At 72.5% G+C, this 226451-nt stretch carries 215 protein-coding genes and 3 pseudogenes (1 of these 218 cut by a window edge); 75 read left to right on the top strand and 143 right to left on the bottom strand.

The genetic code is table 11. From position 1 onward, the window contains the following. Window positions 1-35: 35 nt before the first annotated feature. Window positions 36-488, bottom strand: coding sequence for an Lrp/AsnC family transcriptional regulator (locus JT362_RS11015; protein WP_260190988.1), 453 nt, complete (start codon window positions 486-488; stop codon window positions 36-38). Continuing rightward, a complete protein-coding gene (locus tag JT362_RS11010) occupies window positions 485-1618 on the bottom strand; it encodes a M24 family metallopeptidase (RefSeq protein ID WP_260190987.1) in 1134 nt (377 codons plus the stop codon). Before JT362_RS11010 ends, JT362_RS11015 begins: the two co-directional genes overlap by 4 nt. 65 nt (window positions 1619-1683) lie before the next feature. Between JT362_RS11010 and JT362_RS11005 the strand changes: the two genes are divergently transcribed. Then, window positions 1684-2625 carry a 5'-3' exonuclease gene (locus JT362_RS11005; RefSeq protein WP_260190986.1) on the top strand — a complete coding sequence of 314 codons (942 nt, stop codon included), beginning with the start codon at window positions 1684-1686 and terminating at the stop codon, window positions 2623-2625. A 4-nt stretch (window positions 2626-2629) separates the two neighbouring features. Here the strand turns inward: JT362_RS11005 and JT362_RS11000 are convergent, their stop codons facing one another. From JT362_RS11000 to JT362_RS10940, 13 genes are all read right to left on the bottom strand, one after another. Continuing rightward, window positions 2630-3868: a GNAT family N-acetyltransferase gene (locus tag JT362_RS11000; protein ID WP_260190985.1), complete on the bottom strand. Its 1239-nt coding sequence runs from the start codon at window positions 3866-3868 to the stop codon at window positions 2630-2632. 40 nt (window positions 3869-3908) lie between these two features. After that, window positions 3909-4244, bottom strand: coding sequence for a DUF4333 domain-containing protein (locus JT362_RS10995; RefSeq protein ID WP_260190984.1), 336 nt, complete (start codon window positions 4242-4244; stop codon window positions 3909-3911). Between the two features lie 45 nt (window positions 4245-4289). Continuing rightward, window positions 4290-4994, bottom strand: a complete 705-nt coding sequence (locus JT362_RS10990) for a DUF4333 domain-containing protein (protein ID WP_260190983.1) — start codon at window positions 4992-4994, stop codon at window positions 4290-4292. 125 nt (window positions 4995-5119) lie between these two features. After that, on the bottom strand, window positions 5120-7882 hold the full coding sequence (locus JT362_RS10985; protein WP_260190982.1) for a DEAD/DEAH box helicase: 2763 nt from the start codon (window positions 7880-7882) through the stop codon (window positions 5120-5122). A gap of 13 nt (window positions 7883-7895) precedes the next feature. Further along, window positions 7896-9143, bottom strand: a complete 1248-nt coding sequence (locus JT362_RS10980) for an RNA polymerase sigma factor (RefSeq protein ID WP_260190981.1) — start codon at window positions 9141-9143, stop codon at window positions 7896-7898. A gap of 2 nt (window positions 9144-9145) precedes the next feature. Continuing rightward, entirely contained in the window at window positions 9146-9547 is a 402-nt protein-coding gene (locus tag JT362_RS10975; protein ID WP_260191055.1) for a YciI family protein, read from the bottom strand. A gap of 77 nt (window positions 9548-9624) precedes the next feature. Continuing rightward, on the bottom strand, window positions 9625-10530 hold the full coding sequence (locus tag JT362_RS10970) for a diacylglycerol/lipid kinase family protein (protein WP_260190980.1): 906 nt from the start codon (window positions 10528-10530) through the stop codon (window positions 9625-9627). Between the two features lie 4 nt (window positions 10531-10534). After that, window positions 10535-11467 (bottom strand): twin-arginine translocase subunit TatC, encoded by a 933-nt coding sequence (gene tatC, locus JT362_RS10965; RefSeq protein ID WP_375546468.1) that lies wholly within the window; start codon window positions 11465-11467, stop codon window positions 10535-10537. 18 nt (window positions 11468-11485) lie between these two features. Beyond that, complete coding sequence (gene tatA, locus JT362_RS10960) at window positions 11486-11788, bottom strand: Sec-independent protein translocase subunit TatA (protein ID WP_260191054.1); 303 nt, start codon at window positions 11786-11788, stop codon at window positions 11486-11488. Between the two features lies 1 nt (window position 11789). Next, entirely contained in the window at window positions 11790-12053 is a 264-nt protein-coding gene (locus JT362_RS10955) for a bacteriophage holin (RefSeq protein WP_260191053.1), read from the bottom strand. 63 nt (window positions 12054-12116) lie between these two features. After that, a complete protein-coding gene (locus tag JT362_RS10950; RefSeq protein ID WP_260190978.1) occupies window positions 12117-13091 on the bottom strand; it encodes a helix-turn-helix transcriptional regulator in 975 nt (324 codons plus the stop codon). Continuing rightward, on the bottom strand, window positions 13088-14062 hold the full coding sequence (locus tag JT362_RS10945) for a helix-turn-helix transcriptional regulator (RefSeq protein WP_260190977.1): 975 nt from the start codon (window positions 14060-14062) through the stop codon (window positions 13088-13090). Before JT362_RS10945 ends, JT362_RS10950 begins: the two co-directional genes overlap by 4 nt. 71 nt (window positions 14063-14133) lie before the next feature. Then, on the bottom strand, window positions 14134-15525 hold the full coding sequence (locus JT362_RS10940) for an MFS transporter (protein ID WP_260190976.1): 1392 nt from the start codon (window positions 15523-15525) through the stop codon (window positions 14134-14136). A gap of 95 nt (window positions 15526-15620) precedes the next feature. Between JT362_RS10940 and JT362_RS10935 the strand changes: the two genes are divergently transcribed. After that, on the top strand, window positions 15621-16265 hold the full coding sequence (locus JT362_RS10935) for a TetR/AcrR family transcriptional regulator (RefSeq protein ID WP_260190975.1): 645 nt from the start codon (window positions 15621-15623) through the stop codon (window positions 16263-16265). A 7-nt stretch (window positions 16266-16272) separates the two neighbouring features. On the opposite strand, the gene JT362_RS10930 is transcribed toward JT362_RS10935, so the two are convergent. After that, on the bottom strand, window positions 16273-16947 hold the full coding sequence (locus JT362_RS10930; protein WP_260190974.1) for a TetR/AcrR family transcriptional regulator: 675 nt from the start codon (window positions 16945-16947) through the stop codon (window positions 16273-16275). An 83-nt stretch (window positions 16948-17030) separates the two neighbouring features. Between JT362_RS10930 and JT362_RS10925 the strand changes: the two genes are divergently transcribed. Both JT362_RS10925 and metG read left to right on the top strand, forming a co-directional pair. After that, window positions 17031-19154, top strand: coding sequence for an MMPL family transporter (locus JT362_RS10925; RefSeq protein ID WP_260190973.1), 2124 nt, complete (start codon window positions 17031-17033; stop codon window positions 19152-19154). 177 nt (window positions 19155-19331) lie between these two features. Continuing rightward, the gene (gene metG / locus JT362_RS10920) at window positions 19332-20843 is read left to right on the top strand and encodes a methionine--tRNA ligase (protein ID WP_260190972.1); all 1512 of its coding nucleotides are present in this window, start codon (window positions 19332-19334) and stop codon (window positions 20841-20843) included. A gap of 26 nt (window positions 20844-20869) precedes the next feature. Here metG and pafA read toward each other — a convergent pair whose 3' ends face one another. The 6 genes from pafA to arc form a co-directional block, all read right to left on the bottom strand. Next, on the bottom strand, window positions 20870-22228 hold the full coding sequence (gene pafA / locus JT362_RS10915; protein WP_260190971.1) for a Pup--protein ligase: 1359 nt from the start codon (window positions 22226-22228) through the stop codon (window positions 20870-20872). Between the two features lie 73 nt (window positions 22229-22301). Then, window positions 22302-23075, bottom strand: a complete 774-nt coding sequence (gene prcA, locus JT362_RS10910) for a proteasome subunit alpha (RefSeq protein ID WP_260190970.1) — start codon at window positions 23073-23075, stop codon at window positions 22302-22304. Between the two features lie 55 nt (window positions 23076-23130). Further along, window positions 23131-23376 (bottom strand): ubiquitin-like protein Pup, encoded by a 246-nt coding sequence (locus JT362_RS10905; protein WP_260191052.1) that lies wholly within the window; start codon window positions 23374-23376, stop codon window positions 23131-23133. A 13-nt stretch (window positions 23377-23389) separates the two neighbouring features. Beyond that, on the bottom strand, window positions 23390-24898 hold the full coding sequence (gene dop / locus JT362_RS10900) for a depupylase/deamidase Dop (RefSeq protein WP_260190969.1): 1509 nt from the start codon (window positions 24896-24898) through the stop codon (window positions 23390-23392). A 35-nt stretch (window positions 24899-24933) separates the two neighbouring features. After that, window positions 24934-25863: an aldo/keto reductase gene (locus JT362_RS10895; protein ID WP_260190968.1), complete on the bottom strand. Its 930-nt coding sequence runs from the start codon at window positions 25861-25863 to the stop codon at window positions 24934-24936. Window positions 25864-25867: 4 nt separating this feature from the next. Beyond that, window positions 25868-27685: a proteasome ATPase gene (gene arc, locus JT362_RS10890; protein ID WP_260190967.1), complete on the bottom strand. Its 1818-nt coding sequence runs from the start codon at window positions 27683-27685 to the stop codon at window positions 25868-25870. A gap of 255 nt (window positions 27686-27940) precedes the next feature. Here arc and JT362_RS10885 point away from each other — a divergent pair, with 255 nt between their 5' ends. The 5 genes from JT362_RS10885 (at window position 27941) to JT362_RS10865 (ending at window position 31031) form a co-directional block, all read left to right on the top strand. Further along, complete coding sequence (locus tag JT362_RS10885) at window positions 27941-28651, top strand: Rv0361 family membrane protein (RefSeq protein WP_260190966.1); 711 nt, start codon at window positions 27941-27943, stop codon at window positions 28649-28651. 147 nt (window positions 28652-28798) lie between these two features. Beyond that, window positions 28799-29614, top strand: a complete 816-nt coding sequence (locus JT362_RS10880; RefSeq protein ID WP_260190965.1) for a flagellar basal body-associated FliL family protein — start codon at window positions 28799-28801, stop codon at window positions 29612-29614. Between the two features lie 32 nt (window positions 29615-29646). Beyond that, on the top strand, window positions 29647-30129 hold the full coding sequence (locus tag JT362_RS10875) for a hypothetical protein (RefSeq protein ID WP_260190964.1): 483 nt from the start codon (window positions 29647-29649) through the stop codon (window positions 30127-30129). A 10-nt stretch (window positions 30130-30139) separates the two neighbouring features. After that, window positions 30140-30700 (top strand): hypothetical protein, encoded by a 561-nt coding sequence (locus JT362_RS10870; protein ID WP_260190963.1) that lies wholly within the window; start codon window positions 30140-30142, stop codon window positions 30698-30700. Window positions 30701-30815: 115 nt separating this feature from the next. Next, the gene (locus JT362_RS10865; protein ID WP_375546467.1) at window positions 30816-31031 is read left to right on the top strand and encodes a hypothetical protein; all 216 of its coding nucleotides are present in this window, start codon (window positions 30816-30818) and stop codon (window positions 31029-31031) included. Here JT362_RS10865 and JT362_RS10860 read toward each other — a convergent pair. Then, window positions 31028-31852, bottom strand: coding sequence for a tRNA (adenine-N1)-methyltransferase (locus tag JT362_RS10860; protein ID WP_260191051.1), 825 nt, complete (start codon window positions 31850-31852; stop codon window positions 31028-31030). The genes JT362_RS10865 and JT362_RS10860 overlap by 4 nt on opposite strands. Window positions 31853-31971: 119 nt before the next feature. Between JT362_RS10860 and JT362_RS10855 the strand changes: the two genes are divergently transcribed. Further along, complete coding sequence (locus tag JT362_RS10855; RefSeq protein ID WP_260190962.1) at window positions 31972-32688, top strand: Rv0361 family membrane protein; 717 nt, start codon at window positions 31972-31974, stop codon at window positions 32686-32688. 67 nt (window positions 32689-32755) lie between these two features. Here the strand turns inward: JT362_RS10855 and JT362_RS10850 are convergent, their stop codons facing one another. After that, window positions 32756-33886 carry a site-2 protease family protein gene (locus tag JT362_RS10850; protein WP_260190961.1) on the bottom strand — a complete coding sequence of 377 codons (1131 nt, stop codon included), beginning with the start codon at window positions 33884-33886 and terminating at the stop codon, window positions 32756-32758. A gap of 121 nt (window positions 33887-34007) precedes the next feature. Here JT362_RS10850 and JT362_RS10845 point away from each other — a divergent pair, with 121 nt between their 5' ends. Beyond that, a complete protein-coding gene (locus JT362_RS10845; RefSeq protein WP_260190960.1) occupies window positions 34008-34913 on the top strand; it encodes a RecB family exonuclease in 906 nt (301 codons plus the stop codon). Further along, on the top strand, window positions 34897-35694 hold the full coding sequence (locus tag JT362_RS10840; RefSeq protein WP_260190959.1) for a thioesterase family protein: 798 nt from the start codon (window positions 34897-34899) through the stop codon (window positions 35692-35694). Before JT362_RS10845 ends, JT362_RS10840 begins: the two co-directional genes overlap by 17 nt. A gap of 3 nt (window positions 35695-35697) precedes the next feature. On the opposite strand, the gene hisG is transcribed toward JT362_RS10840, so the two are convergent. Together hisG and JT362_RS10830 are read right to left on the bottom strand one after the other, a co-directional pair. Then, window positions 35698-36543 carry an ATP phosphoribosyltransferase gene (gene hisG, locus JT362_RS10835; protein WP_260190958.1) on the bottom strand — a complete coding sequence of 282 codons (846 nt, stop codon included), beginning with the start codon at window positions 36541-36543 and terminating at the stop codon, window positions 35698-35700. 42 nt (window positions 36544-36585) lie between these two features. Further along, window positions 36586-36849, bottom strand: coding sequence for a phosphoribosyl-ATP diphosphatase (locus JT362_RS10830; protein ID WP_260190957.1), 264 nt, complete (start codon window positions 36847-36849; stop codon window positions 36586-36588). A 132-nt stretch (window positions 36850-36981) separates the two neighbouring features. On the opposite strand from JT362_RS10830, the gene JT362_RS10825 reads away from it, so the two are divergent. Both JT362_RS10825 and JT362_RS10820 read left to right on the top strand, forming a co-directional pair. After that, a complete protein-coding gene (locus JT362_RS10825; protein ID WP_260190956.1) occupies window positions 36982-37218 on the top strand; it encodes a type II toxin-antitoxin system Phd/YefM family antitoxin in 237 nt (78 codons plus the stop codon). Then, window positions 37203-37610 carry a PIN domain-containing protein gene (locus JT362_RS10820; RefSeq protein ID WP_260190955.1) on the top strand — a complete coding sequence of 136 codons (408 nt, stop codon included), beginning with the start codon at window positions 37203-37205 and terminating at the stop codon, window positions 37608-37610. The genes JT362_RS10825 and JT362_RS10820 overlap by 16 nt, the downstream gene beginning before the upstream one ends. Before the next feature lies 1 nt (window position 37611). On the opposite strand, the gene JT362_RS10815 is transcribed toward JT362_RS10820, so the two are convergent. Next, the gene (locus JT362_RS10815) at window positions 37612-38283 is read right to left on the bottom strand and encodes an HAD family hydrolase (protein WP_260190954.1); all 672 of its coding nucleotides are present in this window, start codon (window positions 38281-38283) and stop codon (window positions 37612-37614) included. Window positions 38284-38416: 133 nt separating this feature from the next. Here JT362_RS10815 and JT362_RS10810 point away from each other — a divergent pair, with 133 nt between their 5' ends. From JT362_RS10810 to JT362_RS10800, 3 genes are all read left to right on the top strand, one after another. Then, window positions 38417-39307 (top strand): PAC2 family protein, encoded by an 891-nt coding sequence (locus tag JT362_RS10810; protein WP_260190953.1) that lies wholly within the window; start codon window positions 38417-38419, stop codon window positions 39305-39307. Between the two features lie 2 nt (window positions 39308-39309). After that, entirely contained in the window at window positions 39310-40428 is a 1119-nt protein-coding gene (locus tag JT362_RS35390) for an MFS transporter (RefSeq protein WP_311202688.1), read from the top strand. Window positions 40429-40628: 200 nt separating this feature from the next. Next, window positions 40629-42737, top strand: coding sequence for a choice-of-anchor P domain-containing protein (locus JT362_RS10800; RefSeq protein ID WP_260190952.1), 2109 nt, complete (start codon window positions 40629-40631; stop codon window positions 42735-42737). Window positions 42738-42792: 55 nt separating this feature from the next. Here JT362_RS10800 and mshC read toward each other — a convergent pair whose 3' ends face one another. Next, the gene (mshC, locus tag JT362_RS10795) at window positions 42793-44031 is read right to left on the bottom strand and encodes a cysteine--1-D-myo-inosityl 2-amino-2-deoxy-alpha-D-glucopyranoside ligase (RefSeq protein ID WP_260190951.1); all 1239 of its coding nucleotides are present in this window, start codon (window positions 44029-44031) and stop codon (window positions 42793-42795) included. Between the two features lie 120 nt (window positions 44032-44151). Here mshC and JT362_RS10790 point away from each other — a divergent pair, with 120 nt between their 5' ends. Together JT362_RS10790 and JT362_RS10785 are read left to right on the top strand one after the other, a co-directional pair. Next, window positions 44152-45336, top strand: coding sequence for a S8 family serine peptidase (locus tag JT362_RS10790; RefSeq protein WP_260190950.1), 1185 nt, complete (start codon window positions 44152-44154; stop codon window positions 45334-45336). A 10-nt stretch (window positions 45337-45346) separates the two neighbouring features. Then, the gene (locus JT362_RS10785) at window positions 45347-45565 is read left to right on the top strand and encodes a hypothetical protein (protein ID WP_260190949.1); all 219 of its coding nucleotides are present in this window, start codon (window positions 45347-45349) and stop codon (window positions 45563-45565) included. A 1-nt stretch (window position 45566) separates the two neighbouring features. Here JT362_RS10785 and JT362_RS10780 read toward each other — a convergent pair whose 3' ends face one another. Continuing rightward, complete coding sequence (locus tag JT362_RS10780) at window positions 45567-46547, bottom strand: aldo/keto reductase (RefSeq protein ID WP_260190948.1); 981 nt, start codon at window positions 46545-46547, stop codon at window positions 45567-45569. A 40-nt stretch (window positions 46548-46587) separates the two neighbouring features. Continuing rightward, on the bottom strand, window positions 46588-46809 hold the full coding sequence (locus JT362_RS10775; protein WP_260190947.1) for a hypothetical protein: 222 nt from the start codon (window positions 46807-46809) through the stop codon (window positions 46588-46590). A 66-nt stretch (window positions 46810-46875) separates the two neighbouring features. Between JT362_RS10775 and JT362_RS10770 the strand changes: the two genes are divergently transcribed. Further along, window positions 46876-48000, top strand: a complete 1125-nt coding sequence (locus tag JT362_RS10770; RefSeq protein WP_260190946.1) for a hypothetical protein — start codon at window positions 46876-46878, stop codon at window positions 47998-48000. Window positions 48001-48106: 106 nt separating this feature from the next. On the opposite strand, the gene JT362_RS10765 is transcribed toward JT362_RS10770, so the two are convergent. The 6 genes from JT362_RS10765 to JT362_RS10740 all read right to left on the bottom strand — a co-directional run bounded on the left by JT362_RS10765 (window position 48107) and on the right by JT362_RS10740 (window position 55628). Next, the gene (locus JT362_RS10765) at window positions 48107-48928 is read right to left on the bottom strand and encodes a peptidoglycan-binding protein (RefSeq protein WP_260190945.1); all 822 of its coding nucleotides are present in this window, start codon (window positions 48926-48928) and stop codon (window positions 48107-48109) included. A gap of 64 nt (window positions 48929-48992) precedes the next feature. Next, window positions 48993-52874 carry an ATP-dependent RNA helicase HrpA gene (gene hrpA, locus JT362_RS10760; protein WP_260190944.1) on the bottom strand — a complete coding sequence of 1294 codons (3882 nt, stop codon included), beginning with the start codon at window positions 52872-52874 and terminating at the stop codon, window positions 48993-48995. Between the two features lie 85 nt (window positions 52875-52959). Then, a complete protein-coding gene (locus JT362_RS10755; RefSeq protein ID WP_260190943.1) occupies window positions 52960-53715 on the bottom strand; it encodes a class I SAM-dependent methyltransferase in 756 nt (251 codons plus the stop codon). A gap of 111 nt (window positions 53716-53826) precedes the next feature. Beyond that, window positions 53827-54447, bottom strand: coding sequence for an L-threonylcarbamoyladenylate synthase (locus JT362_RS10750; RefSeq protein ID WP_260190942.1), 621 nt, complete (start codon window positions 54445-54447; stop codon window positions 53827-53829). 16 nt (window positions 54448-54463) lie between these two features. Further along, window positions 54464-54844, bottom strand: a complete 381-nt coding sequence (locus JT362_RS10745) for a DUF3037 domain-containing protein (RefSeq protein ID WP_260190941.1) — start codon at window positions 54842-54844, stop codon at window positions 54464-54466. Then, window positions 54828-55628, bottom strand: a complete 801-nt coding sequence (locus JT362_RS10740) for a HipA family kinase (protein ID WP_375546466.1) — start codon at window positions 55626-55628, stop codon at window positions 54828-54830. The genes JT362_RS10745 and JT362_RS10740 overlap by 17 nt, the downstream gene beginning before the upstream one ends. Before the next feature lie 107 nt (window positions 55629-55735). On the opposite strand from JT362_RS10740, the gene JT362_RS10735 reads away from it, so the two are divergent. Next, the gene (locus JT362_RS10735) at window positions 55736-57205 is read left to right on the top strand and encodes an MFS transporter (protein WP_260190939.1); all 1470 of its coding nucleotides are present in this window, start codon (window positions 55736-55738) and stop codon (window positions 57203-57205) included. Window positions 57206-57213: 8 nt separating this feature from the next. Here JT362_RS10735 and JT362_RS10730 read toward each other — a convergent pair whose 3' ends face one another. Next, the gene (locus JT362_RS10730) at window positions 57214-57960 is read right to left on the bottom strand and encodes a D-Ala-D-Ala carboxypeptidase family metallohydrolase (RefSeq protein ID WP_260190938.1); all 747 of its coding nucleotides are present in this window, start codon (window positions 57958-57960) and stop codon (window positions 57214-57216) included. A 126-nt stretch (window positions 57961-58086) separates the two neighbouring features. Here JT362_RS10730 and JT362_RS10725 point away from each other — a divergent pair, with 126 nt between their 5' ends. Beyond that, on the top strand, window positions 58087-58659 hold the full coding sequence (locus JT362_RS10725; RefSeq protein ID WP_260190937.1) for a TetR/AcrR family transcriptional regulator: 573 nt from the start codon (window positions 58087-58089) through the stop codon (window positions 58657-58659). Here the strand turns inward: JT362_RS10725 and JT362_RS10720 are convergent. Both JT362_RS10720 and JT362_RS10715 read right to left on the bottom strand, forming a co-directional pair. Then, window positions 58632-59279 carry a response regulator transcription factor gene (locus tag JT362_RS10720; RefSeq protein WP_260191050.1) on the bottom strand — a complete coding sequence of 216 codons (648 nt, stop codon included), beginning with the start codon at window positions 59277-59279 and terminating at the stop codon, window positions 58632-58634. The two genes, JT362_RS10725 and JT362_RS10720, sit on opposite strands and share 28 nt — an antisense overlap. 24 nt (window positions 59280-59303) lie before the next feature. Beyond that, entirely contained in the window at window positions 59304-60488 is a 1185-nt protein-coding gene (locus tag JT362_RS10715) for a sensor histidine kinase (protein WP_260190936.1), read from the bottom strand. Window positions 60489-60655: 167 nt separating this feature from the next. Between JT362_RS10715 and JT362_RS10710 the strand changes: the two genes are divergently transcribed. Beyond that, on the top strand, window positions 60656-61258 hold the full coding sequence (locus tag JT362_RS10710) for an MmpS family transport accessory protein (RefSeq protein WP_260190935.1): 603 nt from the start codon (window positions 60656-60658) through the stop codon (window positions 61256-61258). Window positions 61259-61328: 70 nt separating this feature from the next. Here the strand turns inward: JT362_RS10710 and JT362_RS10705 are convergent, their stop codons facing one another. The 5 genes from JT362_RS10705 to JT362_RS10685 all read right to left on the bottom strand — a co-directional run bounded on the left by JT362_RS10705 (window position 61329) and on the right by JT362_RS10685 (window position 70489). After that, complete coding sequence (locus JT362_RS10705; protein ID WP_311202687.1) at window positions 61329-62675, bottom strand: glycoside hydrolase family 6 protein; 1347 nt, start codon at window positions 62673-62675, stop codon at window positions 61329-61331. 72 nt (window positions 62676-62747) lie between these two features. After that, window positions 62748-64136 (bottom strand): endo-1,4-beta-xylanase, encoded by a 1389-nt coding sequence (locus tag JT362_RS10700; protein WP_311202686.1) that lies wholly within the window; start codon window positions 64134-64136, stop codon window positions 62748-62750. Then, complete coding sequence (locus JT362_RS10695) at window positions 64120-66435, bottom strand: WD40/YVTN/BNR-like repeat-containing protein (RefSeq protein ID WP_311202685.1); 2316 nt, start codon at window positions 66433-66435, stop codon at window positions 64120-64122. Before JT362_RS10695 ends, JT362_RS10700 begins: the two co-directional genes overlap by 17 nt. A 39-nt stretch (window positions 66436-66474) precedes the next feature. Continuing rightward, window positions 66475-68391 carry a glycoside hydrolase family 9 protein gene (locus JT362_RS10690; RefSeq protein ID WP_260190934.1) on the bottom strand — a complete coding sequence of 639 codons (1917 nt, stop codon included), beginning with the start codon at window positions 68389-68391 and terminating at the stop codon, window positions 66475-66477. Window positions 68392-68464: 73 nt separating this feature from the next. Beyond that, window positions 68465-70489, bottom strand: a complete 2025-nt coding sequence (locus JT362_RS10685) for a glycoside hydrolase family 48 protein (RefSeq protein ID WP_260190933.1) — start codon at window positions 70487-70489, stop codon at window positions 68465-68467. Between the two features lie 224 nt (window positions 70490-70713). On the opposite strand from JT362_RS10685, the gene JT362_RS10680 reads away from it, so the two are divergent. Further along, entirely contained in the window at window positions 70714-71415 is a 702-nt protein-coding gene (locus JT362_RS10680) for a lytic polysaccharide monooxygenase auxiliary activity family 9 protein (protein ID WP_260190932.1), read from the top strand. Window positions 71416-71467: 52 nt separating this feature from the next. Here the strand turns inward: JT362_RS10680 and JT362_RS10675 are convergent, their stop codons facing one another. Both JT362_RS10675 and JT362_RS10670 read right to left on the bottom strand, forming a co-directional pair. Then, on the bottom strand, window positions 71468-72049 hold the full coding sequence (locus JT362_RS10675; protein WP_260191048.1) for a lytic polysaccharide monooxygenase auxiliary activity family 9 protein: 582 nt from the start codon (window positions 72047-72049) through the stop codon (window positions 71468-71470). A gap of 120 nt (window positions 72050-72169) precedes the next feature. Next, entirely contained in the window at window positions 72170-73114 is a 945-nt protein-coding gene (locus JT362_RS10670) for a glycoside hydrolase family 6 protein (RefSeq protein ID WP_260190931.1), read from the bottom strand. 165 nt (window positions 73115-73279) lie between these two features. Between JT362_RS10670 and JT362_RS10665 the strand changes: the two genes are divergently transcribed. From JT362_RS10665 to JT362_RS10655, 3 genes are all read left to right on the top strand, one after another. Further along, window positions 73280-74311: a LacI family DNA-binding transcriptional regulator gene (locus JT362_RS10665; RefSeq protein ID WP_260190930.1), complete on the top strand. Its 1032-nt coding sequence runs from the start codon at window positions 73280-73282 to the stop codon at window positions 74309-74311. Between the two features lie 106 nt (window positions 74312-74417). Continuing rightward, window positions 74418-75413 (top strand): cellulase family glycosylhydrolase, encoded by a 996-nt coding sequence (locus JT362_RS10660; RefSeq protein WP_260190929.1) that lies wholly within the window; start codon window positions 74418-74420, stop codon window positions 75411-75413. A 10-nt stretch (window positions 75414-75423) separates the two neighbouring features. Continuing rightward, entirely contained in the window at window positions 75424-76236 is an 813-nt protein-coding gene (locus tag JT362_RS10655; protein ID WP_260190928.1) for an SAM-dependent methyltransferase, read from the top strand. Here JT362_RS10655 and JT362_RS10650 read toward each other — a convergent pair. Next, on the bottom strand, window positions 76233-78074 hold the full coding sequence (locus tag JT362_RS10650; RefSeq protein ID WP_260190927.1) for a LamG-like jellyroll fold domain-containing protein: 1842 nt from the start codon (window positions 78072-78074) through the stop codon (window positions 76233-76235). The genes JT362_RS10655 and JT362_RS10650 overlap by 4 nt on opposite strands. A 115-nt stretch (window positions 78075-78189) precedes the next feature. On the opposite strand from JT362_RS10650, the gene JT362_RS10645 reads away from it, so the two are divergent. After that, a complete protein-coding gene (locus tag JT362_RS10645) occupies window positions 78190-78867 on the top strand; it encodes a hypothetical protein (protein ID WP_260190926.1) in 678 nt (225 codons plus the stop codon). Here the strand turns inward: JT362_RS10645 and JT362_RS10640 are convergent. The 7 genes from JT362_RS10640 to JT362_RS10610 form a co-directional block, all read right to left on the bottom strand. After that, window positions 78864-79376, bottom strand: coding sequence for a hypothetical protein (locus tag JT362_RS10640; RefSeq protein ID WP_260190925.1), 513 nt, complete (start codon window positions 79374-79376; stop codon window positions 78864-78866). The two genes, JT362_RS10645 and JT362_RS10640, sit on opposite strands and share 4 nt — an antisense overlap. An 18-nt stretch (window positions 79377-79394) precedes the next feature. Next, a complete protein-coding gene (locus tag JT362_RS10635) occupies window positions 79395-80771 on the bottom strand; it encodes a putative T7SS-secreted protein (RefSeq protein WP_260190924.1) in 1377 nt (458 codons plus the stop codon). Beyond that, window positions 80771-81145: a WXG100 family type VII secretion target gene (locus JT362_RS10630; protein WP_260190923.1), complete on the bottom strand. Its 375-nt coding sequence runs from the start codon at window positions 81143-81145 to the stop codon at window positions 80771-80773. Before JT362_RS10630 ends, JT362_RS10635 begins: the two co-directional genes overlap by 1 nt. Next, window positions 81142-82365, bottom strand: a complete 1224-nt coding sequence (locus JT362_RS10625) for an MFS transporter (protein WP_260190922.1) — start codon at window positions 82363-82365, stop codon at window positions 81142-81144. The genes JT362_RS10630 and JT362_RS10625 overlap by 4 nt, the downstream gene beginning before the upstream one ends. 47 nt (window positions 82366-82412) lie before the next feature. Beyond that, complete coding sequence (locus tag JT362_RS10620) at window positions 82413-83612, bottom strand: serine/threonine-protein kinase (protein WP_260190921.1); 1200 nt, start codon at window positions 83610-83612, stop codon at window positions 82413-82415. A gap of 169 nt (window positions 83613-83781) precedes the next feature. After that, entirely contained in the window at window positions 83782-84966 is a 1185-nt protein-coding gene (locus tag JT362_RS10615) for a fumarylacetoacetate hydrolase family protein (protein WP_260190920.1), read from the bottom strand. Window positions 84967-85008: 42 nt separating this feature from the next. Continuing rightward, entirely contained in the window at window positions 85009-85791 is a 783-nt protein-coding gene (locus JT362_RS10610) for an SDR family NAD(P)-dependent oxidoreductase (protein WP_260190919.1), read from the bottom strand. An 85-nt stretch (window positions 85792-85876) separates the two neighbouring features. Between JT362_RS10610 and JT362_RS10605 the strand changes: the two genes are divergently transcribed. Continuing rightward, on the top strand, window positions 85877-86728 hold the full coding sequence (locus JT362_RS10605; RefSeq protein ID WP_260191047.1) for a helix-turn-helix transcriptional regulator: 852 nt from the start codon (window positions 85877-85879) through the stop codon (window positions 86726-86728). 84 nt (window positions 86729-86812) lie between these two features. Here the strand turns inward: JT362_RS10605 and JT362_RS10600 are convergent. From JT362_RS10600 to JT362_RS10580, 5 genes and pseudogenes are all read right to left on the bottom strand, one after another. Beyond that, a pseudogene (locus tag JT362_RS10600) lies at window positions 86813-87721 on the bottom strand (enolase C-terminal domain-like protein); the annotation flags it as partial. 121 nt (window positions 87722-87842) lie between these two features. Next, window positions 87843-89630: a thiamine pyrophosphate-requiring protein gene (locus JT362_RS10595; RefSeq protein ID WP_260190918.1), complete on the bottom strand. Its 1788-nt coding sequence runs from the start codon at window positions 89628-89630 to the stop codon at window positions 87843-87845. 25 nt (window positions 89631-89655) lie between these two features. Further along, window positions 89656-90156 carry a PPC domain-containing DNA-binding protein gene (locus JT362_RS10590; protein ID WP_260190917.1) on the bottom strand — a complete coding sequence of 167 codons (501 nt, stop codon included), beginning with the start codon at window positions 90154-90156 and terminating at the stop codon, window positions 89656-89658. Window positions 90157-90337: 181 nt separating this feature from the next. Further along, window positions 90338-90559 (bottom strand): annotated as a pseudogene (locus tag JT362_RS35575) (hypothetical protein); the annotation flags it as partial. Then, window positions 90453-91661 carry an FAD-binding oxidoreductase gene (locus JT362_RS10580; RefSeq protein ID WP_375546477.1) on the bottom strand — a complete coding sequence of 403 codons (1209 nt, stop codon included), beginning with the start codon at window positions 91659-91661 and terminating at the stop codon, window positions 90453-90455. The pseudogene JT362_RS35575 and the gene JT362_RS10580, both read right to left, overlap by 107 nt. A 264-nt stretch (window positions 91662-91925) precedes the next feature. On the opposite strand from JT362_RS10580, the gene JT362_RS10575 reads away from it, so the two are divergent. Beyond that, window positions 91926-92444, top strand: coding sequence for a DUF2231 domain-containing protein (locus JT362_RS10575; protein ID WP_260190914.1), 519 nt, complete (start codon window positions 91926-91928; stop codon window positions 92442-92444). Between the two features lie 6 nt (window positions 92445-92450). Here JT362_RS10575 and JT362_RS10570 read toward each other — a convergent pair whose 3' ends face one another. From JT362_RS10570 to JT362_RS10540, 7 genes are all read right to left on the bottom strand, one after another. Further along, window positions 92451-93992: a class I adenylate-forming enzyme family protein gene (locus JT362_RS10570; RefSeq protein ID WP_260190913.1), complete on the bottom strand. Its 1542-nt coding sequence runs from the start codon at window positions 93990-93992 to the stop codon at window positions 92451-92453. Next, entirely contained in the window at window positions 93992-94726 is a 735-nt protein-coding gene (locus JT362_RS10565) for an ABC transporter ATP-binding protein (RefSeq protein ID WP_260190912.1), read from the bottom strand. The genes JT362_RS10570 and JT362_RS10565 overlap by 1 nt, the downstream gene beginning before the upstream one ends. Then, window positions 94719-95489, bottom strand: a complete 771-nt coding sequence (locus JT362_RS10560) for an ABC transporter ATP-binding protein (RefSeq protein WP_260190911.1) — start codon at window positions 95487-95489, stop codon at window positions 94719-94721. Before JT362_RS10560 ends, JT362_RS10565 begins: the two co-directional genes overlap by 8 nt. Continuing rightward, window positions 95479-97467, bottom strand: coding sequence for an ABC transporter permease (locus JT362_RS10555; RefSeq protein ID WP_260190910.1), 1989 nt, complete (start codon window positions 97465-97467; stop codon window positions 95479-95481). Before JT362_RS10555 ends, JT362_RS10560 begins: the two co-directional genes overlap by 11 nt. A gap of 21 nt (window positions 97468-97488) precedes the next feature. Continuing rightward, window positions 97489-98733 (bottom strand): ABC transporter substrate-binding protein, encoded by a 1245-nt coding sequence (locus tag JT362_RS10550; RefSeq protein ID WP_260190909.1) that lies wholly within the window; start codon window positions 98731-98733, stop codon window positions 97489-97491. Between the two features lie 117 nt (window positions 98734-98850). After that, window positions 98851-100107, bottom strand: a complete 1257-nt coding sequence (locus JT362_RS10545; protein WP_260190908.1) for a beta-ketoacyl-[acyl-carrier-protein] synthase family protein — start codon at window positions 100105-100107, stop codon at window positions 98851-98853. Beyond that, the gene (locus tag JT362_RS10540) at window positions 100104-101564 is read right to left on the bottom strand and encodes a class I adenylate-forming enzyme family protein (RefSeq protein ID WP_260190907.1); all 1461 of its coding nucleotides are present in this window, start codon (window positions 101562-101564) and stop codon (window positions 100104-100106) included. The genes JT362_RS10545 and JT362_RS10540 overlap by 4 nt, the downstream gene beginning before the upstream one ends. Window positions 101565-101647: 83 nt before the next feature. On the opposite strand from JT362_RS10540, the gene JT362_RS10535 reads away from it, so the two are divergent. Further along, window positions 101648-102112, top strand: coding sequence for a MarR family winged helix-turn-helix transcriptional regulator (locus JT362_RS10535; protein WP_260190906.1), 465 nt, complete (start codon window positions 101648-101650; stop codon window positions 102110-102112). Window positions 102113-102154: 42 nt separating this feature from the next. After that, window positions 102155-103684: a class I adenylate-forming enzyme family protein gene (locus tag JT362_RS10530; protein WP_260190905.1), complete on the top strand. Its 1530-nt coding sequence runs from the start codon at window positions 102155-102157 to the stop codon at window positions 103682-103684. Here the strand turns inward: JT362_RS10530 and JT362_RS10525 are convergent. After that, window positions 103661-104902 carry a beta-ketoacyl-[acyl-carrier-protein] synthase family protein gene (locus JT362_RS10525; protein WP_260190904.1) on the bottom strand — a complete coding sequence of 414 codons (1242 nt, stop codon included), beginning with the start codon at window positions 104900-104902 and terminating at the stop codon, window positions 103661-103663. The genes JT362_RS10530 and JT362_RS10525 overlap by 24 nt on opposite strands. Beyond that, a complete protein-coding gene (locus JT362_RS10520) occupies window positions 104895-106322 on the bottom strand; it encodes a class I adenylate-forming enzyme family protein (RefSeq protein ID WP_260190903.1) in 1428 nt (475 codons plus the stop codon). Before JT362_RS10520 ends, JT362_RS10525 begins: the two co-directional genes overlap by 8 nt. A gap of 36 nt (window positions 106323-106358) precedes the next feature. Between JT362_RS10520 and JT362_RS10515 the strand changes: the two genes are divergently transcribed. Then, entirely contained in the window at window positions 106359-106817 is a 459-nt protein-coding gene (locus JT362_RS10515) for a MarR family transcriptional regulator (protein ID WP_260190902.1), read from the top strand. A 9-nt stretch (window positions 106818-106826) separates the two neighbouring features. On the opposite strand, the gene JT362_RS10510 is transcribed toward JT362_RS10515, so the two are convergent. After that, window positions 106827-108206 (bottom strand): 4-hydroxyphenylacetate 3-hydroxylase N-terminal domain-containing protein, encoded by a 1380-nt coding sequence (locus JT362_RS10510; RefSeq protein ID WP_260190901.1) that lies wholly within the window; start codon window positions 108204-108206, stop codon window positions 106827-106829. 390 nt (window positions 108207-108596) lie between these two features. On the opposite strand from JT362_RS10510, the gene hflX reads away from it, so the two are divergent. Beyond that, entirely contained in the window at window positions 108597-109991 is a 1395-nt protein-coding gene (gene hflX / locus JT362_RS10505; RefSeq protein WP_260190900.1) for a GTPase HflX, read from the top strand. After that, on the top strand, window positions 109988-111619 hold the full coding sequence (locus tag JT362_RS10500; protein WP_260190899.1) for a TlrC/CarA/OleB/SrmB family ABC-F type ribosomal protection protein: 1632 nt from the start codon (window positions 109988-109990) through the stop codon (window positions 111617-111619). The genes hflX and JT362_RS10500 overlap by 4 nt, the downstream gene beginning before the upstream one ends. A gap of 1 nt (window position 111620) precedes the next feature. Here the strand turns inward: JT362_RS10500 and JT362_RS10495 are convergent, their stop codons facing one another. The 15 genes from JT362_RS10495 to JT362_RS10425 form a co-directional block, all read right to left on the bottom strand. Beyond that, window positions 111621-112382: an enoyl-CoA hydratase gene (locus tag JT362_RS10495; protein ID WP_260190898.1), complete on the bottom strand. Its 762-nt coding sequence runs from the start codon at window positions 112380-112382 to the stop codon at window positions 111621-111623. Continuing rightward, window positions 112379-113146, bottom strand: a complete 768-nt coding sequence (locus JT362_RS10490) for a crotonase/enoyl-CoA hydratase family protein (RefSeq protein ID WP_260190896.1) — start codon at window positions 113144-113146, stop codon at window positions 112379-112381. Before JT362_RS10490 ends, JT362_RS10495 begins: the two co-directional genes overlap by 4 nt. Next, window positions 113136-114110: an acyl-CoA dehydrogenase family protein gene (locus JT362_RS10485; RefSeq protein WP_260190895.1), complete on the bottom strand. Its 975-nt coding sequence runs from the start codon at window positions 114108-114110 to the stop codon at window positions 113136-113138. The genes JT362_RS10490 and JT362_RS10485 overlap by 11 nt, the downstream gene beginning before the upstream one ends. Next, window positions 114103-115257: an acyl-CoA dehydrogenase family protein gene (locus JT362_RS10480; protein WP_260190894.1), complete on the bottom strand. Its 1155-nt coding sequence runs from the start codon at window positions 115255-115257 to the stop codon at window positions 114103-114105. The genes JT362_RS10485 and JT362_RS10480 overlap by 8 nt, the downstream gene beginning before the upstream one ends. 8 nt (window positions 115258-115265) lie before the next feature. Beyond that, window positions 115266-116072 (bottom strand): enoyl-CoA hydratase/isomerase family protein, encoded by an 807-nt coding sequence (locus tag JT362_RS10475; protein WP_260190893.1) that lies wholly within the window; start codon window positions 116070-116072, stop codon window positions 115266-115268. Further along, a complete protein-coding gene (locus tag JT362_RS10470; RefSeq protein WP_260190892.1) occupies window positions 116065-117297 on the bottom strand; it encodes an acyl-CoA dehydrogenase family protein in 1233 nt (410 codons plus the stop codon). The genes JT362_RS10475 and JT362_RS10470 overlap by 8 nt, the downstream gene beginning before the upstream one ends. Window positions 117298-117299: 2 nt before the next feature. Then, on the bottom strand, window positions 117300-118409 hold the full coding sequence (locus tag JT362_RS10465; RefSeq protein ID WP_260190891.1) for an acyl-CoA dehydrogenase family protein: 1110 nt from the start codon (window positions 118407-118409) through the stop codon (window positions 117300-117302). Beyond that, window positions 118406-119158: a 3-hydroxyacyl-CoA dehydrogenase gene (locus JT362_RS10460; protein ID WP_260190890.1), complete on the bottom strand. Its 753-nt coding sequence runs from the start codon at window positions 119156-119158 to the stop codon at window positions 118406-118408. Before JT362_RS10460 ends, JT362_RS10465 begins: the two co-directional genes overlap by 4 nt. Continuing rightward, window positions 119155-119955 (bottom strand): enoyl-CoA hydratase/isomerase family protein, encoded by an 801-nt coding sequence (locus JT362_RS10455; RefSeq protein WP_260190889.1) that lies wholly within the window; start codon window positions 119953-119955, stop codon window positions 119155-119157. Before JT362_RS10455 ends, JT362_RS10460 begins: the two co-directional genes overlap by 4 nt. 45 nt (window positions 119956-120000) lie before the next feature. After that, complete coding sequence (locus JT362_RS10450; RefSeq protein ID WP_260190888.1) at window positions 120001-120675, bottom strand: TetR/AcrR family transcriptional regulator; 675 nt, start codon at window positions 120673-120675, stop codon at window positions 120001-120003. 70 nt (window positions 120676-120745) lie between these two features. Continuing rightward, window positions 120746-122275 (bottom strand): class I adenylate-forming enzyme family protein, encoded by a 1530-nt coding sequence (locus JT362_RS10445; RefSeq protein ID WP_260190887.1) that lies wholly within the window; start codon window positions 122273-122275, stop codon window positions 120746-120748. After that, the gene (locus tag JT362_RS10440) at window positions 122272-123390 is read right to left on the bottom strand and encodes a CaiB/BaiF CoA transferase family protein (protein ID WP_260190886.1); all 1119 of its coding nucleotides are present in this window, start codon (window positions 123388-123390) and stop codon (window positions 122272-122274) included. Before JT362_RS10440 ends, JT362_RS10445 begins: the two co-directional genes overlap by 4 nt. Continuing rightward, window positions 123387-124988 (bottom strand): acyl-CoA dehydrogenase family protein, encoded by a 1602-nt coding sequence (locus JT362_RS10435; protein WP_260190885.1) that lies wholly within the window; start codon window positions 124986-124988, stop codon window positions 123387-123389. The genes JT362_RS10440 and JT362_RS10435 overlap by 4 nt, the downstream gene beginning before the upstream one ends. Continuing rightward, entirely contained in the window at window positions 124985-125914 is a 930-nt protein-coding gene (locus JT362_RS10430) for a phosphotransferase family protein (RefSeq protein WP_260190884.1), read from the bottom strand. Before JT362_RS10430 ends, JT362_RS10435 begins: the two co-directional genes overlap by 4 nt. Further along, window positions 125911-127110, bottom strand: coding sequence for an acetyl-CoA C-acyltransferase (locus JT362_RS10425; RefSeq protein ID WP_260190883.1), 1200 nt, complete (start codon window positions 127108-127110; stop codon window positions 125911-125913). Before JT362_RS10425 ends, JT362_RS10430 begins: the two co-directional genes overlap by 4 nt. An 83-nt stretch (window positions 127111-127193) precedes the next feature. On the opposite strand from JT362_RS10425, the gene JT362_RS10420 reads away from it, so the two are divergent. Both JT362_RS10420 and JT362_RS10415 read left to right on the top strand, forming a co-directional pair. Next, window positions 127194-128246 carry an LLM class F420-dependent oxidoreductase gene (locus JT362_RS10420; RefSeq protein WP_260190882.1) on the top strand — a complete coding sequence of 351 codons (1053 nt, stop codon included), beginning with the start codon at window positions 127194-127196 and terminating at the stop codon, window positions 128244-128246. Between the two features lie 40 nt (window positions 128247-128286). Next, a complete protein-coding gene (locus JT362_RS10415) occupies window positions 128287-129363 on the top strand; it encodes a TetR/AcrR family transcriptional regulator (RefSeq protein ID WP_260190881.1) in 1077 nt (358 codons plus the stop codon). Here JT362_RS10415 and JT362_RS10410 read toward each other — a convergent pair. From JT362_RS10410 to JT362_RS10385, 6 genes are read right to left on the bottom strand one after another with little or no spacing between them, the layout of a single operon-like run. Continuing rightward, complete coding sequence (locus JT362_RS10410) at window positions 129329-130705, bottom strand: sulfatase family protein (RefSeq protein WP_260190880.1); 1377 nt, start codon at window positions 130703-130705, stop codon at window positions 129329-129331. The two genes, JT362_RS10415 and JT362_RS10410, sit on opposite strands and share 35 nt — an antisense overlap. An 8-nt stretch (window positions 130706-130713) precedes the next feature. Next, window positions 130714-131541 carry a carbohydrate ABC transporter permease gene (locus tag JT362_RS10405; RefSeq protein ID WP_260190879.1) on the bottom strand — a complete coding sequence of 276 codons (828 nt, stop codon included), beginning with the start codon at window positions 131539-131541 and terminating at the stop codon, window positions 130714-130716. A 10-nt stretch (window positions 131542-131551) separates the two neighbouring features. Further along, entirely contained in the window at window positions 131552-132442 is an 891-nt protein-coding gene (locus tag JT362_RS10400; RefSeq protein WP_260190878.1) for a carbohydrate ABC transporter permease, read from the bottom strand. Window positions 132443-132445: 3 nt separating this feature from the next. Further along, the gene (locus JT362_RS10395) at window positions 132446-133735 is read right to left on the bottom strand and encodes an ABC transporter substrate-binding protein (RefSeq protein ID WP_260190877.1); all 1290 of its coding nucleotides are present in this window, start codon (window positions 133733-133735) and stop codon (window positions 132446-132448) included. A gap of 47 nt (window positions 133736-133782) precedes the next feature. Then, on the bottom strand, window positions 133783-134793 hold the full coding sequence (locus JT362_RS10390) for a LacI family DNA-binding transcriptional regulator (RefSeq protein ID WP_260190876.1): 1011 nt from the start codon (window positions 134791-134793) through the stop codon (window positions 133783-133785). A 49-nt stretch (window positions 134794-134842) separates the two neighbouring features. Continuing rightward, window positions 134843-136060, bottom strand: a complete 1218-nt coding sequence (locus tag JT362_RS10385) for a PucR family transcriptional regulator (protein WP_260190875.1) — start codon at window positions 136058-136060, stop codon at window positions 134843-134845. 179 nt (window positions 136061-136239) lie between these two features. On the opposite strand from JT362_RS10385, the gene JT362_RS10380 reads away from it, so the two are divergent. Genes JT362_RS10380 through JT362_RS10360 form a run of 5 tightly spaced genes read left to right on the top strand, consistent with a single transcriptional unit; the run spans window position 136240 to window position 140962 of the window. Next, window positions 136240-136986 carry an ABC transporter ATP-binding protein gene (locus JT362_RS10380; protein ID WP_260191046.1) on the top strand — a complete coding sequence of 249 codons (747 nt, stop codon included), beginning with the start codon at window positions 136240-136242 and terminating at the stop codon, window positions 136984-136986. Further along, window positions 136986-137687 carry an ABC transporter ATP-binding protein gene (locus JT362_RS10375; protein WP_260190874.1) on the top strand — a complete coding sequence of 234 codons (702 nt, stop codon included), beginning with the start codon at window positions 136986-136988 and terminating at the stop codon, window positions 137685-137687. Before JT362_RS10380 ends, JT362_RS10375 begins: the two co-directional genes overlap by 1 nt. 15 nt (window positions 137688-137702) lie before the next feature. Beyond that, window positions 137703-138581: a branched-chain amino acid ABC transporter permease gene (locus tag JT362_RS10370; RefSeq protein ID WP_260190873.1), complete on the top strand. Its 879-nt coding sequence runs from the start codon at window positions 137703-137705 to the stop codon at window positions 138579-138581. A 1-nt stretch (window position 138582) separates the two neighbouring features. Beyond that, window positions 138583-139713, top strand: a complete 1131-nt coding sequence (locus tag JT362_RS10365) for a branched-chain amino acid ABC transporter permease (protein WP_260190872.1) — start codon at window positions 138583-138585, stop codon at window positions 139711-139713. After that, the gene (locus JT362_RS10360) at window positions 139643-140962 is read left to right on the top strand and encodes an ABC transporter substrate-binding protein (protein WP_260190871.1); all 1320 of its coding nucleotides are present in this window, start codon (window positions 139643-139645) and stop codon (window positions 140960-140962) included. Before JT362_RS10365 ends, JT362_RS10360 begins: the two co-directional genes overlap by 71 nt. Window positions 140963-140965: 3 nt before the next feature. Here JT362_RS10360 and JT362_RS10355 read toward each other — a convergent pair whose 3' ends face one another. Further along, the gene (locus JT362_RS10355) at window positions 140966-141790 is read right to left on the bottom strand and encodes an SGNH/GDSL hydrolase family protein (protein WP_260190870.1); all 825 of its coding nucleotides are present in this window, start codon (window positions 141788-141790) and stop codon (window positions 140966-140968) included. Window positions 141791-141807: 17 nt separating this feature from the next. On the opposite strand from JT362_RS10355, the gene JT362_RS10350 reads away from it, so the two are divergent. Genes JT362_RS10350 through JT362_RS10340 form a run of 3 tightly spaced genes read left to right on the top strand, consistent with a single transcriptional unit; the run spans window position 141808 to window position 144361 of the window. After that, window positions 141808-142482, top strand: coding sequence for a response regulator (locus JT362_RS10350; RefSeq protein ID WP_260190869.1), 675 nt, complete (start codon window positions 141808-141810; stop codon window positions 142480-142482). Next, the gene (locus JT362_RS10345; protein WP_260190868.1) at window positions 142479-143888 is read left to right on the top strand and encodes an ATP-binding protein; all 1410 of its coding nucleotides are present in this window, start codon (window positions 142479-142481) and stop codon (window positions 143886-143888) included. The genes JT362_RS10350 and JT362_RS10345 overlap by 4 nt, the downstream gene beginning before the upstream one ends. Next, a complete protein-coding gene (locus JT362_RS10340; RefSeq protein WP_260190867.1) occupies window positions 143885-144361 on the top strand; it encodes a GerMN domain-containing protein in 477 nt (158 codons plus the stop codon). Before JT362_RS10345 ends, JT362_RS10340 begins: the two co-directional genes overlap by 4 nt. Here JT362_RS10340 and JT362_RS10335 read toward each other — a convergent pair whose 3' ends face one another. Further along, window positions 144362-145546, bottom strand: coding sequence for an acyltransferase family protein (locus tag JT362_RS10335; RefSeq protein ID WP_260190866.1), 1185 nt, complete (start codon window positions 145544-145546; stop codon window positions 144362-144364). Between the two features lie 140 nt (window positions 145547-145686). On the opposite strand from JT362_RS10335, the gene JT362_RS10330 reads away from it, so the two are divergent. Continuing rightward, window positions 145687-146016 carry a DUF8129 domain-containing protein gene (locus tag JT362_RS10330; RefSeq protein ID WP_260190865.1) on the top strand — a complete coding sequence of 110 codons (330 nt, stop codon included), beginning with the start codon at window positions 145687-145689 and terminating at the stop codon, window positions 146014-146016. 18 nt (window positions 146017-146034) lie between these two features. Here the strand turns inward: JT362_RS10330 and JT362_RS10325 are convergent, their stop codons facing one another. Then, window positions 146035-146160 carry a hypothetical protein gene (locus JT362_RS10325; RefSeq protein ID WP_260190864.1) on the bottom strand — a complete coding sequence of 42 codons (126 nt, stop codon included), beginning with the start codon at window positions 146158-146160 and terminating at the stop codon, window positions 146035-146037. Between the two features lie 69 nt (window positions 146161-146229). Here JT362_RS10325 and JT362_RS10320 point away from each other — a divergent pair, with 69 nt between their 5' ends. After that, window positions 146230-146427: a DUF2795 domain-containing protein gene (locus JT362_RS10320; protein ID WP_260190863.1), complete on the top strand. Its 198-nt coding sequence runs from the start codon at window positions 146230-146232 to the stop codon at window positions 146425-146427. Here the strand turns inward: JT362_RS10320 and JT362_RS10315 are convergent. Continuing rightward, window positions 146417-147373, bottom strand: coding sequence for a glycosyltransferase (locus JT362_RS10315; protein ID WP_260191045.1), 957 nt, complete (start codon window positions 147371-147373; stop codon window positions 146417-146419). The two genes, JT362_RS10320 and JT362_RS10315, sit on opposite strands and share 11 nt — an antisense overlap. Continuing rightward, complete coding sequence (locus JT362_RS35385; RefSeq protein WP_311202684.1) at window positions 147370-148185, bottom strand: glycosyltransferase; 816 nt, start codon at window positions 148183-148185, stop codon at window positions 147370-147372. The genes JT362_RS10315 and JT362_RS35385 overlap by 4 nt, the downstream gene beginning before the upstream one ends. A 75-nt stretch (window positions 148186-148260) precedes the next feature. On the opposite strand from JT362_RS35385, the gene JT362_RS10305 reads away from it, so the two are divergent. Further along, the gene (locus JT362_RS10305; RefSeq protein WP_260190862.1) at window positions 148261-149184 is read left to right on the top strand and encodes a glycosyltransferase family 9 protein; all 924 of its coding nucleotides are present in this window, start codon (window positions 148261-148263) and stop codon (window positions 149182-149184) included. On the opposite strand, the gene JT362_RS10300 is transcribed toward JT362_RS10305, so the two are convergent. After that, entirely contained in the window at window positions 149171-149374 is a 204-nt protein-coding gene (locus JT362_RS10300) for a Rossmann-fold NAD(P)-binding domain-containing protein (protein WP_375546478.1), read from the bottom strand. The genes JT362_RS10305 and JT362_RS10300 overlap by 14 nt on opposite strands. On the opposite strand from JT362_RS10300, the gene JT362_RS10295 reads away from it, so the two are divergent. Then, complete coding sequence (locus JT362_RS10295; RefSeq protein ID WP_311202683.1) at window positions 149279-149878, top strand: LysR substrate-binding domain-containing protein; 600 nt, start codon at window positions 149279-149281, stop codon at window positions 149876-149878. The genes JT362_RS10300 and JT362_RS10295 overlap by 96 nt on opposite strands. Before the next feature lie 8 nt (window positions 149879-149886). Here the strand turns inward: JT362_RS10295 and rfaE2 (JT362_RS10290) are convergent, their stop codons facing one another. The 9 genes from rfaE2 (JT362_RS10290) to JT362_RS10250 are packed head-to-tail and all read right to left on the bottom strand — an operon-like array spanning window position 149887 to window position 159362. Continuing rightward, window positions 149887-151326: a D-glycero-beta-D-manno-heptose 1-phosphate adenylyltransferase gene (gene rfaE2, locus JT362_RS10290; RefSeq protein WP_260190861.1), complete on the bottom strand. Its 1440-nt coding sequence runs from the start codon at window positions 151324-151326 to the stop codon at window positions 149887-149889. After that, window positions 151326-152408, bottom strand: a complete 1083-nt coding sequence (locus JT362_RS10285; protein WP_260190860.1) for a glycosyltransferase family 9 protein — start codon at window positions 152406-152408, stop codon at window positions 151326-151328. Before JT362_RS10285 ends, rfaE2 (JT362_RS10290) begins: the two co-directional genes overlap by 1 nt. Further along, complete coding sequence (locus tag JT362_RS10280; protein WP_260190859.1) at window positions 152408-153787, bottom strand: aldehyde dehydrogenase family protein; 1380 nt, start codon at window positions 153785-153787, stop codon at window positions 152408-152410. The genes JT362_RS10285 and JT362_RS10280 overlap by 1 nt, the downstream gene beginning before the upstream one ends. A gap of 13 nt (window positions 153788-153800) precedes the next feature. Next, on the bottom strand, window positions 153801-154490 hold the full coding sequence (locus JT362_RS10275; RefSeq protein ID WP_260191044.1) for an SDR family oxidoreductase: 690 nt from the start codon (window positions 154488-154490) through the stop codon (window positions 153801-153803). A gap of 26 nt (window positions 154491-154516) precedes the next feature. Beyond that, on the bottom strand, window positions 154517-155902 hold the full coding sequence (gene rfaE2, locus JT362_RS10270) for a D-glycero-beta-D-manno-heptose 1-phosphate adenylyltransferase (RefSeq protein WP_260190858.1): 1386 nt from the start codon (window positions 155900-155902) through the stop codon (window positions 154517-154519). Then, entirely contained in the window at window positions 155899-156513 is a 615-nt protein-coding gene (locus tag JT362_RS10265; protein ID WP_260190857.1) for a D-sedoheptulose-7-phosphate isomerase, read from the bottom strand. Before JT362_RS10265 ends, rfaE2 (JT362_RS10270) begins: the two co-directional genes overlap by 4 nt. Then, the gene (locus tag JT362_RS10260) at window positions 156510-157736 is read right to left on the bottom strand and encodes a glycosyltransferase (protein WP_260190856.1); all 1227 of its coding nucleotides are present in this window, start codon (window positions 157734-157736) and stop codon (window positions 156510-156512) included. The genes JT362_RS10265 and JT362_RS10260 overlap by 4 nt, the downstream gene beginning before the upstream one ends. Window positions 157737-157770: 34 nt before the next feature. After that, entirely contained in the window at window positions 157771-158814 is a 1044-nt protein-coding gene (locus JT362_RS10255) for a glycosyltransferase family 9 protein (protein ID WP_260190855.1), read from the bottom strand. After that, window positions 158811-159362 carry a D-glycero-alpha-D-manno-heptose-1,7-bisphosphate 7-phosphatase gene (locus JT362_RS10250; RefSeq protein ID WP_260190854.1) on the bottom strand — a complete coding sequence of 184 codons (552 nt, stop codon included), beginning with the start codon at window positions 159360-159362 and terminating at the stop codon, window positions 158811-158813. The genes JT362_RS10255 and JT362_RS10250 overlap by 4 nt, the downstream gene beginning before the upstream one ends. A 145-nt stretch (window positions 159363-159507) precedes the next feature. On the opposite strand from JT362_RS10250, the gene JT362_RS10245 reads away from it, so the two are divergent. Together JT362_RS10245 and JT362_RS10240 are read left to right on the top strand one after the other, a co-directional pair. Next, window positions 159508-159699, top strand: coding sequence for a DUF2795 domain-containing protein (locus JT362_RS10245; RefSeq protein WP_260190853.1), 192 nt, complete (start codon window positions 159508-159510; stop codon window positions 159697-159699). A 9-nt stretch (window positions 159700-159708) separates the two neighbouring features. After that, the gene (locus tag JT362_RS10240) at window positions 159709-160386 is read left to right on the top strand and encodes a hypothetical protein (protein WP_260190852.1); all 678 of its coding nucleotides are present in this window, start codon (window positions 159709-159711) and stop codon (window positions 160384-160386) included. On the opposite strand, the gene JT362_RS10235 is transcribed toward JT362_RS10240, so the two are convergent. Next, window positions 160328-161572 carry an STAS domain-containing protein gene (locus JT362_RS10235; protein WP_260190851.1) on the bottom strand — a complete coding sequence of 415 codons (1245 nt, stop codon included), beginning with the start codon at window positions 161570-161572 and terminating at the stop codon, window positions 160328-160330. The genes JT362_RS10240 and JT362_RS10235 overlap by 59 nt on opposite strands. Before the next feature lie 128 nt (window positions 161573-161700). Then, window positions 161701-162918, bottom strand: a complete 1218-nt coding sequence (locus JT362_RS10230; protein ID WP_260190850.1) for a cytochrome P450 — start codon at window positions 162916-162918, stop codon at window positions 161701-161703. A 61-nt stretch (window positions 162919-162979) separates the two neighbouring features. Between JT362_RS10230 and JT362_RS10225 the strand changes: the two genes are divergently transcribed. After that, complete coding sequence (locus JT362_RS10225; protein WP_260191043.1) at window positions 162980-164056, top strand: J domain-containing protein; 1077 nt, start codon at window positions 162980-162982, stop codon at window positions 164054-164056. Here the strand turns inward: JT362_RS10225 and rfbB are convergent. After that, window positions 164053-165051 (bottom strand): dTDP-glucose 4,6-dehydratase, encoded by a 999-nt coding sequence (gene rfbB, locus JT362_RS10220; RefSeq protein ID WP_260190849.1) that lies wholly within the window; start codon window positions 165049-165051, stop codon window positions 164053-164055. The genes JT362_RS10225 and rfbB overlap by 4 nt on opposite strands. 90 nt (window positions 165052-165141) lie before the next feature. Between rfbB and JT362_RS10215 the strand changes: the two genes are divergently transcribed. Together JT362_RS10215 and JT362_RS10210 are read left to right on the top strand one after the other, a co-directional pair. Then, a complete protein-coding gene (locus JT362_RS10215; protein ID WP_260190848.1) occupies window positions 165142-165357 on the top strand; it encodes a hypothetical protein in 216 nt (71 codons plus the stop codon). Between the two features lie 3 nt (window positions 165358-165360). Next, window positions 165361-166242, top strand: coding sequence for a hypothetical protein (locus JT362_RS10210; protein WP_260190847.1), 882 nt, complete (start codon window positions 165361-165363; stop codon window positions 166240-166242). Between the two features lie 97 nt (window positions 166243-166339). On the opposite strand, the gene JT362_RS10205 is transcribed toward JT362_RS10210, so the two are convergent. From JT362_RS10205 to ctaD, 4 genes are all read right to left on the bottom strand, one after another. Continuing rightward, window positions 166340-167449 carry a chymotrypsin family serine protease gene (locus tag JT362_RS10205; RefSeq protein WP_260190846.1) on the bottom strand — a complete coding sequence of 370 codons (1110 nt, stop codon included), beginning with the start codon at window positions 167447-167449 and terminating at the stop codon, window positions 166340-166342. A 132-nt stretch (window positions 167450-167581) separates the two neighbouring features. Then, the gene (locus JT362_RS10200; protein ID WP_260190845.1) at window positions 167582-171223 is read right to left on the bottom strand and encodes a CARDB domain-containing protein; all 3642 of its coding nucleotides are present in this window, start codon (window positions 171221-171223) and stop codon (window positions 167582-167584) included. A gap of 145 nt (window positions 171224-171368) precedes the next feature. After that, window positions 171369-172181, bottom strand: coding sequence for an MBL fold metallo-hydrolase (locus JT362_RS10195; protein WP_260190844.1), 813 nt, complete (start codon window positions 172179-172181; stop codon window positions 171369-171371). A 1-nt stretch (window position 172182) separates the two neighbouring features. Continuing rightward, the gene (gene ctaD / locus JT362_RS10190; RefSeq protein ID WP_260191042.1) at window positions 172183-173931 is read right to left on the bottom strand and encodes an aa3-type cytochrome oxidase subunit I; all 1749 of its coding nucleotides are present in this window, start codon (window positions 173929-173931) and stop codon (window positions 172183-172185) included. A 131-nt stretch (window positions 173932-174062) separates the two neighbouring features. On the opposite strand from ctaD, the gene JT362_RS10185 reads away from it, so the two are divergent. Then, entirely contained in the window at window positions 174063-174725 is a 663-nt protein-coding gene (locus JT362_RS10185; RefSeq protein WP_260190843.1) for a HemK2/MTQ2 family protein methyltransferase, read from the top strand. Here the strand turns inward: JT362_RS10185 and JT362_RS10180 are convergent. The 10 genes from JT362_RS10180 to JT362_RS10135 are packed head-to-tail and all read right to left on the bottom strand — an operon-like array spanning window position 174688 to window position 188423. Beyond that, complete coding sequence (locus tag JT362_RS10180; protein WP_260190842.1) at window positions 174688-175131, bottom strand: DUF4383 domain-containing protein; 444 nt, start codon at window positions 175129-175131, stop codon at window positions 174688-174690. The genes JT362_RS10185 and JT362_RS10180 overlap by 38 nt on opposite strands. Before the next feature lie 52 nt (window positions 175132-175183). Beyond that, window positions 175184-176806: a PucR family transcriptional regulator gene (locus JT362_RS10175; RefSeq protein ID WP_260190841.1), complete on the bottom strand. Its 1623-nt coding sequence runs from the start codon at window positions 176804-176806 to the stop codon at window positions 175184-175186. Between the two features lie 54 nt (window positions 176807-176860). Then, a complete protein-coding gene (menC, locus tag JT362_RS10170; RefSeq protein ID WP_260190840.1) occupies window positions 176861-177985 on the bottom strand; it encodes an o-succinylbenzoate synthase in 1125 nt (374 codons plus the stop codon). After that, complete coding sequence (locus tag JT362_RS10165; RefSeq protein WP_260191041.1) at window positions 177982-178803, bottom strand: GNAT family N-acetyltransferase; 822 nt, start codon at window positions 178801-178803, stop codon at window positions 177982-177984. The genes menC and JT362_RS10165 overlap by 4 nt, the downstream gene beginning before the upstream one ends. Before the next feature lie 23 nt (window positions 178804-178826). Next, the gene (locus JT362_RS10160; protein WP_260191040.1) at window positions 178827-179945 is read right to left on the bottom strand and encodes a M20 family metallopeptidase; all 1119 of its coding nucleotides are present in this window, start codon (window positions 179943-179945) and stop codon (window positions 178827-178829) included. Between the two features lie 7 nt (window positions 179946-179952). Next, on the bottom strand, window positions 179953-183261 hold the full coding sequence (locus JT362_RS10155) for a serine hydrolase (protein WP_260190839.1): 3309 nt from the start codon (window positions 183259-183261) through the stop codon (window positions 179953-179955). Continuing rightward, a complete protein-coding gene (locus JT362_RS10150; protein ID WP_260190838.1) occupies window positions 183258-184025 on the bottom strand; it encodes an ABC transporter ATP-binding protein in 768 nt (255 codons plus the stop codon). The genes JT362_RS10155 and JT362_RS10150 overlap by 4 nt, the downstream gene beginning before the upstream one ends. Further along, window positions 184022-185857: a dipeptide/oligopeptide/nickel ABC transporter permease/ATP-binding protein gene (locus JT362_RS10145; protein ID WP_260190837.1), complete on the bottom strand. Its 1836-nt coding sequence runs from the start codon at window positions 185855-185857 to the stop codon at window positions 184022-184024. The genes JT362_RS10150 and JT362_RS10145 overlap by 4 nt, the downstream gene beginning before the upstream one ends. After that, window positions 185858-186835, bottom strand: coding sequence for an ABC transporter permease (locus tag JT362_RS10140; protein ID WP_260190836.1), 978 nt, complete (start codon window positions 186833-186835; stop codon window positions 185858-185860). Window positions 186836-186839: 4 nt separating this feature from the next. Next, the gene (locus tag JT362_RS10135; RefSeq protein ID WP_260190835.1) at window positions 186840-188423 is read right to left on the bottom strand and encodes an ABC transporter substrate-binding protein; all 1584 of its coding nucleotides are present in this window, start codon (window positions 188421-188423) and stop codon (window positions 186840-186842) included. 176 nt (window positions 188424-188599) lie between these two features. Between JT362_RS10135 and JT362_RS10130 the strand changes: the two genes are divergently transcribed. Further along, window positions 188600-190252 carry a peroxidase family protein gene (locus tag JT362_RS10130; protein ID WP_260190834.1) on the top strand — a complete coding sequence of 551 codons (1653 nt, stop codon included), beginning with the start codon at window positions 188600-188602 and terminating at the stop codon, window positions 190250-190252. Window positions 190253-190256: 4 nt separating this feature from the next. Here JT362_RS10130 and JT362_RS10125 read toward each other — a convergent pair whose 3' ends face one another. Next, the gene (locus JT362_RS10125; RefSeq protein ID WP_260190833.1) at window positions 190257-191069 is read right to left on the bottom strand and encodes an SAM-dependent methyltransferase; all 813 of its coding nucleotides are present in this window, start codon (window positions 191067-191069) and stop codon (window positions 190257-190259) included. A 217-nt stretch (window positions 191070-191286) separates the two neighbouring features. Between JT362_RS10125 and JT362_RS10120 the strand changes: the two genes are divergently transcribed. Together JT362_RS10120 and JT362_RS10115 are read left to right on the top strand one after the other, a co-directional pair. Beyond that, a complete protein-coding gene (locus JT362_RS10120) occupies window positions 191287-192582 on the top strand; it encodes an AAA family ATPase (RefSeq protein ID WP_260190832.1) in 1296 nt (431 codons plus the stop codon). Window positions 192583-192655: 73 nt separating this feature from the next. Further along, window positions 192656-193195, top strand: coding sequence for an RloB family protein (locus tag JT362_RS10115; RefSeq protein WP_260190831.1), 540 nt, complete (start codon window positions 192656-192658; stop codon window positions 193193-193195). Window positions 193196-193211: 16 nt separating this feature from the next. On the opposite strand, the gene JT362_RS10110 is transcribed toward JT362_RS10115, so the two are convergent. Both JT362_RS10110 and JT362_RS10105 read right to left on the bottom strand, forming a co-directional pair. Continuing rightward, on the bottom strand, window positions 193212-193895 hold the full coding sequence (locus JT362_RS10110; protein WP_260190830.1) for a TetR/AcrR family transcriptional regulator: 684 nt from the start codon (window positions 193893-193895) through the stop codon (window positions 193212-193214). Between the two features lie 30 nt (window positions 193896-193925). Continuing rightward, complete coding sequence (locus tag JT362_RS10105; protein ID WP_260190829.1) at window positions 193926-194549, bottom strand: TetR/AcrR family transcriptional regulator; 624 nt, start codon at window positions 194547-194549, stop codon at window positions 193926-193928. A gap of 25 nt (window positions 194550-194574) precedes the next feature. Between JT362_RS10105 and JT362_RS10100 the strand changes: the two genes are divergently transcribed. Next, window positions 194575-195237 carry a hypothetical protein gene (locus JT362_RS10100; protein WP_260190828.1) on the top strand — a complete coding sequence of 221 codons (663 nt, stop codon included), beginning with the start codon at window positions 194575-194577 and terminating at the stop codon, window positions 195235-195237. Window positions 195238-195240: 3 nt separating this feature from the next. Here JT362_RS10100 and JT362_RS10095 read toward each other — a convergent pair whose 3' ends face one another. Next, complete coding sequence (locus JT362_RS10095; protein ID WP_260190827.1) at window positions 195241-195495, bottom strand: amphi-Trp domain-containing protein; 255 nt, start codon at window positions 195493-195495, stop codon at window positions 195241-195243. 102 nt (window positions 195496-195597) lie between these two features. Here JT362_RS10095 and JT362_RS10090 point away from each other — a divergent pair, with 102 nt between their 5' ends. The 5 genes from JT362_RS10090 to JT362_RS10070 are packed head-to-tail and all read left to right on the top strand — an operon-like array spanning window position 195598 to window position 202229. Next, entirely contained in the window at window positions 195598-195963 is a 366-nt protein-coding gene (locus tag JT362_RS10090; protein WP_260190826.1) for a hypothetical protein, read from the top strand. 7 nt (window positions 195964-195970) lie between these two features. Next, the gene (locus JT362_RS10085; RefSeq protein WP_260190825.1) at window positions 195971-196444 is read left to right on the top strand and encodes a hypothetical protein; all 474 of its coding nucleotides are present in this window, start codon (window positions 195971-195973) and stop codon (window positions 196442-196444) included. A gap of 48 nt (window positions 196445-196492) precedes the next feature. Beyond that, a complete protein-coding gene (locus tag JT362_RS10080; protein ID WP_260190824.1) occupies window positions 196493-200968 on the top strand; it encodes a serine/threonine-protein kinase in 4476 nt (1491 codons plus the stop codon). 53 nt (window positions 200969-201021) lie between these two features. After that, a complete protein-coding gene (locus tag JT362_RS10075; protein ID WP_260190823.1) occupies window positions 201022-201384 on the top strand; it encodes a hypothetical protein in 363 nt (120 codons plus the stop codon). A 17-nt stretch (window positions 201385-201401) separates the two neighbouring features. Continuing rightward, window positions 201402-202229: a hypothetical protein gene (locus tag JT362_RS10070; protein ID WP_260190822.1), complete on the top strand. Its 828-nt coding sequence runs from the start codon at window positions 201402-201404 to the stop codon at window positions 202227-202229. A gap of 9 nt (window positions 202230-202238) precedes the next feature. Here JT362_RS10070 and JT362_RS10065 read toward each other — a convergent pair whose 3' ends face one another. The 9 genes from JT362_RS10065 to JT362_RS10025 form a co-directional block, all read right to left on the bottom strand. Continuing rightward, the gene (locus JT362_RS10065; RefSeq protein ID WP_260190821.1) at window positions 202239-202418 is read right to left on the bottom strand and encodes a PIN domain-containing protein; all 180 of its coding nucleotides are present in this window, start codon (window positions 202416-202418) and stop codon (window positions 202239-202241) included. Between the two features lie 183 nt (window positions 202419-202601). After that, complete coding sequence (locus JT362_RS10060) at window positions 202602-203405, bottom strand: endonuclease/exonuclease/phosphatase family protein (protein ID WP_260190820.1); 804 nt, start codon at window positions 203403-203405, stop codon at window positions 202602-202604. A gap of 52 nt (window positions 203406-203457) precedes the next feature. Next, window positions 203458-204474 (bottom strand): Lrp/AsnC family transcriptional regulator, encoded by a 1017-nt coding sequence (locus tag JT362_RS10055; protein WP_260190819.1) that lies wholly within the window; start codon window positions 204472-204474, stop codon window positions 203458-203460. Further along, a complete protein-coding gene (locus JT362_RS10050; RefSeq protein ID WP_260190818.1) occupies window positions 204471-205358 on the bottom strand; it encodes an alpha/beta fold hydrolase in 888 nt (295 codons plus the stop codon). The genes JT362_RS10055 and JT362_RS10050 overlap by 4 nt, the downstream gene beginning before the upstream one ends. Window positions 205359-205372: 14 nt before the next feature. Further along, complete coding sequence (locus tag JT362_RS10045; protein ID WP_260190817.1) at window positions 205373-206551, bottom strand: M24 family metallopeptidase; 1179 nt, start codon at window positions 206549-206551, stop codon at window positions 205373-205375. Beyond that, window positions 206548-207435 carry an ABC transporter permease gene (locus JT362_RS10040; protein WP_260190816.1) on the bottom strand — a complete coding sequence of 296 codons (888 nt, stop codon included), beginning with the start codon at window positions 207433-207435 and terminating at the stop codon, window positions 206548-206550. Before JT362_RS10040 ends, JT362_RS10045 begins: the two co-directional genes overlap by 4 nt. Continuing rightward, window positions 207432-208397, bottom strand: coding sequence for an ABC transporter permease (locus JT362_RS10035; protein ID WP_260190815.1), 966 nt, complete (start codon window positions 208395-208397; stop codon window positions 207432-207434). Before JT362_RS10035 ends, JT362_RS10040 begins: the two co-directional genes overlap by 4 nt. Window positions 208398-208413: 16 nt before the next feature. Further along, complete coding sequence (locus tag JT362_RS10030; RefSeq protein ID WP_260190814.1) at window positions 208414-210024, bottom strand: ABC transporter substrate-binding protein; 1611 nt, start codon at window positions 210022-210024, stop codon at window positions 208414-208416. Next, window positions 210025-211233, bottom strand: a complete 1209-nt coding sequence (locus JT362_RS10025) for a dipeptidase (protein WP_260190813.1) — start codon at window positions 211231-211233, stop codon at window positions 210025-210027. 162 nt (window positions 211234-211395) lie between these two features. On the opposite strand from JT362_RS10025, the gene JT362_RS10020 reads away from it, so the two are divergent. From JT362_RS10020 to JT362_RS10000, 5 genes are all read left to right on the top strand, one after another. Further along, on the top strand, window positions 211396-212400 hold the full coding sequence (locus tag JT362_RS10020; RefSeq protein ID WP_260190812.1) for an ABC transporter ATP-binding protein: 1005 nt from the start codon (window positions 211396-211398) through the stop codon (window positions 212398-212400). After that, window positions 212384-213379, top strand: coding sequence for an ABC transporter ATP-binding protein (locus JT362_RS10015; protein ID WP_260190811.1), 996 nt, complete (start codon window positions 212384-212386; stop codon window positions 213377-213379). The genes JT362_RS10020 and JT362_RS10015 overlap by 17 nt, the downstream gene beginning before the upstream one ends. Before the next feature lie 5 nt (window positions 213380-213384). Then, window positions 213385-213732, top strand: coding sequence for an ester cyclase (locus JT362_RS10010; RefSeq protein WP_260190810.1), 348 nt, complete (start codon window positions 213385-213387; stop codon window positions 213730-213732). A 31-nt stretch (window positions 213733-213763) separates the two neighbouring features. Next, window positions 213764-214132, top strand: a complete 369-nt coding sequence (locus tag JT362_RS10005; RefSeq protein ID WP_260190809.1) for a YybH family protein — start codon at window positions 213764-213766, stop codon at window positions 214130-214132. Window positions 214133-214279: 147 nt separating this feature from the next. Beyond that, the gene (locus tag JT362_RS10000; protein ID WP_311202682.1) at window positions 214280-214531 is read left to right on the top strand and encodes a WhiB family transcriptional regulator; all 252 of its coding nucleotides are present in this window, start codon (window positions 214280-214282) and stop codon (window positions 214529-214531) included. Between the two features lie 49 nt (window positions 214532-214580). Here the strand turns inward: JT362_RS10000 and JT362_RS09995 are convergent, their stop codons facing one another. The 4 genes from JT362_RS09995 to JT362_RS09980 form a co-directional block, all read right to left on the bottom strand. After that, window positions 214581-215663 (bottom strand): ABC transporter permease, encoded by a 1083-nt coding sequence (locus tag JT362_RS09995; RefSeq protein WP_260190808.1) that lies wholly within the window; start codon window positions 215661-215663, stop codon window positions 214581-214583. Next, window positions 215663-216544, bottom strand: a complete 882-nt coding sequence (locus JT362_RS09990) for an ABC transporter ATP-binding protein (protein WP_260190807.1) — start codon at window positions 216542-216544, stop codon at window positions 215663-215665. Before JT362_RS09990 ends, JT362_RS09995 begins: the two co-directional genes overlap by 1 nt. Before the next feature lie 74 nt (window positions 216545-216618). After that, window positions 216619-217281: a response regulator gene (locus JT362_RS09985; protein ID WP_260190806.1), complete on the bottom strand. Its 663-nt coding sequence runs from the start codon at window positions 217279-217281 to the stop codon at window positions 216619-216621. Beyond that, the gene (locus tag JT362_RS09980; RefSeq protein ID WP_260190805.1) at window positions 217278-218543 is read right to left on the bottom strand and encodes a sensor histidine kinase; all 1266 of its coding nucleotides are present in this window, start codon (window positions 218541-218543) and stop codon (window positions 217278-217280) included. The genes JT362_RS09985 and JT362_RS09980 overlap by 4 nt, the downstream gene beginning before the upstream one ends. A gap of 64 nt (window positions 218544-218607) precedes the next feature. Here JT362_RS09980 and JT362_RS09975 point away from each other — a divergent pair, with 64 nt between their 5' ends. After that, complete coding sequence (locus JT362_RS09975) at window positions 218608-218991, top strand: STAS domain-containing protein (RefSeq protein WP_260190804.1); 384 nt, start codon at window positions 218608-218610, stop codon at window positions 218989-218991. Between the two features lie 3 nt (window positions 218992-218994). Here JT362_RS09975 and JT362_RS09970 read toward each other — a convergent pair whose 3' ends face one another. The 3 genes from JT362_RS09970 to JT362_RS09960 all read right to left on the bottom strand — a co-directional run bounded on the left by JT362_RS09970 (window position 218995) and on the right by JT362_RS09960 (window position 221054). Next, window positions 218995-219444: a hypothetical protein gene (locus JT362_RS09970; protein ID WP_260190803.1), complete on the bottom strand. Its 450-nt coding sequence runs from the start codon at window positions 219442-219444 to the stop codon at window positions 218995-218997. Continuing rightward, window positions 219431-220012 carry a hypothetical protein gene (locus JT362_RS09965; protein ID WP_260190802.1) on the bottom strand — a complete coding sequence of 194 codons (582 nt, stop codon included), beginning with the start codon at window positions 220010-220012 and terminating at the stop codon, window positions 219431-219433. Before JT362_RS09965 ends, JT362_RS09970 begins: the two co-directional genes overlap by 14 nt. Window positions 220013-220142: 130 nt before the next feature. Next, complete coding sequence (locus tag JT362_RS09960; protein ID WP_260190801.1) at window positions 220143-221054, bottom strand: endonuclease/exonuclease/phosphatase family protein; 912 nt, start codon at window positions 221052-221054, stop codon at window positions 220143-220145. Between the two features lie 110 nt (window positions 221055-221164). Between JT362_RS09960 and JT362_RS09955 the strand changes: the two genes are divergently transcribed. Further along, window positions 221165-221533, top strand: coding sequence for a DUF427 domain-containing protein (locus JT362_RS09955; protein ID WP_260190800.1), 369 nt, complete (start codon window positions 221165-221167; stop codon window positions 221531-221533). 132 nt (window positions 221534-221665) lie between these two features. Here the strand turns inward: JT362_RS09955 and JT362_RS09950 are convergent, their stop codons facing one another. Beyond that, window positions 221666-222445: a class I SAM-dependent methyltransferase gene (locus JT362_RS09950; RefSeq protein WP_260190799.1), complete on the bottom strand. Its 780-nt coding sequence runs from the start codon at window positions 222443-222445 to the stop codon at window positions 221666-221668. Between the two features lie 183 nt (window positions 222446-222628). Between JT362_RS09950 and JT362_RS35570 the strand changes: the two genes are divergently transcribed. From JT362_RS35570 to JT362_RS09930, 4 genes and pseudogenes are all read left to right on the top strand, one after another. Beyond that, entirely contained in the window at window positions 222629-224920 is a 2292-nt protein-coding gene (locus JT362_RS35570) for a CDP-alcohol phosphatidyltransferase family protein (protein ID WP_375546465.1), read from the top strand. 33 nt (window positions 224921-224953) lie between these two features. Further along, complete coding sequence (locus tag JT362_RS09940) at window positions 224954-225460, top strand: MarR family winged helix-turn-helix transcriptional regulator (protein ID WP_260190798.1); 507 nt, start codon at window positions 224954-224956, stop codon at window positions 225458-225460. Then, window positions 225460-226269, top strand: a complete 810-nt coding sequence (locus JT362_RS09935) for a DMT family transporter (RefSeq protein ID WP_260190797.1) — start codon at window positions 225460-225462, stop codon at window positions 226267-226269. Before JT362_RS09940 ends, JT362_RS09935 begins: the two co-directional genes overlap by 1 nt. 152 nt (window positions 226270-226421) lie before the next feature. Beyond that, window positions 226422-226451, top strand: a pseudogene (locus tag JT362_RS09930) (MMPL family transporter) (its annotated part continues 203 nt past the right edge of the window); the annotation flags it as partial.

The raw sequence follows: 226451 nt of genomic DNA, 5'->3' as shown, positions 1-226451 counted from the left end.
ATAGCGTGCGCATATGGCCGCCCGTGAACCGGTCCTCAGATCGCCGGCGAGCGGCCCTCGTACGGGGTCGACAGCACGACCGTGGTGCGGGTGGACACCTTGGCCGCCTCGCGGACCCGCCGCAGCAGGTCCTCGAGCGCGGCCGGGGAGGACACCCGCACCAGCAGGATGTACGACTCGTCCCCGGCCACCGAGTAGCACGACTCGATCTCCCGGATGCCCTCCAGCCGCTGCGGGTAGTCGTCGGGGGCCGCCGGGTCGATCGGGGTCAGCGAGATGAACGCGGTCAGCGGCAGCCCGATCACCTCGGCGTTGAGCTGCGCGGCGTACCCGCGGATCACCCCCCGCTGCTCCAGCCGCCGCACCCGCTGGTGCACGGCCGACACCGACAGCCCGACCCGCTCGGCCAGGTCGGTGAAGCTGCACCTGCCGTCCGCCGCGAGCACCCGCGCGATCGCCTGGTCGATCTGCTCCAGCTCCGCCGTCATGCCGGCAGCGCGACCAGCTCGTGCGGCTGGTTGTTCAGCGGCTCCACGCCGTCCTCGGTGACCACGACGATGTCCTCGATCCGCGCGCCCCACCGGCCGGGCAGGTAGATCCCCGGCTCCACGCTGAACGCCATCCCCGGCTCCAGCGGCAGGGCGTTGCCGCCCACGATGTACGGGTCCTCGTGCACGTCGAGGCCGATGCCATGCCCCGTTCGGTGGATGAACTGCTCGCCGAACCCGGCGTCGGCGATGATCGAGCGGGCCGCCGCGTCGACGTCCTGCGCGGACACGCCCGGCCGGACCGCGGCCACGGCGGCCGCCTGGGCGCGCTGCAGCACGGCGTAGGTGTCGGCCACGTCGGCGTCGCGGGGCGAGCCCATGACGTAGGTGCGGGTGCTGTCCGAGCAGTAGCCGTCGTCGACCGGGCCGCCGATGTCGACCACCACCACGTCGCCTGCCTCGATCACCCGGTCGGACAGGCTGTGGTGCGGGCTGGCGCCGTTGGGCCCGGAGCCGACGATGACGAACTCCGCCACCGCGTGCCCCTCCTCGACGATCGCCGCCGCGACGTCCGCGCCGACCTCCGCCTCGGTACGCCCGACCCGCAGGAACTCCGCCATCCTGGCGTGCACCCGGTCGATCGCCGCCCCCGCGCGCCGCAGCGCCGCGATCTCGGCGGCGTCCTTGCGCATCCGCAGCTCGCGCACGACCGGCCCGGCCAGGACCTGGTGCGCGTCCGGCAGCGCGCCGCGCAGGCCGAGCACGTGCAGTGCCGGCATCATGTCGCCGAGCGCCACGTTGGTCGCCCGGCCGAGCCGCGACGCGACCAGCGCGTACGGGTCCTCGCCGTCGACCCAGGTGGCCAGCTCGACGCCGAGCGCGTCGGTCGGCACGTCGGCGTAGCCGGGGGCCTCCAGCTTCGGCACCACCAGCACCGGACCGCCGCCGGCCGGCAGGACCAGGCAGGTCAGCCGCTCGAAGGAGCTGCCGGAGGCGCCGAGCAGGTAGCGGAGGTCCGAGCCGGGCGCCATCAGCAAGGCGTCCACGCCGGCGTTCCCGGCGGCCTCCCTGGCGCGGTCCAGCCGCGCGCGCAGGGCCGTCGGGTCGATCGGGGTGACGGTGTTCGACATGCCATGGAGCCTACTGCGCCGCGCCCTTCTTCCACGGCAGCGCGGGGACATGGCAGGCTGGCGCCGTGAGCCGTCCCCTCGCGCTGCTCGACGCGGCCAGCCTGTACTTCCGCGCGTACTACGCGCTGCCCGACTCGATGACCGCGCCCGACGGCACGGTCGTGAACGCCGTGCGCGGGTTCACCGACACGATCGCGCGCATCCTCACCGACCGTCGGCCCGGCCGGCTGGTCGCGTGCATGGACGCCGACTGGCGGCCGGCGTTCCGGGTCGAGGCGCTGCCCTCGTACAAGGCACACCGGCTGGCCGATCCGGTGAACAACGTCGAGGAGGTGCCGGACACGCTCACCCCGCAGGTCCCGATCATCCTGGACCTGCTGGACGCGGTCGGCCTGGCCGTCGCCGAGGCGGACGGCTACGAGGCCGACGACGTGATCGGCACGCTCGTCGCCCGCGAGGCCACCGACCCGGTCGAGGTCGTCTCCGGCGACCGGGACCTGTTCCAGGTCGTCCGGGACGAGCCGACCCCGGCCGCGGTGATCTACGTCGGCCGGGGCTGGGCGAAGGCGGAGGTGCTCGGGCCGCGCGAGCTGGCCGAGCGGTACGCGCTGCCGCCGGAGAACAGCGGCCCCGCCTACGCCGACATGGCCCTGCTCCGCGGCGACCCGTCCGACGGCCTGCCCGGCGTGGCCGGCGTCGGCGAGAAGACCGCGGCGAAGCTGATCACCCGGTTCGGCTCGCTGGAGGGCCTGCTCGCCGCGGCCGCGGCCGACGACAAGCTGGTGCCGCTTCGGGTGAAGACCGCCCTCGCCGACGCCGCCGAGTACGTCGCGGCCGCGCCGAGGGTGGTCCGGGTCGCCCTGGACGCCGACGTCACGATCGACCGCGACGACGCCGTCCCGGTCGAGGCCCGTGACCTCGACCGGGTGCGCATGCTGCAGGAGAAGTGGGACCTGGGCGCGTCCGTGGACCGGCTGCTGGCCGCGCTCCCAGCCGCCCACGCCTGACGCGTCAGAACAGGCTGCCGCACCAGGACGGTTCGTCGGTGGCGAACAGGCGGTCGGCGGCCGGCAGCGCGGCCGGGTCGTGCACGGCGAGGCGGCCGATCCCGGCCAGCTTCGACGGGCGCCACGCGCCGAAGTAGACCATCCCGAGCGCTTCCACGCCCAGGGTGAGGGCGGCCGGGGCGTCGGTGCGGTCCGCGCCATGGGGACCGACCAGGTACCGGCCGGAGTTGGCCGGCAGGATCGGGTCGACGACCTCCACCACCACCGGGTCGGCGGCGCCGTAGGTCCGGGCGGCGAGCGCGGCCGGCACGTCCACCACCCGCACCCACAGCTCCTCGTCCCACTCGCAGCGGACCGCGTGCGCGTTCTCCAGCATCGCCTCGAGCGGTTCGTCCAGCGGACGCATGTAGACGGTGACGTCGTCGACCAGGTCGATACCCAGCAGGAACCGCCACAGGTCGTTCTCCACCGCCTGGTTCGCGCCGACGAAGTCGAGCACCACCACGCCCGCGTTGACCCTCGGGTCGTCGGAGGGGATCTCGACGGAGCGGAAGCCGACCATGCCGTCGATCTCGCCGTCCGGGCCGTAGTGCGCGGCGACCCGGAGCCGCATGTGGGTCAGGCGGTACTCGTAGCACATCGCCCACCAGGACGGCGCCCGACCCATCACCCCGGCGCGCCTCGGCCGTAGCCGCTGGTACGCCCCGGGGAGCAGGGTCAGTGCCTCGTCCTTGGTCAGCAGGCGCGTCGTGCCCGCGGTCGGCACGTCGGCCCGCATCCGCGCCCGCGGCGGCTTGACCCGCACGACGCGGGCCAGCGTGCCGAGGCCGTAGCCGAACCGGCCGTAGATCGTCGGCTCGCTCGCGTGCAGGGTGGCGAACACCTCGCCGGCGGCCGCGAGGTCCGCCAACTGGCGGCGCATCAGGCCGGTCAGCACGCCGCGCCTGCGGTGATCGGTACGCACGCCGACCCCGGTGACCGCGGCCATCGGCACGACCCCGCCGCCAGGCACGGTGATGTCGGAGGTGAGCGACATGGTGGCGCCGACGAGGGTGTCGCCGGCGAACGCGCCGTAGGCGCGGCCCGGCTCGTAGGCACGCGCCGCGAGCGTCCACTTCTCGTCGTCCGGCGGCTCCTCGTGCAGGGCCTCCATGAATACGGTGTACGCCGAGCGCCGCTCGTCGTCCTCGACGGCCCGGATCTCGAAGTCGGTCGTCCGCGTGGACGGGAGGGTCTGGGTCACCGGCCGATGATGCATCGTGGCCGCGGTGAACGCGACCGGTTTACTTGGGCTCGCTGACCTCGAACTCGCCGTTCTCGTTGAGCACGGTGACCGTGACGGTCTTCTCCTCGCCGGCGACGCTCACGTTGCAGTCGAACTGCAGGGCCAGCTCCCCGGGGCAGTCGACGCTGCCGACGTCGGTGAGGTCGTACTCCTGGGCGAGGAACTCCTTGACACCGTTGGCCCCTTCGAGCACGCCCTCGTTCAGCACGTCGAGGTTCGGCATCTCGATGTCCGGCACGTCCGGGACGTCGGGGAGGTTGACCGCGTCCTCCGCTCCACAGCCGGCGAGCACGAACACGGGAACGACGAGCAGACCAACGAGTCGACGACGCACACAAACCCCTTCACAACCGGATATGTCCGGTTCCAGGCTACCCGGCTACGCGCCGGCGGGAGTGGAGACCTCGTACTGCCCGTCGTCGTTGACGACGGTGATCTTGACCGTCATCTCCTCCTCGCGGATCACGACCGTGCACTCGAAGGTGTTGCCCTCCTTGACCTCCTGCTCGGCCGGGCAGTCCACGTCGCCGACTTCCTCCGCCGGCTCGTTGTAGTTCTCGATGAGGATCTTCTTCACGCCCTCGTCGCCCTCGAGCGCCGTCTCGTCGAACACCTTCTTGTTCAGGAAGCCCGGGGTGATGAAGCCGAGCACGCCGAACGCGCCGACCGCCAGCACGACCACCACCACCACGACCCAGATCCAGGCGCCGCCCTTCTTCTGCGGCTGCTGGCCGTACGCGCCCGGGTACCCGCCGCCGGGCTGCTGCTGTTGCGGCTGCTGGCCGTATCCGCCGTAGGGCTGCTGCTGTTGCTGTTGCCCGTACCCGCCGGGGTACTGCTGGGTCGGTTGCTGGCCGTAACCCCCGTACTGCTGCTGCGACGGATCGGGCTGCCCATAGGGCTGCTGGCCGTACGGCTGCTGCTGACCGTAACCACCCTGACCGGGGGCCTGACCGGGGCCCTGCGGTCCTTGCGCCGGGAACCCGCCGGAGGGCGTGCCCGGCGTCGGGCCACCGCCGTAGGGCTGCTGTCCCCACGGCTGCTGCGGGTCGTTGCCACCGGGAGGCCCGTACGGGCTGGTCATGGTTAGCCTCCGCGAAGTCGAAGTCGGTCTGCGTGCCGCTGGGCGCGATCAAACCATAGCGGCACGTGTACTGAGCGTGTGCCGCGCCAGGGGATTCCGCCCGGACGGCCCAGTCGGTCGACGGGTCAGTTGACGCCCAGCGCGACCACGCCGCGCCGCATCGCCCGGACCGCCTCGTTCGCGGCCGCGCCGACCGGGTGACCGGTGCCCATGACGTCGCGCAACTGGTCGAGCAGGTCGATCACCTGCCGGCACCACCGGACGAAGTCACCCGCCGAGATCTCCGCCCCGGCGGACTCAGACGCCGACATCACGCGCTCCAGTGACTCGCCGCGCGCCCAGCGGTACGCCGTCCACGCGAAGCCGGCGTCCGGCTGCCGGGTGCGGTTGAGCTTGTGCCGCCGCTCGTCCTGCTCCAGCTCGGTCCACAGCCGCACGGTCTCGCCGAGCGCGTCGGTCACCGGCCCGGCCGGCACCCTCGGCTCGGCTGGCGTGTCCCGCCGCGACTCGAACACCAGCGCCGACACCACGGCCGCCAGCTCCGGCGCGTCGAGCGAGTCCCACACCCCGTTGCGCAGGCACTCCGCCACCAGCAGGTCGGACTCGTTGTACAGCCGGGCGAGCCACCGGCCGTGCCCGGTGATCTCGTCCTCGCCGTCGGTGTGCAGCAGGTAGCCGCGTTCGGTGAGCAGCGCGCGGATCCGGTCGAACGCGCGCGCCAGCGAGTGCGTCGTGGCCGCCACCTTCTGCTCCAGCTGCGTGGTTTCCGCGCGCAGCCTGCGGTGCCGCTCCCCCCACCGCGCGTGCACCTCGCGCTCGTCGCAGCCGTGACACGGATGCGCGCGCAGCGCCCGGCGCAGTGCCGCCAGCTCGCCGTCGTCGTCCTGCGCGCCGGAGCGGCGGCGGGACCGGCCGGGTGCCTCGATACCGGTGTTGCGCAGCGTCGACGCCAGGTCCCGGCGTGAACGGGGCGAGCGCAGGTCGACCTGTTTGGGCAGCTTGACCCGGCCGAGCGCCTCGACCGGGGTCGGGAAGTCGGCCACCGACAGCCGCCCGGACCAGCGGTCCTCGGTGAGCACCAGCGGGCGCGGGTCGCCCATCGGGTCGAGCCCGGGGTCGACCACGATCGCGAGCCCGGAGCGGCGGCCGGCCGGAACCGCGATCACGTCGCCCTTGCGCAGCGCCTCCAGCGACCGGGCGGCCTCCGCGCGCCGGGCCGACGCGTTCTTGCGGGACAGCGACTTCTCCCGCTCCGACAGCCGGGCCCGCAGGTTGGCGTACTCGGTGAAGTCGCCGAGGTGGCAGGTCATCGACTTCTCGTAACCGGCCAGTGCCTCGTGGTTGCGTTCGATCCGCCGGGCCAGGCCGACCACCGAACGGTCGGCCTGGAACTGCGCGAACGACTGTTCCAGCATGTCGCGGGCGGCCCGCACACCGAGCCGGTCGACCAGGTTGACCGCCATGTTGTAGGCGGGCCGGAACGACGAGCGCAGCGGGTAGGTCCTGGTGGAGGCGAGCCCGGCGACGTGCTTGGGGTCCACGCCCGGCTGCCAGACCACCACCGCGTGGCCCTCGACGTCGATCCCACGCCGCCCGGCCCGGCCGGTGAGCTGGGTGTACTCCCCCGCGGTCAGGTCGACGTGTGCCTCGCCGTTGTACTTGACCAGCCGTTCCAGCACGACGGTGCGGGCCGGCATGTTGATGCCGAGCGCGAGCGTCTCGGTCGCGAACACGACCTTGACCAGCCCGCGTACGAACAGTTCCTCGACGGTCTCCTTGAACGCCGGCAGCAGGCCGGCGTGGTGGCTGGCGAACCCGCGCTCCAGCGCGTCGCGCCACTCCCAGTAGCCGAGGACCCGCAGGTCGGCGTCGTTGAGGTCCTTGGTGCGGGTGTCCACGATCCGGCGGATCTCGGCGACCTCGGCGTCGGTGTTCATCCGCAGGCCGGAGCGTGCGCACTGGCCGACCGCGGCGTCGCAGCCCACCCGGCTGAACACGAACACGATCGCCGGCAGCAGGCCGGCGCCGTCGAGCCGCTGCACGACGTCCACCCGCGACGGCGGCCGGAACCGCGGGCCGCGCGGCGGCGGCGCCGACCGCCTGCCGCGTTGGCGAGGCCCGGCCCAGGGCGACTGGCGGGCGACGTCCTCGGTGCGGCGCAACAGGTTCGGGTTGATCCGGGGTTGGCCCTCCGGGTCCTCGCCGGCGAACAGGTCGAGCATCCGGCCGGTGACCATCATGTGTTGCCACAGGGGCACCGGGCGGTGCTCGTCGACGACGACCGTGGTGTCGCCGCGGACCTCGACCAGCCAGTCGCCGAACTCCTCGGCGTTGCTGACGGTCGCGGACAGGGAGACCAGCCGCACCGACTCGGGCAGGTGCAGGATGACCTCCTCCCACACCGCGCCGCGGAACTGGTCGGCCAGGTAGTGCACCTCGTCCATGACGACGTAGGCGAGCCCGTCGAGGGTGGCCGAGCCCGCGTACAGCATGTTGCGCAGGACCTCGGTGGTCATCACGACGATCGGGGCGTTGCCGTTGACCGAGGAGTCGCCGGTGAGCAGCCCGACCTTCTTCGGCCCGTACCGGTCGACCAGGTCGGCGTACTTCTGGTTGGACAGCGCCTTGATCGGCGTGGTGTAGAAGCACTTGGCGCCGTCGGCGAGCGCGAGGTGCACGGCGAACTCGCCGACCACGGTCTTGCCGGCCCCGGTCGGCGCGCAGACGAGCACCCCGTGGCCGTTCTCCAACGCGGCACACGCCTCGTCCTGGAACGGATCGAGCTCGAACGGCAGCTGCGCGGTGAACTCGGTCAGCCGGGGATGGCGCGACCGCCGGCGGGACGCGGTGTAGGCCTCGGCCGGTGACGGAGAAGGGCTGGTGGCCACGTACCCAAGACTTTCACATGTCCCCCGCCCCCCGCCGCCCGACGCCCCCGGGGCCGTCGATGCGGGCCGCGCGGGCGTTGAGGTAGCGCTGCCGGGGCAGGCTGGTCGCCAGGTCGGCGGCGGCGAGATACGCGTTCCGCGCGGCGTCGAGGTCGCCGAGCCGCTCCAGTAGGTGAGCGCGGACGGCGAGCGGGCGGTGGTCGGCGGCCAGGCGCTCGTCGGCGGCCACCTCGTCGAGCCGGGCGAGGCCGGCCCGGGGGCCACGGGCCATGGCCACGGCGACGGCGTGGTTGAGGGCGACCACCGGGCCGTCGGACACCCGCATCAGCACCTCGTACAGGGCGACGATCTGCGGCCAGTCGGTGTCCTCGGCGGTCGCGGCCTCGGCGTGCACGGCGGCGATCGCGGCCTGGAGCTGGTAGGGGCCCGTGGTACCCCTGGGCAGGGCGTCGGTGATCAGCGCGATGCCCTCGGCGATCGCGTCGGCGTGCCAGCGGGAGCGGTCCTGCTCATCCAGCGGCACCAGCTCACCGCCCGGTCCGGTACGAGCCGGGCGGCGGGCGTCGGTGAGCAGCATCAACGCGAGCAGCCCGGTCACCTCGTGGTCGGTGGGCAGCAGGCGGTGCAGGATCCTGGTCAGCCGGATCGCCTCTGCCGACAGCTCCACCCGGTGCAGGTCGGGTCCGGAGGTGGCGGCGTAGCCCTCGGTGAAGACCAGGTACAGCACGTGCAGCACCGCGTCGAGGCGGGAGGCGTGGTCGGCGGGCATGGCGAACGGGGTGCCGCTGTCCTTGACCGCCTTCTTCGCGCGGGTGATCCGCCTGGTCATGGTCGCCTCGGGCACCAGGAACGCGCGGGCGATCTCCGCGGTGGCCAGGCCACCGACGGCGCGCAGCGTCAGCGCGATCTGCGAGGCGGGCGACAGCGCGGGGTGGCAGCACAGGAACAGCAGGATCAGCGTGTCGTCGGCGTCGGCGGTCGAGTCGGCGGCGGGTGCGGTCCTGGTCCACCGGGCGACGGTGTCCTCGCGGCGCTGCCGGGCCTGCTCGTTGCGCAGGAGGTCGGTGAGCCGTCGCGACGCGACGGTGACCAGCCAACCGAGCGGGTTGTCCGGCACGCCGTCGCGTGGCCACCGGGTGGCCGCCGTGAGCAGTGCCTCCTGCGTGGCGTCCTCGGCGGTGTCGAAGTGGCCGTACCGGCGGACCACCGCGCCGAGGACCCGCGGCGCGAGGTCACGCAGCAGGTCCTCGGTCGGCGGCACGGTCAGTCCGCCAGGTCGTCGGCCGAGTCGACGAGCGGGCGCACGTCGACGACGTAGTTCTCCCGGTCGCTGTCCGGGCCGGGCCCGTCGACGATCCGCGCCGCGATCTCGGTGGCCCGGTCGTAGCTCGCACACTCCACGATCCAGTAGCCGGCCAGCACCTCCTCGGTCTCGGCGTACGGCCCGTCGGTGACCACCGGCACGCCCTCGCGCAGCCGGAGCCGGCGGGAGTGCACCGGCGCGGCCAGGCCGCGGGTCTCGACCAGCTCGCCCGACTCGGTCAGGTCCTTGTTGAGGTCGGTCATGAACCGGCGCAGGGCGGCGAAGTCCTCGTCGGTCCAGGCCGAGCCTGGCTTGCCGGACAGGCTCTCGTAGTCGAGCTGCGAGGCGAGGGTCAGGATCATGTACTTCACGGTGTGCTCCTTGTCGGCTTCGGCGCCACGGTGGTGCCGTTCACCGGGAACGTCGAGACCGCCGGACGCTAACCGGACACGACCCGACCGAAAACTTCCAGCGCGTTCGGCACGCAGGTGACCCGCACCGGAAGCGGGCCGATGCGTTCGCCGTCGGCGTACGCGACCCAGCCGTTGTCCTCCCCGAGGGACACCTCGCGGGCGCGGGTCGCGGTGACCAGGCGGTGCTCGACGTGCCGGCCGGTGCGCAGGCCGGGCAGCATGCGCACCAGGTCGAGCCGAGTCGCTCGGCCGACCAGGGTGATGTCGAACAGGCCGTCGGTGGGGTCGGCGGCCGGGCAGATGGGGATGCCACCGCCGTAGTGCGGGACGTTGCCGATGGCGATCTGGGTGGCGGCGGAGTGGTCGGCGCGGGTGCCGTCCTCGACCACGCTGAGCCGGGCCGCACGCAGCCGGGCGAGTTCGGCGACGATCGCCAGGTCGTACCGGCGCGGGCCGCGGGGCCAGCGCATTCGGTTGGCGCGTTCGTTCACCGCCGAGTCGAAGCCGGCGCACAGCACGCCGGCGAACCAGGGGCCGCCCTCGACCTTGCCCAGGTCGATGCGGGTGCGGCGGTCGGCCCTGATGTCGGCGACCAGGGCGTCGGCGGCGGCCAGCGGGTCGGTCGGGGCGCCGAGGGTGCGGGCCAGGTCGTTGCCGGTGCCGGCCGGGATCACGGCGAGCGCCACGCCGCGGTCCGCGCAGAACTGCACGCCCTGGTGCACCGAGCCGTCGCCGCCGACCACGACGAGCAGGTCGAGCCCGGCGGCGTGCGCGTCGCCCATCAGCCGGCGGGACTCCTCGACGGAGTCGACCCGGACGGTGACCAGGTCGTCGACGGCACCGCGCAGCCGGTCGGCGACGGCGCCGGCGATCCGCCCGGCGCGGCCGAGGCCGGACGCCGGGTGCACCACCATCGCGGCCCGCAGCCCCACCGGATCAGGTGACGTCGTCGAGACCGGCCTTGGCCGGCTTCTCCGGCACGTCCTCCGGCTTGAGGTCGTAGTCCTCCGGGTCGCCCCAGCCCTCGGCCACGGCCTTGCGTGCTTCCCTGCGGTCGTGGATGCGGGCGATCTGCACGGCCAGTTCGAACAGCACGGTCATCGACGCGGCCAGCGCGAGCATGCCGATCGGGTCGGTGCCCGGTGTGGCGACCGCGGCGAAGATGAACAGGGTGAAGATGATGCCCCGCCGCCAGTTCTTCAGGTTGCGGTAGGGCAGCACCCCGATCCGGTTCAGCATGGTGATGACCAGCGGCAGCTCGAAGCTCACGCCGAAGATCAGCAGCATCGCCAGCACGAACGAGATGTAGTCGTTCGCCGTCAGCGCGGTGATGAACTGCTCGCCACCGAAGCTGATCAGCACCTCCAGCCCCTTGGGCACCACGAAGTAGGCCAGCACCGCGCCGCAGATGAACAGGAAGGACGCCAGAGCCACGAAGATCCGGGTGAACTTCCGCTCGTTGTCGTACAGGCCCGGCGTGACGAACGCCCAGATCTGGTACAGCCAGAACGGGCTGGTCAACACCGCACCGGCGGCCAGGCCCACCTTGAACTGCACCAGGAAGGCCTCGAACGGCTTGGTCTGCAGCAGCGCGCACTTGTCCCGGGTGAGCAGGTCGTCCGGGTTCAACGCGCAGTACGGCCCGGTCAGCAGGTCCCCGAGGGACGGCACCGGCCCGACTCGCCACTGGAACCACAGGAAGCCAGCGATGCAGCCGACCAACAGGGCCAACAGGGCCAGCCCGAGCCGGTGCTTCAGCTCGTACAGGTGATCCCGAAGGGTCATCGTGCCGTCGGGATTGTGCCGGCGGCTTCGAAGACGCTTCTTCTCGCGACGGCTTTCGTCCCGGCGGTGCGGAATGCGCGCCACCGTTGGGTGCCCGTTCTACTAGCTGGCGTTCTTGTTCTGCTGGGACTGCTCAGCCGGCTGCGAGCCGTTTACCTGCTGAGACACGCTCGGCGCCGGCGGCTGGGACTGCGGCAGCTGCTGCTGGACCGGCTGCTGTGCCTGCGGTTGGGCGGTCGGCGACGGGGTCTCGTCCTCGTCGTCGTTGCCGCCCCGCATGCCCTTGGTCTCTTCCTTGAACGCCTTCGCGGACTTGCCAAGCGAACGCGCCATCTCCGGGAGCTTCCGTGCTCCGAAGAGCAGGATGATCACCCCGGCGATGATCAGAAGCTCGGGCACACCCAAGTTACCCACGGTCATCCTCCTGTCTCCCCCGGCGTTCTGATGGTACGTCAGCCGGAGTGTGCTTCACCCGTGCGCGGGTCTCTTTCATCGCAACCCGCAGTGCGGCGGACCGGGCCCGCAGGTGGCCGGTCTCGTCGCCGAATCGGGCGTTGACCGCCGACGCGGTGGCGCCGAAGCGCCGCACGGTGCGCGCGGACCGGACCAGCACCGCCACGAGCAGCACCAGTCCCACGGCGACCGCGATCCAGGTCGGCAGGTACGACATCACGTTCCTACCGTAGTGCCCGAACGGGCGTTGTGGGGTCGCCGGCACCCGGCTTTTCTTCGATCACGGGGTTACCGCCAGTTGGCCGGCACGCGACAGCGCCCGCCGCGCCCGGTCGCGCAGGCCGTGGGCCAGGGCCGTCGGCTCCTCGACCGTCACGTCGCCGCCGAGGCCGAGCAGCAGCCGGACCATCCACGACTCGTCGGCGTAGCGCATCCGCACCCGCAGGTACCCGTCGTCCAGCTCGGTGACCTTCTCCACCGGGTAGTACTCCGACACCCAGCGCGCGTCCGGCGCCAGTACCAGCTGCGCGACCTCGTGGTCGGGACGCTCGCGGAACAGGCCGGCCGAGGTGTCGGTCTGCTCGGCGTAGGGCGGCGGCGCGGCCGGCTCGTCCAGCTCGGTGACGTCGTCGATCCGGTCCAGCCGGAACAGCCGCACCGCCTCGGCGCGGCGGCACCACGCCTCCAGGTAGCTGCGGCCCTCGACGATCAGCATCCGCATCGGGTCGACCGTGCGTTCGGTGATCCGGTCCCGGGAGGCGGTGTAGTACGTCATCCGCAGCGCGTGCCCGGCCCGGAGGGCGCCCTGCACGACCCGCCGCGACCGGGCCGTCGTCTCGCCCTCGCGCACGCCGAGCCCGACCGCGACCCCGGCCGGCTGGGCCTGGCCTGCGGCCGCCTCGATCTTGGCGGCGGCCCGGCGCACCGCGTCGGCGTCGGCCACGCCGGGGGCCTCGAGCAGGGTGTTCAGGGCGACCAGCAGGGCGGTGGCCTCGGTGCCGGTCAGTCGCAGCGGCCGGTTCATCCCGGCGTCGAAGGCGACCGAGATCGTGTCGCCCTCGAACGACAGGTCGATCAGGTCGCCCGGGCCGTACCCGGGGAGCCCGCACATCCACAGCAGCTCGAGGTCCTTGCGCAGCTGGCGGGCCGGCACGCCGAAGTCGGCGGCGGCCTCGTCGACCCGGACGCCTGGCCGAGCGATGAGGTACGGCACGAGCGCGAGCAGCCGGGGCAACCGGTCCTGGGCGGAGGTCATCGGGCACCTCCCGCCGCCGCGAGCAGCCGTTCGTGCACGGTCTTGCGCAGCACCTCGGGCTCCAGGACCAGGGCGTCCTCGCCGTAGCCGGCGATCCAGCTGGCCGCCGAGTCGGGGTGGTGCAGCTCCAGCTCGATGACGTCGCCCGGCACGTCGTCGATGGTCTGCTCGCCGACGACGGTGGCCCGGCGGCGCAGGCCGGCGGCCCGGTGCTCCGCCACCCACAGCCGCACGGTGGTGGTGTCCGGCAGCTCGCCGGTGCTGGCCGACACGAACTCCAGCAGGTCGACGTCGGGTGGCCGGCTGACCACCCCGGGCCGGCCGAACGCGCGCACGTCGCCGGCGATCCGGGACAGCCGGAAGCAGCGCGGGGCGTTCCGGTCGCGGTCGTGGCCGACCACGTACCAGCGCCCGCGCCAGGACACCACGCCCCACGGCTCCAGCGTCCGGGTACGCAGCTCGGCCGGGCTGGGTCTGCGGTAGTCGAAGCGCACCGCGCGGCCGGCCTGGACGGCGGCGAGCAGCGGGCCGAACGCGGGCTCGGTGGTGCGCACCTTCGGCTCCACCACCGCGGGCACGCCCTGGTCGACGTCGACGCCGGCGGCGCGCAGCTTGAGCAGGGCGCCCGCCGCGGCGCCGGTCAGCTCCGGGGAGTCCCACAGCCGGACGGCGAGCGCGACGGCGGCGGCCTCGTCCGGCTCCAGGTCGATGTCGCCGAGCTCGTAGTCGCGGCGGGCGATCCGGTAGCCGTCCTCGGCGTCGATCGTGCGGTTGCTGCCGAACTCCAGCGGAATGCCGAGGTCGCGCAGCTCGTTCTTGTCCCGCTCGAACATCCGGTGGAACGCCTCGTCGGTCGGCGCGTCGGCATAGCCGGCGACGATGGCCCGGATGCGCTCGGCCGGCAGGTACTGCCGGGTCGAGAGCAGGCACAACACCAGGTTCACGAGTCTTTCGGCACGGGCGACGGACACGTTTCGAACTCTAGCCCGACTGGCCGCGATCGAGCCCACCAACGCGCCAATCCGGCCGGGCGACCGGGCCACTAGGCGGTGGGGCGGACGTGGCGCAGCAGTGCCACCGAGACCCCGGCCAGCACGGCGGTCAGCAGCGCGCTCGCTCCGGCCACCGCGACCAGCCCGTCGGCGTGGGCCGCGCCGGTCACCGCGCCGGAGGAGGCGGTGACCGCGGTGGCGAGGCTGCCGAACGCCGCGACCCCGAGCGCGATGCCCAGTTCTCCCCCGCTCTCCGCGAGCGAGGAGGCCGACCCCGCCCGGTTCGCCGGGGCCGACCCGACCACCAGGTCGATGCCCAGCGCGCCGAGCGGCCCGGTGCCCAGCATCCCGACGCTGAACGCGACCAGCGCCACACCGAGCCCCACGTCGGGCACGAGGGCCAGGAACCCCGCCGCCGACACGGCCAGCCCCGCCGCCACCACGAGTCCCGGCCGGTACCGCCGGGCCAGGAGCGGGGCGACCATCGAGCCGACGATCGTCGCGACCGCGCCCGGCACCAGCCACAGCCCGGCCGCCAGGGCCGACATCCCGGCCGACAGCTGGAGGTACTGGGTGGTCACCAGGTAGATGCCGCCGACCGCGGCCATCCCGGCGAGCAGCACCAGCAGCGCGCCGCGGAAGGCCCGGTCGCCGAACAGCGCGACGTCGAGCAGCGGCGCGGCGAGCCGGCACTGCCGGCGCACGAAGGCCACCCCGGCCACCGCGCCGGCGACGATCGCGAGCACCGGGACGAGGCCGGGGTCCTTGGCCAGCTCCTTGAGCCCGTACACGACCGGCAGGATGGCCGCGAGCGACAGCGCGACGCTGGTCAGCTCCAGCCGCCCGGCGTCGGTGACGCGGCGTTCGGGCAGCAGCACCGGGGCGAGCACGAGCACCACGGCCATCACCGGCACGCCGATCAGGAACACCGCGCCCCACCAGTACCACTCCAGCAGCAGCCCGCCGAGCACCGGACCGAGCGCGCCGCCGGCCATGAAGCAGCTGGTCCACACCGCGATCGCCATGCCGCGCTGCCGGGCGTCGCGGAACAGGTCGGTGATCATGGACAGGGTCGCGGGCATCACCGCGGCGCCGGCGATACCCATGGCGGCGCGCGCGGCGATCAGCAGCTCGGCGCTGGGCGCGTAGGCGGCCGCGGCGGAGGCGAGGCCGAACGCCAGCGCGCCGAGGAGCAGCAGCCTGCGACGGCCGATCCGGTCGCCGAGCGTGCCCATCGTGATGAGGAAGCCGGCGATCATGAAGCCGTAGGCGTCGGTGATCCACAGGGTCTGCGTGCTGCTGGACCCGAGGTCGGCGGTGATCTCGGGCAGCGCGAGGTAGAGCACGCTGTTGTCGACGGCGAGCAGCAGGGTAGGCACGGCGAGCACGGCGAGGCCGATCCACTCGCGTCTGCCGGCGCGGACGGCGGGCGGTGCGGTCATGGGGTCTCCTCATCTCTGACCGACTTATGTTCCGATCCGCAACGTAACATATCTGCCGCCGGGCTTCCGTTCCGATCCGGAACTAAAGTGGGTTCGTGCCACCATCCGAGACGCCGCGCGGCGGGCGACCACGCAACCCGGAGATCGACGCCGCGGTGCTGGACGCGACGCTCGCGCTGCTCGACGAGGTCGGCTACAACCACCTGAGCATCGAGGAGGTGGGCCGGCGCGCGGGCACCACCAAGCCCGCGGTCTACCGGCGCTGGCCGAACCGCCAGCGGCTCGTGCTGGCGGCCCTTACCAGGCAGCTCGGCGAGCTGCCGGTGCCGGACACCGGCTGCACCCTGTGCGACCTCGGCGAGGGCGTACTGGTCTACGTGACCGCGTTCCAGCGGATGCCGCCGGACGTGCTCGGCCCGCTACTGGCCGACTGCGCCGCCGACGCCGACCTGCGCGCCGCGTTCATGTCCACCCTGTTCCTCCCGCCCCGCGCGGCGGTCCGGACCCTGCTCGAGCGCGCGCGCGAGCGCGGCGACCTGCGCGCCGACCTCGACCTGGAGCTGACCCTGGACCTGCTCGGCTCGCTGGTGCACTACCGGGCGCTGTTCGGACACGCGCAGGTGACCGAGGCCGAGGTCGAGCAGGCGATCGAGACCGTGCTCCGCGGCGCGGCCACCGACTACCCGGCCCTGGTCGAGCACAGCCTCGCCCTGGAGGCCGCACACCACCTGCACGGTTGAGCGCCGGTCAGGCGCGAGTGGTCATCTCGGCGACCAGCAGGTCCTCCTGCTCGGGGGTGAGCCCGTTGCCGGACAGGCCGTGGGCGAGGATCAGCATCGAGCGGGCGATCGCCTGGTCGCGCAGCTCCGGCGGGAACTCCCGCAGCGGGCCGTCGAACAGGATCGACAGGCCGTGCACCACCGACCAGGCGGCGATCTCGGCCAGCGGACGGCGCTCCTCGCTCAGGTAGCCGACCTCGACCAGCTCGTCCAGCGAGTCGAGGAGCAGCTGGAACGGGTTGCTCGCGGTTCGCGCCTCCGCGTCCTCGCCCTCCCAGGAGAAGACGGTCCGGAACAGGCCGGGCCGCTCGCGGGCGAACGTGATGTAGCCGCGGCCGAGTGCGGCGAGGCTGCCCAGCGCGTACCGGACCGGATCGTCGGACTGCGCCCGCTGCGCCAGCTCCTTGTTCATCGCCTCGGTGAGCTCGTCCAGGGCCTGGTCCTTGGCGGCCTTGAGCAGTTCCTCGTGGCCGGCGAAGTGCCGGTACGCGGCGGTCGGGGTCACGCCGACCGTTTTGGCGGCGGCGCGGATCGACACCGAGCCGGGGCCGCCGGCCGCGGCCAGCTCGGCGGCGGCCGAGATCAGGGCGTTGCGCAGGTCTCCGTGGTGGTAGGCGCGCTTCGCCGAACCTGAGGATTCCATGAGACCGATGTTGACAGGGGTAAACATCCATGGCAAGTTAACGGCCGTCAAGTTTACGGCTGTGCACATTGAGGGGAGTCGTCATGTTCGGACGGATCGGCCGGTTCGCCGCCGACCACGCACGCGCGGTGCTCGTGGTGACCGCGCTGGTGGTGGCGGCGGCGTCGGCCCTCGGCTTCACCGCCTTCGGCAAGCTGAAGACCGACGGCGGGTTCGTCGACCCGGCCGCCGAGTCCAGCCAGGCTCAAGAGCTGCTGGACCGGGAGTTCGGCGGCGACAGCGACCTCGTGTTCCTGCTGACCGCGGACGGCTCGGTCGACGACCCGGCCGTCCGCACCGCAGGTACCGACCTGACCGACCGGTTCGCGGCCGACGACGCGCTGGTCGACGTCGCCTCGTACTTCTCGACCGACGCCCCCGCGATGCGCTCCGACGACGGGCGGCACGCGATCGCGGTCGCCACGCTCGCCGACGGTGTCGAGGCCGACCAGGTCGTCGAGGACCTGCGCGAGCGGTACGGCGCCGAGACCGGCCCGCTCACCGTCGCGGTCGGCGGCGCGGCCGCGGTCGGCACCGACGTCGGCGCCCAGATCGGCGGTGACCTGGCGCTCGCCGAGAGCATCGCGGTGCCGATCATCCTGGTGCTGCTCGTGATCGTGTTCGGCAGCCTGGTGGCCGCGCTGCTGCCGCTGGTGGTGGGGCTGATCGCGGTGGTCGGCACGTTCGCCGAGCTGTCGATCCTCGGCTCGCTCACCGACGTGTCGGTCTACGCGATCAACCTGACCACCGCGCTCGGCCTCGGCCTGGCCATCGACTACGCGCTGCTGCTGGTCAACCGCTTCCGCGAGGAACTGGCCGGCGGCGCCGACACCCGCGCGGCGGTGGTCCGCACGGTCGAGACGGCCGGCCGGACGATCCTGTTCGGCGCGATCACGGTGGCGAGCGCGCTGGCGACGCTGCTGGTGTTCCCGCTGTACTTCCTGCGGTCGTTCGCCTACGCGGGCATCGGTGTGGTGCTGATCGCGATGCTCAGCGCGCTCGTGGTGCTGCCCGCGCTGCTCGCGGTGCTCGGCCAGCGGGTGAACAACCTGCGCCTGCCGTGGCTGCGGCGCTCCCCGAGCGCGGTGTCCGAGCGCTGGGCGCGGATCGCCGGCACCGCGATGCGCCGGCCGGTGCTGACCGGACTCCCGGTGATCGTGCTGCTGGTCATCGCGGCGATCCCGCTGCTGCGCGTCGAGTTCGGCACCCCGGACGAGCGGGTGCTCCCGGAGACCACGCAGGTCCGCGTGGTCGGCGACACCCTGCGCGCGGAGTTCACCAGCGACACCGCCAGGACCATGCACGTGGTCACCGAGGACCCCGTCGGCGACGCGGAACTGACCGGCTACGCCGACCGGCTGGCCGCACTGCCCGGGATCGACTCGGTCACCACGAGCACGTCCGCCTCCGGTTTGCGGGAGCTGACGCTGCGGACGACGCCGGACGCGCACTCGACGGAGGGCCAGGAACTGGTCGAGGCGGTGCGCGCGGTGCCGGGCCCGGACGCGCTGGTCGGGGGTTCGGCCGCGGAGCTGGTGGACAGCAAGGACGCGATCGGTGACCGGTTGGGGCTGGCCGCGGGGTTGATCGCGCTGACGACGTTCGTGCTGCTGTTCCTGTTCACCGGGAGCGTGTTGCAGCCGTTGCGGGCGCTGCTGTTCAACGTGCTGGGGCTGTCGGCGATCCTGGGGCTGATGGTGCTGGTGTTCCAGGAGGGGTGGCTGTCGGGGTGGCTCGGGTTCACCCCGCTGCCGCTGGACACGAGCATGCTGGTGCTGCTGTTCTGCCTGGTGTTCGGGTTGTCGATGGACTACGAGGTGTTCGTGCTCGGGCGGATCAAGGAACTGCACGACCTGGGCGCCGACCCGCGCACGGCCGTGACGCAGGGCCTGTCCAGGACGGGCCGCCTGATCACGGCGGCGGCGGTGCTGCTCTCGGTGAACATGCTGGCGTTCGGAACGAGCGGGGTGAGCTTCATCCAGATGCTCGGCATCGGCACCGGCCTGGCGATCCTGGTCGACGCCACGCTGATCCGGGGCGTGCTGGTCCCGGTCGGGATCCGGCTGTTGGGCCGGGCGGCGTGGTGGTCCCCGAAGTGGCTGCGCCGGGTGCACGGGCGCGTCGGGGTGCAGGAGGCGGCGCCGGAGCGCGAGCTGGCCAGGGTCTGAGCCCCGTCCAGCAGGGAAACCTGGGCCACGACCTACGCCGATGGAGTGGAGTTGGCGTGGTCGTGCCCGGATTTCCCCGTCTCGGGCTTAGCGTGACCGCCATGGGCTTGCGGTACACCCCGAATTCCCAAGCTCACCGTCCCCGCGGCTACTCGCCACCCGATGACAGGAATCCCGATGTCACGCCGCTACATCACGACCGCCATTCCGTACGTGAACTCCGAGCCGCACCTCGGTTTCGCGATGGAACTCGTGCAGGCGGACGTGCTGGCTCGGCACTGGCGGCACCGGGGGCACGAGGTGCGCTTCCTGACCGGCACCGACGACAACTCGCTGAAGAACGCCATCGCCGCCGAAGCCGAGGGAGTGCCGGCCAGGCAGTTGGTGGACCGCAACGCGACCGCGTTCCGTGAACTGCGCGATCCGCTCCAGCTCAGCTTCGACGACTTCATCCGCACCAGTGCCGACCCCCGGCACAAGGCCGGCGTCGATCGGCTCTGGCGCGCCGCCGAAGGGTCCGGCGACCTCTACCGGAAGGACTTCGAGGGGCTCTACTGCGTCGGCTGCGAACAGTTCTACAGCGAGAGCGAGCTGATCGACGGACTCTGCCCGGAGCACCTGACGGCACCGCGGCCGGTCCGCGAGGAGAACTGGTTCTTCAAGCTTTCCCGCTACGAGGACCAGCTGCGCGAGCTGATCGAGGCCGGCACCCTGCGCATCGAACCCGAGAGCCGACGCAACGAGGTCCTCAGCTTCATCCGGACCGGCTTGCAGGACTTCTCGATCTCCCGCTCGACCGAACGAGCACGCGGCTGGGGCATCGAGGTCCCCGGAGACCCCGGGCAGGTCGTCTACGTGTGGTGGGACGCTCTGGGCAACTACATCACTGCCCTGGACTACGGCGCCGCCAGCGAGGCCTATCGCCACTGGTGGGTCGAGTCCGACGAACGTACCCACGTCATCGGCAAGGGCATCGTCCGCTTCCACGCGGTCTACTGGCCCGCGATGCTGCTCAGCGCCAGCGAACCGCTCCCGACGACGATCTTCGTCCACGACTACCTCACCGTCGAGGGCCGCAAGCTCGGCAAGAGCCTCGGCAACGCCATCGACCCGCTGACGGTCGTCGACACATGCGGTACCGACGCCCTGCGATGGTGGCTGGTCCGCGACGTACCGCGCGTCGGCGACGCCGACTACACCACCGACCGCCTGGTCACCCGCTACCACGAAGACCTCGCGAACGGCCTGGGCAACCTGGTCCACCGGACGGTCAGCATGATCCACAAGTACCGCGCCGGCACTGTTCCCACCCTCCCAGAACCCGTCCCCGACCTACCCCTGACCGCCGCCATCGCCGCCGCACCAGCAGCCGTGGACGCCGCCCTGCACCACTTCGACTTCCGCCGGGCCACGGCCGCCATCTGGACGATCGTCGAAGAGGCCAACCGCTACGTCGTCGAGGTCGCCCCCTGGACCCTGGCGAAGGCCGAGAAGACCGGCGACACCAACGCGGGCGACCAACTCAGCGCCGTCCTGGCACTCCTGATCCACGCCACCAGAACCGTCGCCGACGAACTGACCCCGTTCCTCCCCGGAGCCGCGAGCAGGGTGGCCACCCAACTCGGCTCCGGCGACAACCGTCTCGACGAACCGCTTCCCCTGTTCCCCCGCCTGACAGTGAACGGCTAGAGACCGGCCAACTCACGTCCAGCAGCTCAGAGCGAGGCGATCAGGCGCTCCACCCGCTCGTCGACCGCGCGGAACGGGTCCTTGCACAGGACGGTTCGCTGGGCCTGGTCGTTCAGCTTCAGGTGCACCCAGTCGACGGTGAAGTCCCGGCCGGCCTGCTGCGCGGCGGCGATGAAGTCGCCCCGGAGCTTGGCGCGGGTGGTCTGGGGTGGGGTGTCCTTCGCGGCCTCGATCTCGCCGTCGTCGGTCACCCGGGTCACCTGGTCCTTGCGTTGGAGCAGGTCGAAGATGCCCCGGCCACGCCGGATGTCGTGGTACGCGAGGTCGAGCTGGGCGATCCTCGGGCTGGACAGCTCCAGGCCGTGCTTGGACCGGTACCGCTCCACCAGGCGGTGCTTGATCGCCCAGTCGATCTCGCGGTCGATCTTGGTCAGGTCCTGCTGTTCGACGGCGTCGAGCGTCCGGCCCCACAGCTCGACGACGCGCTCGGCCACCGGGTCCGGACCTCGGCGGGCCACGTGTTCGACGGCGCGGGAGAAGTACTCGCGCTGGATGTCCAGGGCGGACGCCTCACGGCCACCCGCCAGCCGGACCAGCCGGCGGCCGGTCAGATCGTGGCTGATCTCGCGGATCGCGCGGATCGGGTTGTCCAGGCTGAAGTCCCGGAACTGCACGCCGTCCTCGATCATCTCCAGTACGAGGTTCGCGCTGCCGACCTTGAGCAGCGTGGTCGGCTCGGCCATGTTCGAGTCGCCGACGATCACGTGCAGGCGGCGGTAGCGCTCGGCGTCGGCGTGCGGCTCGTCGCGGGTGTTGATGATCGGGCGGGAGCGGGTGGTGGCCGACGACACGCCCTCCCAGATGTGTTCGGCGCGCTGGGAGAGGCAGTAGACGGCGCCCCGCGGGGTCTGCAGGACCTTGCCGGCGCCGCAGACGAGCTGGCGGGTGACCAGGAACGGGAGCAGGACGTCGGCGATCCTCGAGAACTCCCCCGCCCTCGTGACCAGGTAGTTCTCGTGGCAGCCGTAGGAGTTTCCGGCCGAGTCGGTGTTGTTCTTGAACAGGAAGATGTCCCCGCCGATGCCCTCGTCGGCCAGTCTGCGCTCGGCGTCGACCAGCAGGTCCTCGAGGATCCGCTCGCCCGCCTTGTCGTGCGTGACCAGCTGCACCAGGTCGTCGCACTCCGCGGTCGCGTACTCGGGGTGCGAGCCGACGTCCAGGTAGAGGCGCGAGCCGTTGCGCAGGAAGACGTTGGAGGAACGACCCCAGGACACCACTCGCCGAAACAGGTACCGCGCGACCTCGTCCGGGCTCAGCCTGCGCTGTCCGTGGAACGTACAGGTCACGCCGAACTCGGTTTCGATGCCGAAGATCCGCCGCTGCATTCCCTAAGCCTAGGCGCTTGGGGCCGGAACGTGGCTGGCCGACACCGAGTGAGATGAACGCGTCATGGACCTGTCAGCTCCCGCCGGACGTGTCGTCCTCGGGCTTCGGGTCCACCGGCTCGCCCTCCGGCTTGTCCTCCGGCTCGGGCGCGTCGGCCGGCAGCAGCGCGGTGAGGGCGGCGCCCTCGATGCGCCGGAACGCCCGGTGCGGCCGGGAGCGCTCCAGCAGCGCGACCTCGAGCTTGCCGACGCCGTGACCGTTGTCGCCGTTGTTGGGGCTGCCCGCGGACAGGCCGCGCACCGCGACCGCCAGCGCGTCCTCCAGGGACATGCCCTCCTGGTAGGAGTCCTTCATCGAGCTGGCGATCGGGTCGGTCTGCCCGCCCATGACCAGGTACTGCGGCTCGTCGACGATCGAGCCGTCGTAGGTCAGCCGGTAGAGCTGGTCGGACTCGGCCGTCGCACCGACCTCGGCGACGCAGATCTCCACCTCGAACGGCTTGAGCTGGTCGGTGAACATCGACGCCAGGGTCTGGGCGTAGACGATGGCCAGCTGCCGCGCGGAGACGTCCCGCGGGTCGTTGGCGTAGCCCCACAGGTCGACGTGCCGGATGCCGGCCCGGCGCAGGCTCTCGTACTCGCTGTGCCGCCCGGCCGCCGCGAAGCCGATGCGGTGGTAGATCTCGGACACCTTGTGCAGCGCCGTCGACGGGTTCTCGGCGACGAAGAGCACCCCGCCCGAGTACTTGAGCGCCACGACGCTGCGGCCCCTCGCGATGCCCTTGCGGGCGTACTCCGAGCGGTCCCGCATCAACTGCTCGGGAGAGGCGTACAGCGGCATGGTCACGGCGGGGACTCCTCGTCTCGGGGTTCTTGGGAAATGCTAGTGGTGGGTCGGGGGCCTACTCGCCGCCCTTTTGGACGTAGGCGCGGACGAAGTCCTCCGCGTTCTCCTCGAGCACGTCGTCGATCTCGTCGAGGATCGTGTCGACGTCCTCGCCGAGCTTCTCCCTGCGTTCCTGCCCGGCTGGCGCGGCGCCGTCGACATCATCGTCGCCGTCGCCGCCGCCCTGCCGCTGCGTCTGCTCCTGGGCCATGTCGCCTCCCGTATCGGGGTCTGTCTCAAGATTACCGGCCGGGACCGACAGTGTCGCTGGACCGTTACTTCCTGGTGTTGCCGGTCAGCTCGTCGACCAGCGCCTCGGCGGTCGCCGAGATGTCCAGCAGCTCGCCGACGTGCGCCTTCGTGCCCCGCAGCGGTTCCAACGTCGGGATCCGGACCAGCGACTCCCGGCCGAGGTCGAAGATGACCGAGTCCCAGGAGGCCGCCGCGATGGCGTTCGGGTACTTCTCCAGGCACCGGCCGCGGAAGTAGGCGCGGGTGTCCGAGGGCGGGTTGGTGATCGCCGAGGTCACCTCCTCCTCGGTGACCATGCGCTTCATCGAGCCGCGGGTGACCAGGCGGTTGTAGAGGCCCTTGTCCAGCCGCACGTCGGAGTACTGCAGGTCGACCAGGTGCAGCCGGGGCGAGGCCCAGCCGAGGTTGTCGCGGGCCCGGAAGCCCTCCAACAGCCGCAGCTTGGCCGGCCAGTCGAGCCGGTCCGCGCACTCCATCGGGTCGCGGGACAGCGCGTCCAGGATGTCGCCCCAGGTACTCAGCACGTGCAGGGAGACTTCGTCCTGCTCGGTGCGGTCGAGGTTCTCGGCGACGAGCTCGCGGTAGGCGTGCTGAAGGTCCAGGCCGGTGTACTTGCGGCCGCTGGCCAGCTCGACCGTGGCCTTGAGGGTCGGGTCGTGGGACAGCGTGTGCACCGCGCGGACCGGGTCGGCGAGCTTGAGGTGGTCGAACCGCAGGCCGCTCTCGATCATGTCCATGACCAGGGCGGTGGTGCCGACCTTGAGGTACGTGGACGTCTCGGCGAGGTTCGCGTCGCCGATGATGACGTGCAGGCGGCGGTACTTGTCCGCGTCGGCGTGCGGCTCGTCGCGGGTGTTGATGATGCCGCGCTTGAGGGTGGTCTCCAGCCCGACCTCGACCTCGATGTAGTCGGCGCGCTGGGAGAGCTGGAACCCGGCCTCCTCGCTCGCCGCGCCGATCCCGACCCGGCCGGCGCCGCAGACGACCTGGCGGGAGACGAAGAACGGGGTGAGCCCCGCGATCACCGCGGTGAACGGCGTGCTGCGGGCCATCAGGTAGTTCTCGTGCGAGCCGTAGCTCGCGCCCTTGCCGTCCACGTTGTGCTTGTACAGCTGCAGGCGGGGCTGGCCGGGCACGGTGGCCGCGCGCAGGGCGGCCTCCTCCATCACCCGCTCCCCCGCCTTGTCCCAGACCACCGCGTCGCGGGCGTTGGTGACCTCGGGCGTCGAGTACTCCGGGTGGGCGTGGTCGACGTAGAGGCGGGCGCCGTTGGTGAGGATGACGTTGGCCGCGCCGAGGTCCTCCACCTCGGGGTCGGACGGCGGCACGCCCGGGGCGCCGAGGTCGAACCCGCGCGCGTCGCGCAGCGGCGACTCGACCTCGTAGTCCCACCTGGCGCGGCGAGCACGGGGGATGTCCGCGGCGGCGGCGTAGGCCAGTACGACCTGGGTGGAGGTCAGTACCGGGTTGGCGGTGGCGTCTCCAGGTACGGCGATGCCGTACTCGACCTCGGTGCCCATGATCCGGCGCATGACCCAAGCCTACGGGGAAACGGCCGCGATGCGCGTCAGGACCAGGACAGGGCGGCCCGGTCGGCCCAGTACGCCTCCGGAGCCAGCACGAGGCCGGCCAGGTCGGCCGTCGGATCCGGCACCCGCAGGGCGGCCAGGTTGCTGCGCAGCTGCCCCGGCCCGGCGGGACCGAGCAGGACGGTGTCCACCCACGGTCGGGTGAGCGCGGCGGCCAGAGCGACCGCGTCCGGCCCAACGTCGTCACGCTCCGCAACCGCAGCGAGGGGCGCCGGTGGGTCCACCGCGAGGCGTCCGTTGGCCAGCGCCTCCTTGACCAGCACGTGAGCGCCGCTCGAGCGTGCCTCCAGCAGAGCGTCGCCGACGGACGGTTCGAGCACGTTCCACGTCGACTGCACGGCGGTGAACACCGGCCGCCCGTGCCGCTCCAGCGCGAGCGCGCGGCGGACCGTGTCGGCCTGCCGGGGGCCGGAGGTGGAGAAGCCGACCCGGACCGGCAGGGCCGCGAGGGCGTCCTGCAGGGGCAGGTCGTCGAACAGCGGGCTGTCCGGGGTCAGCGAGTGCACCTGGTAGAGCGCGAGCCGCTCGCCGAGCAGGGCACGGCTCTCCGCCCACTGGGCGGTGAACCGGGCCAGGGAGTGCTCCTTGACCTCGTGCACCGGCGCGTCGACCCGCCAGTCGCCGACGTAGGCGTAGCCCCACTTGCTGGACACGGTGACGTCGGCGGGTGTGCGCGCGTCGAGCCAGCCGGCCAGGAACTCCTCGGCGCGGCCGTAGGAGCGGGCCACGTCGACCCAGCGCACGCCGGCGGCGTAGGCGTCGTCGAGGACGGCCCAGGTGGCCGCGCGCATGGCCTCGACCGACCGGTCGGCGGGCAGTTCGCCGCGGCCGACGTTGATGTAGGCCGGACGGCCGAGGGCGGCGAGCCCCAGCCCCGTGCGCTGGAGGCGCGCCGCCCTGACCGTCATGCCGCTACAGGTACTGACCGGTGTTGGTGGCCGTGTCGATCGCCCGGCCGGACTCCTGGTTCTTGCCGGTGACGAGCGTGCGGATGTAGACGATCCGCTCGCCCTTCTTGCCGGAGATCCGCGCCCAGTCGTCCGGGTTGGTGGTGTTGGGCAGGTCCTCGTTCTCCGCGAACTCGTCGACGATCGCGTCCAGCAGGTGCTGCACGCGCAGGCCGGGCTGCTTGGTTTCCAGCACCGACTTGATCGCCGCCTTCTTCGCCCGGTCGACGATGTTCTGGATCATCGCGCCGGAGTTGAAGTCGCGGAAGTAGAGCACCTCCTTGTCGCCGTTGGCGTAGGTGACCTCCAGGAACCGGTTGTCCTCGGTCTCGGAGTACATGCGCTCGACGGTGTGCTGGATCATCGCGTCGATGCAGGCACCCGAGTCGCCACCGAACTCCGCCAGGTCCTCGGCGTGGATCGGCAGCTTGTGGGTGAGGTACTTGGAGAAGATGTCCTTGGCCGCCTCGGCGTCCGGCCGCTCGATCTTGATCTTCACGTCGAGCCTGCCGGGGCGCAGGATCGCCGGGTCGATCATGTCCTCGCGGTTGGAGGCGCCGATCACGATGACGTTCTCCAGGCCCTCGACACCGTCGATCTCGCTGAGCAGCTGGGGCACGATCGTGGTCTCCACGTCCGAGGACACACCGCTTCCTCGGGTGCGGAAGATCGAGTCCATCTCGTCGAAGAACACGATCACGGGCGTGCCCTCCGAGGCCTTCTCCCGCGCGCGCTGGAAGATCAGCCGGATGTGCCGCTCGGTCTCGCCGACGAACTTGTTCAGCAGCTCCGGGCCCTTGATGTTCAGGAAGTACGACTTCGCCTCGGAGGCGTTGTTGTCACCCCTGATCGCCGCCACCTGCTTGGCCAGCGAGTTCGCCACCGCCTTCGCGATGAGCGTCTTGCCGCAGCCCGGCGGGCCGTAGAGCAGGACGCCCTTCGGCGGCCGCAGCTCGTACTCGTGGAACAGCTCGGAGTGCAGGAACGGCAGTTCGACCGCGTCGCGGATCTGCTCGATCTGCCGGAACAGGCCACCGATCGACTCGTAGTCGACGTCCGGCACCTCCTCCAGCACCAGGTCCTCGACCTCGGCCTTGGGCACCCGCTCGTAGGCGTAGCCCGACTTCGCGTCGACCAGCAGCGAGTCGCCCGGCTTGAGCGTGGCGTCCCGCAGCGGGTCGGCCAGCCAGACCACGCGCTCCTCGTCGGCGTGCCCGACGACCAGCGCACGGGAGGGCAGGTCACCATCCACGTCGGCGGCCAGCAGCTCACGCAGGGCCGACACCTCGCCGATCCGCTCGAACTCACCGGCCTCGACGATCGTGAGCGCCTCGTTGAGCCGCACCGACTGGCCTCGGCGCAGCTGGTCGACCTCGACCGCCGGGGACGCCGCGACCCGCATCTTGCGGCCCGCGGTGAACACGTCGACCGTGCCGTCCTCGTGTCCCGCCAGGAACACCCCGTACCCGCTCGGCGGCTGCGCCAGGCGGTCCACTTCCTCCCGCAGGGCCAGCAACTGGCTCCGCGCCTCGCGCAACGTCTCGACCAGCTTGGCGTTGCGTTCGGTCAGCTGGCTGACCCGCTCGGACGCCTCGGCCAGCCGCTGCTCGAGCAGCCGTGCGTGCCGTGGCGAGTCGGTCAGCTTCCGGCGCAGCAGCGCTACTTCCTCCTCGAGGAACCGGATCTGGGCCGCCTCCGACGGCTCGTGCCCAGAGCCCGGCTCGGGTCCAGCGCCGTGCTCGTCGGCCTCCTCCGGCCGACCACCGGGACGATCGTGCTGCATGTCGGCACCTCCTCCCGTCCACTGTCTTACCCCCACGGTACCGGTGCACACCGACAAAAGAAGACCATCCACATCTCGGAACGATCGTGTCTTGCTGCCGAAACGACACTCCCGGGCACGGGTGCCGGAGTAGATTGCGCCATCTCAGCGAGGCACGGAACCGACGACCCGCTACCGTGCGTCAGAACCAGGACGACATGTCGTCCACACCAGACTTGGCGGACCCGTTCGCCGTAATGAATGGAGAAGCATCCGATGTCGCAGCCGCCGCAGCAGCCAGGCCAGTGGGGAGGGCAGCCGGGCTACGGGCAGCAGCCGGGACCACAGCAGCCTGGCGGCTACCCGCAGCAGGGCGGTTATCCACAACAGGGGGGATATCCGCAGCAGGGGGGCTACCCGCAGCAGGGCCAGTTCCCGCAGACCGGTCCGCAGCCCCAGCAGCCGGGGGGATTCGGACAGCCGGGACAGCCGGGGCAACCCGGACAGTTCGGCCAGCAGCCGCAGGGCCCGTACGGCTACGGCCCGGGCGGCCCGCAGAAGAAGAGCCCGATGCCGTGGATCCTCGCTGGTGGTGGCGTCGTGGTCATCGCCGTCGTGGTCGTGTTGATCTTCACCCTCGGCGGTGGTGGTGGGGACACCGGCAGCCCGGAGGGCCTCGCCCAGTCCGCCGTCGACGCGTTCAACGACAAGGACAGCTCGGCGCTGGCCGAGCTGACCTGCGGGGGAACCGAGAGTGACGTCGACCAGGAGATCGATCCGGATGCCATGGGTATTCCGGAGAACTTCGAGGTGAGCGCCGAGCTTGGCGAGGTCTCGCAGGAAGGCGAGAGCGAGGCGGTTGCCAAGGTCACCATGACCATCAGCGGTGAGGGCATCCCGGAGGGCGCCGGCACTCAGGAGATGGACCTGAAGATGTCGAACCAGGACGGCGCCTGGTGCGTCACCAACCTGACGCCCGCCGGCTGAGGTCGACAGCGACGAACGAGATCGCCGCCGGGCCTTGGTCCGGCGGCGATCTCGCGTGGTGGGCGCCATACCGATGGTTGGAACGAGCCGGCCATCCGGGCCGTCTAGGCTTGTGACAGGCAGATCGATGAAGGAGTTCGGGGCGCGATGACCTATCCACCACAGCAGCCAGGTCCATATGGGCAGGACCCGTACGGTCAGCAGCCCCCACAGTCGCCGCCCTACGGCCAACCACAGTACGGCGGGCAGCCCCAGGGTGGGCAGCCCCAGTACGGGCAGCCGTCGCCGCCGTACGGCCAGCCGCAACAGCAGCAGCCGCAGTACGGCGGACAGACCGCCTACCAGGGCCTCGGCGGGTATGGCGGCGGCGGTCAGCCGCCGGAGCCGCAGAAGAAGAACACCGGCATGATCGTCGCGATCGTGCTGATCGCGCTGCTGGTGATCGGCGGCGGTGGCACGGCGCTGTTCCTGCTGAACAACGACGACGACAAGCAGACCGCTGCGAACGGCGACCCCACGACCAGCCAGGAGCCGTCCGAGGACGAGTCCGAGGGCGCGGAGCCGAGCGAGGACGGCGGCCTGGGCGGCGGCTCCGGGGACGATTCCGGTGACGACTCCGGCGGCTCCGACGGCGACTCGGGTGACGCGGGCAACACGCCGGACGACGTGCGCGAGGCGTACATGGACGCCTACGAGAGCAAGAGCTTCACCACCGTGGTGAACGACGCGTGCCAGGCGTACAAGGACGAGTACGGCACCGACACCTCGCAGCTGGAGTCGCAGCTCGCGCCGTTCGACATCACCGCGACCGCCAACGGCGAGCCGGAGATCGACGGCTCCACGGCACGGGCCAACATCGACCTCGAGCTGTCGCAGGGCGGCCAGACGCAGCGTCCGAAGATCTTCATCAGCATCGTCGAGGAGGACGGTGAGTGGCGGTTCTGCGGTGAGGGGCAGGCCTGATCACCGACCGGCCCCTGGTTCGCCGGGCCGCGATGATCGCGTTACTGCTGCTGATCGCCGTACTGATCCTCAGTGGCATCGGGGTCGGGGTGTACTTGATCGTGCGCCCCGGCCCCGAGCCGTCTCCGGAGGCGGATCCGGCACCGACTCCTCCGGTAACCTCCACCCGTCCCGGGACGACAACCCCTGGGACGGCCACCGCTCCCGCCCCCGGCGGGGGCACCGGTGCCGGCACGACCGCGATCGAACCGCCGCCCGGCGGTACGGACCTGCGGTCGGTCGCCGCCGGCTACGTCGACGCGGTGAACGCGCGGGACGAGGCCGCGGCGACCGCGCTGACCTGCCGGGGCACGGACCCCGGCACGCTGTTCTCGGTCAGCGAGGGCCGGGAGGTCACCCTGACCGGGGTCGAGGTGATCGAGGGCCCGGTGGCCAGCGCCACCGTGCTGGTCGGGGACGACGAGACGGCGTTGTTGATGGAGAACGAGGAGGACCGCTGGTGCGTGGCGATCTGAGGGCCGAGCGATGACCGACCCGGAGGCCGATCACGGGACCGATCCGCAGACCGACCCGGAGACCGGTCGGAACCGGCTCGTCCTGATCACCATCGGCGCCGTGGTGGTGCTGACGGTCGTCGGCGTGGTCGTGTACCTGCTCACCCAGTCGGACTCCGACGAGGCGAGCAACCCGGAGGTCCCCACCATCTCGGGCGAGGCGCCGCCCCCGCCGGAGCAGGCGCCCCCGTCCGTGTCCGACCCGCCGGCCGGCAACGCCACCGGCGCGGTCACCGCTCCCCCGCCCCCGGACGACGACCAGCAGGCCGCCGCCCGGACGGTCGCCGAGGACGCCATCAACGCCATCAACACCCAGGACGTCGACGCGATGTCCGAGCTGGCGTGCGACCCCGACTCGGTCGGCCAGGCGGAGGACCTGACCCCGGGCGTCACCGCGGCGCTGCGGGACAACCCGACGATCGACGGCGACGAGGCCACGGTTCCGCTGGAGCTGCGCATCGAGGGCATCGAGCCGACCTTCGTCGACCTCACCCTGGAGAAGCGCCAGGACGGAAGCTGGTGCGTGCCCTAGCCGGCCTGGCCGACGTACAGGACGTTGCCGTCCGGGTCACGGAGGTCGAACATCGGCGGCACGCCCTCCAGGCGAGCAGCTCGTCGACGTCCACGCCCCGCTCCGACAGCCGCGCGTGCAGCACCGCCGCGGCGCGCGGGCCGGGCTCGATCAGCTGGCCGAGGCGGGCGACGGGCTGACCGGGCACCGCGTGGACGCCGTCCGCGCCCACCTGTTGACGATGCTGGGCGACCGCGCGGCCGCCCGCGACGCCTACCTGACCGCGGCGCGCCGGACGCTGAGCGTGCCGGAGCAGCGCTACCTCGAGTCCCGCGCGGCCGCGCTCGGCTAACCGCGCTGGGCGCGGCGCTGGAGCCGCGGCGGGGTGACGCCTTCGGCCAGCCGGCGGGTGACCAGCACGAACGCGGTGTGCGCCACCATCCGGTGCTCGGGCCGGACGGCCAGCCCGACCACGTGCCATGGGCGCATCAGGGTCTCCCACGCCTGCGGCTCGGTCCAGCACTGCTGCTCCCGCAGTGCCTCGGTCACCCGGGACAGCTGCGTGGTGGTGGCGACGTAGACCACGAGCACGCCACCCGGGATGACGCTGCGCGCCATGACCGGCAGCATCTCCCACGGCGAGAGCATGTCCAGCACCGCCCGGTCCACCTCGCCCTCGTGGGTGGCGAGGTCGGCGAGGCGCAGCTCCCAGTTCGGCGGCGACTCGCCGAAGAACGCGGTCACGTTCCGCTCGGCGTGCTCGGCGTGGTCGGCCCGCACCTCGTAGGAGGTCACCGTGCCGGTCGGGCCGACGGCACGCAGCAGCGAGCAGGTCAGCGCGCCGGAGCCGGCGCCGGCCTCGAGCACCCGGGCGCCGGGGAAGACGTCGCCCCACATGATGATCTGCCCGGCGTCCTTCGGGTAGATGACTTGGGCGCCGCGCGGCATGGACAGCACGTAGTCGGCGAGCAGCGGGCGCAACGCCAGATAGGCGGTGCCGCCGACGGAGGTGACCAGTGAGCCCTCCGGCTGGCCGATCACGTCGTCATGGGACACCGCGCCGCGATGGGTGTGGTACTGCGCGCCCGGGGTGAGCACCAGCGTGTAGTGCCTGCCCTTCGGATCGGTGAGCTGCACCCGATCGCCCTCACGGAACGGGCCGCTCGCCCTGATCTCGCCCACTCTGCTCCCTTCCCGGTGCTTTCGGGTGATCGTCGCAGACACCCGGCCGGGGCCGAATGGGGGTACCCGCACTACTCTGGCGGCCTCGCCGAGCCCATCCAGGGGAGACCATGACGTATCCGCCGCAGCAACCCGGCCCGTACGGTCAGCAGGGCCCGTGGGGGCAGCCGCAGGGCCAGCCCCCGTACCAGCAACCGCCGTCCCAGACACCGCCGTGGCTGGCCAACGGCCCCGAGGGCTTCCCGTCGTTCGACCAGGAGCCGAAGAAGTCGAGGACGGGCCTGATCGTCACGCTGGTCGTCGTCGGGCTGCTCGTGCTCGGCGGTGGCGGGTTCGGCGTGTGGATGCTGATGTCGAACGAGGACGACTCCGGTGGCGGGGGCGGGGACGGCGGCGGGGACGCCCGCACGGCCGCCGAGGCCTACGTGCGGGAGCTGGAGAAGACGGTCAACACCGACCTGGCGGACATCGACCTCGGCCCGATGGAGGCCGTGACCTGCGCCGACGACTTCGAGCGGATGGAGCGCGAGATCGGCGACGCCAAGGACGCGGGCCAGACCGGCCCGTCGGGCACCATCGAGGTCGGCATGGAGGACTTCCAGTCCACCGAGAACGAGGGTTCCTTCACCCTCACCCAGACCGTCGACGGCGAACCCGGCGCCGACACCGACATGACCCTGGCCAAGGAGGACGGCGCCTGGAAGGTCTGCGGCCTCTACGGCTCCACCCCGCCCCCCAGCGAGGGCTCCGAAGACACCGAAGCCTCCGAAGGCGCCAGCCCCGACGAGGACACCTCCGGCATCCCCAACCCCATCCCCACCGGCTGACCCCGCGAGTCGTACCCTCCCGTCGCGCGAGTCGTACCCTCCCGTCGCGCGAGTCGTACGCTCCCGGTCAGCCCGCGCGCCCGGTGAGGCCGGCGCGCAGGTCCTCGCGGCGCAGCACGCCAGCCGGGCGGCCGTCCTGGTCCACCACCAGGAACTGCCACGCGGGGGTCTCCGCCACCCGCTCGACGATCTCCTCCCCCGGTTCGGAGTCCAGCAGCACGGACTCCGGCCGGATCGGCTCGGCGGCCTGCTCGGCCGGCGCCATCGGGGACCGCTCGGCCAGCCGCTCCGCCGCGTACGGGTCGAGCAGGCCGGCCGCCACGCCGTCGGCACGCACCAGGACCACGCCCCGGCCGGCCGCGGCCCCGAGCGCGTCGGCCACCGGGCTCTCCGCCGGCAGCTGGAGGATCGGCCGGGTCAGGTCCGCGAGCGCCAGGCCCTCCGGCCAGGTCCGCCGCTGGTCGGCGGCCAGCTCGCCGCGCGCGCCGGACGCCACGAACCACGCCGTCAGCGCGCACACCCCGAGCCGCAGCCACCGGTCCGGGCTCTCGGTCGCGATCCCCCACATCGCCCACAGCATCAGCAGCCCGGCCACCAGCCAGCCGCCGACGACCGCCGCCTTCGTCGCCACGCTGCGGTTACCCACGACCGCCCACACGCCGGCACGCAGCATCCGTCCGCCGTCCAGCGGCAGGCCGGGCAGCAGGTTGAACACCGCGACCGCGACGTTGGCCACCGCGCACTCCAGCACGAGCAGCCACACCGGGCCCTCGGCCGGCATCACCAGCAGCACCGCGCCGCAGACCGCGGCCAGCACCGCCGACACCGCCGGTCCGGCCGCCGCGATGACGCCCTCGTGCCCCGGGCGGCGCGGGGTCCTGGTGATCTCCGCGAGCCCACCGAGCAGGAACAACCGCAGCCGCCGTACCGGGATGCCGAGGTGCAGTGCGACCACGCAGTGCCCCAGCTCGTGGGCCAGCACCGACGCGCCGAGCAGCACCGCGAACGCGGCGGCCAGCGAGATCGACACCACGGCCCCCGCCTGCGGCAGGAACCGCTCGACCAGCGGCGCGTACAGCACGATCACCGCGACCGAGCCGAGCCACCACGACGGCGACAGGAGTACGGGCACACCGCGGAACCGGAACAGCAGCAGGCCGCCCTCGCGGTCCGCTGTCCATGGCGCGGCGTCGGTCACCCCCATGAGCGTAGGCGCCCTGGTGTGGGAACGCCGTGATGACCGCGCCGCCCGATCGGGGGGACGACACGGCGGGGCCGGGTCCGGCGGAACTGTCGGGGCCCTCGCCTAGGGTCTCCCCATGACCGAAACCGCCGACCTGCCCGTGGACACCGAGGCCGCAGCGGACGCTGAGGTACCGCGGCCCCGGCGGCCCGCGCTGTCGCCGTCCCGTGCCGGCGACTTCAAGCAGTGCCCGCTGCTGTACCGGTTCCGGGCGGTCGACCGGTTACCGGAGAAGCCGACGCAGGCGCAGGTCCGGGGCATCGTGGTGCACGCCGTGCTGGAGGAGTTGTTCGGTCTGCCCGCCGCCGAGCGGGTGCCGGACCGGGCGCACGCGCTGCTGGCCCCGGTCTGGGCACGACTCCGGGAGGAGCGCCCCGAGCTCGCCGAGCTGTTCACCGACGGTGCTGCCCCGGACGCCGAGGACGCGTGGCTGGAGACGGCGTCGCGGCTGATCGACGGCTACTTCACGCTGGAGGACCCGCGCCGGCTCGACCCGGAGGCGCGTGAGCTGCTCGTGGAGACCGAGCTGACCTCGGGCGTGCTGCTGCGCGGCTACGTCGACCGGCTCGACGTGGCGCCCACCGGCGAGATCCGCGTCGTCGACTACAAGACCGGCACCGCCCCGCGCGAGATCGGCGAGGCGAAGGCGCTGTTCCAGATGAAGTTCTACGCGCTGGTGCTGTGGCGGCTGCGTGGCGTGGTGCCCCGGCAGCTGCGCCTGATGTACCTGGCCGACCGGCAGTCGCTGACCTACCAACCGGACGAGGCGGAGCTGACCAGGTTCGAGCGCACGCTCGACGCGGTGTGGCAGGCGATCCTGCGCGCCGGGCGCACCGGCGACTTCCGGCCGAACAAGAGCAGGCTGTGCGACTGGTGCGCGCACCAGTCGCTGTGTCCCGCGTTCGGCGGGACGCCCCCGGAGTACCCCGGCTGGCCGGAACCGGACGCTGGTGAGGAGACCCCCCTTGACCGAGCCGACTGAGTACACCGAGGCGTTCTACGAGCCGCTCGGCGGTGGCCGGTTCGCCTCGACGAAGCACAGCGCCGGCCCGTGGTCGCCGCACACCCAGCACCTCGGCCCGCCGAGCGCGCTGCTGACCCGCGCGCTGGAGTCGCTGCCGGCCGCCGGGCCGATGTCGTTCGCCCGGTTGACCGTGGAGATCCTCGGCCCGGTGCCGGTGGCCGAGCTGGAGGTCGAGGCCGGCGTCGAACGGCCGGGCCGGTCGGTGGAGCTGCTGGCCGCGGAGCTGCGCTCGGACGGCCGGGTGGTGGCGCGGTGCCGGGCGTGGCGGCACGTCCACACGGACACGTCACCGGTCGCCGGTGACCTGGAGGCGCCGCTGCCACCGCCGTCGGCCGCCCGGCCGATGTACCGCCCGGAGAGCTGGGGCGGCGGCTACCTGGACGCGATGGAGTGGCGGTCGCTGGCCGGTGAGCTGGGCAGTCCCGGCCCGGCGACGGTGTGGGCCAGGCAGGGCGTCGCGCTGGTGGCCGACGAGCGGCCGACGAGCCTGCAGCGGCTGATGGTGCTCGCCGACTCGGGCAACGGGGTGTCGAGCCGGATGGACCCGCGCGAGTGGCTGTTCATCAACTCGGAGCTGACCGTGCACCTGTACCGGGACCCGATCGGTGAGTGGATGGCCCTGGACGCCGCCACGGCGATCGGCCCCGTCGGCGTCGGCTCGGCGTTCGCCGTGCTGCACGACGAGCGGGGCCCGGTCGGGCGAGGTGCGCAGGCGCTGCTGGTGCGCCCGCAGCGGTAGGCGTCAGAGCCGGCAGGAGCGGATGTCGGAGGCCAGCACCGCCTTGGCACCGAGCGCGGCGAGCCGGTCCATGACCAGGTTGGCCTCCTTGCGCGGCACCATCGCGCGCACCGCGACCCAGGCCGGGTCGGCCAGCGGCGCGACCGTCGGCGACTCCAGGCCGGGGGTGACCGTGATCGCTTCGTCCAGGAGCGCCTTGGGACAGTCGTAGTCGAGCATCATGTACTGCTGCGCGAAGACGACGCCCTGCAGCCGCGCGGCGAGCTGGTCCTTGGCCGGCGAGCCGTCGGCGCTGGTGCCCTGCAGGAGGACGGCCTCGGACTCGCAGATGACGTCGCCGAAGGCCACCAGGTTGTGCTGCCGCAGCGTGCGCCCGGACCCGACGACGTCGGCGACCGCGTCGGCCACGCCGAGCGCGACCGAGATCTCGACGGCTCCGTCGAGCCGGATGACCTCGGTGTCGACGCCACGTCGCGCCAGGTCGGCGCGGACCAGTTTCGGATAGGAGGTGGCGAGCCGCTTGCCGTGCAGGTCGTCCACGGTCCAGTCCCGGCCGGCCGGGGCCGCGTACCGGAAGGTCGAGCCGCCGAACCCGAGCGCGAGCCGCTCGTCGACGGGTGCGCCGGAGTCGAGCGCGAGGTCGCGCCCGGTGATCCCGAGGTCGAGCTCCCCGGAGCCGACGTAGATGGCGATGTCCTTGGGGCGGAGGAAGAAGAACTCGACGTCGTTGGTCGGGTCGAGCACGGTGAGGTCGCGTGAGTCGTGGCGCCGGCGGTACCCGGCCTCGGCGAGCATGTCGGCGGCCGGTCCGGCCAGCGCGCCCTTGTTGGGCACGGCAACCCGCAGCATGTGTGGCTCCAGAGTTCTCGAAGGTTCGGGGTCGGCTGCGGCTCAGAGATGTCGGTAGACGTCGTCGAGCGTGAGACCGCGCCCGATCATGAGCACCTGCACCCGGTACAGCAGCTGGGACACTTCCTCAGCCAGCCGCTCGTCGGACTCGTGCTCGGCGGCGATCCACACCTCGCCCGCCTCCTCGAGAACCTTCTTGCCCTGCGCATGCGTCCCCGCGTCCAAGGCGGCAACGGTGCCGGACCCCTCGGGCCGCTCCGCAGCCCGCCCACGCAGTTCGGCGAACAACTCGTCGAACGTCTTCACGTCCCCGATCCTTGCATCCCACCCGGGATGGTTCGCATCCGGATTACCGCCGTTGTGCTTCACCTGAACGAGTGACGGGGACAAAACCGCAGGTCAGCTAGCCTGACCGCCATGAGATCGATAGACGCGACGGTGCGCAACTTCGAGGAGTTGATCGAAGCCGTCGACCGTGGCGAGGAGGTCACGCTCGTCCGTGACGGCGTCGCCATCGCCCGAGTCGTCCCCGGACGACCCACCACCGCCGACCGGCTAGCCGAAGTGATCGAGAACCACCCACTCCCACCCGAAGCCGTGGACGAGTGGGAGAACGCGATCAAGGAACTGCGCGAGTCGCAGGATGACAGGGAGCGCAAGTGGTTCGACGACTGATCCTCGACACCGGCGTGATTGTCGGCTTCGAACGGCAGAACTCCGATCTGCGGGCCGTCATCGGCGACGACGAGCCCGCGATCGCGGCGATCACCGCGATGGAACTTCTGGCCGGCGTCAACGGGGTGACCTCCAGACATCGGGATCTGGTCGGCCTCAACGTCGAGGCGCTGCTCACGGTGATGCCTGTCGCGGACTACACCGTCGAGGTCGCTCGCGTACACGCTCATCTCATGAAGCACACCAGGCTCACGGGCCAACCACGGAGCGCTTTCGATCTGATCATCGCGGCGACGGCCGCGGCGACCGGGAGCCTCTTGCTGACCACCGACGCCGCCGCCAGGTTCGACGAGCTTCCCGGCGTCCAAGCCGAACTCGTAAAACTCGACTGAGTCAGCTGGTCAGTGCGGCGAGGTCGGCGATCGTCAGGCCTTCCAGGGAGTCGCGGAACGTGCGTCGCTCCCCCGGTTCGACCGGGACCTCACACGGGACCACCAGGACCTGACAGCCCGCGGCCACCGCCGACTGGGTGCCCGTCGGGGAGTCCTCGATCGCGACGCAGCTGGTCGGGTCGACGTCCAGGAGGCGGCACGCTTTCAGGTACGGCTCCGGGTGGGGCTTGTTCAGGCCGTCGACCTCGTCGCCGCAGACGGTGGTGTCGAAGAGGGTGCGGCCCACCGTTTCCAGGGCGATCTCGGTCAGGCCCCGTTCGGTCGAGGTGACCAGGGCCATCGGGATGCCGGACGCGCGTACGGCGGCCAGGGCCGCGGCCGCGCCGGGCCGCCACGGGAGGTCCTGGCGGAACACCTCCGCCATCCTGCGGTCGACCCACGCCGCGCCGTCGGCCAGTTGCTCCTCGCTCGGGTCGGTGATGCCGACCTCGGCGTAGAGCAGGCGCATGGTGACCTTCACGTTCGTGCCGACCATGGCCAGGCGGGTCGTGTCCGACAACTGGCCGCCGAGCTTCTCGGTCAGCTCGTAGAGCGGGACGTCCCACAGCTTCTCGGAGTCGAGGAGGGTGCCGTCCAGGTCCCACAGGGCCGCGGCGGGAAGGTGCTGGGTCATGTCAGCCGAGCGTCGCACATCGGGCGACCCCGGCGCGCGCGGTGTGACGATCTTCTCGCCGAGCCACACGGTCGGTGGACATGCCAGGAGCCTACGGTCCCCCGACGGCGGGGACGGGTCGTAGGCTGGCCCGGTGACCCACCCGGACCAGCACGCCACCGACCAACGCCAGCTCGTCGACCCCATCCTCATCGCGGCCTTCGAGGGATGGAACGACGCAGGTGACGCGGCCAGCGCCGCGATCGAGCACCTTCAGCTCACCTGGGAGGCGAGCGAGCTGGCCGAGGTCGACCCGGACGCCTACTACGACTTCCAGGTCACCCGCCCGACCGTCCGCCTGGTCGACGGGGTGACCCGCCGGGTCGAGTGGCCCACCACGCGACTCTCCGTGTGCCGCCCGCCCGGCGCGTCCAGGGACGTGGTGCTCATGCACGGCATCGAGCCCAACATGCGGTGGCGGAAGTTCTGCGGGGAGCTACTGGAACACGTCGAGTCACTCGGTGTCACCACGGTCGTCACGCTCGGTGCGTTGCTGGCGGACACGCCGCACACCCGGCCGGTCCCGGTCACCGGCACCGCCTACGACGCCGCCTCCGCGGCCAAGTACGGGCTGGAACGGTCCCGCTACGAAGGCCCGACCGGCATCGTCGGCGTACTGCAGGACACCTGCGTTCGGTCCGGGGTGCCGGCCATCTCCATCTGGGCCGCCGTGCCGCACTACGTGTCCCAGCCGCCGTCGCCGAAGGCCACGCTCGCGCTGCTGCACCGGGTCGAGGAGGTCCTCGACGTCGAGGTGCCGCTCGGCCAGCTGCCCGAGCAGGCCGAGGAGTGGGAGCGGACGGTCACCGAGATGGCCGCCGAGGACGAGGACGTCAGCAACTACGTGCGCGCCCTCGAGGAGCGCGGCGACTCGGAGACCGAGCTGAACGAGACCAGCGGTGACGCGATCGCCGCCGAGTTCGAGCGTTACCTGCGCAGGCGTCGTCCCGGCGGGCCAGGTCGGGGCTCCGCCGGCCCGTCCTGAGCTTGGACCGGAGCAGGCTTGCCGTCGTCGGAGTACACGCGGGCGGCTTCCTCGGCCCGTTCGGCGGCGGGGTCACCGCGTCGATCCTGCCGGAGATCGGGGCGGACTTCGGCGTGTCCGCGTCGGCGGCGTCGGCGACGATCACCGCGTACCTGGTGCCGTTCGCGGCGCTGATGCTGTTCTCCGGGACGCTCGGCGCGCGGTGGGGGCTGCGCCGCAGCATCCTCGGCGGCTACGCGGTCATGGTCGCCGGGTCGGCGCTGTGCGTGGTGGCGGGGTCGTTCGGGGTGCTGCTGGCCGGACGGGGCGTGCAGGGGGTGGCGAACGCGTTCACCACGCCGCTGCTGCTGGCGACGCTCGCGGCCACCACGCCGAGGGCGAGGCTGGGCCGGGTGCTCGGCGTGTTCGCGGCCATGCAGGCGGCCGGGCAGACCAGCGGGCCGCTGGTCGGCGGGCTCACGGCGGAGGCGACCTGGCGGCTCGCGTTCGTCGGGGTCGCGGTGGCGGCGGCGGCGCTGGCCGCGATCGGTCTGCCGCCCGACGCCGACTCGGGGCGGCCGGCCGAGCGGGTACGGCTGCGGTCGGCGTGGACGGCGGGCACGGTGCGGGCGTCGGCGGTGGCGCTGGTCGGCTGGGGGTGCCTGGGCGGGCTGACGTTCCTGGTCGCGTTCCGGGCGGAGGACGCGTTCGGGCTGGGCGCGGGCGAGCGGGGGCTGCTGCTGACCGTGTTCGGCGTGGTCGGGATCGTCACGGCCAGGCCGGTGGGCCGGCTGATGGACCGGATCGGGGCGCGCCGGGCGGTGCTGGTGGGGTCGGTGGCGGGCGCGGTGCCGGTGGCGGCGATGGGGTTCGCGCCCTGGCTGGCGGTGCTGCTGGCGATGTGGGCGGCCGCGGGACTGTTCGCGCAGTTCCTGCAGGTCGGGGTGAACGCGCTGGTGCTGACCGGCGAGGGAAACGACGCGGGCGCGGTGTCGGTGGTGCAGGCGTTCCGGTTCGTCGGGGCGGCGGCGGCGCCGATCGCGCTGACCCCGATCTACCACGCGTCGTCGCTGGCCGGTTTCCTGGTGCCGGCGGCGCTGCTGGTGGTGGTCACGCCGTTGGCGGTGGCGCGGTCCCGCTGAGGCCGCGAACAACTGTCGGTATCAGGGTGATGCCGCCGACCCGCTATCGGCCCAGTGAAACGACGGAAACCGGCGATGACAATCGTCATGGAGCTGGTCCGGTCGGGTAATCGCGTTTTCACTGAATTGTTCGAGTAACCGAAATGTTCGCCACGTCGACGTTGTGAAAGGGGATATCACAACCATGAGGATGTGACGGAATGAAACGAAGAAATCTGGCCGTGTCCGGAATGGCCGTTGTCGCGGTGACGGGGCTGTTCGGCGGAACGGCGGTGGCCGTCGACGGCCAGTTGCCCGGTGGCACCACGATCTCGGTGACCATCGACAGCCCGGCCGACGGCACCGTGGTCCCGAGAGGGCCGGTGACGGTCGAGGGCACGGCGTCGGTCGGCGAGGCCGCGGTGGTCAAGGACACCGCGCTCACCTACGTGGTCGACGTGTCCGGGAGCACCGCGGCGAGCTGTGACGGGGCCGGACGCAACGTGCTCCAGTGCGAGGTGCAGGCGTCGCAGGCGCTCAACGCGATCGCCGCGGACCCCGACGGCCCGGTCGGCACGGTCGGCGCGGTCATCTTCGGCTCGTCGGCCGCCGTCGCCGACGTCCGGCCCGCGGCGGGCGACCAGGTGCTGACCGGTCCGGCGACCGACCAGAACGGCAACGGCACCAGGGACATCGAGGAAGTCCTCGGCTCCATGTCCCAGGGCCACGTCGGCCAGTTCTCCGTGCGCAACGTCTCGACCGGGACGTTCTTCCCGGACGCGGTGATCAAGGCGACCACCGTGACCGACGCGCAGAGCGAGTCGCGCAAGATCGTGGTGTTCCTGTCCGACGGCGCGTCGGCGGGGAACGTGAACCCGGCGCTGGACGCCGTTCCCGAGAACGTCGACATCCACACGTTCGCCGTCGGCGGCGGGTCCGCCTGTCAGACCGGGGCCTACGACGCGAGCCTGCAGGTGATCGCGGACCGCACCGGCGGCACCTGCACCCACGTGCCCAACCCGGCGAACCTGCCGGACGTGCTGCCGGACCTGCTGGCCTCGGAACTGAGCTCGCTCACCGCCTCGGTGAACGGCGGTCCCTCGACCCCGGTGACCGCGATCAACCCGGGCCTGCCGCAGGACGGGCCGGCCACGGTGGACTACTCGTACACCACCGGCACGCTCACCTCCGGCCGGCACGACATCTGCGTCACCGCCCACGGCGAGGACAGCGGCGGGACCGGCTCGGTGACCGACTGCGTGGAGGTGGTCGTCAACGATCCGCCGACGGTCGACGCGAGCGGCCCGTACGCCGGCCAGGAGGGCCGGGCGGTGGCGATCGCCGGGCTGGTGACCGACCCGGACGGCCCGAACCTGACCACGGCGTGGACCGCCACCCCGGCGTCGGGCGTGGACGCCGGCGCGACCTGCGCCTTCGCGGACGCCTCGGCCGTGTCCACGACGGTGACCTGCACCGACGACGGCGTGTGGACATTGCGCCTCACCGCCGACGACGGGCTCAACCCGCCGGTCGCGGCGACCACCGAGCTCACCCTCACGAACGTCGCGCCCGAGGTGACGATCTCCGATCCGGCCGACGGCACGCTCGTGCTCCGCGACTCCGAGGTGACGGTCACCGCGCCGTTCACCGACGTCGCGGCCAACGACTCGCACACCTGCACGGTGGACTTCGACGACGGCTCCGCACCGGTCGCCGGCACGGTCGACCAGGGCGCCGGGTCGGGCACCTGCGCGGCCACGCACACCTACACCGGGGTCGGCGCGCACCTGGTGCTGGTGACGGTCACCGACGACGACGGCGGTTCGGCGACGGCCGTGGTGAAGATCGTGTCGTACGTGCGGGCCGAGGCGTGGGCGATCAGCGCGAACGGCCTGGTGACCGTGGGGAAGACCCCGCACGCCACCTGCCCGCCGAACAGCGACCTGACCACCGCCGACCTCGACCTGGCGCCGCTGGCGACGGTGCGGGCGCTGCACGCGGAGTGCACGCTCGACGCCGACACCGGGCACACCGACGCGTCCGCGGAGATCAGCGGCGCGACCCTGCTCGGCGGCGCCATCAGCATCAGTGACATCGAAACCCGTTGTGTGGCAACGGAGAGCGGACTGAGCGGCTCGTCCCGCGTCGGCACGCTCAACGGCAGGCCGATCGGCACCGCGCCCACGACGATCACGCTGCTCGGCCTGGCGACCGTCCACCTCAACCAGACGGTGACCGGTCCGGACGGCCGGCTCGCGCAGTACGCGGTGCGGGTCGTGACCCTGCTCGGACAGGAGATCGTGCTGTCCGGCTGCCGGCTCGGGATCTGACCGGGTGATCCGGGCGGTCCGGCCCACCAGCTGGGCCGGACCGTCCGGAGAGGAACTACAGGGCGACGCCGAGCAGGGCGTCCACGGCGTCGCGGACCAGGCCGGGTGCCGCGGTGTCCGAGCCGTCGCCGGCGAGGGCCCGGTCGGCCCAGGCGTCCACGGCGAGCAGTGCCCGGCTCGTGTCCAGGTCGTCGGACAGGTGGTCGCGCAGGCGGGCCACGGTGTCGGTCGCGTCCGGCCCGGTGGGGCCGGTGACCGCGGCGCGCCAGCGGGCCAGCCGGGTCTCTGCCTCCCTGAGCAGCTCGTCGGTCCACGGGCGGTCGTCGCGGTAGTGGCCGGCCAGCAGACCGAGCCGGACGGCCATCATGTCCACCTGGTCGGCCCGCAGGCGCGAGACGAACACCAGGTTGCCCCTGGACTTCGACATCTTCTCGCCGTCCAGGCCGATCATGCCGGCGTGCGCGTAGTGCCGCGCGAACGGGTGCTTCCCGGTCAGCGCCTCGGCGTGCGCGGCGCTGAACTCGTGGTGCGGGAAGATCAGGTCCGACCCGCCGCCCTGCAGGTCGAAGCCCATGCCGAGCCGGTTCATCGCGATGACGCTGCACTCCACGTGCCAACCGGGCCGCCCGGCGCCGAGCTCGCTGTCCCAGCTCGGCTCCCCCGGCCTGGCCACCCGCCACAGCAGCGCGTCCAACGGGTGCCGCTTGCCCTTCCGGTCCGGGTCGCCGCCGCGTTCGGCGAAGAACGTCGCCATGGTGTCGGCGTCGTAGTTGGACACCGCGCCGAAGTGACCGGAGGCTGCCCGGTCGAAGTAGATGTCCGGGTACTCCTGGTCGTCCGCGCGGTAGGCGACCCCGTCGGCCAGGAGTTTCGCCACGGTCTCGACGATCTCCGGGATGGACTCGACGGCGCCAAGGTAGTCCCTCGGCGGCAGTACGCGCAGGGACGACATGTCCTCGCGGAACAACGCGGTCTCCCGCATGCCGAGCACGACCCAGTCGTCCTGGTCCCGCTCGGCCCGCTCCAGCAGCGGGTCGTCGATGTCGGTGACGTTCTGGACGTAGTGGACCTCGTGTCCGTTGTCCCGCCAGACGCGGTGCACCAGGTCGAACGCCAGGTAGGTCGCCGCGTGCCCGAGGTGCGTCGCGTCGTACGGGGTGATCCCGCAGACGTACATGGTCGCCGTGGCGCCCGGCGCCGTGGGTCGGATCTCGCCCGTCGCCGTGTCGTGCAGCCGCAGGGGTCGCGGCGTGCCGGGAACGCGGGGCACCGGAGGGGCTGGCCAGCTCTGCATGGTTCCGAGACTAGACGTCCGCCCGTTCGGGTGAACTCCATGCGGGTTCTGTCACGGCCCTCACAAATCCGGGCCGGCCGGCGATGCAGGTGCGGGGAGAGTCGAACGAAAGGGACGACGATGACAACCGCAGGAACAACCGCGGATGGAACGACCGGCAGATACCTGGTCCTGTTGGAGGACGACTGGGACGGCGCCGCCGGTGAGCTGAACCGGGTGGCGGGCATCCAGGCGGTCGACTCCGCCGAGGCGGGCGTGACCGACCCGCTCTGGGAGGCCGACGGCCTGGTGCTGCGTGAGCTCGGCGTCGCGCTGGTCACCGCGGACGCCGACCAGGTGACCGCGCTGACCTCGGCGACCGTCGAGCCGGGCGCGATCGCCCTGGTCGAACCGGAGCGCACCGTGCACGCGCTCGCCACGCCGACCGCTCCGGCGCCGGCTCCCGGCCTCATGGACGAGACGATGTTCACCTGGGGCCTGCAGGCGGTCGGCGCGCCGGACAGCAGGGCCACCGGTGCCGGCGTGCGGGTGGCGGTCCTCGACACCGGGCTCGACCTGGAGCACCCGGACCTCGCCGGGCGCACGATCGAGTCGAGCTCGTTCGTCCAGGGCCAGCAGGTGCAGGACGGGCACGGGCACGGCACGCACTGCGTCGGCACGGCGTGCGGCCCGAGGGAGCCCGGGGACGGGCCGGGCTACGGCGTGGCGTACGAGGCGGACATCCACGCCGGCAAGGTGCTCAGCGACGAGGGCTCCGGCGCCGACGGCGGCATCCTGTCCGGGATCTCGTGGGCGATCACCAACGGGTGCCGGGTGGTGTCGATGTCGCTCGGCGCCGCGACCACACCAGGGCAGGCGTACTCGCGCACCTACGAACGGGTGGCGCGCCGGGCGCTGGCACGCGGAACGCTGATCATCGCGGCCGCGGGCAATGAGAGCAAGCGGGGCGCGGGCCACGTCGCCCCGGTCGGGCACCCGGCGAACTGCCCGTCGATCATGGCGGTCGGCGCGGTCGACGTGGCGACGGAGATCGCCAACTTCTCCTGCGGGACGGTGGACACCATCGGTGGCGTGGACGTGGTCGGGCCGGGGGTCGACGTGTACTCGAGCTGGCCGATGCCGACGCGGTACCGGCGGATCAGCGGCACGAGCATGGCGACGCCGCACGTCTCGGGCATCGCGGCGCTGATCAGCCAGGTGACCGGCGCCGCCGGGTACGACCTGTGGGCGCGGCTGTGCCAGACCGCGCGGCGGCTCCCGCTGCCCTCGACCGACGTCGGATCGGGCCTGGTGCAGGCGCCCTGAGGTGGTGCGGGTGATCGTGTCGGTGGCCGACGACCGGGACCTCGGCGAGGTGGCCGCCGCGCTGGTTCGGGCCGGGCTCGCGGTCACCGAGGTACTGGCGGGCGCCGGGGTCGTCACCGGCACCGTGGACGGCGCGGCGGTGGCCGCGTTGTCCACGGTGCCGGGCGTCGTCGACGTCGAGGTCGAACGAGAGGTCCGACTACCGCCACCGGACTCCCCCCTGCAGTGAATCAAGCGAGGACGCCGGCCAGCTCGTCCAGTTGGTCCGCCGACAGCGGCCCGATGGCGAGCGCGCCGGCGTTCTCCTCGGCCTGGGCGACGGTGCGGAAGCCGGGGATCGGGATGGTCCGCTCGCTCCTGGCCCACACCCAGCCGAGCGCGCCCTGGGCGAGGGTGCGGCCGCCGCTGGTGAGGACGTCGCGCACGGCGTCGACCCTGGCCGCCCAGCCGGGCGCCGGCACGCCGTCGGTGAAGAAGCGCAGCCAGTCCGGCGCGTCGGTGCGGATGTCGGCGCCGGCGGCGGGACGGTCGGCGGACCGGCGGCCGAGCAGGCCCATGGCGAGCGGGGTGCGGTTCACCGACGCGATCCCGCGCCGCTCGCACAGGGCGAGCAGCTCCGGCGCGTCGTGCAGGACGCTCAGTTCGTGCTGGACGGCGGTGCAGTGCTCGCCGTCGGCGAAGGCGGCCGCCCGTGCGGGATCGTCGGTGCTCCAGGCGTAGCCGCGGATCTTCCCGGCGCGCACCAGGTTCTCGCACTCCGCCCGCAGCGGCTCGGCGTCCTGGATGGACGGTCCGATGTGGAGCTGGTAGAGGTCGAGGTGGTCGGTGCCGAGCCGGGTCAGGGTGGCCTCCAGCGCACGCCGGACGTAGCCGGGTGAGGCATCCTGGCCGACCAGCATCCGGCGATCCTCGTCGATCACGTTGCCCCACTTGGACGCGATGGCCACCCGGTCGCGCCGACCGGCGAGCGCGCGGCCGAGCACGCGTTCGCTGTGCCCGGTGCCGTAGGCGTCGGCGGTGTCGAAGAACGTGACCCCGCGGTCGATCGCCGCGTGTACGGCGCGGACGGACTCGTCGTCGTCCACCTCACCCCAGCCGAGGGGGCGGCCGTCCAGGTCGGAGAACGGGCCGCCGATCGCCCAGCAGCCGAACCCGAGCGCGCTCACCGTACTGTCGCCCAGCGTCCGCTGTCCGGTCCATGTGTCAGTCATGCCTTCGCATCGTGGTGCCTGGAGCGCGCTCCAGGTCAAGCTAGTAGACGCGAGGGGCTCGCTCGTCGGCCGGTCGCGGCTCGGTGGGGAGGCCGAAGTGCGCGGCGATCCGCCTCAGCACGGTGCGCTCGTCGTCGGTCCAGGTGTCGAGGGTGGCGAGGGTCCGGTTCACCCGCACCGTGAGCGTCCACGCGCCGAGGCCGGCCGCCAGGGCCGCCGCTTCCGCCCGTTCGGTCGGCCGGTCCGGGTCGTCGGATCTCATGCGCACAGGGTGGCGCCGTCAGCTCGCCTACCGATCACAGGTTCGGGGGTGCCATATGCTCCGATCATGCGTCCTGTCGACAGCGAGGTCGCGCTGCCGCGCGGGATGGTGCTCGCGTCCGCGTGGGCGGAACTCGGGGACGCGGTTGCGCCGCTGAGCAACGCGACCGGCCGGCCGCTGGCGCGCACGGTCAAGCTGATCGTCGACCCGCTGGTGGTGCGGCCGGCGTGGAACCGACGGCTCGCGGGCGGGTCCTTGTCCGCCGAGCACGCGGACGAGCTGCGCCGGGTGATCGCCGACGCCGGGCCGGTACTCGCCGCCACCGCGGCGTGGTTCCTGTGCCTGAAGCGGGCGCGGCGCCGGGCCGGGATCACCGAGGGGAACCCGCAGGACCTGTACTTCCAGCGTTGCTACGAACTGGCCGTCACCCACGGACACCCCGGCCCGGACGCCGACGGGACCGCCGACCGGGTGGTCGCGGAGCCACGCGAGCCGCGGCCGACGGTGGACCGGATCCGGGAGCATCTGGCCGATCCCGGTACCGCGCGCGAGCTGATCCGCCTCCGCGACGCGGAGTGGGACCGGCAGGACGTGACCGAGCGGACGACGGACCCTCGGGTCGCCGAGTTCCTCGCCGGCTGCGACAGCGCCCCGGATCCCGCGCTGTTCGCGGCGTTGGTGTCCGGGCGTGCGGGGGCGCGCGGGGCCGACCTGGAGGTGCCGGGGGTGGCGCGGGAGCACGGGTTGAGCGACCGGGCGCGGCCGGCGCCGCCGGAACTGGGGCGGGAGGCCGTGAAGACCCGGCTGCCGAAGCCGTTCGACCGGTCGATCCTGGAGCGGCTGGTGTACCGGGAGGTCGCGGCCGACGTACCGGTGCTGGTGCGGGAGGAGGTCGTGCGGTCGGCGCGGCCGTGGCAGCTGGGCGACGAGCCGCACCGGGTCACGATGGTGCTCGGCCGGCTCGCGAGCACGGCGCTCGGCGAGGAAAGGGCACCCGCCGGTGCGGCCGCGCGACTGCGGTCGCGGTGGCGGCGGGAGGCGTACGTGCACCGGGTGCTGCGGTTACCGGCTCCCGAAGCGCCCGGTGTGCCGGCCGAGTTGCGGGCGGACGTGCACGCCGTGGCCGCGCGCGGACGGCACCGTCCGGGCAGCTGGTCGTCACCGGGGGGACCTTTCTCGACGGGCCGCTGAACTTCTCGGCGACCACCCCGCTGACCGACGTGCTGCACATCGTCGACGAGCGGGGTGGGTTGCGCCGGATCGTGGTGGGCGAGCGTGGCTGGTTCGGCCTGATCGGCTAGCCGCGCCGGTACTCCTCCCAGGTCACCTTCGGCACCTGCGGGCCGTCGTCGGGGCCGCGGTTGGCCAGGCCGTTGCGGCCGAGGTAGTAGTCGCCCGCCTGGTGCTGGGCCTGGGGCGACTGGTCGGTGTCGGAGATCGCGATGGCGTGGATGTGGTAGGCCCAGTTGCCCTGCTCGGGGGTGCGCAGCCAGGCGGCGAACCCGACGTTGCGCAGCGTGCGGACCACCTGGGTGCGCAGCGAGGAGGACATCCCGGACACCGACAGGTCGAGCGCGCCGCCGCCGTCGTGGGTGCCGGCCGAGCCGGGGTTGCCGGTGTTGTACGAGCCCTGGGTGACGGTCAGCGTCCGGCCGAGCAGCCGTTCCGCCTCGACGAGCATCGCCTTGGTGCGGGAGTTCATCGTGGCGCCGTGGTAGGTCAGGCGGGAGCCGGGGGTCAGCTCGTTGGTCAGGGTGAACCGGCCCTCGCCGAGGATGCGCAGCGAGGTGCGGCCGGGCAGGCCGGACGCGTCCAGGCCCTCGTAGCCGAGCGAACGCTGGAACGCAGCGTAGGCCGAGATGGTCGACGTGCCGAAGTGCCCGTCGACGTAGGCCGGCGAGAGCAGGTTCTTCGCGTCGAGCGCGCGCTCCACCAGCAGCACGCTCTCCTTCGCGCCGGGCGTGAGTGACTGGTCCGGCTTGCGCGGATCGATCTGGGCGGCCTTGATGATCGCCTCCATGTTCGCCGACGCCAGTGCCGGAGCCGGCGCGGCGACCGCGGGTGCGACGGAGGTGACCAGGGCGGTCAGGGAGAGTAGGACAGCCGCACGAACCTTCATGGTGACTCCTCACCAAACCCTCGCGAAACTGGTGGACTTATCACACACCACCCGCGCGGGCGGGTCAAGCCAGCTCGTCGATCGCCCGGTACACCCGCTTCTCCGAGATCGGGTACGCGGTGCCGAGCGTCTGCGCGAAGTAGCTGATCCGCAGCTCCTCGATCATCCACCGCACCCGCCCGTCGTCGCCCGGCCGGCCACGCACCTCCGCGTAGGCCGCCGCGGCGTCCTGGGCGGCATAGGTCCACTCCAGGTCGCGCGACGGCCGCTCGGGCAGCTTCTCCAACCGCCGCAGCACACCCCGCAGGTAACGCTCCACATCGGACAGCCTGGCCACGCCGGTCGCGGTGACGAAGCCGTCGAAGACCAGGCCCGCCACCTGCGCGCGCATATCCGCGACCGACTCGGCGAAGACCTTGCCGGTCATCCTGGCCAGCGCGGCGTCGACCTCGGCGTGGGTGGTCAGCACCCCGCGCACCCGATCCAGCACCTGGTACAGCGTGTCGGCCAGGCCGGCGCGGACGCCGGCGCACAGCTTCTGGAAGTCGTCGGGTGTCCACACCGGACCGCCGTGCTGGGCGACGAGCGCGTCCGTGGCCGCGTTGAGGCAGTCCTCCAGCAGGCCGGGGACGCTGCCGTGCGGGTTCGCCGACAGCGCGAGCTTCGCGGTGTTCGGCAACCGGCGCACCACCTGCTTCACCGGTGCCGGCACGGTCAGCAGCACCAGCCGGCGGGTGCCGCGCCACATCGCGCGGGCCTGTTCGGCCTCGGTGTCGAACAGGCGGATCGCCACCGACGAGCCCGTGTCCACCAGCGCCGGGTACGCGGTGACCTGCTGACCGGCGCGGCGCAGCGACACGCTCCGCTCCAGCGTGTCGAACGACCACGACGTCAGGCCCTCACGGGTGACGCCCTCCGCGCCGGAGGCAAGCGACTCCCGCACCCGCGACGCCAGCTCCCGCTTCAGCACGCCGAGGTCCTTGCCGGTGAGCACCGGCTTCCCCTCGTCGACGACCTGGAACGTGGTCCTCAGGTGTTGCGGCACCTGGTCGAGCTGCCAGGCGTCCGACGGCACGACCACGCCGGTCAGGTCCCGCAGCTCCGCCGACACCTGGGCCAGGGTCGGCTCCGGCACGTCGTCCAACCGGGACCGGAGCGCGTTCGCGAAGTCGGGCACCGGCACGAAGTTGCGCCGCAGCGGCTTCGGCAGCGACCGCAGCAGCGCGGTGATCAGCTCGGCGCGCAGGCCGGGCACCTGCCACGGCAGGCCGTCGGCGCTGACCCGGTTCAGCAGCGCGAGCGGGACCTGCACGGTGACGCCGTCGGTGACCTCGCCCGGCTCGAACCGGTACCGCAGGCCGAGTTCGAGTTCGTTGTGCGCCATGGCGTCCGGGAACGCCTCGGCGCTGACGTCGCCCGCGTCCGGGTTGACCAGCATGGCCGGGTCGAACGTCAGCAGGTCGGGCTGGTCGCGCCGGGTCTTCTTCCACCAGGTGTCGAAGTGCCGTCCGGACACGACCTCCTCCGGCACGCGATCGTCGTAGAACTCGAACAGCGACTGCTCGTCGACCACGATGTCGCGGCGCCGCGCCTTGTGCTCCAGTTCCTCGGCCTCGGCGAGCAGGTCCGCGTTGCGGCGCAGGAACTTGTGGTCGCTGTGCCACTCCCCCTGCACGAGCGCGTGCCGGATGAACAGCGCGCGGGCCACCGGCGGGTCGATCCGCCCGAAGTTCACCGGCCGGTCCACCACGATCGGCAGGCCGAACAGGGTGACCCGCTCCGAGGCCATCACCGCGGCCCGCTTCTTCTCCCAGCGCGGCTCGCTGTAGGTGCGGCGCACCAGGTGCCCGGCGACCGGCTCGATCCACGCGGGGTCGACCCGGGCGACCACCCGGCCCCACAGCCGGGACGTCTCGACCAGTTCGGCGGCCATCACCCACCTGGGCTGCTTGCGGAACAGCGCCGAGCCGGGGAAGATCGCGAACTTCGCGTTGCGCGCGCCGAGGTACTCCTTGCCGGCGGTGTCCTTGAGCCCGAGGTGCGAGAGCAGCCCGGTCAGCAGGGACCGGTGGATCGCCGCGGGCTCGGCCGGGATGTCGTTCGCCGTCACGTCCAGGCTCTTGGCCATCTGGCGCAGCTGGCCGGCGACGTCCTGCCACTCGCGGATCCGCAGGTAGTTCAGGAACTCGGCGCGGCACAGCCGACGGAACCGGTTGGCGGACAGCTCCGCGCGCTGCTCGGTGAGGTAGCGCCACAGGTTGAGCAACGACAGGAAGTCCGACTCCGGGTCGCGGAACCGGGCGTGCTGCTGGTCGGCCTGCGCCTGCTTGTCGACCGGCCGCTCGCGGGGGTCCTGGATGGACAGCGCGGCGGCGATCACGACCACCTCGCTGACGCACGCGTTGTCGTGCGCGGCGAGGACCATGCGGGCCAGCCGCGGGTCGACCGGGAGGCGGGCGAGCTTGCGGCCGAGCGGGGTCAGCCGCGGCTCGGAGTCCTTCGTGGAGCTCTCCAGGGCGCCGAGCTCGTTGAGCAGGTTCATGCCGTCGGTGATGTGCCGGCGGTCCGGCGGCTCGACGAACGGGAACGCCGCGATGTCGCCGAGGTCGGCGGCGGCCATCTGCAGGATGACCGAGGCGAGGTTGGTGCGCAGGATCTCCGGGTCGGTGAACTCCGGACGGGCGTCGAAGTCGTCCTCGGAGTACAGCCGAACGCAGATGCCGTCCGAGGTGCGCCCGCAGCGGCCCTTGCGCTGGTTGGCCGACGCCTGCGAGACCGGCTCGATCGGCAGCCGCTGCACCTTCAACCGGTTGCTGTACCGGGAGATGCGGGCGAAGCCGGGGTCGATGACGTACTTGATGCCCGGCACGGTCAGCGAGGTCTCGGCGACGTTGGTGGCGAGCACCACCCGGCGACCGCGATGCGGTTGGAACACCCGGCGCTGCTCCCCGTGCGACAGCCGCGCGTAGAGCGGCAGGATCTCGGTGTCCCGCCGGTTCTGCGCGGCGAGCGCGTCGGCGGTGTCGCGGATCTCCCGTTCGCCGGACAGGAACACCAGGATGTCCCCCGGGCCCTCGGCGGACAGCTCGTCGACCGCGTCCATGATCGCCTGGGTCTGGTCGCGGTCCGGGTCGGCGTCCGGGTCCTCCGGGTCGACGATCGGCCGGTAGCGGACCTCCACCGGGTAGGTGCGGCCGGAGACCTCGACGATCGGGGCGTCGTCGAAGTGCCGGGAGAACCGCTCCGGGTCGATGGTCGCGGAGGTGATGATCACCTTGAGGTCGGGGCGGCGCGGCAGCAGCTGCTTGAGGTAGCCGAGGATGAAGTCGACGTTGAGGCTGCGCTCGTGCGCCTCGTCGATGATCAGCGTGTCGTACTGGCGCAGCATCCGGTCCGACTGCAGCTCGGCGAGCAGGATGCCGTCGGTCATCAGCTTGATCAGGGTGTTGTCGCCGGCCTGGTCGGTGAACCGGATCTTCCAGCCGACCGCGCCGCCGAGCGGCACGTCGAGCTCGTCGCTGACCCGCTCGGCGACCGTGCGCGCAGCGATCCGGCGCGGCTGGGTGTGCCCGATCATGCCGCGCACGCCGCGACCGAGTTCGAGGCAGATCTTCGGCAGCTGGGTGGTCTTGCCCGACCCGGTCTCGCCGGCCACGATCACGACCTGGTGCTCGGCGATCGCCTTCGCGATCTCGTCGCGGCGCTGGCTGATCGGCAGCTCGTCGGGATAGGTCACCGCGGGGACGTTCGCCCGGCGCCGCTCGACCCGCTGCGCGGCGCGGTCGACCTCGGCCGCGATCTCGTCGATCCGCGCCTGCCGGGCGGCCTGGTCGCGGATCTTGCCGAGCCCGTCGAGCCGGCGACGCAGCCTGCGCTCGTCGCGCAGCGTCACCTCGCTCAGGCGGGAGCGGAGGTCACGGAGAGAGGTGGAGGAAGGCAGAGTCATCGCGTCACCGAGCCTAACGGTGCACGCCAGCGAGTTGTTCCGCCCGGTGACGCGATGACCCGGTGACGCGATGACGGGGTCTCGGCTACACCCGACGCCCGAGCACGAACGCGAACCGGTCCGGGAACCTCAGCTCACCGGCCGGGTTGCGGGAGCGCATCTCGTCCAGGCCGGCGGCCAGCTCCTCGTCGTCGAACGTGGACAGCACCGACATCCACCGGCGGGCGACCAGGTGCGCGTAGTGCCCGGCGTCCACCTCGACGGTGTAGGTGTGGTGGTCGAGCGTCACGTCCAGCCCGGCGTCGCGCATCGAGTCCGCGATGAACTCCGGCTCCGGTTGGTGCTCGGCGAAGCGGTCCAGGGCCGCGGTGAACAACGGGTACTCCAGCCGAGGCGGCAGGGTGACCACCAGCAGCCGGCCGCCGGGGGCCAGCCGCTCGGCCAGGCCGCCGAGGGTCTTGGGGATCTCGGGGAAGTGGTGCACCGTCTCCTTGATCACGATCGCGTCCACCCGGTCGTAGGGCAGTTCCACCTCACCGGTGGCGACCGCCTCCGCCGACGCGCACACCGGGTGCAGGCGTGGATCGTCGGGCAGTTGCTCCAACATCAGTCGGGAGGGGTCGATGCACACGATCGGGTTGTCTCCGGTCACTCGCTCCATCAGCGACCGGAGGAACAGGCCGGTGCCGGCGCCGATGTCGGCGATCCGATGGGACGGTTGGATCCGGAGCTTGTCGAACACCAACTGGTTCATCCAGGCGACGTACTCGGGGCGGTGGCCCCAGGTGTCGTCGTAGTTCTCCGCCAAGCGCTCGTAGTGGTCAGCCGGGTCGTAGGACACCAGGGATCTCCTGCCAGTAGGGGCCACTGCGCGTAAATCGACGCTAGTGGCGGCCCGCGAGCAGGCCAGCAGAAGCATGACGTGTGTCACATCCGGTCGGGTGACCGGGAATCACTCGAAACGGGACAGATCACCCGCGCCGGCGCGGACGACCTCCAGCTCGTCGTCGGAGAAGTCGATGACGGTGGTCGGCTCGACACCGCAGTCGCCGGAGTCGATCACGGCGTCCACGACGTGGTCGAGCCGCTCCTTGATCTCCCAGCCCTGGGTCATCGGGTCCTCCTCGCCCGGCAGCAGCAGGGTGCTGGACAGCAGCGGCTCGCCGATCTCGGTGAGCAGCGCCTGGGTGACCACGTGGTCCGGGATCCGCACGCCGACGGTCTTCTTCTTCGGGTGCAGCAGCCGGCGCGGCACCTCCTTGGTGGCCGGCAGGATGAACGTGTAGCTGCCCGGCGTCGCCGCCTTGATCGCGCGGAACACCGTGTTCGACAGGTGCACGAGCTGTCCGAGCTGCGCGAAGTCACGGCAGACCAGGGTGAAGTGGTGCCGGTCGTCGAGCTGGCGGATCGCGCGGATGCGGTCGACGCCGTCCTTGTTGCCGGTCAGGCAGCCGAGCGCGAAGCAGGAGTCGGTCGGGTAGGCGATCAGCCCGCCGTCCCGCAGGATGTCCGCCACCTGCCCGATCGCGCGTCGCTGCGGATTCTCCGGGTGCACGTCGAAGTACCTCGCCACCCGCGAGAGCCTAGGCTCAGCCGGATCCGGTCCGGACGTGGGTGCCGAGCAGGCGGTTCAGCTCGGCCTCCGGGTCGTCGGTGAGGCCGGTGTGCGCGGGCGAGGTCTGCAGGATCGTGCTGCGCGGGGCGGTGAGCCAGCGGAACCGCTGCCCGGGTGTGCTGTCGGCCGTCGGCCCGACGCCGGCACCGGCCTCGCACCAGGAGCGCAGGGCGTCGGCCAGCGCGTCGAGGTCCAGGTCGGGGTCGAGCGCGCGCAGGCGGGCGGCGTCGACGTGGGTGCGGCAGCGCAGGTACCGCAGCGGCGCGCAGTAGACGATCACGCCGACGTTCATGAACTCGCCGCGCTCCTGCCGCGGCACCGCGCGCACCAGCGCGTACTCAAACACGTGCGGCACGGGTGTCCTCCAGTGCTCGCACCCACGCGTCGGCGCGCTCGACCCGGCGGGCGAAGAACGCACGGTAGGCGGCGCGGACGTCGGCGGGCGCGTCGAAGGCGGGGTCGGCGGCCAGGAACTCGTCGGGGACCAGGGTCAGGACCTCGTCGAGCGCGGGCAGGACCAGCGGGCGCAGCGCCCGGTCGGCCTCGACCACCGATCCGGCGGCGGGCAGCAGCACGTGGTCGGCCGCGTCGTACCGGTACTCGTCGGCCGGCTGCCAGCCGGGGCCCCAGCGGTGGTGGAAGTACAGCGAGGCGCCGTGGTCGATCAGCCAGACCTCCCGGTGCCACAGCAGCATGTTGGGGTTGCGCCAGCTGCGGTCGACGTTGAGCGTGAGGGTGTCCAGCCACAGCAGCCGGGCGGCGAGTTCGGCGCCGGGGTCGCGCACCCGCGGGTTGAAGTCGAACGAGCCGGGCAGGTAGTCGAAGCCGAGGTTGAGCCCACCGCTGGCGTCGAGCAGGTCCTGGATCTCCTCGTCCGGCTCGGCCTTGGCCAGCGCCGGGTCGAGGTCGACGAGCACGATCTCCGGCACCCGGAAGCCCAGCCGGCGGGCCAGCTCCCCGACCACGATCTCGGCCACGAGCGCCTTGATCCCCTGGCCGGCGCCGCGGAACTTGAGCACGTACATGCCGAGGTCGTCGGCCTCGACCAGGCCGGGCAGCGACCCGCCCTCACGGAACGGGGTCACGTACCGGGTGGCCGTGACCGTCCGGAGAGGGATGTTCTGATGCACGCGGGGCATCATGCCGCACCGGTTCCCGGCGGGCCTCCCGGTTTCCGGTCGTACCGCGGTTGGGTGTTGCTCACACTGGTTTGACCCGACGTGGTGAACACCTGTTTACTCATGCGGTGAACATCGGTTCACCGCCCGAGGCGGCTCGGTCCCGGCGGCTCATGGTCGTGCTCTGTGGCTGCGGCGTCACCGTGTCCCTGATGCACACGCTCGTCGGCCCGCTGCTGCCCGAGATCTCCCGGCTCATGCACCTCTCCCAGGACTCCGCGTCCTGGCTGCTGACCATCACCATGCTCGCCGGCGCCGTCTGCGCGCCGGTCTCCGGCCGGCTCGCCGACATGGTCGGCAAGCGGAAGATGCTGGTCTACTCGCTCGCCCTGATGACCGCGGGCTCGCTGCTCGGCGCGGTGAGCTGGTCGTTCTCGTCGCTGCTTGTCGCCCGCGCGCTGCAGGGCGCCGCGTTCGGGGTGCTGCCGCTGGGCATCAGCATCCTCAAGGACTCGCTGCCGGCCGACCGGGTGGTCGCCGGCACCGCCACGATGAGCTCGACCCTCGGTGTCGGCGGCGCGATCGGGATGCCGCTGTCCGGGGTGATCGCGCAGCTGCTGAACTGGCACGCGGTGTTCTGGGCGGCGACCGGGGTGTCGCTGGTGATGCTGGTCCTGGTGCTGGTGTTCGTGCCGGAGTCGACGGTGCGCTCCGGCGGCCGGTTCGACGTGCTCGGCTCGATCGGGCTCGCCACCGGGCTGGTGTGCCTGCTGCTCGCGGTGTCGCAGGGCTCGCGCTGGGGCTGGGCCAGTCCGGCGACGCTCGGGCTGCTCGCCGGTGCGGTGGTGGTGTTCGCGGTGTGGACGGTGCACCAGCTGCGGGTGCGCGCGCCGCTGGTGGACCTGCGCACGTCGGCCCGGCCGGTGGTGGCGTTGACCAACCTGGCCACCACGCTCGTCGGTGTCGGCATGTTCGCGAGCTTCATGCTGATCCCGCTGCAGTTGCAGGCGCCGGCCGCGACCGGGCACGGCTTCGGGGTGTCGGTGCTGGTGGCCGGGGTCTGCATGGTGCCGATGGGCCTGGGCATGCTGCTGTTCTCGCCGCTGTCGGCCCGGCTGTCCGCCCGGCGGGGTGCACACGTCACGCTGATGTGCGGGGCGCTGGTGATGGCGGTGAGCAACGTCTGCCTGGCGTTGCTGCCGGGGAGCCTGGTGCTGCTCGTGCCGCTGCTGCTGGTGCTGTCGGTCGGTACCGCGCTGTGCTTCTCCGCGATGCCGACGCTGATCATGGACTGGGTGCCGAACACCGAGACCGCGTCGGCGAACAGCCTGAACGCCCTGCTGCGCACGATCGGCACGAGCACCTGCGCGGCGCTCGGCGGCACGTTCCTCGCCGCGTTCACCACCACTGTCGACGGCAACCGGGTGGCGTCCTCGACCGGCTTCGTGCTCACCTACTGGATCGCCGCGGCCGCGTCGGTGGCCGCCGCGGTGCTGGCGTCCCTGGTCGCCGTCGCGATCCGCCGCGCCGGCCGCGACGCCGCCGCCGTCACCCGACTGGAGGACGACGGCGACGCCGAGGTTGGCCTGGTGGCCTGAGCGTCCGGCTAGATGGCCCAGTAGAAGCCGCCACCGCCGTAGGAGTACTCGGCGCGGCTGTCCACGTGGGTGAACGAGCTGTAGCGGATGATGCCGGAGAAGCCGGAGCTCTGGGCGTAGGAGATGGTCTGGCTCACCGAACGGCCGCTGATCACGATGTCGGCGGCGATGCCGTACATGTGCTGGCTGTTCGACGCCCCGCCCACGTTGCTGTTGTGGTTGATGCTGCGGAACCCGCTGTTGATGGTGATCGGCCGGTCGCCCGCCTTCTTGCGGACGGCCTCGAGCTTGTACATCAGCCGGCGGACGTTCTCCTTCACGGTGCTGGCGCCGACCTTGCCACCGCTGAACCCGGCGCCGTCCTTCGAGTGGAACTCGGAGAAGTTGAAGTGCGTCGTCGAACCGTCGGACTGCTCGAGGGCGTTGAGCGCGCGGTGCGTGGCCGGTCCGGCGATGCCGTCGGCGGCGAGGCCGTAGGCACGCTGGAAGCGGATCACCGCCGCCTTGGTGGCGGGACCGAACTGGCCGTCGACCGCGACGTAGGTCCGGGACGCGCCGTCCGCGGCCCACCCGGCGACGCGGATCTGCAGCTCACGCACGTCGGAGCCGCTCGATCCCTCGCTGAGCGTGCGGGTCCAGTTGTAGGCGTGTGCTTCCTGGGGTGCGGCGACCTGCGCCACGCCGAAGGTCAACAGCGCGGCGAACAGGACGACGAACGACCTGACGAGCCACGAACGGTTGGTTCGATGGGTCATGAGGGGTCCTTTCAGCAGGGTGTCGTCTGCCTGTGGCAAACCACCCAGAAGGTTAGTAACTTTCGTCCCATTCGGTCCACAGGTCCATTCGAGTACCGTCCCCGAAACCCAGTAGGCTCACCCGCCATGAGCAGCGCCGACGCGCCCGGCCAGACCAGGGACGCGATCCTGCGGGCGGCCAGGCGGCGCTTCGCCCAGCGGGCCTTCGCCGAGGTCGGGTTGCGGGACATCGCACTGGACTCCGGGGTGAGCGCCGCGCTGGTGGTGAAGTACTTCGGCACCAAGGAGAACCTGTTCGCCGAGGCGGTGTCGTTCGCCACCGAGGCGAGCGCGCTGCTGGACTGCGAGCTGGACCGGCTCGGCGAGCACCTGGTCCGCACGCTGCTCGACCTGCACGACCGCGCCAACTCCGACCCGTTCCTGCGCGCGGTGATCACCGCGTTCCGCCCGAACGGCGACGACTTCACCGCCTCGTTCCGGCACCACGTGGTCGAGCCACTCGCCGCGCGGCTGCCCGGACCGGACGCCCAGCTGCGCGCGGACCTGATCTGCGCGCAGCTGATCGGGCTCGGCGCGGTCCGGGTCGCGATCAACCTGCCCGGCGTGTCCGCGCTGACCGTCGACGAGTTGGTCGCCCGGTACGCGCCGGAACTGCAGCGGCTGGTCGACCCTCAGGCGGTGACCAGCCCCGCCTCGTAGGCGAAGATCGTCAGCTGCACCCGGTTCGCGGCGTCGGTCTTGGCGAAGGTGCGGGTGATGTGCGTCTTGACGGTGGCCTCGCTCAGGTAGAGGTCGGCGGCGATCTCCGCGTTCGACCTGCCCTGGGCCACGCGCAGCACCACCTCGCGCTCCCGGTCGCTGAGCGCGGCGAGCCTGGTCCTGGCCCGCTCGCGCCTCGGGTTGACCCTTGACTCGACGAAGTGGCCGATCAGCTGGGTGGTGGTCCTCGGCGAGAGCATCATCTCGCCGGCCGCCACCACCCGGACCCCGTCGATGATCTCCTGCGGCGAGCCCTCCTTGAGCAGGAATCCGCTTGCCCCGGCGGTCAGCGCGTCGAACACGTACTCGTCGAGGTCGTAGGTGGTCAGCACCAGGACCTTGGGCGGGCGGGGCAGCGCGTTGACCGCGGCGGTCGCGGCGAGGCCGCTCATCCGGCGCATCCGGATGTCCATCAGCACCACGTCCGGCGCGTGCGCGGCCACCTGACCGACCACCTCGTCCCCGTCGCCCGCCTCGCCGACCACGACGATGTCGGGCGCGCTGCCGAGGATCATCGACAGACCGGTGCGGACAAGTGGGTCGTCGTCGACCAGCAACACCCGGACCTGAGTCACCGGGGCATGTTAGTGAACCGCCCACGGCAGCCACGCGCGGACCGTGAAGGTCCCTCGGTCGGTCGGGCCGGCGCTGACCGTGCCGCCGAGCACCGACACCCGCTCCGACATGCCGGCCAGGCCGGTGCCGGAGCCGGGCGACGGCACGCGCTCGGCCGGGAGCGGGTTGGTGACCTCGACCGCGACGCCTGCGCCCGGCCCGCCGCGGACCACCAGGTCGGCCGGTGCGCCGGGTGCGTGCCGGAGCACGTTCGTCAGCGACTCCTGGACGATCCGGTACACGGCCGTGCCGAGCTGTGCGGGGGCCTCGCCAGCCTGGTCGAGCAGGATCGTGAGGTTGACCGGGACACCGGCCCGCCTGGTCCGCTCGACGAGGTCCGGGACCTCGGCCAGGGTCGGCGTCGGGCTGTCCGGCGAGTCGGCGGCGCGGCCGGGGAACTCGCTGCCCTCCCGGAGCACGCCGATCACCTGCCGGAGGTCGTCGAGCGACTGGCGGGCCGAGGTGCGCACGCTGCGCGCCGCCTCCCCCGCCTCCGGCGCGCTCACCTCGAGCGCGCCTGCCTGCAGGGACAGCAGCGACAGCCGATGGCCGAGCACGTCGTGCATCTCGTGCGCGATGCGGGAGCGCTCCTGGCGCCGCGCCACCTCCTCGCGCAGTGCGCGTTCCTCGCTCTCCCGGCTCGCCAGCTCCCGCCGGGTCCGTCGCACGATCCCCACGGCCAGCGGGGTTCCGGTCAGCACAACGGTGAGCACGAGCACGCCGACGACCTTGCCCGCGGTCGTGTCCGTGCCCATCAGCTGCCCGAGGATCCGCGCGTCCGGGTGCCGACCGGCGTCCCGCCACACGGCGAGCGCGGTGGCCGTGAACACCAGCCCGGTGCCCAGCCACACCAGCCAGTCCCGCCGGCTCGCCGCCAGCGCGGCGAGCGCCACCAGCGCGGCGAACGAGTCCGAGGCGAGCAACAGCGGGGCCACCAGGGCGATCCCGGTGACCAGCACCGGCCACCGGTGCCGCCAGCACAGCAGTACCGCGGCCGCGAGCCCGGCGAGCAGGCTGAGCCCGGACAGCCAGGTGGCGTCGATGCCCTCCTGCCCGGGCACGAACCCGGCCATGCCGAAGACGACGAGACTGCTCACCACGCTCATCGCGACGGCGAAGACGGTGGCCACCACCTGACGCACGGACCGGCCCATGAGGACACAGGTTACGGCCGGCGCGGAACCGCCCCATCACCCGTTGATCGCATCTCGCGGGCGACGTTGACGACTTTCGGATGAACGCCTCCACCTTCGCGAACGACGCGACCGGCGCCCACTCGCTGCTTGTATCCGCCGCACACCAAAAACGCGAAAGGATTCCAGTGAGCCAGACTCATTACGACCAGAACCCGCCCGCTCCCGCGCGGCAGCCGAGCAACGGGCTCGGCACCACCGGCTTCGTGCTCGGGCTGGTCGGTCTCGTCCTGTCCCCCATCCCCTTCATCGGGGTCGTCGCCTGGCCGCTGGTCGTGCTCGGCATCATCTTCTCGGCGATCGGTTTCGCCAGGACCCGCTCCGGCAGGGCCACCAACAAGGGCCTGTCCATCGCCGGCCTGGTGCTGTCGGTCGTCGGGCTCGGCGTGTGCCTCGTCTGGGTGTTCATCGTCAACGCCGCGGTCGAGGAGGTCGAGGAGGAGGCCAACCGCGAGGTCACCATCACCTACGAGGTGACCGGCGACGCCCCCGCGGTCGACGTCGACTACACCACCTACGGCGACGCCGTCTCCTCCGCGCAGGAGACCGGGGTTCCCCTGCCCTGGTCGAAGGAGGTGCGGACCGAGGGCCTGGTCAAGGGCGGCTCGCTGCTCGTCACCACCGGTGAGCAGGGCGGCTCGGCGACCTGCCGGGTCCTGGTGGACGGCAGGGAGGCCCAGACCGCCACCGCGTCCGGCCCGTTCGCCATGGCCGATTGCAGCGGCTTCTGAGCCAGGGCGAACAGCCCCCTGCCGGGGACGTGCGGCAGGGGGCTGTTCTGGTCAACTCATCGCGGTCACCTCACAGCGGGGGGTACGCGTTCCGGATCAGCTCGTCGAACTGCGCCTGGAACCAGTGGCCCGACAGCGGGGCGTCCGGCAGCGCACCGGACGGGTTGTGGCCGTTGCGCGGGTTGCCCTGGTACGCCGGGTCGCACATCTCGTCGAAGCCCTTGCCCTCGTCGTTCGGGATCTCCTCGCTGGAGCCGTCGGACTCACCCGGCGGCTTGACCCACACGTAGGCGTCGATGCCCTCCTCCGGGGAGGTCGTCGGGCGCTCGCCGATGCCGGCACCGGACTGGTTGCACCAGTTGCCGGTGTGGATGCGGCGGTCGATCCGGGACTCCTCGACGTAGGTGTCGCCGTCGGTCGACGAGCTCGGGCCGTCCGGACGGTCCGCACCGCCCCAGCCGTTGCGGGAGGTGTCGATCAGCATGCTGATCGGGCGCCCGAACCGCTGGGAGAACAGGTCGCCGTACGCCTTGGCGTAGGAGGCCTCGTCCACGTACCGGTTCCAGTCGACCCAGGACGAGGTTTCGCGGACCGCCCGGCCGCCGATCACGGTGTCGGCGTCGAAGTGCTCCTCGTGCAGCACCCCGTAGTTGGCCACGTTGGACACGAAGCCGTGCACGTCGTCCGGCGACGCGCCGTTGTTGTTCACCGTCTCGTTCATCACCAGGTCGGCGAACGGCTCGAAGTTGTCGTCCCAGCCGAGCCAGCCGTGGTGCCCGATGTCGATGTAGTTGTAGACGTTGGGCAGCGCGCCGAGCTGGCCGAGCGCGTAGCCGACGCCCTTCTGGTAGTTGCCGTTGGCCTTCATCGTGTTGCAGTTGTCGGTCTGCGTCTCACGCGGGGCCACGTTGGTGATCAGGTTCGGCAGCGAGTCGATCTCGATGACCGTCACGATCCGCAGGTCGGCGTACGCGGGGTCGTCGAGGATGTCGACGATCGGGTCGATGTACTCGCTCTCGTACCTGCCGATCGCGTCCGCCGGCAGCTCGCCGTTCGACGCCAGCGCGGCGCAGTCCCGGCCCGGCAGGTTGTAGATCACCAGCTGGAACAGGTCGGCGCCCTGGTCCACCGCGGTGTCCAGGTGCGCCTGCAGGCCGCGGGCGCCCTCGGTGCCGGTGATCGCGGCGATGCGGTCCATCCACACGAACGTCGGCTGGTCGGCGATCGCCGAGCCGCCGCCCTCGCGGGCCTTGGCCTGCCAGTCCGGGTTCACGTAGACCTGGGCACCCTCGTACGGGTTCTCCACGCGCTGCTGGATCGCGGTGTCCGCGCTCGCGGCGCCATCCTGCTCGGCGTTCGCGACGGAGCCGACGGTCAGCAGCCCCGCGGCGAGCGAGAACGCCGCGGTCGCGACCACCGCCCGGCCTGGACGCGATCGTGTCCGTCCGGTATGGACTTTCATTTCTCATTTCCTCCTTGGTGGGGGATTTCAACCGGCCAGCGCGTCGTGCAGCGCCTGGTATGCGGGTTTCGGTTGGTAGTTCTGGTCGTAGGGCAGGGCGGCGCCCTCACCGGGGAAGGTGTCCGGCACCCACGAGTGCTTGTCGGTGAAGCCCCAGACCGTGAGCTGGTCGCAGCGGGACACCGCGAGGCAGGCGTCGATGACGTTGCGGTAGTAGGTGGCCTGGGTGGCCAGCTCGTTGGCATCGGCCGGCGTCGACACCCGCACGTCCAGCTCGGTGATCTTCACGTCCACGCCGAGGTCGGCGAAGCGCTGGATGTTCTGCCGCAGGTCGTTCGGGAACCCGTACTGGATCGACAGGTGCCCCTGGATGCCGACGCAGTCGATCGGCACGCCCTGGCCGCGCAGGCGGCTGACCAGGTTGTACATCGCGGTGCTCTTGGCGTTGATGCCCTCGACGTTGTAGTCGTTGATGCACAGCTCGGCGTTCGGGTCGGCGGCGCGGGCGGCGCGGAACGCGTCCGCGATGTAGCTCTCGCCGAGCCGCTGGTACCAGAACGAGTCGCGCATCCCGCCGTTCTCGTTGAACACCTCGTTGACCACGTCCCAGCTCGGGATGCGGCCGGCGTAACGACCGACGACGGTGTCGATGTGGTTGCGCATCGCGGTGCGCATGGCGTTCGCGTCGAGGTTCTGCACCCAGCCCGGTGTCTGGTTGTGCCACACGAGCGTGTGGCCGTGCACGGTCTGACCGTTGGCCTCGGCGAAGTCCATGATCTGGTCGGCGCCGGAGAAGTTGAACTGCCCCTGCTGCGGCTCGGTGGCGTCCCACTTCATCGCGTTCTCCGCGGTGACCACGTTGAACTCGCTGCCGGCGATGTCCCGGTAGCTGGCCTCGCCGGACAGCGGGCCGGTGGCCAGCGCGGTGCCGATCAGGAAGCCGCGGGCCTCGGCGTGGTCGCGCAGGGTGCCGGACGGGTCGGGGTCCGGATCGGGGTCTGGTCCCGGGTCGGTGTCGCCGCACTCGACGCCGTTGACGGTGAACGAGGCCGGCGCGGCGGTGCCGCCGGTGGCGTTGAAGCCGAGCTCGGTGGACTGGCCGGTGCCCAGCGAGCGGTTCCAGGTCAGGTTGGTGGCCGAGACCTGCTGGCCGCTCTGGCTCCAGGTCGCGTTCCAGGAGCTGGTGATCCGCTGGTCGCCGGGGAACGCGAACTCGAGCGTCCAGCCGTCGACCGGGTCGCCGGTGTTGGTCACGGTGAGGTTCGCGGTGAACCCGCCGCCCCATCCGTTCGTCCGGTAGTCGACCGAGCAGCCCGGCGCGGCCGACGCGGAGCCGGCGCCCGCCACCACGATTCCGGAGGCCATCGCCAGCACGGCCGTGGCGGCGGACATCCGGTGTCTACTGAGGAGTTTCATGCAGGGGTTCCTTCTCTTCCCGGTGTTGACTTCCCGCCACATCCGTGTAGAGGACGCCCCGGCCGTTGGTCCCCAGGTAGACCCGGCCGTAGATCCTCGGGTCGCCGGTGAGCGCCTCTCCCATGTTTCCGAACTGGTGCTGGTCGTCGTTGATCCGCGACCAGCTCGCGCCGCCGTCGTCGGACTGGAACACGCCCGTGGTTCCGCCGATCGTGGCGACGGTGTAGAGCGCCGGGTAGCTCTCGCCCGGTGCGGCCCGGCCGAAGCCGACGTTGACCGCGTCCTCCACAGTGGACAGCCGGGTGAAGGTCGCGCCGGCGTCGGTGGAGTGGTACAGGCCGGTGTCGCCGGCGAGCCAGACGTCGCCCTCGACGCCCGGCAGCGCCTTGAACCTGGCGCTGTCGGGCAGGCCGGTGGCGCCGGTGTCGCGGAACGTCACGCCGCCGTCGGTGCTGACGTGGAACCGGCCGCCGGCGAACCCGTAGAACACGCTCGGGTTCACCCGGTCGGACTCGACGATCGCGCCGGCCGGCAGGCCCTGGGCGGGGGTCCAGGTGTTGCCGAACCCGACCGAGTAGTGCACGGGCTGCCCGGCCGGGGCCCAGACGAACCGGCTGCCGTCGGCCGAGGCGGCGACCGTGCCGCCCTCGTCGATGCCCTCCGGTTCGGTCCCCTGGAACCAGTTCGCGCCGCCGTCGGTGGAGAAGGCCACGTGGCTGTCGTTCGGCCGGTCGGCGTCGGCGAAGTTCCCGGCCCGCACCATGACACCCGGGTTCAGCTCGGCGTAGTCGAGACTGGTCGTGCTGGTGAAGACCGGGCCGGTGAAGATCGTCTCGGGGACGGTGTCCAGGTCGTCGTGCCGGAACCCGCCGACGTCGCCGAGCGCGGAGACCAGCGGCGCCCCGGACGGCGGGCTGACCAGGTCGAGTACCGCGGTCTCCTCGAGCCCGCCGACCATCGGCCGGATCGTGATGCGCTCGCCGGCGTCCCACGCGGTCAGGTTCGTGGTGCCGTAGACGGTCGCGCCGGTGCCGTACATCATCCGGTCCGGGTCGTGCGGGTCGATCTCCAGCGACTCGGTCATCCAGCCGAGCTTGGGCGTGCTCTCCGGCGGCTGCGGGTTCGCACCGAAGTCGAGCCACGGCACGGCGGAGATGTCCTGGGTGTAGCGCAGGGTCCGGTTGGGATAGTCGGCCCAGTCCCAGATCCGGGTCCAGGTGGCGCCGAAGTCGGTGCTGCGGAAGAAGACGACGTCCGGCCACCAGGAGATCTGGGTGGCGACCATGAGCGTGCCCGGGTTCTGCCGGTCTACGGTCAGGCCGCTGTACCCGAAGTACGCGTCGGCGCTGTCGGAGGGCACCGGGCTGATCCGGGTCCACTCGCCGGTGGCGGTGGCGTAGCGCCACACGTCGCCCTTGCCGCCGTCGTAGGGGCCGCCGGTGTCGCTGGTGGCGATGTACAGATACCCGTCGGCCAGCACGCCCTTGTGCGCCATGAACCCGGTGGGCTGGCCGGTGATCCGCTCCCAGGTGGTGCCGCCGTCGGTGCTGCGGTAGACGGTGTTCCGCAGGTCCGCGACACCGACGTAGATGTCCTGGGTCTGGCTGCCCGGGGAGCCGCTGGTGGGGTCGAAGGTGACCCAGACGACGCCGGGCCGGTGGGAGAGATAGCCGGTGGGGTCGTTCGGGTCCTGCGCCCAGTTACCCGGGTTGGGGAAGCTGTCCACTTCGGACCAGGTGACACCGTGGTCGGTGCTGCGCCACAGCCCGTTGCCGTCCGGCGCGCCGAGGTACACGATCCGGTTGTCGTTCGGGTCGACGACGAGCCGCTCCCCCATGCCCCGGCCCGGCATGTTGCCGCCGAGCTTGAACGGCAGCGGGGACACGTCCCAGGTCTCGCCCCGGTCGGCGGAGCGCAGGATCGCGCCGTTGTTCGGGTCCCAGTCGTTGGTGTACATGCCGGCCGCGACGTACACCCGGTCCGGGTCGACCGGGTCACTGGCGAGGCTGACCACGCCGTTGTAGCCCCAGTTGTCCCAGCCGACCCAGTCCAGGAGCGGGATCCACCGCTCGGTGTCCGGGTTCCAGCGGTAGGCGCCGCCGATGTCGGTGCGCGCGTAGATCAGGTCCGGCTCGGTGCGGTTGAACACGATGCCCGGCACGAACCCGCCACCGGCGATCTCGACGTTGCGCCAGGTGTGGGTCTGGGCGGCCGGCTCCACCGGGGCGGCACCGGCCTGGGGCGCCACGAGCAGCGCGCCGGCGATCGCCGCGACGGCGAGCAGGGTTATCGACCTCATGATCTGCCACTTCCTTGTGGGATCGGGATCGGGTTGGTCTCAGGCGGGCTCGGTACCCCAGATCGGCGTGTCGCCGGAGTGGAGGGTCATGTGCTCGACGGTGACCGGGGTGCCGCCGGGGGTGGTCTCGACGCCCTGGTAGGACCAGTCGTTGGTCGGGTCCCAGGCGCCGGAGCTGGTGATCCGGAACTGGATCTCCCGGCGGTGCTCGGACTGGCCGGCCGGGCTGATCTCCTGGCCGGAGCAGTCGACGGTCACGTAGTGGACGGCCCCGGCGTGCTGGGTCGGCCCCGTCGGCGGTGAGCACTGGTTGTAGTGGTCGGTGAGCGTGAGCTGGTCGGGCGTGGTGCCCTCGTCGAGGGTGAAGTAGTAGCGGAACGAGCCGTCGTCGAGCACCCGGGCGGGCCAGGCGGAGCGGTTGACCACGTAGGTCTTGATCTCGGTGTAGTTCGCGCCGGTGGAGTTGACCGCGGCCTGCAGGTAGACCTCGGGCCCGTCGGGTTGTTCGGCGGCCGGGAAGTCGGCGAGGGGCTCACCGCCGTACTCGGCGTACATGCGGGCGAGGGCACCGGTGAAGGCGGCGTTGTAGTCGGTGGCGACCTCGTTCATCACGTAGTCGCCCCGGTCGTCGACGTAGTGGTCGTCCGGTTGCGGCGGGCCGCCGACGAGCGCGCCGTAGAGCACGTGCCGGTTGTCCTCCGGGGACTGGATGCTGTTGGACCACGAGCCGTGCGCGGTGCGGTGGTGCGGGTTGCGCGGCGGGTTCTCGCCGAACCCGACCACGTACGACGAGCCGCGTGGGTTGTCGCCGAGCATGTAGTCGATCTGGCCGACGGCGAAGTCGTGGTAGCGCTGCGCGCGTTCCGCGTCGGTGGTCCAGTCGGCGTAGACGAACGCGGCGAACGCGGTGTTGGCGGCGTAGCGCAGGGAGCCCCAGCGGTCGAGTACGGCCTGGCCGCCCGGCGAGTACGGCACGCGCTGGCCGTCGACGCCGACGGTCCAGTAGTCCAGCCAGCGGTTCGCGTCGGCGACGTACCGCTGGTCGCCGGTGAGCATGGCGAGCAGCACGTAGGCGCCGTAGGACTTGTCGTCCCAGGCGATCGTCCACTTGTACGAGCGGTGGCCGGTGGCGGGGTCGGTGCTCAGGTTGTCGTACTCGGCCTCGGCCTTGGCCAGGTAGTCGGCGTCGCCGGTGGCGCGGTGCAGCCAGGCGGCGCCCCACACCAGCTCGTCGACGTAGCCGCTCCAGGAGTTGTAGTAGTTGGCGGCGTCGGTGATGCAGTCGGTGTACTCGCCGCGCACGGTGTCGGCGAAGGTGTAGAGCTGGCGGGCGTGGGTGACGAGGGTGTCGGCGTAGCCGGGGTCGGTCGGGCGGAACACGATCGAGGACGCGGCGAGCGCGGCGGCGGTCTCCCCGGCGAGGTCGGAGCCGCCGCAGGAGGCGTCGATGCGGTAGGCGGGGCGGTCCATCGGCATGGCCTCGGCGGGGCCCCACCAGGCGTGGTCGGTGCCGCCGTTGCCGACCTGGCCGTAGAGGACGTTCGGCTCGGGGTGGGCCTTGAGGAAGTAGTCGGTGACCCAGCGGAGGTTGTTCGCCAGCTCGTCGAGCTGGCCTGCGGCGGCGTAGGCGTCGCGGTACTCGACCGCGCCCCAGGCGAGCATGGTGGCCGAGGAGGCCATCGGGAAGCCGAACTTCACGTGGTCACCGGCGTCGTACCAGCCGCCGGTGAGGTCCAGGCCGGCTTCGGCGCCGTCGGCGAGGCCGGAGTCGCCGCGCCAGCCGACCCGGTTCCACGCCGGCAGGTCGCCGGACTGCTGGGCCTCGTAGAACCACAGGGACTTCTGCAGCGCCTCGCCGTAGGCGAACCCGGCCGGTTGTGCGGGGGCGGTGGCCGGCAGTGCGACGGCGGCGGTCGCGGCGAGCGAGACCGTGGCGAGGATGGTGCGAAGGCGCATCCCGAGGTCCTTCCTGGGGTGGAACTCGGGTGGGGCCGGCGGCGAGGGTACTTTCCCGGCCCCACCCGAGGTATCAGGGGAAGAGCAGCCCGTAGTCGGCCATCGCCATCGCGATGTCCGCCTGCGCCCAGAACCGGTGGTACCGGAACGTCGGCGCCGGGCCGGTGCCGTTCACGTAGGCCTCGACCTGCGGCCAGTTCGGGTCGTCGGTGTACCAGGACCGGATCGAGGTGAACGTGGAGCCGTTCTCGATCTGGTCGCCGTTGGGCATGGTGCCGGTCCAGCCCTCCGGCACGTAGACCTCGTCGCCGAAGCGGCTGTAGTCCGCGCGGGTCTCCTCGACCGAGATGCCGATGTCGTCGCTGTTGGCCCACATGGCGTCGAGCAGGTCGCCGGCCATCTGCTGGGCGGCGGTGTCACCGGACTCGGCCGCGTAGTACATGAGGGTCCTGGCCAGCGCCGCGGTCACCCCCAGGTCCTGGTTGTGCGCGGTGACGGTGACGTGCAGGCCGGAGTTGTCGCCCGGGTCGTCCGGGTTCCAGGTGTCCGGCTGGCCCTCCCAGCCGAGTTCGGCCGGGACCTGCCAGGTGCCAGCTGAGGCGTCGACGGTGGTGTTGTCCATCGCCCAGGCCACCCACTTGTCCAGCAGCGCCTTGGCGTCGGCGTTGCCGGTCTGGTGGTACAGCTCGGCGATCCGCTGCATGGACCACGTCTGCATGCCGAACCACCGGTTGCTCGGCGGGTCGTGGTACACCGGCTGCCAGTCGTAGTACATGCCGTAGAAGGTCGAGTGGCCGGCCGGCGGCTGCTCGTAGCGGCCCTTCCAGCTGTTGGTCGCGCCGCCGGCGATGGCGCCCTCGGCGGACTGCAGCCAGCGGTAGAACTCCAGTTGCCGGTCGAGGCTGTTCTCCCAGTCGCCCACCGCGGTCGGCGACTCCGGCTGCAGGGCGTCCTCGTTGGACAGCACCCAGGCGGCCATCGGGTTCTGGTAGCCGAAGTGCGACGAGCTGGAGCCGATCCGCCAGGCCCAGCCGCCGTCCGCGCCGCCGCCCCAGGCGTAGTACCAGGACATCAGGTAGTGCGCGCTGTCCTTGCCGGTGCCGCCGGGGCAGCTGTCCGGGCCGACGCAGTCGCCGATCTGCTTGAAGTACTTGTCGTACATCGCGTAGCGCAGGTAGTCGCCCATCTTCGCGGCCTTGGCGACCGTGTCGGAGATCTGCGACTCGTTGCCCTGCTCGCGGGCCCAGGTCAGCGCCCAGTAGGCGGCCTGGACGGCGCGGGCGTCGGCGTCCGGCGCGTTGGTGTAGCGCCACTGCTGGGCGTACTGCTGGTCACCGACGAACAGGTCGACGTAGCCGTTCTCGCCGCCGTGCGCGAACGTGTCGCAGGACGGGTGCGGCACGGTCTCCCAGGTCGACTCCTCCGGACCGCGCTGGAAGGTGTTGATGTAGGCCGGGCTGGACGTGCCGTCGCCGCAGTTGCCGTAGCCGTAGCGGTTGTCCACGTCGAGCAGCCAGTGCATGCCGTAGATGTCGTCGGTGCCGTAGGTGTTGGACAGCTCGTCGGCGATCGGGTCCTGGCCGACCGGCACGTCGAAGTCCAGCTGGCTCGGGTAGTCCTCCGGGGTGTCGTGCTCGGGGGCGTAGGTCGCCGGGTCGTTCGGGTTGTACCCGGAGTTGCCTGGCTGCTCGTCGGCGGAGGGGATGATGTGCTCCTCCATCGACGCCCAGGCCTCGTTGAACGGGCCCCAATCGCCGGTGACCCGGCCGTACTGGGCCTCCAGCCAGATCCAGTAGCTGAACGCCTCCGAGGTCGTGACGTGCCCGTAGTCGGGCGCCTCGACGATCAGGGTCTCCACCGAGTGGTACGGGACCGGCAGGTCGTGGTCGCTGAAGTAGCCGTTCGCCGGGTCCTTGAGCTTGTCGTAGAGCTCGAGGAACCGGTCCACGGACTGGGCGTCCATGCCCGGTACCGCGAGCGCCGTCTCGGCCGGCCGGGGCTCGGTGTCCGGCACCGCCGCCACCGGCGCGACGAGTGCCACCGAGCTGAGCGCCGCCAGGACTGGGAGCGCTCCCAAATAGAGTCGTCGTCGTCTCATCCGTTGCTCCAAGCAGGTGTCGCAGTGAGGATGCAGGGCATGGGAGTCTGGGAGCGCTCCCACAAGGGGTACACAAATTGTTAGCAGTTGATCACAGTAGGTGTCAACGTCTGGAGGCGGATCCAGCTGCTCGTCCGGCACCGGAGCGGGCGGCTATTGACACCCGGCGGTAGGCTCAGAGGTTGGGAGCGCTCCCACATTGAACTCCAACGAAGGAGGGCGATGTGAGGACCAGACGCAGAGCCGGCCGCCGAGCCGATCGCCGGGTCGGCCGCCGCACGACGGTGCTCGGCGCGATCACCACGCTCGCGGCGACCCTGCTGGTGGTGGTGCCGGCGCCGACCGCGTCGGCACACGGCGGGTTGACCTTCCCGGCCACCCGCACCTACGCCTGCTACGTCAACGGCCTCGAAGGTGGCAACGGCGGCGACCTGAACCCGACCAACCCGGCCTGCCAGGCCGCGATCGCCCAGGGCGGCAAGCAGCCGCTGTGGGACTGGTTCGGCAACCTGCTGCCCAGCATCGGCGACCAGTGGCGGAGCCTGCCGGACGGGTCGCTGTGCGGGCCGTCGGACAAGTACGCGGCCTACCGGCTGGCGCGCACCGACTGGCCGACCACCGAGGTACGGGCCGGCGCCAACGTCACCATCCGGTACAACGCGTGGGCGCAGCACCCCGGCACCTGGTACCAGTTCATCACCAAGGACGGCTGGAACCCGAACGAGCCGCTCGGCTGGGACGACCTCGAGCCGTGGCACGAGGTGACCGACCCGCCGGTGAACGGCACCGGCCCGCACGGCCCGGAGTACACCTGGCCGGCGACCATGCCGAACAAGACCGGCCGGCACATCGTCTACTCGGTGTGGGAGCGCTCGGACAGCCCCGAGGGCTTCTTCAACTGCTCCGACGTGGTGTTCACCAACTGATCCGGCACCGGAGGGCCGGCCGCGGCGCGTGCCGCGGCCGGCCCTTCCCGTGCTACTCGAAGATGACATCGCTGCAGAAGTAGTACGACTGGTCCATGTGGCTGGCCTGCCAGATGGTGTAGACGATGTGGCGGCCGGTCCGCGAGCCGGCGTCGACCTGGATCGACGTGTTGCTCCGCGGCGGGGTTTCGCCGACCTCCGCCACCAGCTCCAGGTCCGACCAGCCGAGCGGCTCGGTGAGCGGGTCGAAGCCCTGCCTGGTGAGGTACACCCGGTAGTAGTCGGCGCCGTGCAGGGCCTGGTCGAGGACGTTGACGGTGAAGTTCGTCGGCTTCTCCACCGCCTGCCACTCGCCGACCGCGTCCATCGCGGCGTAGCGGCCGTTCTGGGTGCGGCCGGCACTGCACAGCTGGCCGTCCGGAACCGCGCCCTGGTGGTCGCCACCCGCGTTGTCGATGTACAGGCCGTTCCAGTTCCACATGGCGTTCGGGTCGGCCTGCCAGGCCTGCCAGCACATCGGGTCCTCGGTTGCCATGTCGGGGTTCTGGAAGTCGTCGCCCCAGCGTTCCCAGCAGCCGTAGTTCCGGGACGGCGGGTCGGTGGTCGAGCCGTGCGCGGCGGCGGAGCCGGGCATGCCGAGCAGGAGCAGCGCGGCGGCCGACACGACGGCCGCGGCGCGAGTTCGAACGGACACGTCACTCTCCTGACGTCGTTGTCATGTGGTGGTGCCTGGTCGGGGTGGGTCGGCCTCCCGTCACGACGTGGCGAGTTGGTGGGCGCGGTCGGGCACGAACTGCCCGGCCGGGGCGATGCAGCCGTCCGCCTCGCCGGGCAGCTTCACCCAGAGGAAGGCGGCGATCGCCGAGTCGCCGGTCTCGGTGGTGCTCGGCGTGCCGATCGCGCGGCCGGGCGGGTCGCACCACTCGTCGCCGGCCGGGCCGTTGCCGTTGCGGCTGGTGTCGATGACCGCGCGCAGGCCGCCGACGCCGAGGTCGGCCAGCACCGCCTTGGCGAAGGCGACCTCGTCGGCGGTGTGCCGGTAGTTGGACACGTTGGTCGCGATGCCGTCCGCGCTGTTCGCGATGTCCGCGGCGCGCAGCCGGGCGGCGGCCTCGCCAGGGTCGAGCCATGCCGAGTGCCCGATGTCGAAGAACACCTCGGCCTGAGCGGAGCCCGCCTTGAGCGCCTTGCCCGCGTAGGCCATGGACGCCGAGGTCTCGGCCTGCTCGGCGGGGCTCTGGCAGTTGGACATGATCGGCAGCACGTCCGGTTCGAGCACGATGTAGGCGGGGCGGCCGGCGAGACCGGCGGCCACCTCGTCCACCCAGGCCCGGTAGGCCTGGTGCGACGGCGCGCCGCCGCCGCTCGCCCCGCCGCAGTCGCGGTTGGGGATGTTGTAGACGACCATGATCGGGATCTTGCCGGCGGCCGAGGCCGCGCCGACGAACGAGTCCACCTCGGACCGAACGGTGCCGGTGTTGGTCGTGGTGAACCAGCGCGCCTGGGGCACGGTGGTGATCCGGTCGCGGATCACCGCGGCGCGCGAGTCGTTCGGGTTGGCGGCGACCCAGCGCGCACCGCTGGTCTCGGGGTCCACATAGAACACCGAGTCCGCCGGTTCGGCGGCGGCACCGGGCACGCCGGGGGCGAACACCGTCGCGCACGCGCAGACGGCGACGAACCATTTCCTGAACTCCATCCATACCTCCGGGCAAAAAGGACGAAAGGTTGGATGGGAGCGTTCCCAAATCGCTGCCTCAGTGTGCCGCGTTCATCACATCGAGTCAAGGAACACGTGGCCTGGGAGGGCTCCCAGTAGTATCGGGAGCAGGCGTCGGGGTACCGGAGCGCGGGAGAGTTCAGCATGGCGGGCAAGGGTCGGTCCCGGGCGAGCGGGCGCCCCACACTGGAGCAGGTGGCGGTCGAGGCGAACGTGTCGCGGGGCACGGCCTCGCGGGTGGTGAACGGTTCGCTCGAGGTGAGCCCGTACGCGCTCAAGGCCGTCCGGGACGCGATCCGCAAGCTCGGCTACGTGCCCAACCAGGCGGCCCGCAGCCTGGTCACCCAGCGCAGCGACACGGTGCTGCTGGTGGTGTCCGAGTCCGAGGACCGGGTGTTCGGCGAGCCGTTCTTCGCGAGCATCGTGCGTGGGCTGAGCCAGGAGCTGTCCAGCACTCCCCTGCAGCTCAACCTGATGATGGCGAGCACCGCGCGGCAACACGACCGGGTCGAGCAGCTGGTGCGCAACGGGCACGTCGACGGCGTCATGCTGATCTCCCTGCACGGCGACGACCCGTTGCCGCAGAACCTGCTCGCCGCCGGTGCGCCGGTCGCGCTGATCGGCCGCCCGGTCGCCGACGGAGGCGCGGTGCCCTACGTCGACGCGGACAACGAGTCCGGCGCGCGGGCCGCCACCGAGTACCTCTACCAGCAGGGCAGGCGCCGGATCGCGACGATCACCGGCCCGAGGGACATGGCCGCGGGGCTGGACCGGCTGAGCGGGTACCGCGCCGCCCTGCGCGGCAAGCGGGGCGTGACGCGGCTGGTGGCGCGGGGCGACTTCGGTCAGGCGAGCGGTGAGTCCGCGATGCGTGAGCTGCTGGCGAAGGACCCGAAGCTGGACGCGGTGTTCGCGGCCAGCGACCCGATGGCGGCCGGAGCGCTGCGCGCGCTGTGGGCGGCCGGCCGACGGGTGCCCGACGACGTGGCCGTGATCGGCTTCGACGACTCCGAGCTGGCCAGGAACACCAACCCGCTGCTGACCAGTGTCAGCCAGCCGACCCAGCGGATGGGCCGCAAGCTCGCCGAGCTGTTGATCACCCAGCTCCGCGATCCGGACGCGAAGCTGGCCCCGGTGATCCTGCCGACCGAGCTGGTCCGGCGCGAATCCGCCTGAGTCGAGAAAAACCGGACTTCCCCGACAGCGCGTGTCGCGCTATGGTCGAGGCTGGGAGCGCTCCCAAATCGCCAACAATGAAGTTTCGCGCGGGAATGAGGAGCGAATGAAGAAGGCCCTGACCATCGCGGTGGCCGTGCTGGCCGCCCTGTGCTCCCCCTCGACGGCCGGTGCGGATACCGGCACTGGAAGCGAACGCGCGCAAGGTTTCCACATCAGCGACGGCCGGCTCGTCGAGGCGAACGGCAACGACTTCGTCATGCGTGGCGTCAACCACGCCCACACCTGGTTCCGGGGTGAGACGGGCGCCTTCGCCGACATCAAGGCGCTCGGCGCGAACACCGTCCGGGTGGTCCTGTCGTCGGGTCACCAGTGGACCGAGAACACCGTCGACGACGTGGCGAACGTGGTGTCGCTGTGCAAGGCGAACCGGCTGGTCTGCGTGCTCGAAGTGCACGACACCACCGGGTACGGCGAGCAGAGCGCCGCGGTCTCGCTCGCCGAGGCGGTGGACTACTGGCTGCGGGTCCGTGCCGCGCTCGTCGGCCAGGAGCGCTACGTGCTGGTGAACATCGGCAACGAGCCGTTCGGCAACACCAACTACACCGAGTGGACCCAGGACACGATCGACGCGATCGGCCGGCTGCGGGCCGGCGGGTTCGAGCACACCCTGGTGGTGGACGCGCCGAACTGGGGCCAGGACTGGTCGTTCACCATGCGGGACAACGCCGCCGCGGTGTTCGCCGCGGACCCGGCGCGGAACACGATGTTCTCCGTGCACATGTACGGCGTGTTCGACACCGCGGCGGAGATCACGAACTACCTCGACACGTTCGTCGCCGCCCGGCTGCCGATCATGGTCGGCGAGTTCGGGCACAACCACTCCGACGGCAACCCCGACGAGGACACCATCCTCGCGGCGACCCGAGCCAGCGGGCTGGGCTACCTCGGCTGGTCGTGGAGCGGGAACGGCGGCGGCGTCGAGTACCTGGACATGGTGACCGGCTTCGACCCGGACGCGCTGACGTCCTGGGGCCTGCGGATCTTCCACGGCCGGGACGGCATCCGGGAGACCGCACGCGAGGCCACCGTGTACTCGTAGAGTTGACGGCATGAACCCCCTCCCCCCGACCGACGTTCGGCAGCTCGACCTGGAGAAGCCCAACGCGGCCCGCATGTACGACTACCACCTCGGCGGCGCGCACAACTTCGAGGCGGACCGGGTGCTGGCCGCGCGGGTCGAGCAGGTGGCGCCGTGGGTCAGGTACGTCGCCCGGATCAACCGGTCCTGGCTGCGCCGCGCGGTCACATACCTGATGGGGCAGGGGATCCGGCAGTACCTCGACCTCGGTTCCGGCATCCCGACCGCGGGCAACGTGCACGAGATCGTGCAGCGCATCGACCCCGCGACCCGGGTGGTGTACGTCGACTACGAGTCGGTCGCGGTGCACCACAGCCACGAACTGCTCAAGGACGACCCGAACACCACCGTGGTGTGGGCCGACGTGCGCGACCCGCGCTCGGTGCTCGAGCACCCGGAGACCACCCGGATGCTCGACTTCACCCAGCCGGTCGGGGTACTGGTCGCCGGGCTGCTGTTGTTCATCGGCGACGAGTACGACCCGGCCGGCCTGGTGCGGGCCTACCGCGAGGCCTGCACCGGCGGTGGCTACCTGGCCATCTCCACGATGAGCCGGGACGAGGCCGACCAGGAGACCGCCGAGCAGCTCGCCGGCCTGCTCCACCTCTACGAGAGCGCGGACGAGCAGGTGTACCCGCGCGACCGGGCCACCATCGAGAGCTGGTTCGCCGGCACCGAGCTCGTCGAGCCGGGCCTGGTGCTGCTCGACGCGTGGCGGCCGGAGGGGAAGCCGTCCGACTCCCCCGCCCGGCTGCTCGGCTACGGCGGGGTCGGCCGGTTCTAGCGCACGGCGGTGAGGAACTGGTCGGGGCGCAGTGCCCTGGCCACGATCCTCGTGTCGCCGATCCAGCCGTAGAAGCCCTGCCCGTACCGCTCGGCGGACTGGGTGCCGCCGATGGCGAACGGCTTGCCCATCGTGGTGATGCCGCGGGACTCCTCGGCGGCGTTGCGGGCGATCCGGGAGCCGTCGACGTGGACCACGGTGTGCCGGCCGTCGTTGACGATGGCGATGTGCGTCCACCGGCCGACCGGGAGCGCGTGGCTCCACGACGTCGGGTCGGCGTCGACGGGCACCGGGTAGACCACGAACTGCAGGAACCGCTCGCCCGACAGGTTGAGGCTGCACGTCACCTCGTCGTCGGACCAGCCGCTGTGCTTGCCGGCGTCGCCGGCGCGGCCCTCCCAGCTGAGGATGCCCATCCAGGCGTGGTCGCCCTGGAACGGCTCCGGCAGCTTGATGAACGTCTCGATGGTGTACCCGGACCAGAACTTCATGTCGTTGATCGGGGCGTTCTGGCCGGTGCGCAGCACGGCGCCGCGGTCGGGTGCCTTGCCGCCGTCGAAGCGCAGGCTCGCGTGCGCGGGCTGCGCGTCGTGGTGCTCGGCCGACCAGGTGAGCACCTCGGGCGCGCTGTCGTGCAGGCGCTGGGCGGTCAGGTCGTTGCCGTTGCCGGTGAGGTCGCGGGCCACCGCGCCGGCCGGTACCGGGCTGCCGTCGGGGACCTGGTCCAGCCCGGCGCGGTCGAAGCGCCAGTACGCGACGGTGCCGCGGGGCATGACGGCGGCCGGGGGGCGCGGCGCGGGCAGCGCGGGCGGGGCGAACCCGGCGAACCGGGTGTCGAAGTCGATCTCGACGCTGAACCGGTCGACGTCGCCGGTGAGCTCGAGGTGCTCGGCCTCCAGCGGGGTGGGGTGCCGCTTGGCCATCAGCCACGGCGAGTACGTCGACACGTCGATCACGCCGCGAACCAGGTCGAACGCGTACCGCCGGATCATGCCGGCGCCGCCGTAGTAGCGGTCCTGGTAGTTGACGATGTGCAGGTGCACGGTGTTGCCGTGGTCGTTGGTCAGCGTCGTGCGCCCGGGTGGCCAGTAGTGCCCGCCGAGCGCGAGGAAGATCTGGTCGTTGCCGCGGATCAGCCGGTCCCACAGCAGCTGGCCGTGGTCGGACAGGTGCGCCGCGCCGGAGTCCTCGCCCCACACCACGTCGTGGGTGGTCAGGATCGTCGGCAGTGTCGGGTTGCGGTCGAGCACGCCCTGGGCCCAGGCGATGCCGCGGTCGGACACCCGCCAGTCCAGCGCGAGCACCAGCCACTTCCGGCCGCCGGCGTGGAAGCGGTGGTAGCTGTGGTAGCCGTCCGGCGACGAGCCGCCGTAGGTGTTCGAGCGGGCGAACCGGTGCGGGCCGAACGTGCGCAGGTAGGGGCTGTCGCCGCGCTGGTCGTCGCCGCCGGGGATGTCGTGGTTGCCGGCGAGCACGCTGTACGGGAGCCGGCGGTCGACGGTGTCGTAGACCCGGTCGGCGATGCGCATCTCGGCCTCGGTGCCGTGCTCGGTGATGTCGCCGAGCTGGGCCAGGAACACGATGTTGTCCTGCCGGCGCTCGTCCACGAGGTGACGCAGGGCCGCGCGCACCGGCTCGGGGTCCGAGCCGCCCTCGTCGATCAGGTACTGGGTGTCCGGCAGCACGGCGACGGTGAACCGGGGGTCGTCCGGGTCGCCGGGTCGGCCGTGCCGGCCGGTCGCCTCGGCGGTGCCCGAGGTGGCGGTGGCGGCGACGACCGGGGTGGCGACGGCGGCCGCGAGGAGGGAACGGCGGGAGAGATCAGGGGAGTCGGTCACGGGCGACAGCCTCACCCGCGCGGCTGGCGCGCCGGTGACAAGGGGCGGAACGTTGCCCGAAATCCCGCTCGCTACGCTCGACGCTCCCCCGCCGCCGCACCCTGGGAGGCACGCGATGTCGGAGCTGGCCCCGGTCGCGTTCGTGCTGGTGTTCGTCGCGATCGTCGGGCTCGCGGCCTGGATGCTGGTCCGCACGGCCCGGCGCAACCGGGCGGCGCGGGACCCCGCGGCCGGGCGTGACCTGGCGCGGGTCGCCGCCGCCCGCGGTTGGCGCTACACGCCGGTGGACGAGGAGTTCCCGCGCCGCTACGACGGCTACCCGTTCTCCCGTGGGGGGCCGGCACTGGACCTGGTCACCGGGTCGCACCGGGGACGCGAGTTCGCGTGCTTCCAGTACTCGCCGCCGAGGGCGCTGGCACCGGGCGAGTCCTCGGCGGAGATCGACTACCTGCGGGTGTTCGCGGTCGAGTTGCCCGCGCCGGTGCCCTCGGCGCTGGTCACCCCGGCGGGCGCGGCGCCGCGCTGGACCCGCCGGTACACCACGGGTGACGAGGAGTTCGACCGGGCGTTCGCGGTCGGCACCGAGGACGAGCCGTTCGCCGGCCGGGTGCTCACCCAGCCGGTCCGGCAACGCCTGCTGGCCGACCCGCCGGCCGGACCGCTGCGGTTCGGCGACCGGTCCCTGCTGACCTGGCGCCCGGACCGGGGCGGGTTCGACCCGCACGAGGTCGTACCCGCCCTGGACCGGCTCTGCGACCTGGTCGAGCAGCTCCCGCCGGACGCGCTGCGCTAGGAGCGGCCCGCCTCGGCCTCGGCGGGGCGGACGGTGCGCACGAACTCCTGGAAGTCCCCGATCACCGCGTCCAGCTGCTCGGCGGTGCAGGTGAGCACGAGTTCGAGCACGACCCGCTTGGTGGGGTCGTCGACGTCGGTCATCGACACCAGTACCTGGGTCTGGACCAGCGGCAGCGCCTCGCCGCGGACCGTGGCCAGGATGTCGAGGGCCTGGGTCAGGCCGGGTGCTTCCGGCGAGCCGAGCTCGGTACGGGAGCGGACGTGCACGGTGCCGGCGTTCTGCTCGAGCCGGCGCACCGACTCGTCGGCGAGCGCGAGCATCGTCAGCGCCGGGTCGCGGACCTGGCCGGCGATGGTGATGTTCGCGGTGAAGCCGCCCTCGGTGGCGCAGCTGGCCGGGTGCAGCGCGACGAAGGCGACGCCGGGCGCGCCGACCTCGTCCGGCGGTGCCGCCTGCCAGCCGTCCGGCAGGCGGAACTCGATGCGTACGGGTAGCTGGGTGGCCATGAGCGGTGCTCCAAGCGGTTAGTCGAACGGGTTGAGGGCACTGCCGACGTCGCTGGCCACGTCCCCGACCGCGTTGGCGGCGTCCCCGAGGGTATCGGTGACCTCATCCGGGTCGACGGTGATCTCGAAGCCCAGCTTGGCACCGACGCCGAGGCCGACGCCCGCCTCCGCGCCGATCGTCCACTTGCCGTCCTCGTTCTTGCCGAACGTGGCGCTGGCCTCGGCGCCCGCGCCGGCCCACGCCTCGCCGGTGAGCCCGGCACCGACGCCGCCGACGTCACCGTGGATCTCGCCGGTGGCCCGCGCGCCGGCGAACGCCTCGGCGCCGACGTTCACGCCGTCCATGCCGATCGATCCCTTGACGCCGGCCTCCGCGCCGACCATGCCCTGGGCCGAGCCGCCGACCTCGGCGATCCCGTAGTGCGCCGAGCCCTCGGCGGACGCCTGGGCCAGGTAGGCGCCGGCCTTGGCCTGGCCGGTGATGCCGTCCTGGCTGATCCCGGCGCTCGCACTGGCCTCGGCACCGAGCACCTTGATCCCGGCCTGACCGGCCAGGGTGACGTCGCCGATCTGGGTCGCGCCCTTCGCGTCGGCGCCCCACAGGCTGACCTCGGCCTTCCCGCCGACCAGGGTGACGTTGACGCCGGGGCCCTGCTTCTTCTGGAACTGCTCGCCCCACTGGCCGTAGCGGGCGAAGCGGTTGCCCTCGCCCTGCTGGCGCTCGGCCTTCTCCAGCCAGCTCTCGGTCGCCTTGATGTCGACGGCGACCTTCTGCGGCCCGTTCTTCTGCACGAACTGCGCCGGGCCGCTCAGCCAGCTCGGCACGTTGTCGCCCTTGCCGCCCTGCTTGTCGATGGCCTCGGCGTTGGTGTCGCCGGCCGTCTTGAGCTGCTCGCGGGCGCGGTCGAGGATGTCCTTGGCCTGCTGGCGCTTGGCCGCGCCCGGGTCGGTGAACCGGCCGCCGATGGGCTGCGGGCCGCTCGGGGTACCGGGGAACGCGTTCGGGTCGGTGCCCGGGTTGAACGAGCCGCCGTCGGCCTCGAAGTCGCGGATCGCCTGGTTGGTGGCCGCCACGCCGTCGTTCCACAGGTCGATGGCCTCGGCGGCCTGGCCCTGGGCCCAGGTCAGTGTGGAGGAGTGGCTGTCCAGGGTGCCGGCGGCGGAGCGCATCGCGTCCCGGGCCAGTTCCCAGTTGGCCTTCTCCGGGGTGAACTTGTCCCAGAACTCGCTGCTCGCCGGGCCCTCCCAGTCGGGGATGCGGACGTTGCCGAGGTCCTGGGCGACACCGTCCATGGTGTCGGCCTTGGTGCGCAGCGCGTCGGCCGCGTCGGTCACCTTGCTCGGCTCGCCGGGGATGAGCTCCTTGGGGTCTTCGGTCTGCCCGAGCTCCGCCATCAGTTCACCGCCGTCGGGGTCGGGGCCGGGCCGGGACTCGGGCTCGGTTCTGGATGGGCCGGGTCGAACGTCTGGGAGTGGTTCTCCTCCTGCTGCTCGTACACGGTGGCGCAACCGACCAGCGCCTCGCCGGCCGAGGCGGAACGCTGCTGCAGGATCTGCTTGGCCAGCTCCCAGGTGGTGCAGAAGGCCTTGAGCGAGTCGGCCACCTTGCCGTGGCCGTACGCGCCGGCGTCGCCGGGGACGTCCTCGAGGTTGGTGTCGTCGGCGGCACCGATCGCGTCGCCGATGTCGTTCGCCGCCGTGCGGAGCTGATCAGGTTCTACCCGGTAACCGTCCATGCCGTACCCGTCGTTGTTGCCGAACGCGTTCACTTGGCCACACCGACGCGCGGCGAGTCGTCCCGGTTCCCACTGTTTTCGATCAGTTCCGGCCGGCGGCTCAGCCACAGCGCCGCGGACAGTGTGACAGCCGCGGCAGCGATGTACAGGATTCGGAAGTCGATCGTCGCGATCGCGAACGCGCCGAACGCGTGGGCCAGCGGCTGCGGCGCGAACAGCAGGAGCGTGACCACCGAGGACACCCGGCCCTGCAGGTCGTTCGGTGTGGTGCGCTGGGCGAGGTTGATCACCGCGACCACCGTCCAGGGCAGCGCGAACCCGAGGACGAAGGCCCCGACCAGGGCGGCCGGGAGCAGGGCGGTGAGGTACAGCAGGTACCCGAGCGCGCCGTTGACCAGCCCGAGCACGGCCAGCCGGCGTTCGCCGAGGCGCCGCACCAGTCGGCCGCTGACCAGGCCGGCGACGACCGAGCCCGCGCCGAGCAGGCCGGTCAGTACGCCGAGGAACCCCGGCGGCTGGTGCAGCGCGTCGACCAGCTCGTACTGGGCCGCGGTGACACAGCCGGCGACGACCATGGCGACCGCGGCCGCGACGGCCGTCGACCGCAGCACCGGCACCGCGCGGACGTGCCGGAACCCGGCGAGCAGCTCGGCCCGCCAGCGCCGCCGGGTACGGGTGGGCTTCGGCTCGTCGAAGCGCAGGCGGGTCATCGCGAACGCGGCGAGCGCGAACGTGGCGGCGTCGACCGCGGCCACCGCTCCCCCGCCGACGAGCACGTACAGGCCGGCGCCCAGGGCCGGGGCGACGAGCTTGCCGCCCTCCTGGAGCGCGAGCCGCAGACCGTTCACGCTTCGCCGGACGTCGGGCGGCAGCATCACCGCGAACAGCGCGTTCTCCGCCGGGTCGACCAGGACCAGCGAGATTCCGTAGGCGAGCATCGCGGCGTAGATCAGCCAGACGCGGCCGGCGGAGTCGACCAGGAGCAGCGGCAGTAGCGCGGCCGAGGAGGCCAGGTTGACCAGGACCAGGAAGCGCCGCCGGCGGACCCGGTCGACGAGCAGTCCGGCGAGCGGGCTGAACAGGGACGGTGCGTAGATGCACACCGCGACCGCGGCGGCGGCGCTGCTGCTGCCGGTGAGGGACTTGACCCAGATGCCGGCGACCAGCGTCATCGCGCTGCTGCCGATGAGCGACGCGGCCAGGCCGAGGAGGTAGATGCGCGCGTTCCGCCGGTGTGCCGCGTCGGTTGTCACGGGCACACTGTAGCGTCTTGTTTGCAGTTAAGTTGAGCCTCGCAGGCTCAATGCCCGTTCTTCCTGGCCTTCTCCTTCGCCTTGTCACTCGCGTTCTCGTTCGGGCCCCTGTCCTTGGCCGGATCGGGGGCCTTGCCGGGCGCTGCCGGAGGCGGGGCCTTCCTCGTCGCTGACGGCGCGTGCTCGGTGGTCACCGTTCCGACGGCGGGCGCCACCGGGATCCGGGTGTGCCGCCCGATCGGGTCGCGCGGGGTCGTGTCCTGGGTGCCGCCGGGCTGGGTGCTCGTCGGCTCCGGCCCGCCGACGGGTTCGCCGGGAACGACGTTGGTGGCGGCCGACAGGCTGAGCACGGTGGCGCCGACCAGCACCGCCGCGCTGACCGCCGCGTGCACCGCCCGGAGCCGTCCGGCGGCCGGCCGCGGTGCCGGGATCTTCGCCAACGGATCGCGGGCGAGCGCGGTGAGCAGTTCGGCGCAGCGGGCGGCGTCGGGCCGGTCGGCCGGGTCCCACTCGGTCATCGCGGTCAGCAGGCCGCGCCACGACGACGAGAGGTCCCGGGGCACCCGCGGCCGCCGGGACAGGCGGGCGACCGCGGCCTCCGCGGTGGTGCCGGTGTACTCGGGCTCGCCGTTCAGGCATTCGAGGAGGACGAGGCCGAGCGCGTAGATGTCGGCCTCGGGGCCGGTGTCGACGTCGGTCACCTGCTCGGGCGCGAGGTAGGCGGCCGTACCGACCAACTCGCCGGAGACGGTAAGATGCGCCGCACCGAGCGCCCGGGCGATCCCGAAGTCGGCGAGGTAGGCGTCCCCTATGTCGTCGACGAGCACGTTGGCCGGCTTGATGTCTCGGTGCACGACGTCGTGGTCGTGGATGTAGGCGAGCACGTCGGCGATCCGCGCCCCCATCCGCGCGACGGTGATCGGATCGATGGGCCCGCCGTCCAGAAGCCGGCGCAGCGTGTCGCCGCGGACCAGTTCCATGACGAGGTAGGGCCGATCGTCGTCGAGGCAGACGTCGTGCACGGTGACCAGTGCGGGATGGGACAGCCCGGCGAGTAAGCGGGCCTCGGCGCCGAACCGGTACAACGCGATCCGGCTGTCGCTCGGCACGAACCGTTTCACCGCGACCTCGCGCCCGAGCATCACGTCCACGGCGGCGTACACGGCCGCGCCACCACCGCGACCGAGCAGCTCACCGAGCCGATACCGCCCACCGAGCAGGCCGTCGGACTCGCCCTTGAGTTCCACCGCCCAGACCCCTTCTTCCCGACCTGGACCCCGTGTACCCCGGACTGTTGAACCCGAAACCATTGTGGCTTATCAGGTGAGAAAAGAAAGGACCCCGCAGTGCCGACAGGTCGGGGGTCCGCCGGCGCCTACGGGGTCAACCGGCTCATCGCGATCACCGAGGCGCGCGTTACAGGACGCCTCGGGCGGCCAGATTTCGGAACAGGTCGGCGGTGCCGAAGGTCCACGGTTCGCAGGTGTCGCTCGGGCGGATGCGGTTGACCAGGGTGCCCAGGCGCGGCGTGGAGATCGCGACGATGTCGTCGGGGTGGTGGGTGAAGCCCTGGCCTGGTGCGTCGCGGTCGTCGACGGGGGCGTACATGGTGCCCAGGTAGAGCACAGCACCGTCGGGGTACTGATGCGTGGGGTTCACCAGCTGGGACACCAGGTCCTCGGGGTCGCGGCTGATCTCGTGCATGGAGGACGTGCCGTCGACGTGGTGGCCGTCGGTGCCGTCGACGGTGAGGGTGACGACGGCGGAACGGAGGTCGTCCAGGACGAAGTCGGGGTCGAGGAGGCGGAGGAACGGGCCTATCGCGGCGGAGGCGTTGTTGTCCTTGGCTTTCGGCAGCAGCAGGGCCGAGCGGCCTTCGATGTCGCGCAGGTTCACGTCGTTGCCGAGGGCCGCGCCGACGATCCGGCCGGCGGACGACACGGCCAGTACGACCTCGGGCTCGGGGTTGTTCCATCGGGAGTCCGGGTGCACGCCGGCATCCGTCGCGGTGCCCACGGCGGACAGGACCGGCGATTTGGTGAAGATCTCCGCGTCGGGGCCGATGCCGACCTCGAGGTACTGGCTCCATACTCCGCGCTCGGACAGCACGCGCTTGACCTCGGCCGCTTCCGGGGAGCCGGGACGCAGGTCGGCGAGCGTGCTGTCGTCGCCCAACAGTGCCTTGATCTCGGCACGGACGGACGCGGCACCGGCGGCGTCGCCGCGGGTGCGTTCCTCGATGACGCGTTCCAGCATGGAGACGGCGAACGTGACACCGGCGGCCTTGACGACCTGGAGGTCGACGGGGGCGAGCAGCCAGGGGCGCGCGGGATCGCGGTGCTCGGCGGGGGTGTTGGCCAGGAGGGTGTCGAGGTCGCCGACCACGTCGCCGGTGGCGGCGCGGAGGGCGGTGGCGGGGTCGGGGGTCTCGCAGAGGTCGCGGACGGTCGGGAACGTCGCGGTCACGTCGTGGACGCCGTCAGGGCGGACGGCGACCACGGACGGGCCGCCGAGGTCGGGCCGCCAGACGCGGCCGACGAGCGCGCCGGAGGCGCCGTCCTCGGGCAGGGTGACGGCCGCGGTGGGTGGGAAAGCAGGCATGTCACCTTCCTAACGGATCAGCGGCGGTGGAAGACAACCTTTTCAGGCGCCCGCGCCGCCGTCGACCGGCACGATCGCGCCGGTCACCATCGACGCCCGGTCGCTGAGCAGCCACGCGGCCACCTCGGCCACCTCGCGGGGCTCGGCCATGCGCCCGAGTGGCGTGACCGCGTTGATGCGCTCGATGACGCCCGGCGACGCGGCTTCCCAGTCGTCGATCATCTTCGTCGCGGTGCCGCCGGGGGTGATGCCGTTCACCCGGATCCGCTGCCGAGCCCAGGTCACGGCGGCGGATTCGGTGATGCTGTCCAGCGCGCGCTTCATGGCGCCGTACGCGGGGAGTTCCGGGTTGGCGCGGCGGCTGCCGATGCTGGAGGTGTTGACGATGGCCCCGCCCTCGCCCCGGCGCATGAGCTCGGCCTCGGCCGTCATCGCGGTCCAGTGCGCGCGGAAGCTCACCGCGAACTGCTCCTCGACGTCCTCGTCGCTCGTCGTGTCGAGCGGGCCGGGCCGCTGGACCGTCGCGCCGTTGTTGAACGCGCCGTCGAGCCGGCCGTGCAGTTCCCCGACGCGGTCGACGGCGGCGCGGATGCTCGCCCGGTCGGCGAGGTCCACGGTCACCGCGTCGGCGACGCCGCCGTCGGCGCGGATCTCGGCGACGATCCGCCGGAGGGCGTCGGTGCCGCGGGCGGCGAGCACGACGGCCGCGCCTTCCCTGGCGAAGAGCCGGGCCGCGGCCGCGCCGATGCCGCGGCTGGCGCCGGTGATGAGCACGACCTTGCCGGTGAGCAGGCCGACCGGTGCGCTGGTGCTGTTGTTCGTCATGGGGACAGCGTCGGCCCGGGCGCCGGGCGGAGGCAGGCACAGGCTGTACCAGGCTCGGTCGCCGCGCCGGGTGCAGACTCGGGGTATGGACAAGCAGGAGCTCGGGGCGTTCCTCCGCAGCCGTCGCGAGCGGCTCCGGCCGGAGGACGTCGGCCTCCCGTCGGGCCCTCGGCGCCGGACACCGGGTCTTCGGCGCGAGGAGGTCGCGGTCCTCGCGCACATCTCCACCGAGTACTACGTCCGGCTCGAGCAGGGCAGGGCGCCGCGGCCGTCGGCCGAGGTGCTCGCCGGGATCGCGGGCGCGCTACGGCTCACCGAAGCCGAGTCCCGCCACGCCCACGTCCTCGCGGGTACCGTGCCGAGCCGGGTCTGGACGCACCGGCGGGACGTGCGCCCGAGCATCCTCGCGCTCATCGAGCGGCTGCCGAGGACGGCCGCGATCGTGGTCTCCGCCGCGTTCGAGGTACTCGCCTGGAACGGCCTCGCGGCCGCGCTCCTGGAGGACTTCGGCGCGCTCGACCCGCACGACCGCAATCTCGCGCGCCGGGCGTTCCTCGGACCCGCGCATCCCGGCGCGACGCTGTACGGGATCTCCGACGCCGCCGAGTTCCGGCACAACGTCGTGACGGAGCTGCGCTCCACCCTCGCCCGGTACCCGTCCGACCCGGCGGTGACCACCCTGGTCGACGAGTTGCGCGCCGGCAGCGCCGAGTTCGCCCGGCTCTGGGAGCGGCACGACGTGCGGGTCGCGCCGGTGCTGACCAAGACCTTCCGGCACCCGGTCGTCGGCGAGCTCACCGTCGACTGCGACCAGCTCACGCTCACCGACCGCGACCAGCACCTCGTGCTCTACAGCGCACCGACGGGATCCCCGGACACCGAGGCACTGGCCCTGCTGGACGTGTTGGGCGCCGAGGCCGATGCCTATCGGCGTTAGCGGACGCGGTACTTTCTCGGCGGTGTCGGTGCGGAGGGTCAGGCCGTGGCCCGGGGCCGACGTCGACGGGGTGACCGTGCCGCCGGCCGGGTCGAGGGCGCCGTCGAAGAAGGCGGACTCGATGCGGTCGTGGTCGGCGAACCACTCCAGGTGGCGGATGTTCTGGGTGGCCACGGCGGCGTGCGCGGACACGTTCGGCGCGCAGTGCGCGGACACCTCGAGGTTGTGCGCGGCGGCCAGGGCGGCGATCCGCGCCCACTCGGTCACGGCGCCACAGCGGGTGACGTCGACCTGTACGCAGTCAACCGCTTCGGCGTCGATCATGCGGGTGAAGTACGCCAGGTCGTAGCCGTACTCGCCGGCGGTGACGTCGGCCGGGGTGGCCGAGCGGACGCGACGCAGGCCAGGCAGGTCGTCGCTGGAGACCGGTTCCTCGAACCAGTGCACGTCGGCGGCGGCCAGCAGGGCACCGACGCGGCGGGCCTGGCCGACGGAGTAGGCGCCGTTGGCGTCGACGTAGAGGTCCGCCTCGGGGCCGATCACGTCCCTGGCGTGCCGGACCCGGGCCAGGTCGCGCTCGACCTCGGTGCCCCACGACTCGCCGATCTTGATCTTCACGCGGGGGATGCCCCGGCCGTGCACCCAGGCGTCGAGCTGTTCGGTCAGCTCGGACTGCGTGTACGTGGTGAAGCCGCCGCTGCCGTACAGCGGCACCGACTCGTGCACCCGGCCGAGCAGCCGGGCCAGTGACAGGTCGGACAGCCGCGCGGCGAGGTCCCACAGTGCGAGGTCCACCGCGGACATCGCGCACGACACCAGGCCGGGGCGTCCGGCGTTGCGCACCCGGCGCCGCATGTCGAGCCAGCGGGCCGGGACGTCGGCGGCCGACCGTCCGGTCACGACGGGTGCGAGCAGGCCGTCGACCACCTCGACGGCCGACGCGTCCACATAGGTCCAGCCGAGGCCGGTGACGCCGCCGGCCTCGGCGTGCACCAGCACGATCGTGGTCGCGTCCCAGCTCAGGGTGCCGTCGGCCTCGGGGCCCGCGGTGGGTACGCGGTACGCGGTCGCGGTCACCGCCGAGACGGGTGGCTCGTCGGCCAACGATCCTCCCTCAGCGGCTCGGCAGGAACTCCTGCGCCTTGGTCTTGATGCCCTGCACGATCAGGTGCCACGCGTTCGGGTCGCCCTTCACCACGGCCTCGGCCGCGGACTTCGCCTGCTCGAACGTGGCGTGCGGCGGGATCGGCGGCATCTCCGGGTCGCAGCGCACGTCGAGCAGCACCGGGCGGTCGGCCGACAGTGCGCGGTCCCACGCGGGCCCTACCCCGTCCGGGGTGTCGACCGAGATGCCGTCCAGGCCGAAGCCCCTGGCCACCGCCGCGTAGTCGATGTCCGGGATGACCTGGGACTCCTCGAACTTGGGGGCGCCGCCCATCGCCCGCAGCTCCCAGGTGACCTGGTTCAGGTCGTTGTTGTGGAACACGCACACCACGCACCTCGGGTCCGACCACAGGTCCCGGTACTTGGCGATCGTCATCAGCTCGGCGAGCCCGTTCATCTGCATCGCGCCGTCGCCGACCAGGGCCACGACCGGGCGGTCCGGGTGGGCGAACTTGGCGCCGATCGCGTACGGCACGCCGGAGCCCATGGTCGCGAGCGTGCCGGACAGCGAGCCGCGCATCCGGCCACGCATCTTCAGCAGCCGTGCGTACCAGTTGGTCGACGAGCCGGAGTCGGCGGTGACGATCGCGTCCTCGGGGATGCGCGGCGACAGCTCCCACACCACCCGCATCGGGTTGACCGGGTCGGCGTCGAGCATCGACTGCCGTTCCATCGTCTCCCACCAGCCGGCGACGTTCTTCTCCACCGTCTCGCGCCAGGACCGGTCCTCGGTGCGGTGCAGCATCGGCAGCAGCGCCCGCAGCGTGCGGGCCGAGTCGCCGACCAGGTTGACCTCGGTCGGGTACCGCATGCCGATCAGGCCGCCGTCGATGTCGATCTGCACCGCGCGGGCCTGGTCGAACTCCGGCATGAACTGGGTGTACGGGAAGTTCGAGCCGACGATGAGCAACGTGTCGCAGTCGCGCATCAGCTCGTAGCTCGGCCGGGTGCCGAGCAGGCCGATCGAGCCGGTCACCCACGGCAGGTCGTCGGGCAGGACGTCCTTGCCCAGCAACGCCTTCGCCACACCGGCACCGGTCAGCTCGGCGACCTCGCGGACCTCGTCGGCGGCGCCGCGCGCGCCCTGGCCGACCAGGATCGCGGTCCGCTCCCCCGCGTTGAGCACGTCGGCGGCCCGCCGCAGCTCCGCCTCGTCCGGCACCACCCGGGCGTTGACGTGGCTCGGCGCGCTCGACGGGACCTGCTTGAACGCGTGCTTCGGCGCGGTGTACGCCTCCTCCTGCAGGTCGCCGGGGATGATCAGGGCGGTCGGCGCCCGGGAGGCCTCGGCGGTGCGGATCGCGCGGTCGAGCGCGTTCGGCAGCTGCTCGGCGACGTTCACCTCGACCAGGTACTCGCTGGCGACGTCCTTGAACAGGCTCTGCAGGTCGACCTCCTGCTGATAGCTGCCGCCCATCGCGCTGCGCGCGGTCTGGCCGACGATCGCCACCACCGGAACGTGGTCGAGCTTGGCGTCGTAGAGGCCGTTGAGCAGGTGGATCGCGCCCGGGCCGGAGGTGGCGAGGCAGACCCCCACCTTCCCGGCGAACTTCGCATAGCCGACGGCCTCGAACGCGGCCATCTCCTCGTGCCTGGCCTGGACGAAACGCGGCTTGTTCCCGGACTTCCCCAGCGACGCCAGGATCCCGTTGATGCCGTCGCCCGCGTAGCCGAACACCTGCTCGACCCCCCAGTCACGCAGCCGGCCGACGAGGTGGTCGCCAACGGTCTCGGTCATGAATGTTCTCCCTGTCCGATGTGGGTCACGGGGCGAGGCCGTGCCGTAGTGGTTCGCCGTCGTCGAAGAGGTCGCCGCCCTTGCTGGACGGCAGGTCGATGAGGGCCAGGCCGATGTCGGGGCGGTAGCGCCGGCGCAGGTGGGCCGGTGACTCCGTGACCATCACCTCGAGGGTCGGGCGGACCGTGGCGTTCAGCAGGTGGCCGCCGCGGGTGGTGCCGTCGCGCAGGCCGAGCACCGCGTGCACGTGCAGGGCGACGTCGTCCTGGTCGTCCCGGCCGATGTCGCCGACCAGCGACAGCACCTCGGCCTGCTCGTCGACCGGGAGGTGCAGGTACTCCTTCGCGTCGAGGTCGAAGAAGCCGAGGGTGGCGGTGCGGAACGCGCCGATCGCGGTGAGGCCGGCGGCGCGCACGTCGTTGTCGGCGGCGAACGCGGTGAGCGCCTCGGTCACCGAGTCCGACTCGTCCAGCACCACCGCGAACACCCTCGGCGGTCCGTCGGTGAGCATCGTGCACGCGGCCATGGCGCTCTCCTTCCCGGCTGGGCTCGGTTCAGGCGTGCCCGGTGCGCGCGCCGGGAAACCTCGCCCGGCGCCGGGCGAGCACACCGGCCAGCACGGCCGGCGCCGCGGCGGTGAGCAGCGCGAGAACACGGGCGGCGCGGCCCGGCCGGGCGGGCCGGTCGGCGGCCGGAGCGCGGTCGCGCAGGCCCGACGCGAGCAGCTCGGCCAGGTGCACCGGGCGCCGGTCGGGCTCGGCGTGCTCGATCTGGGTGCGGCAGCTGAAGCCGTCGGCGAGCACGAGCGTGTCCGGGTCGGCGTCACGGACGGCCGGGAGCAGCTTGTCCTCCGCGCACGCCATGGACACCTCGTAGTGCCCGCGCTCGAAGCCGAAGTTGCCCGCCAGCCCGCAGCAGCCGGCGTCCAGCACGTCGGCGCAGGTAGTCGCCGAGCCGTTCTGGCGGCACCGCGGCGTCCTCCCAGCCCTCGTGGGTCTCCGGCCCGTCCGGCGGGTAGGCGGTGGCGCCGAGACCGGCCTCGCGCGCCGCCCACATCTGCTTCTCCTCGTGCGGGTCGTGCACGAACGACGCACTCACCGAGTCGCCGAGGTCGTCGATCAGCGCGCGGGCCTTCGCGTCGGCGGCGTCCTGGTCGTCGCCGGAGAACTGGACCATCAGCCAGCCGGAGCCCGCCGGCAGGTGCTGGGCGGCCTGCTCGGCGAGCGCGCGGCTGTGCTCCAGCTCGATGAGCCGGTGGTCGAGCCCCTCCAGCGCGGTCGGCTCGTGCGGGTTGACCCGGGGCACGGCGTCGGCGGCGACCGTCACGTCGGGGAAGCCGAGCACGACCAGGGTGTCCGCGCCGGGCGTCGGCGCCAGGTCGAGCTCCGCGCGCAGCACGGTGACCAGCGTGCTCTCGCTGCCGACGAGGGCCCGGGCGACGTGGAAGTGGTTCTCGTCCAGCAGCGAGTCGAGGTTGTAGCCGGACACGCGCCGCGGGATGTCCGGGTACTGGGTGCGGATGCCGACACGGTGCCGGTCGCGCAGCAGCCGCAGGCCCCGGTACAGCTCGGCGCGGCGGCCGCCCGCGGCGAGGATCGAGCGGTACTCCTCGTCGTCGGTCTCGCCGACCCACATCCGCACCCCGTCGTAGGTGAGCACCTCCAAGCGCCGCACCGAGTCGACCATCTTGCCGTAGGCCTGGGCGGACGCGCCGCAGGAGTTGTTCCCGATCATGCCGCCGATCGTGCAGCTGACGTGCGTGGACGGCTTCGGGCCGACGCGCAGGCCGTGTTCGGCGAGCTGGGCGTTGAGCACGTCGAGCGCGATGCCCGGTTCGACCACGGCGGTCCGGCGCTCCCGGTCGACCGACTCGACGCGGTGGCAGAACTTGCTCCAGTCGAGCACGACGGCGGTGTTGCAGCACTGGCCGGCGAGGCTGGTGCCGCCGCCCCGGGACAGCACCGGCACCTCGTGGCGTCGGCACACGTCGATCGCGGCCACCGCGTCGTCGACGGTTCTCGGCGCGACCATGCCGATGGGCACCTGGCGGTAGTTGGACGCCGCGGTGGAGTACGCGGCGCGGGTGCCGGAGTCGAACCGGACCTCGCCACCGACCTCGGCCAGGAGGTCCCGTTCGAGTGTCGTGCCCACGTGGTTCCCTCCCGCCTTCGGTGACGCGCAGCCGAGGGGCGGGTTTCCGACGTCGGAGCGGGAAAACCTGACAGTTCCGCAAGGTTTCGCGGGTCGCCGGTTCGGCTACTCGGGTGTCGACCCGGTCCGTCAGGGAGGCTCATCATGCGCAGCCGCGCCCGGTTCGCCGGGCATGCCGTCCACCCCATGCTCATCGTCTTCCCACTCGGCCTGTTCGTGACGGCCGTGGTGTTCGACGCCATCCACCTGCTGAGCGACTCGGCGAACTTCGCCGTGGCCGGCGCGTACACGACCGCGGCCGGCGTGATCGGTGCCCTGGTCGCGGCGCTGTTCGGCTGGGTCGACTGGTTCTCCATCCCCGCAGGGACCAGGGCCAAGCGCATCGGCCTGGTGCACGGGCTGGGCAACATGGTCGTGCTCGTGCTGTTCGCGGTGAGCTGGCTGCTGCGGCTGGACCGGGTGTCCTGGGAGCCGACCGTGACCTCGTTCGTCATCGCGCTCGCCGCGCTGGCGGTCTCCGGCGTGACCGCCTGGCAGGGCGGAGAGCTGGTGGAACGGCTCGGCGTGAGCGTCGACGAGGACGCCGGCCTGGACGCGGACAGCTCGCTCAAGCGCAGCGTCTCCCGGCCCGCGCGCACCGACCCGGCGGCCGGGCACGGCTGAACCGGGTCAGACGGTGGCCAGGTCCCGGCGCAGTTCCCGCTTGAGGATCTTGCCGCTGGCGTTGAGCGGCATCGCGTCGACGAACCGGACCAGCTCCGGCACCTTGTAGGCGGCCAGGTGCGCGCGGCAGTGCGCGCGCACCTCGTCGGTGGTGAGGACCGCGCCGTCGGCCAGGGTGAGCACCGCGACCACGACCTCGCCCCACCGCTCGTCCGGCTTGCCGACGACCGCGGCCTGCACGACACCGGGAAGCCGGGCGAGCACGGTCTCGATCTCGACCGGGTACACGTTCTCGCCGCCCCGGATGATCATGTCGGTGGCGCGGCCGGCGACGTACAGGTAGCCCTGCTCGTCGCGGTAGGCCAGGTCGCCGCCGCGGAACCAGCCGCCGCGCAGCGCCCGCTCGGTCTCCGCCGGCATCTCCAGGTAGCCGGCCATCACCGCGTCGCTGCGCGAGATCACCTCGCCGACCACGCCGGGCGGGACCTCCCGGTCGTCCTCGTCGACGATCCGCACCTCGACCCCGGTGGGCGGCAGGCCGATCGAGCCGAGCAGGTGGGTCTCCCCGGCCGCCGCCCGCTCGTGGTCCACTGTGGACAGAACACCCTGCAGGCCGCCCTCGGTGGCCGCGCCGAACGCGTTGATGAACCCGCAGCCGAACACGTCCATCGCCTCGCGCAGCAGACCCGCGCTCATCGGCTCGCCGCCGTAGATGATCGTGCGCAGCAGCGGGTAGGTGGACTCGCGGGCCTCCGGCAGGTCCAGCAGTCTGCGGATCATGGTGGGCACCAGGAAGCACCCGGTCAGCCCGCCCTCGCGCATCCAGCGCAGCGTGGTGCGGTCGTCGAACTGCGGCAGGATCAGGGTGGGGAACCCGCGGGCGACGTGCAGGAAGATCATCGCCTGGCCGGCGATGTGGAACGCGGGCGACGCGGTGTAGCGGAACTCGCCCGGCCGCATCTCGTACTCGACGGACTCCATCGCCACCAGCGCCTTGAGCATGCCCTGGGGTTGCAGCACGCCCTTGGGCAACCCGGTGGTGCCGGAGGTGAACGCGAGCCCGAGGATGTCGGTGTCGAGCACCCGCACGTCCGGCTCGACGTCCGCCCCGGACGCGACGAGCGCCTCGTAGTCGGGCTCGTCGAGGTTCACCAGCAGCCGCACGCCGCCGATCCGGCCGGCGACCGCGCGGGCGGTGGCGGCGTAGCGGGAGCTGACGAACAACGCGACCGGGCCTGCGCGGCGGAGCAGGGTCTCCACCTCCTGCTCGGCGAGCCGGTTGTTCAGCGGGACGTAGGTGGCGCCGAGCTTCATGCCGGCGTGGATCACCTCGTAGTACCCGATGCTGTCCACGGCGAGGATCGCGATGCGATCGGCCTTCCCGATCCCGTGCGCGGCGAGGGCGTGTGCGAGCCGGTTGACCCGGGAGTTGGTCTCGGCGAAGGTCTGCGCGGAGCCGTCGCCGCGCACGAAGCACGGCCGGTCGGGGAACCGGTGCGCGGACAGCCGCAGGTGGTCACCGAGCTGGAGCATCGGGCGGTAGGTCATCAGGCTCCCTGGGTGGCGGCGAACTCGTCGGCACCGAAGTACGCGGACTCCAGGCGGTCGCGGCCGGCGAGCAGGTAGGTGGCGGTACCGGCGAGCACGGCACGGCCGTGGTTGAGCACGACGGCCCGGTCCGACACGGCCAGGGCCAGCTCGACGTGCTGTTCGACGAGCAGGACCGCGATGCCCTCGTCCCTGGCCAGCTCGCGGATGGCGGGCAGCATCTCCTGCACGATCTTGGGCGCGAGACCGAGGCTCATCTCGTCGACCATCAGCACCTTCGGTCCGCCGAGCAGGGCGGTCGCGATGGCCAGCATCTGCTGCTCGCCGCCGGAGAGCAGGCCGACCTTGCGGGACTGCAGCCCGGCGAGCGCTGGGAACCGGTCGAGCACGGCGGCGGTGCGGGCCGGGTCGGGGCGGCGCCGGGCGAGCCGCAGGTGCTCGCGCACGGACAGTCCGAAGTAGATGCCCCGGTCGTCGGGCACCAGCCGCACGCCGCGCCGGGCAAGCAGGTGCGGGCGTCTGGTCGGGACGGGCTCGCCGAGCGCGGTGACCGTGCCGGCCATCGCCGGCAGCAGGCCGACCAGCGCGAGCAGCGTGGTGGTCTTCCCGGAGCCGTTCGGGCCGAGCAGCGAGACGACCTCGCCGGCGCCGACGGACAGGTCCAGGTCGCGGATCGCGGGCACGCCGTTGTAGCCGGCGGTGAGGCCCTCGGCGGACAGCAGCTGCTCAGGCATGGGCTGACTCCATGGGGACGCCGAGGTAGGCGGCGATGACACGCGAGTCGGTGCGGGCCTGGGCCGGGGTGCCGGTGAAGATCACCTTGCCGAACTCCATCACGTAGATCCGGTCGCACACCCCGAGCACCAGCGACATGTCGTGGTCGATGAGCAGCACCCCGGGCCCGCCTCGGGCGATGCCGCGTACCCGCTCGGCGAACTCGAGGCTCTCCTGGCTGTCGAGGCCGGCGGCGGGCTCGTCGAGCAGCACCACCTGGCCGTTGCCGGCCAGCGCGCGGGCGACGCCGACGAGCTTCTGCTGGCCGAGCGACAGGTCGCGGGTGACGGTGTCCTCGATGCCGTCCAGCCCGACCGTGCGCAGCGCGGCCGTCACCGTCTCGCCCAGCGACGCCCGGCGCCGGCCGAACAGGTCGCGGACGATCGCGCCGAACCCGCCGTGCGCGACGGCCACCTCGATGTTCTGCGCGACGGTCAGGTTGCCGAACAGCTCGCCTGCCTGCCAGGTGCGGGACAGGCCGCGCCGGCGGCGCTGGTGCGGGGGCAGGCCGTCGATCCGCTGCCCGCCGAGGAACACCTCGCCCTCGGCGGTGGTGAAGCCGGTGACGGCGTCGACGAACGTGGTCTTGCCGGCGCCGTTCGGGCCGATCAGGCCGACGATCTCGCCGGGCTCGACGCGCAGTTCCACCCGGTCGTTGGCGACCAGGCCGCCGTAGCGCACCGACAGTTCGGAGGTGCGCAGGCCGTGCTGTTCAGCTGACATCGGACAGGACCTTCCGGTCGGGAACGGGCGGTGGGTCGGCGGGCCGGGCGCGCAGCTTTCCCCGCAGCCAGGCGATCTGCCTGCGGGTCTCCCCCGCGATGCCGACCGGGTTGAGGATCGCGGTGGCGATCAGCGCGATGCCGGAGATCAGCGCGTAGTAGTCGCCCATGTCGAACACCTCGTGCAGCACCACGTAGATGATCCCGAGCGGGCCGATGATCCCGGCGATCACCGCGCCGCCGAACGAGGTGATGCCGCCGAGGTAGGCGACCGCGAGGATCTGCAGGCCGACGAACACGGTGAACGACTCCGCGGACAGCTGCCCGGCGCTGTAGCCGATCAGACAGCCGGCCATGCCGGCGACGAACGCGGACAGGCCGAAGCCGATGACCTTCGCCGTGCGCACGTCGATGCCCACCGACGCGGCCGCGCGCTCGTTGGCCCGGACCGCGAGGAACATCCGGCCGGTGGTGCCGGACGCGAGCCGGACGAACGCGAGCACCACGAGCACCGCGACGACCAGCACGGTGAGCGAGAACGCCATCCGGCTCAGGTCGCTGCCCTCCCGCACCCCGACGTTCAGGCCGAACAGCGACGGGTTGGCGATCGGGTTCCCGGACGGCGGGGTGAGCGCGTAGTTGTTGAACACGAACCGCTCGATCGCGAGCGCCGCGGCGATGGTCACGATCGCGAGCTGCGCGCCCCGGATGCGGAACGCGGGCAGCGCGACGATCATGCCGAGCAGTGCGGCGACCAGCGAGCAGAACAGGATCGCCAGCGGGAACGGCATGTCCCAGTTCGTGGTCACCTTGGACAGGGTGAACCCGGCCGCGCCGGCGAACGAGGTCTGGGCGAGCGAGATCTGTCCCAGGTAGCCGGTGACGATCACGTAGGACAACGCGACCAGCATCAGGATGATCGAGTAGGTGACGCCGAACCGGTAGGTGTCCTGGGTCAGCGCGAGCACCGCGACCGCGGCGGCGACCAGCACGAGCGCCGGCACCGGACGGATCCTCGGCACGTGCACGTCCGGCAGCCGCACGGTTTGCAGCGTGCCGCGCGAGGGCAGCCGCCTGCCGAACAGGAACAGGATCACCATGACCACGACGAACGGGATCACCTGGTCCACCCCGGACTGCGCCCACTGTGGCCACCACGGCTTGCTCACCAGCAGGTTGACCACCGACTGGAACGCGCCGAGCACGAGCGAGGCGGCCACGACGACGCCGATCGACTCCATCCTGGCCACCAGCAGCACGGCCAGCGCCGGCACCACGAGCAGCGTGTAGTTGGCCGGGTTGAGCCCGGTCAGGCTGGAACCGAGCAGCACGCCGACGGTGCCGACCGCGGACGCCAGCACCATCGCCACGCCGGCCAGCCGGTCCGGTGCGAAGCCCATCAGCATCGCGCCGCGCTCGTTCTCCGAGGCGGCCCTGGTCGCCACGCCGGCCCTGGTGAACCGCAGGTACGCCCAGACCAGCGCGGCGAGCGCGATCATCACCGCGGTCATGATCAGCTCACGGCTGGACACCTCGACGCCGAACAGGGTGACCGTGCCGGCCGGCACCAGCGAGTCGACCACGATGCTGTTCGGACCGAACCGGATGACCACCAGCGCCTGCAGGGTCAGCATCAGCGCCACCGAGACCACCACCTGGGCCAGTACCGGTGCGTGCCGCACCGGCCGGAACACCAGGTAGTGCGCGACGATCCCGAGCAGCACGCTCATCAGCACGCCGATCAGCGCGGCGACCAGGATCACCGGTTTCGCGCCGAAGGTGATCCGCCCGATCGGCAGCACCAGCGTCCCGTCGATGCGCAGCTGCGCGAAGACGTAGGCGCCCCACATCGCCATGGCGCCCTGGGCGAAGTTGATGATTCCGGTCGCTCGGTAGACCAGCACCAGACCGGTGGTGAGTCCGATGTAGACCGCACCGAGGCCGAGCCCCAGCACGATGAACTGGAGATAGGTGTCCACGCCATCAGCTCCCGGGGACGGTCAGGACGCGGTGTCGGGGATGAGCGAGAGGTCGAGGTCGACGTAGCCCTGTTCCTCGACCGACTTGAGCGTGCCGTCGGACTGCACCTCGAAGAAGATCGCCTGCTTGCTGCACGCGGTCGGCATGCCGGGCCAGACCTTCCCGTCACAGGTGACGTTCGGGCCGGCGAAGGTCGGGAAGTCCTTGAGGCCCTTCATCGCATCGGTGACCGACGCGGCGGTGACGTCGCCGGAGATGGTGCCGATCGCCTTGGCCGTGTTCACCACGCCGGCGAACGCGTAGATCGCGCGGGTGGAGAGCTGGTCGCCGTGGCCGATGGCGTCCATCGACTTCTGGAAGTCGTCGAGTTGCTGGCGCACCTCGTCCGGGGCGTGGTCGCGGGCGGCGTGCACCCACAGCCTCGGCTGGGTCGCCGCGCCCTCGGCCTCGCCGCCGAGCACGTTGATGAACTTCGAGCAGGAGCCGGCGAAGAAGGTGTCGGTGAAGCCCTGCTGGCGGATCGCCTTGTACAGCTCGGTGCAGGAGTCCTCCGGCAGCGCGATGACACCGGTCGAGTCGGGGTCCTCGGCGAGCTGGGTGGCGGCGAGCACGCTGAAGTTCGCGCCGTTGCCAGGCGGGTACTGGATGCTGACGTCGATGCCCAGCTCGCCGGCGATCGGGCGGATGATCTCGTCCACGTAGGTGTGCGAGGCCGGCGCGTCGGTGACCGCGAGCGCCGCCTTCTTCACCCCGATCGAGTCCAGCATGGTCAGCGAGCCGAGCGCGCTCACCTCGGTCGGGCCGGTGTAGTAGAACGCGGCGCCGTACTCGACTCGGTCCGCCGAGCCGGTGCCGGCCAGCGTGCCGATGAGCGGGATGCCGGCGGCGCCGAGGATCGGCAGCGCGCCCTGCAGCGCTGGCTCGTAGGCGTCGATGACCGCGGGGACCTTCTTGGACACGTAGCTGTTGGCGCAGTTGATGGCGTGTTCTGGGCTGCCGTCGCCGCCGCAGATGTCGAGCTTGATCGGCCGCCCGTCGATGCCGCCGAGGACCTTGTTGACGTAGTACTCCGCGCCCTGCGCGCCGTACGCGGTGTCCGGGTAGGCGGTGGCGCCGGTGGTCGGGGCCATGACGCCCAGCACGATGGGCTCACCGGTGGGGTTCTCGGTGCCGAAGTCGGCCGCCGACTCCGACGGCGCCGCCTCGCATCCGCTGAGCCAGAGGGCAGTGACGGCGGCCAGCGCCGCGAGCGTCGTCTTCCTCATTGAAGAACCGTCCTTATGTCCGCGAGAAGGGGCGGTGGGGAATGCGCGGATCCACTAGCTGTTGACGTCGATGTCAAATCTTGCGTGGCGCTGGAGCCCGTGTCAAGGCTCACTCCATCAGGGACGGCGGACGACCACCGACGCGTTCTGGCCGCCGAAGCCGAACGCGTTGACCTGGACGCACTCCGTGTCCAGGGACACGGGCTCGCCGGTGACGACGTCGAACTCGACGGCGGGGTCGACGTCGCGGGTGCCGGCGGTGTTGGGGAACGAGCCGGTGCGCATCGCGTGCGCGGCGGCCAGCACGCCCATCGCGCCGGACGCGGCGCCGGTGTGCCCGAGGTGGCCCTTGAGGGATGCCACGGGCAGCGGAACCGGACGGTCGCGGTGCACGGCGTTGATCGCGTTGATCTCGGCGGCGTCGCCCTTCGGCGTGGCGGTGGCGTGTGCGACCAGTGCGCCGATCGCGTCCGGCGGCACCCCGGCGTCGTCGGCGGCGAGCCGCATGGCGCGGGCCTCCCAGGTACCCTCCGGGTTCGGCGAGGACGGGTGGTGGCCGTCGGCCAGCGAGGCGAATCCGGCGACCTCGCCGAGCACCCGGGCACCGCGGGCACGGGCGTGCTCGGCGGACTCCAGCACGAGCGCGGCGGAGCCCTCGCCAGTGACGATCCCGGAACGGTGCACGTCGAACGGGAGGCTCGCGCGAGTGGGATCGCGCTCGGCGGTGGTCATCCCGTACGCGGCCTGGCCGACGTACATGGCTGGCACGAAGTCGCCGTCCGCCTCGCCGTTGGCCAGTGGCAGGCCGCCCTCGGTGCCGCCGACCACGGCGACGTCGACCTGGCCGGAGCGGATCAGGGTACGGGCCAGCCCGATCGCGTCGAGCGCGGACGCGCAGGCGGTGCAGACGGTCAGCTGTGGACCGTGCAGGCCCCAGCGCATGGCGATCTGCGCGGCGGCCATGTTCGGCCAGATCTGGATCATGGTCTTGCGCTCGACCGCGGCCGCTCCCCCGGTCTCGTACCGGTGCTGGGCCTTGAGCAGCGCCCGGCCGCCGCCGATGCTGGTGCCGTGCACGACCGCGGTGCGCTCCGGGACGAGCCGGTCCAGCCCGGCGTCGGCGACGGCCTGCACCGCGGCGGCGAGCGCGAACTGGGCGAACAGGTCGGTGCCGGCGACCACGCGTTCGTCCATCCAGTCGTGCGGATCGAACCCGGGCACGACGGCCCACCAGGCGAACGGGTCGGCCTCGGTGCGCGCCCAGGGCGCGGGCGCGATGGCGACCTCGTTGGCCCAGAGACCGGCGAGCATCGGTTCGACGCCGATGCCCAGCGGCGACACGGCGCCCTGGCCCGTGACCAGTACCCGGGTCACGGCTTCGGCTCGCGGAGCAGGAACTTCTGCACCTTGCCCATGGAGTTGCGCGGGAGCGCGTCGACGAACTCGAACGTCTTCGGCACCTTGTAGCCGGCGAGCCGCTCCCGGCAGTGCGCCCGCAGGTCGTGTTCGTCGGCGGTGCCGTCCAGCACGACGACCGCGGTGACCGCCTCGCCCCAGCGTGGGTCGCGGCGGCCGACCACGGCGGACTCGCGGACCGCGGAATGCGCGTCGATGGCGCGTTCGACCTCGCCGGAGGCCACGTTCTCGCCGCCGGTGACGATGATGTCCTTCTTGCGGTCGACGACCAGCAGGCGGCCGTCGTCGGCGAACCGGCCGATGTCGCCGGAGAGCAGGTAGCGGCCGTCCGCCGAGGTCTCCAGTGGACTGTCCGGGTTGACGTAGCCGAGGAACGGTGTCACGTTCCGCACGCCGATCTCACCGGTCTCGCCCGGCCCGCAGCGGGCGCCGTCGGCGTCGAACAGCGCGACATCGGCGCCGACCATCGGCCAGCCGACGCACTGCGGGAGCACCGCGCCGCGCGTCTTGACCTCGTGGGTGACCCAGCCGCCCTCGCTCCACCCGTACGCCTCGGCGACCACGGCGCCGGGGAACGCGTCGAACGCGTCGGCGAGCAGGCCGGCGTCGACCGCGGCACCGGAGGACAGCAGGCAACGCAGGCTCGGCAGCGGCGCGCGGTCGCGGGCGCGCCACTCGTCGAGCACCTGGGTGAGCATGGACGGCACCAGGAACGCGAAGGTGGCCCGCTCGGCCAGTTCGTCGTGGGCGACGCGGCGGTCGAACGCGGGGAGCACCCGGTTGGTCGCGCCGACCATGAGCGCGAGGATCGACAGGCCGCCGTAGGAGTTGTGGAACATCGGGCCGGCGGTGAGCAGCGTGCTGTCCGAGGTGATCCCGAAGTGGACCGCCCAGCGCAGGTACTGGACGTACATACCGGCGCCGTCGTAGCGGGCGCCCTTGGGGAAGCCGGTGGTGCCGGAGGTGTAGCCGATGACGAACACGTCGGCGGGGTCGCTCGGGGTGAAGGTGTCCCACGCGTCGCCCGGACCGTCCAGCGTGGACACGTCGATCAGGGCCGGAGGACGTTTCGGGGCGAGCGGGGGCGGCGGGCCGGCGTGCAGCAGGACGCCGGCGGCGGAGTCGTCGAGGATGTAGTCGATCTCGCTCGCGGTCAGCGCGCTGTTGACCGGCAGCGCGGGCACGCCGGCGAGCTGGCAGGCGAGGAACGCGAGCACCGCGTCCGGACCGTTGCGCAGCAGGATCGCGACCGGCGAACCGTCGCCGCGCCGGCGGATCGCGGTGGCCAGCACGAGTGTGCGGTCCAGCGCGCCGGCGTAGCTCAGTGCGGGTCCGCCGACCACCTCGATCGCCGGGCGGTCCGGGAACGCCTCGGCGTTGAGCCGCAGCTGCTCCACCAGCGTGTGCCGCAACATCGTCGTCGCACCTACCTCTCGGCCAATACACGCGCTTTCAATGGTTTGTATAGCAGATATCTCTGTTCTGCTAGGTTGGGGCGATGGACCCGCTCGAGGAGGGCCGCCGGAACTGGCTCGCCCACGATTCCGGCCCGGTGCACCAGGTGAGCGCGGCGACCGCGTTGACCCGGGGACAGCAGATCGCCACCTCGGCCATGGCGCGGGTGCTCGCCGAGCACGACCTGACCTTCGCCCAGCTGGAGATCCTGGTCCGGCTCGCCGACCGGCCGGCCCCGCTCGGCATGGGAGAACTCGGCGACGCGGTGAAGCTGCACCCGACGACGGCGGCCAGGACGGTGGCGCGGCTGGAGCGGGCCCGCTACGTCGAGCGCGTCGACGACGAGGACGACCGCCGGGTGACCAGGGTCCGGGTGAGCGAGCGCGGACTGGCCGTCACCCGTACCGCGCTCGGCAGGCTGCGCGAGGTCGGATTCGGGCTCGACGGGCTGTCCCGGGTCGACACCCGGCGGCTGACCGAGCTGGTTCGGCCGATCATCGACGACTGAACGGCTATTGAACAGTTCAAAGGGCGGATATATCGTTCCGGCATGCACTACGGGACGTTCGTCACCAGGCACGCGACCCGGCACCCGGACCGGGTGGCCCTGGTCGACGGCGACCGGTCGCGCACCTGGGCCGAGTTCGACGAGCGCACCACCAGGCTGGCGAACGCCTTGCGCGCCAAAGGCTTCGCCCGCGGCGACCGGGTGGCGCTGGTCACCGACAACCGGCTCGAGTGCGTCGAGGTGATGGTCGCGGCGGCCAAGACGGGCCTGGTGTTCGTGCCACTGGACTTCCGCCTCGACGACGACGCTGTGGCGCACCTGTTGCGGCACAGCGGTTCCCGGGTCGTGTTCGTCGGCCGGTCGCACCGCGAGCAGGCCGCCCGGGTCGCCGGGAGCGACACCCCGGTGGAGGCGTGGCTTGACCTGGACGACGGTTACGAGCGACTTCTCGCCGACGCCGCCTCGGATCGCGTGCCGGACGACGTGCCGGACGACGCCGGGTTCTGTGTGCTCTACACCAGCGGCACGACCGGGATGCCCAAGGGCGTGTTCTTCACCCACCAGCAGACCATGGACAACGCGATGGCCGTGCTGAACGAGTACGGCGTGGACGGCGAGTCCCGGTACCTGGTGTCGTACCCGCACAACTCGGCCGGCTCGGTGAACCACGTGTTCGGGCCGGTGCTGATGGCCGGTGGCCGGCTGGTGTTCGGTGACGTGCGGAACTTCGACGCCGAGCGGTACTTCGCCACCGTCGAGCGGGAACGGGTCACGCACAGCCAGCTGGTGCCGACGATGCTGTTCCGGCTGCTCGCCGCCGACGACTCGCCGTACGACCTGAGCAGTCTCACCACGGTCGGCTACGCGTCGGCGCCGATCCCGCCGCCCCGGGTGAAGCAGATGCTCGACCGGTTCGGCCCGATCTTCGTGCAGGCGTACGGGATGACCGAGACGTGCTCGTTCGCGGCGGTGCTGCCGAAGGCCGACCACGACGTCGTCGGCACCGAGCGGGAGGGCGTGCTCGCCTCCTGCGGGCGCGCGACCTACGGCGTGGAGCTGGCGGTCGTCGACGAGGACGACCGCCCGGTGCCGCCCGGGACGCTGGGCGAGGTGGTGATGCGCGGGCGGTGGCTGTTCGAGTCCTACTGGGACGACCCGGTGCTGACCGACACCACATACCGAGGCGGCTGGCTGCACTCCGGCGACGTCGGCTACCTCGACGCGGAGGACTACCTGTACCTGGTGGACCGCAAGAAGGACCTGCTGATCATCGGCGGCGCGAACATCGCGAGCAAGGAGATCGAGGACGTCCTGTACGAGGTGCCCGGTGTGCTGGAGGCCGCCGTGGTCGGCGTGCCGGACGAGGAGTGGGGCGAGCGGCCGCACGCGATCGTCGCACCCCGGCCGGGGGACGCGGTCGACGTCGAAACGGTGCTCGCTCACTGCCGCGGCCGGCTGCCGAGCATCAAGCGCCCGGTCGCGGTGACCGTCCGCGAGACCATGCCGAAGACCTCGACCGGCAAGATCTCCAAGCCCGCGCTGCGCAAGCTAGTCACGGCCGAGCACCAGTGACGCGTTCTGGCCGCCGAAGCCGAACGCGTTCACCTGCACGTACCCGCCGGAGATCGCGCCCGGCCTGCCGGTGACCACCTCGAACTCGGCCTCCGGGTCCACGGTGGACGTGCCGGCGGTGTGCGGCAGTTCCCCGTCGGCCAGGGCGCCGAGCGCGGCGACGACGCTGAGCGAGCCGGCCGCGCCGCCGGGGTGACCGAGGTTCCCCTTGATCGAGGTGACCTTGACCTGGCCCGGGTGGACCTCGTTGATGGCCCGGATCTCGGCCGTGTCGCCCTTGGGGGTCGAGGTGCCGTGCGCGATGACGGCGTCCACGTCGGACGGTGCCAGGCCGGCGGCGTCGAGGGCCTGGCTCATGGTCTCCGCCTCCCACCGGCCGGTCGGGTCCGGGGAGGACGGGTGGTACGCGTCGGCCAGGGATGCGTAGCCGGTGACGGTGCCGAGGATCGTGGCGCCGCGGGCCTCGGCGTGGGCGCGCCGTTCCAGCACCAGCATGCCGCTGCCCTCGCCGACGACGATGCCCCTGCGGTCCACGTCGAACGGGATGCTCGCGCGCAGCCGCTCGGCCCCGCCGTTGGTGACCCCGTACCCGGCCTGGCTGTGGAACACCGCCGGCACGAAGTCGCCGTCCGGCCGCCCGTCGGGGAGACCGAAGCCGCCCTCGGCGCCGCCGGCGAGGACCACGTCGGCGCGGCCGGCGCGGATCAGGTCGGCGGCCGAGCCGATGGCGTCGAGCGACGACGCGCACGCGGTGCAGAACGTGAGCGACGGGCCGTGCAGCCCGTGGCGCATGGTGAGCTGGGCGGCGGCCATGTTCGGCCAGATCCGGATCATCGTCTTGCGGTCCACGGCGTCCGGGCCGGCGGTCTCCAGCTGGTGCTGGGCCTTGAGCAGCGCACGGGTGCCGCCCATGCTGGTGCCGACGGCGACCCCGGTGCGGCGCGGGTCGAGCGTGTCGAGCCCGGCCTGGCGCAGTGCCTGCTCGGCGGCGGCCACGGCGAACAACGCGAACAGGTCGCTGCCGGACTCCACGGACGGCTCCACCCACGCGGCCGGGTCGAAGTCGTGGACCCCGGACCACCAGGCGAAGTGCTCCTTGTCCGCCCACGGCGCCTCGTGGATGGCGACCTCGCCGGCACGCAGGCCGGCCAGGAACGACGGCACGTCGTGGCCGAGCGCGGACACCACGCCGGCCCCGGTCACCACTACCTCAGACATCGACGTCCTCCTCGGCGTGCGTACGCGGGCCGCGGTCGTCGGCCGCGGCCGGGTCGACACCGGCGGCCACGCGGCGCCGGTCGACCTTGTGGTTGGCGAGCTTGGGCAGCGGCCCTGGCCAGGTGGCGACGTAGCGCGGGACCTGCCAGACGGCGAGCCGATCGGCGAGATACGCGCGCAGACCGGCGGGGTCGGCGGCACCGGCCCAGACGACGACCGCGCACGCCTCCTCGACGAACACCGGGTCCGGCACCGGCACCACGACGACCTCGCGCACGGCGGGGCATCCGGCGACGGCGCGCTCCAGCTCGTGCGCGGAGATGTTCTCGCCGCCGCGCTTGATCACCGCCTTGGCCCGGCCGACGTAGGCGTAGCCGCCGGGGATCTCGCGGACCAGGTCACCGGAGACGATCCAGCCGTCGACGGGCGGGGGTTCGCCGTGGTAGCCGGTCATCGCGGCGGGGTGGGCGAACCACAGCTCCCCCACCTCGCCGGGCGGCACGTCGTCGCCGTCCTGGCCGACCACGCGCACGCGGGCGTCCGGCGGGTACGGGCGGCCGACGGCGCCGTCCGAAGTGGACTCACCAGGCCGGGTGGTGAGGCCGAGGCCGCTGGTCTCGGTCATCCCCCAGAGCGTGCGGACCTCGACGCCGAACCGGTCGCGGAACGCGGGCACGTCGTAGTGGGTGACCAGCAGCCGCAGCGGGTGGTCCCGGTCGCCGGGTGCCGGAGGCGGGGTCAGCAGCAGCTCGGCGATGGTCGGCACCACGATCGTCACGGTCGCGTGCCTGGCGCGAACGAGATCCCAGAACCGGGACACGCTGAACCGGTCGACCAGGGTCAGCGCCGCGCCGGCGGCGACCGAGGGCGCCCAGCTCATCAGGGTGGCCGAGGCGTGGTGCAGCGGGAGTACACAGAGGACGGTGTCGTCAGCGGTGTAGGCGTGCGCGTCGACGAGTGCCCGGCCGGTGACGTCGAACGCGCGTTGCGGGACCACAACGCCACGCGGCCGGGAGGTGCTGCCGGAGGTGTAGAGGACCGCCCACGGGTCGTCCTCACCGACGTCGGCCGGTTCGGCTGGCACGGGCGGGCCGCCCTCGACGGGTTCGTCGACCACGAGCGTCGCGCCGGCGCGGCGGACCAGGTCACGCAGCTCGCGCTCGGGGCGGGTGGGGTCCAGCGGCACCGCGACGGCGCCGAGCCGGGACAGCGCCACCAGCACCGCGAGGTGCGCCGGGGTGGAGCCGAGCACGACCGCCACCGGGACGCCGGGACCGGCGCCGCGGGCCAGCAGCGTGCCGGCGACCGCGCGGGCCAGGGCGTCGAACTCGGCGTAGGTCCAGTCCCGGTCGTCGTCGCGCAGGAACACGCGCGGGCCGTGGCGCGCGACCGCGTCCGCCCAGACCCGGCCGGCGGTCATCGGCCCGGCCGCGAGCCGCCGCGATATGGTCCGCTGATGGACCAGGTGTGGGCCGGCCTCGACGCGGACGACCGGGCCGCGTTCGACGCGGCGTCGGCCCTGATCCGCGCGGCCGGGGTGGCGACCGGGCGGATCGACCGGATCCTGCGGCCGCACGGGCTCACGTTCGCCCGGTTCGAGGTGCTGCTCCTGCTGTCCTGGACGCGCAGCGGCTCGATGGCGCTCGGCCGGATGCGCGAGCGGCTGCTGATCCACCAGGCGGCGGTGACGAACCTGGTGGACCGGCTGGAGCGCGACGGCCTGGTCCGGCGGGTGCCGCATCCGAGCGACCGGCGGACCACGTTCGCCGAGATCACCGCGCGCGGCCGCAAGGTCGTGCACCCGGCCACCCGGGACATCGGCGAGCGGCTGGCGCTCGGCATCGACGACGCCGCGGCCGACGAGGTGTGGGACCTGGTGCGGCGGCTGCGGCTGGCGGCCGGCGAGATCGACTGACCTGGCACGTCAGGCTCCCGAGAGCCCGGCCGCCTTCAGTGCCAGCGCGCGGGCGCGCTGGATGTCGTAGTTCTTGCGGGTCACCAGGCGCTGGGCGTAGAGGCCGCCGCCGGACTGCAGGTTGGTGACCTGGTGCCAGCCGCCGTAGGCGTCGGCGGTGGTGTCCCGGATCGCGTGGAACAGCTTCGAGCGGTACTCCCCCGAGACGTCCGGGCCGGTGCCAAGGTACTTGTCCAGCAACGGTTTGAGGTCCGGGTTGTCGAAGTCGGACATCGACGGCGCGGTGACCACGGCGCCACCGGCGATGTCGTGCAGGTGCCGGACCATCGTGTTGAAGTTCGCCGCGCCGTGGTACTTGGCGACGTTGGTGAACATGTCGTCCGGGTAGTAGTAGCCGTCCGGGGTGGCGTGCGCGTGCAGCAGCGCCGCCTCCAGACCCGCGCGCAGCAGCGTCGCGTGGATCATCATCTCGTCGATCTTCTCCCGGACGTGGGAGACCCGGCCGGTGCCGTTGGCCTCGGCGATCAGGTGCGCGAGCCCGACCAGCTCGTCGGCCTGGTTGACCATGAAGGACACCCCGCCGAGGCGCTCCCACAGGCCGAGCGAGTGCGCGAACACCGCGGCCTGGGCGGTCTGCCCGTCGAGGAAGACCCGCTCGGTCGGCACGAACACGTCGTCGAAGATGACCACGCTGTCCGGCATGCTCTCCCTGGAGCTGACCGGGAAGTCGCGCGGGTCGCCGCCGCGCGGGTGGTAGGTGGTGTTGGTGATGTGCACGCCGGGCGCGTTGACCGGGACCGCGCAGGCGATGGCGTAGTCCTCCTCGCCCGGCTTCATGGACTTGGTCGGCATGACCATCAGGTCGTGCCCGAACGCGGCGGCGCTGATGTGCAGCTTGGCGCCGCGGATCACCACGCCGTCCGCACGGCGCTCGACGACGCGCACGTAGGCGTCCGGGTCCGACTGCTTGCCGGGCGGGAGGCTGCGGTCGCCCTTGGCGTCGGTGATGCACTCGGTGATCCGGATGTCCCGGCGGCGGGCGTCCTCGACGTAGGCGTTGATCCTCGGCACGAACTCGGGTGCGTGGTCGGCGAGCCGGCCGGCGGCGACCAGTAGCGTCATCAGGGACTGGTAGGTGACGTTGAGCAGCAGGTCCATCTCGGTGATGACCGGGATGCGCTCGCGCAGCTCGTCCGCGCTGCGCGGGGCGACGGTCAGCGGGTTCACCGCGTCGGGATCGGCGGAGTGGTACTTGTCGTACCCGGCCGCGATCGCCTCCAGCGGGACGGCGAGAGCGGGCTCGGACTCCAGGTCCTCGACGAGCCGGCCCTCGAAGTAGACCTTCCGCCCGTCCCTGAGCGACTCCTTGTACTGCCGACCCGTGAGCATCGTCGCGCACTCCCGTCACCAAAAGTTGAATCTGACGTCTATGTCATATCTTGGCGCACCGTTTGTCAAGCACGCAGGGGAAAACCGGATGCGGCCGGCCGGGGCGTCGGCTACGGTCGTTGGCGTGTGAGATTCCGGCACCGGCTCTTTCCGACGCGAGCGCTGACCCTGCGCTGACCTGAACGCCCCTCTCGGCGTTCCGGTCGTGATACCGCGTCGTCGTGCCGTACGCCATCCCCCTTTCCGGCCTCGTTCGGGCCCTGGTTCCACCTGTCCGCCTTCCGGTGCGTTCGTCCCGGGGCGTCGACGGCTTCCTTCCTCGAGAAAGGACTCCCTTTGACTACTCATCCTGAAGGCTCCGCGCCGCGACGGCAGCGTGCGGACGCGCTGATGGACGACCAGCACACGCCGGCGGACACCCCCGAGAGCGAGGAGCGGTCCGCGCTGCGCCGGGTCGCCGGGCTGTCCACCGACCTCACCGACGTCGCCGAGGTCGAGTACCGGAAGCTGCGCCTGGAGCGGGTCGTGCTCGTCGGCGTCTGGACGTCGGGGACCGCCGAGGAGGCGGAGAGCTCGCTCGCCGAACTGGCCGCGCTGGCCGAGACCGCGGGCGCCGAGGTGCGCGACGGGGTCGTGCAGCGGCGGCGCAAGCCGGACCCGGCGACCTACATCGGCTCGGGCAAGGCCGAGGAGCTGCGCGAGCTGGTGGTGGCGGCCGAGGCCGACACGGTGGTCTGCGACGGGGAGCTCAGCCCCAGCCAGCTGGTGCACCTCGAGGACGTGGTGGGCGTCAAGGTGGTGGACCGGACGGCGCTGATCCTGGACATCTTCGCCCAGCACGCCAAGACCCGGGAGGGCAAGGCACAGGTGGCGCTGGCCCAGATGCGGTACATGCTGCCGAGGCTGCGCGGCTGGGGTCAGTCGATGTCCCGGCAGATGGGCGGCGGTGGCGGTGGCGGCATGGCCACCCGAGGCCCCGGCGAGACCAAGATCGAGACCGACCGGCGGCAGATCAACCAGCGGATGGCGAAGCTCCGCCGGGAGATCGCCGAGCTGGCGACGGGACGGGAGGTCAAACGCGAGGAACGGCGGCGCCGGCAGGTGCTGTCGGTCGCGCTGGCCGGCTACACCAACGCGGGGAAGTCCTCGCTGCTCAACCAGCTCACCGGGGCCGGGGTGCTGGTGTGGAACGCGTTGTTCGCGACCCTGGACACCACCGTGCGCCGGGCGGAGACCCCCAGCGGGCGCACCTACACCGTCGCCGACACCGTGGGCTTCGTCCGGCACCTGCCGCACCACCTGGTGGAGGCGTTCCGCTCCACGATCGACGAGGTCGCGGACGCGCACCTGGTGCTGCACGTCGTGGACGGCACGCACCCGGACCCGGCGGCGCAGCTGGACGCCGTCCGGAAGGTGCTGCGCGAGGTCGGCGCGGGCGGGGTCACCGAAGTCGTGGTCGTGAACAAGGCGGACGCGGCCGACCCGGCCGTCGTGGCCCGCCTGTTGGACGAGGAACCAGGCTCGATCGCGGTGTCCGCGCGTACCGGGCAGGGCATCGACGAGCTGCGTGCCCTGGTCGACAGGCTGTTGCCGCACCCGGAGGTGGAGGTCGAGGCGATGGTGCCCTACACGGAGGGCGGCCTGGTCGCGCGGGCGCACCAGGAGGGCGGTGTGCTCGCCGAGGAGCACACCGCGCAGGGCACCCGGCTCACCGCGCGGGTGAGTCCGGAGCTGGCGTCCGCGCTGCGTGCCTACCCCGACTACGAAGGGAGTGCCAGCACGTGACGACGGCGCAACTCGCACTGCACGAGGTCACCAAGCGCTACCAGGACCAGGTGGTGTTCGACCGGATCGGCTTCACCGTCCGGCCGGGCGAGAAGGTCGGCGTGATCGGCGACAACGGGTCCGGCAAGTCCACCCTGGTCAAGCTCATCGCCGGGCACGAGCGGCCGGACAACGGCACGGTGACCGTGGTCGCGCCCGGCGGGGTCGGCTACCTGGCCCAGACGCTGGAGCTGCCGGGCGAGGCCACCGCGCGGGACGCCGTCGACCTGGCCCTGGCCGACCTGCGGGAGCTGGAGGCCGGGATGCGCCGGGTCGAGGCCGAGCTGGCCGAACGCCCGCCGGCCGAGCACGCGGACCTGCTGGCGCGCTACGCCGCGCTGGTCGACCGGTACCAGGCACGGGACGGCTACCAGGCGGACGCGCGGGTGGAGATCGCGCTGCACGGGCTCGGGCTGCCCGGCCTGGCGCGCGACCGGCGGCTGGACACCCTGTCCGGCGGCGAGCGGTCACGGTTGGCGCTGGCCGCGACGCTGGCGGCGGAGCCCGAGCTGCTGCTGCTCGACGAGCCGACCAACGACCTGGACGACCAGGCGGTGGCCTGGCTGGAGAACCACCTGCTCGGACACCGGGGCACCGTCGTCGCGGTCACCCACGACCGGTTGTTCCTCGACCGGCTCACCACGACGGTCCTGGAGGTCGACGCGGGCGCGGTGACCCGCTACGGGGACGGCTACGAGGGCTACCTGACGGCGAAGGCGGCGGAGCGGCAACGCAGGCTGCTGGCGTACGAGCGGTGGCGCGCCGAGCTGGACCGGAACCGGGAGCTGATCGCGTCGAACGTGACGCGGCTGGAGAACATCCCGCGCAAGCTGCCGATGTCGGTGTTCGGGTCCGGGCACTTCCGGACGCGCGGGCGGGGTCACGGGGCGATGAGCCGGATCCGCAACGCCAAGGAGCGGGTGGCGCGGTTGACCGAGAACCCGGTCCCCGCGCCGCCGGAACCGCTCACCTTCACCGCCAGGATCACGACGGAGGCGGACGACGTGGTGACCGAGCTGGCCGGGGTGCGGGTCGGCGACCGGCTCGACGTGGACTCGCTGCGGCTGGGGAACGGTGATCGGCTGCTGGTCACCGGGCCGAACGGGGCCGGCAAGACGACGCTGCTGCGGGTGCTGTCCGGGGAGCTGGCGCCCGACAGCGGTGACGTGCGGGTGGCCGGCCGGGTGGGGCACCTGCGGCAGGAGCAGGAGCCGTGGCCACCGGGATTGACGGTGGTACGGGCGTTCGGCCTCGGCCGGGTCGGCGACGTGGACGAGCACGCCGAGGCGCTGCTCTCACTCGGCCTGTTCGCCCCGGACGACCTGCTACAGCGGGTGGAGGACCTGTCCTACGGGCAGCGGCGCCGGATCGAACTGGCCCGGCTGGTCACCGAGCCGGTCGACCTGCTGCTGCTGGACGAGCCGACCAACCACCTCTCCCCCGCGCTCGTCGAGGAGCTGGAGGCGGCGTTGGTCGACTACCCGGGCACGGTCGTGGTCGTCACCCACGACCGGCGGATGCGGTCCCGGTTCACCGGGTCCCACCTCGCGTTGCGCGACGGACGGGTCGCCGCGTTCACGGCCGCGTGAGTCAGGTCTGCCGGCGGCCTCGGTCGACGACGGCGGAGCGGCGGCGGGTGGACTCCGCCAGGTCGAGGTCGGTCGCGGCCCAGGAGCGGGCCGCGCGGGCCTCCGCGTCGTAGCCGCCGGCGACCAGCTCGGCCTCCACCTCGCGGTAGGAGGCCAGCAGCGCGCGCACGGCCCGCTGGTTGTTGCCGGCGATCGTGGCGGCGATCGTCCCGGCCCTGGCCAGCAGGTCGTCGTGCGGCACGACCTCGCTGACCAGACCGGCGGCGAGCGCCTGGTCGGCGGGGACGAAGTCGCCGGTCAGGCTCATCTGCCTGGCCCGTGCCCGGCCGACGGCGAGCGGCAGCAGCACGGTGAGGCCCCAGCCGGGGAGGACCCCGACGCGGGCGTGGGTGTCGGCGAACCTGGCGCGGTCCGAGCAGATCACCACGTCGCAGTTCAGCACCAGCTCCAAACCGCCGGTCACCGCCGGACCGTTCACGGCGGCCACCACCGGCTTGCCGATCGGCGGCCACGGCGATCCGGTCGCCGAGGTGACCGCGTCGTGCAGGCCGGTCAGCTCGCGGAGGTCGAGTCCGGCGCAGAAGGCGGGGTCGGCGCCGGTGAGCACGACCGCGTGCACGTTCTCGGCCGCGTCGGCCTCGGCCATCGCCTCGGCCAGGGCGGCGAGCAGGGCGGGGTTGATCGCGTTGCGTGCTTCGGGGCGGTTGAGGGTGATGGTCGCGACCGGCCCGTCGACGTCGACCAGCACCGGGTCGGCGGTCACCGGCCGGTCCAGACGGGAGCGCGCTTCTCGGCGAAGGCCAGTGCGCCCTCGCGTGCGTCGGCCGACGTGGACACCGGGTCGGCGATCACCGCCTGACGGGCGAACGCCTCGTCGGCCGGCCAGTCGGCGCTCTCCACGACGATCCGCTTGGTCGCGGCCACCGCCAGCGGGCCGTTCGCGGCGATCGCGCGGGCCAGGTCGCGGGCCTCGGCGAGCGCGGCGCCGTCGTCGACCAGGCGGTTCACCAGGCCGAGGGCGTGCATGCGGGCGGTGTCGACGTGGCTGCCGAGCAGGGACAGCTCCATCGCGACGTGGTAGGGCACCCGTCTGGGCAGGCGCAGCAGGCCGCCGCCGGCGGCGACCAGGCCGCGGCGGACCTCGGGCAGCCCGAACGTGGCGCCGCGCGCCGCCACCACCAGGTCGCAGGCCAGCACGATCTCGAAGCCGCCGGCGAGCGCGTAGCCCTCCACCGCGGCGATCACCGGCTTGCGCGCGGACCGTTCGACGATGCCGGCGAAGCCGCGGCCGGGCACGACCGGGACCTCGCCGCGCACGAACGCCTTGAGGTCCATGCCGGCGCAGAACGTGCCGCCGGCACCGGTGATCACGCCGACGACCAGGTCCGGGTCGGCGTCGAGGCGGTCCAGGGCGGCGGCGATCCCTCGGGCGACCTCCTCGTCGACCGCGTTGCGGGCGTGCGGCCGGTCGATCGTGACGACCAGGGTGCCGTCGCCCGGTTCGGTCACGGTGACCTCATCCGGCATGGCTGCTCCTCCCGTCGTTTCCGTCGATGGCGAGCTTGGCGAGGCGGTCGCGGTGTGCTCGGCCGCCCCACAGTGCCGCCGAGGTGACCGCCCGCTTGTAGTACCGGTGTGCGGGATGCTCCCAGGTGATCCCGACGCCGCCGAGCACCTGGATCGCGTCGCCGGTCACCCGGCGCGCCGCGTCGGTCGCCACGACGTGGGCGAGGCTCGACGCCAGCGCCGGGTCGTCGCCGCCGTGATCGTGCGTCCGGGCGGCGTGCTCGGCCACCGACCTGGCCAGCTCCAGCTCGACGAGCATGTCCGCGCACCGGTGCTTGACCGCCTGGAACGAGCCGATCGGCCGCCCGAACTGCACCCGTTCCCTGGCGTAGGTGACGGCGGTGTCGAGCATCGTCCTGGCCACGCCGACCAGTTCGGCGGCCAGCAGGGTCACGGCGACGTCGGTCGCCGGTGCGGCCGGACCGAGGCGGCGGGCGGGGGTCTCGGCGAACGTGATGTCGGCCTGCGGGCGGGTGAGGTCGAGCGTGGGCACCGGGACGACCTCGGCCGCGGCGCCGTCCACGTGGAACAGTCCGTCGCCGGCCAGGACGAGCAGGTCGGTGGCGCCGGGGCCGTCCACGACGCCCTCGGCGGTGCCGGCCGGCCGGTCCACGCCGGTGGGCAGGGACGCGACGGCGAAGGTGCGGGAGCCGTCGCACAGGCCGGGCAACAGGTCCGCGCACGCGGCGTCGTCGCCGGATTCGACCAGCAGGCGGGCCGCGACCACTGTGGACACGAACGGCACGGACGCCAGTACGGCGCCCAGTTCCTCGGCGACGACCGCGGCCTCCCCCAGACCCGCGCCCGAACCACCCCACCGCTCGGGCACGGCGAGGCCGAGCACGCCGAGTTGTTCGCCCAGCGCCCGCCAGTCGGCGCCGTCCTCGGCCGCCGCCCGGACCGTCTCGCGCAGCAGGTCAGCCACGGGGCACCTCCCGCCACGGCGTGTCCTTGTCCACCCGGATGTCGCCGGGCAGGCCGAGCACCCGTTCGGCGAGGATCCCGCGCAGTACCTCGGCGGTGCCGCCCTCGATCGTGTTGGCCCGCGACCGCAGGAACTTCCAGGTGAGCGTGTCGTGCGTGGCCGGGTCGCCGTCGTAGCCGGGATGGCGGGTGCCGGCGGTGCCGAGCAGGTCAACGCACAGCTCGTAGACGGCCTGGTTCAGCTCGGCGCCCACGAGCTTGCCGAGTGAGCCCATCGGTCCGGCCGGGCCGTCGCCGCGTTCGGCGGCGTGCCGCATGCCGGTGAGCCGCAGCGCGTCGGCGCGGGCGAACAGGGTCACGATGCGGTCCCGCAGTCCGGGGTCCGGCTGGGACCGCCACAGCGCGAGAGCGTCGCCGATCGAGCCGCTGCCCCGCTCGATGGAGCCGCCGCCGATCGCGGTGCGCTCGTTCATCAGGGTGGTCATCGCGACCTTCCAGCCGGCGCCCACGTCACCGAGCCGCCAGGCGTCGTCGAGCCGGGCGTCGCGCAGCCAGACCTCGTTGAACTCGGCGTCGCCGGTGAGCTGCCGCAGCGGCCGCACCTCGACGCCGGGGTCACGCATGTCGAGCACGAAGTAGGTCAGGCCCTTGTGCTTGGGCACGTCCGGGTCGGTGCGGGCGAGCAGCAGCGCCCACCTGGCCTCGTGTGCCTTGCTGGTCCACACCTTCTGCCCGGTCGCGCGCCAGCCGTCGCCGTCGCGGACCGCGCGGGTGGCGAGCCCGGCGAGGTCGGAGCCGGCGCCGGGTTCGCTGAACAGCTGGCACCAGATCTCCTCGCACGTGTACAGCGGCCGCAGCAGCCGCTCGTGCAGCGCCGGGCTCCCGTGGGCCAGCACGGTCGGCGCGGCCATCCCGTAGCCCATCGGGTTCAGGTCGAACGGGTTCGGCCCGCCGGCCGCCTCGACCACCGCGTCGGCGGCGCCCTGCAGGCCGGGGGCGACCCCGAGCCCGCCGAGCCCGCGCGGGAAGTGCACCCAGGCGAGCCCGGCGTCGAACCGGGCGCCGAGGAACTCCTCGGTCGGCGTGCTGGCCGGCGGGTGCTCGGCGACGAGCCTGCGGGCCGCGTCCACCACGAGGTGCTCGGTCATGGTCCTCCTCAGCGGTCCTCGAAGCGGGGTGGGCGGCGATCGGCGAACGCGTCCACGGCCTCGACGTGGTCGCGGGTGAAGCTGGTCATGATCTGCGTCCGGTTCTCCAGGTCGATGCCGGCGCGCAGGCTGCCGACCTCGAGCTGGCTCCACATCACCTGCTTGGTCATCCGCACCCCCATCGGGCTGTTCGCCAGCACCTCGGCCGCGACCTCGTGCGCGGCGGCGCGGGGGTCGTCGGCGACCCGGGTGACCAGCCCCATGCGGGCGGCCTCGTCCGCGTCGACCGCGCGCCCGGTGAGCAGCAGCTCGAACGCGGCGGACGCGCCGACCAGCCGGGGCAGCAGCCAGCTGACGCCGATGTCCGCGCCGGACAGACCGACCCGCACGAACGACACCGCGAACCGGGCGGCCGGGCCGGCGACTCGGACGTCGGCACCGAGCGCGAGCGCGAGCCCGCCCCCTGCGGCCGCGCCGTGCACGGCGGCGACCACCACCTGCGGCAGGTCGCGCAGACCGGTGACCAGGGCGGCGATGCGCTCCTGGAGGGCGAAGCGGGCCTGCGGGGTCTCGGCGGGGCCCGCTTCGCCGTAGTCGTGCAGGTCGAGCCCGGCGCAGAAGCCGCGGCCGGCGCCGGTGAGCACCACGACCCGGACGTCGGTGCGACCGGCGAGCGCGGCCAGCACCGCGTGCAGGTCGTCGATCAGCTCGACCGACATGGCGTTGAGGCGCTCGGGCCGGTGCAGTTCGACCTCGACCACGCCGTCCCCGGCCGGGTGGACCCGGACGCGTTCCGTCGACGGCAGCTCAGCCACGGGGACGCTCCGCGAACGGGACGTCGGCGTAGGGGTCGCGGTCGCGGGGCAGGCCGAGTACCCGCTCGCCGATGATGTTGCGCTGGATCTCGCTGGTGCCGCCCGCGATCGACAGGATCTTCCCGGACAGGAACGCGTCCAGCGCCGCCTCCGCGTCCCCGTCGGCCGGGTCGTGCGCGACCGCGCCGCCCGGTTCGACCTCGGTGGCGAGCAGGCCGAGCGTGGCGTCCAGCGTGCCGTGCGCGAGCTTGCGAATCGAACCCTCCGCGCCGGGTTCGCGGCGGCCGAGGTCGGCGAACGCGCGCACGGTGGTCATCTGGAGTACCCGTTCGGCCACGAACGCCCGCAGGATCCGGTCGCGCAGCAGCGGGTCGTCCCAGGCGCCGGTGTCCCGGGCGCGGGCGGCGAGCGCGTCGGCGCGACCGGGTCCGACGCCGGGACGCCCGGACAGGCCGCTGCGTTCCTGCGCGAGCGTGGTCATGGCGACCGCCCAGCCCTGGTTCTCCCGGCCGAGCCGGTCGGTGTCGGGCACCATGACGTCGGTGAGGAACACCTCGCCGAACTCGGACTGCCCGTTGAGCTGGCGCAACGGCCGCACCTCGACGCCGGGCGAGCGCATGTCGAGCAGGAAGTAGGTGATGCCGCGGTGCTTGGCCCGACCCGGGTCGGTCCGGGCCATCAGCAGGCCGTAGTCGGCGCGGTCGGAGAACGAGCTCCACACCTTCTGCCCGTCGACCACCCAGTCTCCGTCGGCGCAGCGGGTGGCGCGGGTGGTGAGCGCGGCGAGGTCGGAGCCGGCGCCTGGCTCGCTGAACAGCTGGCACCAGCGGTGCTCGCCGAGCGCGAGTGGGCGCAGGAACCGCCGTTTCTGTTCGTCGGTGCCCCATTCGACGATCGTCGGCCCGGCGAGGGCGACACCGACGAAGTCGCTCATCGGACGACCGGCGTGCAGGCGGGCCAGCTCGTCGGCGACCACGGCGACCCCGTCCGCGGCCAGGCCGAGGCCGCCGTGCTCGACCGGCCAGCCTGCGGTGGCGAGCCCGGAGTCGCCGAGTTCGGCGTACCAGGCGCGGGTGACGGCGTCGTCGCGGGCGATCGCGGCGAGCGCGTGCCGGTCGCCGGTGAGCGCGGCGTCCCGCCAGTGCGCCGGCAGGTGGTCCTCGAGCCAGGCCCGGACCCGGGCGGCGAGCGCGTCCAGGCCGAGCCCGGTGACGTCGAGCGGCATGCTCAGACCCCCGTCCCGATCATGGTCTCCAGCAGGCGGCGCTGCTCGGCCGGTCCGGGCAGGACCGCGAGGTCGGCGCGGGCGCGGCGCAGGTACCGGTGCGCGTGGTGCTCCCAGGTGATCGCCATGCCGCCGTGCACGCCGATGGCGTCGAGCGCCGTCTCCAGGTAGGCGTCGGCGCAGTGCGCTCGGGCGACGGCGGCGCCGAGGCGGGCGGTGTCGGTCCCGGGTTCCTGCCAGGCCGCCCAGGTCGCGGCCGCGGCGGCCAGCTCGGTGCGTACGGCCATGTCGGCGAGCCGGTGCTTGACGCCCTGGAACTGCCCGACCGGCCGGCCGAACTGCACCCGGGTGTTGGCGTGCTCCACGGCGGCGTCGAGCAGCGCGCGGCTGCCGCCGACCTGTTCGGCGGCCAGGAACACCGCACCGGCCTCCAGCGCGCGTTCGACCGCGGGCCAGCCCTCCCCCGCGACGCCGATCCGGCGGGCCGGTGCGCCGGTCAGGTCGACCCGGGCGGCCGGGCGGCTCGGGTCGAGTACCGCCAGCGGCACGATCTCGACACCAGTGCCCGGTTCGACCAGGAACAGCGACACGCCGGCGTCCTCGCGGGCGGCGACCACGAGCACGTCCGCGTCGGCGGCGCCGAGCACGGCGTGCTTCACCCCGGTCAGCCGGCCGTCTCCGACGCGGGTCCGCACGTCGGCGGCCGCCCAGCGGTGGGATTCCTCGACCACGGCGAGCGCGGCGACCGAGGTTCCTCCGGCGAGGGCGGGCAGGATCTCGGCGGCCGCGGCGTCCGGGCCGGTGGCGAGCAGCGCCTCGGTAGCGAGCACGGCCGAGGCGAACAGCGGTCCGCCGGCGACCGCGCGGCCCAGCTCCTCGGCCGCGATCGCCAGCTCCAGGCGGGAGAAGCCGGCGCCGCCGTGCGACTCCGGCACCACGAGACCGGGCAGGCCCAGCTCGTCGGCCCACGCCCGCCACAGCTCCCGTTCGCGCTGGTCGGCCGACGCGGGGGCGGGAGCGCAGGCCAGCGGGGTGCGGGACTCGGTCAGCTTGCGCAGGACCGCGCGGAACTCCTCGTGCTCCGGCGTCCACCGGAACGGGTCGGCACTCACCGGGGCGCCATCCGGATCGCGCCGTCCAGCCGGATCGTCTCGCCGTTGATCATCGCGTTCTCCACGACGTGCGCGACCAGGGCGGCGTACTCGGCGGGCTGTCCGAGCCGGCTGGGGTGCGGGACCTGGCGGCCGAGCGACTCCCGGACCTCCTCGGACAGGGTGCCGAGCAGCGGGGTGTCGAAGATGCCGGGGGCGATGGTGACCACGCGGATGCCGGACGAGGCGAGGTCGCGGGCCACCGGCAGCGTCATGCCGACGATGCCGCCCTTGGACGCGGAGTAGGCGGCCTGCCCGACCTGCCCCTCGAAGGCCGCCACCGACGCGGTGTTCACGACGACGCCGCGCTCACCGTCCACCGGTTCGGTGGCGGCCATCCGCGCGGCGGCCAGGCGGATGACGTTGAACGTGCCGAACAGGTTCACCGTCACCGTGCGGACGAACCCGTCCATCTCGGCCGGGCCGTGCTTGCCGAGCGTCTTGGCCGGGACGCCCATGCCGGCGCAGTTGACCGTGACGCGCAGCGGGCCGAGTTCGGCGGCGGCGTCCAGTGCGCGGGTGACGTCGTCGGCGGACGTGACGTCGCCGGGTACGAACCGGATCGCGTCGGTCTCGACCTCGGCGCCGGCGGAGGTGGGCAGGTCCAGGACCACCACCCTGGCGCCGGCCTTCGCCAGCCGGTTGGCCGTCGCGAGCCCGAGCCCGGACGCGCCACCGGTCACCAGCGCGACACTGCCCTCGACCCTCATCGCTCCTCCTCGTTCGTGGTGCCGGACCGCCGGAAGTCCGGCGTCCGCTTGTGCAGGAAGGCCTCGATCGCCTCGGCGGCGTCGGGAGACGAGACGCTGACGGCCTGGGCCCTGGCCTCCTCGTCGAGCGCGCGTTCCAGCGTCACGTCGAACGCGTCGTTGAGCAGGGCCTTGGAGCCGGCCATCGCCAGCCGGGGTCCGGCGGCGAGCCGGTCGGCCAGCTCGGCGACGACCTTGTCCAGGTCGGCCGGCTCGACGACCCGGTGCAGCAGGCCAAGCTCGTCGGCCTTGGCGGCGTCGATGATGTCGCCGAGCAGCACGAGTTCCTTGGCGCGGCGCAGGCCGACCAGGCGGGGCAGCAACCAGGAGCCGCCGAAGTCCACCGACATCGCGCGCTTGACGAAGATCTCGGAGAACCGGGCGCGCGCGGCGGCGACCACGAAGTCGCACACCAGCGCCAGGTTCATCCCGGCGCCGACCGCGACCCCGTCCACCCGGGCGATCGTCGGTATCGGCAGCCGGTGCAGCGCGAGGCAGGCGTCGCCGACGATCCGCATGTCGTCGACCTGGTGGCCGCCGGTCGCCGGTCCGGTCAGGTCGGCGCCGGCGCAGAAGTCCTCGCCGGCACCGGTCACGACGACCACCCGGTCGGTGAGCGGGTCGATCGCGCGGACCGCGTCCCGCAGCCCGGTCCAGCCGTCCCAGGTCATGGCGTTCTTCACCCGGGGGCGGTTCAGGGTGATCGTCGCGACGCCGTCACTGCGTTCGAGGAGCACGGCGTCGGGGTCGTTCGTCACCCCTCGCACTCAACCTTTTTTTGACACCGATGTCAATATCGGAAATCAGGCGCCCTTGACGCCGATCCCGCGGGCCCAGACGGTGGTCAGCGACTCCACGACGGACTCGGTGTCGAACGGCTTGCCCAGGAAGAACCAGATGTAGCAGGTCTGGTCCACCATGGCGCCGAGCACCTCGGCGAGCATCACCGGATCGACGCCGGGGTCGGCGATCCCGTCCTCCTGCATCCGTTTGATCCCGCGCGCCGATCGGTCCACAAAGGACTCGCGGAGGCGGAGGCGGAGCCGGCGCATCTCCGGGGTGAACGTGCCGACCTGCTCGATGAGGCCGATCATCACCGCGTTCGGCCGGAACGCGTCGACGAACCGGACCATCGCGCGACGGATGCGCTCGACCGGCTCGACGTCGGAGACGTAGTCGGTGTGCAGGTCGTCCATCATCGTCTCGATGACCTGCTGGGCCACCTCGGCGAAGACGGCTTCCTTGGAGTCGAAGTAGGTGTAGAAGGTGCCCTGCGCGACATCGGCCGCGGCGACGATGTCGGCCACCCTGGTCTCCAGGAAACCGCGTTCCTCGAACACCGTGCGCGCGGCGCGCAGGATCTCGGTGCGCCGCTCCCGCCCCTTGGGCGTCATCGGGCCGACGCCGCGCCGCTCCTTCTGCGACGCGGACGCGGCGATGACCGCCCGTCCCTTCGGACTTCCCCCGCGTGGACTCATGTGTGGATCCTCCGTCTGCCGGAACGGTCGGCTCCGGCGGTTCTGACGATGATGTCACAATCCTTCACGTTCAGTTCCAGGTACGCAGTTCGCGCTTGAGGATCTTGCCGCTGGCGTTGGTCGGCAACGCGTCGACGAACCGGAACTCGGCCGGCACCTTGAACTTCGCGAGCCGCTGCGCGCAGTGCCCGGCGAGTTCCTCGGCGGTGGCGGTCGCGCCGTCCCGCAGCGTCACCCACGCCCGCACGACCTCGCTCCAGTGCTCGTCGGCGACCCCGACAACCGCGGCCTGCGCGACCGCCGGGTGCTCGGCGAGCACCGACTCGATCTCGATCGGGAAGATGTTCTCCCCGCCGCGCACGATCATGTCCTTCTTGCGCCCGGCCAGGTAGAGGTAGCCGTTCTCGCCCAGGTAGCCGAGGTCGCCCGCCCGGAACCAGCCGCCGCGCAGCGCCCGCTCGGTCTCCTCCGGCATCTCCAGGTAGCCGTCCATCACCATGTCGCTGCGGGTGGCGATCTCGCCGACCTCGCCGGTCGGCACCTCGTTCAGGTCCTCGTCGACGATCCGCAGCGCGACTCCGAACGCGGGTTTGCCGATCGACCCGAGCAGCTCCGGGCGACCGTCCAGCGCGGCCCGGTGGTCCTCAGGGGTGAGCACGGCCTGCAGGCCGGCCTCGGTGCCGGCGCCGAACGCGTTGAGGAAGTCGCACCGGAACGTGTCCATGGCGCGGCGCAACAGGTTCGGCGACATCGCCGAGGCGCCGTAGTACATCAGGCGCAGCCGGTCGTAGGTGTGGTCGTGCACGTCCGGCAGGGCGAGGACCGTGCTGATCATCGTGGGCACCAGGAACACCGCGGTGAGCCGGTCGGCGGCGAGGAAGTCCAGGGTGGTGCGCGGGTCGAACTGCGGCAGGATCAGCGACGGGGTGCCGTAGGCGACACACATCAGCAGCTGGCAGATCCCGGTGATGTGGAAGGTGGGCGCGGCGGCGTAGCGGACGTCGTCCGGCCGCATCCGGTACTCGACGACCTGTTCGGTGACGATGGCCTTCATCATCCGCTGCGACTGGAGCACGGCCTTGGGCAGCCCCGTGGTGCCGGAGGTGAACGCGAGCCCGATGACGTGCTCGTCGGAGGCGACCACCGGCGGTTCGGCCTCGGTGCCGGTGGCCAGCAGTGCCTCGTACTCGGGCTCGTCGCCGTTCATGGCGAGGAACAGCTTGATGCTGGGGTGCGCGTCGGGCAGGCCGGCCAGCAGGTCGGTGTAGCGCACGTCGTAGCAGAACGCGACGGGGGCGGCGCGGGCGACGAGGGTGTCGATCTCGCCGCGGCGCAGCCGGTAGTTCAGCGGCACGTACACCGCGCCGAGCTTGAGCGCGGCCAGCACGATCTCCACGTAGCGGTGGGAGTCCAGCGAGAACACCGCGAGCCGGTCGCCCCGGCCGATGCCCTGGGCACGCAGCGCGGAGACCAGCCGGTTGACCCGCGCGTTGGTCTGGGCGAAGGTGTGCTGCCCGCCGTCGGGGAACAGGAAGCTGGGCGCGTCGGGCTTGTTCCTGGCGGTCATGGTGATGGACTCGCCGAGGCTGATCCGCGTCATGGGTCTCCTCCCTCGTCGACGAGGCGTTCGACGTCCTCAGTGGACAGTCTCCAGCTCGCGAGCGTGTCCTCGGTGGCGCGGGCGACCGGTGTCGGAATGCCGGTGGCGCTACGGCCGAACCGGGGCGCCGGCGCGGGCTGTGGGACGCCGGCGACGGTGGTGAACCCGCCGCGGTGGGCCTGATGTGGGTGGGTGGTGGCCTCGGCGGGGGTGAGTACCGGGCTCACGCACGCGTCGGTACCGGCGAAGACCCGTTCCCACTCGTCCCTGGTCCGGCTCGCGAACGCGGTCGCGAACGCGGCCTCCAGCTCCGGCCACCGGTCGCGGTCGAGCTGGTCGGGCAGGCCGGCGTCGGCGAGCCCGAGTCCGTCGAGGAGCGCGGCGTAGAAGGCCGGCTCGATGGCGCCGACGCCGACGTGCCGGCCGTCGGAGGTCGGGTAGGCGCGGTAGAACGGGGCGCCGCCGTCGAGCAGGTTCCGGCCGCGCTCGCCGGGCCACATCCCTTGGGCGAGCAGCATGTGCAGGTGGGTGGTGAGCAGGCCGGCGCCGTCGACCATGGCCGCGTCGACGACCTGGCCGGCGCCCGAGTGGCGGCGTTCGAGCAGGGCGGCCAGGCAGCCGAGGGCGAGCAGGAGCCCGCCGCCGCCGAAGTCGCCGACCAGGTTCAGCGGCGGCACCGGTGGGGCGCCGGCCGGTCCGATCGGGTGCAGGGCACCGGCGAGGGAGATGTAGTTGATGTCGTGGCCGGCGGTGGGGGCGAGCGGGCCGTCCTGGCCCCAGCCGGTCATCCGGCCGTAGACGAGCCCGGGGTTGCGGGCGAGGCACACGTCGGGGCCGAGCCCGAGCCGTTCCGTTACGCCCGGCCGGAAGCCCTCGACCAGGACGTCGGCGCGGTCCACCAGGCGCAGCACGCGGTCCCGGGTGTCGGGGTCCTTGAGGTCGGCGGCGACGACGGTCCGGTTGCGGGCGAGCAGGTCGGTCGGGTCGGGGGTGGTGCCCGGCCGGTCGACCCGCACGACGTCGGCCCCGAGGTCGGCGAGGACCATCGCGGCGAACGGCCCCGGCGCGAGCCCGGCCAGCTCGACCACGCGGATCCCCGCCAGCGGCCCCGTCACGGACGCTCCTTCAGCAGGGCCTTGGCGACCGACTGGATGTGCACCTCGTCGGGGCCGTCGTAGATGCGGGCGAAGCGCGCGGTGCGGTACATGAACCCGAGTGGGGTGTCGTCGGACAGGCCCTCGGCGCCGAAGACCTGGAGCGCGCGGTCGACGACGTCGCCGAGCATCCTGGCGCCGACGACCTTGAGCATGCCGATCTCCACCCTGGCCTCGCCGCCGGCGTCGAGGACCCTGGCCGCGTCGAGGGTGAGCAGCCGGCTCGCGGCGATCGCGGCGTACGCCTCGAACACGTGCCGCTGCATCAGCTGCTTGTCCGCCAGCGGGGTGCCGAACGCCGTACGCGTGCGCAGGCGGTCGGTCATCAGCTCGTAGGCGCGGGTGGCCTGGCCGAGCCAGCGCATGGCGTGGAAGATCCGGCCGGGACCGAGCCGCTCCTGCGCCACCCGGAAACCACCGCCGCGCGGGCCGACGAGGTGGTCGGCGGGGACCCGCACCTCGTCGAACTCCAACTCGTGGTGGTCGTGGTCGATGCCGAGCACGGGGATCTCCCGCAGCACGCGGAAGCCGGGGGTGCCGGCGGGCACCAGGATGATGCTGAACGACCGGTGCGCGGAGGTGTCCGAAGGCTCGGTGCGGCACATGACCGTGGTGAACGCGGCGTCCCGCGCGCCGGTGACGAACCACTTGCGGCCGGAGACCACCCATTCGTCGCCGTCCAGGCGGGCGGTGGTGCGCAGCTGGGTGGGGTCCGAACTGGACAGTCCGGGCTCGGTCATGGCGAAGCTGGGCGTGATCTCGGCGGCGACGAGCCGCGCCAGGTAGCGGTCGCGGACGGCCGGGGTGGCGTGCCGGTGCAGCATCAGGCTGTCCTGCAGGCTGTGCGTGCCCATGGCGTACTGGCCGTACTCGCTGCGGCCCTGGACCTCGTTGACGTACACGTAGTCGGCGAACGGCATCCCGCCGCCGCCGAGTTCGGCCGGGTGCCCGAGTGCCCACAGACCGGCCGCCTTCGCCCTGGCCTGGAGGGCGGGCAACCCCACACGGCCGTGGTGCAGGCCGGGCTCGGCGGGGATCACCTGCTCGTCGACGAACGCGCGCACCGCGGCCACCCGCTCGGCCACGTGCGGCGGAACCTCGAAACTGTTCCGCCTCTCCGAATTCATCCCTGTTGGTCCCGTTGGCGAAGTCACGTTCGACTGGGTCACGTACTTGTGGCTGGGTTGGGTCACGTTCCCCTGAGGTGGCGGTTGTGGAGGTTGACAGGAAGCCTCACGGTCCTTTGGGTAACGGGGGTTGGCCACCCGCAGCTTGTCCACGACGGACTCCAGGACGGCCGCGCGGACGGCGGCCGGGTCGATCTCGCCGGCGCGGATGCGGCGGGCCAGCTCGGCGTCGTCGGTGACGCCGAGCGCGCGCAGGCGTTCGGCGTGGGCGGCTTCGTGGGCGGGACCGAGGGCCAGTTCGCGGCGGACGATCTCCAGGACGTTGACCGCGACCCGCAGGTGGAACCGGTGCTCCTCCGGAACCGCGTCGGACAGCTCGTCGCGCAGGAACTCGACGACGGCCTCCAGCAGCTCGTCGGTGTTCGGCGTCATGGCAGCAGCTCCAACAGGTCGTACTCGGTCTCGCAGACGCGTCGGCCGATGGCCGCCAGCTCCACCGACCGGGAGGCACCGGACAGGTGGATCCCGGCCTGCCGCTGGCAGATCGCACCCCACTTGAGCGTGCCGAGCACCCGCCACCAGAACAGCCGCTCCGGCTCGACCGCGCGGCCGCCCGCCCGCTCGTAGGCGTCGAGCAGGTCGGGCACCTCGCCCATGCCGCCGACCTCGCCGGGGCCGCGGAACCGCCACGCCTTGAGGCACACCCAGGCCAGGTCCTCGACCGGGTCGCCGAGGTGGGTCATCTCCCAGTCCAGGACCGCACGGATCCCGTCCCGGCCGACGATCAGGTTGCCGTTGCGGAAGTCGCCGTGCACGAGTACCGGCTCGACCGGCCGGGGGCGGTTGGCACGCAGCCAGGCGATGGCCAGTTCGAACGCGGGATGCGGCTCCGCGGTGTCGTCGATCCAGCCCACCACGCGTTCCAGCTGGTCGCCGGCGTCCAACCAGGACAGTTCGTCGGTCGGTGTGGTGTGCAGGCGCGCCAGGATCTCGCCGCACTGGCCGGCGAAGCGCTCCCGGGCGCCGGCCAGGTCGGGGGCGCGCAGGATCCGGCGGGGCAGCGTCTCCCCCGGCACGTGCGCCGAGAGCACGAACGGCGCGCCGAGCCGATCGCCGGTGGCGTCCCAGGCGACGATCTCGGGCACCGGAACGCCCCGGTCGGCGACCGCCGCCAGCAGCCGCACCTGCTCGTCGACCCGGGTGGCGCCGAGGCCCGCGCCCGCGCGTTCCCGCTGGAGCACGAACGTGTCCGGCCCGGCACACACCTCGTAGGTCTCCCGGGACGCGCCGGCCGACAACCGTCGCAGGTGGACGGTGTCGCGGCCGAGTACCTCGGCGACCCGTGCCGCCAGGGTCACAGGCGCTCGATGATCGTCGCGTTGGCGAGGCCGCCGCCCTCGCACATGGTCTGCAGCCCGTACCGGCCGCCGGTGCGTTCCAGTTCGCACAGCAGGGTGGCCATCAGCTTGGTGCCGGACGCGCCGAGCGGGTGACCGAGCGCGATCGCGCCGCCGTTCACGTTGACCCGATCCGGGTCGGCGCCCAGCTCGCGCTGCCAGGCCAGCACCACCGGCGCGAACGCCTCGTTGATCTCCACCAGGTCCAGGTCGGCCATGGTGAGCCCGGAGCGGTCCAGGATTCGGCGGGTCGCGGGGATCGGCGCGGTCAGCATCGCCACCGGGTCGTCGCCGGCCAGCGCGAACGCGTGGAAGCGCGCCCTCGGCGTCAGCCCGAGCGCGGTGGCCTTCTCCTCGCTCATGATCAGCACGGCCGACGCGCCGTCGGTGATCTGCGAGCTGTTGGCGGCGGTGATCCGGCCGTCGGGCAGGAACGCGGGTTTGAGGTTCGCCAGGGACTCCACTGTGGACTCGCGGATGCCCTCGTCGGCGGTGACGTCGGTGCCGTGCGCGGTCGCCTCCCGGGTCTCCGCGTCCCAGGTGCGGCGCTCGACCGGCACGATCTCCCGGTCGAACCGGCCCTCGTCCCTGGCCGTGGCCGCGCGAGCCTGGCTGCGGGCCGCGTAGGCGTCCAGGTCGGTGCGGGACAGGCCCCAGCGCTCGGCGATCAGCTCGGCGCCGAGACCCTGCGGCACCAGACCCCGCTGCCCGAACGTCTCCCGGTCGGCGTAGCGCGCCTCGGCGCGGGGCCCGAACGGCCGGCCGCCGGCGGAGCTGGCACCCATCGGGGTCCTGGTCATCACCTCGACGCCGGCGGCGACCACGACGTCGTAGGCGCCGGCGAGCACGCCCTGCGCGGCGAAGTGCGCGGCCTGCTGCGAGGACCCGCACTGGCGGTCGACGGTGGTGGCCGGCACGGTCTCCGGCCAGCCGGCGGCGAGCACGGCGTTGCGGGCGACGTTCACGCTCTGGTCGCCGACCTGGGAGACGCAGCCCATGATGACGTCGTCGACCAGTGCCGGGTCGAGGTCGTTGCGGCGTTGCAGGGCGGTGAGCACCTCGGCCGCCAGGTCGGCGGCGTGCCAGCCGCCGAGCCCGCCACCCCGCTTGCCGCCCGGGGTGCGGACCGCGTCGACGATCACGGCGTGCTTGGCCATCGTTGGCTCCCTGCGGTATGATTTTGACGTCAGCGTCATATTATGCGCGCGAGCGGACACCGGTGTCAACGAAGGGAACTCGGATGCGGATCGGGATGCCGCTGGAGTACAGCGGCGGGTTCCTGGAGACGGTCGACGACCTCGTCGAGTACGAGGCGGCCGGGCTGCAGATCGTGTTCGTGCCGGAGGCGTACAGCTTCGACGCGGTCAGCCAGCTGGGGTTCATCGCCGCGCGCACCAGCACCGTGGAGATCGCGAGCGGCATCCTCCAGCTCTACACCCGGACCCCCACCCTGACCGCGATGACCGCCGCCGGCCTGGACCACGTGTCCGGCGGCCGGTTCACCCTGGGGATCGGCGCGTCCGGGCCGCAGGTCGTCGAGGGCTTCCACGGCGTGCCGTACGAAGCGCCGCTTGGCCGGACCAGGGAGATCATCGAGATCTGCCGCCGGGTCTGGCGCCGGGAGCGGCTCGAGTTCGACGGCCGCCACTACCAGATCCCGCTGCCGCCCGGCCGGGGAACGGGCCTCGGCAAGCCGCTGCGGCTGATCAACCACCCCGTGCGCGAGCACATCCCGATCATGCTCGCCGCGATCGGCCAGAAGAACGTGGCGCTGGCCGCCGAACTGGCCGACGCCTGGGAGCCGCTGTTCTACGTTCCGGAACAGGCCGACGCCGTCTGGGGCGACGCCCTGGCCCGCGGTGCCGCCGCCCGCTCCCCCGCGCTGCCGCGCCTCGACGTCGTGGCCGGCGCGCACCTGGCCATCGGCGAGGACGTCGAGGAACTGCTGGACGTGCCGCGCCGGCAGCTGGCGCTGTACGTCGGCGGGATGGGCGCGAAGGGCCGGAACTTCTACCACGACCTGGCCGTGCGCTACGGCTACGAGCGGGAGGCCGCCGTGGTCCAGGACCACTACCTGGCCGGCCGCAAGGAGGAGGCGGCGGCCGCGGTACCCACCGACCTGGTCCGGGCGACGAGCCTGATCGGTACCCGCGAGCACGTGGCCGAGCGCCTGCGTGTGCTGGCCGCGAGCGGGGTCACGACGCTGAACCTCACCCCGGTCGCCCCGGACCGCGGGCGCCGCGTGCACGACATCGCCACGGTCCGCGGGCTGGTCGAGCTGACGGGCCGGTAGCGGGCGTCGTACCGTTCTCCCGACCCAGGGAGGAGGCGCGATGGTCCGGTTGACTCGGGCACAGCAGCAGGAGCGCACGCGCGCGGCCGTGCTGACCTCGGCGCGGGCGGAGTTCGCGGCGCGCGGGTACGCGGAGGTCAAGATCGACCGGATCGCCGAGCGGGCCGAGTTGACCCGCGGCGCGGTGTACTCGAACTTCCCGAGCAAGCGGGCGCTGTACCTCGCGGTGCTGGTGGACCTGGTCGAGCGGGAGGACACCGGCCCGGCCCCCGCTTTCTCGCCGGAACCGCTCGGGGCGTTCGCCAGGGTCTGGCTGGAGCGGCTGCCGCTGGCCGGGGACAGCCCCACCGCCGGGCACCTGCAGCTGCGCTCGCTCGCCGGTGTGCTCGACGACGAGCCGGCCAGGGCCGCGCTGGGCGAGGTCGCCCGGCTGGAGGCGATGCTGCTCGGGCTCGCCCTGGAGGCGCCGGGCACGCGGCGGGTGCGGCTGGCGGAGCTGGTGCTGACGCTGCTCACCGGCGCGGGACACCTGGCCGACACCGCGCCGGGGTTCGGCGATCCGTTCGACGTGACGAGGGCGTGCGAACAGCTGGCGGGGATCGACCTCGCGGACGGCTGGGACCCGCCGCACCTTCCGCTCGTGGCACCGGCCGAGGCGTGCCGGGCGGACTGGGCGCCGCCGGCCGACCTGGTGGACCAGGTCACCGGTCACCCGGTGCGGCTCGACGAGGACGGGGTCGTGGCGGTGCTCGGCGCCCGGCGGCTGAGCGCGGCCGAGGAGGCCGTGCGCGCCGCCCGGCCGGGTGACCGGGTCACCGTGGGCGTCGTGACCGGGGACCCGGCCGAGACCGGGCGGCTGGTTCGGCTGCGGATCGCCGACCTCACCCGGTGCCTGCGCCGCGTGTTCGCGCCGGACGCCCTGCCGCGGGTGCGGATCGTGCTCGACGAGGACGGGCTGCTCGCGGCCGCGGCCGGGGTGGCCGACCCGGGCGACGACACCGAGACCGCGGTCCGCGTGCACGGCGGATCGGTCGTGGCCAGGGCCGCCGGGCGGGGCGCCGCGCACGCCGCCGCGACCGCGACTACCGAGTCTTCGGCTGGTGACCGAAGCGGGTAGGGCGCACGTCCCAGGTCCGCACGGTCGGGTCCACCTGGCGCTGCTGGTCGGAGCGCGGCGGCGCCGGTTCGATCACCGGTGCCCGCTCCCCCGCCTCGACCATCCGCCGGACCAGGCGCTCGCGCAGTGCCTCGGCGACCTTCTGGTGCGAGACCAGGCCGGCCAGGTTGGTCAGCTCGGCCGGGTCGCTGTCCAGGTCGTACAGCTCGTGCTCGACGTACCGGTCCGCACCCGACTCGGCCCACGGGTCGGCGTCGGGCGCCACCACGTGGTACTTCCACCTCGGCGTGCGGATGCCCCGGCCCACCTCGGACTCGCTGACCTGGATGAACGACTCCGTCGCCGGCTCGCCGCGCAGCAGCGACCGGCCCTGCACCGACTCGGGCACGGGCAGGCCGGCGGCGTCGAGCAGGGTCGGTGCGAGGTCCAGGGTGGACACCGGGGCGTCGACCCGGCCGCCGCCGTCGAAGCCGGGGCCGCGGAAGGCCAGCGGCACCCGGATCGAGCCGTCGTGGCAGGAGCGCTTGTACTCGTCGTTGCGGGTGCGGAAGTGGCAGCCGTGGTCGGAGGTGTACGCGACGATCGTGTCGTCGGCGAGATCCAGGCTGCGCAGCGCGTCCAGCAGCCGGCCGAGGCACTCGTCGAGGCGTTTCACCTGGCCGCAGTAGCCGGCGACGTGCTGGCGGGCCACGTCGCCCGGTGCGGTCAGCGCCGCCACGTCGGTCGGCAGCCAGCGGCCCGCGTACCGCTCCTGGTAGCCCTCCGGTGCCGGGTAGTTGTCCACCTCGTTCTGGTGGTGCGGCTCGATGTAGGACACGAACAGGAAGAACGGCTCGTCGTGGTGGTCGGCGACGAACCGGATGGCCTCGTCGGTGAGCGCGTCGGACCGGTACCCGGGCAGCGCGACCGGGTCGCCGTCCTCGTCGAACACCACGGTCCGGTAGGCGTCGGAGGTGAACTCCAGCAGGTTCGCCCCCGACCAGTGCCGGTAGCCGCCGCGCTCGGCGGGCGGCACCGGGTCGGTACCGGCGAGGTGCCACTTGCCGACGTAGCCGGTGGCGTAGCCGGCGTCGGCGAAGTGGTGCGCCAGCGTCCGCTCGTCCGGCGGCAGCGGGATGCCGTTGCGGAAAACGCCGGTCGTCGTCGGGTAGCGGCCGGTCTGGATCGCCGCGCGGGCCGGCGCGCACACCGGCTGCGGGGTCACCGCGTTGGCCACGTGCGTGCCGGAGGTGGCCATCCGGTCGAAGTTGGGGGTGAGGCCGAGCGGGTTGCCGTGCACCCCGGTGGTGTCCCAGCGCTGCTGGTCGGTGAAGAACACGATGACGTTCGGACGGTCGCGCACAGCTCCCCCTACTTCATGCCGGTGATGGCGATACCGCGGACGAAGAACCGTTGGCTGGCCAGGAACAGCAGCGCCGTCGGCAGGAACAGCAGCACCGCGCCGGCCGCGGTGAGGTTCCAGATGGTGAAGTACTCCTGGCTGAACAGCGTCAGCCCGACCGGGATCGTGCGCATCTCCTCGGTGGAGGTGGCGACCAGCGGCCAGAGGAACTCGTTCCACTGGAACACGAACGTGAACACGCCGAGCACCGCGAGCGCCGGTTTGACCTGCGGCAGCACGATCCGCCAGTAGATGCCGAACTCGCCGACCCCGTCGATGCGGGCGGCGTCGATCAGCTCGTCCGGGACCGGCTGGATGAACTGGCGCATCAGGAAGATCCCGAACGCGTCCATCAGGAACGGGGTGATCAGCCCCTGGTAGGTGTCCAGCCAGCCCAGGTTCGACATCATCACGTACAGCGGGATCATCTTGACGAAGAACGGGATCGCCATCGTCGCGATCACCAGCAGGAACAGCGTGTTCCGGAACGGGAACCGGAACTTCGCGAACACGTAGCCCACCAGTGGGTCGAACAGCAGGTGCGACACGGTGATCGCGCCGGCCACCACCAGGCTGTTGACGATGAAGTTGGCGAACGGCGCCCGCTCGAACAGCTCCAGGAAGTTGCCCCACATCGGGGTCTCCGGGATCAGCACCGGGTCGCCGGACAGCGACTCGGCCTCGGTCTGCAGTGCGAGCGAGACCATGTAGAGCAGCGGCAGCACGGTGATCGCGCTGGCCCCCAGCAGCGTGACGTAGGCGAGCACGCGGCCGGCGGTGGACATCCGGTTCAGCAACGGCGCGCTCCTAGTGTTGGACCTCGTTGCGCCTGCCGTACCGCAGCTGCACCACGGTGAACGCCAGGATCACCACGACGAGCAGGAACGACAGTGCCGAGGAGTAGCCGAAGTCGCGCGCCTCGAACGCGACGTTGAAGACGTGGAACACGTACAGGTCGCTGGCGTTCGCCGGGCCGCCGTCGGTGATGATGTACGCCTGCCCGAACGCCTGCAACCCGGTGATCACCGAAATGATCGACACGAACAGCGTGGTCGGCATCAGCAGCGGCAGCGTGACGTGCCGGAACCGCCGCGCCGGGCCTGCGCCGTCCACTGTGGCCGCCTCGTAGTACACGTCCGGGATGCCCTGCAGGCCGGCCAGGAACAGCACCATCGCGTAGCCGACGTGCTGCCACAGCATCACACCGATGATCGTCTCCAGCGGGTGGGTGATCAGCCACTGCTGGGGCGGCAGGTCCAGCGCGGTGAGCAGCCGGTTCAGGATGCCGAGACCGGGGTCGAGGATGTTGCGCCACAGCAGGCCGACGATCGCCACCGACGTCAGGTACGGCACCAGCAGCAGTGCCCGGAACACCACCCGCCCGCGCAGCGGCTTGTCCAGCAGCATCGCCAGGGCCAGCCCGAGCACGATCGCGCCGACCGTGGTGACCAGCGCGAAGATCACCGTGATCACGAACGAGTGGCGCACCGCCGGGTCGGACACCGCCCGGCTGTAGTTGTCCAGGCCGGCGAACACGTCCGCCTGGGGGCCGCTGTGCGCGCTGGTGGTCAGCAGGTTGCCGATCGGCAGGTAGGTGAACACCGCGAAGAACAGGATCGCCGGCAGCAGCATCAGATACGCGGTGCGCGTGTAGCGACGGGACAGCCCGTCGCGCCGCCGCCTCGGCCGGTTGGCCATGGACTACCCGGCCAGGGCGCGCTTGGCGGCGGCGTCGAACGTGGCGAGCGCCTCGGACACCGGCGTGTTCTGCACGACGATCGACTGGTACAGGTTCTTGAACAGGGTGTCGGAGACCTCGCCGGACTTGCCGGTCGGCGCGAGGTCGAGGAGGAAGTCCTCGGCGAGCGGCAGGTTCTCGGCGAACGCCTTGATGTGCGGGTCGGAGGTGGCCTCCGGTGAGGTCGCCCAGGACTTGCGCGGCATCAGCATGCCGGCCTCCTCGGTCGCCGCCCGCTCGGTCTCCAGCGCGGTGATCCGCTTGAGGAAGTCCCAGGACAGCTCCGGTCGCTTCGCCTTGGCCGGCACGAACGCGCTCGCCCCGGCCGAACTGGTCACCTGGCTGGCGCCCCGCAGCGCGGGCGCGACCCCCAGCTCGAGGTCCGGGCTGGTCCCGGCGATCGGCATCAGGTCCCACGGCCCGGTGATGATCATGGCGGCGCGCCCGGCGGACAGCAGCTTCTGCGGGCCCGCGTAGTCGGTGCTGGGCACCGGGACCGGGGACACCTTGTGCCGGTGCACCAGGTCCGCCTGGAACCGGAACGCCTCCTCGGCGGCGGCCCGGTCGACCAGCAGCTGCCTGGTCTCCGGGTCGTAGAGGCGCACGTCGTTCTGCAGCAGCCACGGCCACGCGTAGGAGTAGTCCTGGTTCAGCGCCAGGCCGTGCACGTCGCCGCCGGTCAGCTCCTTCGCCGCGGCCAGCAGCTCGTCCCAGGTGGACGGCGGGGTGACGCCGGCGTCGTCGAGCATCCGCTTGTTGTAGACCAGGGTGGTGCAGGTGTAGTGCACCTGGATGCCGTAGACCTCGCCCTGGTAGGTGTTGCGCTCGACGGTCTTGGGCAGCCAGTCGTCCGGGAAGCCCATCTCGGCGCCGTCCTGGTCGACGAAGTCCCGCAACGAGCGGGCGTCGCCGGAGACGGCGAACTCGATCGCCCACACGTCCGGCGACTCGACCACGTCCGGCACGGTGCCGGAGGCGAAGTCGGCGAGGATCCGGGTGCGCAGGTCGGGCCACTGGTACTTCTGGAAGTTGACCGTGACGCCGTGCGCCTGCTCGAACTCGTCGATGACCTTCTCGTAGGCCTGGTAGCCGTGACCGGCGTTCCAGTACACGGTGAACGCGTCGCCGCCCGCCTCGGACTTCGGCGCGCCCGCGCCGCAGGAGCTGACCAGCGGGGTCGCCGCCGCGGCCGCCGCCGCCGTGCCGGCGAGCCGTAACGCGTGCCGGCGGGAGATCGGGTTGTCGAGTGCCATGACGGTCCCTCCGTTGGAACGTGTCTGGTGGTCGGCAGGCTCGGGGGTCAGGCCGAGCCGCGTCTGATGAACGACCAGGAGGTGGTGATCTCCCGGTCGAACGGCGTCTCGTCGGCGAGCACGCGGTCGAACAGCAGCCGCGCGACGTCGTGGAAGTCCATGGCCGGCGGGCCGACCGTGGTGAGCGGCGGGCGGGTGATCCGCCCCTCCTCGAGGTTCCCGACGCCGACTACGGCGACGTCCTCCGGGACGGCGAGGCCGGCGTCCCGGAGGGCGAGGATCGCGGTGATCGCGGCCCGGTCGGACGCCGCGAAGATCGCGTCCGGCCGGTCGGGCCGCGCGAGCAGGGCCTCGACCGCCCGGTACGCCCCGACCCGGTCGTCCGCGCCGGGAACCACGAGCTCCGGCCCCAGCCCGTGCCGGTCGAGCGCGTCGAGGTAGGCGTCCCGCCGTTCGGAGGGCTGGCGCCCGGTCAGCTCGTGCTCGTGCGCGAGGTAGGCGATGCGCCGGCGGCCGGTGGCGGCCAGGTGGTCGAACGCCTCGACGCACGCCGCCGCCTCCGAGGTGCGCACCACGTCGAAGCCGTCCGGGGCGACCGCGTTGCTCATCACCACCAGCGGCAGCCGGCTGCCGGTGAGCGCCCGCAGCTGCGCGTCGGCCAGCGGCACCGACGGCGCGACGACCGCCCCGTCCGCGACGTGCTGGCGCAGCAGGTCCACCGCCTTGTCCGCCCGGGCGGGCGAGTCGACGACGATCGTCATCACGCCGTACCCGGCCTCGTCCGCTGCGGCGGACAGGTCGCGGGCGAGCTGGTCGTAGGCCGGCACCCCGATCGACCCGACGACCAGGCACACCCGCTCGGTGCGGCGCAGGCGCAGGCTGCGCGCCGAGGAGCTGCGCACGTAGCCCAGCTCGTCGGCGGCGGCGAGCACCCGCCGCCTGGTCTCCTCCCCGACGCGCCCGTCCTTGCCGTTGAGCACGTAGGAGACCGTCGCGACCGACACGCCGGCGAGCGCGGCGACCTCACGGGTCGTCGGCCTCCGGTGCGATGCGGTCATGTTAAACGTTTAACGTCGGCCCGGTGTCGTTGTCAAGGGCTCCCGGTATCTAGGCCCGGTCGGTGAAGTTCCGGCCGGTGGCCAGTAGGCCGAGCGACAGCTCCAGCTTGTCCTGCGGGTGCGACAGGCTCCGGCCGGTCAGCGACTCGATCTGCTTCATCCGGTAGATGACCGTGTTGCGGTGGCAGTACAGGGCGGCCGCCGCGTGGGTCGGCGACCCGTCGTGCGCCAGCAGCGCGGACAGCGTCTCCAGCAGCGTTCGCGACAGCGGCGCCGGCTGGGCCAGCAGCGGGCCGACGGTCTCGGCGACCAGCACCGGGACAACCTCCGGGCTGCCCGCCAGCAGCACCTCCGGCAGCCGGTCGGTCAGCGGCACCACCCGCTGGGTGCCGCGCGGCAGCGACTCCGCGGTCCGGGACGCCAGCCGGTACGCGGTGGCGAACCCGGCCAGCCCGTCACCGGACGGCGCGAGGCCGACCCGGCCGGCGACACACGGCTCCAACGCGCGCACGAGCTGGCGCACCGACAGCGTCCCGGGTGGCACGAGACCGAAGACGTTGCCCTCGCGGACGTGCCAGTGCGAGCTGACCCCCACCCGCTCCAGCCGGTCCTCCGGCGCGCGCAGCGGCTCGTCCAGCGGGTCGGCGAACGGGGCGACCACGCACACCACCTGCTCGTCCGGGCCGATGCCGAGCGCCTCCCGCGCCTCGCGGGCGAACTCGGGGTCCGCTCCCCTGCCCTCCACGAGCCCGTCGAGGAAGTTCTGCTGGCGTTGGAGGTTCTGCCGCTGCAACCGGTTGGCCTCGCGCCGGTAGGCCTCGACCAGCACGGCGTTCTGCACGTCCAGCGCGGCCCACAGCTGCTGGCCGGCCAGCACCAGCACGTGCTCGTTGATCCGCTCCTTCTCGTCCCAGCCCTGCCGCAGCAGCGCCTCCCAGAGGGTCCGGGTGCCCTGGGTGTACGCGCTGAGCACCCGGTCCATCGGCACGCCCTGGCGGGCCCGCAGCCGGCCGGTCTCCCGCCACACGTCGGTGGCCCGGTGGTCGGTGCCGGCCAGCCTGGCCATCGCGCGGATGCCGCTGCGCACGTGCTCGCGGGTGCTGGCGCGCAGGTCGGCCTGTCGGTCCGGGCGCTGCTCGGACCAGTACGGGTCGCGCTCGAGCAGGGTGAGGGTGATGTCGTCGGCGATCGCGTCGGCCTGGTCGAGCAGCGACGCCCACGCCCGGGAGATCAGCTGCTCCATCGCGGGAGCGGGCGCCACGTCCATCGGCTCAGCGTGGCACCGAGCGCACAGAAGAACCAGACCACCGGCACGAATCCGGTCGATTCGCACGACCGATTTTGTGCGCCGCGCCTATGTCGCCGGTCGTGCTCCGCGCACCACAGTGGTGCCCACCACATCCCAGGGTAGGGAGCCGTGCGTTGGCAGCGGAGACGGGTTTCGAGATGTCCGGCGTGACGGTCACGTTCGGCGGCCTCGTGGCGCTGTCGGACGTCTCGCTGGCGGTCGGTCCGAACCAGGTGCTCGGCGTGATAGGGCCGAACGGGGCCGGCAAGACGACGCTGTTCAACGTCGCGTGCGGGTTCGTCCGGCCGGACGAGGGACGGCTGCGCTGGCGGGGCACCGAGCTGCGTGCCCTGCGGCCGCACCAGCTCGCCGGGCACGGGATCGCGCGCACGCTCCAGGATCTCGGCCTGTTCGACCGGATGACCGTGCTGGAGAACGTGCTGGTCGGCGCGACCCGGCACGCGCGCACCTCGTTCTGGTCCGGGCTGTTCGCCCTGCCCCGGCACGGCCGCGACGAACGCGCGCTGACAGAGCGGGCGATGGCGATGCTCGACGAGCTGGGCATCGCCGACGTGGCGCGGCGGCCCGTGGCGAGCCTGCCCTACCCGGTGCGCAAGCGGGTCGCGCTCGCCAGGGCGCTCGCCGGCGACCCGGACCTGCTGCTGCTCGACGAGCCGGCGAGCGGTCTGTCCAACGACGAGATGGCCGAGATCGGCGAGCTCATCGGACGGCTGACCGCGCGGATGTCGGTGATGCTGGTGGAGCACCACATGGACCTGGTGATGAGCGTCTGCCACGACATCGTGGTGCTCGACTTCGGCAAGGTCATCGCGCGCGGCGGACCGGACGAGATCCGCGAGCACCCGGCGGTGCTGGACGCCTACCTCGGCGAGGACGTGGGCTGATGCTGACCGTCGACGACCTGACCGCCAGCTACGGGCCGGTGACCGCGCTGGACGGGGTGAGCTTCGAGGCCCCGCGCGGCGAGATCACGGCGGTGCTCGGCGCGAACGGCGCCGGCAAGACGACGTTGCTGCGTACGGTCTCCGGGCTGATCCGGCCCACCCGGGGCACCGCGCGGCTCGGCGAGCACGACCTGACCTCGGTGCCGACCGAGCGGATGGCCGAGCTCGGGCTCGCGCACGTACCGGAGGGCCGGGGCGTGATCACCGAGCTGACCGTCGAGGAGAACCTGCGCCTCGGCGCGCTCGGCCGGGGACGGCGGGGCCCCGCGGACCTGGACCGCGCGTACGCGCTGTTCCCGATCCTCGCCGAGCGGCGCGGCCGGTCCGCGCACGTGCTCTCCGGCGGCGAGCGGCAGATGCTGGTGATCGCGCGAGCGCTGCTGGCCGCACCGTCGGTGCTGCTGCTCGACGAGCCGTCGCTCGGGCTGGCGCCGAGGATCGTGGCGCAGATCTTCGACCTGCTGCGCTCGCTCGTCGAGTCCGACGGGCTGACCGTGCTGCTCGTCGAGCAGAACGCGCGCAGCGCGCTGTCCATCGCCGACCGGGGCGTCGTGCTCAACCTGGGACGGGTGGTGGTGCGGGACACCGCGGCCGCGCTCGCCGGGGACGACGCGCTCCGCCACGCGTACCTCGGGTTCTAGCGAAAGGGGGTCGACGTGCAGCAGCTGATCACCACGGTCCTCACCGGACTGACCCTCGGCGCGGTGTACGCCGCGTTCGCGCTCGCCCTGGTGCTGATCTGGCGCGCGACCAGGATCGTGAACTTCGCGCAGGCGCCGATGGCGATGATCACCACCTACATCGCGCTGGTGCTGATCGACGCCGGGATGTCGTACTGGGTCGGCTTCGCGGCCGCGCTGGTCAGCGGGCTGGTGCTCGGTGCGCTCGTGGAGCGGTTCGTGATCCGGCACCTGACCGGGAAGTCGGAGATCAACGCGGTGATCCTGACGCTCGGGCTGTTCATCGTGATCCACGCGCTGGCCGCGCTGATCTTCGGTGCGCGGTACCGGTCGTTCCCGGCGCCGTTCGGGCTACGCGGCTTCCAGGTCGGCGACACCACGATCGCGCTGACCGGGTTCGGGGTGTTCACGATCCTGTCAGTGGTCGGCGTGATGGTGCTGCTGGTGCTGCTGTTCCGGGGCACCGACGTGGGCTTGCGGATGCGGGCGTCGGCGTTCAACCAGGAGATGGCGCGGCTGCTCGGTGTGCGGGTGGGCCGGATGCTGACGCTCGGCTGGGCGCTGGCGGCGGTGGTCGGATCGCTGTCCGGCCTGCTGATCGCCGGCGGCGGCCTGGTCCATCCGTCCTACATGGACGGTGTAGTGGTGTACGGGTTCGTGGCGGCCGTGCTTGGCGGGTTGGACAGCCCGCCGGGTGCGGTGGCCGGTGGGGTGATCCTGGGGCTGTCGCTGAGCCTGGTCAGCGGGTACGTCGGCTCGGAGCTGGTGCCGCTGGCGTCGCTGGTGATCCTGATGGCGGTGCTGCTGGTCCGTCCGGGCGGGTTGTTCGCCCAGGTCCGCGAGCGGAGGGTGTGACATGGACCGGTTGCTCGGGAGGTCGACACTGCGCCGGCACCTCACGCTCGCCGTGCTGGGAATGCTGGTCGTCGTGGTCGTGCTGGAGAGCACCGGCCCGTTCCGCAACGCGCAGTTCGCGTCGATGGCCTACTACGGCATCGCCGGCGCCGGCCTGACCATCCTGATCGGACTCAACGGGCAGATCTCGCTCGGCCACGGCGCGTTCATGGCCATCGGCGCCTACACCGCCGCGCTGATGCTCCAGGGTGGCGACCCGCTGCCGCTGCCGGTGATCCTGCTGGCGGCCGCACTCGTGACGCTCGTCGCCGGTGCGGTGGTCGGGGTCGCCGCCGCCCGGCTGCACGGCCCGTACCTGGCCGGCGCGACGCTGGCGCTGGCCGTGGCGGTCCCCGGAATCCCGGTGTACTTCAGCGGGACGCTCGGTGGCGAGCAGGGCCTGAACGTGCGGGTGCCGGACATCCCGCCGTGGTTCGCCGACGCGGTCTTCTTCGTCACCGGCCAGGACATGAGCCGCAGCCGGTATCTCGGCTACCTCGGCTGGTTCTGCCTGGTGGTGACGTTCGTGCTGCTGGCGAACCTGGCGCGCGGCCGGGTCGGCCGGACGTGGCGGGCGGTGCGGGACAACGAGGTCGCCGCCGAACTGGCCGGCATCGACCTCGGCCGCGCACGGGTGCTCGCGTTCGTGGTCAGCGCGACGTGTGCCGGCCTCGCCGGCGGGCTGCTGGCGCTGTCGGCCAGGATCGCCGCGCCAAGCGGGTTCACCCTGACCCTGTCGTTGTTGCTGCTGTCCGCGATCGTCCTCGGTGGGTTGGGCACGCTGACCGGCGCGCTCATCGGCGCGGCGATGCTGACGTTCGTGCCGCAGCTGGTCACCGGCCTCGGGCAGGACCTGGGGCTGACCGACGTGCGCGCCGCCGAGCTGGCGCCGCTGACCTACGGCCTGGTCACGATGCTCGTGGTGCTGTTCGCGCCGGCCGGGATCGTCGGCGGGATCCGCGCCGCCGCCGCCCGCCGCCGCGCCGTCAAGACGTCGGGAACTTCCAAGGAGGCGAGGAAAGATGAAGCGATGGACGAGATTCGCGGCGTTACTGGCGACCGGCACCCTGGTGGTGGCGTGCGGCGCGGGTGAGGAACGCGAGGAGGCGCCGGCGGAGGGCTCGACGGTCGGCGTCACCGACGACAGCGTCACCATCGGCGCGCACTTCCCGCTGACCGGCGTCGCCGCGCCCGGGTACAGCGAGATCCCCAGCGGGCACCAGGCGTACTACGACTTCGTGAACGCGAACGGCGGTGTGCACGGCCGGCAGATCGAGTTCATCGTGCGCGACGACGCGTACAACCCGACCAACACCAGCCAGGTCACCAACGAACTGGTGCTCAGCGACGAGATCTTCGCCATGGTCGCCGGCCTGGGCACGGCGACGCACAGCGCCGTGGTCGACTTCCTCAACGGCGAGGAGGTGCCGGACCTGTTCGTCTCGTCGGGCTCGCTGCAGTGGGGCGACGCGCCGGCGGACCGGCCGTACACGTTCGGCTGGCAGACGGACTACGAGAGCGAAGGCAAGATCATCGGCCAGTGGGTCGCGGAGAACATGCCGGACGCGAAGGTCGGCCTGTTCCTCCAGGACGACGACTTCGGCCGGGACGGGGAGAAGGGCGCGCGCCAGTTCATCGAGGACCAGATCGTCGAGGTGCAGCGCTACCAGTCCGGCAACACGGACGTGGCCCCGCAGATCGCCGCGCTGCAGGCGGCCGGCGCGGACGTGATCCTCGGGTTCAACGTGCCGTCCTACACCGCCCTGAGCCAGCTGACGGCGCTGCGCCTGAACTACAAGCCGACGTGGTTCTACAGCAACGTCGGGTCCGACCCGGCGCTGGTCGGCTCGCTGTTGGCGCGGTTCTCCGAGGGCGCCGTGACCGACGGCTCCCGGCTGCTGGACGGCGTGCTGACCACCGAGTACATCCCCGGTGTCGACGCCCCGGACAACCCGTGGATGAAGCTGTGGCAACGCGTGTGGGACGAACACGGCGGCGAGGGCGAGCTGACGAACTACCGGGTGTACGGGATGTCGCAGGCGTACACGTTCGTGCAGGCGCTCCAGGCCGCGGGCCAGGACCTGACCCGCGAGGGCATCGTGGCCGCGATCGAGGAGCACGGCGGCGGGTTCGAGGGCCCGGCGCTGGCCCCGTTCCGCTTCTCCGCGGACAGCCATATGGGCATCTCCGGCATGCAGGTGGTCCGGCTCCAGGGCGGCGTCGGTGAGGAGCTCACCCCGGTCCTGGTCACCGACATCGGCGACGCCCCGATCGAGGAGGACGACTCGGCGGCCGAGGACGCGCCGCCGGACAGCGGCATCCCCGACCAGCCGGCCGGCTGACGGTCAGCAGCCCCGGAACAGCTCGTCGGCGGACCAGCCGGTGTTGGCCCAGGTCTCCGGATCCGCGGGGGTGAAGCCGCCCGGGTGCTCCGCCAGCTCGGTGAGCAGCCAGTTGGCGAAGCGGGCGGCGCCCTGCGGGCAGGTGTGGATGCCGTCGGTGCTGCGGTCGGGCTTGCCGTCCCTGGTCCGCTCGTAGGTCTCGCCCCACACGGCGGTGGCGTCGAGGAAGGTGGCCCCGCCCGAGGACGCGACGGCTCGGGCGACGTCGGGGGCGCGGGTCAGGTCGGGCATGTGCGGCTCGTAGAAGTCGTCGGGCCTGATCGGGGGTGAGGTGACGAAGACCAGCTCGGCGCCGGCGTCGGTGACGGTGGTCAGGAGCTTGTCGTAGGCCGCCCGCTGCTCCTGGCGGGTGCCCCAGTCGTAGGTGGTGAGCTGGTAGACGACGACCGTCGGGTCGGCGGAGGCGATCTGCTCGGGCAGTTCCTTCCAGTTCTCCTCGGCGTTCGGGCCGACGATGTTGCCGCCGCCGGTGGCGGCGACGGACTGGAACGCGACGCCACTGGCCTCGAACGCGGCGGCCAGCGGCAGCGCCTCACCGGCCGCGACGGAGTCGCCCAGGAGGAGGATCCTGGGTGACTCCGTGGCGGGTTGGTCGGGTTCGGCGGCCGGCTGCGTGGAGCAGGCGGCGGTGAGCAGGAGCAGGCCGACGACGAGAGATGCGGTCTTGGTCATGCCGACGACGGTGCCGGCGCGGTGTCCCGGCCCCACCGCCGCCGTGTCGCGGTTGTGTCGCAGGGGGACCGCCGCGGCGCGGAACCCGCCGGGCATTGTCCATACTCGACCGGGTGGCGGCGATACTGCTCATCGAGGACGATCCCCTGGTCCGGCGCGGGCTCCAGCTCGCACTGCGCGGGCACGGCCACGACGTGCGCACGGCGGACACCGGCGAGGACGGGCTGCGCGAGCTGCGCGCGTCCGGGCCGGACCTGGTGGTGCTCGACCTGATGCTGCCGGGAATCGACGGGTTCGAGGTGTGCCGCCGCGTCCGGGAGTCCTCGGCGGTGCCGGTGATCATGCTGACCGCACGCGGCGACGACTTCGACGTCGTCGGCGGGCTGGAGGCGGGCGCGGACGACTACGTGGTCAAGCCGGTGCAGCCCACGGTGCTGGACGCGCGGATCCGGGCGGTGCTGCGCCGGGGCACCGGCTCCGCCGACGGTGTGCGGGTGCATCGCGACCTGCGGATCGACACCACGGCGTTGACCGTGACCTCCCGCGGCGAGCCGGTGTCGCTGACGGCGACCGAGCTACGGCTGCTGCTGACCCTCTCTCGCGCGCCCGGCCGGGTGTTCAGCCGTCAGCAGTTGCTCGAGGAGGTGTGGGAGCACGACTACCTCGGCGACTCCCGGCTGGTCGACAACTGCGTGCAGCGGCTGCGGGCGAAGATCGAGACCAACCCGGCGACCCCGGAGTACGTGCAGACCGTGCGCGGGTTCGGCTACCGGTTCGGGCCGTTGTGACCTGGCGGCCGCGTGGGCTGCGCGCCCGGCTGCTGGTCGCCTTCGTGCTGGTGACCGTGCTCGGCGCGGCCGCGGCGGCCTGGTCAAGCGCCGGGTCGGCGAGCCGGGCGTTGGTCGACTCCACCCAGCGGCGGCTCACCGAGACCGTCGCCGACCAGGTCGCGGCGGTCGCCCCGCAGCTGACCTACCCGCCCGACCAGGCCGCGCTCGACCGGCTGCGCGCGGCCGCCGGGCCGAACACGCTGGTGACCTACCGGGACCTGCGGTCGGTGGACGGCGCGGACACCGGCCTGGTCACCGAGGAGCTACGCGGCGCCGTGCGCGACCGGGGGCGGCTGGTCACCCAGCGGATCGTCACCGAGGACGACACGCCGTGGCTGCTGGTCGGCACGCCCGTCGTGGCCACCTCGCCGGACGGGGCGCGCACGCCGTCCGGGATCGAGGTGTACGCGGTGCGCGACCTCAGCGAGGTCGAGGAGCGGATCGACGGGCTCACCGAATCGGCGATCGGCACCGCCGCGCTGGCGCTGCCGCTGGCGGTGCTGCTGGCGCTGCTGGCCGCGCGCGGCGTGCTGCGGCCGGTGCGCGATCTCCGCGACACCGCGCGCCGGCTCACCGCGGGTGACCTCGGGGCGCGGTCCGAGCCGCAGGGCGCCGACGAGTTGGCCGAGCTGACCGTCACCGTCAACGAGATGGCCGCGTCGCTCCAGGCGTCGATGGCGACGATGAGCCGGATGCAGGCCGACGCGAGGAGGTTCGCCGCCGACGTCTCGCACGAGCTGCGCACACCGCTGGCCACGCTGACCGCGGTGATGGAGGTGCTGGAGACGGCGGCGGACGGAATGGACGCCGACGCGAACGAGTCCGCGCGGCTGGCGATCACCGAGACCCGCCGGCTGGTCCGGCTCGTCGAGGACCTGATGGAGGTGTCCCGGTTCGACGCGGGCACCGCGCGGCCGAGGGTGGAGGACGTCGACGTGGCCGCCGCGGTACGGGACTGCCTGCGCGCCAGGGGCTGGCTGGACCGGGTCGAGCTGGCGGCCCCGGCGGGGATCGTGGCGCTGGCGGACCGGCGCCGGCTGGACGTCATCGTGGCGAACCTGGTCGGCAACGCGTTGCGGCACGGTGGGCCGCCGGTGCGCGTGCGGGTCCTGGCCGACCGGGAACAGGTGTGGGTCGAGGTCACCGACGGCGGGCCGGGGCTGCCCGAGGAGGTGTTGCCGCACGTGTTCGACCGGTTCTACAAGGCAGACGCCGCCCGCACCCGCACCCCGGGCAGCGGGCTCGGGCTGGCGATCGCGCTGGAGAACGCGCGCCTGCACGGCGGCGACCTCACCGCGGGCAACGCCGAGGGCGGCGGCGCACGGTTCGTGCTCCGGCTGCCTCGACACGGGGAGGACGCGTGAGGCGGATCTGGTTGGCGGTGGTCCTGGTGCTGCTCGCGGGCTGCGGGGTACAGCCGTCCGGGCTGGCCGACGCCGGTGACGCCCCGACCGGCGTGGCGCCCGGGGTGACGCTGTACTTCGTCGACCCGGACGGCCGGCTCGTGCCGCAGCTGCGGCCAACCGACCGCCTCGGCACGGTCACCGAGGCGACGTCGCTGCTGCTGACCGGGGTGGGAAGCGACTCGGAGCTGCACTCGGAGATCGCCGCCGGCGCGCCGCCGCGGGTCGTGGTGACCACCGAGCCGGGCGTGATCCACCTGATGGTGCCGTTGACGATCCACGACGTGACGCCGCTGGGCATCGACCAGCTCGTGTGCACGGCGCTGGGTGCCCACGTGCAGGGTGGCGGATCACGGAGCACGCGGGTGCGGATCGACTTCGTCCAGCCGACCCGGGAGTCGGACGTGCGGCGGACGTGCCCGCTGATCCGGTGATCACCCGAGGTCGGTGACCTCGATGGTGGGCGGGGCCGGCGCGGGCAGCACCAGCCACAGCACCGCCAGCACGACCATGACCGCGGCGAAAGCGAACGTTCCGCTCCGGCCCCTCGCCCACGTCGCGCGGAACCGGATCGGGTCCTCGACCAGGTACTTCGACAGCGCGGCCAGGCCCACCGACACCCCGCACGCCACCGCCGTCCCGGGCCAGCCGTCCGGCGCGAGCAGCACCAGGACCGGCCAGTGCCACAGGTACAGGCTGTAGGAGACCAGGCCCAGCCACCGCAGCGGCCGCCACGCGAGAGCGGTGGCAACCCTGGTCCTGGGCGCGCGCACGCACAGCCAGATCAGCAGGGCGGACGCCAGCGAGTGCGCGAACAGTCCGCCGGTGAACAGCCACGGCGAGTCCACCCCGTCGACGAGCAGCCACGACACCCCGAGCCCAGTCGCCAGCACGGCCAGCACACCACCGGCCCATCGGCCGACCGCGTACACCGGCAGGGTGGCGACCAGGGCGCCGAGCAGCAGCGAGAACGCCCGGGTGTCGGTGCCGGTGTAGACCCGCGTCGGATCCGCCGAGACGAGCACGACCATCGACACCAGCGACAGGACCGAGCCGACTCCGGCCACCCCCGCGACCCACGACCGGCCGCGGGGCGCGACGACCAGCAGGAGCGCCGGCCACACCAGGTAGAACTGCTCCTCGACCGCGACGCTCCACAGGTGCTCGAACACCCGGCTCGCCCCGAAACTGTCCCAGTAGCTCGCCGACTCGGCGAGCAGGTGCCAGTTGACCAGGTTCAGCTGCACCCAAGGCCCGTCGGAGAGCGTCGTTCGCACCAGGTCGGGCGGCCCGACCGCCCAGACCAGCACCGTGACCGCGGCGAGCACGGTGGCCAGCGCGGGCAGCAGCCGGCGGACCCGCCTGCCCCAGAAGGCGACCAGCGACACGGTTCCGGTCGCGTGGACCTCACGCAGCAGCAGGTCGGTGATCAGGTACCCGGACAGGGCGAAGAACAGGTCGACGCCGAGGAAGCCACCGGACAGGTGACCGGAGTGGAACACCAGCACCCCGATGATCGCGACGCCGCGCAACCCGTCCAGCGCGGGCACGTGCGTCCTGGGCCCGGTGGTGTGTCCGGCGGTCGGTTCGGTGGTTCCGGTCGGCTGTGCTCGGGTCATGCCGCCGAGAGTGCTCGGCGCGTGTCCGGGTGCCGTCCGCACCAGGTCGCGGTCGTGTCGCGGTCGTGTCGGGGCCTGCCGTTTGCGCCGGTTCCCGACGGGTAGCCCGCCGGTTTCGCCGAACATCAGGAGGAACATCCATGGCACACGATCTGCCGCTGCCGGACTACGACCAACTCACGCTCGGCGACCTGCGGCACCGCATCCGCTCGGTCGGCGAGGAACAGCTCCGCGCCCTGATCGACCACGAGCGTGCGCACGGCAACCGGACCCCGGTGCTGGAGCTGCTCACAGCCCGCCTTGACGAGCTCGAACACGGCGCGGAACCGGCACCGGGAGACCCGCGGCAGGCGCCGGAGGTCACCGGCACCCGGGGAGGCTCGCCGGTGCGGCCGTCGACCGCGGCCGAGCACACCACTCCGCTGCGGCACGGCGTGGAGGAGCAGACCCCCTCCCGCGGCCGGTCCTGACCGGCGAGCGGCTGACTGTCAGGTCTCCTCCTCGTCGTCGCGCTCCTGTTCCTCGCGGACCCGCTCCTCGGCCTCCTCGCCCTCGTCTCGGGAGCCCTCGGCGGGGTCCTCCGGGTGCTCGGTGCGTCCTGGGTTCTCGGTCATGGTCGCCGGGTGCCCGGTTCGGCGGCGCCCAACCGTTTTCGTTCTCGGGTTGGGTGGTACGCGCAAGACATGCAACCCACGCACACCCAGGCGCAGAAGATGGTCGCGGGGATCGGCTTCCCGGCGACCCGGGACGGGCTGGTCGACTACGCGCGCCGGCGCGGGGCCGACGAGGACCTGCTCGGGTGCCTGATGCTGATGCCGGAACGCGAGTACCGCGGGCCGAACGAGGTCGGTGCGGCGTTCGCGGCCACCATCAAGGAGTGACGTCGGCCAGCAGCCGGTCCCAGTCCGCGTGGAACCGGGCCAGGCCGTAGCGGCGCAGCGCGTACTCGCGGGCCTGCTTGCCCATCCGGGCGGCCAGCTCCGGCTCGGCGACCAGCTCGCGGAGGCCGTCGGCCAGGACGTCGATCCGGGTGGACAGGATCCCGGCCTCCGGGGGCACCGCCTCGACCGCTTCCGTCGACGCCAGGCACACCACGGGCATGCCGATCTGCATGGCCTCGATCAGCGACAACCCGAGCGACGTCCAGCGCAGCGGGTGCAGGTAGGCGCGGCGCCGGGCCAGCTCCGGGTGCAGGCGGTCGTGCTCGAGGTCGCCCATCAGGCCGAGGCGGTCGTCGGTCAGGCCCAGCTTCTCGGTCAGCCCGTCGAGGCCCATGCCGAACACGTCCACCGGCGCGACCTCGGCGAACCGAGGCAGCAGGTCGCTGCCGGTCACCCGCCAGCGGCGGACCGGCTCGTTGGTGACGAAGCCCGCGCGGGGCAGCTCACCGGTGTAGCGGGCGGACGGCTCGGTGATGCCGTGCTCGATCACCCGGGTCGGGGCGCGGCCGTTGTCCCACATCCACTCGTTGAAGTGGGTGACGTGCGCGATCGGCAGGTCGGTGCGGTCCGCCAGCGGGTGCTCGGTGTTGGGCACCGCGCCCTTCGGGGTGTTGTGCTCGACGAACACGGCCGGCACGTCGCGGCCGGGCCGCCGCCCGAGCCACTCCTCCGCGAGCTCCAGTTCCTCGGTGCGTTGCAGCACCACGACGTCCACGTCGGTGTCCCGCAGCCGGTCGGCCGGAACCTCCTCGGCCGGCCAGTCCCGGCCGCCCCGGCCGCCGCCCCACGGGCCACGTTCCGGGAGCGTGGGCAGCAGGTAGTGGTGCGGCCCGCGGACGAACGCGTCGGTCCAGGAGCCGTGTACGTGCCACAGCAGCACCCTCATGAAGCGAACTCTCCGATCACCTCGGTCACCTCCACCTGCCGGTCCGGCACGGTCGTCGGGGACTCCAGGTGGATCGCGCCGGTCGGCAGCACGCCCGCGCCGCCGTAGCGGGCCATCACCCGCCACTGCGCGCCGACGTCCTCGCCGGCGTGGTCCACCGGGAGGTCCGGCCAGAAGTCGAAACCGCCGCACTCGACGAGCTTCGCCCGGTCGTACAGCACGCAGCCGCCGACCCAGGCGACCTTGTACGCCCGCCACTCCCCCGGCGCCAGGTTCAGCCGGCGTTCCAGGTGGTACGGGTTCGCCGCGGAGTGCAGGGACACCCGGTCGTGGTCGCCCCGGGTCAGCCGCTCGGGCCGGACCGGGCCGAGCCACTCCTCGTACGGCTCCAGCTGCCACGGCCGCTCGTCGTCCACGTAGGACAGACCTTGGACGGCGGCGCCGACGAAACCGCAGCCCAATGTCCCGATCGCCGCGCGCATCCTGGCCAGCGCGGCCGGTTCGAGCCACACGTCGTCGTCGAGGAACAGCACGTACGCCGCCGTCGACTCCGACAGCAGGTACGCGCGGTGCTCGGCCAGGCCGAGGCGCGGGAGGTGCCGGACGAACCTGGTCTCCCGGCCACCCAGGGTCAGCACCCTGGCCAACGAGCGCGCGGGCGGGGTGTCGTAGGACGGCCCGTCGTCGGACTGGTCGCTCACCAGCACGCGGAACCGCTCGTGGGTCTGCGCGGCGAGCCCGGCCAGGGTGGTCGCGAGCTCGACCGGACGGTTCCTGGTGGGGATCACCACGTCGACATCGGGGTCGGTCATGGCCGTCGAATGCCCAGCGAGGAGAAGAACAAACGCCGGGGTGTACGGGTGGCGCCGCAGGGGTACCTACCGCCCGTGACAGGGGACGTACTCGTGCTGCGCGCACTCGGGATCGGTGACCTGCTCGTCGCGGTGCCGGCGCTGCGCGGGCTGCGTCGCGCGTTCCCGGACCGGCGGATCGCGCTGGCCGCGCCGGCCTGGCTCGCGGACCTGGTGCCGCTCACCGGCTCGGTCGGCCGGCTGGTTCCCACACCGCGGCTGGGCTCCCTGACCTGGTCGGACCCAGGGCCGTCGGTCGCGGTCAACCTGCACGGCGCCGGACCGGAGAGCACCGCCGACCTGGCCGCCACCGGCCCCGGGCGGCTGCTGGCGCACCGGCACGACGCGTTCCCCTGGCTGGACGGGCCGGAGTGGCACGAGGACACCCACGAGCGGGTGCGCTGGTGCCGGCTGCTGGAGTGGTACGGGATCCCGGCCGACCCGGCCGACCTCGCGCTGGAGCGACCCGCCGTGGCGAGTGTGGCACCGGGTGCGGTGGTCGTGCACCCGGGCGCGAGCGTGCCGCCGAGGCGATGGCCGGCGGACCGGTTCGCCGAGGTGGCCGCGAAGCTCGCCGCCGCGGGTCACCGGGTGGTGGTGACCGGCAGCGGCGAGGAGCGGGAGTTGGCGTCGGCGGTGGCGGCGGGCGCCGGACTGCCGGACGGCGCGGTGCTCGCCGGCCGGCTCGGGCTGGCCGAACTGGCGGCGCTGGTCGCCGACGCCGCGCTGGTGGTCAGCGGGGACACCGGCGCCGGACACCTGGCGACCGCCTACGGCACGCCGTCGGTGCTGCTGTTCGGGCCGACGCCGCCGGATCGGTGGGGGCCGCCCGACGGCCCGCACGCGGTGCTGTGGGCGGGGGTGCTGGGCGACCCGTTCGGCGACACCGTGCACGAGGGCCTGCTGGCGCTGACCCCGGCCGACGCGCTGGCCGCGGCCGGTCGGGTCACCAGGGGATGACGCCCTCGTCGTTGTGGAACGTGCCGGTCGGGCCGCCGCCGGGCAGCGTGGCGAGCCGGATCGCGGCGATCGCGCCGTCCTCGGGCGGGCGCCCGTGGAAGCCGGTGAAGTCGGTCGCGACCAGTCCCGGGCAGGCGGCGTTGATCAGGATGTTCGTGTCCGCGAGCTGCCTGGCGTACTGCACGCCCACGCCGCCGAACCCGACGCGGCCGAGGTCGAGGTGCGGTTGTGCGGGATGGGTGAGCAGGGCCAGTACCTGCGCGACGGCCGGGCCGACGCGGCGCTCACGCACCGGCCGTTCGACTCGCTCGCCGGCTTCGGCACCGAGGACCTGCTGACCGAGGAGCAGGTCGTCGTCCTGCCCGCCGGGCACCCGCTCGCCGCGCGCACCTCCCTGTCCCTGGCCGAGGTCAGCGACGTGCCGGGCCTGCCGATGGCGCGCTGGCCGAACCCCGACGGCAGCTATCCGCCCGGCCCCGGCCCCGAGATCCACGACCAGTCGCAGCTGGCGCAGACGATCGCCCTCGGACGTGCCCTGGCCGTCATCTGCGAGTCCGCCCGCGCCTGGCTGTGGTCCGGGCACGTCGCCGTCCCGCTGGTCGACGCGACCCAGGTCACGACCGTTCTCGCCTGGCCGCCGCACAGCCGCTCCCGCGCCCTCGCCGGGCTGGTCCGCACGGCCACGCGGTTGTGAGCGGGGCTTCAGTGCCCGTTCCTGATCCGGTCGATCACGGCCGTCGTGGAGCGGTCCGGTAGGTAGCCGAGGATCCGCACCTCGCCGCCGTAGCCGTGCACCACGTCGGTCTCGGCGAGCAGCTCCGCGCGGTGGTCGCCGCCCTTGGCGTAGATCTCCGGGCGCAGCCGCTCCAGCAGCGCGGCCGGGGTGTCCTCGTCGAACACCGTGAGGTGGTCCACGCAGCTGAGCCCGGCGAGCACGCCGGCGCGGTCGGCCAGGCCGTTCACCGGGCGGTCCGCGCCCTTGAGCCGGGCCACGCCCGCGTCGGAGTTGATCGCGACGACCAGCACGTCGCCGAGCCGCTTGGCCTCGTTCAGGTAGCTGACGTGGCCACGGTGCAGCACGTCGAAGCAGCCGTTGGTGAACACGATCCGCCGCCCGGCCGCGCGGTGCTCGGCGACGAGCTCGGCGAGCCGGTCGTGGTCGAGCAGCCGCGGCGAGCCGGCGCCGAGCCGCTCGGTGAGGTCGGCGACCGAGCAGACCGCGGTCTCCGGCCGGTGCACCACGACGTCGGCGGCGGCCTGCGCCAGCTCGACGGCGACCACGATGGACAGTCCGGCGCCCAGCGCGGTGGTCAGCGCGGCGCAGAACGTGTCGCCGGCGCCTGCGGTGTGGTTGTCCGGCACCGGGCGGGCCCAGGTGCGGTGCACGGGCCGGTCGCCGTCCAGCAGGACCGCGCCGTCCCGGTCGAGGGTGACCGCGACGGCCGCCGCGCCGGTCCCGGCGAGCAGCCGGTCGCGGTGGCGGTCGAGGAACTCGACCTGGCCCTCGCGCGGGATCGGCACGCCGAGCACGGTCTCGGTCTCGCCGGCGTTCGGGGTGACGACGTCGGGGCGCAGGTCGGCCCAGCGTGCCGGCTCGTGCGCGTCGACGACGAGCAGCGGGAGTCGTTCGCGGGCCAGCCGGAGCCGGTCGAGCGTGTCGCCCGCGAGCAGGCCGGTGCCGTAGTCGCACAGCACGATCGCGTCGGCATGCCCGGCCGCCGCGACCAGTCCGTCCACACTGGACAGGGGTTTCTGGTCGCGGTCACCGTCGTCGAGACGGACGACGACCTGCTCGCCGGCGACCACGCGACGTTTGGTCGTGGTGCGGCGCCCGTCGCCGACCTCGACGAGTGAGGTGTCCACATCGGACTTCCGGAGCGCGGCGAGCAGCTCGATGCCGGCGTCGTCCTCGCCGACCGTGGACACCATGGCGACCTCGGCGCCGAGCGCGGCCAGGTTCACCGCCGTGTTGGCCGCCCCGCCGGGCGCGGTCACCCGCTGGTCCACGGCGACCACCGGCGCGGGCGCCTCCCGACAGAGACGATCGGCACTACCGGTCAGCCACTCGTCGAGCATCACGTCACCAACGACGAGCACGGTCGGCCGCCGCTCGGCCAGGAAGGCCGGGAGGTCGATATCCATCACACCGTCACCTCCGTGGTCAGCCGGAGCGCCGCGGCGGCGACGTCGGCCGGGTCGAGGTCGAGGCACTCCTGGTGGTACGGACAGCGGAACTGGCGGCACGGCGCGCACGGCACCGGCCGGGACAGCAGCTCCGCGGTGGTGTTCCTCGGCGGCATGTCGGTCAGCCGCTCGGTGCCCGCGTAGGTGGCGACCACCGGCGTGCCGGCCGCGTCGGCCAGGTGCAGGCAGCCGGAGTTGTTGCACAGCACCACGTCCGCCGCCGCGACCACCCCGGCCAGCTCGGGCACGGTGACGTCGCCGAGCGGGGCGACGTCCGGGTGCGCCGCACCGGTGACCACCTCGTCGACCAGCGCGGCCTCCTTCGGTGACCCGGTGACCAGGACCGCGAGACCGGACTCGGCGACGTGCCGGGCGACGTCCGCGTACCGGTCGGCCGGGTAGCGCTTGCTCGGGCACGAACCGCCGGGCGCGAGCAGGGCGAACGCGCGGCCGGGCGCGCGGTCGGTGTGCGGGATGGACAGTTCCAGGTCCGGGCCGGCGGGCGGCACGCCGAGCGCGCCGAGCAGGTGCAGGCAGCGGTCGGCCTGGTGGGTGCCCTCGGGCGGCGGGGTGACCCAGTGGGTGGCGACGGCGCCGCCGAACTCCGTCGAGTGCACGGCACGCAGGCAGATGCCGGCGAGCATCCCGACGTGCGCGGCCGGCCACGGGGACTGGCCGTGCGAGGTGAACACCAGCATCGCGTCGTAGCGGCGGCCACGAATCCGTTCCACCAGCCAGCTCTCCTTCGCCGCGGCCGCGTGCGCGGAACCGGCGGCGCCGCCGGCCTGCTGCCAGCTCGCGGACACCGTGATCACCTCGCGCACGGCGGGGATCATCGGCGCGACGGTGGCGCCCACCGGGGAGGCGAGCAGGTCGATCACGGCGTGCGGCGCGGCCCGGCGCAGGGCGCGCAGTGCAGGGGTGGCGAGTACGACGTCACCGAGGTTGTCGGCGCGCACCACCAGGATCCGCCGGATCGCGGACCAGTCCGGCGGCGCGCCGAGGTCGGCGGCCGGATGCCGGGTCGGGCGCTCGTTCATCACGCGCTCCCCGGCGCGGTGAGGTGCACGACCTTCGTGGTGGTCAGCTCGTCGAGCAGCTCAGGGCCGTAGCCGAACCCGGTACCGCTCGCGCCCCTGGGCTGCGCCGCACCGCCTGGCGCACCGCCGAACACGTCGTTGACCTTGACCGTGCCGACCGGCAGCGCCCGGTACGCCTCGTGCGCGTGCGCCAGGTCCGAGGTCAGCACGGTCGCGGCGAGCCCGTACCGGCCGCTCGCGGCGGCGACCAGACCCTCGTCGAAGTCCCGCACCACCGCCACCGGCGCCACCGGGCCGAACGTCTCCTCGGTCAGCACCGGCATCTCGTGCGTGCAGCCGGACAGCACGGTGGCCGGGTACCAGGCCCCCGGCCCGTCCGGGACGAGCCCACCGGCCAGCGGCTCCGCACCCGCGTCGACGGCCTGCCGCACGTGCTCGTGCACGGCGTCCCGGTGCGCCCGGTCCACCAGCGGCGGCAGCCGGTGCGACCAGCGCTCGGCCGCCGCGGCCAGCGCGTCCAGGAACGGGGTCGCGATCCGCTGGTGCACGTAGATCCGCTCGACCGAGACGCAGACCTGGCCCGCGTTGGCGAACGCGCCGAGCGCGGCCTGTTCCGCCGCCCAGCGCGGGTCGACGTCACCGTCGACCAGCAGCGGGTCGTTGCCGCCGTTCTCCAGCAGGGTCTTCGCGCCGGTGCGGGCGGTGGCCTCGGCGATCTTCCGGCCGGTGGCGACCCCGCCGACGTGCGCGACCACGTCCACGTCGTGGTGCCCGGCCAGGTGCGCGCCGGTCTCCCCCGCGCCGGTCAGCGTGGTCAGCACCCCGTCCGGGAAGGACTCCGCGAGCAACTCACCGAGCCGCCGCCCGGTGTGCGGGCAGCGCTCGCTCGGCTTGTGCACCACCGTGTTGCCGGTGACCAACGCGGCGCCGAGCAGTCCACAGGCGACCGCGACCGGATCGTTCCACGGGGTCAGCGCCACCACGACACCCCGCGGCTCGGGGATCATCAGGTCGGTGGCCGACCAGGCGCCGTGCAGGCTGTGGCCGCGGTGCACCGGGCCCAGCTCGGCGTACTGCTCCAGGGTGGACACCCCGGCACCGATCGCCTCGACCGCCTCGTCGCGCGGACGGCCGGTCTCCCGCTGGTGGATCTCGGCCAGCTCGGGCGTTCCTGCCCGCAGCGCCGCGGCCGCCGATCGCAGCGCGGCGCCGCGCTCGGCGGCCGGGGTGCGTCGCCAGTCCACCAGGGCCGCGCGGGCGGTCGCGACGGCCGAGTCCGCCTGGGACGGCGTGGCCGGCGTGAACCGGCCGACCGGGTCGCCGGTCGCGGGGTCGGTGATGTCGATGGTCTGGGTAGCGGTCTCGGTTGCGGTCAGCAACGGGTGCTCCTCCTCACGGCCAGGACGGCTCGCGCTCGTGGCAGATGACCAGCTCCCGGATCTCGCAGCCGGCCGGCTGGTCGAGCACGTGCACGATGCTGTTCGCGACGTTCTCCGGTGGGTTGAGCATGGTGCGGTCGGCCGGCAGGTACTGCTCATCGCGGTCGTCGAAGAACGCCGTGCGCATGCCGCCGGGCACCACCAGGGTCACCCCGACGCGGCCGGCGAGCTCCATGGTCAGCGCGCGGGTGAACCCGACCACGCCGAACTTCGCCGCGCAGTAGGCGGTTGCGTCGCCCGCCGGCCGCAGCCCGAGCGTGGAGGCGACGGTGACCACCCGGCCACGGCTGCGTTCCAGGTACGGCACGGCGGCGCGGACCACGGCGGCGGTGCCCATCAGGTTCACCCGCACCACCTGCTCCCAGTCCGAAGTGGACAGGCTGGTGATCGGCCCGCAGTGGTCCATGCCGGCCGCGGTGACCACGGCGGCCAGCCCGCCGGTGCGCTTGGCCAGCGCGTGCACCGCCTCCTCGGTGGCCGCGCTGTCGGAGACGTCGACCAGCCGGAAGTCGGTGGCCGGCCCGGACGGCGCCTGCTTGTCCAGCACCACGACGGGCTTGCCGGCGTCGTGGAGTGCGCCGACCAGCGCGGCGCCGAGGCCGCTGGATCCGCCGGACACCAGTACCGGGTGCTGCTCTGACATGTCGGACACGTGTTCCTCCCTCGTGGTCAGCCGGCCTCGGTGAGCATCTGGGCGAGCCGGGTCGTCGAACGGCCGTCGTGGTACGGCACCACCACGACCGAGCCGCCCCACCCTCGGACGAGCGGGGTCTCCGGCAGGGTCTCCGGGGTGTAGTCGCCACCCTTGACCCACACGTCGGGCCGCAGCTCGGCGAGCACCTCCTCCGGACCCGCGCCGTCGAAGATCACGACGTGGTCGACGCAGCCGAGCGCGCGCAGCACCTCGGCCCGGTCGGCCTCGCCGTTCAGCGGGCGCGTCGACCCCTTGAGCCGCCGCACCGAGTCGTCGGAGTTCACGCACACCACCAGGCAGTCGCCGAGACCGCGCGCCGCGTCGAGGGTGCGGATGTGGCCGGCGTGCAGCAGGTCGAAGCAGCCGCCGGTGGCGACCACCGTCCCGCCGCGGGCGCGCACCGACTCGACGAGCCTCCGCGCACCGTCCAGCCCGTTCCGGTCGGTGTCCGGGGACGGGGTGATCGCGCCGCCGGTGACCTCCGCGGCACCGCCGGCCGCGACGAACTCCGCGGCCGAGGTGACCGCCTGCCCGACGGCGCCGGCGACACTGTCGTGGCGCATCAGCCGGGCGGTGGCGGCGACGGCGAACCGGTCACCCGCGCCGCACGGGTCGGCGACGGACACCGAGGGCGCCGGGATCAGCCGGGTCGAGGCACCGTCGTCGAGCAGCGCGCCGCGCCCGCCGAGCGTCACCGCGAGCGCGCCGGCACGCCACCGGTCCCGCAACAGCGCCGCGGCCTGCTCGGCGGTGCTCACGTCGTCGCCGTCCTGGCCGAGTTCTCCGTCGCACAGCCGCAGTGACTCGTCCAGGTTCGGCGTGACCAGGGTGACGCCGGCGACCGGCTGGGCGCCGCGCGGGTGCGGATCCCACACCACCGGCACGCGGTCGACCATCCTGGCCAGCGCCCGGCGCAGCAGCGGGTCGGCGGTGAGGCCCCGGCCGTAGTCCGACACGAGGATCGCGTCCGCCGACTCGATCGCGGCGAGCATGTCCGGGGTGACCGTCGGGCGGCCGGCGCGGGTCCGGTCGATCCGGGCGACGGTGTGCCCGTCGGCGCGCACCCTGGTCTTCACCGGGGTCGGCGCGTTCAGCGGCCCGGCCACCGTGCGCACCCGGCCGAGCCGGGCTCGCAGCAGGTCGGCCTCGCTGTCGTCGGCGAGCGCGGTGACGAGCGTGACCGGCTCGCCCGCGCACCCGGCCAGCCACGCGGCCAGTCCCGCGCCGCCGGGTCGCGGCCTGCGCTTGTCCTCCTCGACGACCAGCGCCGGGGCGTCCGGGCAGACCCGGTTCACCGAGCCGACGAGGTCGATGTCCAGCAGGCAGTCGCCGACCACGACGAGGTTCATGGTGGATTTCATGACGCCCTCCGAGCATCGTCGTCCGGCACGGTCTCCCCCGTGTCGTCTGCGGTGTCGTCCGCGCTGTCGGCTATCGCGGCCTCGAACGCCTCGCACATCAGGTGCACCGAGATCAGGTGTGCCTCCTGCACGGTCGACGTGCCGCCGTCCACCGCGAGGGTGTCGTCGGCCAGCTCCGCGAGCGGGTTCGGCAGCGGGCCGGTGAGCGCCAGGACCGTCGCGCCCCTGGCCCGGCCGGCCGCCGCGGCGCGCAGCACGTTCTCGCTGCGGCCGCTGGTGGACAGCAGCACCAGGACGTCCTTGGGCCGGGCGTGCGCGGTGACCTGGCGGGCGTAGACGTCCGCGAAGCCGTAGTCGTTGCCGATCGCGGTGAGGCTGGAGGTGTCGGCGTGCAGTGCGACCGCGGCGAACGGCTCCCGCTCGCGGTCGAACCGGCCGACCAGCTCGGCGGTCAGGTGCTGGGCCTCCGCGGCCGATCCGCCGTTGCCGGCGGCCAGCAGCCGGGCACCCGCGCCGAGCCGTTCGGCGAGCAGCGCACCCCAGCGTTCGAACCGGGGGGTCTGCCGGTCCAGTGCCCGCACGGCGCGGCTGAGCTCGACGAGGCGGTTCATCGCGACGCTCCGGCGGCGGTGGCGAGCCGCCCGGTGCCGGTGCCGTCGAGGCACTGCTCGTAGACCCGGGCGGTGTCCATGGCGATCCGGTCCCACGGGTAGCGGGACTCGGCGCGGTCGCGGCCGGCGGCGCCGAGGAAGTCCCGCTTGACCGGGTCGGCGAGCAGGGCCTTCATGGTGGCCGCCAGCGGTTTGGGCCGCTGGGGCGGCACCAGCACGCCGGTGACGCCGTCGACGACCGTGTCGGCCAGGCCGCCGACCTCGGTGGCGAGCACCGGCACCCCGCAGGCCATGGCCTCCAGCGGGACGATGCCGAACGGCTCGTACCAGGGCACGCACGCCACGAGGTCGGCCGAGCGCAGCACGGACGGCATCCGCTCGCGGGGCACCTGGCCGACGAGCCGCACCCGGTCGGCGACGCCGAGCCGCTCGGCGAGCTCGCGCAGCCGGATGGCCTCCGGGTCGCGGGCGAGTGTCCTGCGGTCCGGGCCGCCGACGATGACCAGCTCGGTGTCCGAGTTGTACGGCATGGCCGCGATCAGGTCGGCGAACCCCTTGCGCGGCACCAGCCTGCCGACGCTGACCACCCGGCGGGGCAGCCGCTTGGGCACGACGGGGCCCTCCGGGCGGAACTGGTCGCAGTCCACGCCGCAGGGGACGACGGCGACGCGCCGGTTGCCGACGCCCATCCGGCCGAGCTCGCGGACCTCGTCGGTGCAGGTGGCGAGGACGCGAGTGACGGAGTTGCCGACCAGCCGCTCGAGCCGGATGCGGTCGGCCGGGCTGGTGTCGGCGGTGCCCTGGTGGCGGCGCTTCACCGTGCCGAGGGCGTGGTAGGTGTGCACGACGGGCACGCGCGTGTGCTGCTTGGCGAACACCGCGACGATTCCGCTCATCCAGAAGTGCGAGTGCACGACGTCCGGCGGCGAGTCCCGCCACTGCTCGCTGACGAACCGGGTGAACTCGGCCATGTGCGGCAGCAGCTCGTCCTTGGGCACCTGCTTGGCGGGACCGGCCGGCACGTGGACGACCCGGAAGCCCTGGGGGGCGTCGACGGTCGCCGGCTGCCCGCGGGCGTCCCGGCGGGTGTAGACGGTCACGTCGTGGCCCGCCCTGACCAGAGCGGCGGAGAGCTCGGCGACGTGCAGGTTCTGCCCGCCCGCGTCAACTCCTCCTAGCGCCGCCAGGGGATTGGCGTGTTCGGAGATCATCGCTATTCGCATTTGTGGCTGTTCCCGTCGTCCAGTCATGGCAGGGTCAGCGCACCACCTGTGGCTTAAGTGAGTGCTTCTTCCGTACGGCCCGGACGGCCGCCACCACGTCACGCGCGGTGACGGTCGACAGGCACGGATGTCCCGGCACCGGGCACTCGCGCGCCCTGGTGCCGCGACAGGCCGCGGTCTGGTCGCCGAGCAGCACGGTGGGCACCCGGTAGGGCGCCCACCGGACCGCCGGCACGACCGGGGAGAACAGGGAGACCACCGGGGTCTCGACGGCCGCCGCGAGGTGCGCGGGGCCGGTGTTGCCGACGACCACCGCGTCGGCGCCGGCGAGCACGCCGCCGAGCTGCGCGAAGCTGGTGGCGCCGCCGAGGTCGGTGCCGGCGTCCGCGGCGACCGCGGCGGTCAGCACCCGCTCGGTCGGTCCGCCGGTGACCAGCACGCGGTGCCCGGCCTCGACCAGATCCCGCACCGCCTCGGCGCACCGGCCGGCCGGCCAGCGGCGGGCCGGCACCGTGGCGCCGGGGTGCACGACCACGTACGGGCCGGTGCCGGTCAGCGTGGACACCTCCGGGATCCGGCGCACCCGCAGCGCGCCGTCGTCGCCGGGTGGCAGGCGGAAGCCGGCGGCGTTGACCAGAGCGAGCGCGCGCTCCGGCTCCGGGGTGTCGTCGACGAAGTCGATGTCGGGGCGCAGGCGGACGTCGAGCAGCGCGCCCGGGTAGTCGGTGGAGATGCCGGCGATGGCCGGGACGCCGGCCGTCCGCAGCAGCAGCGCGGTCGGCAGGCAGGACTGGTGCGCGGAGGTCAGCACCACCGCGAGGTCGAACCGGGCACCGGCGATCCGTTCGGTCAGCTCTCGCATGTCGTCGAGTCGCAGCTCGCCGGGGTCCGGGGCGATCCAGGGGCAGGTCCACTCGATCGTGTGGTCCACGCCGGGCAGCAGCGCGGCCGCCTGAGCGCCGGCCGGACCGCAGAGCAGGGTGACCTCGGCCGGGTGACCGGCGATCGCGCGGATCGCCGGGCCGGACAGCAGGACGTCGCCGTCACTGTCCAACCGCACCACGAGCACCCGCATCATGCGCGCACCCCCAGCAGGAGGTCGACGGCGAGTTCGGTGGCGGTGTGGAGGTCGGTGGCCAGCACCGGGGCGGCGGCGATCTCGTCCGGGCGGGTCACCGGGGTCGGCACCATGATCGCGAGGGCGCCGGCGGCGGTTGCCGCGGCGAGATCGGCGGCGATGTCGCCGATCACGACGCACGCCCGCGGGCGCACACCGAGCGCGGCGCACGCGTCCAGCACCATTCCCGGTGCCGGTTTGCGGCAGACGCACCCGGAATCGGGCAGATGTGGGCAGAACCGGAAGTCGTCGAACGGCCCCAGCAGTTGCTCCATCCGGGCATGCACCCGGTGGACGTCGCCCACCGTCAGCAATCCGCGGCCGATCCCGGACTGGTTGGTCACGATCCCGGTCGCGACGTGCTCCGACCGCAGCAGCTCCAGCGCGTCCCGCGCCCCCGGTACCGGCCTGACCAGGCCGGGGTCGCCGTTGTACGGCACGTCCTCGACGAGCGTGCCGTCCCGGTCGAACAGCACCGCCGCGGCGGTCGCAGAAGCTGATGTGGTCACGAAGAAGGGCTTTCCGGGTGGAGTAGTAGTAAACCTGTGCGTGACAGCTACTACTCATCGTGACGACCTTTCGGTTGCCGACCGGCGGATAAGTCGCGCCGATCGGGGTAGCCAGCGCATCGGGCCGAACGGGAAAGGAGAAGCCGTGAACAACCCGAATCCGATTCAGATGCAGAAGTTCCTGTCCGGTGTGGACTACCCGTGCGACAAGGACAGCCTGGTCGAGCACGCACGCTCGCAGGGCGCCGACGACGCGGTACTCGACGGGCTGCGGTCGATGCCGGACCGCACCTACGACGGGCCTAACGCCGTCAGCGAGGAGTTCGTCAAGTCCTGAGGAGGCGACATGGACACCCTGTCGATGCGCGAGTTCGTCCACGTCCCCGGACCGTTCGCCTCGGTCTACCTGCCGTCCGCGGCCGCCTGGCCGGTGCTGCGGCCCCGCCTCGCCGCCCAACACGTCGAGGAGACCGTCCTCGACGTGCTGGACGAGGCGGTCGCCCGGCACGGCGCCACCGGCCACGCACTCGTCACGGCGTTGGTCAGCTCCGGCGGCACGGTTCTGGTCGACGAGTGCCCGTCCTGGCGGCCGGCCGCGCCCGTCGGCAGGGTGTCCGACCTGCCCTACCTGCTCCCGCTCGCGCACCACCACGCGGCGGCCGGGGAACGGCCCGTCGCCGAGTGGTCGGCCTACGACCAGTTCGTGTTCGAGTCCTCCCGGCCGGGCGGGCTCGCCGTGGACGGGCTCCCGCTCTGCACCCGCGGCCTCCGCGAGGGCAACGCCGACGCCCTGGTCGTGTCGGTGGACCGGCTCGGCGACGAGACGGTGTGGGTCGGCGGCGACCAGCAGGACCACCTGGTCGGCACCGACGACTCGCTGCGCGCGCTCGGCGTCCCGATCAGCCGGCAGCGGGCCGACGAGGCGCTGCCGCTGGCCGCGCTCGCGGTCGGCGCCGAGCTGATCGTCACCGCCGAGTCACTCCCCTTGGCCGACGGGGTCGGGGTGCTGCTACGCCACCCGTGACAGCTGCCCTGCCCCGAGCGGCCCGCCTGGCCTCGTCGTGCAGGTGCTCAAGGGCGTCGAGCGTGGTGTTCCGGACGTACCAGGCGATCCACGCGCCCGCCTCGGCCGCGATCCGCGCCAGCTCGGGTGGCTCGGCGCCAACCGACACGGCGCCCACCTCGCGGTGGTGGGTGGAGACGACGCCGACGCACTCGCCGGACGGCGCGAGCAGCGGCGTGCTCCGCACCGCGCGAATGCCGGCGTCGAGCAGGACCGCGCGGGCGTCCTCGTCGTAGACCGGGTCGCTCGCCACGTCGGCGACGACCATCGACGAGCGCCGCCGCCACGCCTCCGCGCACGGGGAACCGGTCGTGCCGACCTCCTCGAAGAACGTGAGCAGCGACGTGGGCAGGCCGCGCTGCCGTTCGATCGCCAGCGCGCCGCGGACCGGGTCGACCAGCTGGACGTCACCCGCCTCGGCCCCCGAGCACGCCAGTACCGCGTCGAGCACCTCGTCGAGCAGCACGGTCAGGTTGGCCGGGGCCCGCGTCACGAACGTCAACCGGGGAGCGGGCGGTCTGAGCCGGCCGGGGAACCAGCGCGGCGCGTCCGGCGACGGCGGTGGCGTGGCGCCGACGAAGGCGTGCGCCAGTAGCCGCATCTTCACGTTGTTCCGCTGGGACACGTCCCGCAGCAGGCCGTTGGCCGTGTTCACGTCGGGCAGCCGGTAACGCTCGTGCAGCATGCCGAGCGCGCGGGCGACCAGCGGGCGGGTACGCAGCTTCTCGCGCAGGTCGCGCACCTGGTCGCGCAGCCGCACCAGCTCGTCGCAATCGCGGTCGGACGCGTGGTCGAGCGCCGCGACCGCCGTGTCGACCGTGGTGAAGACCTCCAGCACGTCGACGGCGTGGATCGCCTCGAGCACCCGGCGGGGCATCCCGGCGCCGGTGACGACCAGCATCCGCCTGCCCCCATCGGCGAGCCGGTCGGCGACCCGGGTCAGCATCCGCGCGCCGGCGGCGGAGAGCATCGTGACGGCGTGCACGTCCACCACGACGTCGACCGAGCCGTCGACCAGCCGGATGAACTCGGCCTCCAGCTCGGCGGCGTTCGCGGTGTCGATCTCACCGTTGACGCGGAGCGCCAGCACGTTCTCGGGGCCGGGGACGACGATCACGGTGACCACGGCGCACCGGGCGTCCGCCACTCGTCACGTCCACGCACCATGTTGCGCCCTCCTGTGTTCGACACAAACTGTCGGACAAGGGCACGCCGCGCTTCTGGACCCGACCCTCGTCCGTCACGGTACCCAAGCCCCCCGCCCACCGCGCGAGATCAACTCGGCACGACGACCATGCCGCTGCGCACCCTGGCCGGGATCCGGTGCAGCGAGATGGTCAGGTCCTGGTCCGGCACCTCGTGGTCGAGCGCGGCCAGCCGGGGCGTGAGCGCCTCCAGCACCGCGACGGTGAACGGCTCGCCCGGGCAGCGGTGGTTGACCCGCGGATCGCCCGCGCCCTGCGGCACCAACTCGAACTCGCCGATCTCCCGGTCGACGAACCGCTCCGGGCGGAACCGGAACGGCTCGTCCCAGTACCGCGCGTCGTGGTCGTGCCCCCACAGGTCGAGCAGCACCAGCGAGCCCGAGGGGATCCGCTCGTCCCGCCAGGTCAGGTCGGTGACCGCGTGCCCGGCGACGAACGGCGCGAACGGGTAGAACCGGCGCATCTCGTGCACGAACTCGGTGACCAGCTCCCCGGCCGCCAGCCGCCGCCGGTGCTCCGGCCAGCGGTGCAGCGCGTGGCCGGCGTACGCGACGAACCAGCACACCGCGACCGTCGGCCGGATGACGTTGAGCAGCTCCACCGCGGCCAGCCGGGGGCTCAGCGACTCGCCGTCGCGTTCCCGGTGCCCGGCGACGGCCATGAGCGCCGACCCTTCCGGCGCGGTGACCGAGCCGTCCCGCACCCCGCGCACCAGGCCGGCGAACCGGTCCTCCTGGCGGCGCCGGGCCGCGCGGGCCCGCCAGTGCCTCGGCCCGGCGGTGGCGAAGCCGTCGACCATCGCCACCAGGTCGGCGGCGAGACCGTCCACCTCGGCGTCGGCCAGCGGGACGCCGGCCCACCGGCAGACACCGCGGGTGAGCACGCGGCTCGCCTCGTCGAACAGGACCACCGGGCGTCCGGGCGGCCACTTCGTCTCGTCCCACGCGGCCGCGACGCTCGCCGCGAGCGCCGCGGTGCGCTCCGGGGTGACCAGGGAGAGGAAGAGTTCCTTGCGGCACCGGTGCGCCGCGCCGTCGAGGGTGTGCACGGCGCCCTTGCCGAACAGGGTGGCCCGCACCGGCTCCGGGATCGCGCCGTGCCGCCGGACATGTGCCTCGTCGTAGAAGAACCGGGCGGCTTCCGGCCCGCACAGGCCGACGGCGGGGCGCCCGAACAGCCTGGTCCGCACGATCCCGTTCGCCGTCCGGGCGCGCCGGTCCGGCATCCAGGCATAGCCGTCGAGCAGGACCGACAGCGAGCTGTCGCGGAGCGCGGATGGAAGTCGCATGTCGACCGTATGCCCGGTGGGACGATCTCCTAATCTGTTCGCCGGGAGCGGGACCGACGAGATGGCGGTGAGGGTGCGCGGGTACGACTACTACGAGCTGCTCGGCGTGTCCCGGAACGCCTCCCCCGCCGAGATCAGGTCGGCCTACCGGTCGCTGGCCAAGGTCATGCACCCCGACGCGGGCGGGACCGCCGGCACGTTCCGCCTGCTCCGCGAGGCGTACGAGACGCTCGTCGATCCGGAGCTCCGTTCCGACTACGACGCCGGCGGCCTCGACGACGATCCGCCCGTTCCGCCCGCTCCCCGGCGGCGCGAGCGGGACGACCCGGAGCACACGCCCACGCTGCCGGTACTGGACACCAGGACGATCCCGTGGTGGGACCACGTCGGCTCGCGGGTCGCGCTGGTCCCGACGGGGCCGGCACCCAACCCGGCGTTCGCCGTGGCCGGCGCCGCCTGGGCCGGGCTGCTGGTGGCCCTGGTGGTCACCGGGGCGCCCGGCGCGGTGGTGTTCGTGTGGGTGCTGGTGCTCGCCGCCGCGGGCGCGGCCGTCGGCCACCGGTGGCTCGCCTCGGCCAGGGCGGACCGGGAGTTCCTGGCCGAGCTGGGCACGCGCCTGGTGTTCGGGCGGCCGGGCACCGAGCCGGACGAGGCGGGTGAGCGGCTGACCGCCGAGCTGCTGGCGCGCTACCTGACCCGCATCCCGGCCGCCCGGGTGTGCCACGGGCTCGCGGGCGAGGCGGGCTCGGTGTTCGCCGACGTCGACCACGCGGTGCTCTGCGGCAGGCGGCTGGTACTGGTCGAGTCGAAGGTGTGGCTGCCGGGGCACTACCGGGTGGACGCCGCGGGCGTGCTGTGGCGCAACGGTCACCGGTTCCGCGGTGGGACGTCCCGACTGGCCGAACGGGTCGCGGCGTACCGCGCGCTGCTACCGGGGTTCGCCGTGCGGGGCGTGCTGCTGCTCTACCCCGGCCGCCCCGGTGCCGTCACGGTCGACGAGCCGCCGTTCGGCGCGGACGTCGTGCCGCCGATGGATCCCGAGCGGTTCGTCCGGGAGGTCGGCGGCTGGCTGGCCGCCGACCCGTCGAACGTGCACCGGGACGCGCTGCGGGTGCTGGTGCGCCAGGTGGTGTCCTAGCGGCCGAGGAGGGCGTAGGTGGCCTCGGTGCCCTCCTTCTGCGCCTTCCACCACCACTCGTTGTGCCGGTACCAGTCGATGGTCTGGGCGAGGCCGGCGCGCAGGTCGCCGTACTCGGGCACCCAGCCCAGCTCGGTGCGGATCTTCGTCGAGTCGTTGGCGTAGCGCAGGTCGTGGCCAGGGCGGTCGGGCACCCGGTCGTAGGCGTCCCGCTCCTGGTACATCAGCTCGAGCGTGGTCTCCAGGATGTCCTTGTTGCTGCGCTCGTCGCCGGAGCCGATCAGGTACGTGTCGCCGATCCGGCCGCCCGAGATGATCAGGTGCACCGCGGCGTTGTGGTCGTCGACGTGGGTCCACTCGCGCACGTTCACGCCGTCGCCGTACAGCTTCGGGCGGTCGCCGACGAGCACGTTGGTGATCTGCCGCGGGATGAACTTCTCGACGTGCTGGAACGGGCCGTAGTTGTTGGCGCAGTTGGACAGCGTCGCGCGCAGGCCGAACGAGCGCACCCACGCCCGGACCAGGGTGTCGGAGCTGGCCTTGCTCGCCGAGTACGGGCTGGACGGGTTGTACGGGGTCTCCTCGGTGAACTTGTCGTCCGAGTCGAGCGGCAGGTCGCCGAACACCTCGTCGGTGGAGATGTGGTGGAAGCGCACGTCGTGCCGGCGCGCGGCCTCGAGCAGGGTGAACGTGCCCATGATGTTGCTGCGGATGAACGGCTCCGGGTCGTGCAGGGAGCGGTCCACGTGCGACTCGGCGGCGAAGTGGACGACCACGTCCGTGCCGGCCATCAGCCGCTCGACCAGGTCGGCGTCGCAGATGTCACCCTCGACGAACTCGATCGCGTCGCCGGCCGGCGTGAGGCTCTCGCGGTAGCCGGCGTAGGTCAGCGAGTCAAGCACGCGGATCTCGTACGCCGGGTGGTGCTTGAGCGTGTGGTGAACGAAGTTGGAGCCGATGAAGCCGGCCCCGCCGGTCACGAGCATGCGCGTCATGTCCACGCATGCTACCGGCCGGGTCCGTACCGGCACGGAACACCCGGATGCGGGTATGGCGGCGGCGGGCGGACATGACAAAGTCAGGCAATGCGCGGCGACGTACGGGATGCGCTGAAGCGCTGGCTCGGACCCGACGCCGGCGTCCTGGACGCGCTGTCCGACCAGGAGCTGGCGGAACTGCACGACGCCCTGTCGGCCGCGCGCAGGCACCAGGCGCGGGCACTCGCCGCGGCGACGGACGAGGCCATGCGGCAGCTGCCGCCGCTGGTGCGGGCCAGCGTCGGCCGGATCGTGGGGCGGTGAGACGTGGCGCGTGACCTGGCCACGAAGGCCGAACTGATGAAGCTGGCCCGGGCCCTGCACACCACGCCGGAGGGCGTGCGGTTCGCGGCCTCGCTCGAGTACGAGGAGATCCGGCGGCTCCGCGAGCGGGTCACCGCAGCGCTGTACGACGAGCACCGGACGGCGTTCCAGCGGGTCGCCGCGATCACCCGGCTGCTGCCCACCGCGGTGAACGTGCGGATCACGCTGCGGGCGTTCACGCCGTTCCTGGCCGCGCGGGTGGCCGGCGAGATGGCCCCGGAACGTGCCGCCGAGCTGGCCAACCGGATGCCCGTGGAGTACCTGGCCGAGGGCTCGATCCACCTCGACCCACGCCGGGCGGCGCCGCTGATCCAGCGGATGGACCCGGACCGGGTGCTGGCGGTGATCCGCGAACTGGTCGACCGAACCGAGTACGTCACCCTCGGCCGCCTGCTCGACGCCGCGACCTCGTGGATCATCCGTGGCGTCGCCGCGACCGTGTCGGACGAGGCCCTGCTGCGGATCGGCTTCTACGCCGAGTGCGACGCCCAGCTGACCACGGCGGTGTCGATGCTGCCAGCGCCCCGCCTGCGCGAGGTCGTGCACACCGCCCTGACCGGCCCGCTCGACCTCCGCTCCGCCGGCCTGTCCCTGATCGGCAGGCTGACCGACGACCGCCTCCGCGGCCGCATCGCCGAGTACGCCGCCGAGGCCGACGACGACACCCTCACCCTCCTCCTGCGCACCGCCCTCGACGAGGACGCCGCCGACGACCTCCTCACCGCCCTCACCGCGATGGGCGAACGAGCCAGGCACCGCGTCCTGGCCCTACCCGCCCTGGCCGACCACGACACCCTCGCCCGCCTCCTCCGCACCCCCCACTGACCACCGCCCCCGAACGTACGACTCACCGTCCGGGAACGTACGACTCGCGAGGCTCGCGAGTCGTACGTTCCCGTCGCGCGAGTCGTACGTTCGGGGGTCAGAGGGGGATGTACACGCCGAAATCGCGGGAGGCGGTGCGGAAGTCCTGGAAGCCGATGCGGGCGCCGGCGACGCGGGTGACCGTGCCCTTGGCGATCACGCCGCCGCCGGCGGCCGGGCCGTAGACGGGCCCGCCGCTGTCGCCGGGGCGGGCGGCCTGCTGGCCGTTCATCTGCTCGCCCTCGACCAGGTCCTCGCGGTCGGCGTAGAAGAACAGCACCTTGATGTTGCAGACCGGGCCACCGGTGGCGCCCGCGCTGGTGACGCCGGACTGGCACAGGTACTCGCCGACGTACACGTCGCCCCAGCCGTTCACGGACACCGTGCTGTTGCTGTCGCCGCCGCCGACGTACTGGCGGTTCACCACGTTCGGCGTGGGAATCAGCATGATGTCGTGGTCGCCGTGCTTGGCGCCCGCGTTGCCGATGTACTCGCCGGTCGGGTCGGTCACCCGCACGCCCGGGTCGCCGCAGTGCCCGGCGGTGAGCAGGAACCGCTGGTTCGCGCCGTTGCGTACCGAGAAGCCCGAGGTGCAGGCCGCGTTGCCGAGCACGATCGTGGCGCCGCCCTTCCACGGCGGGGCGTCGTCGCGCCGCGACACCGGCGCCAGCGGCTCCTCCACGACGGTCCGCACCGGAACGTCCACCGCGGACGTGAGCGCGTGGGTCGCGGCCGCCGACGTGGTGCCGAGGACCAGGCCGCTGCCGTCGGCCGGGAGCTTGATCGCGTGCACGGCCGGGCCGCGGCGGGCGTCGATCACCTTGGCGGCCGCGCGTAGTTCGGCGTTGGAGTACCGGGCCGGCTCGATCTCCACGGGCGCCTCGGCCTCCGCCTTCGCGACGGCGGCGCGGATCCCGGCCGGCACGGAGCCCTTCCACCACAGGTCGACGTGGTCCTCCTCGAGGACGATGCCGGCGAAACCCCGGTCGGCGCCGCGCAGCACCTCGGCCTGGATCACGTCGGCGGCGCGGACGAGCGGCTGCTGGGCGAGCATCCGGTCCCAGTCGCTCGGCGGCGGTTCCGCGCCGGCAGCGGGCGCGGCGCCGAGAGTGGCCGAGACCGCGAGCGCGGCGGTCGCGAGCGCGAGGAGACGGCGTGTTGATCTCATGGTGGCTCCTTCGGTAGCAGGGGGAAGCCGATCGAACACGGAACGCGGTCAGTTTATGGTTCAGACCACCGAGTGGTCCAGACCAAGCGAAGGGGCCCGCGGTCCAGGACCGCGAGCCCCTTCGGGGGACGACTACCGCGTGATGTCGAACGTGGATCCCGGCTGGACGACGACGTCGCCGTCGGCCGAGTTCGTGATGGTCACGTTCGTCAGCGTCGCGCTGCCGCGCGCGCCAGCCATCGCGAGGATGCCGGCCCCGTGGTTGGAGTCGTCGATCCGCACGTCGCTGATCCGGACGCCCGGGACCGCACCGCCACCGTTCTTGAACTGGATCCCGTCGTAGGTCGAGTCGTGGATGTCCGTGTCGCGCAGGGTGACCCCGACGATGTCGTGGGTCTGGGCGAAGAACGTGATCGCCCCGAACTCCTGCGTGCCCCAGAACTTCCCGCCCGTCCGGTACAGCCCGTTGTTGGCGATGACCGTCTCCCCGGAGAACGGCAGCGGGCTGTGGTCGGTCGCCAGCATGATGCCCGGGTAGTTCATCGTGTCGTACACCAGGTTGTTCTCGATCCGGTTGTCGTAGCCGCCGTAGATCGCGATTCCGTTGGCCCGCCACGGCAACTGGATCGTGTTGTTGACGAACTCGTTGGTGTGCGCGATGTCCACCGCCGGGTCCTTGACGTACGGGTTGGCCCACACCGCGAGCGAGTCGTCGCCGGTGGTGCGGAACGAGGAGTTGAACACCCGCGAGTTCCTGGTGCCGTTGGTGAAGTTGATGCCGTCGGCGTAGGTGTTGCGGATGCGCATGCCGGAGAACTCCAGCCCGTCGGCCGGACCCCACAGCTCGGGGATGTTGCTGTAGTCCCGACCGACCCAGACGCCCACGTTCGCGTGCTCGATCCACACGTTCGTGATCTTCGTGCCGGTGCCGAACCGGCCGTTCAGGCCGACCCCGCCCTCGGCGCCGCCGTCACCGCCGCGGATCCGGCCGGAGCCGAAGATCGCGAGGTCGGAGATCTGGGTGTTCTTGTCGATGTCGAACCCGAAGTTGCCCTCGTGCGGGTGGTTGATGCCGCCCGCGTCCTGCGGCTCGGTCAGCGTGTAGAACTGCGAGTGCCACATGCCGGCGCCGCGGATCGTGACGTCCCTGATGCCGACCTGGTTGTGACCGGGGCGGTCCGGGTCCTCGGTCAGGATCTTCTGCTCCTGCCGCCACTGGCCCCGCGGAACCCAGACGCAGGAGATCACACCGTTCTGGTCGTCGGTCACCGCGCGCTGCAGCGCCGAGGTGTCGTCCCCGTCGTCGTTCGGCACCGCCCCGTACTCGGTGATCGAGGTGCACTCGGCCGGCTTCTCCTTCGGCGGCGCGACCTGCTCCAGGTCGATCAGGTCGATGATGTGGAACGCCGCGTCGTCGCCCGCGTCCCGCTGCAGCCGGAACGTGGTGCCGGGCGGGTAGGACTCGCCGAGCAGCGCGTGCGACTCGTCGAACAGCCGTCGCGCGGCGGCCTGCGGGGTGTTGGTCAGGCCCTCCGGGTCGTCGGTGGTGCCGTAGAGCCAGCTGTGCGTCGAGGACAACGTCAGCTTCCGCTCGTACTCCCCGTCGATGTACAGGCTGATCGTGTGGTCGGCACCGCCGCCGCCCGGTGCGTCCGGCACGGAGTTGCGCACCACGATCGAGTTGGCCTGGTTCGTCGAGGTGATCTCCACGTACTGCCCGGTGTTCTCCAGCCGCACCGACTGGCGGCCCGAGGACTCGGTGGCGAAGTTGGTGTTCCCGAACGGGCGTTCCGGAGCGGCCTCCAGCAGGGTGCCCTCGTACCGGCCGGCCTCCGCCTCGTACCCGACGTACGGCACGGCGGCGCCGCGCCCGACCACGATGGACCGGGTGAACCCGTTGTTGGTCTCGTTGGTCTCGGTGACCGCGTCGGTCGCGTCGGCGGTGGCGTCGATCGTCGCGCCGCCGCTGGTCGCGGTCCAGCTGCCGCTCACCGCCACGGTCCGCGTCTCGCCGGCGGCGACCGCCGGGGTGTCGGTGTCGAGGGTCGTGCCGCCGACGGACACCCTGGTCACCGACGCGCCCGCGCTGGACGTGCCCCGGTTGTGCACCTCGACGCTGAACGTGACCCGGGCGCCGGCCGCGGGGTTCGTCGGGTTGGACGCGACGCCGAGCACGCGCAGGTCCGGCCCGGGCGCCCTGGCCACCACGAGTTCCTCCGCCGCGGTGTGCGTGTTGTTCCCGTCATCCTGCTCCACCACGGAGTTCGACGGATCCACTGTGGACGAGACGGGGTAGCTGCCCGCCGTGCGGGTGCCGGCGTCCACGGACACCGTCGCGGACGCGCCGGGTGCGAGCGGAGCCACCGGCGCGTCACCGACGACCGAGCCGTCGATGGCGAAGTCGACCACGGTCTCCCCCGCCGGCGCGCTGCCCGCGTTGCGCACGGTGGCCGACAGGGTGATCCGGTCGGTCTCGGTCGGCGACTCGGGTGCCCAGGTCGTCGACGTGACGGTCAGGTCCGGGTTGGGCGCCGGGGTGCCGATCACCTGGAACTCGGCGACCTGTCCGCCGGGCGCGCCGGAGTTGCCGTGGAACCGCAGCCGCACCTCGGACGCGCGCCCGTTGACCGGCAGGGTCACCGAGTTCTGGTTCTCCGACGGGTCGAACGCGTAGTCGGCCCGGCCGAGCAGGCCGGTGAACTCGGCCCCGGACTGGTCGCGGCCGAGCACCTCGATGTTCTGCGTACGCGGACCCCAGATCGGGTCGGGGTTGAGCTTGACCACGACGGAGGTGATGTCCGCGTTCGAGCCGAGCCGCACGGTCAGCGTGGACGGGTACCCGGCGGCCGACTCCCAGTAGGTGCCGACGTCACCGTCGTTGGCGTTCCGCGCGACGTAGCCGTGCACGGTGGAGGACGCCTCGATGGGCTTGCCGGCGGCCAGGTCCTCCCCGGCCGGCCCCTCTCCTGCCCTGGTCACCCGGTTGCTGTCCGGCGACTCGTTGCCGGCGGCGTCCCTGGCGCGCACGACGTACTCGACGGTCGCGGACGCGGGCTGGGTGTCGGTGAAGGTCAGGGTGCCGGCCGGCACGGTGCCGACGAGCGCGCCGTTGCGGTAGATCGCGTACCCGGTGACGCCGACGTTGTCGGTGGACGCGCGCCAGGCCAGTCGGATCTGCCCGGACGATGGCTCGGTGTAGGTCAGGCCGGCGGGCGCGCTCGGCGCCTCGACGTCGCCGGTGTCCGGCCCGTACACCTCCAGCTCGGCGACCTGGGCGGCCGGCCAGCCGGTGTTGGCGGTGACCGTCAGCCGCAGGTAGCGGGCGGTCGTGGCGGTGAACGGGATCGAGACCGTGTTGCCGGCACCCGGTTCGAACGCGTAACCCCTGGCGGTGGCGAGAGTGGTGAACGAGGTCCCGGTCGTGCTGCCACCCACGGTCAGCGTCTGGGTGCGAGCCTCCCAGTGCGCCGGGAGCGTGAGCACGACCCGGTCGACCGTCGCGGCGGCGCCGAGGTCGGCCTGGATCCACTGCGGGAGGGCGTGGTTGGCGCTCTCCCAGTAGGTGCCCCGGTCACCGTCGCCCGCGTTGCCGACGGGGTAGCCGGCTTGTGCGCTGCTGGCGGAGAGGGTGCTGGCCAGGACGGTGGTCGCGGCTTCGGTGGATGCGTCGTCGGGGGTCGCGGCGGCCGGGGAAGCGGGCAGGAGTCCGACGGCCAGGACACAGGTGGTCAGGAGGCCGGTCAGCGACCGCCACCTGGGCTGTTTCCGTTCCATGAGGTCCTCTGTTCTGTTGCAGCAGGGTAGTTTCGTGACCTCTAAGATAATTTGCGTGAAGTCAGTCGAGTTTTTGCAGAACGAGGAGACAAAGGTTGCACACAGGTAACCGGTTCGTCAACGGTTCCTGGACTAGCCGGGCTCGCTACTCGTGGGTGAGCGGGATCGTCTCGCCACGCAGGGGGACTCGGACCCGCGCCGCGGGACGCCGCTTCTCCACCTCGACGAGGAAGTTCGACAGCGGCGAGTGGAACACGCCGTAGTCGTCGTAGTGCACGGCGATCGCGGTGGCCGGGCCGAGCAGCTCGATGAGGTCGACGCCCTGCCGGTGGTCCATGGTCAGCAGCACGCCGAGCACCCGGGTGCCGCCGAGGTGCACGACGGCGTGGTCGAGCCGGGGGAACCGCTCGCGGACCAGCGACAGGTCCTCGTGCATGACGGTGTCGCCGCTGAGGTAGACGCGCAGCGGGTCGGCCGCCGTGTTCGGCCGGTACTCGAGCACGGTGCCCATCACCCGGGGCAGCAGCAGGCCGAGCGGACCGGCGGCGTGCCGGGCCGGCACCGCGGTCACCCGCAGCGTCGCGTCGCCGTCGACGAACGTCTGGGTGTCCCAGGTGGCCAGCGGGACCGTCGCCCGGAAACCGCTCTTGGACAGCTTCCCGGCCGCCTGCTTGGTGGTCACCAGCGGCACGTCGCGGTCGAGCTCCCGGCGGGCGATCCGGTCGAAGTGGTCGCCGTGCAGGTGGGACAGCACCACCGCGGTCAGCGGCGGCAGGTCGGCCGGTTGCAGTGCCGGCTCGGTGCGGCGCCGAGAGACCAGCCCCTGGCCGATGTAGGTCCACTGGCCGTTGTGCAGGAAGTTGGGGTCGGTCAGCACGGTGAACCCGCCGAGCCGCAGCAGCGTGGTCGCGGTGCCGACGAAGGTCAGCGAGCTCCCCGGTACGTCCTCGGTCGCCATGTCACTTTCCTCGCGGATCGGTGCGGTCGTCCTGGTCCTCGGGCTGGGTGGCGGCCGCGCCGACCTCGGACGGCGCGGGCGGGCGGTGCCGGCCGCGCCTCGGCTGCTGGTACGCCTCCTCGCGGAACCGCTCGACCATGTGCGGGTAGTGCAGTTCGAACGCGGGCCGCTCGGAGCGGATCTTCGGCAGCTCGGTGAAGTTGTGCCGGGGCGGCGGCGAGCCGGTGGCCCATTCCAGCGAGTTGCCGAAGCCCCACGGGTCGTCCGCGTCGGCCGGGTCGCCGTAGCGCCAGCTGCGGAACACGTTCCACAGGAACGGCAGCGTCGACAGGGCCAGCACGAACGCGCCGACCGTGGAGATCACGTGCAGCGTGGTGAAGTCGTCGGTGGGCAGGTAGTCGGCGTACCGGCGCGGCATGCCCTCGGCGCCGAGCCAGTGGTGTACCAGGAACGTGGTGTGGAAGCCGATGAACGTGGTCCAGAAGTGCAGTCGCCCCAACGGTTCGTTCATCATCCGGCCGCACATCTTGGGGAACCAGAAGTACACCCCGGCGAACGTGGCGAACACGATGGTGCCGAACAGCACGTAGTGGAAGTGTCCCACCACGAAGTACGTGTCGTGGACGTGGAAGTCGATGGCGGGTGCGGCGAGCAGCACCCCGGTCAGTCCACCGAACAGGAAGGTGACCATGAACCCGAGGCTGAACAGCATCGGGGTCTCGAACGTCAACTGGCCCTTCCACATCGTGCCGATCCAGTTGAAGAACTTGATCCCCGTCGGTATCGCGATAGCGAAGGACAGGAACGCGAAGAACGGCAGCAGCACCGCGCCGGTGGCGAACATGTGGTGTGCCCACACGGTCATCGACAGCCCGGTGATCGCGATGGTCGCGAACACCATCCCCTTGTAGCCGAACAGCGGTTTCCGGCTGAACACCGGCACGATCTCGGTGACGATGCCGAAGTAGGGCAGCGCGACGATGTAGACCTCGGGGTGTCCGAAGAACCAGAACAGGTGCTGCCACAGGATCGTCCCGCCGTTGGCCGGGTCGAACACGTGCGCGCCGATCAGCCGGTCGGCCAGCAGCCCGAACAGCGCGGCGGTCAGCACCGGGAAGGCAATCAGCACCAGGATGCTGGTGAAGAAGATGTTCCAGGTGAAGATCGGCATCCGCCACATCGTCATGCCCGGCGCGCGCAGGCACACCACGGTGGTCAGCATGTTGACGGCGCCGAGGATCGTGCCGAGCCCGGCGACGATCAGCCCGATCGCCCACAGGTTCCCGCCGGGACCCGGCGCGTACTCCATGCGCGAGAGCGGGGTGTAGGCGAACCAGCCGAAGTCCGCCGCACCGCCCGGGGTGACGAACCCGCCCAGCGTGATCAGCGCGCCGAACAGGTACAGCCAGTACGACAGCGCGTTGAGCCGGGGGAACGCCACGTCCGGCGCGCCGATCTGCAGCGGCAGGATCAGGTTGGCGAAGGCGAACACGTTCGGCGTCGCGTACAGCAGCATCATCACCGTGCCGTGCATGGTGAACAGCTGGTTGTACTGCTCGGCGGACAGGAACTGCAGGCCGGGCGCGCCCAGCTCGCCGCGCATCAGCAGCGCCATCAGTCCGCCGACGAGGAAGAACCCGAACGACGTGACCAGGTAGAGGATCCCGATCTGCTTGTGGTCGGTGGTCGCGAAGATGCGCAGGAACTGCGACCCCCGTGGGCCGCGACGAGGTGCGGCGTTGGGCACCATCACCGGCTTCACGTCGATGCTCACGGGTCCTCCGCCAGTCCGGTACCACCGATCGGGAACAACGCCTACCCCGGTCCGGCCGCGTCAAACCCCGGCGTTTGGAAGACGATCGCCGAGGTAGTTCCCGGCGCATGTGGCTGCTTCGACCCTTCGGCGTCTACCGCCCCCAGAACGACACCTGGCTGCTGGCCGACGCCGTGCGGCAGGCCGGAATCCGGCCCGGCGCCGACGTGCTGGAGATCTGCTCCGGCACCGGTGCGCTGTCCATCGTGGCGGCCGCGACCCGGCCGCGTACGCAGACCGCCGTCGACGTCTGCCGCCGCGCGGCCTTGGCGACCCGGGTGAACACGGCGGTGCGCGGCATCGACGTCCGGGTCGAGTGCGGTGACGCGTTCGAGACCGTGCTCGGCCGCCGGTTCGACCTGGTGCTGGCCAATCCGCCGTACGTGCCGGGGGTGGCGGACGTTCCGGTCGGCCGGGCCAGGGCGTGGGACGCCGGTGTCGACGGCCGCGCGGTGCTGGACCGGCTGTGCGCCACGGCGCCGCTGCTGCTCGCGCCGGGTGGCGCGCTGCTCGTCGTCCACTCCGCGCTGTCGGGCGTGGAAACCACGCTGCGCCAGCTGCGCGGGGGTGACCTCAAGGCGTCGGTCGTCGCCCGCGCCGACGTGCCGTTCGGGCCGGTGCTGCGGGCCAGGCAGCGGCTGCTGCGTGACCAGGGCCGCATCCGGCCAGGTCAGCAGGTCGAGGAGCTGGTGGTCATCCGTGCCGATCGGCCGTCCGTCGGGACAGCCTGACCCGCAGGCCGTAGACGACCACGCAGGCGACCAGGCTGCACAGGTACAGCGCGACGTTCCACCAGGTGAGGTTCAGCGGGTCGCCCTCGTCGCGGAACACCTTGGCCGCGATGCCGAACGCCGACATGGCGGTGAACGCGATGCCGGCGACCGGTGCGAACGCATACGCCCCGCCGCGCAGGGCGGCGACCAGCGCGACGACCCCGATGAACCCGTGCAGGATGTTCGCCAGCGTGCTGATCCCGAAGACGCCGAACAGCGTGACCGGGTCCTCCCACCCGAACGAGCCCCAGCCCACCGTGACCACGCCGCCCACGGCGAGCACCAGGTAGACCAGGGCCAGCACCAGTACGACAGCACGTGCGGGCCCCGTTCCGGCCCGCGACCTCACCTTGGACTCCGCCATGCCCCTCGGCATGCCCGGTGGCGCGGGCGCCAAACCCCCGCCCATCGCCGGCTCAGCGGTCCGGGGAGACGACCCGGAGCTGCAGCATCGCGGCGAAGCGGGCCTCCGGGTCGGTCAGGTCCAGGCCGCCGACCTCGGCCAGCCGGCGCAGCCGGTAGCGGAACGTGTTGGGGTGCACGTACACCGCGGCCGCCGCGGCGATGACGTCGCCGAAGTTGTCCAGCCACGCGCGCAGGGTCGGCACCAGGTGGGTGTTGTGCTCCTCGTCGTAGGCGAACAGCTTCGCGATCGGGCCGCTCGGGCGGTCGCCGCGGGCGGCGACCAGGTCACGCAGCTCCAGCACCAGCGCCTCCACGTTCACGTCGGCCAGCCGCGCGACCCGCGGGCCGCCCGTCGTGCCGGCGCGCAGCACACGCAGGGCCCGGTCGGCGCTGGTGCGGGAGTCCGCCAGGCCGGAGACGTCGGCGGCCGGCTGGCCGACGCCGATCACCGCCCCTGCCCGGTCTCCGACCCGGTCCAGGAAGTCGGTGGCGACGCGGACCGCGTTCTCGTCCCGGGTGGTCGGCACCAGGCCGTAGGTCACGTCGCCGATCAGGGCCGTCGCGCAGCGCGGGTGCACCGCGCTCAGGTGCATGGCGAGCCCGTCGCTCAGCCGCTGCCGCTCGGTGACCACGGCCGCGTCGGCGCCGTGCACGACGCCGGGGTCGGCACCCGGTTCCACCACCGCCATGGCCAGCACCACCACCGGCTGGTCGGCCAGGCCGAGCCGGTCCAGCGCCTCGCGCGCGCCGGCACCGCCCTCGATCGCGGTGCCAAGCAGGTCGGCGCGGAGGCGGCGTTCGACGTCGGCGCCGGCCCGGATGCGCAGCATGTGCAGGGCGACCAGCCGGGCGGCGTCGCACAGGGCCTGGGTGCGCTCCTCGCTCAGCGGCTCGCGTACCGCGGCCCAGATCGAGCCGAGCAGTTCGTCGCCGGCACGGACCGCGACGGCCACCCTCGGTATGGTCACCAGCCCTTCCAGCAGGGGCTCCACGTACACCGGCTGGTCGCTGCGGTAGAGGTGGCGGAACACCCCGCGCTCGGCGAGCAGCCGCGAGTACCGCTCCGGCACCTGCCGGCCGAGGATCGTCTCCACCCGCGACGGGTCGGCCTCGTCCTGCCGGCCGGAGAACGCCAGTACCCGGGAGCCCCGGTCCTCGATCGTGACCGGCGCGTCCAGCAGCGCGGCGATCGCGTTGGCCAGCGCGAACAAGTCACCGGACGGCATCCCGCCCAGCGTCTCCGGCCCGGCGTCGCCGACGTCGCCCTCGGCGAGCAGCGAGCGCAGCAGCGCGGCCAGCTGGGCCCAGGTGGCACCCCTGGTCAGGCCGAGCAGGGCGAGGCCGGCGGCGTCGGCGGCCGGCACCAGCTCCGGGGGCACCGGGGCGCGGAGCACCAGCCCGGCCGCGCGGTTCCGGCCGAGGGTGGCCAGCAGTTCCTCGATCTCCGCCCGGTCCCGCAGGCCGACGCCGAGCACGAGCGCGTGCCGGGGCAGCACCGGTTCCTCGATCGGGTCGTGGATGACGACGCCGCCGAGGTCGCTGACCCGGTCGACGTCGCCGTGCACCACCTCGAGCAGGGTCGCGCCGAGATCGTCGAGCACGCGGCGGAGGCTCGCGCGCGGCCGGAGGTTCACCACGAGCACCTCCCGAAGCTGAAAACCAGAGCCTACGTCGTCCACGCGGGTCGCTCAGGTCGTGAACGGGATCCACTCGGTCGCCGTGGTCACCGCCGCCAGCTCGTCGGCCAGGGGCTCGACGCCGACGCCCGGCCCGGTCGGCACCGGCAGGTGGCCGTCGGCCAGGACGAACGGCTCGGTGATGTCGGTGCGGTAGTAGCGGTCCGACGCGGAGGTGTCGCCGGGCAGGGTGAACCCGGGCAGCGCGGCCAGCGCCACGTTCGCGGCCCGGCCGAGCCCGGTCTCCAGCATCCCGCCGCACCACACCGGCACGCCGTGCGCGACGCACACGTCGTGGATCCGGCGGGCCTCCAGGTAGCCGCCGACCCGGCCCGGCTTGACGTTGACCACCGAGCACGCGCCGATCGCGATCGCGTCGGCGGCCGCCCGGGCCGAGGTGATCGACTCGTCCAAGCACACCGGGGTGGTGACCAGCCGGGCCAGCTCGGCGTGCCCTCGGACGTCCTCCTCGTCGAGGGGCTGCTCGATCAGTAGCAGGTCGAAGGGATCGAGCCGGGCGAGCTGGCGGGCGTCGGCGAGAGTGTACGCGGCGTTCGCGTCGACCTGGAGCAGCACGTCGTCGCCGAAGCGCTCGCGCACCGCCCGGACCGGCTCGACGTCCCAGCCGGGCTCGATCTTCAGCTTGATCCGCACGTAGCCGGCGTCGAGGTAGCCGGCGACCGCGTCGAGCAGCTCGCCGACCGAGTCCATGATGCCGACCGACACCCCGCACGGCACCCGGTCGCGGACGGCGCCGAGTTCGCGGGCCAGCGGGCGGCCCTCGGCGCGCAGCTCCGCGTCGAGCACGGCGGTCTCCAGCGCGGCCTTCGCCATCCGGTGCCCGCGGAACGCGGCCAGCGCTGGCGCGACGGCCGGCGCACCGAGCCGGGCGACCGTGTCGGCCGCCGCCGCGAGCGCGGGGACGAGGAACCGGGTCAACACGTCCGCGGCGCCGTCGACGTACTCGGCGGAGTAGCGCGGGTCGGACATCGCGACGCACTCGGCCCAGCCGTCCGCGTCGTCGGTCGCGACCCGGAGCAGCAGCACGTCCCGGGTCCGCTCCACGCCGAACGAGGTCCGGAACGGCGCCACCAGCGGCATCCTGATCCGGCGCAGCTCGACACCCTTCGGTTTCACGACGTCTCCTCCCTGGTCAGCACGTACCAGCCGGCGCGGTCGAAGCCGGCGATCCGGGCACCGTCGGCCAGCAGGCCGCCGAGCACCTCGCGCAGCGCGACCCGCCACGCCTTCGCCAGCCCCGGGTCGGCCGCGCGCAGGGCCTCGATGTCGGGCGGCACCGCGACCGCGACGGTGGACCCGTTCGCCTCCCCCGGCGCCGGCCCGCCGTCGGGGGCGCGGCCGAGCGCCACAGCAGCCGGCCGGATCAGGGCGCGGCCCGACGGTTCCCCGGCGAGGTCCCAGTGGACGAGCAGCCGGTCGGTGTCGTCGCCACCGTTCACGCCGTCGGCCATGCCGCCGTAGAAGTTCGGCAGGTACTCGACCGCGGTCGCGCCGAGCTTCACCACGTTGAAGTACGCGTTGCGGGCGACCAGCGGGTCGAACGTCCAGGCGATCGCGCCGACGCCCCGGCGCAGCGCCCACGCCCGCTGGTGCGACTTGAGCGCGAAGCCGACGCTGCGCCCGGCCGCGGCCGGGGCGACGCCGGCGATGTGGCTGTGCATGACGCCCTCCGCCGGCGCGCCGAAGAAGCCGACGCAGGCACCGACCAGCCGGTCGCCGTCGAACGCGCCGGCGAGGTAGTTGCCGGCCTTGGTCAGCGCGCGCAGCAGCTCGGTGGTGACCAGGGGGTTCTTGGGGTCGGTCCGCCAGATGTCCCGGAACAGTCGGCACACCGCGGTGAGGTCGGCGAGGTCGGTCAGCTCGCGCACCCGGACCCCGGCAGCAGCGGCGGCCGCGGTCGCACCGGCGTCAGTCGTGTCGGTCACGGCGTCCATGCTCGTGCCGTCGTCGGCGCCGGTCATGGTCGGCGCGCACCAGAGGTCGGGCGGTCGTTGGTCGCACCGGCCAGCAGGGCGTCCAGCAGGGCCGCGACCAGCGCGCCCCGACCGGGCAGGGCGTCCACCAGGACGTGCTCGTCGTCGGCATGCGCCCCGCCGCCGATCGCGCCGAGCCCGTCGAGGGTCGGGGTGCCGACCCCGGCGGTGAGGTTTCCGTCCGAGCCGCCGCCGACCGCGACGCCCGTGAGCGACGGCTGGCCAAGCCGTTCGGCGAGCGACGCGGCCAGCGCGAACAGGTCCGCCGACGCGGTGCGCTCCAGTGGCGCCCGGTTCGGCCCGCCGGTCACCCGTATCCGCGCGCCGGGCACGGCCGGGGCCAGCGCGCGCATCGCGGCGTCCACCCGCGCCTGCTCGGCCGCGTTCCGCGCGCGCACGTCGACCGCGAACGCGCCGGCCGCGGGCACGGTGTTGGTCGCGGTGCCGGCGGTGAGCACGGTCGGGGTGACCGTGGTGCCCCACGACGGGTCGGCGAGCGCGGCCACGGCCAGCACCTGGTGGGCCAGCTCGACGGTGGCGTTGACCCCGCGTTCCGGCTCCAGCCCGGCGTGCGCGGCCAGCCCGGTCACCGCCACCTCGTACAGGGACACGCCCTTGCGCTCGGTCTTCAGCGCGCCGCCCGGCGCCGACGCCTCCAGCACCAGCACGGCGTCGGCGGCCCTGGCCTCGTCCTCGACCAGCTCGCGCGAGCTGGGTGAGCCGAGCTCCTCGTCGCCGGTGACCAGCAGCGTCACCCCGTCCCGCCCGGCCGCGGCGTGCATCGCCAGCACCAGGCCGGCCTTCATGTCGAAGCAGCCGGGCCCGCGCAGCACCCCGCCGGTCACGGTGCACGGGTGGGTGGCGAGCGTGCCGAGCGGCCACACCGTGTCGTGGTGGCCGAGCAGCAGCACCCGCGACGGTCCGGTGCCGAGCCGCCAGCGCAGGTGGGTGCGGCCGTCGAGCACGAGCCGCTCCGGCGCGACGCCCAGGCGCCGCTCCCCGACCCGGGCGACCACGTCCGCGCTGCGGGCCACCGCCGCCAGGTCGGCCGACGGCGACTCGCAGCGCACCAGCTCCTCGACGTCCGCGAGGAGGTCCGCCAGCTCCACCTCAGCCGACCCGCGGGGTGGCGCGCACCCCGAAGTGCACGTACCGCTCCCCGGTCGGCAGGGCGTAGAACGTCACCGGGATCCAGCTCCGCGTCGACGGCTCGCGCACGACGAACAGGTCGTCGGCCACCGGCTCCATCGGATACTCCTGGACCGGATCGGGCATCAGCGCGGCGAGCTCCCCGGTGACCGTGGTGCGCATGACCGGGCCGTCGTCGCCGGTGAACACCTCGATCCGGGTGCTGGCCCGCTCGTAGGTGCCGACGTGCGGCTCGACCGGCACGTCCACCGGCTCGGCGGGCGGCGCGAGCGGGCTCGGCACGGTCACGCCGGCCAGCTCGGCGAAGACCTCGCCGTACAGGTCGAGGAAGAAGTCGCGGGTGTGGCCGCCGTTGGTGAGCAGGACGACCGCCAGGCCCTCGTCCGGGAGCAACCGCAGGAACGCGGACTGGCCGATCGTGTTGCCGTCGTGGCCGACCAGGCGCCTGCCGTCCCAGTCGACCCGGAACCAGCCGAGCCCCCAGGAGTCGCCGAGGGTGTGCGTGTCCGGCAGCTCGGCCTGCCGGGACGCCATCGCCGCCGCGCCGTCCGCGCTGAGCAGCCTGGTGCCGTCGGGTCCGACACCGCCGGTCAGGTGCAGGCGGGCGAAGGCGAGCACGTCGGTGACGGTCGAGTTGATCAGCCCGGCGGGTCCGGCCGAGCGCGCCAGCCCCCAGACCGGCGCGCGGACCGGGGTGCCCTCGCCGACGTGGCCGACGGCGGCGCGGTGCAGCAACGCCTCCTCCGGCAGGGTGCCGGTGTGGGTGAGCCCCAGCGGGGTGAACAGCCGCTCGCGCATGGCGGCGTCCCAGGTGCCGCCGGTCAGCTTCTCGATCACCCGGCCCGCGAGCACGAACCCGGAGTTGCAGTACGACCAGGTGGCGCCGAGCGGGTGGTTGCGCGCGACCTCCGCCAGGTGCGCGGTGTACTTCTCCAGGCAGTCGTCGCCGCGGCCGGTGTCGGTGAACACGTCGCCGTCGATGCCGCTCGTGTGGGTGAGCAGGTGACGCATGGTGATCTCTTTGGTGGTCTCCGGGTCGGCGAGCCGCAGCTCCGGCAGCACCTCGACCAGCGGCGCGTCCAGGTCGAGCTTGCCCTCGTCCACCAGCTGCATGACGACCGTCGTGGTCCACACCTTCGAGATCGAGCCGATCTGGAACACCGAGTCGGTCGTGGTCTCGACGCCGGTGTCGACGTTGAGCACCCCGTGCGCGGCCCGCACCAGCTCGTCGTCCCGGCCGGGGCGCAGCCGCAGGATGCCGAGCGTGGCGCCGGGAACGCCGTGCTTCTCGGCGAGCGCGGTGAGCCTGCGCCGCCAGTGCGCCTCGTCGATGCGGGGGCGGCGCGCGCGGCCCGTCGTGGACGCGTACTGCTCGACCCAGTCCACGATCCGGCGGTTGAAGTCGATCCGGTGCGATGGCCTGCCGTCGAGAATGAACAGGTGCGCGGCGTCCGGGTACAGCACGAGCCTGGTCGGCACGTCCCGAACCCGCAGCGCGGCGTGCCACTGCTGGGCCTGTCCGACCGGGCAGCGCACGTCGGCGGCGCCCTGGAACACCAGCGTCGGCGTGCTGACGTGCTCGACGTGCGCGAACGGCGACATCGCGGCGTAGCGGTCGCGGTCGCCCCACGGCGTGCCGCCCAGCTCGTGGGCGGCCAGGCCGTGCCCGGCGTCGGAGGTGCCGGCCATGCTCGTGAGGTCGCTGACCACGCCGCCCGCGACGGCGGCGGCGAACCGGGTGTCGCGGCTGGTGAGGTAGCAGGTCATGAAGCCGCCGTAGCTGTAGCCGGCGACCGCCAGCCGCGCGGGGTCGGCGACGCCCTCGGCGACGAGCTGGTCGATCGGCTCGAGGAAGTCCCGCGCGTCGGCCTCGCCCCACGCGCCGCGGGTGGCGGTGTAGAACCCGGCGCCGTAGCCGTCACTGGCCCTGGGGTTGAGCAGCAGCACGGTCCACCCGAGTGCGACCAGCTCCTGGTGGTACAGGTGCACGTCGTCGGCGGCGCCGTTCCACGCGTTGTGCGGGCCGCCGTGGATGTCGAGCAGCAGCGGGCCGGCGCCGGTGGTGTCCGGGTCGCGGAGCAGCCAGCCGTGCACCGTGGTGCCGTCCGAGACGGTGAACTCGCGCTCCTCGCGGACGTACGGCTCGACGTCGGGGTCGCCGTGGCTGGTGCGCGCGGTCTCGGCGCCGGTGCCGAGGTCGACGGCGACGATCTCGCCGTAGGAGGTCGAGGTGGCGAGCAGCACCGCCGCGGTGTCGCCGGCGACCGACACCCCGGCCACGACCCGCCCGGCGCCCGCGACAACCGGGCGCGGGGTGCCGCCGTCGAGGGCGACGGTGTAGAGGTGCGTGCAGCCCCGCTCCCGGACGGTGAACAGCACGCCGTCGCCGCCGAGCGCGGGCGGGGAGCCGGGGTAGCCCGGGGCGCCGGTCAGCACGTTGCGGTCGAGCGGTGCGGCGAGGTCGGCCGGTTCGCCCGCGCCCGCGAGCGGCACCCGCCACAGGCCGGCGTGCCCGACCGGGTCGTCCGGCAGGCCGACGACCAGCAGCGCGTCGTCGGTCCAGGTGACGCGGTCGCCGATGCCGTCGGCGAAGGCGACCGGCTCGGGGTCGGCGGCCGGATCGGTGACGTCGAGGACGTACACGGGCACGCGGGGAACCAGGTCGGCGTCGGCGGCGGTCGCGGCGCCGAACGCGAGCCGGGTGGAGTCCGGCGACCAGGACGGGGTACCCGCGTGCCAGTCGCCGTCGGTGACCTGGCGGGTCCGCCCGGAGTCGAGGTCGAGCACGTGCAGGTGCTGGCGGACGGTGCCGAGGAACCCGGCGCCGTCGGCCTGGTAGTCCAGCCGGTCGGCCACGATCGGGGCGGTGGCCGTGCCGCCCGCGCGGTCGACCGGCGCGCCGAACGCGATCCTGGTGCCGTCCGGCGACCACACCGGTGCGCCTGCGCCGAGCGGGAGCGTGGTCACCTGCTCCGGCTCACCGCCCGCCACGGGCAGCAGCCACACCTGCGCCGGGCCGTCGGTGGCGCGGAGGAACGCGACCCGGGTGCCGTCCGGCGACCAGGCCGGCGCGGTGTCGGCGGTGCCGTGGGTGAGCCGTTCCGGCTCGCCGTCGCGGGTGCCGACCCACCACAGGGCTCGGCGGTTCTCGTCGGCCTCGGCGTCGGCGGTGCGCAGGACGTAGACGATCCGGCCGCCGTCCGGCGAGAGCGCCGGCTGCTCCGGCACCGCGATGCCGGTGAGGTCGTCGATGCGCTGGCGTCGGGTCACGGGTTCCTCCCTCGGTCCGCTTGGTGTCCACTGTGGACGGGTGCCGCGACCGCGTCGAGCAGGTCGCGGGTGTAGGGGTCCTGCGGGTCGGCCAGCACCTGCTCGGCCGGGCCGCTCTCCACGATCCTCCCCCGGTACATGACCGCGAGGACGTCGCTGACGTACCGCACCACCGCGAGGTCGTGCGAGATGAACAGGATCGTCAGGCCCATCCGGCGCTGAAGGTCGCGGACGAGGTTGAGCACGGTGCCCTGGATGGACACGTCCAGCGCGGAGGTGATCTCGTCGGCGATGATCACCTCCGGCTCGCCGGCGAGCGCGCGGGCGAGCGCGATCCGCTGCCGCTGCCCGCCGGACAGCTCGCCGGGGTACCGGCCGGCCTGCTCCGCGGCGAGGCCGACGAGGTCGAGGAGCCGGGCCACCTCCGCGCGGCGGTCGGCGGTGCGGCGCGGCAGGGCCTCGGCGATCGAGGCACCGGTGGTCATCCTGGGGTTCAGCGAGGAGTACGGGTCCTGGAACACCATCCGCAGCGGGCGCCTGCCCCGGCGCGGAACGGGCTCGCCGTCGAGCAGGATCCGCCCGCCGGACAGCGGCGCGAGCCCGACGGCGGCCCGCGCGAGCGTGGACTTGCCCGACCCGGACTCGCCGACCAACCCCACCACGGTGCCGGCCGGAACGGTGAGGTCGACCCCGTCCACGGCGGTCACCCCGCGCCGGCGGGATCCGAAGTGGACGGTGACGTCGTCGAACCGCAGCTCCCTCACGCGCGCACCTCCACGGGGATGTCGGCGTGCCAGCAGGCGACCCTGCGGCCCGCGTCGTCGGCGACCAGGTCGGGTTCGGTGGCCGTGCAGCGCTCGTCGGCGAGCGGGCAGCGGGGCGCGAACGCGCAGCCGGTCGGCAGGTGCGCCGGATCGGCGGGCCGGCCGGGGATCACCGCCAGCGGCAGCGACCGGTCGGTGGTCATGTCCGGCACGGCGGCCAGCAGCGCGCGGGTGTACGGATGCCGGGCCCTGGACCGCAGCTCGGCCGAGGGCAGGTCCTCCACGATCCGGCCGGCGTACATCACCAGCACCCGGTCGCACACCTGCTCAACCACGGTGACGTCGTGGCTGATCAGCAGCAGTGCCACGTCGTCGGCCGCGCGGATGTCCGCCAGCAGCGACAGCACCCGCCGCTGCACGGTCACGTCCAGCGCGGTCGTCGGTTCGTCGGCCACGATCAGCGCGGGCGAACCCATCAGCCCCATGCCGATCATCGCGCGCTGCCGCATGCCGCCGGAGAACTCGTGCGGGTACTGCGCGGCCCGCCGCGCCGGCTCGGGGATGCGCACGGCGTCCAGCCGGTCGACCGCCCGGTCCAGCGCGGCGGCCCGGCCGAGTCCCTGGTGCTCGCACGCCACCTCGGCGAGCTGCCGGCCGATCCGCATGGTCGGGTTGAACGAGGTCATCGGATCCTGGAACACCATGGCGAGCGAGGTGCCGAGCAGCCGCCGGTGCGGCCCGGCCCGGAGGTCCGCGCCGAGGAACGACAGCCGTTCCGCCCGCACCTCGCCGGACTCGTCGACCAGCCGGGACACCGCGAGCGCGGTCAGGCTCTTGCCGGAGCCGGACTCCCCCACGATGCCGACCGCGTCGCCCCGGTCCATGGCGAACCCGACCCCACGCACGGGTTCGACACCGGGGAATGCCACCCGCAGGTCCTCGACCACCAGCATCGCCGAGTCGTCCGGCGCCGGTTCCGCCGCGGTGCGCCGGACGGGCCGCTCCAGCGGGCGGCGCTCGCCGAGGACCTTCGCGAGGGCCTCACCGAACAGGTTGAACGCGAGCCCGGCGAGCACCACCGCCACCCCGGGCGCGAGCGCGGCCGCCGGGTGCAGGTAGATCGCGCCGAGGCCCTCGCCGAGCAGCCTGCCCCAGTCGTAGTCCGGCGGCTGCACGCCTAGACCGAGGAACGACAGGCCGGCGAACGCGAGCAGCGCGCTCCCCGCCGCGACCGTCGCGTTCACCACCAGCGGCTCGGCGACGTTCGGCAGCACGTGCCGGAACAGCACCCGGAACCGGCCGACCCCGGCGATCCGCGCGGCGGCGACGTAGTCGAGCCCGGCGACCCGGGCGGTCGTGGTCTGGGTCAGCCGCGCGAAGGCCGGCGCGATCGCCAGGCCGAGCGCGAACAGCGCGCCGGTGGCGCCGACCCCGAAGATCACCGCGAAGAACAGGGCGAGCAGCAGGCCGGGGAACGCCACGGCGATGTTCACCACCGCGGTCACCAACCGGCCGGCCCGTCTGCCGACCAGCAGCGGTGCGGTGCCGAGCAACAGGCCGACCACCACCCCGATCGCGGTCGCCGCGAGCGCGAGCCGCACCGACAGGCTCGTCGCGACCAGCACCCTGGCGAAGATGTCCCGCCCGAGGCTGTCCGTGCCGGCCCAGTGCTCGGCCGACGCGCCCTGCGAGATCCGCGCGGTGTCGGTGGCGGTCGCCGCGTCGGTCCACAGCAGCGGCGCGAGCACCGCCAGCACGAGGATCGCCGCCACCAACACCGCCGCGCTCGCGCCGAGCGGCGAGCGCAGCACACCGGCCCATCGCCGTGCCACTCAGCCCTCCCTGATCGTCGAGCGGGGGTCGAGCAGCGCGAGCGCCACGTCGACCAGGAGGTTCACCACGAGCACGCCGACGCCGTAGACGAGCACGATCCCCTGCACGAGCGGGTAGTCCTTGGCGAGGATCGAGCTGACGATCGTGCTGCCGAGGCCCGGCCAGGCGAACACGTTCTCCACCAGCACGGTCCCGGCGACCATGGAGCCGAGCAGCAGCCCGCCGAGCGTGACCGCCGCGGTCAGCGAGTTCGGCAGCACGTGCCGCAGGTAGACGTGGCGGTCCGGCAGCCGTTTGGCGCGCGCGGTGCGGACGTGGTCGGCGCGCAGGACCGCGAGGGTCTCCACCCGGAGGATCCTGGCCAGCACCGCGGCCGGTGCGAGCGCCAGCGCCAGCACGGGCAGCACGTAGGAGGCGGCGCCGTCCCGGCCGGCGACCGGCAGCCAGCCGAGGTTCACCCCGAAGATCCAGACCAGCGCGACCGCGAGCAGGAACTCCGGGATCGCCGCGAGCACGATGCTGGTGGCGGTGAACCCCAGCTCGGCGGGACGACGTCGCCCGCCCCGGGTGAGCACCGCGAACAGCAGCCCGACCGGCACCGACACGAGCACGGCGACCGCGAACGCCAGCAGCGCGAGCTCCAGGGTCGCCGGCAGCCGGTCGCCGAGCACCTGCGACACCGGCAGCCCCGAGGTCATCGAGGTGCCGAGCTCGCCGGTGAACAGCCCGCGCAGGTAGTCCACGTACTGCTGCCACAGCGGATCGTCCAGGCCGAGCGCCGCGCGCCGGGCGGCGACCAGCTCGGGGGTCGCGGTCGGCCCGAGCGCGGCCCGGACCGGGTCGCCGGGGATCAGGTGGATGATCAGGAACGCGGCGGTGATCAGCACCCACACCGACACGAGCAGGCGCGCGAGCCGGCGGGCGGCGAACCGCGCCCAGGCGTGCTCGGTGCGCGCGCGAAGCGCGGTCGTGGTCACGGGCTCACCCGAGCATCCGGATCGAGCTGGGGCTGACACTGCCCTGGGTCAGCTCGAACTCGGCGCCGTTGCCGAACGTGGGCCGGCTGGAGTTCACGAACGGCACCACGTCGAGCTGCTCGTACAGGGCACGCTCGGCCGCGCCCCACTCCGCGCAGGACTCGGTTCCGGCGATCGCCGACGCCTTCCGCACGGCCGTCAGGTAGTCCTGGTTGTCGATGGCGGAGAAGTTCGAGCCCTCCGGCGGGACCGGGCCGGACAGGAACGGCACCGTTTGGCTCGGCAACGTCACGTTGAGCGGCACGAACGCGGCGTCCCACGGCAGCTGACCGCCGACGAGCTGGCCCATCTCCGCGTCGGTTCCGCCCTTGAGGGTGACGTCGACGCCGAGGTCGCCCCAGCGCTGCTGCGCCAGCTCGGCGCCGGCCTGCATGGTGGGGCCGAGCGTGGTCGGGTAGAACAGCGTCAGCTCCAGCCGGGTGCCGTCCTTGGTCCTGGTGCCGTCGGCGCCCTCGGTCCAGCCCGCCGCGTCGAGGGTTCGGGCGGCGGCGTCGAGGTCGTGGGCGGGCAGCGCGTCGCCGACGGTGTCCCCCTCGCACGGCCCGAACCCGGGCGGAACGAGCCCGGTGGCCCGCTCCCCGGTGCCCCCGCTGAGCACCTGCCCCAGCTCGCCGAGGTCGAGTGCCTGGGTGAGTGCGCGGCGCACGTCGTCGGCGGCGGCCGGCAGCCCGTCGCGCTGGTTGAACCACAGCTCCCCGACCAGGGCGAGCATGTCCCGCCGGAACAGGTCCCTGGCGCGCACGCGTTGCTGGTCCGGGCCGACGAACCCGGCGGCGTTGACGTCGCCGGACAGGAGCAGGCTCGCCGCCGTGGTCTCGTTGCCCACGATCCGGATGACCACCTGGTCGGGCAGACCGGGCTGGTCGGCGCGCCAGTCGCCCGGTCCCCAGGCGTAGTCCTCGCGGCGGGTCATCGTGTAGTGGTCGCCGGGGACGGCCTCGGTGAGGGTGAACATGCCGGTGCCGTCGGCGCCCTGTGCGAGGCGCTTGCGGTCGGCCATTCCCTTGGCGCACACGATGTGCAGACCGCCGACGTTGCGGGCGAGGAAGGAGTCCGGGGTCGGGGAGGTGACGGTGACCGTGCGGGCGGCGTCGTCGGCGGTCGCGGTGGCACCGGCCGGGACGAACACGCCCATCCGGGTGGACGCGTTCTCCGGGTCGCCGACGAACGTGATGTTCTCGGCGACCTGGGTGGCGGTCAGCTCGGTGCCGTCGCCGCAGGTGACGCCCTCGCGCAGGGTGAAGGTGGCCTCGGTGGTGGTGGCCTCCCACTCGGCCGCGAGGCCCGGCACCAGCTCGCCGTTCACGTCGATGTTGACCAGCGAGTCGTAGAGGAACCGGTCGACCTGCATGGTGGCCGACAGCGAGGTGAAGTGCGGGTCGAGGTTCCCCGGGTCGGTGCCGAGCACCATGGTGAAGGTCTGGCCGTCGACCAGGTTGCGGCCGCCCGCGGACCCGCCGGGGCCGCCGCAGGCGACGAGCGCCAACGCGAGCGCGCCGGTGGCCGCGATTCTCGGGAAGGTCTTCATCGTGCCTCCAAGAGCGGTCCCCTTGGAGGGGCAGCCTGCCCGCCGGAAGGGCGGGTTGTCTTGGTGCGATCGCACCAGGTGTGCGGGGTCGAGTAGTGCGATTCACCGATGCGCGTATCCCGGCGTGCGCTGCCGGCCTCTTGTTCGGGCATCGGTACCGAACTGGGGGTTTGGGCATGAGGAAGCACGGACAGCACACGTACTTCGTCGTCGGCGAGGGAGTGCTCGAGTTCGACCGCGGCGGGGAGGCGCGGACCCGGCCGCCGCTGGCCGACGAGGAGCTGCGGCGGTTCCGCTTCTCGCGGCTGGGGCCCAAGGGCGCGCGCACCGACGAGGCCACCCGGGTCGCGCTGACCGAGGCGATCACCGCGGGCGGCGCGCAGCCGGACTCGGACCCGCCGATCCCGGCCGGCTTCACCTACCTCGGCCAGTTCGTCGACCACGACCTGACGATGGACCGGACCGAGGCGCAGCTCGGCGATGACGTCAACCTCGGCGACCTGGTGCAGGGCCGGTCGCCCGCGCTGGACCTCGACTCGATGTACGGCCGGGGCCCGACCGATCCGCACGACCGAGCCTTCTACGCCGACGACGGCGCGTCGCTCAAGGTCGGCCGCACGTCGGCGACGACGTTCCCGGACGACGGGGTGAACGTCGAGTTGGAGGGCTTCGACCTGCCGAGAGTCGGCGGCTCGGGCGGCACGATGGCCGACCGCCGCCGGCCGCTGATCCCGGACCTGCGCAACGACGAGAACCTGGCCGTCGCGCAGACCCACCTGGCGTTCATCCGGTTCCACAACCGGGTCGTCGACGAGCTCGCGATGCGGGGCCTGTACGGGCGCAGGCTGTTCACCGTCGCGCGGGAGCGGGTGGTGCGGCACTACCAGTGGATGCTGCGCACGGACTTCCTGCCGCGCATCGTCGACCCGGCGATCGTCGACGACGTGTTCCGGTGCGGGCGCCGGTTCTTCGAGACGTCCCGGCGGGGGCACCACGGGCAGCCGCCGACCATGCCGCTGGAGTTCGCGGTCGGCGCCTACCGGCTCGGCCACAGCATGGTCCGCGGCGGCTACGAGTGGAACCGGGTGTTCACCAGCTCCGGCCCAGGCGCCGCCGCGACGCTGTTCCAGCTGTTCGTGTTCACCGGGGTCGCCGGCAACTTCGATCCCGAGGCGACGCTGCCGGATCTCGACGACCCGAACTCGGGCACGGTGCTCACGTTGCCGACGAACTGGATCGCCGACTTCCGGCGGTTGTTCGACTTCACCGAGGCGGGCCGCCCGGACCTCGCGGCCCCCACCGGTGGCGGCAACGTGACCAAGCGGATCGACACGTTCATGGTCGACCCGCTGGCCGAGCTGCCGGCCGGCACGTTCGGCGGCCGGGGCACCGAGGTGCCGGCGATCCACCGCAACCTGGCGTTCCGCAACCTGACCAGGGGCAGCATGGTGAACCTGGCCAGCGGGCGGCAGCTGGCGAAGTTCCTCGAGATCGAGCCACTGACCGAGGAGCAGATCCTGGCCGGCAGCCAGGGCTCGACCCTGGAAGGACTGACCGACGAGCAACGCGCCGAGGTGGCCGAGGCGACCCCGCTGTGGTTCTACGTGCTGCGCGAGGCCGAGTTCAACGGCGGCCGGCTCGGCCCGGTCGGTGGGCGGGTCGTGGCCGAGGTGTTCCACCGTGCCATGGAGGGCAGCCGCACGTCGATCGTGCGCGAGCCGTGGTGGCGGCCGTCGCTCGGCCCGGACCGGCGGACGTTCCGGATGACCGACCTGCTGCTGTACGCGTTCGAGGGCAAGGCGGACCTGCTCAACCCGCTCGGCGACTGAGAGGTCAGGGTTTGCGCCCCACGCCGGCGTAGAGCCCGTCCTGCTCGACGATGGTGTCCTCGTCGTCGGTTGGCCGTTCCGGTCGCCACTGGGAGGTGGTGACCAGGCCGGGCTCGACGAGTTCGAAGTCGCCGAACAGCCGGAGGACCTCCTCGCGGCTGCGCGCGCGGATGTTGTTCTGCGACTGCTTCATCTCGTTGCTCAGCTTGTCGCCGTCGAAGATGTCGAAGTCGTTGGTGAAGTGGGTGATCGCGAGGAAGCTGCCCGGGGCGAGCGCGTCCCGATAGGTGTCGAAGACGCCGAACGGGTCCTGCTCGTCGAGGATGTAGTGCCCGATGGTGACGGCGAGCAGGCCCACCGGTTGGTCGAAGTCGAGCAGCCGGCGGGTCTGCGCGTCGTTCAGCACGAGGCCGGGCTTGGCGACGTCGGCGTGCACCATGGCGGCGTTGTCGCTGCCCTCGAGCAGGAGCTGGCTGTGCGCCACCGCGACGTTCTCGATGTCGACGTAGACCACGCGGGCGTCCGGGTCGGCCTCCTGCGCGATCTCGTGCACGTTGCCCACGGTCGGGATGCCGGAGCCGAGGTCGAGGAACTGCCGGATCCCCTGCTCCATCATGAAGAGGACCGCGCGCCGCATGAAGGCCCGGTTGTTCACCGCGACCCGCTTGGCCTCCGGCTGCATCTTCATCAACTTCTCGGCGAACGCCCGGTCGACGGCGAAGTTGTGGTTCCCCCCGAGCAGGTAGTCGTAGAGCCGAGCCGCACTCGGCTTCTCGAAGTCGACCGACGTCGGTACCCAGTTGGTCTGCTGTGTCACCGTTCATCTCCCGTGCCGGACTCGTGACCGCGACCCCGCGACCCTACTGATCCCGGACCACCCAGCGGGGAGGGTTCACCCAGATGTCCTAGCGCCCTGCGAGCGCACCCCCGGATGACGGAGCGAGCGGCGTGGCGACGAACAGCGCTAGATTGTCGTAGGATTTCGACGAAATCGAGGTTGTACGCGCTCCCTGGACGCCGAGAGAGGACCTGCGGTGCTGATCCGGTTCGAAGTATCGAACTTCCGTTCGATACTTCACCCCGTCGAGTTGTCGATGGTCGCCGTCGACCGCGACCGCGCGGAGGCGCGCCCCGCACCCAACCTGAACGCGAGCCTGCTCACGGTCTCGGCCATCTACGGGCCGAACGCCTCCGGCAAGTCCAACATCATCGCCGCACTGGGCTGGCTCCAGTTCGCCGTGCTCGACTCACTTCGGTTCTGGGAGGACGGGATACCGCTCGAACCGTTCGCGTTCACCGACGACCCGGACCGTCCGGCCGAGTTCACCATCGAGTCCGTCGTCGGAGGCGTGCGCTTCGAGTACGTCCTCGAACTGAACCGGGACAGGGTTCACTACGAGGGCCTGTTCCATTATCCGGAAAGGAAGCGACGGCGGATCTTCGAACGCGAGGGGAACGAGCTCACGCTGCAGCGCGGACTCGGACAGCTGTCAGGCGCCCGAGAGCTCCTGACCAGCACGACGCTCGCCTTGTCCGCGGCCCGCCGGTTCAACGAGCCACACGTCTCCGGCTTCACCCGCGACCTGCTGAACACACAGGTGTTGGGGGCGCCGGTGACAAGTAGTCACTGGCGGAGGCGTCGACCCCGGTTCGCGCAGACTCGTCATTGGTTCGAGGATCCCGTGGACGATGGCCAAACACCGCTGCCCGGGTTCGGGGATCTGCTGTCACCGACGCAGGAGGATCGCACGAGGGCCTTGGCCCTGCTTCGTATAGCCGACCTCGGCATCGACGACGTGCTGATCGACGACGAACCCATCGATCTCCAGGGCGTCGAGAGGGACTCTCCCCCGCCGCGTATGCGACGCAGGGTACGCCTCGTGCATCGAAGCGGCCACGAACGGCTACCACTCGACTTCTCAGCCGAATCGGAGGGAACGCGTACCTGGTTCGCGCTGATCGCGCCGGTGCTGACCGCGCTCAAGAACGGCTCCCGCGTGCTGTTCGACGAACTGGACGCCAGCCTGCACCCCACCTTGTCCGCGCAACTGATCCGCCTGTTCCAGGATCCCGTGACCAACCCGGAGGGCGCCCAGCTGATCTTCACCTCGCACGACACCAGCCTGCTCGGCCAACTCAACCGTGACGAGGTCTGGCTGACGGAGAAACTGGACGACGGATCGACCCGCCTCGGCGCCCTCGCCGAGTTCGCCGGAGAACGGGTGCGGAAGTCGCAGAATCTGGAGAAGGCATACCTGCACGGGCGGTTCGGCGCGTTGCCGGACGTCGACCGGACGGAAATGCTGCGCGCGCTCGGCCTGATCGGCTGACTCGATGGGAGCAAGAAGGACGCGCGCGAAGGACCTCCGCCGGAGGACCGCGACCAGGCCGGAACGCAAGACCGTGGTGGTGTTCTGCGAAGGCGAGGCATCCGAACCCGACTATCTCAGGGCCTTGAAGCGGTTGCCGAGTGTCCGCGACAACACCTCGATCAATGTCGAGATCGCGCCGGAGCAGGGAGTGCCGCTGACACTGGTGCGGTGCGCGATCGACCGCAGCAATGATGACGAGGTCGACGAGTGCTGGTGTGTTTTCGACGTGGAATGGCCCAAACAGCACCCGAACCTGATGCGGGCGATCCGCCTGGCGCAGGAGCACGGTATCCGGCTCGCCATCTCGAATCCGTGCTTCGAGTTGTGGCTCATCCTGCATCTCGAGGACCAGACCGCCTTTCTCGACACAGCCGCGGCCGAACGGTTGAGCCGAAAGCTCGACGGACGTTCCGGCAAGCGGATCGACGGCGACAGGTACGTGTGCCTGCGTGACACCGCGAAGGAGCGCGCCGCCCGGCTGGCCCGCCGCCACGAGCGGAACGGAACCGCCTTTCCCCAGGACAACCCCGCGTCGTCGATGCACGAACTCCTCGCCGCGATCGAGCCGTAACCCCGACCAGCGCCGGTCAGCCGGCGGCGGCGATGCGGTCCAGCCACTCCGACATCAGGTCGCGTTCGCGGGTGGTGAGGGCGTCGGTGTCGGGGAGGACGGCGCGTAGGGCGACGGCGGCCGGGGCCGGGCCGTGGTCGGACTCCGGGGTCGGGTCGGTGGTGATCCTGGCGATGACGGCCTCGCGGGCGATCGTGGACAGGGTCGGGTCGCGTTGGTCCTCGGGGAGGGAGATCAGGGTCAGGGTGACGCCGCGGCCGCCGGCGTGGGCCAGGTGCGCGGCCTGCTCTTCGGGGACACGCAGGCGGCCGGCGGCGGCGATGCGGTGGATCAACCCGGCCAGGATCGCGGACGCCTGGCGGGCGGCGGGCGGCTCTACGCCGGGCCGCTGGTCGCCGTAGGTCAGGGTGTAGAGGGCCGGGTTGGTGAGGCCGAACTCGACGTGCAGGTCCCAGCCGCGGCGGAGGTCGGCCACCGGGTCGTCGGTGGGGGGTTGCGCGGTCTTGGACCGCAGGTACGCCTCGAAACCGTGGGTCGCCACGGCGTCGAGCAGGCCCTGCTTGTCGCCGAAGATGCGGTAGATCGCGGGAGCCTGCACGCCGGCGGCGGCGCTCACCGCGCGGGTCGACACCGCGTCGCGGCCGCCCTCGCCGAGGAGGGCGATCGCCGCCTCGATGATGCGCTCGCGGTTGTTCGTCACGTTAGCAACGGTAACAGGAGCTCGATAACGCTAGGCGAGAAGTTCCCTGGCCAGGGCCTCGGCCCACCACCGTTCCACCCTCGCCGGTGACCAGGCCCGTTCCTCGACGAGGACCGTGTACACGTCCACGTTGCACAGGGCCGCGTAGATGTCGACCGCCGTCGGCACGTCCACGCCCGGCCGGAGCACACCCGGCGGCCAGGACGTGAAGACCTCGACCCGGGTCCGGTCGCCGCCGGCTCGACCGTCGCGGTACGCCGCGGCCAGGGCCGGCTCGGTGCGGGCCGCGTCGCGGACCAGGGCGAGCACGTCGGCCGCCCGCTCGAACAGGCGGCGGTCGTAGCCGGCCATCGCGGCCAGTTGGGCGGGCGGGTCCGGAGCGGTCTCCAGGTCGGCGAGCAGCCTGGGCAGGTCGGCGTCCAGATCGGCGGACTCGGCCAGCGCTCCCGCCAGACCCGCCTTGTTCCGGTACGCCGCGTAGACCGTCGGCACCGACACGCCCGCCTCGCGCGCCACGTCCCGCACGGTGGTCGCGCCCCACCCCTTGGCCACGAACAGCCGCCGGGCGGCGCGGGCGATCTCGGCGCGGGTCTCGTGCGCCTGGGTCGTCCGGCGCAGCGAGTCGTACCGGCGCCGGCCGGCGTCGTCACTCATGGTTTCCGTCCATTATATTGAATATATGACGCGTAAACTCAACTTCGCACGGACCGGTGGCCTGGCCGCCATCGGCTTCGCGGTCCTGATCGTCCTCGCCAACCTCGTCCTGGTCCCGGCCGGGCTGCCGCTCACCGGCGCGGAAACCGGTGACGTGGTCGCGTTCTTCACCGCACACGCCGGCATCACCGGCATCGGGACGGCGGTCATCCCGCTCGCGTGGGTACTGGCGACGGTGTTCGGCGCGGCGGCGGTCGCGGTGCTGTGGCCGGCCGAGCGGGAGCGCGGCGACGCCTGGTCGCTGGTCGGGTTCGCCGGGCTGCTCCTGCAGAACGCCACGTTCGCCTCGGTCGTCGCGATCCGGCTCGCGCTCGGGCTGGACCCGGACGCGCCGCTGTGGCCGCTGCACGACGCGTTGTTCACCCTCAACGGCACGTTCCTCGCGCTCGCGCTGACCGGGCTGTCCCTCGCCGGCAGGCGGACGGGACTCCTCGCCGCCTGGCACGGCCGGCTCGGCCTGGTCGCCGCCGCGCTGCTGTTCGCCTCGGCCACCCTCACGCCACTGGTGATCGAGGCCGAGGGTCCGCTCGGGCTCCTCGGCCTCGCCGGCTGGCTCCTCTGGGTGGGCTGGCTGGTCGGCTACGGCGTCACGCTGCTCCGGCTCCCCGGGCAGCGTGACCGGCGTTAGCCGTCAGACGACCGCTTCGCCGTCGGAGTCGTCGGAGTCGTCGAGCTTCCACTTGAGCTGGAACTCGATCTCCTCCTCGTCGTCCCCGCGCTCGTGCTCGATGGAGAACTGCGCCCGGGCCGGGACCCGGAAGCGCTCGCCGGCGATCTGGATGCGGAAGGACGACTCGGACTCCAGCGCGTCCGCCAGCCTGCGCAGCTTGGCGACGACGTCCTCGGTCGAGTAGATGCGTTCGATGTCTCGTGGTGCCTTTGCCATGGCGGTCATTCAACCGGTTGCCGGAACCTTCCGGTCACCGGGCCGGCGCTTTCTCCGGATCATTGGCGGGGCAAGGAAATCCCGCCTCTGACAGGAGCCGACATGCACGAGCCGCTACCGATCCCCGGGCGGAACAGAACGCTGCCGCTGGCGCTCGTCGTCGCGGTGCTCGCCGCCGCGACGATCCTGTTCGGCGTGCTGTTCGTCCTGGCCGACGGCGAGACCGAGCGGCTCGACCGCGAACTGGCCGGGACCGAGCGCGAGCTCGCCGACCAGGACGCGCGAATCGGCACCGCCCGGTCCGCCGTGGCCGACCTGGACGCCGAGCACACCGACCTCGCGGCCGAGGTGGTCACGCTCCGCGCCTGCGCCGGCCCGGCCGAACGGACCGTCCGGGCGGCCCGCACCCGCGACGACGCCGCGCTCGACGCCGCCGTCGACCAACTGCTCACGAACTGCAGGAGGTAGGCCGACCATGACCAGCTCGCTCACCGGACCGACCGACAAGTTCTCCTTTCCCGACCCCGCGCACCGGCCATGGACGCCGCCCCCGCCCGCCGGACCCGCACCCATCGGAACGCCCATCGGGGCAGGCGGGCCGCCGGCGCCGATGGGCCCGCGCAGAAGCGGAGTGGTGCTGACGGTGGTCGCCGTCGTACTCGTCCTGACCGCCGGGACGTTCGCCGGTCTCTACCTCGCGACCAGCGGCGAGCACGACGACCTCGCCGACCGACTCGACGACCGGCGCACCGAACTCGCCGACCGCACCGACCGGGCGACCACGACCGAGCGGGAACGGGACCGGGCCGAGGACCGCAACAGCGACCTGCGGGTCACCCGGGACGCGCTCGCGACCTGCGTGGACGCGGTCCAGCACTACCTGTGGGACGGCCTCACCGGCTCCGCCCGGGACGCGGCGATCTCCGCGATGTTCACCGCATGTGAATAATCTTCTCCTGGCCGTAGGCTGATCGCGGACGTGACTGGGGAGTGGTTCATGAGTGACGCGGTGTCGGAGGTCTCGGCGTCGGAAACGCCGGACGAAGCGGAGATGTTCGGTCCGTACCGCGTCGAGGAGTTGCTCGGCCGAGGCGGCATGGGCGAGGTGCACCGCGCCTACGACACCGTGCACGAACGGTACGTCGCGCTCAAGCGGCTGCCGGCCACCGCCGACGAGGAGTACCGCGCCCGCTTCCGCCGCGAGGCGCGGATCGTCGCCGGGCTGAACGCGCCGCACGTCGTGCCGATCCACGCCCACGGCCAGATCGACGACCGGCTGTACCTGGACATGCGGCTCGTCGACGGCCAGGACCTCAAACAGCTGCTCGCCGACGGGCCGTTGGATCCCTTACGCACCAACGAGATCCTCACCCAGGTCGCCGCCGCGCTGGACGCCGCGCACGCCAACGGGGTGCTGCACCGGGACGTGAAACCGGCGAACATCCTCGTCGACGCGGACGGCACCGCCTACCTCGCGGACTTCGGCATCGCCCGGTCGGTCGCCCCGGATGTCACCAAGCTGACCCAGACCGGCGAGTACATCGGCACCCTCGACTACATGGCGCCGGAACGCCTGGTGCGCGGCGAGGTCGACGCCGCGTCCGACGTCTACTCGTTGGCCTGCGTGCTGTTCCAGTGCCTGACCGGCCGGGTGCCCTTTCCCGCCCCGGACACCCCGAGCAAGCTCACCGCGCAGCTCAACGACCCACCGCCCGCGCCGTCACTGTTCGACCGCCGGATCCCGCCGGCGATGGACCTGGTCGTGCGCACCGGCATGGACAAGGACCCGAGGCGCCGCTACCCCAGCGCGGGCGAGCTGATGGCGGCCGCCGCCGCGGTCACCGCCGACGCCCGGGCCGCTGCCGTGGTGGACCTGCCGACCGGCGGCGACCCCGGCCAGACCTACTTCGTCCGACTGCTGGCCACCGTCGGCGGGCCGGAGCCGACCGTCCCGGTGGCGGGAGCGGACGACGCCGACGACGCGGTCACCAGGCCCGTGCGCGAGCGCTGCCCCTACCCCGGCCTGCAGAGCTTCGGCACCGGCGACAGCGAGTGGTTCTTCGGCCGTGAGCAGGCCGTGCGCGAGCTGCTGGCCCGGCTCGCCCGCCAGCGCGCCGACTCCGGGCCGCTGCTCGTGGTCGGCGCGTCCGGCGCCGGCAAGTCCTCGCTGCTGCACGCCGGCCTGCTCGCCGCGCACGCCAGGCACAGCCCGTCCGCCCCTCGGCTCGCGCTGACCCCCGGCGAGCGGCCGATCGGCACGCTCGCCGCGCGCCTGGCCGCACTCACCCGCGCCGACGCGCACCACCTCGCCCGGCAGCTGTACCACCAGCCGGCGACGTTCGGCGAGCTGTGCCGCGCCGCCGCCGCCCGGGCGGACGCCCCGCTGGTGATCGCGGTGGACCAGCTGGAGGAGCTGTTCACCCAGACCACCGATCCGCGCGAGCGGGAGGCGTTCGCCATCGCCCTCGCCAGCGCGTGGCCGGCCAGGGTCGTGCTCGCGGTGCGCGCGGACTTCGTCGAGCACTGCATCACGCTCGACCCGCTCAAGCCGTCGCTCGCCGCGCCGTACGTGCTCGGCCCGCTCACCGCGGCCGAGCTCACCCAGGTCGTCACCAAACCGGCCGAGGCGGCGGGGCTCGTCCTTGAGCCCGGTCTGGCCGACCGGCTGATCGCCGACGTGCTGAGCGGCGGCTCCGGCCGCGACCCCGGTGCGCTGCCCCGCCTCGCGCACGCGCTGCGCGAGACCTGGCACAACCGCTCCGGCAACGTACTGACCCTCACCGGCTACCAGGCCACCGGCGGCGTCGACCGGGCCGTGGCGCTCACCGCCGACGGTGTGTTCACCCGCCTCGCCGAGCCCGAACAGCGCGCGCTGCGGGCCGCGCTGCTGCGCATGGTCACCCTGCTCGACGGCGGCGGCATCGCACGCCGCCGGGCGCACCGCGCCGAGATCCCCGCGCCGTTGCTGGAGCGGCTGGTGGCCACGCGCCTGGTCACCGTCGACGGCTCCAGCGTCGCGCTGTCGCACGACTCGCTGCTCACCGCATGGCCCCGGCTGCGCGAGTGGGTGGCCGAGGACCGGCAGGGCCTGCTCATCCGCCAGCAGCTCGACGAGGCAGCGGCGGGCTGGCGGGCCCGCGGGGAGGACCGGGCCGACCTGTACCGGGGCGCGCGGCTGGCCGCGGCGCTCGACTGGGCGACCGGGCGGGCCGACCTCACCCCCGACGAGTGGGCGTTCCTGCGGGCCAGCGAACGCGACCGGCGGCGCACCACGCGGCGGCTGCGCGGCCTGGCCGTCGGACTGGCCAGCCTGCTGGTGATCGCCCTGGTCGCCGGGTTCGTCGCGGTCCTGGCCCGCGAGGAGGCCGAGCGGGCGGCCGCGGTCTCGCTGTCCAGGCAGCTCGCGGCGGAGTCACTGGAGGAGGGCGACGTCGACCCGGTCGACGCCATCCGCAAGGCGCTCCAAGGCTGGCGAACGAGCCGAACCCCGGAGGCACGCGGCGCGCTGCTGTCCGCGCCGATGCTGAGCTACCCTGCCGGTTTCGCCACCGGCGTGAACGATCTGTCCGCCGCCGACGTCAGCCCGGACGGCTCGCTGGTCGCGGTCGGCGGCCTCGGCGAGGTGGTGGTGTGGGACGTCGAGGCGGCCGAGCCGCTCGACGTGGACGTCACCGGCGCCGGGATCGTCACCGCCGTGCGGTTCTCCCCGGACGGCTCGCTGCTCGCTGTGTCCTCGATCGACTCGGAGGGCGACGGCACCGGGATCCGGGTGTGGGAAGTACCGGACGGCACGCTGGTGCGGCAGCTCTCCGAGGCGAATATCGCGCTCGGGCCGATCGCGTGGCGCCCCGACGGGAACGCGATCGCGGCGCCGTCGGTGCGGGCGGACAGCACCGCGTGGGTCGGCGAGTGGGACCCGAGGACCGGCAACCTGATCCGGTGGGTCGCCGACCGCGCCCAGGACACCACCGGCCTCGCCTACGGGGTCGACGGCGACCGGCTCGCGGTCGGGCACAGCGACGGCAGCGTCGAGCTGTGGGAGCCGTCGACCGGCAGGCGGATCAGCAGCAGCTACGCCCACCGGGACAACTCCGTGCACGACTCGACGCCGGTGCAGGTGGCGATGACCCACGACCTGATGGCCACGGCGAGCGTGTCGGACAACCTGATCCGGTTCTGGAACCCGCGGACCGGCGCGCCGGTGCGGGAGATGCCGGACATCACCCGGCACTCCACCGACGCCGCGCAGGGCCCGACGTCGATCGCGTTCTCCGCCGACGGGTCGCTGTTCTACACCAACAGCGACACCAGCACGCTGAGTGTGTGGGACCCGCTCAGCGGCAGCTACCTCGGCGGGCTCCCGCACGGCCCGCGCGCCGGCACCTCGGTGGGTCGCACGGTCCTCGCGGTCGCCGAGTCCGGGGACGGCCGCACCAGGATCGCGGCGACCAGCGACGGCACCGTGCTGCGCTGGTCCAGCCGGTCCGGCTGGCACACCGAGCCGCTCGGCGCGGTCACCGGGCTCGACTTCCACCCGGACGGCGGGCGGCTCACCGCGGGCGATGCCGAGGGCGCGCTGTACACGTGGGACGTGACCACCGGCGAGGAGACCGGTGACGACGGGGACCGGGTCGAGGGCGGCGCGTTCGCCGTCCGCTACGCCGAGGACGGGACCAGGGTCACCGCCTCGCGCAACGCGGTCATCACCGTGACCCCGCCGGACGGCGAGGAGCGGACCATCGCCCTCGACGGCCGGCAGTTCCACGGTCTGCTGGCGGTGTCCCCGGACGGCCGCTGGCTCGTCGCCGCGCACCGCGAGCCGATCATCTCCGGCGACACGGACGCCGACCACCGGATCACCGCCTGGGACCTGGGAACGGGGTCCGAGCGCGCGGAGCTGGAGCTGGGTGAGGAGAACCCGTTCGAGCTGGCCTTCTCCCCCGGCGGCGACACGCTGCTGGTGATCACCGGCTCCGGGGGCGAGTCGGCCGCGAACATGGTGACCTGGCCGGTACCGTCGTTCACCGGCGACCAGCGCCACCAGCTCGGCGACGAGTCGCTGACCACCGCGGTCTACACGCCGAACGGCCACACGCTGGTCACCGCCGGCACCGGCGGGATGCTCCAGATCCGTGACGCCACCACCGGTGCGCTGCGCGCCGAGTTCGGCCGGCACCCGGCGGTCGTGCGGCAGCTCGCGATCTCCCCCGACGGGCGAACGCTGGCGACCGTGACGCTGGAGGACTCGTTCATCCGGCTGTGGGACCTGCGGAACCGGGAGCTGCTGGCGGTCCTGGACGGGCACGCCGCGTCGCCCAACCACATCGAGTTCTCCCCCGACGGGCGCCGGCTGGCCTCCGCCGGCACCGACACCGACGTCGCCGTGTGGTTCGTCGAGCCGGAGGACGCGGTGGAGCGGCTGTGCGCGAACCTCGCCGACGCGGCCGTCGACGACCTGGACGAGCTCTGCTGACGCCGGAAGTTTCCTCCCCCGGTGCAGGAGGTCGACCTCCTACCGTCCTGGACATGACGTTCTCATCGGCTTCCCGCCGGTACGGCACGCTGACGCTGGCGCTGCTCGCGCTCGTCACGGCGGCCAACGGGCTGGCGCTCGTGCTGAACATCGACGGGTGGGTGCGGCGGGCGAGCGGCCCCGGCTCGGTCGGCGAGGCGGTGCTGAACCCGGCGTCGGTCGGCACCGCGCTGTCGGTGGTGGCGCTGGTGGGCATCGTCGGCACGTGGCTGCGCCGGACCTGGGGACCGCCGCTGTACTTCGCTACCCAGACGATCGGTTTCGTGCTCCACCTCGTCGTCGGGGCGGGGTTGGTCGGCGCGGTGCCGCTGGCGCTGGCCGGCCTGCTGTGGTGGTCCGCGGGGCGGCCGAGGTGACTACGCTGAAGGTGACCATGGGGGGTCGAATGCAGGTGATGGTGCGCGGAACCGATCTGCACCCGGTGCTGCTGCGGTCCGGCGAGCGGCTGGTGTTCGGCCGCGACCCGCACACCGCGTACCCGCCGGGCGGGGGCCGGGTGGCCGTGCGGCTGCCGAGCAGCGCGCGGCACGTGTCGGGTGCGCTGGCGGAGCTGGTGGTCGGCGAGGAGGCGGCGACCCTGCGGTGGCTGGGCGCCAACGAGGGCCGGCTGTCGAGTCTGCTCGACGCGCCGGGCGGGGCGCGGCGGGTGACGCTGGTGCGCGAGATGTCGGCGATGCTGGACCAGGGGAAGAACGAGCTGGTGGTGCTGGCCGGCAAGCAGGTCGGTGCCGAGCTGTTCACCGACCTGCTGCTGACCTTCACCGTGACCCCGGCCCCGGCGTCCGACGAGCCGGACCTGCCGGGCCGGCGGGACACCGACCTCAAGCCGCACATCCGCAAGGGCCAGCTGACCAGGCACTCGAAGGAGTGGTACGTCGCCCTGGCGCTCGCCGAACCCTGGCTCGTCGGCGACGACGACTCCCCGTTCCCGCCGACGAACCGCCGGATCTACGAACGCATCCGCGACTGGCGCGCCGGCCACGCCTGGAACCTGGACCGCCCCCAACGCGTCGACGACGCGATCCGCGTGGTGTCCCAGATAGCCTTCGGCGAACTCGCCGACCCCTACGCCGAGGCGAGAACGGGCCGCATCCAGAACCCGAGGTTCGCCGTCGGCAAACGCATCGCCGAATACCGCCTCGTCACCGCCGACGACCTCGCCGAGGTCCACCAGTCGGCGAAGGACGCCCGCCCGCACTGAGCGAACACGTCAACGACCGGGTGCCGAGCAGCGCAGCCCGTTGTGCTCGCCGGCATCCATCATGCGCTTGTCGTAGGTGATCAGCAGGTCCGCGTCGAGCAGCATCGCGGAAGCGACGTGGATGGCGTCGAGTGAGCGCGGTCCGTTCGGATCGATCCGCTTACCGAGGTTGACGACCTCGTCTGCCATCGGGTGTTGCAACGCCGGACATGGCCTTGTCGACGATGTCCGCTGAAGCGGCGTACCCGATGCCGAACCGTGCCCGAACAGCCCTGTTGACCTCGATCGACGCCAACTGACACGACATCAATGTGGCTTGCGCGTTCACGAAGGCACGCATGCTACCAGGATCGGCACCCTCAGCTGGTCGGGTCAGCGGGTGCGCCAGACCAGGAGGGTGGCCAGGACCGGGCGGTGGTCGCTGGACGCGGTCGGCAGGACGCGGTTGTACAGGGGCAGCGCGTCGCGGGTCAGCACGTAGTCGATGCGGGAGACCGGGTCCTCCACTGGGTAGGTGGCGCCGCGGCCCCGGTCGCTCAGCAACGCGGTCAAGGTCTTGATCTCCGGCGCGTCGGGGGTGGCGTTCAGGTCGCCGGTCAGCACCACCGGCTCGCGGGACGTGCGTACCGCGTCGGCGACCACCTCGGCCTGGAGCTGCCGCGACTCCGCGTTGTTGTGCTGGAAGTGGGTCGTCATCGCGCGTACGTGGACGCCGGCCACGTTCACCACCGCCTCGAGCAGGCCGCGCTGCTCCTCCCCCGGCCTGGCCATCGGCAGCGGCGTGTTCCGCCACTTCAGAATCGGGTACCGGGACAGGATCGCGGTGCCGTACTGGCGGCGCGGCTCCCCGGCCGCCGGGGGCTCCTCGTCCAGGTTCGCGCCGTAGACCACGTGCATTCCGAGGCGGCGGGCCAGTTCCGCCGGCTGGTCGGCCCAGTGGCTGCGCTCGCCCCAGTGCCGGTCCACCTCCTGCATGCCGATCACGTCGGCGCGGGTGCGACGGATCTCGGCGGCCAGCCGGTCGAGGTCGGTCACCCCGTCGGGACCGGCGGCGTGGTGGATGTTGAACGACAGCACGGTCAACGGGCGCACCACCGGCACCGTCGCGGACGCGGGAACGGTCAGGCCCGCCATCGCGAGCACGGCCAGGAGCAGCACGAACAGGGATCTACGCATGGCGGTGATGCAAGCACGTCAAGGTGACGCGCGGGGAAAGCCAGGGGGAAGGCTAGGACGCGCCGCGGTCCAGCAGCACGGCCGACAGCTCGGCGCGGTGCTCGGCCAACTGGTCGCGCCACCACGGGGTCTCCACGAAACCCCGCTTGAGCGTCAGCAGCTCCACCGACGCGCTCCAGCCGACCACACCCGACAGCGTGGCCAGCGTGGACGTGGTGAACTCGAACAGCCCACGCGTCGAGTCCGCGATCACCTCGCACAGCAGCGCGTTCCCGTCCAGCGTGGCGCCGAGGAAGCGCACCGCGCGGTGCCGGGTGAGGGCGGCGGCGACCTCGGCGAGCTTCGCCGGCTCGACGGTGACCCACAGCAGGGTCTCCGCCTCCAGGCCGAGCACCGGCGCGGGCACGATGGTGAACACCGAAGCGCAGCCGTCGCCGATCATCCGCTCGAACCGGCGGCGGACCGTGCTCTCGTTGAGGTCCAGGGCACCGGCGATGGTCTTGAAGCTCGCCCGGCCGTCGTCGCGCAGCAGGTCCAGGATGGCCCAGTCGACCTTGTCCAGGTGCTGCGGCGCGCACAGCGCCACCTCGACCGGGCCAGGCTCCTGGTCCTCGAGCAGCTGCTTGTACCAGTCGTGCGAGACCTTGTAGACGTGCAGCAGCAGGTCGCTGTACCAGCGCTGCACGCCGTCGATCTGCTGGAGTTCCAGCATGGTCTTCGGGTACCGGGTCGGGCCGGAGGTCACCACCAGCTCGATCGCGATGTCGTAGGTGCCGGTGATCAGCGACGCCCACCGCACGTCGTCCCGGGCGACGAGCTGTTCGGCGACGTCGAGCTGGGTGCCGGGGCGGCAGCCGATCCGGGTGAAGAACGTCTCCACCGGACCGGTGCTGCCCAGGTTCGGCAGGACCGCGACCTTCAGCAGGTTGTCGGCCATCAGCTGCTGGACGCGCCGGGCCACCGTCGGCACCGAGGTGTCGCACACGGCGGCGATCGACGTCCAGCTGGCCCGGCCGTCGCCCTGCAGCGCGACGATGATCTGCCGGTCGAGATCGTCGAGCGGTCTCACCGAACGGGGCAGACTTCCGCCAGGAACTCGCGCACCACCTTCGTCCACGCCTCCGCCTCCTCGATCTGCGGCGAGTGGCCCGACTTCTCGAACACCACCAGTCGCGAGCCGGGGATCAGCCTAGCGATCGTCTCGCTGCACTCCACCGGCGTGATCCAGTCGGTGCGGCCGACCGTGATCAGCGTGGGCGCGGTGACCTTCGGCAGCACGGGCTTGAGGTCGTAGTTCGGGATGTTCACCTGGAACGCGTGGTTGTGCGCCCGGTACCGGTACGGCGTGGCCTCGACCTTGCGCTCCACCGCGTCCGGGTCGTAGTGGTAGTCGTACAGCGGCAGGATCTCCCGCCAGCAGTCGCGCAGGTCGTCGTCGTCGCGGACGGTGCCGGCGAAGATCCGGTCCAGCTTCTCCCGGTCGATCTCCACCCGCGACGACGCCAGCGCGTTGGCCAGCGCCTTCTCCTCGTGCGAGTTGTCCGGCGAGGTGTCGCGCAGCACGAGCGCCCGCACCCGTTCGGGGTAGCGGGTGGCGTACTCCATCGCCATGAACCCGCCGTAGGAGCCGCCGGCCATGATCACCTGCTCGGCGCCGATCCACTCGCGCAGCCCGTCGATGTCGGCGGCCCACTGCTCGTGGCTGAACGATCCGTTGCCCTCGCTCTGCCCGGAGCCGCGCGCGTCGAACACCACCACCCGATAGGTGTCGGCGAGCCGACCGAAGCTGGCCCTCGGCTCGGCGCGCGAACCGAGGCCCGGTGCGCCGTGGTGCGCGATCAGCACCGGCGCGCCCTCCGGGCCGAGCACCTCGACCGCGAGCCGGTTGCCGTTGATCTCCACCATGTCCGCCTGCGTCTCCGCGGCCGCGAACTCGGGCGACACGTTCGACATCGAACCTCCTTGACTCATACCGGGATCACACAGTCCTCGATGGACCGGGGAAAGGACGTCAGCGGGCGGGAGCCGGTCTCGGTGACCAGCATGCTGTCGGAGATCCGGTAGCCCGCGTGGCCCGGCACGTAGACCCCCGGCTCGTTGGACACGATCATGCCGGGCTCCAGCACGGTGTCGTCCCCGTCCTCCAGCCACGGCGGCTCGTGCATGCCGAGGCCGATGCCGTGGCCCTGCCGGTGCCGCAGGTAGCCGCCGAGCCCGGCGTCCCGGATCACCGCGAGGCACGCCGCGTTGGCCGCGCGGCACTCCGCGCCCGGCCGGATCGCCTCGCCGCCGACCTGCTGCGCGAGCCGCACGGCCTCGTGGAAGTGGCGCTGCTCGGCGGTGGGTTCGCCGAGGACGAACGTCCGCTCCCCCTCGACGAACCGTCCGCCGACCGCGCAGCCGAGCGAGAGCATGAACGTGTCGCCGGGCCGCAGCCGGTAGCCGGACGGCAGCCCGTGCGGGTAGGCGGAGTTCGGGCCGGCGTAGACCAGCCCGCCGGCCAGCATCGACACCACCACGACGTCGGTGTGCTCGGCGTACATGGTGCCGGTGCCGACCCGGGTGACGTGCGCGGCCAGTTCGGCCTCGCTGGGCAGCTCGCCCCCGGTCGCGAGCGCGTCGGTCACCAGCCGCACGCCCTCGGTGAGCATCACGTCGGTGATGCGGGCGGCCTCCGCGTGCAGTACGACCTCGTCGGGATCCTTGACGTAGCGGCACCTCGTGACCAGTTCGGTGGCCACCAGCTCCACGTCGGACAGGGCGGACGCGGCGGCGGTGAGTCGCTGGTGGGTGATCGACGTGGTGTGCCCGGCCCGCCGTCTGCCCGGCCCGAGCACGCGGCCGAGCGCGGCGAACGGCGGCACCACGCCCGGGTACTCCGGGTAGGACACCAGGTCGGCCGCCGCGTGCTGGGCCTCGGCGTGCTCGCGTTCCAGCTCGGGCAGCAGCAACAGGCAGCGACCGTCGGTGTCCAGCCACACCGCGACCGGGCGCTCGCACGGGTGGTGGAAGAACCCGGTCAGGTACGCGACGTCCTCCGGGTCGTCGGTGAGCACGGCGTCCAGGCCGGACTCGACGGCCAGCGCCCGCACCCGGTCCTGGGTGGACCGGAAGAAGGACGGGCCGAGCCGTTGCGAGAAGGTCATCGGGCTCCCTTGTCGTGCCGGGGGTTGCGGGCGTCGTTGTAGGCGGTGGAGAGCATCGTCGCGGCGAGCACCAGCAGGAAGATCGCCAGCGACGGGAACAGCGGCAGCCACCAGGCGGTGGACATCGCACCCGCCTGCTGGGCCTCGTAGAGGATGCGGCCCCACGACCAGGTGTTCGGGTCGCCGAGGCCGAGGAACGCCAGCCCGGCCGCCGACAGCACCGCGCGGGAGGCGGTGAGCACCACCGACACCAGGATCAGCGGCAGCACGGCCGGCACCACGTGCCGGGTGATGATCCAGACCGGGCTGCTGGTCATCAGCCGGGCGGCGTCCACGTAGGGCATCCGGACCACCGCGAGCGCCTGCGAGCGCACCACCCGGGTGACCTCCGGCCAGGAGAACGCGGCGATCACCAGGATGATCGTCATCGTGCTCGGCCCGACGAGCGCGGCGACCAGGATCATCAGCGGCAGGATCGGCAGCGACAGCGTCAGGTCGACGACCACACCGACCACCGTGTCCAGCCGGCGGAAGTACGCGCCGACGACCGCGAGCAGCGTGCCGACGACGATCGCGATCAGCGACGCCGCGGCGGCGGTCAGCAGGCTCTGCTGGGCGCCCCAGACGACCTCGGCGAACACGTCCAGGCCGAGGCTGTCGGTGCCGAACCAGTGCTCGCCGGACGGCGGCGCGAGCACCTGGTCGCCGTACCCGACCGGGTAGTCGGCGAGCAGCGGCGCCGCCACCGCGACGAACACCAGCACCACGAGCACACCGAGCGCGAGCAGCCCGAGCGGCTCCCGCCGGAACCGCCGCCAGGTACCGCGCTTCACCGCCGGCGGCACGTCCTCCGTGGACACCGGGGTCTGCTCAACCGTGGTCATGAGGCCGCCTTCACACGTGGGTCGAGCACGCCGTAGACGATGTCGGTCACCATGTTCGCCACCACCACGGTCGCCGCCAGCAACAGGAACGCCCCCTGCAGCACCGGGAAGTCCAGCTGCGTGACCGCCTCGTAGATGCCGCGCCCGATGCCCGGGTAGGCGTAGACGGTCTCGATCAGCACCGCGCCGCCGACCACGAAGCCGAGCTGGAGCCCGACCAGCGTGGTGGTCGGCAACAGGGCGTTGCGCAGCGCGTGCTTCCACAGCACCCGCCGGGCCGGCATCCCGTTCGCTCGGGCGAGGACCACGTAGTCCTCGCCGAGCGAGTCGATCAGCGTGGAGCGCATGGTGAGCACGTACGCGCCGAGCTGGGCCAGCACCAGCGACAGGCACGGCAGCACGAGGTGCGCGAGCACGCTCAGGTACCACTCGCCGCCGTAGGTGCCGTCGGTGTAGGCGCCGCCGATCGGGAACCAGCCCAGCCGCAGGCCGAGCACGTACAGCAGCAGGATCCCGAGGCTCGGCACGAACAGCGACTGGCCGGTGACCGCGACCACCTGCACGATCCGGTCCCAGACGCCACCCGCCCTGGACGCGGCGAGCACGCCGAGCGGGATGCCGAGGATCACCGTCACCAGCAGCGACGAGCCGGCCAGCAGGAGCGTCCACGGGAGACGGTCCATGAGGACGGTCGTCACCTCGCTGTTCTGGGTGAACGAGATCCCGAGGTTGCCCTGCAGCAGCTCGCCGATGTACTTGACGTACTGCACCGGCAGCGGCTGGTCGAGCCCGAACTCGGCGAGCAGGTTGGCCCGGGTCTCGTCGGTCATGTTCGTGCTCGCCAGCGCCAGCGCCGGGTCGCCCGGCAGCAGGCGCAGGAGCAGGAACGTGACCGTCACGGCGAACCAGATGGTGGCCACGCCCCGGCCGACCCGCTTGAGCACGAACAGGAACAACGACATCCGGGCGCTCCCCCGCCTACTCGGACCTGGTCGCCGAGGCGACCGAGATCGGGTTGACGATGGACAACAGCTCGCTGGGCTTGACGACGAACCCGCTCCACTCCGCGCGGTGCGCCACGAACAGGTTCTGGGTGTAGATGATGTTGTCGTACACGTTGTCCCGCACCAGCTTCGCGGCCTCCTGCAGGATCGGGACCTGCTGCTCGCGGTCGAAGGTCACCCTGGCCTGCTGGATCAGCGCGGTCAGGTCCGGATCGTCCACGTAGGAGTAGTTGATCGCACCGCCGGGCAGGTAGGTCAGCGCCATGTTGGTCGCCGGGTCGTCCATGATCGCGAAGTTGCCGGCGTAGATGTCGAAGTCGCCCTCGTCGGTCTTGGCCAGGTAGGTGTTGCGCTCCAGGCCCTGCAGCTCGATCGTGATGCCGGCCTTCGCGGCGCCGTTCTTGACCAGGGTGGCCCACTGGGTGGTCACCGGGTCCTGCAGCGAGTAGATGAGCCGGAACGTCAGCGGGAACCTGCCCGAGGCGTCGGCGGTGTACCCGGCGCCGGTGAGCAGGTCGCGCGACGTGTCCGGGTCGAACTCGTACTCCTCGATGGAGGGGTCGTGGAACTCCTCCAGGACCGGCATCAGCGGGCTGGAACCGGTGGAGACGGCCTGGTCCTGCAGTACGACGCGCCGGATGGCCTCGTAGTCGACCGCGTGCGCGAGCGCGAGCCGGACGTCCTTCTTCGCCAGGTCGGGCTGGTTCATGTTGTAGGTCATGTGCGCGTAGCCGAGACCGGGGACCTCCTGGACCTCGATGCCCGGCGCGTTGCGCAGCTGCTCGACCTGCGCGGGCGGCAGCGCGTTCGCGATCACGTCCACGTCGCCGTTCTGCAGGCTGAGGATCTCGGTGTTCACGTCCGGGTAGACCCGGTAGACCACCTTGGCCGCCTTGGGCTTGCCGCCGTCGACCAGCGGGTAGTCGTCGATCCGCTCGAGGGTGTAGCTCTGCCCGCGCTGGACGTCGGTGAGCACGTACGGCCCGGCGCTGACCCAGCCGCCGTTCGAGCCGTCGTTGGCGAACTCGGCCACCGAGCCGGCCGGCTCGAACACGTGCTTGGGCACGACGTTGCCCCAGAACCCGATCTCCGGGACGATCGACGCGTCCGGCTCGGTGAGCTTGACCTCGACGCGGGTGTCGGACACCGCCTTCGCGGACTCGAAGTTGGTGAGCTGCCCGTAGAGCGTGCCGGACGGCTTGTCCCGCTTGACCGCGTTCAGCGTCCAGGCGACGTCCTCGGCGGTCAGCGGCTTCCCGTCCGACCAGGTCATGCCGGAGCGGATCTCGTAGAAGCCGGTGGTGTCGTCGACGTAGCCCCAGTCCTCGGCGAGCTCCGGCTCCTTGGCGCCGTCCGGCCCGATCGAGAGCAGGTGCGGGTACATCAGGTTGGTGATCCAGTAGTCGCTGCGGCTGTTGCCGACCAGCGGGTTGTAGTTCACCACGTCGGTGGTGGTGGCGATGGTCAGCGTGGCGTCGGTGACCTCCTGGCCGCCACCCGCGGCCGGCGGCTCCGGCGCGCACGCGGCACCGACCGCGAGCGCGCCGGCGACCGCCGTCGCGGCGATGATCCGGGGAGTGCGCATCTAGACCCAGACCTCCTTGAGGACTCGTACCGTGTTGCCCCCGATGACCTTGCGGATCTCGTCGTCGCTGTAGTCGTGCTTGACGAGCCAGCCGATGATGTTGTGGAAGCCCTCCGCCGGGTTCTCCAGACCGTCCACATAGGGCACCTTGTCGTACTCGACGCCGGCGTGCGCCTGGCCGAGCGACAGGTTGGCGGCGAACGTGTCGTGCAGGCCGACGTGGTCGCCGAACAGCGTGTCCGGGCCGAAGCTCACGTGGTCGATGCCGACCAGGTCCACGCAGTAGGTGAAGTGGTCCATCACGGACTCCAGCGAGTGCCGTGGGTGCGCCTTGGACAGCGTGGTGTGCGGCGCCGCCTCGATGCCGATCACGCCGCCGCGCTCGGCACAGGCCTTGATCGTCTCGTCGTCCTTCATCCGGTTGGTCGGCCAGACGGTTCGCGACCCCGCGTGGGTGATGAACACCGGCGTGCGGGACTTGCGGATCACGTCCAGGCCGGTGCGGTCGCCGCTGTGCGAGATGTCGATCGCGATGCCGAGCTTGTTCATCCGCTCGACGGCCCGGTCGCCGAGGTAGGTCAGGCCGCCGTCGCCGCGCTCCTTGAGGCCGCTGCCGAGCAGGTTGGCCTCGGAGTAGGCGATGCCCATCTGCCGCACGCCGAACCCGTAGAGCACGTCCAGCCGGTCGATCTCGTTCTCGATCGGGGTGGCCGCCTCGAGCGCGAAGACGTGCGCGACCCGGCCGGTGGCCGCGGCGTGCTCGATGTCGGCGAGGGTCTCGGCCTTGATCACGAAGTCCTGGTGGGCCAGGTCGGCCATCCGCACGCCGAGGTCGAACAGCACGTCCTGGTACTTCCAGCCCGCGTCGGAGCTGATGCAGCAGGTGCCGTCCATGCCGTTGTCGAACACGGCGGTGAGCCCGGAGCGGGCGAGCCCGGCGTAGCCCGTGGGCTCGCGGCCCTGGCGGATGTGCTCCCGCAGGTCGGTCATGTCCTCGGGGAAGACCTGCACGTGCTCGTGCAGGGAGATGACCGTCTCCTCGCGGAGCAGGCGCTTGGTGCGCTCGTCCTGTTCGGCGGTCAGCTCGAGGCCCTGGTAGGCGGGCACCCGGCCGATCTGCTCGGCGTAGGCGAACTCCCGGTAGTCCTTCCCGGCCTCCAGGTAGTCGTAGGCGGTGTAGCCGGTGTAGCGGGAAGCGGGCTCGAGCACGCTGCCTCCAGTCTGGTTGCTGTGGACAGTTGACTGTCTCCAGTGGAATGCCGCAGAGTGTCATCACTATCCGGCACGGTTGTCAACATTCGCGTTCAATCCGGGCGCGAACGACTACAGGATGAAACTTATCGGCAACACGATTCATGTGAGGATGGAGCCGTGGACACATCGGTCCGGCCCGCGCTGCGGGTCAGAGGGCTCTCGGTCTCGTTCGGACTGTCCGGCGTGGAGGTACCGGCGGTACGGCACGTGGACCTGGACGTGCCGCGCGGCGAGCTGGTCGCGCTGCTCGGCGAGTCGGGGTCGGGCAAGTCGGTGACCGCGCGGGCGGTGATGGGCCTGGCCGGTCCGGGCGCGACGGTCAGCGCCGACGAGATCACCCTCGGCGACACCGACCTGCGGGCGGCGACGCCCAGGACCATGCGCGGGCTGCGCGGCAGCCGGATGAGCCTGGTGCTGCAGGACGCGCTGTCCGCGCTCAACCCGGTGCTCAGCATCGGCGACCAGCTCGGCGAGCTGTTCCGGATCCACCAGGGCGCGTCCAAGCGGGTGGCACGGGCGAAGGCGGCCGATCTGCTCGGCCTGGTCGGGATCTCCGATCCGAAGCGCCGGGTCGGCGACTACCCGCACCAGTTCTCCGGCGGCATGCGGCAGCGCATCCTGATCGCGATGGCGATCGCGCTGGAGCCGGAGCTGCTGATCGCCGACGAGCCGACCACCGCGCTGGACGTGACGGTGCAGGCGCAGATCCTCGACCTGCTCGACTCGCTGCGCTCGCGGCTGGACATGGGTGTGCTGCTGATCACCCACGACCTGGCGGTGGTGAGCGAGGTCGCGGACCGGCTGGCGGTGATGTACGCGGGCCGGATCGTGGAGGCGGGCGACGCGGACACCGTCCTGTCCCGACCGTCCCACCCGTACACCGAGGCGCTGCTGCGGTCGGTACCGAGGATCGAGCACCACGGCGGCGACCTGTTCACCATCCCCGGCGCGCCGCCGAACCCCGCCCGGGCGCCGTCCGGCTGCCCGTTCCACCCGCGCTGCCACCGCGCCGTCGAGGAGTGCTCGACGGTACGGCCGGAGCTGAGAGCGGTCGAGTCGGACGGCGGGCGGACGGTCGCCTGCCACGAGTCGGAGGTAATGCTGCGTGAGCACGTTGGTTGAGGCGCCGGAGGTCCTTCGCGCGGAGGACCTGGTTCGGACCTACCCGGTCGGCTCGATGCTGCGGCGGGGACACGTGTCCGCTGTGGACGGGGTGAGCCTGTCGCTGCGGCGCGGCGAGGTGCTCGGGATCGTCGGCGAGTCCGGGTGTGGGAAGTCGACGCTGGCCAGGATGCTGGTCGGGCTGGAGCGCCCGGACTCCGGCCGGCTGACCTACCGGGGCGAGGACGTGACCGCCGGTCGCCGGCGAGACCGCAGGGCGCTGCGCGACGGCGTGCAGATGATCTTCCAGGACCCGTACGCGTCCCTGGACCCGAGGATGACCGTGGCCGACATCGTGGCCGAGCCGCTGGCCGCTGCCGGTTCCGGCACCCGGGCGTCGCGCCGGGAGCGGGTGGCCGAGCTGCTGCGGTTGGTGGGGCTGCCGGCGGAGCTGATGGGCCGCTACGCGCACCAGTTCTCCGGCGGGCAGCGGCAGCGCATCGGCATCGCCCGCGCGCTCGCGCTGGACCCCGACGTGCTGATCTGCGACGAGCCGGTGTCCGCGCTGGACGTGTCGGTACAGGCGCAGGTGATCAACCTCCTGGCCGACCTGCGCAAACGGCTCGGGGTGGCGATCGTGTTCATCGCCCACGACCTGTCCGTCGTACGCCACCTGGCCGACCGGGTGGCGGTGATGTACCTGGGCCGCATCGCCGAGCTCGGCGACACCGCGACCATCTACGACGCCCCGGCCAACCCGTACACCCAGGCGCTGCTGTCCGCGGTCCCGTCCCCCGACCGCGGTGCCCGCGGCGGGCTGTCCCGGCGGCGCGTGCTCGCCGGCGAGCCGCCGTCGCCGCTCGACCCGCCGTCCGGCTGCCGGTTCAACCCGCGCTGCTGGCTGGCCCAGGACGTCTGCCGCCAGGACACTCCCCCACTGCGCGAGTTCGGCGAGCACCGGGCGACCGCCTGCCACTTCGCCGAGGACACGGTACCGTGACGCCGGTGACAGCAGCACATGATCTCTACCGACGCTGGATCGACGAGCTGTGGTCGGGGCGCCCGGTCGCGGCCGAACTGGTGACCGAGGACTTCGTCGGCCACTGGCCCGACCGGGACATCCGGGGGCCGGCCGAACTCCAGGCCGTCATCGACGAGACGCACCGGATGCTGGACGGGCTCACGTTCACCATCGAGGCGGGGCCGCTGGTCGACGGCGACCTGGTCGCGGGCCGGTGGACCGGGCAGGGCCGTACCGCCGAGGGTGTGGCGAACTTCTCCGGAAACGACATCCTGCGGGTCTCGGACGGCAGGTTCGTGGAGTACTGGAACGCGGCATCCTCCGACATCTGAGCACGATCCGCCCTGATAATCTGTGGAAGTCATGACGAGTTCTCATGACGACCCCTTCACCGACTTCCTCGCCGCGATCGACTCCGGCGACGCCACCGCACTGGACCGGGCGTACGAGCCGGACGCCGTGCTCGTGCCCCGGCCCGGCCACCCGGTGGCCGGTCAGGAGCGGGTGGCCGCCAACGCGCACTTCGCCTCGATGGCCGAGTCCATGCGGGCGCGGGTCCGGCACGCCTACACCGCCGGCGACATCGCGCTGCTCATCGTGGACTGGAGCATGCGGGGCACCGCGCCGGACGGAACCCCGCTCGAACTGAGCGGTACCGCGACCGACGTCGTACGCAGGGGCGCCGACGGTCACTGGCGGTACGTGATCGACAACCCCTCGGGCACGGAATAACTTCCGTGCGGAAACGCGTTGCACGAATTACGATGGTCGTACCGGCGCCGAAAGGCGCGGGCGGTCATCTCTTTTCTGCGTAACCTCCGACACATTCTCGCCAGGTGCACTCCTGCGCGAGCACACGCCGTGATGGGAGGCGGCACCATGATGGACTACTTCGACGACTGGCGGCAGGACGCCGCCTGCCGGGACGACGATCCGGAACTGTTCTTCCCGATCTCCGAGGTCGGCCCGGGCGCGCGGCAGACGGCACAGGCCAAGGCCGTGTGCGCCCGCTGCCCGGTCCGCACCCAGTGCCTCGAGTACGCACTGGACAACGGGCTCAGCCACGGAATCTTCGGCGGCATGACCGAATCCGACCGCAGGACCCTCGCGCGCCGCACCCGCGCCGCGTGAAAAAGGCCAGTCCCACCACCGGGACTGGCCTTTTTCTTTTGCCGGCGAACTAACTGCTGGCCGCCCACGCCTTCGACAGCGCGACCTTCCCACCGGTCTGCAGCAGCGAACCCGCGTACACCCGGCTCGCCAGCAGCACGGTCAGCACCACGGTCGCGGCCAGCACCCCGAGCGACAGCACCGCCTCCCACGCCGCCGCCTCGCCGGCGAACAGCCGCACCGGCATCGCGATCGCCGAGGAGAACGGCACGTAGGACAGCACGGTCAGCACAGCCGGGTTGTCCGAGAAGAACATCACCGCGAAGTACGGGCCCATCACCAGCATCATCACCAGGCCCATGGTCGAGCCGAGATCCTCCTGCCGGCTGACCAGCGAGCCCGCCACCGCCCACATCGCGGCCAGCAGCACGAAACCGACGCACAGGAACGGCACGAACCACCCCAGCGCGGGTGCCATCACCGTCAGCAGCTCCGACTGCCCGCCCAGAGCCAGCGCCACCGGCGCGGCCACCGCGAGCACCACCACCTGCCCGAGCGTGAGCAGTGCGTGTCCGACGATCTTGCCGGCCAGCAGCGCGCGCACCGGCACCGTCGCGACCAGGATCTCCACGATCCGGGTCTGCTTCTCGGTCACCGTGCTCTGCGCGATCGCCGATCCGCTCATCCCGAAGATGAGGAACACCAGGGCGAACACCATGATCACGAGCTGCTGCAGACCCTGGCTCACGTCGGATGCGTCCAGCAGCGACACCGGCGGTGCGGTGCTCAGCTGGGCCAGCACGTCGGTCGGGGCGTCGTCCAACGCCACCACCCGCACCCCGGTCGCCGAGTCGCCACTGGGATCCGGCACGACCGCCGCGTCCACCTCCTCGTCGCGGACCAGCCGCTCGGCGGTCGCGGCGTCCGACACCTCGCGGACGTCGAGGTCCGCGCCGCTCAGCACGCGCTCCGCCGCGGGTCCGACCACGGCCACGCTCTCCCGGTCGCCGCCGAACACCGACGGCAGGATCGCCGAGGCGAACAGGCCGGCCACCAGCACGCCGAGACCGATCCAGAACCCCTTCGACTGCAGGAAGGTCTTGATCTCACGGGTGGCGACCAGTCGGGTCGCCGACGCGAACGAAGTCGCCATCAGATGACCTCCTTGAAGATCTCGTCGAGGGAGGGCACGACCGGGGTGAACGCGCGGACCGGGCCCCGGCCGAGCGCCGCGGTCAGCACCTGCTGGTCGGCGCCGGGAACGTCCAGGTCGAACAGCGCACGCGGGCCGTCCAGGTCGACGATCCGGATGCCCGGCTGGTCCCGCAGCCACCCGGTGTCTGTGTCGGTGACCAGCTCGAACCGGGACGTGCCGTACTTCGCGCGCAGCTCCTCCCTCGCCCCGGCGGCCGCGATCGCGCCGCCGGAGATGATCACCAGGTCGTCGCAGAGCTTCTCGACCACCGCGAGCTGGTGGCTGGAGAACAGCACCGGCACCCCGTCCGCGGCCCGCTCCCGCAGCACGCCGAGCACGGTGTCGACGGCCAGCGGGTCGAGCCCGGAGAACGGCTCGTCGAGGATCAGCACGTCCGGGTCGTGCACCAGCGCGGCGGCGATCTGCACGCGCTGCTGGTTGCCCAGGGACAGCGCCTCCAGTTTGTCGCCCGCCCGTGCGGTCAGCTCCAGCTGCTCCAGCAGCCGGTCCGTGTTGGCCTTCGCGGTCGCCGCGCTCAGCCCGTGCAGCTGGCCGAGCCAGCTGACCTGCTCGGCCACCTTCATCTTCGGGTACAGCCCGCGTTCCTCCGGCATGTAGCCGAACCGCTGCCGCACGTCCTGGGTCACCGGGGCCCCGTTCCAGGTCACCGCGCCGCCGTTCGGGGCGAGCACCCCCAGGATGATGCGCATCGTCGTGGTCTTGCCCGACCCGTTCGCGCCGAGGAACCCGGTCATCCGGCCCGGCCGGACGTCGAACGACACGTCGTCGAGCACTCGCCGGTCCCCGAAGCTCCGGCTGATCGTCTTCACCGTCAACATGCCAGCAGAGGCTAGGCAGCCGAGGGGTCCACCCGCGTCCGGCGTGCGATCGACTTCGGGGTCCTCCGCGCGGCCTACCCGCCACCCGGCGCGACCACGCCGTGCTCGTAGGCGTAGACCACGGCGTGCGTGCGGTCCCGCAGGTCGAGCTTGGTCAGCACGCGCGAGACGTGCGTCTTCACCGTCGTCTCGCCGAGATACAGCTCCTGGGCGATCTCGGCGTTGCTCGCCCCGCGGGCCAGCAGCACCAGCACCTCGAACTCCCGGTCGGTCAGCTCCGGCGGGCGGTGCACGGTGACCCGCTCCGGCGCGGCCGGCTGGGAGAACCGGGCGATCACCCGGCGGGTGACCTCCGGCGAGAGCAGCGCGTCGCCGCGCGCGACGACGTGTACCGAGTCGACGAGGTCCTCCGGCGAGGCGTTCTTCAGCAGGAACCCGCTCGCGCCCGCGCGCAGTGCCTCGAACAGGTAGTCGTCGCGGTCGAACGTGGTGAGGATGACGACCTTCACCTCGTCGTGTTCGGCGCGGATCCGGCGGGTGGCCTCCAGCCCGTCCACGCCCGGCATCTGCACGTCCATCAGCACCACGTCCGGCAGCAGCCGCCCGACCAGCTCGACCGCCGCCAGCCCGTCCCCGGCCTCGCCGACGACCTCGATGCCCTCCTCCGACCCGAGGATGACCCGGAACCCGGCCCGCACCAGGTCCTGGTCGTCCGCGAGCACGACCCGCAAGGTCACGACGTCCCCTCCCTGGCGGCCGGAAAGCTCGCCCTGACCCGGTAGCCCGCGCGCGAACGCGGCCCGGCCTCCAGCTCACCCCCGTGCACCGCGATCCGCTCGCGCATCCCGAGCAGCCCGAACCCGCTCCCGTTGCCGCCGCGTCCGCCACGGCCGCCATGTCCGTCGTCGGTGACCTCGACCTCGAGCGCGCTGTCCAGATAGCGCACCCGCACGTCGACCCGCCGCGCACGGGCGTGCTTGACCACGTTGGTCAGCGCCTCCTGCACCACCCGGTACGCCGACACCGCGACCCCGTCCGGCACCGGCCTCGGCTCCCCGTACACCCCGTGCTCGACCTCCAGCCCGGCCGACCGCGCGGAGGTGACCAGGTCGGACACCTGGTCGAGCCCGGCGGGCGGGGTCTCCCCCTCGGACTCCGAGCGCAGCACGCCGAGCAGGCCGTGCAGCTCACCGATCGCGGTCCTGGCCGTGTCCTCGACGGTGCGCAGCGCGGCGCTGGCCAGCTCCCGGTCGGACTCGAGCACCCGGCGGGCGGCACCGGCCTGCACCCCCATCACCGACACGTGGTGCGCGACGACATCGTGCAGGTCCCGCGCGATCCGCACCCGCTCGGCCACGATGGCGCCCTGGGTGTTCGCCTCCTGGGACTCCCGCAGCTCGGCCGCCTGCCGTTCCAGCTGGGCCTGCCGCCGGGCCGACGTCCACGCCACGTTGCCGAAGAAGTACGCGGACAGGAAGAACAGCAGGTTGAACCCGACGCCGTAGATCACGGCGGCGACCGCGGGATCGAGCGGCCCGGCCGCCCCCGGCAGCGGTTCGGACGGCTCCGTGGCCACCAAGTTCCATCCGAGCCAGACGAACATGGCTCCGATCACGGCGAGTCGTCCCCAGCGCGCCGCCGTTCGGTTCCGCTCCCAGGCGCCGCAGCTGTAGATGGCGAAGAACAGGGCGATCGAAGGCGCCAGGTTGTCCCCGGTCTGCCTGGCCTGCGCGGCGATGAACAGCACCCCGACGGCGACCACCACGGCCAGCGGGTACCGCCGGCGGACCACCAGCGGCGCGCTCACCGCGGCCGCCCAGAGCAGCTGCTCGGTCAGCGGCGGCGGGGCCGCGAAGATGACCGCGCCCATGTTGCTGACCAGCGTCGTCATGGCGAGCGCGCCGGCGACCACGGCCAGACCGACCCACACGTCCCGTCGCTGCTGCTCGGCGGTCGGTGGGTCCCGCCGCCACCGAGCCCACTCGTCGCCGGCAACCATGGTGCACACGGTAGCCAGCGCCGGTCCGGTAGCGTGGTCGGGGAACGAGCCGAGGTGGGCTGACATGTTCGAACGTCCCGACGAACTGGTCGCGGACTACTCCCCGCTGCGGGTGCGGCGGGTCCCGTACCGGGCGGACCTCGAGGTCGTCACCGTGGCCGGCGAGGTCGATCTGCGCACCGCCCCGGAGCTCGCCAGGGCGCTGCGCGCGGACCAGCAGCCGTTGACCGTGGTGGACCTGACCAGGGTGACCTTCATGTCCGCGGCCGGCCTGGGCATCCTCGTGCAGGCCGCCGAGCAAGCCAACGAGCGCGGCCGGCGGCTCGGACTCGTCGCCCACGACCGGGTGGCCCTGCGGATGCTGCGGATGAGCGGCGTCGCGGCCGCGATCCCGACCTTCGTGTCCCTCTCCGACGCGGTCCGCGAGCTCGCGGCCCAGGTGCACTGACGTTCAGCTGGTGAGCAGCTGGTCGAAGAACGAGCGGTAGCGACGCAGGGCGACCCGCAGGTCCTCGGTCTCGCCCGCGCCGCCGCGCCACCCGGTCTCGAGCGCACGCTTGTGCTCGGAGACGATCTCCGACAGCGCCCGCATCACCTCGCCGACCAGCTCGTCGGCGCCCTGGACGGCGCGGCCGGGGTCGTCCACGAAGTCGGCCTGCAGCTCGCGCCAGCGGGCACGGAACCGCTCCACGTCCCCGGCGCCGAACAGCGCCGCGCCCGCGTCGCCGGGCGCGGGTTCCGGCCCGACCTCCGGCACCGGTTCCGGTTCCACGACGATCTCGGGCTCCGCGCCCACCACGGGCATCGGGTCGGTCGTCGATTCCGGTAGCGGGCGTGCCGGGTCGGGCGGTGGCACGCCGACCGAGGGGTGGGGCGCCTGCCGGGTCTCATCGGGCCGCATCGTCGTACCTCCGCGCGGTGTCCGCCTGGGGACCGGCGCCGAGGCCGGCGACGGAACCGAAGACCTCCCGGTAGTGCACCAGCGCCCTGCGCAGCTCCTCGGTGGACACCTCGGACCGCTCCAGCCGCAGCCGGATGTCGTGCCCGCCTCGGTAGTGCTCCACCGCGGCGGCGTGCTCCACCGACAGGTCGGCGGCCTGCTGGTCGAAGCCGTCGGTCGGGTAGCCGCGCTCGCGCAACACCGCGACCACCAGCGCGTCCGCCTCGACCACCGCCTCGCGCGGCTGGTCGACGAACCGCTCCTGCACCATCGTCCACTGTTCGGCGTACCGCGTACGCGAAGCCTCGGACAGCGGGCGCAGGTCGAGTGCCGCGTGCCGCTTGCGCCGTTCGGCGAGCTCACGCTCGGCGGCCCGGCGATCGTCGGTCTCCGCGACCCGGCGGTCGTACTCCGGCCCGAACCGCGACCGCAGGTTCCTGCTGCGCATCCGCTCCGCGACGAACCATCCCGCCGCAAGCACCACGGCGACCACCACGACGATCAGGACGATGGTTGCTCCTGTCGACATCACGTGCTCCTTCCTCGGGCGTACGTGGTCGAGCGAGGCAGACGTGCCCGGCCGGCGGTGCGCGAAACGGCGCCGGCGCGGGATTGCCGCGGAGGGCGCAACGGAAGCCGCCGGACGGAGCAACGGCCGGTCAGCCGAGGGAGATCAACGCCTGCACCGGAAGGTGGTCGGACGGGTACTGCCCGGCGCGGTGGAAGGTGTTGACGGCGGCGACGTGCACGGTGACCGCGCCCCGGGTGAGGATCCAGTCGATGCGCTCGCCGTCGCGGCGCGGTGGGCGGTAGCCGTGCCAGGTCGCCTGGGCGGACCCCCGACGCTCGGCCGCGGCGATCCACGTGTCGGTCATCCGCTCGGTGAGGATGTCGTAGCTTGGCGAGTCACCGGCCGGGGTGTTGAAGTCGCCGGTGAGCACGACCGGCAGGTCCGGCGCGAACGTGGCGATCCGCTCGCGGATCAGCGCGACGGCCCGCCGGCGGGCGTACTCGGACTCGGCGTCCAGGTGGGTGTTGACCACGACGAGCTCGCGCCCGGTGCGGCGGTCGGCGAACCGGACCCAGGTGACCATCCGGGGAAGGCGGTTTCCCCAGGACGTCGAGCCGACCCGCGACGGGGTGTCGGAGAGCCAGTAGTGGTCGTACTCCAGCGGCTCCAGCCGGCGGGTGTCGTAGAAGACCGCCATGAACTCGCCGTGGCTGCCGCCCGCACGGCCCTCGCCGATCCAGGCGTAGTGGCCGGGCAGGTCGCGTCCGAGGTCGGTGAGCTGGTGGTAGAGCCCTTCCTGGGTGCCGAGCACGGTCGGCAGCTCGCGGCGGAGCAGCTCGGCCATCACCGGCCGGCGGCTCGCCCACGAGTTGGGCTCGTCGTCGGCGGCGAAGCGCAGGTTGAACGACATGACGTGCAGCGCGTCGCCCTCGGCGGGACCGATCACCGGCAGCTCGACCTCCCGCCCGGCCACGCGTTCCGCCCCGGCCGGCATCGCGAGCGGCAGCGCGAGCCCGGCGAACACCGAGGCGACCATGACCCACGGACCACGACGTGGCATCGGCCCCCTCCGCCCCCAAGCCGGACAACCGAAGTATAGGCGGGCGGGAACATCCGGCGCCGCCGTCGGCTTGCACTCCGGTAGTGCCCCCGAGCGAGAGGCGACCCGCGATGCCCGAGCAGAAGATCCCCGGCGCCGACCACCCGATCACGGTCGCGCCCAACCCGGGCAGGGTCACCGTCCGGGTCGGCGACCGCGTCGTGGCCGACACGACCGCCGCACTGAACCTGAACGAGGCGAACTACCCGCCGGTCCCCTACATCCCACTGGCCGACGTCGACCAGTCGGTGCTGAAGCCGACCGACACCAGCACCCACTGCCCGTACAAGGGCGACGCGTCGTACTACAGCATCACGCTCCCCGACCAGGAGCTGGCCGACGTCGTGTGGACCTACCCCACGCCGTTCCAGCCGGTGGCCGAGATCGCCGGGCACGTGGCGTTCTACCCGAACAAGGTGGAGATCACCCAGAGCACGTAGCGCGGGGTGATCCGCACCCAGTGCCGGCCCGTCCACATCACGCGGTTGGGCGCCAGGCACCCACAGGCGGGACCGGGTCCACCGACGACGCGATCGCCGCGCAGCTCGGGATCAGCCGTGCCGGACCGTAGGTCACCCCGGCAGGGCGAGCAGGTCCTCGTGGTGGATCGTGGCGCGTAGTTCGCCCGCCTCGCAGGCGGCGAGGCGGCGGTGCAGGTAGGCGTCCACGGCCAGGCCGGGCTCCTGCTCCTCGGCGGCGTCGACCCAGCCGCGCAGCCAGCGGGCGGTCAGCTCGCGCCGGTCCGGGCCGAGCCGCCACGGGCTGGAGCGGCGGTGCACGACGGCGCCCCGGCGGTCGAACGCGGCGGCGGCGACGTCCGCCGCGTCCGGGCCGAGCAGCCGGCGACCGGTGACCGTGCGGCGCTGGTGTGCGTTGAACGCCGCCGTGAGGTTCGCGTCGAGCGGGTCGGCCGGCTCCAGCTCGACCCGGCCGACCACGGTCAGCGTCAGCAGCGCCGGGCAGCCGGCCGCGACACACGCGGCGGCCAGCGCGTCGACCTCGTCCGCGGTGAGCAGGTCGAGCAGTGCGGACGCGGTGACCAGGGACGCGCCGGCCAGGTCGGCCGCGGTCAGGTCGGTGAGGTCGCGCAGGATCGCCACGGCCGGGACCGGCAGGCTGCCGGCGGCCTGGGCGAGCAGGGCGGGGTCGCGGTCGGTCAGCAGCCAGCGCTGCTCGCCGGGCAGGCGGGGGGCCAGCCAACGGCCCATGGCACCGGTGCCGCAGCCGAGGTCGCGGACGACAAGCGGCGGGATCAGGTGGGAGCGCAGCGGCTCCAGCAGGTCCTCGGCGCGCGCGGCCGCGTCGGCGTCCTCGCGCAGCGCGAGCCATTCGGGTGCGAACTGGGTGTGCACGCGGTCCTCCCGTCGTCTCTACTGATGAACACGTACGTAGTGACCAGGTAGTTCACCGAGCCGTAGAACCGTTGCCCGGATCGGCACGTATGGGAGGGCGGACAACCAAGACCTCGGGAGGATCGCGTGGCCGGACCGTCGGGTTCCCCAGTTCGCACACTCAGCGCCGCGGCCGGTGGGCAGGTGGTGCTGCTCGGTGTGCTGGCCGCGGTCGCCGGGCTCGGCACGGCGGGCTGGACGGCCGGGCTGGCGGTCGGCGCGGCCGGGCTGGTCGCGCTCGCCGTGGCCGCGCGACGCTCCGGGGTGTCCGCGTTCGGCCCGGCCGACCTGGTCACGCTCGGCCGGGCGGTGCTGGTCGTCGGCGTGACCGCGCTGGTCGCGGACGGCTCGGCGCCGGTGCCGCTGCTGGTCGCGCTCGCGGCGGTGGCCCTGTCGCTGGACGCGGTCGACGGCCGGCTGGCGCGGCGCACGGGCACGGTGTCCGCGTTCGGCGCGCGGTTCGACATGGAGGTCGACGCGTTCCTCATCCTGATTCTCAGCGTGCACGTCGCCGGTGATCTCGGGCCGTGGGTGCTGGTGATCGGGTTGATGCGGTACGGATTCGTGGCGGCCGGGTGGACGCGTGGCTGGCTGCGGGCGCCGTTGCCGGTGAGCCTGTTCCGCAAGACCGTCGCCGCCGCGCAGGGGATCGTGCTGGTCGTGGCCGCGTCCGGGGTGCTCGGCACGCTCGGCTCGGTGGTCGTGGTCGGGGCGGCGCTGGTGGCGCTGGTCTGGTCGTTCGGGCGGGACCTGTTGTGGCTGCGCGAACAGCGGGTGGTCGAGCCGAAGCCGGCGACCCCGCTGCGGCGCGCGCTGGCCGCGGTGGCCACCGGGCTCGCCTGTGCGCTCGTGCTGTTCGCCCTGCTCGCGCCGAACGACCTGAGCCGCTACACGCCGGTCGCGTTCGCCCGGCTGCCGGTGGAGGCGATCCTCGTCGCCGGGCTCGTGCTCGTACTGCCGCCTCGGCCGAGGGCGGTGGCGGCCGTGGCGGCCGGCGCCGGGCTCGGCCTGCTGACCATCGTGAAGCTCTTCGACCTCGGCTTCAACGAGACCCTGGCCCGCCCGTTCGACCCGGTCTTCGACTGGACGTTCCTCGGGCCTGGCCTGGATTTCCTGCGCGGGTCGGCCGGCGGGTTCGTCGCGACCATGGCGGTGGTCGGGGCGGTCGCGCTGGCGCTCGGCCTGGTCGGGTCGATGGTCTGGTCGGTGCTGCGGCTGTCCCGGATCGTGGTCGGCCACCGGACCAGAGCCACCCGCACGGTGCTGGTGTTCGGGCTGGTGTGGGCGATCCTGGCGATGTTCGAGGTGCGGATCGTGCCGCACGTGCCGGTCGCGGCCCGCAGCGCGGCCTCGGCGGCGTACCAGGACGTGCGGCAGATCCGCGCGGGGCTGCTCGACCCGGCGCGGTTCACGAAGGAGGCAGCCGACGACGACTTCCGGCACACCCCGGGCAGCGAGCTGCTGACCGCGTTGCGCGGCAAGGACGTGCTGGTGACGTTCGTGGAGAGCTACGGGCGGGTGGCGGTCGAGGACTCCGCCGTCGCTGCCGACGTGGACGCGGTGCTCGACGCGGGCACCGACCGGCTGCGCGCGGCCGGCTTCGACTCGCGCAGCGCGTTCCTTGAGTCGTCGACGTCCGGGGGCGGGAGCTGGTTCGCGCACGCCACCTTGCAGTCCGGGCTGTGGATCAACAACCAGCACCGGTACGACGCGCTGACCGCGAGCGACCGGCTGACGCTGAGCAACGCGTTCCGGCGGGCGGGATGGCGCACGGTCGGGGTGGCACCGGCGATCTCCCGGGCGTGGCCGGAAGGCGGGTACTTCGGCTTCGAACAGATCTACGACGCGCACAACGTCGGCTACGAGGGCCCGCGGTACGCGTACGCGAAGATGCCGGACCAGTACACGCTGGCCCACTTCGAGCGGGCCGAGCGGGACCGCCCGGAGCCGGTGATGGCGGAGATCGACCTGGTGTCGTCGCACTCGCCGTTCGCGCCGCTGCCGACGCTGGTCGACTGGGACGAGGTGGGCGACGGCTCGGTGTTCGACCCGCAGCCGGCCGCCGGCACCAAGGGCAGCGAGATCTGGCCCGACCCGGTGAAGGTCACCCGGGCCTACGGCGACGCGATCGAGTACTCGCTGAGCACGCTCGTCTCCTACGTCGAGACCCACGGCGACGACGACCTGGTGCTGGTCGTGGTCGGCGACCACCAGCCGGCGCCGATCGTGACCGGCGACAATGCCACCTGGGACGTGCCGATCACGGTCATCGCGAAGGATCCGGCGGTGTTGGACCGGATCGACCACTGGCACTGGCAGCCCGGGATGAACCCGTCCGAGAACGCGCCGGTGTGGCGCATGGACAGCTTCCGCGACCGGTTCCTGCGCGCGTTCGGCCCGCGCACCGAGCCGTCGAGTTCGGCGTCCGGACGGTAGTTTGCCCGCCGCCCGGCCGGGTATGCATGAGTCATGCATGAAACCGACCGGGTCGCGAACCTGCTCGGCGCCACCGCGCTGGTGGTGACGGACGTGATGCTGTCCTCGACCGTGCGGGCGGCTCCGGTGAGCCCCAGTGGAGCGGCCGCGCTGGTGGTGCTGCGGACGTCCCCCGGCCTGAGCGTGACCGAGCTGGGCCGGCGGGTTGGCCTGACCCAGTCGGCGGCGGCGCGGATGGTGGACTCGCTGGGCGACCTGGTCGAACGCGTGCCCACCGGCGGGCGCTCGGTGTCGGTGCGGTTGACCGGGGCGGGCGCGGAGGCGGCCGACGCGGTGTTGAGCTCCCGGGGCGAACCGCTCGCCGACCTGCTGGCCGCGCTCGACGAGCACCAGCTGGAGACGCTGGGCGAGCTGCTCGGCCTGCTGCTGGGCAGGCTCTACGAGCGGGTGGGCGACAGCGATCTGATGTGCCGCCTGTGTGACCGGGCCACCTGCACGACCGGCGCGAGCTGCCCGGTCGGCGAGGCCGCGAGGCGCTGATGGGCGCGCTGCTCGCGCTGGCGTCGTCGGTGCTCTACGGCGTCGCGGACTTCGCCGGCGGGATGCTGTCGCGGCGGGCGGGATTCGCGCCGGTCGCGCTGACCGGGCAGGCGAGCGGGCTGGTGCTGATGCTGGTGGTGGCGCCGCTGGTGCCCGGGTCGCCGTCGGCCGTGGACCTGGGGTGGGGTGCGCTGTCCGGGATCGGCACGGGCGTCGGGATGCTGTTCCTGTACCGCGGGATGAGCCGGGGCGCGATGAGCGTGGTCGTCCCGGTCGCGGCGGTGGGCGGGCTCGCCGTCCCGGCGCTGGTCGGCATCGCGCTGCTGCACGACCGGCCGACGGCGCCGGCGCTCGCCGGGATGGTGCTCGCGGTGCCGACGCTCTGGCTGGTCACCCGGGACGGGGGTGCCGGCAGCGGCGGCGTGCTCGACGGTCTGCTCGCGAGCGTGTTCATCGCCGTGCAGTACCTCGCGCTGGCGCTCGCCGCGCCGGAGGCGGGCCTGTGGCCGGTGCTCGCGGGGCGGGTCACCGCGACGCTCGCGCTCGTCCCGCTGGCCAGGCGACCCCCGGCCGACCGGCGCGTCCTGCTCGGGGCCGCGGCGACCGGGGCGTGTGCGACGCTCGCACTGGTCGCCTACCTGTTGGCCACCCGCGCGCAGCTGCTGTCGGTCGCGGTCGTGCTGTCGTCGCTGTACCCGGTGATCCCGGTCGTGCTCGGGCTGACGGTGCTGCGCGAACGCCTCACCCGCCCGCAGCTGGCCGGCCTGCTCGGCGCGTCGGCCGCGATCGTCCTGCTCACGCTCGGCTGACCAGCGGGTCAGCGGCGGCGGGGGCGGCAGAGGAGGCGGCGGCCTGCTTCCAGGAGGCTGGCGCGGAGTTCGTCGTCGGTGAGGTCGTCGAGGGCCGGGGAAACCGCCGACGAGGGCGATCCCGGCGAGCGTGATGTCGGCCGTCACCCTGCTGGTCGACCGACGCGCTCGGCGTCGCGGCC

This window comes from Actinophytocola gossypii (assembly GCF_025165815.1).
Classification (GTDB): domain Bacteria; phylum Actinomycetota; class Actinomycetes; order Mycobacteriales; family Pseudonocardiaceae; genus Actinophytocola; species Actinophytocola gossypii.
Note: the sequence above shows the minus strand (reverse complement) of the source record. Positions and strands in the feature narration are given on the sequence as shown.

What these genes read in the sequence shown, in the direction of transcription:
- JT362_RS09940 (WP_260190798.1), top strand. Translation starts at nt 224,954, where the DNA reads ATGCATGAAACCGACCGGGTCGCGAACCTGCTCGGCGCCACCGCGCTG.
- JT362_RS10885 (WP_260190966.1), top strand. Translation starts at nt 27,941, where the DNA reads ATGTCGCAGCCGCCGCAGCAGCCAGGCCAGTGGGGAGGGCAGCCGGGC.
- JT362_RS10765 (WP_260190945.1), bottom strand. Translation starts at nt 48,928, where the DNA reads ATGAAGGTTCGTGCGGCTGTCCTACTCTCCCTGACCGCCCTGGTCACC.
- JT362_RS10335 (WP_260190866.1), bottom strand. Translation starts at nt 145,546, where the DNA reads ATGACCCGAGCACAGCCGACCGGAACCACCGAACCGACCGCCGGACAC.
- rfaE2 (WP_260190861.1), bottom strand. Translation starts at nt 151,326, where the DNA reads ATGGATATCGACCTCCCGGCCTTCCTGGCCGAGCGGCGGCCGACCGTG.
- JT362_RS10390 (WP_260190876.1), bottom strand. Translation starts at nt 134,793, where the DNA reads ATGACCGCATCGCACCGGAGGCCGACGACCCGTGAGGTCGCCGCGCTC.
- JT362_RS10875 (WP_260190964.1), top strand. Translation starts at nt 29,647, where the DNA reads ATGATCGCGTTACTGCTGCTGATCGCCGTACTGATCCTCAGTGGCATC.
- JT362_RS10975 (WP_260191055.1), bottom strand. Translation starts at nt 9,547, where the DNA reads ATGATCCTGACCCTCGCCTCGCAGCTCGACTACGAGAGCCTGTCCGGC.
- JT362_RS10065 (WP_260190821.1), bottom strand. Translation starts at nt 202,418, where the DNA reads ATGGCAGACGAGGTCGTCAACCTCGGTAAGCGGATCGATCCGAACGGA.
- JT362_RS10660 (WP_260190929.1), top strand. Translation starts at nt 74,418, where the DNA reads ATGAAGAAGGCCCTGACCATCGCGGTGGCCGTGCTGGCCGCCCTGTGC.
- JT362_RS10635 (WP_260190924.1), bottom strand. Translation starts at nt 80,771, where the DNA reads ATGGCGGAGCTCGGGCAGACCGAAGACCCCAAGGAGCTCATCCCCGGC.
- JT362_RS10520 (WP_260190903.1), bottom strand. Translation starts at nt 106,322, where the DNA reads ATGACCGCCGGCCGGGTCTGGGCGGACGCGGTCGCGCGCCACGGCCCG.
- JT362_RS10610 (WP_260190919.1), bottom strand. Translation starts at nt 85,791, where the DNA reads ATGACGAACAACAGCACCAGCGCACCGGTCGGCCTGCTCACCGGCAAG.
- JT362_RS10990 (WP_260190983.1), bottom strand. Translation starts at nt 4,994, where the DNA reads ATGACCAGCCCGTACGGGCCTCCCGGTGGCAACGACCCGCAGCAGCCG.
- JT362_RS09990 (WP_260190807.1), bottom strand. Translation starts at nt 216,544, where the DNA reads ATGTTGACGGTGAAGACGATCAGCCGGAGCTTCGGGGACCGGCGAGTG.
- JT362_RS09975 (WP_260190804.1), top strand. Translation starts at nt 218,608, where the DNA reads ATGTTCGAACGTCCCGACGAACTGGTCGCGGACTACTCCCCGCTGCGG.
- JT362_RS10095 (WP_260190827.1), bottom strand. Translation starts at nt 195,495, where the DNA reads ATGGCAAAGGCACCACGAGACATCGAACGCATCTACTCGACCGAGGAC.
- JT362_RS10365 (WP_260190872.1), top strand. Translation starts at nt 138,583, where the DNA reads ATGGACCGGTTGCTCGGGAGGTCGACACTGCGCCGGCACCTCACGCTC.
- JT362_RS10880 (WP_260190965.1), top strand. Translation starts at nt 28,799, where the DNA reads ATGACCTATCCACCACAGCAGCCAGGTCCATATGGGCAGGACCCGTAC.
- JT362_RS10085 (WP_260190825.1), top strand. Translation starts at nt 195,971, where the DNA reads ATGACCAGCTCGCTCACCGGACCGACCGACAAGTTCTCCTTTCCCGAC.
- JT362_RS10800 (WP_260190952.1), top strand. Translation starts at nt 40,629, where the DNA reads ATGAAACGAAGAAATCTGGCCGTGTCCGGAATGGCCGTTGTCGCGGTG.
- JT362_RS10770 (WP_260190946.1), top strand. Translation starts at nt 46,876, where the DNA reads ATGCGTCCTGTCGACAGCGAGGTCGCGCTGCCGCGCGGGATGGTGCTC.
- JT362_RS10180 (WP_260190842.1), bottom strand. Translation starts at nt 175,131, where the DNA reads ATGGCGGAGTCCAAGGTGAGGTCGCGGGCCGGAACGGGGCCCGCACGT.
- hisG (WP_260190958.1), bottom strand. Translation starts at nt 36,543, where the DNA reads ATGCTGCGGGTTGCCGTGCCCAACAAGGGCGCGCTGGCCGGACCGGCC.
- mshC (WP_260190951.1), bottom strand. Translation starts at nt 44,031, where the DNA reads ATGCAGAGCTGGCCAGCCCCTCCGGTGCCCCGCGTTCCCGGCACGCCG.
- JT362_RS10570 (WP_260190913.1), bottom strand. Translation starts at nt 93,992, where the DNA reads ATGACCTACCGCCCGATGCTCCAGCTCGGTGACCACCTGCGGCTGTCC.
- JT362_RS11010 (WP_260190987.1), bottom strand. Translation starts at nt 1,618, where the DNA reads ATGTCGAACACCGTCACCCCGATCGACCCGACGGCCCTGCGCGCGCGG.
- JT362_RS11015 (WP_260190988.1), bottom strand. Translation starts at nt 488, where the DNA reads ATGACGGCGGAGCTGGAGCAGATCGACCAGGCGATCGCGCGGGTGCTC.
- ctaD (WP_260191042.1), bottom strand. Translation starts at nt 173,931, where the DNA reads ATGGTGCCCAACGCCGCACCTCGTCGCGGCCCACGGGGGTCGCAGTTC.
- hflX (WP_260190900.1), top strand. Translation starts at nt 108,597, where the DNA reads ATGGACGACCAGCACACGCCGGCGGACACCCCCGAGAGCGAGGAGCGG.
- JT362_RS10135 (WP_260190835.1), bottom strand. Translation starts at nt 188,423, where the DNA reads ATGAAGACCTTCCCGAGAATCGCGGCCACCGGCGCGCTCGCGTTGGCG.
- JT362_RS10725 (WP_260190937.1), top strand. Translation starts at nt 58,087, where the DNA reads ATGAGCAGCGCCGACGCGCCCGGCCAGACCAGGGACGCGATCCTGCGG.
- JT362_RS10695 (WP_311202685.1), bottom strand. Translation starts at nt 66,435, where the DNA reads ATGAGGTCGATAACCCTGCTCGCCGTCGCGGCGATCGCCGGCGCGCTG.
- JT362_RS10845 (WP_260190960.1), top strand. Translation starts at nt 34,008, where the DNA reads ATGACCGAAACCGCCGACCTGCCCGTGGACACCGAGGCCGCAGCGGAC.
- JT362_RS10665 (WP_260190930.1), top strand. Translation starts at nt 73,280, where the DNA reads ATGGCGGGCAAGGGTCGGTCCCGGGCGAGCGGGCGCCCCACACTGGAG.
- hrpA (WP_260190944.1), bottom strand. Translation starts at nt 52,874, where the DNA reads ATGACTCTGCCTTCCTCCACCTCTCTCCGTGACCTCCGCTCCCGCCTG.
- JT362_RS10535 (WP_260190906.1), top strand. Translation starts at nt 101,648, where the DNA reads ATGGACCCGCTCGAGGAGGGCCGCCGGAACTGGCTCGCCCACGATTCC.
- JT362_RS10450 (WP_260190888.1), bottom strand. Translation starts at nt 120,675, where the DNA reads ATGAGTCCACGCGGGGGAAGTCCGAAGGGACGGGCGGTCATCGCCGCG.
- JT362_RS10090 (WP_260190826.1), top strand. Translation starts at nt 195,598, where the DNA reads ATGCACGAGCCGCTACCGATCCCCGGGCGGAACAGAACGCTGCCGCTG.
- JT362_RS10385 (WP_260190875.1), bottom strand. Translation starts at nt 136,060, where the DNA reads ATGGACGTGGCGCCCGCTCCCGCGATGGAGCAGCTGATCTCCCGGGCG.
- JT362_RS10510 (WP_260190901.1), bottom strand. Translation starts at nt 108,206, where the DNA reads ATGCTCACGGGTCGGCAGTACAAGGAGTCGCTCAGGGACGGGCGGAAG.
- JT362_RS10165 (WP_260191041.1), bottom strand. Translation starts at nt 178,803, where the DNA reads ATGGACGCCGTGACCGACACGACTGACGCCGGTGCGACCGCGGCCGCC.
- JT362_RS10075 (WP_260190823.1), top strand. Translation starts at nt 201,022, where the DNA reads ATGACGTTCTCATCGGCTTCCCGCCGGTACGGCACGCTGACGCTGGCG.
- JT362_RS10640 (WP_260190925.1), bottom strand. Translation starts at nt 79,376, where the DNA reads ATGGCCACCCAGCTACCCGTACGCATCGAGTTCCGCCTGCCGGACGGC.
- JT362_RS10255 (WP_260190855.1), bottom strand. Translation starts at nt 158,814, where the DNA reads ATGATGCGGGTGCTCGTGGTGCGGTTGGACAGTGACGGCGACGTCCTG.
- JT362_RS10285 (WP_260190860.1), bottom strand. Translation starts at nt 152,408, where the DNA reads ATGAACGAGCGCCCGACCCGGCATCCGGCCGCCGACCTCGGCGCGCCG.
- JT362_RS10490 (WP_260190896.1), bottom strand. Translation starts at nt 113,146, where the DNA reads ATGCCGGATGAGGTCACCGTGACCGAACCGGGCGACGGCACCCTGGTC.
- JT362_RS10815 (WP_260190954.1), bottom strand. Translation starts at nt 38,283, where the DNA reads ATGACCCAGCACCTTCCCGCCGCGGCCCTGTGGGACCTGGACGGCACC.
- JT362_RS10215 (WP_260190848.1), top strand. Translation starts at nt 165,142, where the DNA reads ATGCGCGGCGACGTACGGGATGCGCTGAAGCGCTGGCTCGGACCCGAC.
- JT362_RS10715 (WP_260190936.1), bottom strand. Translation starts at nt 60,488, where the DNA reads ATGGGCCGGTCCGTGCGTCAGGTGGTGGCCACCGTCTTCGCCGTCGCG.
- JT362_RS09980 (WP_260190805.1), bottom strand. Translation starts at nt 218,543, where the DNA reads ATGGTTGCCGGCGACGAGTGGGCTCGGTGGCGGCGGGACCCACCGACC.
- JT362_RS10375 (WP_260190874.1), top strand. Translation starts at nt 136,986, where the DNA reads ATGCTGACCGTCGACGACCTGACCGCCAGCTACGGGCCGGTGACCGCG.
- dop (WP_260190969.1), bottom strand. Translation starts at nt 24,898, where the DNA reads ATGCGCCGGATCATGGGCACCGAGGTCGAGTACGGCATCGCCGTACCT.
- JT362_RS10035 (WP_260190815.1), bottom strand. Translation starts at nt 208,397, where the DNA reads ATGTCGTTGTTCCTGTTCGTGCTCAAGCGGGTCGGCCGGGGCGTGGCC.
- JT362_RS10355 (WP_260190870.1), bottom strand. Translation starts at nt 141,790, where the DNA reads ATGCCCGGCGGGTTCCGCGCCGCGGCGGTCCCCCTGCGACACAACCGC.
- JT362_RS10185 (WP_260190843.1), top strand. Translation starts at nt 174,063, where the DNA reads ATGTGGCTGCTTCGACCCTTCGGCGTCTACCGCCCCCAGAACGACACC.
- JT362_RS10105 (WP_260190829.1), bottom strand. Translation starts at nt 194,549, where the DNA reads ATGAGTGACGACGCCGGCCGGCGCCGGTACGACTCGCTGCGCCGGACG.
- JT362_RS10330 (WP_260190865.1), top strand. Translation starts at nt 145,687, where the DNA reads ATGGCACACGATCTGCCGCTGCCGGACTACGACCAACTCACGCTCGGC.
- JT362_RS10655 (WP_260190928.1), top strand. Translation starts at nt 75,424, where the DNA reads ATGAACCCCCTCCCCCCGACCGACGTTCGGCAGCTCGACCTGGAGAAG.
- JT362_RS10425 (WP_260190883.1), bottom strand. Translation starts at nt 127,110, where the DNA reads ATGGCCAAGCACGCCGTGATCGTCGACGCGGTCCGCACCCCGGGCGGC.
- JT362_RS10480 (WP_260190894.1), bottom strand. Translation starts at nt 115,257, where the DNA reads ATGACCGAGCACCTCGTGGTGGACGCGGCCCGCAGGCTCGTCGCCGAG.
- JT362_RS10000 (WP_311202682.1), top strand. Translation starts at nt 214,280, where the DNA reads ATGATGGACTACTTCGACGACTGGCGGCAGGACGCCGCCTGCCGGGAC.
- JT362_RS10195 (WP_260190844.1), bottom strand. Translation starts at nt 172,181, where the DNA reads ATGGCGACCGAGGACGTACCGGGGAGCTCGCTGACCTTCGTCGGCACC.
- arc (WP_260190967.1), bottom strand. Translation starts at nt 27,685, where the DNA reads ATGCAGCACGATCGTCCCGGTGGTCGGCCGGAGGAGGCCGACGAGCAC.
- JT362_RS10005 (WP_260190809.1), top strand. Translation starts at nt 213,764, where the DNA reads ATGACGAGTTCTCATGACGACCCCTTCACCGACTTCCTCGCCGCGATC.
- JT362_RS10605 (WP_260191047.1), top strand. Translation starts at nt 85,877, where the DNA reads ATGGACAAGCAGGAGCTCGGGGCGTTCCTCCGCAGCCGTCGCGAGCGG.
- JT362_RS10580 (WP_375546477.1), bottom strand. Translation starts at nt 91,661, where the DNA reads ATGGTCGCGCCGAGAACCGTCGACGACGCGGTGGCCGCGATCGACGTG.
- JT362_RS10060 (WP_260190820.1), bottom strand. Translation starts at nt 203,405, where the DNA reads ATGCGTAGATCCCTGTTCGTGCTGCTCCTGGCCGTGCTCGCGATGGCG.
- JT362_RS09955 (WP_260190800.1), top strand. Translation starts at nt 221,165, where the DNA reads ATGCCCGAGCAGAAGATCCCCGGCGCCGACCACCCGATCACGGTCGCG.
- JT362_RS10670 (WP_260190931.1), bottom strand. Translation starts at nt 73,114, where the DNA reads ATGGAGTTCAGGAAATGGTTCGTCGCCGTCTGCGCGTGCGCGACGGTG.
- JT362_RS10550 (WP_260190909.1), bottom strand. Translation starts at nt 98,733, where the DNA reads ATGAGGAAGACGACGCTCGCGGCGCTGGCCGCCGTCACTGCCCTCTGG.
- JT362_RS10575 (WP_260190914.1), top strand. Translation starts at nt 91,926, where the DNA reads ATGCGCAGCCGCGCCCGGTTCGCCGGGCATGCCGTCCACCCCATGCTC.
- JT362_RS10525 (WP_260190904.1), bottom strand. Translation starts at nt 104,902, where the DNA reads ATGTCTGAGGTAGTGGTGACCGGGGCCGGCGTGGTGTCCGCGCTCGGC.
- JT362_RS10540 (WP_260190907.1), bottom strand. Translation starts at nt 101,564, where the DNA reads ATGTTGCGGCACACGCTGGTGGAGCAGCTGCGGCTCAACGCCGAGGCG.
- JT362_RS10560 (WP_260190911.1), bottom strand. Translation starts at nt 95,489, where the DNA reads ATGTCAGCTGAACAGCACGGCCTGCGCACCTCCGAACTGTCGGTGCGC.
- JT362_RS10790 (WP_260190950.1), top strand. Translation starts at nt 44,152, where the DNA reads ATGACAACCGCAGGAACAACCGCGGATGGAACGACCGGCAGATACCTG.
- JT362_RS10595 (WP_260190918.1), bottom strand. Translation starts at nt 89,630, where the DNA reads ATGACCGAGACCGTTGGCGACCACCTCGTCGGCCGGCTGCGTGACTGG.
- JT362_RS10360 (WP_260190871.1), top strand. Translation starts at nt 139,643, where the DNA reads ATGAAGCGATGGACGAGATTCGCGGCGTTACTGGCGACCGGCACCCTG.
- JT362_RS10030 (WP_260190814.1), bottom strand. Translation starts at nt 210,024, where the DNA reads ATGCGCACTCCCCGGATCATCGCCGCGACGGCGGTCGCCGGCGCGCTC.
- JT362_RS10320 (WP_260190863.1), top strand. Translation starts at nt 146,230, where the DNA reads ATGCAACCCACGCACACCCAGGCGCAGAAGATGGTCGCGGGGATCGGC.
- JT362_RS10930 (WP_260190974.1), bottom strand. Translation starts at nt 16,947, where the DNA reads ATGGAATCCTCAGGTTCGGCGAAGCGCGCCTACCACCACGGAGACCTG.
- JT362_RS10895 (WP_260190968.1), bottom strand. Translation starts at nt 25,863, where the DNA reads ATGACGGTCAGGGCGGCGCGCCTCCAGCGCACGGGGCTGGGGCTCGCC.
- JT362_RS09960 (WP_260190801.1), bottom strand. Translation starts at nt 221,054, where the DNA reads ATGCCACGTCGTGGTCCGTGGGTCATGGTCGCCTCGGTGTTCGCCGGG.
- JT362_RS10950 (WP_260190978.1), bottom strand. Translation starts at nt 13,091, where the DNA reads ATGACCTCCGCCCAGGACCGGTTGCCCCGGCTGCTCGCGCTCGTGCCG.
- JT362_RS10925 (WP_260190973.1), top strand. Translation starts at nt 17,031, where the DNA reads ATGTTCGGACGGATCGGCCGGTTCGCCGCCGACCACGCACGCGCGGTG.
- JT362_RS09995 (WP_260190808.1), bottom strand. Translation starts at nt 215,663, where the DNA reads ATGGCGACTTCGTTCGCGTCGGCGACCCGACTGGTCGCCACCCGTGAG.
- JT362_RS10420 (WP_260190882.1), top strand. Translation starts at nt 127,194, where the DNA reads ATGCGGATCGGGATGCCGCTGGAGTACAGCGGCGGGTTCCTGGAGACG.
- JT362_RS10780 (WP_260190948.1), bottom strand. Translation starts at nt 46,547, where the DNA reads ATGACTGACACATGGACCGGACAGCGGACGCTGGGCGACAGTACGGTG.
- metG (WP_260190972.1), top strand. Translation starts at nt 19,332, where the DNA reads ATGTCACGCCGCTACATCACGACCGCCATTCCGTACGTGAACTCCGAG.
- JT362_RS10590 (WP_260190917.1), bottom strand. Translation starts at nt 90,156, where the DNA reads ATGGCCGCGTGCACGATGCTCACCGACGGACCGCCGAGGGTGTTCGCG.
- JT362_RS10050 (WP_260190818.1), bottom strand. Translation starts at nt 205,358, where the DNA reads ATGTCGAACGTGTCGCCCGAGTTCGCGGCCGCGGAGACGCAGGCGGAC.
- JT362_RS10730 (WP_260190938.1), bottom strand. Translation starts at nt 57,960, where the DNA reads ATGACCCATCGAACCAACCGTTCGTGGCTCGTCAGGTCGTTCGTCGTC.
- JT362_RS35385 (WP_311202684.1), bottom strand. Translation starts at nt 148,185, where the DNA reads ATGACCGACCCCGATGTCGACGTGGTGATCCCCACCAGGAACCGTCCG.
- JT362_RS10775 (WP_260190947.1), bottom strand. Translation starts at nt 46,809, where the DNA reads ATGAGATCCGACGACCCGGACCGGCCGACCGAACGGGCGGAAGCGGCG.
- JT362_RS10565 (WP_260190912.1), bottom strand. Translation starts at nt 94,726, where the DNA reads ATGCCTGAGCAGCTGCTGTCCGCCGAGGGCCTCACCGCCGGCTACAAC.
- JT362_RS10325 (WP_260190864.1), bottom strand. Translation starts at nt 146,160, where the DNA reads ATGACCGAGAACCCAGGACGCACCGAGCACCCGGAGGACCCCGCCGAG.
- JT362_RS10645 (WP_260190926.1), top strand. Translation starts at nt 78,190, where the DNA reads ATGTCGGAGCTGGCCCCGGTCGCGTTCGTGCTGGTGTTCGTCGCGATC.
- rfaE2 (WP_260190858.1), bottom strand. Translation starts at nt 155,902, where the DNA reads ATGAAATCCACCATGAACCTCGTCGTGGTCGGCGACTGCCTGCTGGAC.
- JT362_RS10690 (WP_260190934.1), bottom strand. Translation starts at nt 68,391, where the DNA reads ATGCGCCTTCGCACCATCCTCGCCACGGTCTCGCTCGCCGCGACCGCC.
- JT362_RS10080 (WP_260190824.1), top strand. Translation starts at nt 196,493, where the DNA reads ATGAGTGACGCGGTGTCGGAGGTCTCGGCGTCGGAAACGCCGGACGAA.
- JT362_RS10445 (WP_260190887.1), bottom strand. Translation starts at nt 122,275, where the DNA reads ATGACGCGGATCAGCCTCGGCGAGTCCATCACCATGACCGCCAGGAAC.
- JT362_RS10265 (WP_260190857.1), bottom strand. Translation starts at nt 156,513, where the DNA reads ATGAACCGCCTCGTCGAGCTCAGCCGCGCCGTGCGGGCACTGGACCGG.
- JT362_RS10415 (WP_260190881.1), top strand. Translation starts at nt 128,287, where the DNA reads ATGGTCCGGTTGACTCGGGCACAGCAGCAGGAGCGCACGCGCGCGGCC.
- JT362_RS10225 (WP_260191043.1), top strand. Translation starts at nt 162,980, where the DNA reads ATGGCGGTGAGGGTGCGCGGGTACGACTACTACGAGCTGCTCGGCGTG.
- JT362_RS10470 (WP_260190892.1), bottom strand. Translation starts at nt 117,297, where the DNA reads ATGCCGCTCGACGTCACCGGGCTCGGCCTGGACGCGCTCGCCGCCCGG.
- JT362_RS10275 (WP_260191044.1), bottom strand. Translation starts at nt 154,490, where the DNA reads ATGTCAGAGCAGCACCCGGTACTGGTGTCCGGCGGATCCAGCGGCCTC.
- JT362_RS10855 (WP_260190962.1), top strand. Translation starts at nt 31,972, where the DNA reads ATGACGTATCCGCCGCAGCAACCCGGCCCGTACGGTCAGCAGGGCCCG.
- pafA (WP_260190971.1), bottom strand. Translation starts at nt 22,228, where the DNA reads ATGCAGCGGCGGATCTTCGGCATCGAAACCGAGTTCGGCGTGACCTGT.
- JT362_RS10615 (WP_260190920.1), bottom strand. Translation starts at nt 84,966, where the DNA reads ATGCCTGCTTTCCCACCCACCGCGGCCGTCACCCTGCCCGAGGACGGC.
- JT362_RS10040 (WP_260190816.1), bottom strand. Translation starts at nt 207,435, where the DNA reads ATGACCACGGTTGAGCAGACCCCGGTGTCCACGGAGGACGTGCCGCCG.
- JT362_RS10380 (WP_260191046.1), top strand. Translation starts at nt 136,240, where the DNA reads ATGTCCGGCGTGACGGTCACGTTCGGCGGCCTCGTGGCGCTGTCGGAC.
- JT362_RS10100 (WP_260190828.1), top strand. Translation starts at nt 194,575, where the DNA reads ATGACGCGTAAACTCAACTTCGCACGGACCGGTGGCCTGGCCGCCATC.
- JT362_RS10230 (WP_260190850.1), bottom strand. Translation starts at nt 162,918, where the DNA reads ATGCGACTTCCATCCGCGCTCCGCGACAGCTCGCTGTCGGTCCTGCTC.
- JT362_RS10400 (WP_260190878.1), bottom strand. Translation starts at nt 132,442, where the DNA reads ATGGCCAACCGGCCGAGGCGGCGGCGCGACGGGCTGTCCCGTCGCTAC.
- JT362_RS10070 (WP_260190822.1), top strand. Translation starts at nt 201,402, where the DNA reads ATGGGGGGTCGAATGCAGGTGATGGTGCGCGGAACCGATCTGCACCCG.
- JT362_RS10740 (WP_375546466.1), bottom strand. Translation starts at nt 55,628, where the DNA reads ATGCCCCGCGTGCATCAGAACATCCCTCTCCGGACGGTCACGGCCACC.
- JT362_RS10460 (WP_260190890.1), bottom strand. Translation starts at nt 119,158, where the DNA reads ATGAGGGTCGAGGGCAGTGTCGCGCTGGTGACCGGTGGCGCGTCCGGG.
- JT362_RS09935 (WP_260190797.1), top strand. Translation starts at nt 225,460, where the DNA reads ATGGGCGCGCTGCTCGCGCTGGCGTCGTCGGTGCTCTACGGCGTCGCG.
- JT362_RS10395 (WP_260190877.1), bottom strand. Translation starts at nt 133,735, where the DNA reads ATGGCACTCGACAACCCGATCTCCCGCCGGCACGCGTTACGGCTCGCC.
- JT362_RS10205 (WP_260190846.1), bottom strand. Translation starts at nt 167,449, where the DNA reads ATGAGATCAACACGCCGTCTCCTCGCGCTCGCGACCGCCGCGCTCGCG.
- JT362_RS10200 (WP_260190845.1), bottom strand. Translation starts at nt 171,223, where the DNA reads ATGGAACGGAAACAGCCCAGGTGGCGGTCGCTGACCGGCCTCCTGACC.
- JT362_RS10240 (WP_260190852.1), top strand. Translation starts at nt 159,709, where the DNA reads ATGGACACCCTGTCGATGCGCGAGTTCGTCCACGTCCCCGGACCGTTC.
- JT362_RS10685 (WP_260190933.1), bottom strand. Translation starts at nt 70,489, where the DNA reads ATGAGACGACGACGACTCTATTTGGGAGCGCTCCCAGTCCTGGCGGCG.
- JT362_RS10955 (WP_260191053.1), bottom strand. Translation starts at nt 12,053, where the DNA reads ATGTCGTACCTGCCGACCTGGATCGCGGTCGCCGTGGGACTGGTGCTG.
- JT362_RS10700 (WP_311202686.1), bottom strand. Translation starts at nt 64,136, where the DNA reads ATGAAACTCCTCAGTAGACACCGGATGTCCGCCGCCACGGCCGTGCTG.
- JT362_RS10530 (WP_260190905.1), top strand. Translation starts at nt 102,155, where the DNA reads ATGCACTACGGGACGTTCGTCACCAGGCACGCGACCCGGCACCCGGAC.
- JT362_RS10870 (WP_260190963.1), top strand. Translation starts at nt 30,140, where the DNA reads ATGACCGACCCGGAGGCCGATCACGGGACCGATCCGCAGACCGACCCG.
- JT362_RS10045 (WP_260190817.1), bottom strand. Translation starts at nt 206,551, where the DNA reads ATGACCTTCTCGCAACGGCTCGGCCCGTCCTTCTTCCGGTCCACCCAG.
- rfbB (WP_260190849.1), bottom strand. Translation starts at nt 165,051, where the DNA reads ATGACGCGCATGCTCGTGACCGGCGGGGCCGGCTTCATCGGCTCCAAC.
- JT362_RS10515 (WP_260190902.1), top strand. Translation starts at nt 106,359, where the DNA reads ATGGACCAGGTGTGGGCCGGCCTCGACGCGGACGACCGGGCCGCGTTC.
- JT362_RS09965 (WP_260190802.1), bottom strand. Translation starts at nt 220,012, where the DNA reads ATGTCGACAGGAGCAACCATCGTCCTGATCGTCGTGGTGGTCGCCGTG.
- JT362_RS10260 (WP_260190856.1), bottom strand. Translation starts at nt 157,736, where the DNA reads ATGCGAATAGCGATGATCTCCGAACACGCCAATCCCCTGGCGGCGCTA.
- JT362_RS10940 (WP_260190976.1), bottom strand. Translation starts at nt 15,525, where the DNA reads ATGACCGCACCGCCCGCCGTCCGCGCCGGCAGACGCGAGTGGATCGGC.
- JT362_RS10315 (WP_260191045.1), bottom strand. Translation starts at nt 147,373, where the DNA reads ATGAGGGTGCTGCTGTGGCACGTACACGGCTCCTGGACCGACGCGTTC.
- JT362_RS10435 (WP_260190885.1), bottom strand. Translation starts at nt 124,988, where the DNA reads ATGACGCCGAACACCGACGAGCTGCTGGAGGCCGTCGTCGAGTTCCTG.
- JT362_RS09970 (WP_260190803.1), bottom strand. Translation starts at nt 219,444, where the DNA reads ATGCGGCCCGATGAGACCCGGCAGGCGCCCCACCCCTCGGTCGGCGTG.
- JT362_RS10675 (WP_260191048.1), bottom strand. Translation starts at nt 72,049, where the DNA reads ATGCCCGGCTCCGCCGCCGCGCACGGCTCGACCACCGACCCGCCGTCC.
- JT362_RS10130 (WP_260190834.1), top strand. Translation starts at nt 188,600, where the DNA reads ATGAGGAAGCACGGACAGCACACGTACTTCGTCGTCGGCGAGGGAGTG.